The sequence below is a fragment of the Sphingomonas sp. NY01 genome, assembly GCF_038809135.1.
Lineage (GTDB): Bacteria > Pseudomonadota > Alphaproteobacteria > Sphingomonadales > Sphingomonadaceae > Sphingomonas > Sphingomonas carotinifaciens.
The window spans coordinates 2,595,163-2,818,290 of record NZ_CP101722.1 but is presented as its reverse complement, the minus strand read 5'-3'; the positions used below and the strand labels follow the sequence as shown (position 1 = coordinate 2,818,290).

226 protein-coding genes, 4 tRNA genes and 2 pseudogenes (2 of these 232 cut by a window edge) are annotated in these 223,128 nt (G+C 67.3%); 140 read left to right on the top strand and 92 right to left on the bottom strand.

Annotation, left to right across the window (positions count from 1 at the left end; genetic code table 11):
* The 3 genes from NPJ82_RS13700 to NPJ82_RS13690 all read left to right on the top strand — a co-directional run.
* Positions 1-546, top strand: partial view of a transglycosylase domain-containing protein gene (locus tag NPJ82_RS13700; protein ID WP_342657695.1) — the final stretch only. Its footprint begins 1,938 nt before the window's first position; the window shows 546 of its 2,484 coding nt (coding positions 1,939-2,484); its start codon lies off the left edge, out of view; it ends in the stop codon at positions 544-546.
* A 90-nt stretch (positions 547-636) separates the two neighbouring features.
* Positions 637-1,764: a peptide chain release factor 2 gene (gene prfB / locus NPJ82_RS13695; RefSeq protein WP_112381296.1), complete on the top strand. Its 1,128-nt coding sequence runs from the start codon at positions 637-639 to the stop codon at positions 1,762-1,764.
* A gap of 1 nt (position 1,765) precedes the next feature.
* Positions 1,766-2,494 carry a methyltransferase domain-containing protein gene (locus tag NPJ82_RS13690; RefSeq protein WP_342657694.1) on the top strand — a complete coding sequence of 243 codons (729 nt, stop codon included), beginning with the start codon at positions 1,766-1,768 and terminating at the stop codon, positions 2,492-2,494.
* Here the strand turns inward: NPJ82_RS13690 and NPJ82_RS13685 are convergent.
* Positions 2,486-2,956, bottom strand: a complete 471-nt coding sequence (locus tag NPJ82_RS13685) for a JAB domain-containing protein (RefSeq protein ID WP_342657693.1) — start codon at positions 2,954-2,956, stop codon at positions 2,486-2,488. The two genes, NPJ82_RS13690 and NPJ82_RS13685, sit on opposite strands and share 9 nt — an antisense overlap.
* On the opposite strand from NPJ82_RS13685, the gene NPJ82_RS13680 reads away from it, so the two are divergent.
* From NPJ82_RS13680 to NPJ82_RS13655, 6 genes are read left to right on the top strand one after another with little or no spacing between them, the layout of a single operon-like run.
* The gene (locus NPJ82_RS13680) at positions 2,955-3,749 is read left to right on the top strand and encodes a thymidylate synthase (RefSeq protein WP_112381293.1); all 795 of its coding nucleotides are present in this window, start codon (positions 2,955-2,957) and stop codon (positions 3,747-3,749) included. The genes NPJ82_RS13685 and NPJ82_RS13680 overlap by 2 nt on opposite strands.
* A complete protein-coding gene (locus NPJ82_RS13675) occupies positions 3,746-4,216 on the top strand; it encodes a dihydrofolate reductase (protein ID WP_342657692.1) in 471 nt (156 codons plus the stop codon). The genes NPJ82_RS13680 and NPJ82_RS13675 overlap by 4 nt, the downstream gene beginning before the upstream one ends.
* Before the next feature lie 22 nt (positions 4,217-4,238).
* Positions 4,239-5,165, top strand: a complete 927-nt coding sequence (locus NPJ82_RS13670) for a bifunctional riboflavin kinase/FAD synthetase (protein ID WP_342657691.1) — start codon at positions 4,239-4,241, stop codon at positions 5,163-5,165.
* 49 nt (positions 5,166-5,214) lie between these two features.
* On the top strand, positions 5,215-8,082 hold the full coding sequence (ileS, locus tag NPJ82_RS13665; RefSeq protein WP_342657690.1) for an isoleucine--tRNA ligase: 2,868 nt from the start codon (positions 5,215-5,217) through the stop codon (positions 8,080-8,082).
* Positions 8,075-8,581, top strand: a complete 507-nt coding sequence (lspA, locus tag NPJ82_RS13660; protein ID WP_342657689.1) for a signal peptidase II — start codon at positions 8,075-8,077, stop codon at positions 8,579-8,581. Before ileS ends, lspA begins: the two co-directional genes overlap by 8 nt.
* Positions 8,574-8,984 (top strand): DUF3035 domain-containing protein, encoded by a 411-nt coding sequence (locus tag NPJ82_RS13655; protein ID WP_112381288.1) that lies wholly within the window; start codon positions 8,574-8,576, stop codon positions 8,982-8,984. The genes lspA and NPJ82_RS13655 overlap by 8 nt, the downstream gene beginning before the upstream one ends.
* A gap of 76 nt (positions 8,985-9,060) precedes the next feature.
* Here NPJ82_RS13655 and NPJ82_RS13650 read toward each other — a convergent pair whose 3' ends face one another.
* From NPJ82_RS13650 to NPJ82_RS13635, 4 genes are all read right to left on the bottom strand, one after another.
* Positions 9,061-9,885, bottom strand: coding sequence for a TorF family putative porin (locus NPJ82_RS13650; RefSeq protein WP_149681010.1), 825 nt, complete (start codon positions 9,883-9,885; stop codon positions 9,061-9,063).
* 187 nt (positions 9,886-10,072) lie between these two features.
* The gene (locus NPJ82_RS13645; RefSeq protein WP_342657688.1) at positions 10,073-11,365 is read right to left on the bottom strand and encodes a mechanosensitive ion channel domain-containing protein; all 1,293 of its coding nucleotides are present in this window, start codon (positions 11,363-11,365) and stop codon (positions 10,073-10,075) included.
* On the bottom strand, positions 11,362-12,555 hold the full coding sequence (gene metC / locus NPJ82_RS13640; protein WP_342657687.1) for a cystathionine beta-lyase: 1,194 nt from the start codon (positions 12,553-12,555) through the stop codon (positions 11,362-11,364). Before metC ends, NPJ82_RS13645 begins: the two co-directional genes overlap by 4 nt.
* Before the next feature lies 1 nt (position 12,556).
* Entirely contained in the window at positions 12,557-13,396 is an 840-nt protein-coding gene (locus tag NPJ82_RS13635) for a sulfurtransferase (protein ID WP_342657686.1), read from the bottom strand.
* A gap of 97 nt (positions 13,397-13,493) precedes the next feature.
* Here NPJ82_RS13635 and queF point away from each other — a divergent pair, with 97 nt between their 5' ends.
* From queF to NPJ82_RS13620, 3 genes are all read left to right on the top strand, one after another.
* Positions 13,494-13,940 (top strand): preQ(1) synthase, encoded by a 447-nt coding sequence (queF, locus tag NPJ82_RS13630; protein WP_112381756.1) that lies wholly within the window; start codon positions 13,494-13,496, stop codon positions 13,938-13,940.
* Positions 13,941-14,063: 123 nt separating this feature from the next.
* On the top strand, positions 14,064-16,331 hold the full coding sequence (locus NPJ82_RS13625; protein WP_342657685.1) for a glycosyltransferase family 4 protein: 2,268 nt from the start codon (positions 14,064-14,066) through the stop codon (positions 16,329-16,331).
* A gap of 48 nt (positions 16,332-16,379) precedes the next feature.
* Positions 16,380-17,663 carry a glycoside hydrolase family 130 protein gene (locus NPJ82_RS13620; RefSeq protein ID WP_267350192.1) on the top strand — a complete coding sequence of 428 codons (1,284 nt, stop codon included), beginning with the start codon at positions 16,380-16,382 and terminating at the stop codon, positions 17,661-17,663.
* Here the strand turns inward: NPJ82_RS13620 and NPJ82_RS13615 are convergent.
* Positions 17,638-19,611, bottom strand: coding sequence for an oligopeptide transporter, OPT family (locus NPJ82_RS13615; RefSeq protein WP_342657684.1), 1,974 nt, complete (start codon positions 19,609-19,611; stop codon positions 17,638-17,640). The genes NPJ82_RS13620 and NPJ82_RS13615 overlap by 26 nt on opposite strands.
* A 224-nt stretch (positions 19,612-19,835) precedes the next feature.
* On the opposite strand from NPJ82_RS13615, the gene NPJ82_RS13610 reads away from it, so the two are divergent.
* Positions 19,836-20,216, top strand: coding sequence for a hypothetical protein (locus NPJ82_RS13610; RefSeq protein ID WP_342657683.1), 381 nt, complete (start codon positions 19,836-19,838; stop codon positions 20,214-20,216).
* A 195-nt stretch (positions 20,217-20,411) separates the two neighbouring features.
* Here NPJ82_RS13610 and NPJ82_RS13605 read toward each other — a convergent pair whose 3' ends face one another.
* The 8 genes from NPJ82_RS13605 to NPJ82_RS13570 all read right to left on the bottom strand — a co-directional run bounded on the left by NPJ82_RS13605 (position 20,412) and on the right by NPJ82_RS13570 (position 25,669).
* A complete protein-coding gene (locus NPJ82_RS13605) occupies positions 20,412-21,200 on the bottom strand; it encodes an SDR family oxidoreductase (RefSeq protein WP_149681002.1) in 789 nt (262 codons plus the stop codon).
* 19 nt (positions 21,201-21,219) lie between these two features.
* Positions 21,220-22,365 (bottom strand): acyl-CoA dehydrogenase family protein, encoded by a 1,146-nt coding sequence (locus NPJ82_RS13600; RefSeq protein ID WP_342657682.1) that lies wholly within the window; start codon positions 22,363-22,365, stop codon positions 21,220-21,222.
* A gap of 124 nt (positions 22,366-22,489) precedes the next feature.
* Positions 22,490-22,966 (bottom strand): hypothetical protein, encoded by a 477-nt coding sequence (locus NPJ82_RS13595; RefSeq protein WP_267350200.1) that lies wholly within the window; start codon positions 22,964-22,966, stop codon positions 22,490-22,492.
* Positions 22,967-22,976: 10 nt separating this feature from the next.
* On the bottom strand, positions 22,977-23,399 hold the full coding sequence (locus tag NPJ82_RS13590; protein ID WP_342657681.1) for a hypothetical protein: 423 nt from the start codon (positions 23,397-23,399) through the stop codon (positions 22,977-22,979).
* Positions 23,396-23,779 (bottom strand): hypothetical protein, encoded by a 384-nt coding sequence (locus NPJ82_RS13585; RefSeq protein WP_342657680.1) that lies wholly within the window; start codon positions 23,777-23,779, stop codon positions 23,396-23,398. Before NPJ82_RS13585 ends, NPJ82_RS13590 begins: the two co-directional genes overlap by 4 nt.
* Before the next feature lie 35 nt (positions 23,780-23,814).
* A complete protein-coding gene (locus NPJ82_RS13580) occupies positions 23,815-24,117 on the bottom strand; it encodes a hypothetical protein (RefSeq protein ID WP_160146723.1) in 303 nt (100 codons plus the stop codon).
* A 67-nt stretch (positions 24,118-24,184) separates the two neighbouring features.
* Complete coding sequence (locus NPJ82_RS13575; protein ID WP_112381274.1) at positions 24,185-24,628, bottom strand: CoA-binding protein; 444 nt, start codon at positions 24,626-24,628, stop codon at positions 24,185-24,187.
* 90 nt (positions 24,629-24,718) lie between these two features.
* Positions 24,719-25,669, bottom strand: a complete 951-nt coding sequence (locus tag NPJ82_RS13570) for an Mrp/NBP35 family ATP-binding protein (RefSeq protein ID WP_342657679.1) — start codon at positions 25,667-25,669, stop codon at positions 24,719-24,721.
* Positions 25,670-25,739: 70 nt separating this feature from the next.
* Here NPJ82_RS13570 and NPJ82_RS13565 point away from each other — a divergent pair, with 70 nt between their 5' ends.
* From NPJ82_RS13565 to NPJ82_RS13550, 4 genes are all read left to right on the top strand, one after another.
* Complete coding sequence (locus NPJ82_RS13565; protein WP_342657678.1) at positions 25,740-26,870, top strand: protease modulator HflK; 1,131 nt, start codon at positions 25,740-25,742, stop codon at positions 26,868-26,870.
* Complete coding sequence (locus tag NPJ82_RS13560; protein WP_174236578.1) at positions 26,867-27,733, top strand: protease modulator HflC; 867 nt, start codon at positions 26,867-26,869, stop codon at positions 27,731-27,733. Before NPJ82_RS13565 ends, NPJ82_RS13560 begins: the two co-directional genes overlap by 4 nt.
* Positions 27,734-27,873: 140 nt before the next feature.
* Complete coding sequence (locus NPJ82_RS13555) at positions 27,874-29,418, top strand: Do family serine endopeptidase (protein ID WP_342657677.1); 1,545 nt, start codon at positions 27,874-27,876, stop codon at positions 29,416-29,418.
* A 100-nt stretch (positions 29,419-29,518) separates the two neighbouring features.
* Positions 29,519-31,060: a helicase HerA-like domain-containing protein gene (locus NPJ82_RS13550; RefSeq protein WP_342657676.1), complete on the top strand. Its 1,542-nt coding sequence runs from the start codon at positions 29,519-29,521 to the stop codon at positions 31,058-31,060.
* A 117-nt stretch (positions 31,061-31,177) separates the two neighbouring features.
* On the opposite strand, the gene NPJ82_RS13545 is transcribed toward NPJ82_RS13550, so the two are convergent.
* Positions 31,178-32,134 (bottom strand): 2-oxoglutarate and iron-dependent oxygenase domain-containing protein, encoded by a 957-nt coding sequence (locus tag NPJ82_RS13545; RefSeq protein ID WP_342657675.1) that lies wholly within the window; start codon positions 32,132-32,134, stop codon positions 31,178-31,180.
* Between the two features lie 130 nt (positions 32,135-32,264).
* Here NPJ82_RS13545 and NPJ82_RS13540 point away from each other — a divergent pair, with 130 nt between their 5' ends.
* The 5 genes from NPJ82_RS13540 (at position 32,265) to NPJ82_RS13520 (ending at position 35,969) form a co-directional block, all read left to right on the top strand.
* Positions 32,265-33,500: a multidrug effflux MFS transporter gene (locus tag NPJ82_RS13540; protein WP_112381754.1), complete on the top strand. Its 1,236-nt coding sequence runs from the start codon at positions 32,265-32,267 to the stop codon at positions 33,498-33,500.
* 69 nt (positions 33,501-33,569) lie between these two features.
* Positions 33,570-33,911 (top strand): DNA primase, encoded by a 342-nt coding sequence (locus NPJ82_RS13535; RefSeq protein ID WP_112381753.1) that lies wholly within the window; start codon positions 33,570-33,572, stop codon positions 33,909-33,911.
* Between the two features lie 400 nt (positions 33,912-34,311).
* Positions 34,312-34,917 (top strand): opacity protein, encoded by a 606-nt coding sequence (locus tag NPJ82_RS13530; protein WP_112381268.1) that lies wholly within the window; start codon positions 34,312-34,314, stop codon positions 34,915-34,917.
* 207 nt (positions 34,918-35,124) lie between these two features.
* Positions 35,125-35,367: a hypothetical protein gene (locus NPJ82_RS13525; RefSeq protein ID WP_342659023.1), complete on the top strand. Its 243-nt coding sequence runs from the start codon at positions 35,125-35,127 to the stop codon at positions 35,365-35,367.
* Positions 35,368-35,408: 41 nt separating this feature from the next.
* On the top strand, positions 35,409-35,969 hold the full coding sequence (locus tag NPJ82_RS13520; RefSeq protein ID WP_342657674.1) for a thermonuclease family protein: 561 nt from the start codon (positions 35,409-35,411) through the stop codon (positions 35,967-35,969).
* A gap of 118 nt (positions 35,970-36,087) precedes the next feature.
* Here the strand turns inward: NPJ82_RS13520 and NPJ82_RS13515 are convergent, their stop codons facing one another.
* Together NPJ82_RS13515 and NPJ82_RS13510 are read right to left on the bottom strand one after the other, a co-directional pair.
* Positions 36,088-37,146, bottom strand: coding sequence for a ribonucleotide-diphosphate reductase subunit beta (locus NPJ82_RS13515; RefSeq protein WP_112381267.1), 1,059 nt, complete (start codon positions 37,144-37,146; stop codon positions 36,088-36,090).
* 72 nt (positions 37,147-37,218) lie between these two features.
* Complete coding sequence (locus tag NPJ82_RS13510; RefSeq protein WP_342657673.1) at positions 37,219-37,449, bottom strand: hypothetical protein; 231 nt, start codon at positions 37,447-37,449, stop codon at positions 37,219-37,221.
* Between the two features lie 26 nt (positions 37,450-37,475).
* Here NPJ82_RS13510 and NPJ82_RS13505 point away from each other — a divergent pair, with 26 nt between their 5' ends.
* Entirely contained in the window at positions 37,476-37,724 is a 249-nt protein-coding gene (locus NPJ82_RS13505) for a DUF2171 domain-containing protein (RefSeq protein ID WP_112381266.1), read from the top strand.
* Between the two features lie 211 nt (positions 37,725-37,935).
* On the opposite strand, the gene NPJ82_RS13500 is transcribed toward NPJ82_RS13505, so the two are convergent.
* Together NPJ82_RS13500 and NPJ82_RS13495 are read right to left on the bottom strand one after the other, a co-directional pair.
* Positions 37,936-39,771, bottom strand: coding sequence for a ribonucleoside-diphosphate reductase subunit alpha (locus NPJ82_RS13500; protein WP_342657672.1), 1,836 nt, complete (start codon positions 39,769-39,771; stop codon positions 37,936-37,938).
* 636 nt (positions 39,772-40,407) lie between these two features.
* Complete coding sequence (locus tag NPJ82_RS13495) at positions 40,408-41,064, bottom strand: 2OG-Fe(II) oxygenase (protein ID WP_342657671.1); 657 nt, start codon at positions 41,062-41,064, stop codon at positions 40,408-40,410.
* A 134-nt stretch (positions 41,065-41,198) separates the two neighbouring features.
* On the opposite strand from NPJ82_RS13495, the gene NPJ82_RS13490 reads away from it, so the two are divergent.
* Positions 41,199-41,639 carry a DMT family transporter gene (locus NPJ82_RS13490; RefSeq protein WP_267350234.1) on the top strand — a complete coding sequence of 147 codons (441 nt, stop codon included), beginning with the start codon at positions 41,199-41,201 and terminating at the stop codon, positions 41,637-41,639.
* A gap of 1 nt (position 41,640) precedes the next feature.
* Here the strand turns inward: NPJ82_RS13490 and NPJ82_RS13485 are convergent, their stop codons facing one another.
* A complete protein-coding gene (locus NPJ82_RS13485) occupies positions 41,641-44,286 on the bottom strand; it encodes an EAL domain-containing protein (RefSeq protein ID WP_342657670.1) in 2,646 nt (881 codons plus the stop codon).
* Between the two features lie 106 nt (positions 44,287-44,392).
* Between NPJ82_RS13485 and NPJ82_RS13480 the strand changes: the two genes are divergently transcribed.
* Positions 44,393-45,913, top strand: a complete 1,521-nt coding sequence (locus NPJ82_RS13480) for a fumarate hydratase (protein WP_342657669.1) — start codon at positions 44,393-44,395, stop codon at positions 45,911-45,913.
* 11 nt (positions 45,914-45,924) lie between these two features.
* On the top strand, positions 45,925-46,449 hold the full coding sequence (locus tag NPJ82_RS13475; RefSeq protein ID WP_342657668.1) for a GNAT family N-acetyltransferase: 525 nt from the start codon (positions 45,925-45,927) through the stop codon (positions 46,447-46,449).
* 374 nt (positions 46,450-46,823) lie between these two features.
* On the opposite strand, the gene NPJ82_RS13470 is transcribed toward NPJ82_RS13475, so the two are convergent.
* Positions 46,824-47,339, bottom strand: coding sequence for a hypothetical protein (locus tag NPJ82_RS13470; RefSeq protein ID WP_342657667.1), 516 nt, complete (start codon positions 47,337-47,339; stop codon positions 46,824-46,826).
* Between the two features lie 110 nt (positions 47,340-47,449).
* Here NPJ82_RS13470 and NPJ82_RS13465 point away from each other — a divergent pair, with 110 nt between their 5' ends.
* Positions 47,450-47,824, top strand: coding sequence for a PRC-barrel domain-containing protein (locus tag NPJ82_RS13465; protein WP_342657666.1), 375 nt, complete (start codon positions 47,450-47,452; stop codon positions 47,822-47,824).
* Positions 47,825-47,879: 55 nt separating this feature from the next.
* Here the strand turns inward: NPJ82_RS13465 and uvrB are convergent, their stop codons facing one another.
* Both uvrB and NPJ82_RS13455 read right to left on the bottom strand, forming a co-directional pair.
* The gene (gene uvrB / locus NPJ82_RS13460; protein ID WP_112381258.1) at positions 47,880-50,069 is read right to left on the bottom strand and encodes an excinuclease ABC subunit UvrB; all 2,190 of its coding nucleotides are present in this window, start codon (positions 50,067-50,069) and stop codon (positions 47,880-47,882) included.
* A gap of 70 nt (positions 50,070-50,139) precedes the next feature.
* Positions 50,140-50,766, bottom strand: a complete 627-nt coding sequence (locus NPJ82_RS13455) for a DUF1275 family protein (protein WP_342657665.1) — start codon at positions 50,764-50,766, stop codon at positions 50,140-50,142.
* An 87-nt stretch (positions 50,767-50,853) separates the two neighbouring features.
* Between NPJ82_RS13455 and NPJ82_RS13450 the strand changes: the two genes are divergently transcribed.
* The gene (locus NPJ82_RS13450) at positions 50,854-52,182 is read left to right on the top strand and encodes an amidohydrolase (RefSeq protein WP_342657664.1); all 1,329 of its coding nucleotides are present in this window, start codon (positions 50,854-50,856) and stop codon (positions 52,180-52,182) included.
* On the opposite strand, the gene NPJ82_RS13445 is transcribed toward NPJ82_RS13450, so the two are convergent.
* Positions 52,179-53,363, bottom strand: a complete 1,185-nt coding sequence (locus tag NPJ82_RS13445; protein ID WP_342657663.1) for an MBL fold metallo-hydrolase — start codon at positions 53,361-53,363, stop codon at positions 52,179-52,181. The two genes, NPJ82_RS13450 and NPJ82_RS13445, sit on opposite strands and share 4 nt — an antisense overlap.
* Positions 53,364-53,475: 112 nt before the next feature.
* Here NPJ82_RS13445 and NPJ82_RS13440 point away from each other — a divergent pair, with 112 nt between their 5' ends.
* Positions 53,476-55,041, top strand: coding sequence for an amidase (locus NPJ82_RS13440; RefSeq protein ID WP_342657662.1), 1,566 nt, complete (start codon positions 53,476-53,478; stop codon positions 55,039-55,041).
* On the opposite strand, the gene NPJ82_RS13435 is transcribed toward NPJ82_RS13440, so the two are convergent.
* Both NPJ82_RS13435 and NPJ82_RS13430 read right to left on the bottom strand, forming a co-directional pair.
* Positions 55,008-55,430, bottom strand: coding sequence for a DUF4345 domain-containing protein (locus NPJ82_RS13435; RefSeq protein ID WP_342657661.1), 423 nt, complete (start codon positions 55,428-55,430; stop codon positions 55,008-55,010). The genes NPJ82_RS13440 and NPJ82_RS13435 overlap by 34 nt on opposite strands.
* Complete coding sequence (locus NPJ82_RS13430; protein WP_112381252.1) at positions 55,427-55,879, bottom strand: DUF2721 domain-containing protein; 453 nt, start codon at positions 55,877-55,879, stop codon at positions 55,427-55,429. The genes NPJ82_RS13435 and NPJ82_RS13430 overlap by 4 nt, the downstream gene beginning before the upstream one ends.
* A gap of 138 nt (positions 55,880-56,017) precedes the next feature.
* Between NPJ82_RS13430 and NPJ82_RS13425 the strand changes: the two genes are divergently transcribed.
* A complete protein-coding gene (locus NPJ82_RS13425) occupies positions 56,018-57,097 on the top strand; it encodes a GNAT family N-acetyltransferase (protein WP_342659022.1) in 1,080 nt (359 codons plus the stop codon).
* A gap of 96 nt (positions 57,098-57,193) precedes the next feature.
* On the opposite strand, the gene NPJ82_RS13420 is transcribed toward NPJ82_RS13425, so the two are convergent.
* Both NPJ82_RS13420 and NPJ82_RS13415 read right to left on the bottom strand, forming a co-directional pair.
* Complete coding sequence (locus NPJ82_RS13420; protein ID WP_112381251.1) at positions 57,194-57,643, bottom strand: hypothetical protein; 450 nt, start codon at positions 57,641-57,643, stop codon at positions 57,194-57,196.
* A 72-nt stretch (positions 57,644-57,715) separates the two neighbouring features.
* Positions 57,716-58,840: a PHB depolymerase family esterase gene (locus tag NPJ82_RS13415; RefSeq protein ID WP_342657660.1), complete on the bottom strand. Its 1,125-nt coding sequence runs from the start codon at positions 58,838-58,840 to the stop codon at positions 57,716-57,718.
* 246 nt (positions 58,841-59,086) lie between these two features.
* On the opposite strand from NPJ82_RS13415, the gene NPJ82_RS13410 reads away from it, so the two are divergent.
* The gene (locus tag NPJ82_RS13410) at positions 59,087-59,311 is read left to right on the top strand and encodes a hypothetical protein (RefSeq protein WP_112381249.1); all 225 of its coding nucleotides are present in this window, start codon (positions 59,087-59,089) and stop codon (positions 59,309-59,311) included.
* A gap of 61 nt (positions 59,312-59,372) precedes the next feature.
* On the opposite strand, the gene trmB is transcribed toward NPJ82_RS13410, so the two are convergent.
* Complete coding sequence (trmB, locus tag NPJ82_RS13405) at positions 59,373-60,053, bottom strand: tRNA (guanosine(46)-N7)-methyltransferase TrmB (RefSeq protein WP_342657659.1); 681 nt, start codon at positions 60,051-60,053, stop codon at positions 59,373-59,375.
* A 107-nt stretch (positions 60,054-60,160) separates the two neighbouring features.
* Here trmB and NPJ82_RS13400 point away from each other — a divergent pair, with 107 nt between their 5' ends.
* Positions 60,161-60,766 carry a phosphatase PAP2 family protein gene (locus NPJ82_RS13400; RefSeq protein WP_342657658.1) on the top strand — a complete coding sequence of 202 codons (606 nt, stop codon included), beginning with the start codon at positions 60,161-60,163 and terminating at the stop codon, positions 60,764-60,766.
* Between the two features lie 69 nt (positions 60,767-60,835).
* On the opposite strand, the gene metK is transcribed toward NPJ82_RS13400, so the two are convergent.
* Complete coding sequence (gene metK, locus NPJ82_RS13395) at positions 60,836-62,038, bottom strand: methionine adenosyltransferase (protein ID WP_342657657.1); 1,203 nt, start codon at positions 62,036-62,038, stop codon at positions 60,836-60,838.
* Positions 62,039-62,080: 42 nt separating this feature from the next.
* Positions 62,081-63,613 (bottom strand): apolipoprotein N-acyltransferase, encoded by a 1,533-nt coding sequence (gene lnt / locus NPJ82_RS13390; protein ID WP_342657656.1) that lies wholly within the window; start codon positions 63,611-63,613, stop codon positions 62,081-62,083.
* A gap of 154 nt (positions 63,614-63,767) precedes the next feature.
* Here lnt and NPJ82_RS13385 point away from each other — a divergent pair, with 154 nt between their 5' ends.
* Complete coding sequence (locus NPJ82_RS13385) at positions 63,768-64,070, top strand: polyhydroxyalkanoic acid system family protein (protein ID WP_342657655.1); 303 nt, start codon at positions 63,768-63,770, stop codon at positions 64,068-64,070.
* A gap of 166 nt (positions 64,071-64,236) precedes the next feature.
* Here NPJ82_RS13385 and NPJ82_RS13380 read toward each other — a convergent pair whose 3' ends face one another.
* The 12 genes from NPJ82_RS13380 to NPJ82_RS13325 form a co-directional block, all read right to left on the bottom strand.
* Entirely contained in the window at positions 64,237-65,562 is a 1,326-nt protein-coding gene (locus NPJ82_RS13380) for a sorbosone dehydrogenase family protein (protein WP_342657654.1), read from the bottom strand.
* A gap of 117 nt (positions 65,563-65,679) precedes the next feature.
* On the bottom strand, positions 65,680-67,242 hold the full coding sequence (locus NPJ82_RS13375; RefSeq protein WP_149680971.1) for a catalase: 1,563 nt from the start codon (positions 67,240-67,242) through the stop codon (positions 65,680-65,682).
* A 138-nt stretch (positions 67,243-67,380) separates the two neighbouring features.
* Entirely contained in the window at positions 67,381-68,286 is a 906-nt protein-coding gene (locus NPJ82_RS13370) for a hemolysin family protein (RefSeq protein WP_112381218.1), read from the bottom strand.
* 11 nt (positions 68,287-68,297) lie between these two features.
* Entirely contained in the window at positions 68,298-68,807 is a 510-nt protein-coding gene (gene ybeY / locus NPJ82_RS13365; RefSeq protein WP_112381217.1) for an rRNA maturation RNase YbeY, read from the bottom strand.
* A complete protein-coding gene (locus NPJ82_RS13360; protein ID WP_112381216.1) occupies positions 68,804-69,802 on the bottom strand; it encodes a PhoH family protein in 999 nt (332 codons plus the stop codon). Before NPJ82_RS13360 ends, ybeY begins: the two co-directional genes overlap by 4 nt.
* Positions 69,803-69,888: 86 nt before the next feature.
* Positions 69,889-71,211 (bottom strand): tRNA (N6-isopentenyl adenosine(37)-C2)-methylthiotransferase MiaB, encoded by a 1,323-nt coding sequence (gene miaB / locus NPJ82_RS13355; RefSeq protein WP_342657653.1) that lies wholly within the window; start codon positions 71,209-71,211, stop codon positions 69,889-69,891.
* Positions 71,212-71,449: 238 nt separating this feature from the next.
* The gene (locus tag NPJ82_RS13350) at positions 71,450-72,166 is read right to left on the bottom strand and encodes a lysophospholipid acyltransferase family protein (RefSeq protein WP_342657652.1); all 717 of its coding nucleotides are present in this window, start codon (positions 72,164-72,166) and stop codon (positions 71,450-71,452) included.
* Positions 72,163-72,597: a Fur family transcriptional regulator gene (locus NPJ82_RS13345; protein ID WP_112381213.1), complete on the bottom strand. Its 435-nt coding sequence runs from the start codon at positions 72,595-72,597 to the stop codon at positions 72,163-72,165. The genes NPJ82_RS13350 and NPJ82_RS13345 overlap by 4 nt, the downstream gene beginning before the upstream one ends.
* A gap of 118 nt (positions 72,598-72,715) precedes the next feature.
* Positions 72,716-73,189, bottom strand: a complete 474-nt coding sequence (locus tag NPJ82_RS13340) for a GNAT family N-acetyltransferase (protein WP_342657651.1) — start codon at positions 73,187-73,189, stop codon at positions 72,716-72,718.
* Positions 73,186-73,824: a tRNA (adenosine(37)-N6)-threonylcarbamoyltransferase complex dimerization subunit type 1 TsaB gene (gene tsaB, locus NPJ82_RS13335; RefSeq protein ID WP_112381212.1), complete on the bottom strand. Its 639-nt coding sequence runs from the start codon at positions 73,822-73,824 to the stop codon at positions 73,186-73,188. Before tsaB ends, NPJ82_RS13340 begins: the two co-directional genes overlap by 4 nt.
* Before the next feature lie 4 nt (positions 73,825-73,828).
* Positions 73,829-74,419: a malonic semialdehyde reductase gene (locus NPJ82_RS13330; RefSeq protein WP_205411536.1), complete on the bottom strand. Its 591-nt coding sequence runs from the start codon at positions 74,417-74,419 to the stop codon at positions 73,829-73,831.
* On the bottom strand, positions 74,419-74,991 hold the full coding sequence (locus tag NPJ82_RS13325; RefSeq protein ID WP_112381210.1) for a NifU family protein: 573 nt from the start codon (positions 74,989-74,991) through the stop codon (positions 74,419-74,421). The genes NPJ82_RS13330 and NPJ82_RS13325 overlap by 1 nt, the downstream gene beginning before the upstream one ends.
* Positions 74,992-75,515: 524 nt before the next feature.
* Between NPJ82_RS13325 and NPJ82_RS13320 the strand changes: the two are divergent.
* Both NPJ82_RS13320 and NPJ82_RS13315 read left to right on the top strand, forming a co-directional pair.
* Positions 75,516-75,594, top strand: a pseudogene (locus NPJ82_RS13320).
* A gap of 22 nt (positions 75,595-75,616) precedes the next feature.
* A complete protein-coding gene (locus tag NPJ82_RS13315) occupies positions 75,617-75,868 on the top strand; it encodes a hypothetical protein (protein WP_342657650.1) in 252 nt (83 codons plus the stop codon).
* Between the two features lie 43 nt (positions 75,869-75,911).
* Here the strand turns inward: NPJ82_RS13315 and NPJ82_RS13310 are convergent, their stop codons facing one another.
* Positions 75,912-76,649, bottom strand: coding sequence for an aspartyl/asparaginyl beta-hydroxylase domain-containing protein (locus NPJ82_RS13310; protein WP_149681456.1), 738 nt, complete (start codon positions 76,647-76,649; stop codon positions 75,912-75,914).
* A 277-nt stretch (positions 76,650-76,926) separates the two neighbouring features.
* On the opposite strand from NPJ82_RS13310, the gene NPJ82_RS13305 reads away from it, so the two are divergent.
* Complete coding sequence (locus NPJ82_RS13305) at positions 76,927-79,842, top strand: insulinase family protein (RefSeq protein ID WP_342657649.1); 2,916 nt, start codon at positions 76,927-76,929, stop codon at positions 79,840-79,842.
* Positions 79,843-79,883: 41 nt separating this feature from the next.
* Here NPJ82_RS13305 and NPJ82_RS13300 read toward each other — a convergent pair whose 3' ends face one another.
* From NPJ82_RS13300 to NPJ82_RS13290, 3 genes are all read right to left on the bottom strand, one after another.
* Entirely contained in the window at positions 79,884-81,674 is a 1,791-nt protein-coding gene (locus tag NPJ82_RS13300) for a long-chain fatty acid--CoA ligase (RefSeq protein ID WP_342657648.1), read from the bottom strand.
* A gap of 61 nt (positions 81,675-81,735) precedes the next feature.
* Positions 81,736-83,391 carry a gamma-glutamyltransferase gene (gene ggt, locus NPJ82_RS13295; RefSeq protein ID WP_342659021.1) on the bottom strand — a complete coding sequence of 552 codons (1,656 nt, stop codon included), beginning with the start codon at positions 83,389-83,391 and terminating at the stop codon, positions 81,736-81,738.
* 148 nt (positions 83,392-83,539) lie between these two features.
* Positions 83,540-84,481, bottom strand: a complete 942-nt coding sequence (locus NPJ82_RS13290; RefSeq protein WP_342657647.1) for a quinone-dependent dihydroorotate dehydrogenase — start codon at positions 84,479-84,481, stop codon at positions 83,540-83,542.
* A gap of 235 nt (positions 84,482-84,716) precedes the next feature.
* On the opposite strand from NPJ82_RS13290, the gene NPJ82_RS13285 reads away from it, so the two are divergent.
* The 7 genes from NPJ82_RS13285 to NPJ82_RS13255 all read left to right on the top strand — a co-directional run bounded on the left by NPJ82_RS13285 (position 84,717) and on the right by NPJ82_RS13255 (position 90,633).
* Positions 84,717-85,181: an SUF system Fe-S cluster assembly regulator gene (locus tag NPJ82_RS13285; protein WP_112381205.1), complete on the top strand. Its 465-nt coding sequence runs from the start codon at positions 84,717-84,719 to the stop codon at positions 85,179-85,181.
* A complete protein-coding gene (gene sufB, locus NPJ82_RS13280; RefSeq protein ID WP_342657646.1) occupies positions 85,181-86,644 on the top strand; it encodes a Fe-S cluster assembly protein SufB in 1,464 nt (487 codons plus the stop codon). Before NPJ82_RS13285 ends, sufB begins: the two co-directional genes overlap by 1 nt.
* Before the next feature lie 80 nt (positions 86,645-86,724).
* On the top strand, positions 86,725-87,468 hold the full coding sequence (gene sufC, locus NPJ82_RS13275) for a Fe-S cluster assembly ATPase SufC (protein WP_267349310.1): 744 nt from the start codon (positions 86,725-86,727) through the stop codon (positions 87,466-87,468).
* Complete coding sequence (locus tag NPJ82_RS13270) at positions 87,465-88,544, top strand: SufD family Fe-S cluster assembly protein (protein WP_342657645.1); 1,080 nt, start codon at positions 87,465-87,467, stop codon at positions 88,542-88,544. The genes sufC and NPJ82_RS13270 overlap by 4 nt, the downstream gene beginning before the upstream one ends.
* A gap of 2 nt (positions 88,545-88,546) precedes the next feature.
* A complete protein-coding gene (locus tag NPJ82_RS13265) occupies positions 88,547-89,770 on the top strand; it encodes a cysteine desulfurase (RefSeq protein WP_342657644.1) in 1,224 nt (407 codons plus the stop codon).
* A complete protein-coding gene (locus NPJ82_RS13260; RefSeq protein ID WP_342657643.1) occupies positions 89,767-90,228 on the top strand; it encodes an SUF system Fe-S cluster assembly protein in 462 nt (153 codons plus the stop codon). The genes NPJ82_RS13265 and NPJ82_RS13260 overlap by 4 nt, the downstream gene beginning before the upstream one ends.
* Before the next feature lie 42 nt (positions 90,229-90,270).
* The gene (locus NPJ82_RS13255) at positions 90,271-90,633 is read left to right on the top strand and encodes an iron-sulfur cluster assembly accessory protein (protein WP_149681453.1); all 363 of its coding nucleotides are present in this window, start codon (positions 90,271-90,273) and stop codon (positions 90,631-90,633) included.
* Here NPJ82_RS13255 and NPJ82_RS13250 read toward each other — a convergent pair.
* Both NPJ82_RS13250 and acnA read right to left on the bottom strand, forming a co-directional pair.
* Positions 90,623-91,900: a hypothetical protein gene (locus NPJ82_RS13250; protein ID WP_342657642.1), complete on the bottom strand. Its 1,278-nt coding sequence runs from the start codon at positions 91,898-91,900 to the stop codon at positions 90,623-90,625. The genes NPJ82_RS13255 and NPJ82_RS13250 overlap by 11 nt on opposite strands.
* Before the next feature lie 147 nt (positions 91,901-92,047).
* A complete protein-coding gene (gene acnA / locus NPJ82_RS13245) occupies positions 92,048-94,735 on the bottom strand; it encodes an aconitate hydratase AcnA (RefSeq protein WP_112381196.1) in 2,688 nt (895 codons plus the stop codon).
* Positions 94,736-94,948: 213 nt separating this feature from the next.
* Here acnA and NPJ82_RS13240 point away from each other — a divergent pair, with 213 nt between their 5' ends.
* From NPJ82_RS13240 to NPJ82_RS13210, 7 genes are all read left to right on the top strand, one after another.
* Positions 94,949-95,164 (top strand): hypothetical protein, encoded by a 216-nt coding sequence (locus NPJ82_RS13240; RefSeq protein WP_112381195.1) that lies wholly within the window; start codon positions 94,949-94,951, stop codon positions 95,162-95,164.
* The gene (locus NPJ82_RS13235; protein WP_342657641.1) at positions 95,161-95,355 is read left to right on the top strand and encodes a hypothetical protein; all 195 of its coding nucleotides are present in this window, start codon (positions 95,161-95,163) and stop codon (positions 95,353-95,355) included. Before NPJ82_RS13240 ends, NPJ82_RS13235 begins: the two co-directional genes overlap by 4 nt.
* A gap of 132 nt (positions 95,356-95,487) precedes the next feature.
* Entirely contained in the window at positions 95,488-96,033 is a 546-nt protein-coding gene (locus NPJ82_RS13230) for a helix-turn-helix transcriptional regulator (protein ID WP_342657640.1), read from the top strand.
* Between the two features lie 44 nt (positions 96,034-96,077).
* On the top strand, positions 96,078-96,437 hold the full coding sequence (locus tag NPJ82_RS13225; RefSeq protein WP_342657639.1) for a hypothetical protein: 360 nt from the start codon (positions 96,078-96,080) through the stop codon (positions 96,435-96,437).
* Between the two features lie 47 nt (positions 96,438-96,484).
* Positions 96,485-96,940 carry a hypothetical protein gene (locus tag NPJ82_RS13220; protein WP_112381191.1) on the top strand — a complete coding sequence of 152 codons (456 nt, stop codon included), beginning with the start codon at positions 96,485-96,487 and terminating at the stop codon, positions 96,938-96,940.
* Positions 96,937-97,380: a hypothetical protein gene (locus NPJ82_RS13215; protein ID WP_342657638.1), complete on the top strand. Its 444-nt coding sequence runs from the start codon at positions 96,937-96,939 to the stop codon at positions 97,378-97,380. Before NPJ82_RS13220 ends, NPJ82_RS13215 begins: the two co-directional genes overlap by 4 nt.
* A 63-nt stretch (positions 97,381-97,443) precedes the next feature.
* Complete coding sequence (locus NPJ82_RS13210) at positions 97,444-97,818, top strand: phasin family protein (protein ID WP_149680951.1); 375 nt, start codon at positions 97,444-97,446, stop codon at positions 97,816-97,818.
* Between the two features lie 57 nt (positions 97,819-97,875).
* Here NPJ82_RS13210 and NPJ82_RS13205 read toward each other — a convergent pair whose 3' ends face one another.
* Genes NPJ82_RS13205 through NPJ82_RS13195 form a run of 3 tightly spaced genes read right to left on the bottom strand, consistent with a single transcriptional unit; the run spans position 97,876 to position 103,887 of the window.
* A complete protein-coding gene (locus tag NPJ82_RS13205; protein WP_342657637.1) occupies positions 97,876-99,453 on the bottom strand; it encodes an efflux transporter outer membrane subunit in 1,578 nt (525 codons plus the stop codon).
* Positions 99,453-102,656, bottom strand: coding sequence for an efflux RND transporter permease subunit (locus NPJ82_RS13200; protein WP_342657636.1), 3,204 nt, complete (start codon positions 102,654-102,656; stop codon positions 99,453-99,455). Before NPJ82_RS13200 ends, NPJ82_RS13205 begins: the two co-directional genes overlap by 1 nt.
* Before the next feature lie 7 nt (positions 102,657-102,663).
* The gene (locus NPJ82_RS13195; protein ID WP_211368629.1) at positions 102,664-103,887 is read right to left on the bottom strand and encodes an efflux RND transporter periplasmic adaptor subunit; all 1,224 of its coding nucleotides are present in this window, start codon (positions 103,885-103,887) and stop codon (positions 102,664-102,666) included.
* 189 nt (positions 103,888-104,076) lie between these two features.
* On the opposite strand from NPJ82_RS13195, the gene rpiA reads away from it, so the two are divergent.
* The 7 genes from rpiA to NPJ82_RS13160 all read left to right on the top strand — a co-directional run bounded on the left by rpiA (position 104,077) and on the right by NPJ82_RS13160 (position 111,210).
* Positions 104,077-104,745 (top strand): ribose-5-phosphate isomerase RpiA, encoded by a 669-nt coding sequence (rpiA, locus tag NPJ82_RS13190; RefSeq protein WP_342657635.1) that lies wholly within the window; start codon positions 104,077-104,079, stop codon positions 104,743-104,745.
* A 73-nt stretch (positions 104,746-104,818) separates the two neighbouring features.
* Positions 104,819-106,909: a transketolase gene (gene tkt / locus NPJ82_RS13185; RefSeq protein WP_342657634.1), complete on the top strand. Its 2,091-nt coding sequence runs from the start codon at positions 104,819-104,821 to the stop codon at positions 106,907-106,909.
* On the top strand, positions 106,909-108,033 hold the full coding sequence (tal, locus tag NPJ82_RS13180) for a transaldolase (RefSeq protein ID WP_342657633.1): 1,125 nt from the start codon (positions 106,909-106,911) through the stop codon (positions 108,031-108,033). The genes tkt and tal overlap by 1 nt, the downstream gene beginning before the upstream one ends.
* A gap of 129 nt (positions 108,034-108,162) precedes the next feature.
* Positions 108,163-109,146 (top strand): phosphogluconate dehydrogenase (NAD(+)-dependent, decarboxylating), encoded by a 984-nt coding sequence (gene gnd, locus NPJ82_RS13175; RefSeq protein WP_112381183.1) that lies wholly within the window; start codon positions 108,163-108,165, stop codon positions 109,144-109,146.
* Entirely contained in the window at positions 109,143-109,964 is an 822-nt protein-coding gene (locus NPJ82_RS13170; protein WP_342657632.1) for a Cof-type HAD-IIB family hydrolase, read from the top strand. The genes gnd and NPJ82_RS13170 overlap by 4 nt, the downstream gene beginning before the upstream one ends.
* Positions 109,961-110,707 (top strand): HAD-IIB family hydrolase, encoded by a 747-nt coding sequence (locus NPJ82_RS13165; RefSeq protein WP_267349297.1) that lies wholly within the window; start codon positions 109,961-109,963, stop codon positions 110,705-110,707. Before NPJ82_RS13170 ends, NPJ82_RS13165 begins: the two co-directional genes overlap by 4 nt.
* Complete coding sequence (locus NPJ82_RS13160) at positions 110,704-111,210, top strand: biliverdin-producing heme oxygenase (protein ID WP_342657631.1); 507 nt, start codon at positions 110,704-110,706, stop codon at positions 111,208-111,210. Before NPJ82_RS13165 ends, NPJ82_RS13160 begins: the two co-directional genes overlap by 4 nt.
* Positions 111,211-111,362: 152 nt before the next feature.
* Here NPJ82_RS13160 and NPJ82_RS13155 read toward each other — a convergent pair whose 3' ends face one another.
* A complete protein-coding gene (locus NPJ82_RS13155) occupies positions 111,363-113,513 on the bottom strand; it encodes a histidine kinase dimerization/phosphoacceptor domain -containing protein (protein WP_342657630.1) in 2,151 nt (716 codons plus the stop codon).
* 156 nt (positions 113,514-113,669) lie between these two features.
* Between NPJ82_RS13155 and NPJ82_RS13150 the strand changes: the two genes are divergently transcribed.
* The 5 genes from NPJ82_RS13150 to NPJ82_RS13130 are packed head-to-tail and all read left to right on the top strand — an operon-like array spanning position 113,670 to position 119,000.
* Entirely contained in the window at positions 113,670-114,836 is a 1,167-nt protein-coding gene (locus NPJ82_RS13150; protein WP_342657629.1) for an acyl-CoA dehydrogenase family protein, read from the top strand.
* Entirely contained in the window at positions 114,833-116,428 is a 1,596-nt protein-coding gene (locus tag NPJ82_RS13145; RefSeq protein WP_342657628.1) for a carboxyl transferase domain-containing protein, read from the top strand. Before NPJ82_RS13150 ends, NPJ82_RS13145 begins: the two co-directional genes overlap by 4 nt.
* 6 nt (positions 116,429-116,434) lie before the next feature.
* The gene (locus NPJ82_RS13140; protein ID WP_342657627.1) at positions 116,435-116,716 is read left to right on the top strand and encodes a barstar family protein; all 282 of its coding nucleotides are present in this window, start codon (positions 116,435-116,437) and stop codon (positions 116,714-116,716) included.
* A 2-nt stretch (positions 116,717-116,718) separates the two neighbouring features.
* On the top strand, positions 116,719-118,557 hold the full coding sequence (locus tag NPJ82_RS13135; protein ID WP_342659020.1) for an acetyl/propionyl/methylcrotonyl-CoA carboxylase subunit alpha: 1,839 nt from the start codon (positions 116,719-116,721) through the stop codon (positions 118,555-118,557).
* On the top strand, positions 118,554-119,000 hold the full coding sequence (locus tag NPJ82_RS13130; RefSeq protein ID WP_112381176.1) for a MaoC family dehydratase: 447 nt from the start codon (positions 118,554-118,556) through the stop codon (positions 118,998-119,000). The genes NPJ82_RS13135 and NPJ82_RS13130 overlap by 4 nt, the downstream gene beginning before the upstream one ends.
* Positions 119,001-119,036: 36 nt before the next feature.
* On the opposite strand, the gene NPJ82_RS13125 is transcribed toward NPJ82_RS13130, so the two are convergent.
* The gene (locus NPJ82_RS13125) at positions 119,037-121,130 is read right to left on the bottom strand and encodes a TonB-dependent receptor (protein ID WP_342657626.1); all 2,094 of its coding nucleotides are present in this window, start codon (positions 121,128-121,130) and stop codon (positions 119,037-119,039) included.
* 145 nt (positions 121,131-121,275) lie between these two features.
* Between NPJ82_RS13125 and NPJ82_RS13120 the strand changes: the two genes are divergently transcribed.
* Entirely contained in the window at positions 121,276-122,055 is a 780-nt protein-coding gene (locus tag NPJ82_RS13120; RefSeq protein ID WP_342657625.1) for a metallophosphoesterase, read from the top strand.
* A gap of 592 nt (positions 122,056-122,647) precedes the next feature.
* Here NPJ82_RS13120 and NPJ82_RS13115 read toward each other — a convergent pair.
* The 4 genes from NPJ82_RS13115 to rpoB form a co-directional block, all read right to left on the bottom strand.
* On the bottom strand, positions 122,648-122,821 hold the full coding sequence (locus NPJ82_RS13115) for a hypothetical protein (RefSeq protein ID WP_342657624.1): 174 nt from the start codon (positions 122,819-122,821) through the stop codon (positions 122,648-122,650).
* 181 nt (positions 122,822-123,002) lie between these two features.
* Entirely contained in the window at positions 123,003-123,431 is a 429-nt protein-coding gene (locus NPJ82_RS13110; RefSeq protein WP_342657623.1) for a hypothetical protein, read from the bottom strand.
* 185 nt (positions 123,432-123,616) lie between these two features.
* A complete protein-coding gene (rpoC, locus tag NPJ82_RS13105) occupies positions 123,617-127,894 on the bottom strand; it encodes a DNA-directed RNA polymerase subunit beta' (protein ID WP_149680934.1) in 4,278 nt (1,425 codons plus the stop codon).
* A 160-nt stretch (positions 127,895-128,054) separates the two neighbouring features.
* Entirely contained in the window at positions 128,055-132,212 is a 4,158-nt protein-coding gene (rpoB, locus tag NPJ82_RS13100) for a DNA-directed RNA polymerase subunit beta (protein WP_267351947.1), read from the bottom strand.
* A 283-nt stretch (positions 132,213-132,495) separates the two neighbouring features.
* Here rpoB and NPJ82_RS13095 point away from each other — a divergent pair, with 283 nt between their 5' ends.
* Complete coding sequence (locus tag NPJ82_RS13095; RefSeq protein WP_342657622.1) at positions 132,496-133,623, top strand: hypothetical protein; 1,128 nt, start codon at positions 132,496-132,498, stop codon at positions 133,621-133,623.
* Positions 133,624-133,749: 126 nt separating this feature from the next.
* A complete protein-coding gene (locus tag NPJ82_RS13090) occupies positions 133,750-134,601 on the top strand; it encodes a DUF4253 domain-containing protein (RefSeq protein WP_342657621.1) in 852 nt (283 codons plus the stop codon).
* A 156-nt stretch (positions 134,602-134,757) separates the two neighbouring features.
* Here NPJ82_RS13090 and rplL read toward each other — a convergent pair whose 3' ends face one another.
* The 3 genes from rplL to NPJ82_RS13075 form a co-directional block, all read right to left on the bottom strand.
* Positions 134,758-135,132, bottom strand: coding sequence for a 50S ribosomal protein L7/L12 (gene rplL, locus NPJ82_RS13085; protein WP_112381169.1), 375 nt, complete (start codon positions 135,130-135,132; stop codon positions 134,758-134,760).
* 72 nt (positions 135,133-135,204) lie between these two features.
* Positions 135,205-135,726, bottom strand: a complete 522-nt coding sequence (gene rplJ / locus NPJ82_RS13080; protein WP_112381736.1) for a 50S ribosomal protein L10 — start codon at positions 135,724-135,726, stop codon at positions 135,205-135,207.
* Between the two features lie 608 nt (positions 135,727-136,334).
* On the bottom strand, positions 136,335-137,684 hold the full coding sequence (locus NPJ82_RS13075) for a mannanase (RefSeq protein ID WP_342657620.1): 1,350 nt from the start codon (positions 137,682-137,684) through the stop codon (positions 136,335-136,337).
* A 223-nt stretch (positions 137,685-137,907) separates the two neighbouring features.
* On the opposite strand from NPJ82_RS13075, the gene NPJ82_RS13070 reads away from it, so the two are divergent.
* Positions 137,908-140,427 (top strand): alkaline phosphatase PhoX, encoded by a 2,520-nt coding sequence (locus NPJ82_RS13070; protein WP_342657619.1) that lies wholly within the window; start codon positions 137,908-137,910, stop codon positions 140,425-140,427.
* Positions 140,428-140,532: 105 nt separating this feature from the next.
* Here the strand turns inward: NPJ82_RS13070 and NPJ82_RS13065 are convergent, their stop codons facing one another.
* The 7 genes from NPJ82_RS13065 to NPJ82_RS13035 form a co-directional block, all read right to left on the bottom strand.
* Positions 140,533-142,887, bottom strand: a complete 2,355-nt coding sequence (locus NPJ82_RS13065) for a TonB-dependent receptor (protein WP_342657618.1) — start codon at positions 142,885-142,887, stop codon at positions 140,533-140,535.
* A 177-nt stretch (positions 142,888-143,064) separates the two neighbouring features.
* A complete protein-coding gene (locus NPJ82_RS13060; protein WP_342659019.1) occupies positions 143,065-143,604 on the bottom strand; it encodes a septal ring lytic transglycosylase RlpA family protein in 540 nt (179 codons plus the stop codon).
* A 113-nt stretch (positions 143,605-143,717) separates the two neighbouring features.
* Positions 143,718-143,951, bottom strand: a complete 234-nt coding sequence (locus NPJ82_RS13055; RefSeq protein WP_149680928.1) for a hypothetical protein — start codon at positions 143,949-143,951, stop codon at positions 143,718-143,720.
* Between the two features lie 109 nt (positions 143,952-144,060).
* Positions 144,061-144,753 carry a 50S ribosomal protein L1 gene (gene rplA / locus NPJ82_RS13050; protein ID WP_112381163.1) on the bottom strand — a complete coding sequence of 231 codons (693 nt, stop codon included), beginning with the start codon at positions 144,751-144,753 and terminating at the stop codon, positions 144,061-144,063.
* 4 nt (positions 144,754-144,757) lie between these two features.
* Positions 144,758-145,189: a 50S ribosomal protein L11 gene (rplK, locus tag NPJ82_RS13045; protein ID WP_112381162.1), complete on the bottom strand. Its 432-nt coding sequence runs from the start codon at positions 145,187-145,189 to the stop codon at positions 144,758-144,760.
* A 372-nt stretch (positions 145,190-145,561) separates the two neighbouring features.
* The gene (locus tag NPJ82_RS13040) at positions 145,562-146,293 is read right to left on the bottom strand and encodes an anti-sigma factor (protein WP_342657617.1); all 732 of its coding nucleotides are present in this window, start codon (positions 146,291-146,293) and stop codon (positions 145,562-145,564) included.
* Positions 146,280-146,861: a sigma-70 family RNA polymerase sigma factor gene (locus tag NPJ82_RS13035; protein ID WP_342657616.1), complete on the bottom strand. Its 582-nt coding sequence runs from the start codon at positions 146,859-146,861 to the stop codon at positions 146,280-146,282. The genes NPJ82_RS13040 and NPJ82_RS13035 overlap by 14 nt, the downstream gene beginning before the upstream one ends.
* Positions 146,862-147,165: 304 nt before the next feature.
* On the opposite strand from NPJ82_RS13035, the gene NPJ82_RS13030 reads away from it, so the two are divergent.
* Positions 147,166-147,300, top strand: coding sequence for a hypothetical protein (locus tag NPJ82_RS13030; RefSeq protein ID WP_342657615.1), 135 nt, complete (start codon positions 147,166-147,168; stop codon positions 147,298-147,300).
* A gap of 87 nt (positions 147,301-147,387) precedes the next feature.
* Here the strand turns inward: NPJ82_RS13030 and nusG are convergent, their stop codons facing one another.
* The 4 genes from nusG to NPJ82_RS13010 form a co-directional block, all read right to left on the bottom strand.
* Positions 147,388-147,924 (bottom strand): transcription termination/antitermination protein NusG, encoded by a 537-nt coding sequence (nusG, locus tag NPJ82_RS13025; RefSeq protein ID WP_112381160.1) that lies wholly within the window; start codon positions 147,922-147,924, stop codon positions 147,388-147,390.
* An 11-nt stretch (positions 147,925-147,935) separates the two neighbouring features.
* On the bottom strand, positions 147,936-148,133 hold the full coding sequence (secE, locus tag NPJ82_RS13020) for a preprotein translocase subunit SecE (RefSeq protein ID WP_112381159.1): 198 nt from the start codon (positions 148,131-148,133) through the stop codon (positions 147,936-147,938).
* 184 nt (positions 148,134-148,317) lie between these two features.
* Entirely contained in the window at positions 148,318-148,461 is a 144-nt protein-coding gene (locus NPJ82_RS13015; RefSeq protein WP_162843967.1) for a hypothetical protein, read from the bottom strand.
* A gap of 130 nt (positions 148,462-148,591) precedes the next feature.
* Positions 148,592-148,667 (bottom strand) — tRNA-Trp (locus NPJ82_RS13010).
* Between the two features lie 307 nt (positions 148,668-148,974).
* Here NPJ82_RS13010 and rpsL point away from each other — a divergent pair.
* From rpsL to guaA, 35 genes are all read left to right on the top strand, one after another.
* The gene (gene rpsL / locus NPJ82_RS13005; protein WP_112381158.1) at positions 148,975-149,346 is read left to right on the top strand and encodes a 30S ribosomal protein S12; all 372 of its coding nucleotides are present in this window, start codon (positions 148,975-148,977) and stop codon (positions 149,344-149,346) included.
* A 68-nt stretch (positions 149,347-149,414) separates the two neighbouring features.
* Positions 149,415-149,885, top strand: a complete 471-nt coding sequence (rpsG, locus tag NPJ82_RS13000) for a 30S ribosomal protein S7 (protein ID WP_112381157.1) — start codon at positions 149,415-149,417, stop codon at positions 149,883-149,885.
* A gap of 98 nt (positions 149,886-149,983) precedes the next feature.
* Entirely contained in the window at positions 149,984-152,080 is a 2,097-nt protein-coding gene (gene fusA / locus NPJ82_RS12995; RefSeq protein ID WP_112381156.1) for an elongation factor G, read from the top strand.
* 137 nt (positions 152,081-152,217) lie between these two features.
* Positions 152,218-153,414 (top strand): elongation factor Tu, encoded by a 1,197-nt coding sequence (tuf, locus tag NPJ82_RS12990; RefSeq protein ID WP_112381155.1) that lies wholly within the window; start codon positions 152,218-152,220, stop codon positions 153,412-153,414.
* 385 nt (positions 153,415-153,799) lie between these two features.
* Positions 153,800-154,108 (top strand): 30S ribosomal protein S10, encoded by a 309-nt coding sequence (gene rpsJ / locus NPJ82_RS12985; protein ID WP_066776796.1) that lies wholly within the window; start codon positions 153,800-153,802, stop codon positions 154,106-154,108.
* A 257-nt stretch (positions 154,109-154,365) separates the two neighbouring features.
* Positions 154,366-155,103 carry a 50S ribosomal protein L3 gene (gene rplC / locus NPJ82_RS12980; RefSeq protein WP_112381154.1) on the top strand — a complete coding sequence of 246 codons (738 nt, stop codon included), beginning with the start codon at positions 154,366-154,368 and terminating at the stop codon, positions 155,101-155,103.
* Between the two features lie 3 nt (positions 155,104-155,106).
* A complete protein-coding gene (rplD, locus tag NPJ82_RS12975; protein ID WP_112381153.1) occupies positions 155,107-155,733 on the top strand; it encodes a 50S ribosomal protein L4 in 627 nt (208 codons plus the stop codon).
* Positions 155,726-156,043, top strand: a complete 318-nt coding sequence (locus NPJ82_RS12970; protein WP_112381152.1) for a 50S ribosomal protein L23 — start codon at positions 155,726-155,728, stop codon at positions 156,041-156,043. The genes rplD and NPJ82_RS12970 overlap by 8 nt, the downstream gene beginning before the upstream one ends.
* Positions 156,043-156,894, top strand: coding sequence for a 50S ribosomal protein L2 (gene rplB, locus NPJ82_RS12965; protein WP_267349240.1), 852 nt, complete (start codon positions 156,043-156,045; stop codon positions 156,892-156,894). Before NPJ82_RS12970 ends, rplB begins: the two co-directional genes overlap by 1 nt.
* Positions 156,895-156,897: 3 nt before the next feature.
* Positions 156,898-157,176: a 30S ribosomal protein S19 gene (gene rpsS / locus NPJ82_RS12960; RefSeq protein ID WP_112381150.1), complete on the top strand. Its 279-nt coding sequence runs from the start codon at positions 156,898-156,900 to the stop codon at positions 157,174-157,176.
* The gene (gene rplV / locus NPJ82_RS12955; RefSeq protein ID WP_112381149.1) at positions 157,176-157,553 is read left to right on the top strand and encodes a 50S ribosomal protein L22; all 378 of its coding nucleotides are present in this window, start codon (positions 157,176-157,178) and stop codon (positions 157,551-157,553) included. Before rpsS ends, rplV begins: the two co-directional genes overlap by 1 nt.
* On the top strand, positions 157,553-158,260 hold the full coding sequence (gene rpsC / locus NPJ82_RS12950) for a 30S ribosomal protein S3 (RefSeq protein ID WP_112381148.1): 708 nt from the start codon (positions 157,553-157,555) through the stop codon (positions 158,258-158,260). Before rplV ends, rpsC begins: the two co-directional genes overlap by 1 nt.
* Positions 158,261-158,272: 12 nt before the next feature.
* Positions 158,273-158,707, top strand: coding sequence for a 50S ribosomal protein L16 (rplP, locus tag NPJ82_RS12945; RefSeq protein WP_055845527.1), 435 nt, complete (start codon positions 158,273-158,275; stop codon positions 158,705-158,707).
* Positions 158,707-158,907 (top strand): 50S ribosomal protein L29, encoded by a 201-nt coding sequence (rpmC, locus tag NPJ82_RS12940; RefSeq protein ID WP_112381147.1) that lies wholly within the window; start codon positions 158,707-158,709, stop codon positions 158,905-158,907. Before rplP ends, rpmC begins: the two co-directional genes overlap by 1 nt.
* Before the next feature lie 12 nt (positions 158,908-158,919).
* The gene (gene rpsQ, locus NPJ82_RS12935; RefSeq protein WP_112381146.1) at positions 158,920-159,192 is read left to right on the top strand and encodes a 30S ribosomal protein S17; all 273 of its coding nucleotides are present in this window, start codon (positions 158,920-158,922) and stop codon (positions 159,190-159,192) included.
* A gap of 187 nt (positions 159,193-159,379) precedes the next feature.
* Positions 159,380-159,748 (top strand): 50S ribosomal protein L14, encoded by a 369-nt coding sequence (rplN, locus tag NPJ82_RS12930; RefSeq protein ID WP_022687056.1) that lies wholly within the window; start codon positions 159,380-159,382, stop codon positions 159,746-159,748.
* Entirely contained in the window at positions 159,748-160,065 is a 318-nt protein-coding gene (rplX, locus tag NPJ82_RS12925; RefSeq protein WP_112381145.1) for a 50S ribosomal protein L24, read from the top strand. Before rplN ends, rplX begins: the two co-directional genes overlap by 1 nt.
* The gene (rplE, locus tag NPJ82_RS12920) at positions 160,058-160,639 is read left to right on the top strand and encodes a 50S ribosomal protein L5 (protein ID WP_149680924.1); all 582 of its coding nucleotides are present in this window, start codon (positions 160,058-160,060) and stop codon (positions 160,637-160,639) included. Before rplX ends, rplE begins: the two co-directional genes overlap by 8 nt.
* Positions 160,640-160,698: 59 nt before the next feature.
* Positions 160,699-161,004 (top strand): 30S ribosomal protein S14, encoded by a 306-nt coding sequence (gene rpsN, locus NPJ82_RS12915; protein WP_112381143.1) that lies wholly within the window; start codon positions 160,699-160,701, stop codon positions 161,002-161,004.
* 10 nt (positions 161,005-161,014) lie between these two features.
* Positions 161,015-161,410 carry a 30S ribosomal protein S8 gene (gene rpsH / locus NPJ82_RS12910; protein ID WP_112381142.1) on the top strand — a complete coding sequence of 132 codons (396 nt, stop codon included), beginning with the start codon at positions 161,015-161,017 and terminating at the stop codon, positions 161,408-161,410.
* A complete protein-coding gene (gene rplF, locus NPJ82_RS12905) occupies positions 161,410-161,943 on the top strand; it encodes a 50S ribosomal protein L6 (protein ID WP_112381141.1) in 534 nt (177 codons plus the stop codon). The genes rpsH and rplF overlap by 1 nt, the downstream gene beginning before the upstream one ends.
* Entirely contained in the window at positions 161,943-162,299 is a 357-nt protein-coding gene (gene rplR, locus NPJ82_RS12900; RefSeq protein ID WP_112381140.1) for a 50S ribosomal protein L18, read from the top strand. The genes rplF and rplR overlap by 1 nt, the downstream gene beginning before the upstream one ends.
* Positions 162,300-162,301: 2 nt before the next feature.
* The gene (gene rpsE / locus NPJ82_RS12895; RefSeq protein ID WP_112381139.1) at positions 162,302-163,090 is read left to right on the top strand and encodes a 30S ribosomal protein S5; all 789 of its coding nucleotides are present in this window, start codon (positions 162,302-162,304) and stop codon (positions 163,088-163,090) included.
* A gap of 6 nt (positions 163,091-163,096) precedes the next feature.
* Positions 163,097-163,273 carry a 50S ribosomal protein L30 gene (gene rpmD / locus NPJ82_RS12890; RefSeq protein ID WP_112381138.1) on the top strand — a complete coding sequence of 59 codons (177 nt, stop codon included), beginning with the start codon at positions 163,097-163,099 and terminating at the stop codon, positions 163,271-163,273.
* A gap of 112 nt (positions 163,274-163,385) precedes the next feature.
* Entirely contained in the window at positions 163,386-163,910 is a 525-nt protein-coding gene (gene rplO / locus NPJ82_RS12885) for a 50S ribosomal protein L15 (RefSeq protein WP_112381734.1), read from the top strand.
* Positions 163,911-164,080: 170 nt separating this feature from the next.
* Positions 164,081-165,445: a preprotein translocase subunit SecY gene (gene secY / locus NPJ82_RS12880; RefSeq protein ID WP_112381137.1), complete on the top strand. Its 1,365-nt coding sequence runs from the start codon at positions 164,081-164,083 to the stop codon at positions 165,443-165,445.
* A gap of 39 nt (positions 165,446-165,484) precedes the next feature.
* A complete protein-coding gene (locus tag NPJ82_RS12875) occupies positions 165,485-166,135 on the top strand; it encodes an adenylate kinase (RefSeq protein WP_149680921.1) in 651 nt (216 codons plus the stop codon).
* A 225-nt stretch (positions 166,136-166,360) separates the two neighbouring features.
* A complete protein-coding gene (locus NPJ82_RS12870) occupies positions 166,361-166,765 on the top strand; it encodes an STAS/SEC14 domain-containing protein (protein WP_342657614.1) in 405 nt (134 codons plus the stop codon).
* Between the two features lie 7 nt (positions 166,766-166,772).
* On the top strand, positions 166,773-167,006 hold the full coding sequence (locus NPJ82_RS12865) for a hypothetical protein (RefSeq protein WP_149680919.1): 234 nt from the start codon (positions 166,773-166,775) through the stop codon (positions 167,004-167,006).
* Between the two features lie 158 nt (positions 167,007-167,164).
* The gene (gene rpsM / locus NPJ82_RS12860) at positions 167,165-167,533 is read left to right on the top strand and encodes a 30S ribosomal protein S13 (protein ID WP_112381133.1); all 369 of its coding nucleotides are present in this window, start codon (positions 167,165-167,167) and stop codon (positions 167,531-167,533) included.
* Positions 167,534-167,635: 102 nt separating this feature from the next.
* Positions 167,636-168,025 (top strand): 30S ribosomal protein S11, encoded by a 390-nt coding sequence (gene rpsK, locus NPJ82_RS12855; RefSeq protein ID WP_112381132.1) that lies wholly within the window; start codon positions 167,636-167,638, stop codon positions 168,023-168,025.
* An 86-nt stretch (positions 168,026-168,111) separates the two neighbouring features.
* Complete coding sequence (locus NPJ82_RS12850; RefSeq protein ID WP_112381131.1) at positions 168,112-169,176, top strand: DNA-directed RNA polymerase subunit alpha; 1,065 nt, start codon at positions 168,112-168,114, stop codon at positions 169,174-169,176.
* A 242-nt stretch (positions 169,177-169,418) separates the two neighbouring features.
* The gene (gene rplQ / locus NPJ82_RS12845) at positions 169,419-169,841 is read left to right on the top strand and encodes a 50S ribosomal protein L17 (protein ID WP_112381733.1); all 423 of its coding nucleotides are present in this window, start codon (positions 169,419-169,421) and stop codon (positions 169,839-169,841) included.
* 173 nt (positions 169,842-170,014) lie between these two features.
* A complete protein-coding gene (locus NPJ82_RS12840) occupies positions 170,015-170,581 on the top strand; it encodes a hypothetical protein (protein WP_342657613.1) in 567 nt (188 codons plus the stop codon).
* Positions 170,582-170,613: 32 nt separating this feature from the next.
* Positions 170,614-172,167: a glutamine-hydrolyzing GMP synthase gene (gene guaA / locus NPJ82_RS12835; protein WP_342657612.1), complete on the top strand. Its 1,554-nt coding sequence runs from the start codon at positions 170,614-170,616 to the stop codon at positions 172,165-172,167.
* A gap of 50 nt (positions 172,168-172,217) precedes the next feature.
* Here guaA and NPJ82_RS12830 read toward each other — a convergent pair.
* Positions 172,218-172,294 (bottom strand) — tRNA-Arg (locus NPJ82_RS12830).
* A 68-nt stretch (positions 172,295-172,362) separates the two neighbouring features.
* Between NPJ82_RS12830 and NPJ82_RS12825 the strand changes: the two genes are divergently transcribed.
* On the top strand, positions 172,363-173,103 hold the full coding sequence (locus tag NPJ82_RS12825) for a queuosine precursor transporter (RefSeq protein WP_342657611.1): 741 nt from the start codon (positions 172,363-172,365) through the stop codon (positions 173,101-173,103).
* Positions 173,104-173,112: 9 nt separating this feature from the next.
* Here the strand turns inward: NPJ82_RS12825 and acs are convergent, their stop codons facing one another.
* Entirely contained in the window at positions 173,113-175,041 is a 1,929-nt protein-coding gene (gene acs, locus NPJ82_RS12820; protein ID WP_342657610.1) for an acetate--CoA ligase, read from the bottom strand.
* A 173-nt stretch (positions 175,042-175,214) separates the two neighbouring features.
* On the opposite strand from acs, the gene NPJ82_RS12815 reads away from it, so the two are divergent.
* Positions 175,215-176,870, top strand: coding sequence for an MFS transporter (locus NPJ82_RS12815; RefSeq protein ID WP_342657609.1), 1,656 nt, complete (start codon positions 175,215-175,217; stop codon positions 176,868-176,870).
* 95 nt (positions 176,871-176,965) lie between these two features.
* On the opposite strand, the gene purQ is transcribed toward NPJ82_RS12815, so the two are convergent.
* The 3 genes from purQ to purC are packed head-to-tail and all read right to left on the bottom strand — an operon-like array spanning position 176,966 to position 178,643.
* Positions 176,966-177,634, bottom strand: a complete 669-nt coding sequence (gene purQ / locus NPJ82_RS12810) for a phosphoribosylformylglycinamidine synthase subunit PurQ (protein ID WP_267349201.1) — start codon at positions 177,632-177,634, stop codon at positions 176,966-176,968.
* Positions 177,634-177,864, bottom strand: a complete 231-nt coding sequence (purS, locus tag NPJ82_RS12805; protein WP_112381125.1) for a phosphoribosylformylglycinamidine synthase subunit PurS — start codon at positions 177,862-177,864, stop codon at positions 177,634-177,636. The genes purQ and purS overlap by 1 nt, the downstream gene beginning before the upstream one ends.
* The gene (gene purC, locus NPJ82_RS12800) at positions 177,864-178,643 is read right to left on the bottom strand and encodes a phosphoribosylaminoimidazolesuccinocarboxamide synthase (RefSeq protein ID WP_112381124.1); all 780 of its coding nucleotides are present in this window, start codon (positions 178,641-178,643) and stop codon (positions 177,864-177,866) included. Before purC ends, purS begins: the two co-directional genes overlap by 1 nt.
* A 366-nt stretch (positions 178,644-179,009) precedes the next feature.
* Between purC and NPJ82_RS12795 the strand changes: the two genes are divergently transcribed.
* The 7 genes from NPJ82_RS12795 to NPJ82_RS12765 all read left to right on the top strand — a co-directional run bounded on the left by NPJ82_RS12795 (position 179,010) and on the right by NPJ82_RS12765 (position 186,684).
* Positions 179,010-179,858 (top strand): polysaccharide deacetylase family protein, encoded by an 849-nt coding sequence (locus NPJ82_RS12795; protein ID WP_342657608.1) that lies wholly within the window; start codon positions 179,010-179,012, stop codon positions 179,856-179,858.
* Complete coding sequence (locus NPJ82_RS12790; RefSeq protein ID WP_342657607.1) at positions 179,855-180,748, top strand: glycosyltransferase; 894 nt, start codon at positions 179,855-179,857, stop codon at positions 180,746-180,748. Before NPJ82_RS12795 ends, NPJ82_RS12790 begins: the two co-directional genes overlap by 4 nt.
* A 50-nt stretch (positions 180,749-180,798) precedes the next feature.
* Positions 180,799-181,554, top strand: a complete 756-nt coding sequence (locus NPJ82_RS12785; protein ID WP_342657606.1) for a TonB family protein — start codon at positions 180,799-180,801, stop codon at positions 181,552-181,554.
* An 83-nt stretch (positions 181,555-181,637) separates the two neighbouring features.
* Positions 181,638-181,781 (top strand): hypothetical protein, encoded by a 144-nt coding sequence (locus NPJ82_RS12780; RefSeq protein WP_160146721.1) that lies wholly within the window; start codon positions 181,638-181,640, stop codon positions 181,779-181,781.
* A gap of 42 nt (positions 181,782-181,823) precedes the next feature.
* Positions 181,824-182,696, top strand: a complete 873-nt coding sequence (locus NPJ82_RS12775) for a hypothetical protein (RefSeq protein WP_342657605.1) — start codon at positions 181,824-181,826, stop codon at positions 182,694-182,696.
* Positions 182,653-184,905, top strand: coding sequence for a DNA topoisomerase IV subunit A (parC, locus tag NPJ82_RS12770; protein ID WP_342657604.1), 2,253 nt, complete (start codon positions 182,653-182,655; stop codon positions 184,903-184,905). Before NPJ82_RS12775 ends, parC begins: the two co-directional genes overlap by 44 nt.
* A 105-nt stretch (positions 184,906-185,010) precedes the next feature.
* On the top strand, positions 185,011-186,684 hold the full coding sequence (locus NPJ82_RS12765) for a bifunctional diguanylate cyclase/phosphodiesterase (RefSeq protein WP_342657603.1): 1,674 nt from the start codon (positions 185,011-185,013) through the stop codon (positions 186,682-186,684).
* Here the strand turns inward: NPJ82_RS12765 and NPJ82_RS12760 are convergent.
* From NPJ82_RS12760 to NPJ82_RS12745, 4 genes and pseudogenes are all read right to left on the bottom strand, one after another.
* Positions 186,624-187,846, bottom strand: a pseudogene (locus NPJ82_RS12760) (CCA tRNA nucleotidyltransferase). The gene NPJ82_RS12765 and the pseudogene NPJ82_RS12760 sit on opposite strands and share 61 nt — an antisense overlap.
* Entirely contained in the window at positions 187,843-188,457 is a 615-nt protein-coding gene (locus NPJ82_RS12755) for a CoA pyrophosphatase (protein WP_267349190.1), read from the bottom strand. Before NPJ82_RS12755 ends, NPJ82_RS12760 begins: the two are co-directional and overlap by 4 nt.
* Complete coding sequence (locus NPJ82_RS12750) at positions 188,454-189,020, bottom strand: DUF1285 domain-containing protein (protein ID WP_112381116.1); 567 nt, start codon at positions 189,018-189,020, stop codon at positions 188,454-188,456. The genes NPJ82_RS12755 and NPJ82_RS12750 overlap by 4 nt, the downstream gene beginning before the upstream one ends.
* A gap of 40 nt (positions 189,021-189,060) precedes the next feature.
* Entirely contained in the window at positions 189,061-189,585 is a 525-nt protein-coding gene (locus NPJ82_RS12745) for an N-acetyltransferase (protein WP_342657602.1), read from the bottom strand.
* Positions 189,586-189,701: 116 nt separating this feature from the next.
* Here NPJ82_RS12745 and NPJ82_RS12740 point away from each other — a divergent pair, with 116 nt between their 5' ends.
* Positions 189,702-190,073 (top strand): dihydroneopterin aldolase, encoded by a 372-nt coding sequence (locus NPJ82_RS12740; RefSeq protein ID WP_112381115.1) that lies wholly within the window; start codon positions 189,702-189,704, stop codon positions 190,071-190,073.
* A gap of 5 nt (positions 190,074-190,078) precedes the next feature.
* On the top strand, positions 190,079-190,366 hold the full coding sequence (locus NPJ82_RS12735; protein WP_342657601.1) for a Rossmann fold domain-containing protein: 288 nt from the start codon (positions 190,079-190,081) through the stop codon (positions 190,364-190,366).
* Here the strand turns inward: NPJ82_RS12735 and NPJ82_RS12730 are convergent.
* Complete coding sequence (locus tag NPJ82_RS12730) at positions 190,342-191,229, bottom strand: hypothetical protein (protein ID WP_342657600.1); 888 nt, start codon at positions 191,227-191,229, stop codon at positions 190,342-190,344. The genes NPJ82_RS12735 and NPJ82_RS12730 overlap by 25 nt on opposite strands.
* A 214-nt stretch (positions 191,230-191,443) precedes the next feature.
* Here NPJ82_RS12730 and NPJ82_RS12725 point away from each other — a divergent pair, with 214 nt between their 5' ends.
* The 4 genes from NPJ82_RS12725 (at position 191,444) to NPJ82_RS12710 (ending at position 194,025) form a co-directional block, all read left to right on the top strand.
* Positions 191,444-192,124, top strand: a complete 681-nt coding sequence (locus tag NPJ82_RS12725; protein WP_112381113.1) for an energy transducer TonB — start codon at positions 191,444-191,446, stop codon at positions 192,122-192,124.
* A 50-nt stretch (positions 192,125-192,174) separates the two neighbouring features.
* Positions 192,175-192,978 carry a MotA/TolQ/ExbB proton channel family protein gene (locus tag NPJ82_RS12720; protein ID WP_112381112.1) on the top strand — a complete coding sequence of 268 codons (804 nt, stop codon included), beginning with the start codon at positions 192,175-192,177 and terminating at the stop codon, positions 192,976-192,978.
* Between the two features lie 118 nt (positions 192,979-193,096).
* Positions 193,097-193,570, top strand: a complete 474-nt coding sequence (locus tag NPJ82_RS12715) for a biopolymer transporter ExbD (RefSeq protein WP_112381111.1) — start codon at positions 193,097-193,099, stop codon at positions 193,568-193,570.
* 26 nt (positions 193,571-193,596) lie between these two features.
* Positions 193,597-194,025, top strand: a complete 429-nt coding sequence (locus tag NPJ82_RS12710; RefSeq protein ID WP_149680909.1) for a biopolymer transporter ExbD — start codon at positions 193,597-193,599, stop codon at positions 194,023-194,025.
* Between the two features lie 225 nt (positions 194,026-194,250).
* On the opposite strand, the gene NPJ82_RS12705 is transcribed toward NPJ82_RS12710, so the two are convergent.
* The 3 genes from NPJ82_RS12705 to NPJ82_RS12695 form a co-directional block, all read right to left on the bottom strand.
* On the bottom strand, positions 194,251-194,739 hold the full coding sequence (locus NPJ82_RS12705) for a hypothetical protein (protein ID WP_342657599.1): 489 nt from the start codon (positions 194,737-194,739) through the stop codon (positions 194,251-194,253).
* A complete protein-coding gene (locus NPJ82_RS12700) occupies positions 194,736-195,680 on the bottom strand; it encodes an NAD(P)/FAD-dependent oxidoreductase (RefSeq protein WP_342657598.1) in 945 nt (314 codons plus the stop codon). Before NPJ82_RS12700 ends, NPJ82_RS12705 begins: the two co-directional genes overlap by 4 nt.
* A gap of 74 nt (positions 195,681-195,754) precedes the next feature.
* Complete coding sequence (locus NPJ82_RS12695) at positions 195,755-196,507, bottom strand: FadR/GntR family transcriptional regulator (protein WP_342657597.1); 753 nt, start codon at positions 196,505-196,507, stop codon at positions 195,755-195,757.
* A gap of 128 nt (positions 196,508-196,635) precedes the next feature.
* On the opposite strand from NPJ82_RS12695, the gene NPJ82_RS12690 reads away from it, so the two are divergent.
* Positions 196,636-197,574, top strand: a complete 939-nt coding sequence (locus tag NPJ82_RS12690) for a glycoside hydrolase family 43 protein (protein ID WP_342657596.1) — start codon at positions 196,636-196,638, stop codon at positions 197,572-197,574.
* On the opposite strand, the gene uxuA is transcribed toward NPJ82_RS12690, so the two are convergent.
* Positions 197,571-198,740 (bottom strand): mannonate dehydratase, encoded by a 1,170-nt coding sequence (gene uxuA / locus NPJ82_RS12685; protein ID WP_342657595.1) that lies wholly within the window; start codon positions 198,738-198,740, stop codon positions 197,571-197,573. The genes NPJ82_RS12690 and uxuA overlap by 4 nt on opposite strands.
* A gap of 304 nt (positions 198,741-199,044) precedes the next feature.
* Between uxuA and NPJ82_RS12680 the strand changes: the two genes are divergently transcribed.
* The 4 genes from NPJ82_RS12680 to NPJ82_RS12665 all read left to right on the top strand — a co-directional run bounded on the left by NPJ82_RS12680 (position 199,045) and on the right by NPJ82_RS12665 (position 202,059).
* Positions 199,045-200,964, top strand: coding sequence for a potassium transporter Kup (locus NPJ82_RS12680; RefSeq protein WP_149680905.1), 1,920 nt, complete (start codon positions 199,045-199,047; stop codon positions 200,962-200,964).
* Positions 200,961-201,479, top strand: coding sequence for a 2'-5' RNA ligase family protein (locus NPJ82_RS12675; RefSeq protein WP_342657594.1), 519 nt, complete (start codon positions 200,961-200,963; stop codon positions 201,477-201,479). The genes NPJ82_RS12680 and NPJ82_RS12675 overlap by 4 nt, the downstream gene beginning before the upstream one ends.
* A 53-nt stretch (positions 201,480-201,532) precedes the next feature.
* Positions 201,533-201,609, top strand: a tRNA-Met gene (locus NPJ82_RS12670).
* A gap of 207 nt (positions 201,610-201,816) precedes the next feature.
* Positions 201,817-202,059 carry a hypothetical protein gene (locus tag NPJ82_RS12665; RefSeq protein WP_112381105.1) on the top strand — a complete coding sequence of 81 codons (243 nt, stop codon included), beginning with the start codon at positions 201,817-201,819 and terminating at the stop codon, positions 202,057-202,059.
* 46 nt (positions 202,060-202,105) lie between these two features.
* Here NPJ82_RS12665 and NPJ82_RS12660 read toward each other — a convergent pair whose 3' ends face one another.
* The 5 genes from NPJ82_RS12660 to NPJ82_RS12640 form a co-directional block, all read right to left on the bottom strand.
* Positions 202,106-202,249, bottom strand: a complete 144-nt coding sequence (locus NPJ82_RS12660; protein WP_342657593.1) for a hypothetical protein — start codon at positions 202,247-202,249, stop codon at positions 202,106-202,108.
* Positions 202,246-202,416, bottom strand: a complete 171-nt coding sequence (locus NPJ82_RS12655) for a hypothetical protein (protein ID WP_342657592.1) — start codon at positions 202,414-202,416, stop codon at positions 202,246-202,248. Before NPJ82_RS12655 ends, NPJ82_RS12660 begins: the two co-directional genes overlap by 4 nt.
* 73 nt (positions 202,417-202,489) lie before the next feature.
* A complete protein-coding gene (gene fdhD, locus NPJ82_RS12650) occupies positions 202,490-203,290 on the bottom strand; it encodes a formate dehydrogenase accessory sulfurtransferase FdhD (protein ID WP_342657591.1) in 801 nt (266 codons plus the stop codon).
* Complete coding sequence (locus NPJ82_RS12645; protein ID WP_112381103.1) at positions 203,287-203,793, bottom strand: molybdenum cofactor guanylyltransferase; 507 nt, start codon at positions 203,791-203,793, stop codon at positions 203,287-203,289. The genes fdhD and NPJ82_RS12645 overlap by 4 nt, the downstream gene beginning before the upstream one ends.
* Entirely contained in the window at positions 203,790-206,081 is a 2,292-nt protein-coding gene (locus tag NPJ82_RS12640) for an FdhF/YdeP family oxidoreductase (protein WP_342657590.1), read from the bottom strand. The genes NPJ82_RS12645 and NPJ82_RS12640 overlap by 4 nt, the downstream gene beginning before the upstream one ends.
* A 124-nt stretch (positions 206,082-206,205) precedes the next feature.
* Between NPJ82_RS12640 and trxB the strand changes: the two genes are divergently transcribed.
* Positions 206,206-207,174 carry a thioredoxin-disulfide reductase gene (trxB, locus tag NPJ82_RS12635; protein ID WP_342657589.1) on the top strand — a complete coding sequence of 323 codons (969 nt, stop codon included), beginning with the start codon at positions 206,206-206,208 and terminating at the stop codon, positions 207,172-207,174.
* A 200-nt stretch (positions 207,175-207,374) separates the two neighbouring features.
* On the opposite strand, the gene NPJ82_RS12630 is transcribed toward trxB, so the two are convergent.
* Entirely contained in the window at positions 207,375-208,046 is a 672-nt protein-coding gene (locus NPJ82_RS12630) for a 2OG-Fe(II) oxygenase (RefSeq protein ID WP_342657588.1), read from the bottom strand.
* A 120-nt stretch (positions 208,047-208,166) separates the two neighbouring features.
* Between NPJ82_RS12630 and NPJ82_RS12625 the strand changes: the two genes are divergently transcribed.
* The 17 genes from NPJ82_RS12625 to NPJ82_RS12545 form a co-directional block, all read left to right on the top strand.
* Positions 208,167-208,985: a type II secretion system protein N gene (locus NPJ82_RS12625; RefSeq protein ID WP_342657587.1), complete on the top strand. Its 819-nt coding sequence runs from the start codon at positions 208,167-208,169 to the stop codon at positions 208,983-208,985.
* Positions 208,982-211,246 (top strand): type II secretion system secretin GspD, encoded by a 2,265-nt coding sequence (gene gspD, locus NPJ82_RS12620; protein WP_342657586.1) that lies wholly within the window; start codon positions 208,982-208,984, stop codon positions 211,244-211,246. The genes NPJ82_RS12625 and gspD overlap by 4 nt, the downstream gene beginning before the upstream one ends.
* Positions 211,247-211,461: 215 nt before the next feature.
* Positions 211,462-212,940, top strand: a complete 1,479-nt coding sequence (locus NPJ82_RS12615) for an ATPase, T2SS/T4P/T4SS family (protein ID WP_112381097.1) — start codon at positions 211,462-211,464, stop codon at positions 212,938-212,940.
* Positions 212,933-214,156: a type II secretion system inner membrane protein GspF gene (gspF, locus tag NPJ82_RS12610; protein ID WP_149680896.1), complete on the top strand. Its 1,224-nt coding sequence runs from the start codon at positions 212,933-212,935 to the stop codon at positions 214,154-214,156. Before NPJ82_RS12615 ends, gspF begins: the two co-directional genes overlap by 8 nt.
* Before the next feature lie 7 nt (positions 214,157-214,163).
* Entirely contained in the window at positions 214,164-214,631 is a 468-nt protein-coding gene (gene gspG, locus NPJ82_RS12605) for a type II secretion system major pseudopilin GspG (protein WP_149680895.1), read from the top strand.
* Entirely contained in the window at positions 214,606-215,088 is a 483-nt protein-coding gene (locus NPJ82_RS12600) for a GspH/FimT family pseudopilin (protein ID WP_342657585.1), read from the top strand. Before gspG ends, NPJ82_RS12600 begins: the two co-directional genes overlap by 26 nt.
* Positions 215,081-215,527 (top strand): type II secretion system minor pseudopilin GspI, encoded by a 447-nt coding sequence (gspI, locus tag NPJ82_RS12595; protein ID WP_342657584.1) that lies wholly within the window; start codon positions 215,081-215,083, stop codon positions 215,525-215,527. The genes NPJ82_RS12600 and gspI overlap by 8 nt, the downstream gene beginning before the upstream one ends.
* Positions 215,524-216,144: a type II secretion system minor pseudopilin GspJ gene (gene gspJ / locus NPJ82_RS12590; protein ID WP_342657583.1), complete on the top strand. Its 621-nt coding sequence runs from the start codon at positions 215,524-215,526 to the stop codon at positions 216,142-216,144. Before gspI ends, gspJ begins: the two co-directional genes overlap by 4 nt.
* A complete protein-coding gene (gspK, locus tag NPJ82_RS12585) occupies positions 216,137-217,102 on the top strand; it encodes a type II secretion system minor pseudopilin GspK (RefSeq protein WP_342657582.1) in 966 nt (321 codons plus the stop codon). Before gspJ ends, gspK begins: the two co-directional genes overlap by 8 nt.
* Positions 217,099-218,184 (top strand): type II secretion system protein GspL, encoded by a 1,086-nt coding sequence (gene gspL / locus NPJ82_RS12580; protein WP_112381091.1) that lies wholly within the window; start codon positions 217,099-217,101, stop codon positions 218,182-218,184. The genes gspK and gspL overlap by 4 nt, the downstream gene beginning before the upstream one ends.
* Positions 218,181-218,651 (top strand): type II secretion system protein M, encoded by a 471-nt coding sequence (locus tag NPJ82_RS12575; RefSeq protein WP_112381090.1) that lies wholly within the window; start codon positions 218,181-218,183, stop codon positions 218,649-218,651. The genes gspL and NPJ82_RS12575 overlap by 4 nt, the downstream gene beginning before the upstream one ends.
* Complete coding sequence (locus NPJ82_RS12570; protein WP_149680888.1) at positions 218,648-219,370, top strand: type II secretion system protein N; 723 nt, start codon at positions 218,648-218,650, stop codon at positions 219,368-219,370. The genes NPJ82_RS12575 and NPJ82_RS12570 overlap by 4 nt, the downstream gene beginning before the upstream one ends.
* 49 nt (positions 219,371-219,419) lie before the next feature.
* Positions 219,420-219,496: transfer RNA gene (locus NPJ82_RS12565), tRNA-His, on the top strand.
* A gap of 25 nt (positions 219,497-219,521) precedes the next feature.
* Complete coding sequence (locus NPJ82_RS12560) at positions 219,522-220,568, top strand: Glu/Leu/Phe/Val dehydrogenase dimerization domain-containing protein (RefSeq protein WP_342657581.1); 1,047 nt, start codon at positions 219,522-219,524, stop codon at positions 220,566-220,568.
* A gap of 384 nt (positions 220,569-220,952) precedes the next feature.
* On the top strand, positions 220,953-221,678 hold the full coding sequence (gene ccmC, locus NPJ82_RS12555; RefSeq protein ID WP_342657580.1) for a heme ABC transporter permease CcmC: 726 nt from the start codon (positions 220,953-220,955) through the stop codon (positions 221,676-221,678).
* 97 nt (positions 221,679-221,775) lie between these two features.
* Positions 221,776-222,210: a cytochrome c maturation protein CcmE gene (gene ccmE, locus NPJ82_RS12550; protein WP_149680885.1), complete on the top strand. Its 435-nt coding sequence runs from the start codon at positions 221,776-221,778 to the stop codon at positions 222,208-222,210.
* Positions 222,207-223,128, top strand: the 5' end (the start) of a protein-coding gene (locus NPJ82_RS12545; RefSeq protein WP_342657579.1) for a heme lyase CcmF/NrfE family subunit. 995 nt of this gene lie beyond the right edge of the window; 922 of the gene's 1,917 nt are visible here — the first part of the coding sequence; the start codon lies at positions 222,207-222,209; its stop codon lies beyond the right edge, outside the window. The genes ccmE and NPJ82_RS12545 overlap by 4 nt, the downstream gene beginning before the upstream one ends.

Sequence of the window (223,128 nt, the reverse complement as noted above, 5' to 3'; positions counted from 1 at the left end):
CAGGTGCTGGATGCGATGACCGCGTTCCAGATGGTGCACATCACCGAGGGCGTGATCCAGCGCGGCACCGCCACCGTGCTGCGCGACCTGGACCGGCCGATGTTCGGCAAGACCGGCACCAACAACGGCCCCACCGACGTGTGGTTCATCGGCGGCACGCCGCAATTCGTCGGCGGCCTGTATATCGGGTACGACTCGCCGAGGAGCCTGGGCGGCGCGGCGCAGGGCGGCACGCTGGCGGCGCCGATCTTCAAGCAGTTCGCGGTGAAGGCGTATGAAGGGATGGACAAGCTGCCCTTCCGCGCGCCGGCCGGCATCCGCATGGTGCGGATCGACCGCGGCAGCGGGCGGCCGGTCTATGGCACCTTCCCGACCGGCAACGATCCCAAGCCCGCGGTGATCTGGGAAGCGTTCAAGCCGGCCAGCGAGCCGCGCCGCGCGCGCCGCCGTGCCGGCCCGGCCCCGACCGCGACGCCGACGACCACGCGCACCGACACACCACCGCGCGACAGCGACTTCTTGCAAAGAGAAGGCGGAATCTACTAGCGCGCTTACCTATATATTGCCGGCCGTGCGGCCGATCCCGTCCGCGACGTCTCGCGAACCGGGCCGCACGACCACATAGGAGAATAGTTCATGCGCGCCGAAGCGCAGGCTCATGTCGATTCGATCAACGAAGCGCTGGCGCTGCTGCGCCAATCCCTCGATTGGGACCGCGCGCTGCGTCGGCTCGACGAATTGAATGCGCGGGTCGAGGACCCGACGCTGTGGAACGACGCCAAGCAGGCGCAGGACGTGATGCGCGAGCGCCGCCGGCTGGACGAGGCGATCGGCGCGACGCGCGCGATCGAAAGCGAGATGGCGGGCACGGTCGAGCTGATCGAGCTGGCCGAGGCCGAGGGCGACCAGGAACTGGCCGACGAGGGTGCCAAGTCGCTGGCCGAACTGGCGCAGCGGGCCGAGGCGGACAAGGTGAAGGCGCTGCTGAACGGCGAGGCCGACGCCAACGACACCTATCTGGAGATCAACGCGGGCGCGGGCGGCACCGAGAGCCAGGACTGGGCCGAGATGTTGCAGCGCATGTACACGCGCTGGGCCGAGCGGCACGGGATGAAGGTGGAACTGGTCGACTATCACGCGGGCGAGCAGGCGGGGATCAAGTCCGCCACGCTGCTGGTGAAGGGCGAGAACGCGTATGGCTATGCCAAGACCGAATCGGGCGTGCACCGGCTGGTGCGGATCAGCCCGTACGACTCGTCGGCGCGGCGGCACACCAGCTTCTCGTCGGTGTGGGTCTATCCGGTGATCGACGACAATATCGAGGTCAACTACAACGAAAGCGACCTGCGCATCGACACCTACCGCGCATCGGGCGCGGGCGGGCAGCACATCAACACGACCGATTCGGCGGTGCGCATCACGCATATCCCCACCGGCATCGTCGTGCAGTGCCAGAACCAGCGTTCGCAGCACAAGAACAAGGCGGAGGCGTACAACCAGCTGCGCGCCCGCCTGTACGAGCGCGAACTGGCCGAGCGCGAGGCGGCGGCGAATGCGCAGAACGCCACCAAGACCGATATCGGCTGGGGGCACCAGATCCGCTCCTATGTGCTGCAGCCCTATCAGCTGGTGAAGGACCTGCGCACCGGCGTGACCTCCACCGCGCCCGGCGACGTGCTGGACGGCAAGCTGGACGATTTCATGGCCGCCGCCCTGTCGCAGCGCGTCACCGGTGAGACGGTGGCGGTGGACGACGTCGACTGAGATGCCGCGCGTGCGCGCCCTTGTGCTTCTGGCCCTCGCCCTTGCCGGGTGCGACGGGTCCAAGCCGCTGATCAAGAACGAGCCCGACAAGCCGGGCCCGTTTCCCGCGGCGGACCGGCCGGTGGCGCATATCGTGTCGTCGCGCTGGTCGAACGAGGATGCGCGCGACCGGCTGCGCGAGGCGGATACGGTGATGAACCGCGCCAATATCCGCCCCGGCATGACGGTGGCCGATATCGGCGCGGGCGAGGGCTATTACACGGTGCGGCTGGCCGCGCGGGTCGGCGCGGAGGGGCGCGTGCTGGCCGAGGACATCATGGCGGACACGCGCGACAGTCTGGCCGAGCGGGTGGCGCGCGAGCGGCTGGACAATGTGAGCGTGCGGCTGGGCGAACCGGCCGACCCCAAGCTGCCCGACAACAGTTTCGACCGGGTGCTGATGGTCCACATGTACCATGAGATCGCGCAGCCCTATGAATTTCTGTGGCGGCTGTTCCCGTCGCTCCGCAAGGACGGGCTGGTCGTGGTGGTCGATGCCAAGCGGGCGACGCGCGACCATGGTACGCCGCCCGCCCTGCTGGAATGTGAGTTCGAGGCGGTGGGTTTCCGGCAGGTGGCGATGATGGAGATGCCGTCGGCCGGCGGCTATCTGGCGACCTTCCGCGCGGTGGGGCCGCGGCCCGAACCGGAGGCGATCCGGCCGTGCAGGATGCAGCAGGGTTCAGAGTAGCCCTTCGTCGCGAAAGCTGGTGACGCAGGTGGGCGTGACGATCCGGTGTTCCGCCAGCCGGATGCCGAGCGTGTCGAGCCCCGTGGCCAGCCGGCGGGTGTAGCGCAGGTCGGCCATGCTGGGGCGGGGATCGCCGTCCGGGTGGTTGTGGGCCAGCATCACCGCGACGGCGCCGAACAGCAGCGCGTCGCGCGCGATGCGGCGGATCGGCAGGTGCACGCCGTCAGCATGGCCGGCGACGTGGCGCAGCGCCAACAAGCTCCATTGCGGATCGAAATAGCCGATCGCGGCCAGCTCGAACCGGGCATCCGCCAGCCCGCGGTGCAGCGTTGCGGCCGTGATGGGGGGTGTAAGGCGGGGTAGGGGCGGCACCCCCCGCCGTGCCGGGACGCGCAGCGCGGTGCACGTGCAAGCCCAACCATAATGGACGAGCGCGCCGCGTGCCGCTACGCGGAGAGCCATGCGCCAGTATCTTGATCTCATGGAGCGCGTGCTCAACTCCGGCAGCCGCCAGATGGACCGGACGGGCACGGGCACGCTGTCCGTCTTCGGGCACCAGATGCGCTTCGATCTGCGCGAAGGCTTTCCGGTGCTGACCACCAAGAAGCTGCATCTGCGATCGATCATCGTCGAGCTGCTGTGGTTCCTGCGCGGCGACACCAATGTGCGCTGGCTGCAGGAGCGCCGGGTGTCGATTTGGGACGAGTGGGCGGATGCCGAGGGCGATCTCGGGCCGGTCTACGGCAAGCAGTGGCGCGACTGGGTGGCGGCGGACGGGCGGCATATCGACCAGATCCGGGAGCTGGTGGAACAGATCCGCACCCAGCCTGCCTCGCGCCGGCAGATCGTGACCGCGTGGAACCCCGGCGACCTGCATGCGATGGCGCTGGCGCCGTGCCACTGCCTGTTCCAGACGCATGTCGCGGACGGGCGGCTGTCGCTGCAACTGTATCAGCGATCGGCGGACATCTTTCTGGGGGTGCCGTTCAACATCGCCTCCTATGCGCTGCTCACCCATATGCTGGCGCAGCAATGCGGGCTGGAGGTGGGCGAGTTCATCTGGACCGGCGGCGATTGCCACCTGTACCTGAACCATCTGGAGCAGGCGCGCACGCAACTGGCGCGCGAACCGGGCGCGCTGCCGCGGCTGGAGATCACCCGCCGGCCGGATGCGATCGACGGGTATGAGGCGGAGGATTTCGTGCTGCACGATTATGTGGCGCAGGCCCATATCAAGGCGCCGGTGGCGATATGATCGTGATGGTGCTGGCCCGCGCGGAAAACGGCGTGATCGGGCGCGACGGGGCGCTGCCCTGGCACATCCCGGCCGACCTGAAGCGTTTCAAGGCGCTGACCATGGGCAAGCCGATGGTGATGGGGCGCAAGACGTTCGAAAGCTTCCCCGCGCCGCTGCCCGGGCGGCGGCATATCGTGTTGACGCGCGATCCGGCGTGGCGGGCGACGGGCGCGGAGGTGGCGCATGATGTCGAGGGGGCACTCGCGCTGGCGGGCGGGGGCGAGGTCGCGGTGATCGGCGGGGCGGAGGTGTTCGCGCTGTTCGAGGCACGGGCCGACCGGATCGAGCTGACCGAGGTGCATGGCGCGCCCGAAGGGGATGCGGTGGTGCCGCCGTTCACCGGCTGGCGCGAGGTGGCGCGCGAGGATCACGGCGCGGAGGGCGACCGGCCGGCGTACAGCTACGTCACGCTGGTGCGCGGGTGACGGGCGTTCTATAGCGCGCGCCATGCAGCGTCTTGACGGTGACGCGCCCGTTCCGCCGATGCTGGCCGGCGGGATCGTCGCGCTCGGCAATTTCGATGGGTTTCACCTCGGTCATCAGGCGGTGGTCGGGGCGGCGGTGGCGCGCGCGCGGGGCGAGGGGCGGCCGGCGATCGTCGCGACCTTCGACCCGCATCCGGTGCGCCTGTTCCGGCCCGACACGCCGCCTTTTCGCCTGACCACGCTGGCGCAGCGCGCGCGGTTGTTCGCGGAGGCCGGTGCCGATGCGATGGTGGTGTTCCGCTTCGACGCGGCGCTGGCGGCGCTGTCGGCGGAAGCGTTCGTCACCGAGCGGCTGATGGAGCGCTTGCGCGTCGGCGGGGTGGTGACGGGGGAGGATTTCACCTTCGGCGCACGCAAGAGCGGGAATGTCGCGATCCTGCGCGCGCTGGGTGCCGTGCACGGCTTCTCGACGCAGGCGATCGGGCCGGTGACGCTGGACGGGGAGCCGGTATCCTCCAGCCGCATCCGCGCGCACCTGCGCCTGGGCGAGGCGCGCGCCGCGGCACGGCTGCTGACCCGGCCGTTCGCGATCCAGGGACTGGTGCAGCACGGCGACAAGGTGGGGCGCACGATCGGCTACCCCACCGCCAATGTCGATATGGGCAAATATCTGCGCCCGGCCTACGGCATCTATGCGGTGCGCGGGCGGCTGGCGGACGGACGCGTGCTGGACGGCGCGGCCAATCTGGGCATCCGGCCGAGTTTCGACCCGCCCAAGGAATTGCTGGAGCCGCATTTCTTCGACTTTGCCGGCGACCTGTACGGCGAGCGGATCGAGGTGGAGCTGGTCGACTATCTGCGGCCCGAGGCGAAGTTCGACAGCCTGGACGCGCTGGTGGCGCAGATGGATGCCGACTGTGCCCGTGCCAGAGCGATTTTGCAGGCCTGATTCTGGAGGGCTGACGGCGCCCGGCAAAGCCGCTAAGGGCGGCAGACTTATGACCGACACGCCCGAGGCCGCCAAGGATTGGCGCGACACCGTCTTCCTGCCGAAGACCGATTTCCCCATGAAGGCCGGGCTTGCCGCCAAGGAGCCGGCGATCCTGGAGCGCTGGGCGAAGATCGGGCTGTACCAGCGGCTGCGCGCCGAGCGGCAGGGACGCGAACGCTTCATCCTTCATGACGGCCCACCCTACGCCAATGGCGACATCCACATGGGTCACGCCATGAACAAGGTGTTGAAGGACATCATCGTCCGTTCGCAGACCCTGGCCGGCAAGGACGCGCCCTATGTGCCCGGCTGGGACTGTCATGGCCTGCCGATCGAGTGGAAGGTCGAGGAAGCTTACCGCGCCAAGAAGCAGAACAAGGACGAGGTGCCGGTCGCGCAGTTCCGTGCCGAATGCCGGGCCTATGCCGACAAATGGGTCGGCGTGCAGCGCGCGCAGTTCGAGCGGCTTGGGGTGATGGGCGACTGGGCCGACCCGTATCTGACGATGACCTATGCCGCGGAGGCGACGATCGTCGGCGAGCTGTTGAAGTTCGCCGAGTCGGGGCAGCTTTATCGCGGCGCCAAGCCGGTGATGTGGTCGCCGGTGGAAAAGACCGCGCTGGCCGAGGCCGAAGTCGAGTATGAGGATATCGTCTCGACCCAGATCGATGTCGGGTTCGAGATCGTGGAAGCGCCGAACGCGCCGGACCTGGTCGGCGCACATGCGGTGATCTGGACGACGACGCCGTGGACGATTCCGGTGAACCAGGCTTTGGCTTATGGCGAGGACGTTGAATACGTACTGCTGCCGCACGAGGGCAAAAGGTATTTAGTCGCGCAACGACTGGCGCAGCAATTTGCTGATCGGGCTGGCTTGGGTATCGTTGACGTTACCGAGTATTTTGATCGGTTTATCGCTGATCACGGCAGATTCGTGTCTGGCGCTGATCTTGCCGGCGCCGTCGTCCGCCACCCGATGCACGCGCTCGGCGGCTTCTTCGCCAAGCCTCGGCCGATGCTGTCGGGCGAATTCGTCACCACCGATGCGGGTACGGGTCTGGTCCACATGGCGCCCGATCACGGCGAGGACGACTTCCTGCTGTGCAAGGCGCATGGGATCGAGCCGGTGTTCGCAGTCGATGGCGCGGGGCTGTACCGCGCGGACTGGGCCTGGCTGGGTGGCCAGGGATCGGTGATCAACAAGAAGTTCGTCGCATCCGATGGGCCGATCTGTTCGGACCTGCGCGATGCCGGCGCGCTGCTGGCGGCGTCGGACGACTTCAAGCACAGCTATCCGCATTCGTGGCGGTCCAAGGCGAAGGTGATCTTTCGCGCGACGCCGCAGTGGTTCATTCCGATGGACCGCGCCGAGCAGGCTGAGCGCGCCGCTCCTGTCCTGACCACCGGTGACCCGGCCGACCTGCAACTTGGCCATGCCCAGGGCAACCGTGCCACGCTGCGCGAAACCGCGCTGGATGCGATTGGGCGGACGCGGTGGGTGCCGGCGCGCGCCGAGAACCGTATCCGGTCGATGGTCGAAGGGCGGCCCGACTGGGTGATCAGCCGCCAGCGCGCCTGGGGCGTGCCGATCGCGCTCTACGTGCACCGCGCGACGGGCGAGTATCTGAACGATCCGGCGGTCAATGCGCGGATCGTGGAGGCCTTCCGCGAAGGCGGGGCGGATGCATGGTTCACCGCTGATCATCAGGCGCTGCTGGGCAGCGGCCATAATCTGGCCAAATATGAGCCGGTCAACGACATTCTCGACGTGTGGTTCGACTCGGGTTCGACCCATGCCTTCGTCGTGGAGGCGCGGTTCGGCGAGGGGACGCGCGCGAACCTGTATGTCGAAGGGTCCGACCAGCATCGCGGCTGGTTCCAGTCGTCGCTGCTGGAGAGCTGCGGCACGCGGGGGCGGGCGCCTTATGACGCGGTACTGACCCACGGCTTCGCGCTCGACGGGCAGGGCCGCAAGATGTCCAAGTCGCTGGGCAACGTCGTCGATCCGTTGAAGGTGATCGGCGAGTCGGGTGCCGACATCCTGCGCATCTGGGTCGCCTCCGTCGATTATTTCGAGGATGTACGGATCGGCAAGGAAGTGCTGGCCACCGCATCGGACAGCTATCGCAAGCTCCGCAACACTTTCCGCTATCTGCTCGGTGCGCTGGACGGGTTCGCGGAGGAAGAGCGCGTCGCGGTGGAGGCGATGCCGGAGCTGGAGCGCTATGTGCTGGCGCTGCTCGGCCAACTGGACGCCGAATTGCGCTCGGCGGCGGATGCGTTCGAGTTCAACCGCTACTTACGCGCGCTGACCGATTTCGCGAACGAGGACCTGTCGGCCTTCTTCTTCGATATCCGCAAGGACGCGCTCTACTGCGATGCGGCCGACTCGCTGCGCCGTCGTGCCTATCGCACCGTGCTCGACACGCTGTTCCATGCGCTGGTCCGTTATGCCGCGCCGATCATCTGCTTCACCGCCGAAGAGGTGTGGCAGGCGCGCTATCCGTCCGAAGACGGGTCGGTACACCTGCTGGAATGGCCCGAGCTGCCGGCATTGCCGGGCGACGATGCGCTGTCGACGCGCTGGGCCGAGGTGCGGTTGCTGCGCACGCGGGTGACCGAGGCGATCGAGCCGCTGCGCCGTGAAAAGACCGTGCGGTCGTCGCTGGAGGCGGAGGTGTCCGTGCCGGCGCTGCCGCTGGCCGAGGATGCGCTGGCCGAGGCGTTCATCGTCGCGGCGGTCCGCCCCGGCGACGGTGTGAGCGTGTCACGCACCGATTACGCCAAGTGCGGGCGCTGCTGGCGGCACCTGCCCGAGGTGAGCGCCGATGGCGGCCTGTGCGACCGGTGCGACGCGGTGGTGTCGCATGGCTAAGCTTCCCCGTACCGGGCTTCTCGTCGCGCTGGCGCTGTTCATCGCCGACCAGGCGAGCAAGCTGTTCGTCACGCAGGGGCTGGGCATCCGCTATCTGGGTGACGTGCGCGACGTGCTGCCGATCTTTGCGCTGCGCTTCGTGCCCAATTACGGCATCTCGCTGGGGCTACTGACCGCGGACGGGACGTTGCAGCGCTGGGCGCTGGTGGCGTTGACCAGCGCGATCGCGGTGGGCGTGGCGGTGTGGATGACGCGCGAGCGCAACCGGGCGGACCAGATCGCGCTGGGATGCGTGCTGGGCGGGGCGCTCGGCAATATCCTGGACCGGGCGCGGCTTGGCTATGTGGTCGATTTTGCCGACCTGCACTTCGGTGAATGGCGTCCCTTTTTGGTCTTCAATGTCGCCGATGCGGCGATTACGATAGGCGTTCTGGTTCTGCTGGTCCGCGCCCTGTTGGTGCGCGACAAGGCTGCCCCTGTGGAGAATAGCAATGCGTAAGTTGGTGCCCGTGATCGCAGGTCTGTCCTGCGCCGCGCTGCTGGCGGGCTGTGGTGGCCGTGGGGGTCTGGACCGGGCGCGGCCGGACGAGTTCGCGGTGGCGCGCCAGGCGCCGCTGGTGATCCCGCCCGATTTCGCGCTGGTCCCGCCGCAGCCGGGTGCCGCGCCGCAGGCGACGGGCGGGCAGCAGCAGACGCTGGACGCGCTGTTCGGCGGCCGGGCGCAGCGCAGCGCCGGCGAGCAGGCGGTGGTTGGCGCCGCGGGCGACGATGCGGCGGATGCCGGCATCCGTTCGTCGGTGGGCGATCCCGAAACCAATGTGGTCGACAAGGGCACCACGACCCGCGACATCGTGGCGGCGCCCGAGGGTGACGGCCAGGACGCACGCGCCGGCGCCCAGTAAGCTTTCCAAGGCAAACGAAAAGGGGGCGGCTTCCGCTATGGGAAGCCGCCCCCTTTTTCGCGTCCTGCCGACAGGATCAGAACGCGGCGGTCAGCGAGAACAGCACGGTGCCGTTGGCAATCGACTTGCCGCCCGGTTCCTGGAACTTTGAGAAATTCGGCTGGAGATAGGCGGATTCGGCGCGGGTGATGTCGGTGTCGATATAGGAGACGTTGAAGGTCAGGTTCTTGTATGCGACCACGTCGGCGCCGACGCCCCAATCCCAATATTCGCCGGTGGGGGCCAGGCTGGTGCCGTTGGGGCCGAGGCCGGGATTGCCGTCCGAATAGCCGATATGCGCCTTCAGCGTGACGGGCGTGTTGGGGACGGCCACGACGCCGTCGCCGGTCAGATAGACATTGTGCTGGCGCTGGCCGCGGCTGAACGGGGTGTTGGAGAAATTGCCGAGCGAGGTCTGCTTGGGCGCGTAATAGACGCCGGCGGTCAGCGTGGCGGGCCCCGCGACGCCGGACAGGCGACTGAAGAATTCCACCACGTCCGACTCGGACGCGCCGCCCGGATAGGTGTACCAGGTCACGCCCGCATCGACGGTGGCGGAGCCGACCGTGGTCTTGTAGCCGCCGATCGCATCGAGTTCGAGGTTGGCGCCGCCGAACGTGCCCCATCCGGCGAGGTTCGAGGCGAAGGTGCCGATATAGAAGCCGCTTTCATGGGCGACGGTCAGTGCGCCCTGTACGGCGGCGTTCCTGTTGGTCTGGGATATGCCGCGCAGGCGATAGTCGGTCAGCACCGCGACGCTGCCGCTGACCGTGATCGGCTCCGGCGGGGCGGTGTCCTGGGCGAAGGCGGGGGTGGTGGCCGCCAGCATGAGGCCGCCCAGGAGTAGAGTGGAGAAGCGCATCGTTTCCCTTCCAAACGGAGAAGTCGATGTTCTCACCTGCATATCGCCGGATGCAGCGTCTGTTGGCGGCTGGAAGCCGCCTGCGCTGTCTATTCGGCGATGTCCGATTTGTGACAGCGGCTGTTGCGGTGCACAAGACGATTCTTGCGTCGGTACGCTTGGGACGTAACCGGATGTTGCGCCGGGGTCACAGCGGCGGCAGCGTGTCTTTCGGGGGGTGTGGCGCGGTGCGGATGTGCACGTCGCGCTGCGGATAGGGCAGGGTGATGTCGTGCTCCTTGAACAGCCACCAGAGCCGGTTCAGCACGTCGGAGCGGACATTGCCGACGCCGCTCTCGGGATCGCTGATCCAGGCGAGTATCTCATGCTCCAGCGCATAGTCGCCATAGGACATCAGCCAGATGGTGGGCTTGGGGCTTTTCAGGACGCGGGGCGATTCGGCCGCGGCGCGGAGCATGAGTTGCTGGGCCAGGCGCAGGTCGGCGTCATAGGATACGCGAACGGGGATGCGGACGCGCACGTTGCGGTCGGAATAGGACCAGTTCTCCACCTCCTGCGTCATCAGGTTCTCGTTGGGGATCAGGTGTTCCTTGCCGTCGCGGGTGACGATGGAGACGGCGCGCACGCCGATCTTGTTCACCCAGCCGATCTCCTGCCCCAAGGCGATGACGTCGCCGGGCTTGATCGAGCGGTCGAGCAGCAGGATGATGCCGGCGATGAGGTTGCCGATGGTCTTTTGCAGGCCGAAGCCGACGGCAAGGCCGAGGCCGCCGGAGAAGATGGCAAAGGTGGTCAGGTCGATTTCGAGGAGGTCGGTGCCGAAGAAGAAGGCGGCGACGACGATGGCGATGCTGGCGAGCTTCTGGCCGAGCAGGCGCTGCGTGGGGTCGAGTCCGCGGGCATGGGCGATCCAGTGTTCGACCACGCGGTTGGCGAGCCGGACGACCGCGTAGAGCGCAACGACCGTGACCAGCATAGTGACGAGCAGCATCAGCGAGAAGCGGCGGGTGCCGATGTTGAAGCCGATCGCCTCCAGCACGCGGATGATGGGGGCAAGGCCGCCGACCGCCTGGCTGAACAACCCCACGAACAGCATCGCCGCGGCCGTCCACGCCATCCACCGCGGCAGGCCGAGGCCGCGCAGCATCTGTACCGCGGCCAGCGCCGCCGTCACGCCCAGAGCCAGCCCGATCGGTGCCTGCGCCCAGGGCGACCAGCGCCACGCCGCCGACAGGATCGCCAGCAGCACGGCCGAGGTCAGATAGCGGGTGATGGTGCAGAGCCGGCCGGCGACAAGCTCGCCATGATTGGCCGCGTGGCGCGTCCAGAAACCGGCGAAGCGCGGGCCGGCGACGCGGCCCGCCACCGTGCCGGCGCCGAGCATCGCCAGCATCAGCCCGGTGGCGATCGCCGCCTCGATCCCCTCGGCCCGCGACGGGAGGTCGAGCCCGTTGGCCTGAAGCCATTCGGGAAGCGTCATCCCAGCGTCGCGCGGAACCGGGCCAGCCCGCGATCGAGATCGGCGATCAGGTCGGCCGTGTCCTCCAGCCCGATCTGGAGGCGGACGATGGGGCCGGCGAATGTGGTGCGCGCCACCGAGCGGATGCGACCGACATCGACGGGCGTGGCGAGGCTTTCGAAGCCGCCCCAGCTATAGCCGATGCCGAACAGTTCGAGCGTATCGATCAGCGCCGCCCGCGCCGCCTCGCCGCCGCCGTTCAGGACAAAGGAGAAGAGGCCGCTGGAGCCGGAAAAGTCGCGTGCCCAGATGTCGTGGCCGGGACAGGTGGGAAGGGCGGAGTGCAGCACCTCGGCCACCTCGGCGCGGTCCTGCAACCAGCGGGCGATGGTGAGCGCGCTTTCCTGATGCCGGTCGAGCCGCACGGCCATGGTGCGCAGGCCGCGGCTGCCCAGCCAGCTATCGTCCGGGCTGGTGACCTGGCCAAGCTGGAAGCTGGTATCGCGCAGCGCCGCGAAGCGGCCGGGTGCGGCGGTGACCGAGCCGAGCATCACGTCCGAATGGCCGACGATATATTTGGTCGCGGCCAGGATGCTGTAATCCACGCCCTTGTCGATCGCGGAAAAGAACAGCGGTGTCGCCCAGGTATTGTCGAGCAACGTGACGATGCCGCGCGCCTTCGCCACCGCGACGATGGCGGGCACGTCCTGTACCTCGAAGGTCAGGCTGCCGGGGCTTTCCATGAAGATGGCACGGGTGCGGTCGCCGATCAGGTCGGCGATGCCGGCGCCGATCAGCGGATCGTAGAAGCGGGTGGTGATGCCGAAGCGGTCGAGCAGCGACGCGGTCATCGCACGGGTCGGCTCATAGGCACTGTCGACCATCAGCAGTTCGTCGCCGGGCGACAGTACCGCGAGCAGCGCGGCAGCGATGGCGGCGACGCCGGAGGGGTAAAGGAAGGTCGCCTCCGCCCCCGGCTCCAGGCTGGTCAGCGCATCGGCGAGCGACCACTGGGTGGGCGTTCCGCGACGGCCGTAATAGAGACGGTGATGCGTGTCGCGGCCGGCACTGGCGCGCAGATCGGCGATCGAGTCGTAGAGGATGGTCGAGGCGCGCCAGACGGGCGGGCTGACGATGCCGGCGGTCCATTCCTTGCGCCGGCCGGCCTGTACCACGCGCGTGGCCGCACCCAGCGTATCGTCGTCCTTCATGTCAGTCCTTTGCCTTTGGCGTGTCGGGATGGCTGCCCCATTCGGCCCAGCTACCGTCATAGACGACCATGGCGTGCCCGAGCAGATGGGCGCCGAAGGCCAGCACGGTGGCGGTGATGCCCGAGCCGCAGGTGGCGACGATGGGGCGGTCGAAATCGACGCCGGCCTCTGCAAAGGCGGCCGCGAGGGCTTCGCCGCGCTTCCACCGGCCATCCGGTTCGAACAGCCGGGCATAATGGAGGTTCTGCGAACCGGGAACGTGGCCGGGGATGACGCCGGCGCGCGGTTCCGGCTCCGCACCGGCAAAGCGGGCGGGCGAGCGGGCGTCGATCACCTGTTCGGCATCGCTGGCGAGGTTCGCCTGCATCTGGGCAAGGGTTCGCAGGTGCGCGGCGGGCGGATGGGCGACGAAGCGGCCGGGGGCGGGGGCGGGTGCCGCGCCCTGTTTGATCGGCAGGCCGGCTGCTCGCCAGGCGGCGAGACCGCCGTCGAGGATGGCGACGTTTGCCGCACCGAAGCTGCGCAGCATCCACCAGCCGCGCGCGGCGCTGTGCAGGGGAGACTGGTCGTACACGACGATGCAGTCGTCGGTGCCGATGCCGAGGTCGGCCATTGCGGTGGCAAAGCGCTCCGGCGAGGGCATCATCATCGGCAGGCTGGTGTCGGGATCGACCAGATGGTCGAGGTCCATGAAGCGGGCACCGGGAATATGGCCGTCGTGAAACAGACGCCGGGACTGTTCGCCGCCGGGATCGCCGAGCAGGTGGGTCGCATCGAGCAGGCGGATGCCCGGATCGTCCAACAGCGCCGCCAGCGCCTGCGGTGTCAGCAATGCGTCCATCGTCACCTCCAGCGCGAAAGTCCCTATCGGGCCTGTCCGTCGCCGTCGATAGGAAGCGGGCGTTGGCGTCGGGCGCGACAGGCCCTACATGGCGGGCATGAATCCCATGCATCTTGGACAGACCAGCACGCTTCCCGCCAGCCCGGACGAGGCGGTGCTCGACTATGTACCCAATCCCCGGCCCGGCAGGACGTATCTGGTGCGTTTTGCGGCGCCGGAATTCACCTCGCTCTGCCCCGTCACGGGCCAGCCGGATTTCGCCCATCTGGTTATCGATTACGTTCCCGGCGAGACGATCGTCGAGTCCAAGTCGCTGAAGCTGTTCCTGGGCAGCTTTCGCAACCATGCCGGTTTCCATGAGGATTGCACGGTCGGCATCGGTGAGAGATTGTTCAACGAAATGAAGCCGGTATGGCTGCGGATCGGCGGGTATTGGTATCCACGCGGCGGCATTCCGATCGACGTGTTCTGGCAATCGGCGGCGCCGCCTGCCGCGCTTTGGCTGCCGGATCAAGGCGTTTCTGGGTATCGCGGCCGCGGCTGATCGCAGGGGCCGCGCGGCTCATCCTGCATTGCAACAGAAATGCAACCAACCCCGTCCTCGACTGTTCATCCCTCCGCAAGGTTTCGGGCAGGTTCATGTCCGGCGATGTCGAGGGTTGGCAGGATGGTGACGACGGATGGCGCGATGATCGAACGGCTGGCACTGATCGGCAATTTCCTGCCGCGGCAGTGTGGCCTCGCGACATTCACGACCGATGTGTACAAGGCGATGCGGGACCGTTTCCCGGACATCGCGGTCGATGTCTATGCGATGGACGATCATCCGGGTCGCTACGCCTATCCGCCCGAAGTGACGGGCACGATTCCGCAGAACGACCGTGTGGCCTATCTCGACACCGCCCGCCGGATCGAGGCCAGCGGCGCGCAGGCGATCTGGGTGCAGCATGAATATGGCATCTATGGCGGCGCGGCCGGCGAGCATATCCTGGCGCTGCTCGACCGCACCACGTTGCCGCTGATCGTCACGCTGCATACCGTGCTCGAAAAGCCGAGCGTCGATGAACGGCGCGTGCTCGAAGGGCTGCTGCAGCGTGCCGCGCGCGTGGTCGTGATGGCCGAGCGTGGTCGCGAAATCCTGCAGCGCGTCTACGGCGCCGATCCGCGACAGATCGTGATGATCCCGCACGGCGTGCCCGACCGGCCGCTGGTCGCAGCGGAGGCGATGAAGGATGCGTTCGGCTGGCAGGGCCGCAAGGTCGTGCTGACCTTCGGCCTGCTTGCGCCGAACAAGGGCATCGAGACGATGATCGAGGCGCTGCCCGCAGTGGCGCAGCGGCATCCCGAACTGCTCTACGTCGTGCTGGGCGCGACGCATCCCAACCTGATCGCGCATGAGGGCGAGGCATATCGCGACCGTCTGAAGGCGCTGGCCGAAAGCCGCGGCGTGGCGGACAATGTCGCCTTCATCGACGGGTTCGTCGAGCATGAGGAGCTGCTGGACTATCTCCAGGCGGCGGACATCTATGCGACGCCGTACAGCAATCCGGCCCAGATCACGAGCGGGACGCTGTCCTATGCGGTGGGCATGGGCAAGGCGGTGATCTCGACGCCTTATGTCCACGCCACCGAAATCCTGGCCGATGGCCACGGCGTGCTGGTCGATTTCAACGACCATGAAGCCTTTGCACGGGAAATCGATCACCTGTTCTCTATCGAGCGGGACCGTAATCGTCTGTCGCAGCGCGCCTATGAGCGCGGGCGGACGATGATCTGGCCACGTCTGGCCGAAGCGACGCTCACGGAGATCAAGGCAATGGTGGCGACGCGCCCTAGACGGATGGTGCAGCAGGCACCGGCGATGAAACCCCTGGCGCCGGATTTCGCCGCGGTGGAGCGGATGAGTGATGCGACGGGGATGTTGCAGCATTCGATCTATTCGATCCCCGACCGCCGGCACGGCTATTGCATCGACGACAATGCCCGTGCGCTGATCTTCATGAGCGCGATGAGCGATCTGGACCCGGTGGTGCGCGACAAGTGGACGACGATCTACGCATCGTTCCTGCAATATGCGTGGAACCCGGAGGCGCGGCGCTATCGCAACTTCATGCGGTTCGACCGGACGTGGTGCGAGGATGTCGGGTCAGAAGATTCGAACGGCCGGACGCTGTGGGCGCTGGGCATCACCGCCCGCGACGCGCAATTGCAGAAGCATCGCGACTGGGCCGGAGCGATGTTCGATTCGACCGCGTCGCTGGCCCTGGAACTGGGGTCGCTGCGGGCGCAGGCCTTTGCGCTGCTCGGAGCGGCGGCGATGGTGGAGGCGAAGCCCGGCCATCAACTGGCGCGGACGATCCTGCAAAGCCTGCCCGACATTCACCTGGAACTGCTCGCCGAGGCGCGCCGCCCGGAATGGCAGTGGTTCGAGATCGTGCTGGCCTATGACAATGCGCGCGTGCCGCAGGCCCTGATCCGTGCCGGCAAGGTGCTGGGGCGGCAGGACCTGATCGATTGCGGCATCCAGACGCTGGACTGGATCGTCGGCAAGCAGACCTCGCCGGAGGGGCGTTTCCGGGCGGTCGGCACGGAAAGCTTCGGGCGGCCCTATGCCGAGCCGTTGCAGTTCGACCAGCAGCCGCTGGAAGCGCAGGCGACGGTGGAGGCATGCGAGGCCGCCTATGAGGCGACCGGCGATGCGCGCTGGATCACCGAGGCGCAGCGTGCCTATGGCTGGTTCCTTGGGCATAACGACCTGGACCTGCCGCTTGCCACCTCGGCCGATGGCGGGTGCTTTGACGGGCTGATGCCGGGTGGCCTCAACCGCAACCAGGGGGCGGAGTCGATTTTGGCACTGCAACTGGCGAATTGTGCGATTGCGGGGCTTTCCCAAGCTACCTCGAACGTGGCAGGAGCGTCGCGCGTCGTCGCCTGAGGGCGGGGATGTGTTGAAGCTGCGGTTTACGGGCGAGACGAAAGCACGATGGATCTGTTCAACCACCGGCTGCGCCTGCACGCCGATCCTTCCCGCGTCGTGGTGCGGCCCTTTCACATCGCCTGGGCGGGCGGCATCGGTGCGCCGCCCAGCCGCACCGAGCGGCTGGTCGCCGAAGTGCTGGAAATGTCCGCCGAGGAGGCCCGCAACCAGCTCGAAATCGTGTTGAAGGATTTCGAGGCGCGGCACTGGCAGACGCGGCGCGTGTTCATGACGCGCTATGACCAGATCGAGGACCTGCTGGGGCTGGACGGCAGCACCATCGGCGACGAGAAGCGCCAGCTGATCGGGGCCTATTTCTGCCACGAATACAGCTATGCCGCCGCTGCGCTGATGAACCCCAGTGCGGTGCCGCATTTCGACCAGTCGGGCATGCCGCCGGGATCGCAGCGCATTTTGATGTCGATGCGCGCGGTGGGCGAAGGGCATATCTCGTCCGTCGCGTTTCGCGAGGGCATCATCACCGACCAGAACCAGTTGAAGCTGGCGCCCGAGCCGCCCTTCGCCACCGCGACCGACGTGGTGGGCGCGGGCGAGAACGAGGTGCCGACGGGGCAGGTGACGGTCTATCGCCACCGCGATTCGACGCTGTCCGGCACCGTCATCTTCCCGATCACCAAGGCCCAGTCCAAGGGGCTGGAAGACATGCGGATCGTGCGGTTCGAGCATGAGGACGGCACGTTCGAGTGGATCGGGACCTATACCGCCTATAATGGCTCCGAGATCCAGTCGGAGCTGATGCGGACGAAGGATTTCCGTGCCTTCGACCTGGTGCCGATGACCGGCTCGGCGTCGCGCAACAAGGGCATGGCGCTGTTCCCGCGCAAGATCGGCGGGCAATATATGATGATGGGCCGGCAGGACGGCGAAAACCTGTTCCTGCTGAAGTCCGACAGCCTGACGCACTGGGACGAGGGCGAGAAGATCCTGACCCCGGTATTCCCGTGGGAGCTGGTGCAGATCGGCAATTGCGGGCCGCCGATCGAGATCGACGAGGGCTGGCTGCTGCTGACCCACGGTGTCGGCGCGATGCGCAAATATTCGATCGGGGCGGCGCTGCTCGACAAGAACGATCCGTCCAAGGTGCTGGGCCGGACGCGCGAGCCGATCCTGGCCGCCAAGGACCAGGACCGGGAGGGCTATGTGCCCAACGTGGTCTATTCCTGCGGCGCGATCCGGCATGGCGATTCGCTGTTCCTGCCGTACGGCATCGCGGACAGCTCGATCGGCTTCGCCTTTGTGGCGATCAGCGAGTTGCTGGCAGCGATGTAAGGCGGACGCTCCGCCGCGTGAAGCGGTAGAGCGCCCCGACCAGCGCGAGGAAGACGAGCGTGCCGGCCGGCAGTGCCACGGCGGCGAAATCGTCGCCGACCAGCGCCAGTGGCGCGTCCGACCCGGTCGCATAGACGATGACCGCGAAGGCGACGCCCCACAGGCTTTCGCCGACAATCATACCGGTGGCGGTCAGCACGCCCATGCGGACCGCCGCCTCCGGATCGCGCTGGCGCAGCGCCCAGCGGTCGTAGGCCCAGCCGATCACCGCACCCAGCACGACCGGCAAGGTCACCGACATGGGCAGATAGATGCCGAGCCCGATGCCGAGCGGCGGCAGGCGGAGCAGGCGGGCGCGGCCCAGCCCCTCGTCGAGCGCGATCACCGCGACGCCGATCGCGGCACCGATGCCGATCATCGTCCAGTTGAGGTCGCCGCCCAGCACGCCCTTGGCAAGGGCGGAGATCAGCGCGGCCTGCGGGGCGGGGAGCGCGTTGGGGCCGGCGCCGGGTGCACCCGCGAAGCCGAGCGTGCCGTTCAACAGTTCCAGCACGGGCGGCACGACGATGCTGCCGAAGACGACGCCGATGACGAGTGCCACCTGTTGTTTCCAGGGGGTGGCGCCGACCAGTTGCCCGGTCTTCAGGTCCTGAAGATTGTCGTTGGAGATCGTCGCCACGCCGAAGACGATGCCGGTGACGATGAGCGCATAGGCGACGAGCGCCTGCGTCGTCTCCGGCGGGGTGCCGCGGCCGAACAGGCCGACCAGGAGCAAGGCGGCGGCAAGGACGGACAGGATGCCGATGCCCGATACCGGGCTGTTCGACGCACCGATCAGTCCGGCCATATAGCCGCAGACCGCCGCGATCACGAGGCCGATGACCAGCACGAACAGCAGCGCGCCCGCGATCAGCGGGATCGCGGCACCCGCCAAGGGGCCCGCCGCCACCACGCTCCACAAAAGCGCGGCGATCGGGACGAGCAGGCCGAGCGAGACGAGGGCGACGAGCCCGATCGGCAGGTCGCGTTCGGACATGTCGAGGATGGTGCCGCTGCGCCGGGCCTGCGAGGCGGCGACCGAGGCGCGGATGCCGCGCAGCACGGGGCCGATGATACGCAGCAGCGTCCAGATCGCGGCGACGCCGATGACGCCCGCGCCGAGGAAGCGCACGTCGCGGCTGAACACGCCGCCCGCCCATTCGGCGACGCTGCCGGTGGAGGGCGCCATGGCGGTGAGGATGGGCAACGCGATCCACCAGCCGATGACGACGCCGGCGAACATGGCGAGCCCGACCGACAGGCCGACAAGATGCCCGGCACCGATCAGCGCGAAGGACAGTCCGCCCGCAATGCCGGTGGCGCCGGGGCCCGCGCGGAACCACAAGGCGGCCTCCGCGACGGCGAGGCGCGTCTGGGTGAGGATGGCAAACCCGGCCGAGACGAGCGCGTTGACGAGGATGATGCGCAGGCCGCGTGCGCTTTCCGCCTCGCCCTCGCGGCTGCCGGCGCCGATCTTGAGCACCTCGGCGGCGGCGCGGCCCTCGGGGTAGGGAAGCGTGGTGTCCACCACCAGCGCGCGGCGCAAGGGTACCGAGAACATCACCCCCAATATGCCGCCGGTCATGGTGATGCCGGCGGTGAGCAGGAAGGGGAAGCCGTTCCACCAGCCGATCATGACGAGGCCGGGCAGCACGAAGATGATCGCCGCCAGCGTGCCGGCGGCGGAGGCGACGGTCTGGACGATGTTGTTCTCCAGGATCGTCGCGCCGGGCAGGTAGCGCAGGATCGCCATCGAGATGACCGCGGCCGGGATCGAGGTGGCAAAGGTCAGACCGACCTTCAGCCCGAGATAGACGTTCGCGGCGGTGAAGAGCAGCGTGATGAGCCCGCCGAGCGCGATGCCGCGCAGCGTGAGTTCGGCGGGGGAGCGCGAGTCGGGCGAGGTCATGGGCGGTCGGTCCGGGCAATCGGGCTGGAAGTGGACACTACATCCCCCATGCCGTGTCCACTTACCATTTTTGCAATCGTGATCTGTGGACAGTGTGCGGCGGGGGAGCAGGCTGGCATAACGCGAGGCTATGCCAGGCGGGGGCGTGTAGGACAGCGCTTTTTGCGCTTGGCCAAGGCTGCGCGCATCGGCGAGCGTGGGGCCGCCTGGAGAGGGGCGTGGGGATGGGGATGCTGAACACGGTGCTGATGCTGTTGGCGGTGCCGCAGGCGCACGCGGCGTCCCCGACCGCACCGGCCGCACCGGCCGCACCGGCCGCACCGGCTGGTGACGCACGGCGGCTGGATCAGGTCGCATGGCTGGGGCGGATGCTCTACACCTTCGACCGTGCGGCCTGGGTCAGCACCGATGCGCTGCTGGCGAAGCTGCCCAAGGGGGCCGCGCCGGTGGCGTTGACGGTGACTTACCGGTTGGAGCCGACACCGTCGGAACTTCATGTCTTTGCGTCGTACAATCTGGGATTGCCGCTGGTCGTCGCCACGTCCGACAATACGGTCTGGCAGGTGGCGGGTAGCCGGATCACCAAGGTGCCGCCCGCCAAGTGACGATGTGGGCCGGCGTCGGGTCGGTGCGTGCGTCTTGAGGCGGCGATCGGTCTCTCGATACGCCGTCTCGATACGCGGCTGCGCCGCTACTCGACGGCTACTCGAGACGAACGGGTGGTTGGGACGAACGGGTGGTTGGGGCGAACGGGTGGTCGGGGCGAACGAGTGCTTGGGACGGGCCGGCGGCGTTTTGCCTCAGGCGTCGATGCGGGTGCCGATCGCGGCGTTGACCAGGCCGCCGTCGACGGTCAGCGTCTCGCCCACCACATAGTCCCCGGCGCGCGACGCCAGATAGATGGCGGCGCCGGCCATGTCCTCGGGCTCGCCGATGCGGCCGGCGGGGATCGCCTGGGCGACCGCGTCGCCGTGGTCGCGGGCGGCCTTGTTCATGTCGCTGGGGAAGGCGCCGGGGGCTAGGGAGGAGACGACGATGCGGTCGCGGATCAGGCGGGCGGCCAGGCGGCGGGTGAGGTGGATCAACGCCGCCTTCGACGCCTGATAGCTGTAGGTTTCCCAGCCGTTCAGGCGCTGGCCGTCGATCGAGGTGATGTTGATGACCTTGGCGAGCGGACCCGCGGCACCCGCGGCCTTGAGCATCGGGTGCAGCGCCTGGGTGAGGAAGAAGGGGGATTTGACGTTGAGCGTCATCACCTTGTCCCACCCGGCCTCCGGAAACTCCTCGAACGCCATGCCCCAGGCGGCACCGGCATTGTTGACGAGAATGTCGAGCCGGCCTTCGCGCGCCGCGATCTCGGCGGCGAGCGCGCGGCAACCCTCGATCGTGGAAACGTCGGCGGGCAGGGGGTGGGTGTCGCCGCCGATCGCGGCGGCGGCTTCCTCGCACGCCTCGGCCTTGCGCGAGGCGATATAGACGCGCGCGCCCTGTGCGGCGAAGCCGGCGGCGATCATCCGGCCGATGCCGCGCGAGCCGCCGGTGACAAGAGCGACGCGACCGTCGAGGCGGAACAGGGTGGTGGTGTCCATGATGGGTGTCCTCCGGGGATCAGCCGCCACGCTTGAGCGTCTCGCGGGCGATGATGAGCTGCTGGATCTGGCTGGTGCCCTCGTAGATGCGGAACAGGCGAACATCGCGGTACAACCGCTCGATGCCGTAATCCGCGATATAGCCGGCGCCGCCGAAGATCTGCACCGCCCGGTCCGCGACGCGGCCGACCATTTCCGAGGCATAATATTTGGCGGCGGCGGATTCGAGCACGACATCCCCGCCCCGATCCTTGGCGGCGGCGGTATCGAGAACGAGGGCGCGGGCGGCGAGCGCCTCGGTCTTTGAATCCGCCAGCATCGCCTGTACGAGTTGATGCTGCGCGATCGGCTGGCCGAACTGGCGGCGGTCCGAGGCATAGGCGACGCAATCGGCGATCAGCCGCTCGGCAACGCCGACGCAGACCGCGGCGATGTGCAGGCGCCCGCGGTCGAGGACGCGCATGGCGATGCGAAATCCTTCGCCTTCCGCGCCGAGCCGGTTGGCGACGGGGACGGGGACGTCGTCAAAGGTGACGTCGGCGACCTTGGCGCCGCGCTGGCCCATCTTCTTCTCGGGTGTGCCGATGGTGATGCCGGGCAGGTCGCGGGGGACGAGAAAGGCGGACACGCCGCGCGCGCCCGGATCGTCGCCGGTGCGCGCCATGACGGTGAACAGGTCGGCGCGGTCGGCATTGGTGATGTAACGCTTGGTGCCCGACAGGCGGTACACGTCGCCGTCGCGCACCGCGCGCGCCTTTACCGCCCCGGAATCGGAGCCGATGTCCGGCTCGGTCAGCGCAAAGCTGGTGATGATCTCGCCACTGGCGATGCGGGGCAGCCATGTTTCCTGCTGCTCGGGCGAACCGGCGATGACGAGACCCTGGCTGCCGATGCCGACATTGGTGCCGAAGGCGGAGCGGAAGGCAGGCGTCGTGCGGCCCATCTCGATCGCGACACGCGCCTCCTCCGCCATGGTGAGGCCGAGACCGCCATGTTCCGGCGCGATCGACAGGCCGAACAGGCCCATCGCCTTCATCTCGGCGATGATATGCGCCGGCACGGCGTCGTCCGCCTCGACCTGTGCCTCCAGCGGGCGCAGGCGCTCGGCAACGAAGCGGCGTAGCTGCGCGATCAGCGCGTCGAAAATATCGGCATCCAGCGCCATGCCCTGGGCATCCTCATCCTTTGCGCGGAAGCGTAGCGGGGTGGATGCGAGGGTGCAAACCCGATGTTCGAAAAATGGCGATGCCGGCGGATTGCGGCTTGCCTCGACCGTTCCGGATTGTCGATCAGTCGAGCGGGATGGGAATGCGCCGGGCCTTCTCGGCCTTGGAGGCGCGGGGGCGCTTCACCTCGGCGACGATATCGCGGACGAGCGCGAGGGGATCGCCCTCTTCGCCGGGAGCGCAGCAATCGTCGGTCGGGTCGATCAGCTTGGCAACCAAGCGCGCGGCGGCGACGCCGGGGCCGAGGATGTTGAAGCCGACCTGGCATCCTTCCAGCCGTGCGACGCAGGGTGCGGCCGCGGCGCCCAGCGCGCCTTCGCCTGTGAGATAGGGATTGGAGGCGAGCGGGCCGACGGGCGCGCGCTCGTCGGGCAGCGGCAGGCGATCGTCGGCGGAACGGCGCGCACAGACAAGGATATCGGCGCCCTCGGTGCGGGGGCAGGGATCCGGATTGAGGATCGACCAGCTTTTCGGCGCATCGGCGGCGGGCAGCGGGGTGGCCGCCGTCTGGATCAGGAGCAGGGCGGCAAGGACGGGCATGGGCGGAGCCTCAGGGTTGCAGCGGGGGGAGGGGCGGATCTTCCAACGGGATGGCGACCCGTCCGCTCTTGTCCGGCTTGGGCGCGGCGGCGCTGCGGATCGCGGAGGCGAGCGCGCCGATCACCGGCGCGATCGGCAGCATGACGCCCGTCTGGCATCCCCATTGCGATGCGGCGCAGGGCGTTGCCGCAGCGGCGAGGGCCCCGGCCCCATCGACCTTGGGGTTGGAGGGGGCGGGGCGGTCGGACGGGCCGCGCTCATCGGGCAAGGGAAGGCGATCCGGCGTCCGGTCGCCGCAGACTATGATCTCCTGCCCCTGCGCCTGCGTACCGGGACAGCCGGCGAGGATCGACCAACTGCTCTTCTCGGGCGCGCTGCTGGCGCTGGTGGCGGGCTGCTGCTGGAGCAGGACAAGCGCGGCGAGCAGGATCATGGCGCGGGCTTGCGCAGCGTGGCGCCGTGCACGGAGCCGTCGCCGCCGACCGTGGCACTGACCCCGGCCATGCCGCCGCCGACGAGGAAGGGGCTTTTTTCCTGGATCGGATTGGTGCGCGCGAGCAGTGCCTCCCGCTCGACACGGACGGGTTGGCGGCGGGGGTCGCCGGGATCGTTGATGATGAAGGGCACGCGAAAGCGATCGGCGTTGCGCAGGCCGCAAACAGTGATGTCGGTGCTGTGCGGATCGTGGATGCAGCGGCGTTCCGGGGATAGCCTGGCGGCGGCCTGCGCCATCATCCCCTGTGCGTCCTGCAGCATCATCAGGACGAGACCCACTGCCAGCATCGCCGATCCTCCCAAACCGGCGTCGATCATGCCCGGTTCGGGATCATTGTGCCAGCGCGATCGGCTTAGTTGGTCAATTCCGCACGGAGCAGCGTGCGCGGCTTGCGGGTGCAGACGCGGGCGCCGACGACCGAGCAGCGGCTGCCGTCATCGCCGATCGCGCGGGCCTTGGCATCGGGATCGAGCGCATCGTCATCGTCGAGGCGGAAGGGGGAACGGGTGGGCTCGGTACCGCAATCCGGACCTTTGCAGGCGGCGCTGAGACGGGTGCCGGCATGCCGCATCAGGTCGCGGCGGGGGAGGTCGTGGGAGGGCAGGGCGGCGCCGATCGCGTCACCGGTTTGCACGCCCAGAAGCAGCAAAGCCATCACCGTCATCATCGGCGCCTATCCCCCTTATATTCAGCCCTCTACATCGACATCTGAACCCGGAGGATCAGTTGCCGGTTGCGTCGGTAATCGGAGCGACCCCCAGACGGGGTATGTCGATGGCCGGGCAGCGGTCCATGACGACCTTCAGCCCGGCGGCCTCGGCACGCGCGGCCGCCTCTTCGTTGATGACGCCCAGTTGCAGCCACACCGCCTTGGCGCCGATGGCGATCGCCTCGTCCACCGCCTCGCCCGCGGCCTGGGGGCGGCGGAAGATGTCGACGATATCGATCGGGTCGCCGAGCTGGGCAAGTTCGCGAAACACGAATTCGCCGTGGACATGCTCGCCGGTGATCTGCGGATTGACCGGGATCACGCGGTAGCCGTGATCCTGAAGCCGTTTCATCACCCCGTAGGAGGGGCGGTCGGGGCGGTCGGATGCACCCACCATCGCGATCGTGCGGGCGCCTTCGAGCAGCGCCTTGATCTCGGCATCGTCAGACAGCGGCATGGATGCATCCCGACCGGGGGAAACCTGGTCCGCTCGTGCCCAGCGGGGGCACGACCGGTGACATCATAACGTGTTACCCCCGGATTGGTTTCATGCGCGCGCAAGCCATACGTTCACCTGTGCGGCGATCGGCGCGAACACCGTATCGTCCGCCTCGGCGGCGGGCGGGCGGCCGGCATCCGATGCGGTGCGGATCGCGACGGTGAGCGGCACCCGACCGAGAAAGGGGATGCCGAGGTCGTTGGCGGCGGCTTCCGCGCCGCCGAGCCCGAACGGGTCGGAAAAGCCGCCGCAATGCGGGCAGCAATAGCCGGCCATGTTCTCGACCAGGCCGATGATCGGGATGCCGGCCTTGGCGAACAAATCGATCGCGCGGCGCGCGTCGATCAGCGCCAGATCCTGCGGGGTGGAGACGATGATCGCGCCGGCCGGGCGATGCTTCTGCACCATGGTGAGCTGCACGTCGCCGGTGCCGGGCGGCAGGTCGAGCACCAGCGTGTCGCTGGCCCCCCAGTCGCCGTCGACGAGCTGGCCGAGCGCGCCCGCCGCCATCGGCCCGCGCCACGCGATCGCGCGGTCGGCCTCCACCAGCTGGCCCATCGACAGGAGCGGCACGCCGTAAGGGGTGGGAACTGGTTGCAGCTTGCCGTCATGCGCCACGGGCTTCGTGCCCTCCGCCGCCATCAGGCGCGGCTGCGAAGGGCCGTATATGTCGGCATCGACCAGCCCGACCCGGCGCCCCGCACGCGCGAGCGCGATGGCGAGATTGGCGGACAGCGTCGACTTGCCGACGCCGCCCTTGCCGCTGGCGACCGCGATCAGCTTGCGGCCGATCCGCTCGGCGGTGACGACGACGCGCACCTCGCTGACACCCGGCCGCCCGGCGGCGGCGCGAACGTCCGCCTCCATCCGGTCGCGGGCGCCCGCATCGAGCCCGGTCGCGTCCAGCACGATGCCGGCTTTGGTGCCCTCCATGCGGATCGCGGCGCGCTTGCCCGCCACTGCGGCCACCGCCGCCTTTACTTCATCGATCAGTGCCATGGCGGCCAGATAGGATGCTTGTCCCCGCTTGGCACTGTTTTTGTCGCGCGACCCTTCCTATACAGTCCCCATGAGAACCTTGCCGGGCTGGTTGAAGCGCCCTCCGATCCTTGCCGCAGAGACACCGAAGGGCCCTTGGGGCGGATCGGGCGACGAGGGTGGCGGATCGGATGGAAACGGATCGGGCGGTGGCCCGCGTAATCCCTGGGCCGTGCCGCCGGGCGGCCGGCGGACCGGTGCCAAGCCGACCGCGCTGGACGAGTTCCTGCGCAAGGCCCGCTCCGGCGGGCCGGGCGGCGGCGGGGGCGGCTTTGGCGGCATGCCGGGATCGCCCAATGCCCGCGCGCTGTGGCTGATCGGCGTTGCGATCATCCTGGGCATCTGGGTGCTTTACACCTCGATCCACCCGATCGGGCCGCAGCAGCGCGGCGTGGTGACCTATTTCGGGCGCTATGCCGGCATCCTGTCGCCCGGTATCCAGATCACGCCGCCGGCTCCGATCGCCAGCGTGCGCGTGCTGGACGTACAAAAGATCCGCACCGAGAATTTTCCGGAAGGGTCGGGCGAGAACCTGACGCTGACCGGCGACCAGAACATCGTCGACCTGACCTATTCGGTGCGCTGGGACATCGCCAATCCGCGCGACTTCACCTTCCAATTGGCCGAGCCGCAGGCGACGGTGCGCGCCGCCGCGGAAAGCGCGATGCGCGCGGTGATCGCCACCACTACGCTGGAACAGGCGCTGGGCTCCGGCCGGACGACGATCGAGCAGCGGGTGCAGGACCTGACCCAGGACCTGCTCAACCAGTATAAGTCGGGCGTGCGGGTGCAGGGCGTGTCGATCAAGCAGGCGACGCCGCCGACGCAGATCGTCGACGACTTCAACAAGGTGACGGCGGCACAGCAGGAAGCGGCCGCCGCGCTGAACCAGGCGCGGTCGTACCGGCAACAGGTGATCGCCGCCGCGCAGGGCGAGGCCGCGTCGTTCGACAAGGTCTATGCCGAATACCGGCTGGCACCCGAAGTGACGCGCCGCCGCATGTATTACGATACGATGGAGGCCGTGCTGGCCAAGACGGACAAGACGATCGTGGAAACGCCCGGCGGGGTGGTGCCGTACCTGCCGCTGCCCCCGACGGCGCGGCGCGTGCCCGATGCCGCCACGACGACGCCGGTCCCGGCGCAGGAGAGCGGCCAGTGAACGGCCTGTCGCTCCGCAACCCCGTGGTGCTCGGCGTGATCGCGCTGCTGGCCGTCATCCTGGCGGCGGCGACCTTTGCGATCGTGCCGGAAACCAAGCAGGCGGTGGTGTACCGGCTGCAACAGCCGATCCGCGTCATCAACCGGTACCAGCCGGGCCAGGAACTGGGCCAGACCGGTGCCGGCCTGATCATGCGGCTGCCCTTTGTCGACCGGATCGTCTGGGTCGAGAAGCGGGTGCTGGACCTGGATCTGGAAAACACCCAGGTGCTGTCGACCGACCAGTTGCGCGTCAATGTCGATGCGTTTGCGCGTTTCCGAGTGGTCGATCCGCGGCTGATGCTGGCGACGGCGGGCAGCGAGGACGGCGTCGCCAACCAGCTTCGCCCGATCTTCGGCTCGGCGCTGCGCAACGAACTGGGCAAGCGGCGCTTCGTCGAACTGCTCAGCCCGGAGCGTGGGCGGGTGATGGACGCGATCCAGGACGGGTTGCAGCGCGTGGCGCAGCAATATGGCGTGCAGATCGTCGATGTGCGCATCAAGGAAGCCGACCTGCCGCAGGGCACGCCGTTGCAGAGCGCGCTGCGCCGGATGCAGTCCGCGCGTCAGCAGGAGGCGATCACCATTGCAGCCGAAGGGCAGAAGCAGGCGCAAATCGTGCGCGCCGAGGCCGACGCCGAAGCCGCGCGAATCTATGCCGGCGCGTTCGGCAAGGACGCCGACTTCTACGACTTCTACCGGGCGATGCAGTCCTATCGCCGGACGTTCGGGGCCGATGGCCGACCGGCGCCGGAGGGTTCGACCTCGATCATCATGTCGCCAAACAACAGTTATCTGAGGGAGTTCGAGGGACGTGGGCGATGACGGAACGATGCGGCCGTAATTCTTGGCCGCATCGGACCTGATCCGCTGTCCAATCGTTCATATTCAAGCAGGGTTCAGCCGAAGCGTGGCAAATAGGCCACGGTTTGCAGAATTCTTCATCTGAGAGGAACACCCTAGACGTGCGTTACGCCTACGCCATTACCAGTGCGCTCCTTCTCGGCGGTGCGACCGCGACCCTGGCGCTTCAGCCGGGCAACGCCCAGGTCGCGCAGAACGAGCCCGGTTCGATCCAGGCAGTCGCCCCGCGCCAGGGCGCGCCGATGAGCTTCGCCGACATGGTCGCCAAGTTGCAGCCGGCCGTGGTCAACATCTCCACCAAGCAGTCGATCACGGTGCGCCCGCAGGCCAATCCGTTCGCCGGCACGCCGTTCGAGGGCCTGTTCGGCCAGTTCGGCGGACCGGGCGGTCCCGGCGGTGGCGGCGGCGGTGCGCCGCAGAAGCGCGAGGGTGCCTCGCTCGGCTCGGGCTTCATCATCTCGCCCGACGGCTATGTGGTGACCAACAACCACGTCATTGCCCCGGCGCAGGGTGCGCAGGTCGATTCGATCACGGTGACGCTGCCCGATCGCAAGGAATATACCGCCAAGGTGATCGGGCGTGACGAAACGTCCGACCTCGCGCTGCTCAAGATCCAGGCGACCGACCTGCCGTTCGTGCGCTTCGGCGACTCGGCGCGGGCGCGGGTCGGCGACTGGGTGGTGGCGATCGGCAATCCGTTCGGGCTGAACTCGACGGTGACGGCGGGTATCGTCTCGGCGGTGCACCGCGTGACCGGGCAGGGCGGCGCGAACGATCGCTTCATCCAGACCGACGCGGCGATCAACCAGGGCAATTCCGGTGGCCCGATGTTCGACATGAACGGCAACGTCATCGGCATCAACAGCCAGATCTTCTCGCAGTCGGGTGGCAATATCGGCATCGGCTTTGCCATCCCGGCCGAGGACGCCAAGCCGATCATCGACACGATGCGGCGCGGCGAGAAGATCGAGCGCGGGTATCTAGGCGTGTCGATCGGCGGCCCCGTCACCGACGATGTTGCGGCCTCGCTGGGCATTCCGAAGAACCAGGGCGAGGTGATCGCCAGTGTCGAGCCGAATGGTCCGGCGGCCAAGGCGGGTCTGCGCGGGTTCGATGTCGTGACCAAGGTAAACGGTCAGGCGGTAAACCCGGACTCGACGCTCTCTTACCTCGTCGCAAACGTGAAGCCTGGCTCGCAGGTGCGCCTCGACGTGCTGCGTAACGGCAAGCCGGTGACGGTGACCGCGACCGCGGCGGTGCGTCCCTCCAATGAGGAACTGACCGCGCTGGCCGGTGGCGATGCCAATGCCTTCCCGGAATCGGATGACGATGCAGAGGTTCCGGCAGCAGCCGGCAACGGCATCGGCCTGACGGTCCAGCCGCTGACCCCGGCGATCGCGCGGGCGGTGGGCGTTGATTCGACGGTGCAGGGCGTGGTGATCGCCGCGGTCGATCCGTCGAGCGATGCGGCCGGCAAGCTGAAGCGCGGGGACGTGATCTCGGCGATCAACGGTACGCAGGTCCGCGCCGCCGCGGACGTGCAGCGGGTCGTGGCCGAGGCCAAGTCGGCGGGCCGTACGCAGGTGCTGATGCTGGTGCAGCGGGCGCGTGGTCAGCGCGGCCTGATCCCGGTGAAGATCAAGTAAGCCATCCGGCATCGAGACGCCTTCGGCATCGAGACAGGGGGCCGTCGCGGGAAACTGCGGCGGTCCTTTTCTTTTGGGGCGGGCGCGATAGGCTGGCGCGATGGACGGCATCTTCCTCGGCTCCGATGGGGCGACGCCCCAGATCCTCGATCTGCACCGCGCCAACCGGCATGGCCTGATCGCCGGTGCGACGGGCACGGGCAAGACGGTGACGCTGCAGCGCATGGTGGAGGGGTTCGCACGCGCCGGGGTGCCGAGCTTCGTCGCGGATGTGAAAGGCGACCTGTCCGGGCTGGGCATGGCGGGATCGCCGACCGCCAGGACGCACGGTGCTTTCACGACGCGCGCGGCGGAGGTGGGGCTGACCGACTGGGCCTATGCGGCGATGCCGGTGCAATATTGGGACCTGTTCGGGCGGCAGGGACATCCGGTGCGCGCCACCGCGAGCGAGATGGGGCCGGTGCTGCTCGCCCGCATGATGGGCCTGAACGCGGTGCAGGAGGGGGTGCTAACCATCGCCTTCCATCTGGCGGACCGGGAGGGGCTGTTGCTGCTCGACCTGGACGATCTTCAGGCGATGCTGGCCGCGTGTGCTGCCAGGGCGGACGAGCTGACCGCGACCTATGGCAATGTGTCCAAGCAATCGGTGGGGGCGATCCAGCGCGCGTTGCTGCAGTTGCGTGCGCAAGGAGCGGAGCATTTCTTTGGCGAGCCGGCGCTGGCGCTATCCGACCTGATCCGTACCGACGATGCCGGGCAGGGCGTGGTCAACATATTGGCGGCGGACCAGTTGATGGCGAGCCCGAAGCTGTATGCGACGTTCCTGCTATGGCTGTTGTCCGAACTGTTCGAGCAACTGCCGGAGGTGGGCGACCCCGACAAGCCGGTGTTCGTCTTCTTCTTTGACGAGGCGCATCTGCTGTTCGACGATGCGCCGCCGGCGCTCATCGAAAAGATCGAGCAGGTGGTGCGGCTGATCCGGTCAAAGGGTGTCGGCGTGTATTTCATCACCCAGAACCCCGTCGATGTGCCGGAGCGGATTGCAGGGCAGCTGGGCAACCGGGTGCAGCATGCGCTGCGCGCCTTTACCCCGCGCGATCAGGCGGCGGTGCGCTCGGCCGCCGAGACATTCCGCGCCAGTCCCGGCGTGGATGTCGCGACCGCGATCACCGAACTGAAGGTAGGCGAGGCGCTGGTTTCGCTGTTGCAGGCGGATGGCGCGCCGGCACCCGTCACGCGTACGTTGATCGCGCCGCCGGTCAGTCGGGTGGGGCCGGTGACGGCTGAGGAACGGCGCGTGCTGGTGGCGACCGATGCGGTGGGCGACCGGTACGACGTTGCGGTCGATCGGGAGTCGGCGGAGGAGGTGCTGGCGGCCAAGGCGGAAGCGGCGGCGGCTTCTGCGGCGGCGGACAAGGCGGAAGCAGCGGCGGCGAAGGAGGCGAAGCGGGGTGGGGCCAGGTCCAACTGGGACGTGATGGCGACCAGTGCGGCGCGGGCGGCGAGCTCTTCGCTGGGGCGGCAGGTGGCCAACGAGATCGGGCGGCAGGTGTTTGGCGGCAAGCGGCGACGCGCCTCCGGCGGGGGCGCTGTGATGGGCGCGGTGGTGCGCGGCGTGCTGGGGGGATTGTTTCGCGGCTGATATGCCGGGAAAGGGGCGGGCAAGCCGTGTTGCGCTGCGTGGCCGCCCCTCACCCTCCCACTGCCTGCCGGCAGTGGGCCCCTCCCTCTCCCCGGAGGGGAGAGGGGTAGGATGTGCTTACTTCTTGATCAGGCCGATTTCGACCAGGCGCTCGTAGAGATAGTCGTGCGCGGTGATCGGCGTTTCGTAGCGGTTGGGATTGTCCGCGGTGATCGTGCCGGGCAGCGTTTCGATCAGGAAATCGGGCGCGGGATGCAGGAAGAAGGGCATCGAATAGCGCGAATGGCCGCGCCGCTCGGGCGGCGGGTTGACGACGCGGTGGGTGGTCGAGGGCAGGACGTGGTTGGTCAGGCGCTGCAGCATGTCGCCGACATTGACCACCATCGCGCCCTCCGGCGGCTTGATCGACAGCCACTGGCCCGAATCGCGGTCGAGCAGTTCGAGGCCGGCCTCCTCCGCGCCGAGCAGCAGCGTGATGAGGTTGATGTCCTCATGCGCGCCGGCGCGCACCCCTTCGGCATCGGCGGGAATGGGGGGATAGTGGAGCAGGCGCAGGACCGAATTGCCGTCGCGGACCGCCGGGTCGAACCAGTCCGGCGCCAGCTTCAGGTGGCGGGCGATGGCGGAAAGCAGGCGGTCGCCGGCGCGGTCGAACGCGGCGAACAGCTCGACAAAGGTATCCTTGAACCCTTCCGGGCGGGTCGGCCAGATATTGGCAGGCATCCGGTCGGCGAAGCGGTGCCCGGCGGGCAGCTCGCGGCCGACATGCCAGAATTCCTTGAGGTCGACGACCTTGGCATCCTTGGCGATCTCGGTCTTGAACGGCGTATAGCCGCGCGCGCCGCCGCCGCCGGGAACGTGATATGCCCGCTTCTCGTCCTCGGGCAGGTCGAACAGCGCGCGGGTCTCACCCCAGGCGCGCTCGATCAGGTCCTGGGGGATGCCGTGATCGGCGACGATGGCGAAGCCGAAGCGTTCGAACGAGCCACCGAAATCGGCGGCGAAGCCATCGGGATCATGGGCCTGATCGTTGAGGCTGAGGATCGGCACCTGGGCCGTGGGCGTATCGAGCATGCAAGCCTGTCCAAACAAAAAGCGTCCTGAAGCCGTCATATAGGATGTGCGGGGCGCGGCGGATAGCGGCGGCGGCAGCCTGCGTACGATGGGTTCCGCGCATCGCACGGCGCCGCTATGGACAGCGATCATGACCGATTCCCCCTCGCATCCCGCGCCGGACAGTCCGGGCGCGCCGATCGGCTTTGTCGAATTCGTACTGCTGGTCGCCGCGCTGATGGCGCTGGCGGCGCTGGGGATCGATTCGATGCTGCCTGCGCTGCCCGCGATCGGCGACAGCCTGGATGTGCGCGATCCCAACGCCCGCCAGTTCGTCATTACCGCCTTCCTGATCGGGTTCGGCGTCGCGCAACTGGCGCATGGGCCCCTGGCGGATCGGTTCGGGCGGCGGCGCGTGCTGATCTGTGCGCTGGTCGGCTATGTGATCGCCAATGCGCTGGCCGCGGTGGCGGGCAGCTTCACGCTGCTGCTGGCGGCGCGGGTGTGCGGGGGCGCGGCGGTGGCGGCGACGCGGGTGGCGACGGTGGCGCTGGTGCGCGACTGTTACCAGGGGCGCGCCATGGCCAAGGTGATGTCGATCGCCTTCATGGTGTTCATGGTGGTGCCGGTGCTGGCGCCCGCCTTCGGCGAATTCATGCTGATCTTCGGCCGGTGGCGGGTGATCTTCTGGGCGATCGCCGGCTTGGCCGCGCTGGTGCTGGCGTGGTTCGCGATCCGCATGCCCGAGACGCTGGTCCCTGAGCGGCGGCTGGCGATCGCGCCGGGGCGGATCGCGCGCGGCTGGTTGCAGACGGTGAGCGACCGGCTGTCGCTAGGTTATACGCTGGCCTCCACCGCGCTGATGGGGGCGCTGTACGGCTATCTGAACTCGGTACAGCAGATCATGGCGGAGACGTTCGGGCGGCCCGCACTGCTGGCCGTGGTGTTCGCGACGACCGCGGCGACGATGGCGGTGGCGAACCTGCTCAATTCCCAGATCGTGATGCGGCTGGGTACGCGGTTGATCAGCCATGGTGCGGTGACCGCGCTGATCCTGCTGTCGGCGATCCATCTGGCGGTGGTTTGGACGGGGCACGAGACGCTGTGGGCGTTCGGCATCCTCCAGGGGCTGACCATGGCGTGCTTCGGCCTCGCGACGTCCAACTTCTCGGCGATGGCGATGGAGAATATGGGCGGGATCGCCGGCACCGCCTCCAGCGTGCAGGGCTTTACCAGCATCACCTTCGGATCGGTGATCGGTGCGCTGATCGGTCAGGCGTTCGACGGCACGCCCGTGCCGCTGGTCGCGGGCTTCCTGGTGGCAGGGCTGATCGCCTTCGGCCTGGTGTTCGTCACCGAGCGCGGCCACGTCTTCCGCCGCGGCTGACGGAACCCGGCCCGGCGCCCCGCCGTTCGACCTCCACGATTTGCATGGGTTGTGGAGAAGGAGTCGATCATGGGCGGACATCAGGTTCAGGGCCGGGGCACGGGCGACGACGGCTGGGACGAGGAAGGCTATGACGAAAGCCAGCGTGCCGAGATCCTGGAAGCGACGCGCAATGGCCCGACCGACGGCGTGCTGCTGACCGATGTCGATCCCGATCTGGGCGACGACGATGCCGAGGACGAGCCGATCGACGAACTGGACATGGATTCCGAAGAGGTGGGCGAAAGCGACGCCACGGTGACCATGGACGAGGACGATATCGACGAGGACGACGTCCAGGACGATTTCGACGCCGATACTGTCGAGGATGACGAACTCGACGACAAGGATGATGCCGCGCTGCGTCCCTGATCCGATACGAAATGCCGGGGCCGGCGTTCCAGCCGATGGAGCGCCGGCTTTTTCGTGTCTTCACAACAGTGTCACATCGCGGCGCAATAGCGGGCGTGGCTTCTCTGCATGCCCCGCGCCGATCCTGCGCCACCGTGAGGACGACAGCTCAGGCTTGATTTGCCTCAATATTGGCGCAAATCCGCCATTCTTGCGGCGTTTCCGGGGCGCGGCCACAGCAAGCCCGCAATTCGTTAATCCAGGTGACAGGAAGTGTTGCGTCGCAGCAACACCGGGGGAAAAGGCGCGCATCCGGGATCATCTTTGTGCAACTCCCGCCGGTTTGCGCGGTTAAGCGGGTCCTGGGCCACGCGGCACACTGGATCGCGGCCCCCCAAATAGAAGAAGAAGGGTATCTCTCATGCGTAAGCTTTCCCTCGCAGCCGCGATTGCGGCCGCGTTCGTCGCCGTTCCCGCAGCGGCCCAGGACACCTATTCCGACTCGTCGGCCCCCGCGACGGCGCCGGACGGCACCAAGGCGTTCGGGTTCGAGCCGTATGTGGCGGTGATGGGCGGCTGGGAAGGTTTCGACCGTCGCGTCGGCCACGGCATCCCCAACACGCCGATCGGCGGCCGCAAGCTGCAGGGCGCGATCGTCAACGGCATCGTCGGCGCGAACATTCCGCTGGGTCCGGTGTTCGTCGGCGCCGAGGGTGAAGTGATGAAGGGCGTCGACGGCGCGATCGACTGGGGCTACGGCGCCGCCGGCCGCTTCGGCTTCCGCTCGGGCGAGAGCGGCCTGTTCTACGGCAAGGTCGGCTATCGCTGGGTCAACTTCGACCGGTTCGGCAACAACAGCCCCGACTATCACGCGATGACCTACGGCGTCGGCGCCGAAGTCGGCCCCAAGGACATCGGCCTGGGCGGCCTGACCGGCAATTCGGGCCTGCGCTTCCGCGTAGAGGTCTCGACCTTCGGCAACGCGGACAGCTTCCGCCCGACGGCCGGCCTCGTCGCACACTTCTGATCGGTTACCGATCCAGTAAAAGCGTACCAGTACCGCGTACATCAGCGGGGTCCGGCCAGGTGCCGGGCCCCGTTTTCTTTTGCGTGTGTGCCACCCCATATCGGCGGCATGAGCGGACGGGTGAAGCGCAAGGCGGCGTTGGCGGCCGGGGAGGCGAGGGCGGCGGCGGTGGCATCCGATGCCGGGCTGTGCGCGCTGTGCGGCCGTATGCTGGGGCGCCGGGTGGAATGGCACCATGTCGTGCCCAAGAGCGAGGGCGGACGCGAGACGGTGCCGGTGCATCCGATCTGCCACCGCACCATCCATGCGCTCGTGTCCAATGCGGATCTGGCGCGGCATTTCGCCGACCTGAAAACCCTGCGCGCGCGAGAGGATATGGCGCGTTACCTGAGGTGGATTGCCAACAAGCCGCCCGATTTCCATGCGCCGACACGGAAAATGCAAGGCTGAGGCTGGTTGCCGTCACGCAGGCCGACTCCTAACGCGTTGTTATGGCACGAAGTGGTTTGCGGGTTTCGTCGGGTGGTTTCCTGCGTGACGGGCGCCTCGTCCTGATCGGACTGGCGCTGGGGCTGGCCCTGCCGCATGTCGCGGACTGGCGGCAGGTGGGCGATGCGGTCGCGGGGGAGATCGGCGTGACCGATCTGGAACGCGTGCTGCGCCGCCTGTGGCCGGGCCAGTGGGCGCCGATGGGCGAGGCGGCGAGCGGCCGGTTCGTCCGCTGCCGGCGGGGTGATCGGGCGGACTGCGTCGTCGATGGCGACACGTTCCGCATGGGCGGCGATACCATCCGCATCGCCGACATCGACACGCCCGAAACGCACCCGCCCCGCTGCGCCGCCGAGGCGCGCAAGGGCGAGGCGGCGACGGAGCGGATGCGCGAACTGTTGAGTGCAGGGCCGTTCGTGATGGAGCCGCAACCCCGCGCGCGCGACAAATATGGGCGCAAGCTGGCGGTGGTCAGCCGCGACGGCGTGTCGCTGGGCGCGCAACTCGTCGAGGAGGGGCTGGCGCGGCCCTATGCGGGGGGCAAGCGGCGGGGTTGGTGTTGAGGAACGGCTGGCGCGGGCAACGCCCGCGCTGACGTCGGCCGACGCTGCTGGCGTCGCCGGCCCGGCGCACCGCCGGGTGGCGCGGGTTAGCAGCCGCCAACCCGCGGCGCGGCGCGGCTTACTCCGCCGCCACCCCGGCTTGCGAGAACATGTCGCCCATGCCCGCGGGAGCTTCCTCGTTCGCCGGCTTGGCGCCCTTGGCCTTTTGACGCTTGTCGAACGAATCCCACACGTCGTTCCACTGGCCCTTGGTCGCGGCCTTGGAATATTCGGTGGCACGCTGCTCGAAGAAGTTGGCGTGCTCGACGCCGTTCAGCATCGGCGCGAGCCAGGGCAGGGGATGCTCGTCGATCATGTAGATCGGCTTCAGGCCGAGCTGGCCCATCCGCCAGTCGGCGATGTAGCGGATATACTTCTTGATCTCCTTGGGCTTCATCCCCTCGACCGGGCCCATTTCGAAGGCGAGATCGATGAAATTGTCCTCCAGGCGGATCGTCGTCTGGCAGACATCGGCGATGTCGTCCTTCACCGCCTTGGTCAGGCACTGGCGCTCGTGGCAGAAGGTGTGGAACATCTTGATGATGCCCTCGCAGTGCAGGCTTTCGTCGCGGATCGACCAGGTGACGATCTGGCCCATGCCCTTCATCTTGTTGAAGCGCGGGAAGTTCATCAGCATCGCGAAGCTGGCGAACAGCTGCACGCCCTCGGTGAAGCCGCCGAACATGGCCAGCGTGCGGGCGATGTCCTCGTCCGAATCGACGCCGAAATTCTGCATGTAATCATGCTTTTCCTTCATCTCGGCATATTCGAGGAAGGCGCCATACTCGCTTTCGGGCATGCCGATCGTGTCGAGCAGATGGCTGTAGGCGGCGATGTGCACCGTCTCCATGTTGCTGAACGCGGTCAGCATCATCTTGATCTCGGTCGGCTTGAACACGCGGCCATATTTCTCGTGGTAGCAGTCCTGCACCTCGACATCGGCCTGGGTGAAGAAGCGGAAGATCTGGGTGAGCAGGTTGCGCTCGTGATCCGACAGCTTCTGCGCCCAGTCGCGGCAATCCTCGCCCAGCGGCACCTCTTCGGGGAGCCAGTGGAGCTGCTGCTGACGCTTCCAGAACTCGAACGCCCAGGGGTATTCGAACGGCTTGTACTGCTTGGAGGCCTGAAGGAGGGACATGGGATTACTCCGGTACGAAGAAGGGGAAGGAATGCGCGGCGCCGGTGACGTCGCGGGAAACGGGGGTGGCGGTCATGGCGCGATGCTCCATGCCTTGAGTGCCGCGGCGGAGGCGGCGAGCGAGGCGGCGCTGGCCAGCGCCATGATGCCGATCATGCGATAGGCATAGACCTTGCCCGCGCTTTGCGGACGGGTGAGCGCCAGCAGCAGCGCGCCGCCGACCAGGGCGAGCACGCCGGCGACGATATACATGATCGCCCAGCCGGTCACGATGCCACCATTTCGGGTGCGGTGCGTTGGCACGTCGAACCCATCACAGGAGGAAAACGATGGTCGATATCAGCCAGATCCAGGAACACGCAGAAGTCATCGGCGCGGACGGCACGCATGTCGGCACCGTCGACCATGTCGAAGGTGACCGCATCAAGCTGACGAAGAACGATTCGCCGCAGACCGAGGACGGGCAGGGCGCCAAGCATCATTACATCTCGGTCGGCCTGGTCGCGGACATCGAGGACGGCAAGGTCCGCCTCTCCGCCAACGGCGCCGAAGCGGTGACGTTCGAAGAGACGGAGTGATCGATCCTGTCCCTCTCCCATCGGGAGAGGGAGGGAACGGCCGTCAGGCCGCGGAAGGGTGAAGGGGCTGTCCGTCAAGAGCGGCCCCTTTGCTTTAAAGCTGTCATCTCGCTTCCTTGCCGCCACGCCGTCAGACGGAGCCGCTGCGCGGCACCGCTGCCCGCCGTGGCGAGGCTTCGGATCGCTTACGCGATCCGAAGTCGCCCGCACCTCACTGACACGCCAGGCATTCGTCATAGTCGGTGGACTCGCCCAGATCGAACTTCGGCTTGTCGATCGTGTTGTCCGCCTCGACGCCGCCCGATCCTTCCGAACCTGCGAAGCCGGCGCGCTGGACGGACTTGGAACGCAGATAATAGAGCGACTTGATGCCCAGTTCCCAGGCGCGGAAGTGGAGCATCAGCAGGTCCCACTTCTCGACATCGGCCGGGATGAACAGGTTGAGCGACTGTGCCTGGTCGATGAACGGCGTGCGGTCACCGGCGAGTTCGAGCAGCCAGCGCTGGTCGATCTCGAAGCTGGTCTTGTACACATCCTTTTCTTCCTGGGTCAGGAAGTCGAGATGCTGGACCGAGCCGCCATGCTCCAGGATCGAACTCCACACCGCCTCGGAATTCTTGCTCTTCTGGTTGAGCAGCTTTTCCAGATACGGGTTCTTGACCGCGAAGCTGCCCGAAAGCGTCTTGTGTGTATAGATATTGGCCGGGATCGGCTCGATGCAGGCGCTGGTGCCGCCGCAGATGATCGAGATCGACGCAGTCGGCGCGATCGCCATCTTGCACGAGAAACGCTCCATCACGCCGACATCGGCGGCGTCGGGGCAGGGCCCGCGCTCGACCGCCAGCGTCATCGACGCCTGGTTCACCTGCGCGTTGACATGCTTGAACATGCGCAGGTTCCACGACTTGGCCATCGCACCCTCGAACGGGATGCCTCGCGCCTGGAGGAAGGAGTGGAAGCCCATGACCCCGAGGCCCACCGAACGCTCGCGCCCCGCGGAATAGGCGGCACGCTCCATGCCCGGCTCGTGCCGGTCGATATAGTCCTGCAACACATTGTCGAGGAAGCGCATCACGTCCTCGATGAACTGCTTGTCGTCCTTCCACTGGTCCCAGGTTTCCAGGTTGAGCGACGACAGGCAGCAGACCGCGGTACGGTCGTTGCCCAGATGATCGACGCCGGTCGGCAGCGTGATTTCCGAGCACAGGTTCGAGGTCGAGACCTTCAGGCCCAGATCGCGGTGATGCTTGGGCATGGTCGAGTTCACGTGATCGGCGAAGACGATGTACGGCTCGCCGGTCTGGAGACGGGTTTCGACCAGCTTCTGGAAGAGCGAGCGCGCGTCGAGCGTGGCGCGGACCTCGCCCGTCTTGGGGCTCTTGAGCTGCCATTCGGCGCCGTCGCGCACCGCTTCCATGAAGGCGTCGGGGATGAGGACGCCGTGATGGAGGTTGAGCGCCTTGCGGTTGAAGTCGCCGCTGGGCTTGCGGATTTCCAGGAACTCCTCGATCTCGGGATGCGAGATGTCGAGATAGCAGGCGGCCGAACCGCGGCGCAGCGATCCTTGGCTGATCGCCAGCGTCAGCGAATCCATGACCCGGACGAACGGGATGATGCCGCTGGTCTTGCCGTTCAGGCCGACCGGCTCGCCGATGCCGCGGACATTGCCCCAATAGGTGCCGATGCCGCCGCCGCGCGAGGCGAGCCACACATTCTCGTTCCAGGTATCGACGATGCCGTTCAGGCTGTCCGGCACCGAATTCAGATAGCAGGAGATGGGCAGGCCGCGCCCCGTGCCGCCGTTCGACAGAACGGGGGTGGCGGGCATGAACCACAGCTTCGAGATATAGTCGTACAGGCGCTGCGCATGGGCGGCGTCATCGGCATAGGCGGAGGCGACACGGACGAACAGGTCCTGGAAGCTCTCGCCCGGGAGCAGATAGCGGTCCTTCAGCGTCTCCTTGCCGAAATCGGTCAGGTTCGCGTCGCGCGCGTGATCGACCTCGACCGGATAGGGCTGGGGCCGAATCGCCTTGCTGTCCGCCACCGCTGCCGCGGGGCAGGGGTGGTGTCGAGCGCCATGCTGGTCTGGCCCTTGTCGATCGTGTCGGTGGTCATGTCGCTGTCCCGGCTGAAGTCCATCGCGAAGCCGCTCCTTGTTCTCAATTCGTTCGACTCGTGGCGTTTGCCCAGTCTAACCCCAAGCGGCTGGATTGTTAGAACAAAAAGAGATCATGCATCGCATTTCGCGCGCACGACACCCCCGCCGAGCCATCATGGATCGGCCGTGTTCATACCAGAGCTTGGGTGGGCCCCTCGCGTCTTATACCAGTGCTTGTGTATAATCCGCGTCAGGCTCGCAAGAGGATAAGCGGTGAGACGAGCATCGGTTCCGGGGGGCGATGCGGCCCCGTCCGGTGCGACGCATGGATGTCTGCGGGGTTCGCGAAGCGCAAGAGGCAAAATATTTTTTTGGGCGGTAAATTGCGCGTGCCGACACAAGGGATGGTGTCCGAAGACATGGCCCACCTACCAGTTCAGGCGGCCGGCCCCGGCGGCAGCGTGACGGGCGCCCGGTGGCCGGAAGGCAGATCGAGCGAGATGTGGACCGCTCACCGGCACCGGCGATCGATCCACATCAGGACGTTGCAGGGCGTAGGGAGGAGCGGCCGGAAGGGGCGGCTCAGCGAGCCCAGGGCTTCTCCCGGAACCACTTGGTCACGATATACTTCGTGCCTTCCAGAACGGGCTGGCCGGCGTGAAGCGTGTGTGGGTTGGACAGGCCCCCCGGCCCGATATTGTTCCAGCACAGCATCGTGCCGGTTTCCGGTTTGAACGCGTGATCGAGATAGTGGAAGAAGGTCTCGCCGCCCTGCTCGGGTTCGTTCAGATAGATCATCGCCGTCCAGGTACGCTGGCCGCAGCGCTGCGTATGGGTGCGTTCCTCGGGGTGATGCGGTTCGAAATAATCGTGGTGCAGCTTGAACTCCTGGCCGACGGCGTACCGCTGACCCTGGATCGGTTCGCCAAGTTCCGGTGCGACGCCCAGGAACAGGGACAGGCGCAGGTCGAGCAGCTGGATGATCGGGGTCGCTGCGTCGAATATGCAGGTTTCGCTGGTGCGCGATACGGTGACGCCATCGGCCACTTCGGAGCGGCGGCGGTTCGCATCGATCAGCCGGACCAGTATTTCGCACTCGTTCGAGTCGAGGAAATTGGGCGCCACCAGCATCTCGACATGAGAATTGAGAAAGCGATGGCCGCCGGCGAAGCGCATGGCGCGTACGGTGGCTTCGTCAACCACCACATCGGTGAAATCGATGGATTGCTGGACGGTCATGGACTTCCTCTCGGATCGGCCGAATGCTGTGGCGGTGCAGGACATGCATAGGGATAGATGGTGAAGATCGATTTAATGGTGGCGTGGCGGCTGGCGAGTTGAACCGCGCGACCGGCGTAGCTACGGGGCGGGCCATGTCCCTCGGCCTGCCCTTCATCCTGATCCTGCTCGCCGGAATCGGCATCGCCGTGCAGGCGCCGACCAATGCGGCTCTTGCCAGAACATCGGGGTCGGTGCTCCTGGCCGCCTTGGTGTCCTTCGTGGTCGGCACGGTGGTGCTGCTGGTCGCCTGGACGGCGCTCGACCGCACCGCGCCGGCGGCGCTGCGGGGGGCGCCGTCCTGGGCGTGGCTCGGTGGCTTCTATGGGGCGGGGTTCGTCGCGGCGATCGCCTTCGCCGCGCCGCGACTGGGGCTGGCGACCGCGCTGACCATCGCGATCGCCAGCCAATTGGCGACCGCTCTCGCGCTCGATCATTTCGGCCTGCTGGGGCTCCGGACCGACCCGGTGACGATGCCCAAGCTGCTGGGCGCCGCGCTGGTGATCGCCGGCGCGGTGCTGGTCCGGCGCGGATAGGTCAGCGCTCACCCGCCTGGCGCAGCGATCGTGCGGGCGGGTTGAGCCGCTCCAGATTGAAATGCTCGGCGAACTGGATGCCCGCGCGACCATCGCGGGCCCAGCGGACCTGGGCGGTGAACATCTGGTCTTCGAGCAGCTCGATCAACAGGTCGACGCCCACCGCCTCGCCGTCGATGGCAAGGCCGTCGATCATCGCCCCCGTCGCGGACATGTCGCGGATGCGGACATCGCCGTCGATCACCGCACCACCCGCATCCCGGACCGCGACGCGGGCGGAGCGAAGCATCTTCACGCGGGGCGCACGGCTGACCCGGAACCCGCTTGCGGTGGCATAGCCGCGCCTGGCGGATAGCTGCGCCAGCGCATCGTCGGCATTGGCCGGCTGGCCATAGACGAAGCCCTGAATATGGCTGCATCCCAGATCGGCAAGGAGCGCGATCTCGTCCTGATGCTCGACACCTTCGGCCGTGGTTTCCATGCCCAGCGTGTCGGCCAGCGTCACGATCGCGCGCACGATCGCGGCGTTGCGGTTGCCGGGCTGCGCGGTGCCGCGGACAAAGGACTGGTCGATCTTGATCTTGTCGATCGGCGCGGTGCGCAGATAGCCGAGGCTGGAATAGCCGGTGCCGAAATCGTCCAGTGCCAGACGGATGCCCAGGCCCTTCAGCGCCTTGAACATCTGGTCGGTATCGGTCGATCCGTCGAGGAACACGCCCTCGGTGATCTCCAGCTCCAGCCGGTCCGGGGCGAGGCCGGCATGGGCGAGCGCGCTGGCGACCAGATCGGGCAGGCGGCGATTGGCGAACTGGATCGGCGAGACGTTGACCGCGACGCGCACCCCGCCCGGCCAGCGTGCCGCCTCGCGACAGGCGGTACGCAATACCCATTCGCCCAGCGGTTCGATCAGGCCGCACTCCTCGGCGATGGGGACGAACTCGGCCGGCGAGACGGCGCCGCGTGTTGGGTGCGTCCAGCGGAGCAGCGCTTCGTAACCGACGATGCGGGCGTCGCCGGTCGCGACGATCGGCTGATAGGCCAGGTGGAAGCTGCCCTGCGCCAGCGCCTCGCGCAGATCGGATTCCAGCCGCTGGCGGGTGCGTGCACCTTCCAGCATCTCGTCGGCATAGAAGCGGTGGACGCCGCGCCCGTCGCCCTTGGCGGCATAAAGGGCAAGGTCGGCATTGCGGACCAGCGTTTCGCCATCCTCGCCGTGATGGGGGGCCATGGCGATGCCGATCGAGCAGCCGATCGTGACCGCGCCGTCATCGATCATATAGGGCTGGGAAAGAGCGGTGATGATCGTGCGCGCCAGCCGCCCCAGCCGTTCGCGGGCATCGATATCGGGGAGCAGCACCTGAAACTCGTCGCCCCCCAGGCGGCCGACCAGCCCGGCGTCACCGACGCATTCCTCCAGCCGCCGGGCCACCTGTTTCAACAGCGTATCGCCCGCCTGATGGCCCAGCGTGTCGTTGACCGCCTTGAACCGGTCGAGATCGAGCAAGAACAGGCTGGCGGGCCGGTATGGGCCGGAATCGCGCGCCAGCGTCTTGTCGAGGGCGGTGCGCATCCGCTGGCGATTGGCAAGGCCGGTCAGGCTGTCGGACAGGGCGAGACGGGTGATCTCCGCCTGCGAACGCCGCTTTTCGGTCAGGTCGGTGCCCGAGCCGATAAAGCCCTGGAACCGGCCGAGCGAGTCGATCATCGGCCGCCCCGAGATCGACCACCAGCGCGCACCCTCCGCATCGGCAGCGGCGCAGACCGAATAGTCCGAAAAGGCGGTGCGGGAGGCGAGATGAAAGGCCAGGGTGCGTTCGGCGCGGGGGGCCAGCGCATCGACCCGGAACAGATCGGCCAGCGCCGCGTCGGTGGTGCGCATGCCGCAGCGGGCCAGGTCGGCGGCAACCTTGTCGGTCAGATAGGTGACGCGGCCATGCCGGTCCGTTTCCCAGAACCAGCCGGTGCCCTGATTCTCGAACTCCGCCACCATCTTGGCGGCGGTGCGGCTCTCGGCCGATTCCTGCGCGTGCGTGTCGGCGGTCGCCCGGTCGACCAGCCCCAGCCGCCGGTTGACCAGGATCAGGGCGCCCAGGCACGACAGTGCGGTGACGAACGTCGCATCCACCCCCTTCAGCGCGCCGATGGTCAAGGCCAGCCCGGCGGCCAGCCCCAGCGTCATCGGCCGCACGTCATGCGCGGCCACGACGCTCAGCCCGATCGCACCGGCCAGCGCCACCATGCAGCCGAGCCGCACCGGATCGGGCAGATCGGTCGCGATCCACATCTGCATGGTCAGCGTCGCGGCGAGCAGTGCGGCGACGGTGGCAAGGACGCGGTGCCGCTGGAAAGGATGCCAGCGTTCGCGCACCATCCAGCGGAGCAGCGGCATGCTGCTCCCCGACAGGAGCAGCGCCAGCCCCGTGAACAGCGCAGCGGGCATCAGCGCGGCGGTCTGGCCACTGCGCGCCAGCATGACGATCAGAAAGGCGGAGGCCGCCGCCTGCGCCACCACCGCAAAGGGCCAGGTGGCGGCAAGCTGGTCCTGCCGGACATGCTGGAGGATCGCCACCTGATCGCGCTCATCCTCGACAAGTCCCAGCAGGCAGGCGATCGATACGGGTCCGTCAAGAAAAGCTGATCGCGGCATGGTGCCGATGCTAGGGGCCCCCAAGTTGCGAAACTGGACAGTGGATGTGGTTAATGCCGGCTGTCCGCCGATTGCATCGCGCGCGCGCATCGCGCAAAGGCCTGCCATGACCACGATCATCCGCGACACCGACCTGATCGAGAGCGTGGCCGACGCGCTCCAGTTCATCAGCTACTATCACCCGATGGATTATATCCGTGCGCTGGGCGAGGCCTATGAGGCCGAGCAGAGCCCCGCCGCCAAGGATGCCATCGCCCAGATCCTGACCAACAGCCGCATGTGCGCCGAGGGGCACCGGCCGATCTGCCAGGATACCGGCATCGTCACCGTGTTCGTCAAATGGGGGCAGGATTGCCGCCTGTCCGGCAACCGGTCCTTGCAGGAGGTGGTCGACGAGGGGGTGCGCCGCGCCTATCTGCATCCCGAAAACAAGCTGCGCGCCTCGATCCTGGCCGATCCGGCCTTCACCCGGCGCAACACGCGCGACAACACGCCCTCGGTGCTGCACGTCGAAATGGTGCCAGGCGCCAAGGTGAGCGTGGACGTCGCCGCCAAGGGTGGCGGCAGCGAGAACAAGTCGAAGTTCAAGATGATGAACCCCAGCGATTCGATCGTCGACTGGGTGCTGGAGATGATCCCGCAAATGGGTGCGGGCTGGTGCCCGCCCGGCATGCTGGGCATCGGCATCGGCGGCACCGCCGAGAAGGCGATGCTGCTCGCCAAGCGGTCGCTGATGGGCGCGATCGACATGGGGCAGCTGCGTGCGCGCGGGCCACGCAACGATATCGAGGCGCTTCGCATCGAACTGATGGACAAGGTCAATGCGCTGGGCATCGGCGCGCAGGGGCTGGGCGGGCTTTCCACCATCCTCGACGTGAAGATCCTCGACTGGCCGACGCATGCGGCGTCCAAGCCCGTCGCGATGATCCCCAATTGCGCCGCAACCCGCCACGCGCATTTCACGCTGGATGGCTCGGGCCCGGTCTATCTGGAAGCGCCCAAGCTGGACGAATGGCCCAAGGTCGACTGGAAGCCCGATGTCGCGGCCAAGCGTGTCGATCTCGACGCGTTGACGCCGGAGGTGGTGCAGAGCTGGAAGCATGGCGACCGGCTGCTGCTGAACGGCAAGATGCTGACCGGGCGCGACGCTGCGCACAAGCGGATCGCCGACATGCTGGCCCGGGGCGAGGCGCTGCCGGTCGAGTTCAAGGGCCGGGTGATCTATTATGTCGGGCCGGTCGATCCGGTGGGCGAGGAAGTGGTGGGCCCGGCCGGGCCGACCACTGCGACGCGCATGGACAAGTTCACGCGCATGATGCTGGAACAGGGCCTGCTGGCGATGGTCGGCAAGGCCGAGCGCGGACCGGCCGCCACCGAGGCGATCAAGGATCACCGCTCCGCCTATCTGATGGCGGTGGGTGGCGCGGCCTATCTGGTCGCACGGGCGATCAAGGGATCGAAGGTGGTCGGGTTCGAGGACCTGGGTATGGAGGCGATCTACGAGTTCGAGGTGCAGGATTTCCCCGTCACCGTCGCGGTGGATGCCGAGGGCCAGAACGTCCACCAGCTCGCCCCACTGGTGTGGCGCGAGAAGATCGCGAAGGAAGGGCTGCTGACGCCGGCCTGAGGCACGCTTGGATGAGCGTGGAGCGCAGGACCGGCTTGCCGGAAGAGACCATCGTCATCCGCGAGGCGTCCGGCGGCGACCACGCGGCGGTGGTGGCCATGCTGGCACCGGTCATTGCTGCGGGCGAAACCTACGCCCTGCCGCGCGACATGGATGCGCAGGCGCTGGCGGGATATTGGTTCGAGAGTGGCAAGCGCACCTTCGTTGCATGTGACGGCGAGGGTGCGCTGCTCGGCAGTTACTATTGCCGCGCGAACCAGATGGGTGGCGGCGCGCATGTAGCCAATTGCGGCTATGTCTCGGCGCCGGCCGCACAGGGACGCGGCGTGGCGCGCGCGATGGCGCTGCATTCCTTCGATATCGCCCGCATGGCGGGCTTCACCGCGATGCAGTTCAACTTCGTGGTGGCGAGCAACAGCCGGGCGGTCGCTTTGTGGCGATCATTGGGTTTCGAGGACGTCGGGCGCGTGCCGGAGGCGTTCGCACATCCGACGCTCGGACTGGTCGACGCGCTGATCCTGTTTCGACGGCTATAACCGAAAACCCTGCGCCGGATATGAGAAGAGGCTGCCGGGAGGCGTCTCTCGACGTCCCGACAGCCCCTAAACATGGTCAGCGGCCGGAGAGCTCCAGCCCGGGAGACCATGCAGGCCTCAAGACCTTGGGGACCATGCCGTTGCTTGGGGGAGGATACCCCCGGCCGGTCCGGCGGTCTTAGAAGCGCGTCCCCCGAACGAACTGAACCGACCCCATTGCTGAACCATGAGACATCGGATCACCTCCTTTCGCTTGTTGATAGCCAATGCGGCCATCACTGGCCGCAGCGCCAATGTGTGATGGCCGGTGCCGATAAACAAGTCTTGTAATGACCGGGCGTTTGGCCGACCCTCTTGCGCCGCCGATGAGTCGATCAGCCGCGGCAATCCTCGATCACCCGACCGATCTCGGCATAGGCCGGCACGACCAGCGGCGGCGTGCCCGGCTGCTCCAGCACGAAGCGGCCGCGGGTGAAGGCCATTGCATCCAGCAGCGAGTCGCCCGCCGCCAATACGGCCGCGCCGCCCGACTGCAGGGGCAATGGGCGCGTGGTACTGGAGGTGCGGATCGTCGCGGTGCCGGCCTGCGCGCCGGCGCGCACCAGCGTGATGCGCCGGGTCGCGGCATCACAGCGCAGCGTCAGCGCTGGCGTACCTGTGCCGAAATTCGCGATCGAGCCGCCCGCCTGACGCGTATAGCGCCACGTACCGGGGGCCAGCGGCCAGTCGCGCCAGTCGGGGCCGAGGGCGACGGTGGGTGCGGGCGGGGGCGGGGTAGGGGCAGCCGGGGCGGGCGGCGGGGGCGATGCCGGCTGGGTGGCGGGGATGCAGGCGGAGACCAGGATGGTGGCCGCGAGTGGTATCAGGCGGAGCAAAGAGGCGAAGCGCATGCCCGCTCTATGGGCGAGGCAGGAGGGCGGCTCAACCTTTCCGGGCGGGCCCGTTGCGACGGAACCGCGCTGCGGGGCGACGGGTTCAACCTGGATCAATGGAGACCCCTATGTCCGACACCGCTGATACCCCTACGCTGCTGCTCGTTCAGGCCAATGTGGCGCACACGATGAAAGTGGAAAGCCGGGACGGCGATACGGTGGGCACCGTATATTCGTTCATGGTCCACAAGCGCAGCGGCAAGGTGACGCATGCGGTCCTGTCGCTGGGCGGCTTCCTCGGCATGGGCAAGAGCTTCTACCCCGTCCCCTTCTCGCTCCTCCAGTTCGATTCGGTGCGCGACCAATACGTCATCACCATCGACCGCCGCCTGCTGGAAGGCGGACCGAGCTGGTCGAACAACGCGCCCGTATTCGACCAGGCCTATGCCGACCGCGTCGCAAGCTATTACAGTGTCGGCAGCGAGAATGTGTCGGTCGAATAGGTAAAGCGATGACGGGGGGCGGTACGATTTGGATCGTGCCGCCCCCCGTTAAGCATCACGCCCGCCGGCCGCTGGCGAATTTCTTGCTCTTGCCGAACCGCGTCTTGCGGGTACCCGGCTTGCCTTCGTTGGAGCGGCCCATGATCGGGGCCTTTTGTTCGTGGACGGGCAGGCCCAGCTCCTCGTTCTCCAACTGACGGATCTCGTCGCGCAGGCGACCGGCCTCCTCGAATTCGAGGTCGGCAGCGGCCTTGCGCATCTTCTTTTCGAGTTCCTCGATATAGGCCCGCAGATTGTGGCCGACCATGTGCGGACGCTCGTCGTCGATCGGCACGGTCACCTGATCGCCCGAGGCGACATGCGCGATGATGTCGCCGATATTCTTGCGTACGGTCGCGGGCGTGATGCCGTGTTCGGCGTTATAGGCCATCTGCTTTTCCCGGCGCCGCGCGGTTTCGCTCATCGCGCGTTCCATCGAGCCGGTGATGCGATCCGCATACAGGATCACGCGACCGTCGACGTTGCGGGCGGCGCGGCCGATCGTCTGGATCAGCGAGGTTTCCGACCGCAGGAATCCCTCCTTGTCGGCGTCCAGGATCGCGACCAGCCCGCATTCGGGAATATCCAGCCCCTCACGCAGCAGGTTGATGCCGATAAGCGCGTCATAGACGCCCAGACGCAGATCGCGGATCAGCTCGATACGCTCCAGCGTCTCGACGTCGGAGTGCATGTAGCGGACCTTGATCCCCGCCTCGTGCATATATTCGGTCAGGTCCTCCGCCATCCGCTTGGTCAGCGTGGTGACAAGCGTGCGGTATCCCCGCTCGGTCGTCTTGCGAACCTCGACGATCAGGTCCTGTACCTGTTCCTCGACCGGCTTGATCTCGATCGGCGGATCGATCAGCCCGGTGGGGCGGATCACCTGTTCGGCAAAGACGCCGCTCGTCTGCTCCATCTCCCAACTGCCCGGCGTCGCCGACACGCACACGGTTTGCGGGCGCATCGCATCCCACTCGTTGAAGCGCAGCGGCCGGTTGTCGATCGCCGAGGGCAGACGGAAGCCATATTCGGCCAGCGTGATCTTGCGACGATGGTCCCCGCGCGACATGCCGTTGATCTGGCCGATGGTGACATGGCTCTCGTCGACGAACAGCACGGCGTTTTCCGGCAGATATTCGAACAGGGTCGGCGGCGGCTCGCCGGGCAGGCGGCCGGTCAGGAAGCGACTGTAATTCTCGATGCCGTTGCAACTGCCGGTCGCCGCGATCATTTCGAGGTCGAAGTTGGTACGCTGTTCGAGCCGCTGGTGTTCGAGCAGCTTTCCCTCCGCTTCCAACTCCTTCAGCCGCTCGGACAATTCATGGCGGATCGCCTCGGCCGCCTGCTTCATCGTCGGGCCGGGGGTGACATAGTGCGAGTTCGCATAGACGCGCACGGAGTTGAGGTTCGCGACCTTCTTGCCGGTGAGCGGATCGAATTCGGTGATCTCCTCGATCTCGTCGCCGAAGAAGGAGATGCGCCACGCCGAATCTTCGTAATGCGACGGGAAGAGTTCCAGCGTGTCGCCCTTTACGCGGAAATTGCCGCGCTGAAAGGCCGCATCGTTGCGCTTGTATTGCAACGCGACGAGCTTGCGCACGATTTCACGCTGATCGACGCTTTGCCCCTTCTTCAGGTCGAAGATCATCGCCGAATAGGTCTCGACCGAACCGATGCCGTACAGGCACGACACCGAAGCGACGATGATGACGTCGTCCCGCTCCAGCAGTGCACGCGTGGCCGAGTGGCGCATGCGGTCGATCGACTCGTTGATCGAGGATTCCTTCTCGATATAGGTGTCGGACCGCGGCACATAGGCTTCGGGCTGGTAATAGTCGTAATAGCTGACGAAATATTCGACCGCGTTGTTCGGGAAGAAGTTCTTGAACTCTCCGTACAACTGCGCGGCCAGGATCTTGTTGGGGGCGAGGATCAGCGCGGGGCGCTGCAACGCCTCGATCGTCTTGGCCATGGTGAAGGTCTTGCCGGAGCCGGTGACGCCGAGCAGCACCTGATCCTTCTCGCCGGCCCGTGCCGCAGCGACCAGTTCGGCAATGGCGGTGGGCTGGTCGCCGCTGGGGGTGTAGTCGGTCACCAGCTCGAAGCGGCGGCCGCCCTCCGCCTTTTCCGGGCGGCTGGGGCGATGGGGGACGAAGGCGGGGCCGGTTTCCGGCTCGTCTAGGGTCGTGCGGATCTGGATGGCCATGGCGGGGATATGGGGCTTTGTTCTCGTTTCGTCACCTGTGCCCACGTAAACGGTTTCGTGCCCTGCAAGTTCAGGCGCGGCGATCGGTCAGAGCGGCGGCCACCGTGAGGATCAGCGCTGCGGCCGTGGCCAGCCACAAGGCATGGGGGCCGGCATGGAGATGCGCGATCGTGCCCAGTGCGGCCCCGGTGACAAGCGCGCTCCACAACAACAGATGCGGGATCCACGCCCAGCCTGCGCCGCCGGTGATCGCGGCGGCGAGCCGCTGGCCCAGCTTGACCAGCGTGCCGGTCATGTAGGTGACGCCGATGCTGACCTCGCCATCACGCTGGAACACGCCATTGGCGGCACCCATCGCCGCGGCCATGACGAAGACGGCGGACGGCCCGTTCAGCAGGGCAGCGACGGCAAGCAGGATGGTGACCAGCAGCAGGACCACTGGCTTTCGCGCCGGGCCCGCCACATGCGCGGCCAACGCGCCGGCGATCACGCCGCCGACAAACGCACCGACCAGTCCGGCTGCGACCGCCGCCATCGGGCCGCCAAGGACAAGATCGACCGCAAGCTGCGTCGAATTGCCGCTCATGAAGGAGACAAACAGGCCGTTCAGGGTGAGAAAGCCGACGGCATCGAGATAGCCAGCCAGCGCCGCGACGCCCGAGGCAAGGAGCCAGAAGCGTTTCCGATATCGGTTCACGAATCGACCCTTACCGGTTGTAGCGGAGGATTGCACGGCGGCTTGCGCGCGCTACGCTGACGATCGTCATCGATCACGGGGGACATCATGCGTCATCTTTGTGCCACCGCCACGCTGCTCGCCCTCGCGACGCCGGCCATGGCCGAGCCGGATTATGCCGCGGCCGTGAAGGCGGATTACGATCGCGACCTGAAGGGCTTGTGGGACTGGTTTCACCGAAATCCGGAACTGTCGTTCAAGGAGGAGAAGACGGCGGCGCGGATGGCGGCGGAGCTGCGCCGGGTGGCGGGGATGCAGGTGACGGAGAAGGTGGGCGGCACCGGGGTGGTCGGCGTGCTGCGAAACGGTGCGGGGCCGGTGGTGCTGGTGCGCGCCGACATGGACGGCCTGCCGGTAGAGGAGAAGTCGGGGCTGCCCAATGCCAGCACGGTGCGTCAGGTGGGTGTCGATGGCGTGGAGGCGCCGGTGATGCACGCGTGTGGGCATGATGTGCATGTCACGGCGATGGTGGGGACGGCGCGGCGACTGGCGGCGTTGAGGGACAGGTGGCGGGGGACGGTGGTGTTCGTCGTGCAGCCGGCGGAGGAGCGCGTGGGCGGGGCGAAGGCGATGCTGGGGGACGGGCTGTATACGCGGTTCCCCAAGCCGCAATATGCCGTGGCATTCCATGTGGATGCGGAGCGTGCGGCGGGCACCGTCTCCGCGGCCGAGGGCATCCAGTATTCGTCGTCGGACTCAGTCGACATCACCGTGCCGGGCATCGGTGCGCACGGCGCCAGCCCGCATATGGGCAAGGATCCGGTCTATATGGCGTCGCAACTGGTGATCGCGTTGCAGGGCCTGATCAGTCGCGAGCAGCAGCCGTTGCGGCCGGGGGTGATCACGGTCGGATCCTTTCATGCCGGCCTGAAGCACAACATCATCTCCGACCAGGCCCGGTTGCAGGTGACGGTGCGCGCCAATGACGAGGAGGAGCGCGCGCGACTGGTCGCCGGGATCGCCCGCGTGGCGCGCGGCGTGGGCGAGCTGAACGGCATGCCCGCCGACAAGATGCCGGTGGTGACGGTGATCGAGGGAACGCCGACGACGATCAACGACGCGGCGCTGGCCGGGCGGCTGAACGCCGTGCTGGCGACGACGCTGGGCGCGGATCATGTTGCGCCGTTCACGCAGAAAGGAATGGGGGCGGAGGACTTCGCCTATTACGTCCAGCCGGATACCGGCGTGCGCGGCTATTATTTCTCGGTCGGCGGTACGCCGGCGGATGTCGTCGCCGCCGCCAGGGCCGGTGGGTCCGCCATCCCCTCGCACCACAGCCCGCAGTTCAAGGTGTCGCCCGAGCCTGCGGTGGTGACCGGGGCGGTGGCGACGACGGCGGTGGTGCTGGACCTGCTGAAGCCGGCGGCGGCGTCCTAGCGGAAGCGGTCGGCACCGGCGGCGTCGAGGCAGCGGAGCAGCCGGTCGCGCGGTGTCTCCGCCACCGCGGTCGGGCGGTAGGGGCCGATCTCGACCGGGCGACCGAGCGCCACGGGGGTGAAGCCGCGCTGGCCGGTGCAGCGCATGGACGCGGCGAGCAGCGCGGGCGGCGTGTCATAGGCCTCGTAGGAGAGGCGGAACGTGCCCCAATGGATCGGTATCGCGTAGGCGGCGCCGAGCCGGCGATAGACCTCCACCGCATCGACCGGGCCGATATGGCTGCCCGATGCCATCTGGCCCGGCGCGAACCGGAACGCACCGATGGGGAGCAGCGCCAGCCGCACGGGACCGAGCCGTGCCGCCTCCGCCGGCCAGCGGCCGTCGCCCATGCCCGTATCGCCCGCAAAGAACAGGTTGCCGCCGGGCAGGGTGATGGTGAAGCTGGACCACAGCGCCCGGTTGCGGTCGGCGAACCAGCGGCTGCCCCAATGGTGGTTGCGGGTGACGACGACCGAGATGGCGGGGCGCAGGGCAAGGCGCTGCCCCCAGTCGAGCGCGGTGGCGGGCACGCCGGCCTGCGCGATGACGCTGTCGTTGCCGAGGCTGGTGACGATACGCGGCCGGTCCCGCAGCCAGAGACGGCGCAGCGTATCCAGGTCCATATGGTCGTAATGATTGTGGCTGACGACGATCAGGTCGATCCGGGGCAGGCGATCGAACGCGATGCCAGGCGGCGCGACGCGCGATGGGCCCATGCCGAAGGGCCCGGCGGTGTCCGCCCAGATCGGATCGGTCAGGATGTTGAGCCCCTGCGTCTGGACCAGCACCGTGGCATGGCCGACCCAGGTGGCGACCATGCGCTGGCCCTGCACCCGGTCGGGGGGTGCGACCGGGTCGATGCGCACCGATGCCGGCCATGGCGGCCGGTCGTCGCTGCCGGTCAGGTAGCGCCAGAAGAAACCGGCACGTCCGCCGCCGCCGGGCGCGCGCATCGTGTCCTCGTCGCCGTCCGGGTTGAAGAAGCGTTCGGTGTCGAAATGGCCGCTGGCGGGGCCGCGATAATAGATGCGGTCCAGGAAGCGCGGCACGATCGTGACCGCAAGGCCGAAGAGGATCAGGAGCAGCGCGACGAGCTTGGCAAGGACTTTCAGAACTGCGGCCACGCCCGCTCCTTCATGCATGATGATGGGACCAACGTATGTCAGGGCCCTCGGGGTCCGGCAAAGTCCGCCATCCGCATATTGCACCGGGCACCGTGCGCGGTAGCATGGCGCGAAAATCGGGGGCAATTTCATGCGGGTAGCGCAAAGATGGCTGGCGGCGACGCTGGCGGTGGCAGTGATGGCGTCGGGCGCGCCGGCGCGGCAGGTGGCGGTGGAGGAACAATCGATCGACGCGTTGCGCGCGATGCTGGCCACGGGGCGCATATCGAGCGTCGATCTGGTGCGCGCCTATCAGGCGCGGATCGCCCGGATGGATCGCAACGGGCCGCGGCTGCGCGCGGTGATCGCGCTGAACCCCGATGCGCTGGCGCAGGCCAAGGCGCTGGATGCCGAACGCAAGGCCGGGCGGGTGCGTGGTGACCTGCATGGCATCCCGGTCCTGATCAAGGACAATATCGAGACGCTGGACCCGGTGCCGACGACCGCGGGCAGCCTGGCGCTGGCGGACAATCTGACGCGACGGGATGCACCGGTCGTCGCCAGGCTGCGTGCGGCGGGGGCGGTGATCCTGGGCAAGACCAACCTGTCCGAATGGGCCAATATCCGCTCGACCCGGTCGATGAGCGGATGGAGCGCGGTGGGCGGTCTGGTGCGAAATCCCTATGCGCTGGACCGCACCGCGTGCGGTTCGTCCTCCGGGTCGGGTGCGGCGGTGGCGGCGAGCTTTGCCGCGGCGGCGGTGGGGACGGAGACGGACGGATCGATCGTCTGCCCGTCGGCGATGAACGGGCTGGTCGGCATGAAGCCGTCGATCGGGCTGGTCAGCCGCACGCATGTGGTGCCGATCAGCCACAGCCAGGACACGCCGGGGCCGATGGCGCGGAGCGTGCGCGACGTGGCGGTGATGCTGACCGCGATGGCGGGCGCCGACCCGGCCGACCCCGCGACGGCCGCTGCGGTGCCGCGCGACTTTGCCGCCGGGCTGTCCGCCCAGGCGCTGTCGGGCATGCGGATCGCCGTTCGCCGGCCGGACATGCCGCGCGCCGTGGCGGCGCGGTTCGATGCCGCGCTACAGGTGTTGCGGGATGCGGAGGCGATCCTGGTGCCGGTGACGGAGCCGAAGGTGGACGGGATCGGCGAGGCGGAGTTGGTGGTGCTGCTGACCGAGTTGAAGGCGGATCTGAACGCCTATCTGGCCAGCACGCCGCCCGCCGTGACCACGCGGACGCTGGATCAGGTGATCGCGTTCAATGCGGCACGGCCGGCAGCGGAAATGCCGTTTTTCGAGCAGGAACTGTTCGTGCAGGCGACGACGACGCACGGGCTGGACGATCCGGCGTACAAGGCGGCGCGGGCAAAGTCGCTGGCGGCGGCGCGGGGCGCGATCGACGGCATGCTGCGCGAGGCGCACGCGCATGTGCTGGTCGAGCCGAGCTATGGCCCGGCCTGGCCGAGCGATCCGGTCCACGGCGACCAATATAACGGCCCGAGCGCCAGCCAGTGGCCAGCCATCGCAGGCTATCCGCATCTGACGGTGCCGATGGGGTTGGTGCTGGGCCTGCCGGTGGGGTTGTCGTTCGTTGCGGCGAGGGACGGCGATGCGGTCGTGCTGAAGGCCGGATATGCGTATGAGCAGCGGGCGCAGGCGCGGGAGCGACCGGGTTATGCGTCCAGTGTCGAGGCGGGGGCGCGGTAGCGGCGGGCGACGCGGAATTGCCAGAGGACGAGGAGGGGGACGAGGACGAGTTCGAGCAGCAGGCCGAGGAGATGGCCGCGCGAGGGGGCGCCGACCGCCATCAGCGAGCCGAGCCGGGCAAAGCCGCCGGCGACGACGAGCGCGGCGAGCAGGCGGAAGCGGGGTCCCTGCCGCTCGACTGCGGGGATGCAGGTGGTGAAGGCCATGCCGACGCCCAGGAATATGCCCGACAGATACCGGACATGGCTGTCCAGATCGACGGGGACGAGCGGCGGACGGCCCATCCAGACGGGGCCGAGCAGCACGCCCGCCGCCCCCGCCGCGATCGGCACGCAGCAGGCGAGCGCCACCGCCACCTGCAGCAGGCGCCGCTCCACCGCCGGCGTCACGACAGGATTTCCTTGCGGACATGGATGGCGCGCAGCGAGATCCGCACCTCGATCATGAAGGCGGCCAGACACAGGATGAGCAGGGACACCGACAGGATGAAGGCGAGCGCGATCCAGGTGCCGATGTGGAATTTGCCCAGGTTCGCCACGAAAAGCAGCGCGATGACGAGGCAGGCCATGACCGCGCTGAGCACCGACATGAAGAGCGCCGCATTGATGATCGACATGCGCCGGTCGAGCAGCCGCAATTCCCATTTCAGGCGGCCGCGGTGCGCCTCGTCCCCGGCGCGTTCGAGCAGCAGTTCGAGCGCGCGGGCACGATCGATGACGCGGGCGAGCCGGCCGGCAAGCACGTTGAGCAACTGGCCGATCGCCGCCAGCATGAAGACGGGCGCGAGCGACAGCTGGATCGTCTGCGCGATGGTGGAGACGGCGGGAAGGGTCGGCATCGCGGGCAAAGGTGGCGCGGTCGCGCGTGCGAGACAAGGCCGAAGCGGCATCATGCGCCCACAAAGGCGTTGGTAACCTGCATCAATATAGACCCTCGCCATGCGGCGATCCGGACGGGATAAAGAACGATCGTGACCATGCCGATGCGCCTTGCCGGAGATGAGGGAACCACGTCGCGGGTGAGGGCGACGCTGGTCGAGGGGCTGTCCACCGCGATCGACGACGTTGCGGCGGCGGCGCCCGCCACGCATCGTTTTTTGCGGTATCAATGGTTTGCCTCGGCAGTCGCGGTATATGGCGGCCCCGCCACGACGCTTGTGGTGGAGGAGGACGGACGCCCCGTGCTGGCGATGCCGCTGGTGCCGGTGGGGCCACGCATGGCGCGCATCGCCGTCGTGCCCGGCTCCTACTGGCCGTTTCGGGCACCGGTGACGGCGGAGGGCGCGACCGGCGCGGTGGCGCGCGCGGCGCTGGCCCTGCTGGCGCGGCACCGGCGGGCGATCCGAATCGGCCCGGTGCCGGATAGCGATTCGGGCGTGACGATGCTGGTGGAGGCGGCGCGGGCATCAGGCTGGACGGCGATCGACCGGGTGATCGGCACGACCTGGATCTTCCGCATGGCCGATGCGGCGGCAGGAGGTGCGTGGCCGCGCAACTCGACGTTGCGCAAGAACCGGTTCTTTGAAAAGCATCTGGGCGAGCATGGTGCGCTGGACTGGTCGTTCCTGACCGGGGGCGACTGGCCGGCCGGGTTCGATGCGCTGGGGGCGATCGAGACGCGAAGCTGGGTCGGTCAGGAGGGGCTGGACGCCAAGTTCACAATGCAGGGGCGGCATGGTGCCTTTTGGCGCAGGGCGATGGCCGATCCGGTGCTGGCGGGCATGGCACGCGCGGCGTTGCTGCGCATCGACGGGGCGCCGGCCGCCTTCTCGTTCGACCTGGATGCCGGCCCGTGGCGCTACGCGATCGCCAACAGCTACGATCCGCAATTCGCGCGGCAGAGCCCGGGCCGGTTGCTGGTTTATCGCAATCTGGCCGACGCGCTGGCGCGGGGGGTGCGCGACGTGGACTGGGGCATCGGCGACTCAGGATACAAGGAAACGCTGGGCAGCGAGCCGGGGCCGGCGATGCGCGACTGGCTGTTGTGCGCGCCGTGCGTGTCCGCGCTGGCCGGGCGCCTGATGGCCGAAACCTGGCGGCGCAGCGCGAGGGTGTAGCCGGCGGCTCAGAGCCCGTTTGGAGATGTGCTGTGAGCGCATTTAGCGGGCTGGCACGGCCCGAAATTGCTCTTTCGCCAATTTCCAGACAGCCGCTCAGCCCGCGTCGGCGAGGATGCGTTCGACCTCTGCCGGAGTGATGCCCAGCACATCGGCGAGGCCGGATATGGTGGCGCCGCGCTTCACCATGTCGCGGACGCGATCGGGATCGGCGGTGACCGTATAGTTTCGCGTGTCGCGCTGTTCGCGCACGACATCCTTGCGGCCCGAGGAACGGCGACGGCTGGCCGCGGCGGCATGCGGATCGCGGGCGGCGAGCGCCTGTTCCTGTTCGCGGCGCGCCTCGCGGGCCTGTTCGCGCGCAGCGATATCGGCCTGGCGACTGGCGGCGCGCGCTTCCAGGCGCTGCGCCATCAGGTCGACGCGGTCCTGTGCGCGGGCTTCGCGGGCCCTGGCGCGCTCGGCGGCGCGGTCCTCCGGGCTGGCGTTCGTCCTGATGCGAAAGCCCGGCGAGGCGGCGGGCACGCCCCAGCTCTTGTCGACCAATTCTGCTGCTCCGGATCCGGTGGCCCGGCCGCCCCGTCGCCGCAGGGACGGGGGCCGGTATCCGGATCGCCGTTATCGCATCAGTCCGGCGGCGCGCAAGGCGTCCTCGATCACCTTGCCGACATTGGCGCCGACGCCGGCCGGTTCGGCGTGTTCGGCCGTGCGGGGGGCGGGGGCCGGCATCCGCTCCAGCACCGCCGTGCGGGCGGCGCCGCTTTCGCGAACGTCGTCGGCGGGGATCAGGCCCCAGAAGCGGCCGATATGGCGGGTGGAGGAAATGCTGGCATCGAGCATATAGGCGCCGGCCTGTCCGCAGCGATCGTCGCCCGCGACGGCGAGCGGGGTGCCGTGGCCCATGCCGGTGATGCTGTATTCCTCGATCACCGGCCGGCCCGATGCGTCATGCCAGACGCGGCGGGGATACCCGTCCACCGTCTCCTGCCGATCGGGTCGCGCATTGGTCCCGTGGAGCGAGCGCCATTGGCGGATGATCGCATCGGCGTTGGAGGGGGCGACGGTCGCATCCCCGCTGCCGTGCCAGATCGAGATGGTGGGCCAGGGACCGTCATGGTCGGAGGCGTCGCGCACCAGTGCGGCCAGCGCGTCCTCACCGGGGATGCCGTGGCCGCGCATGCGGTCGAACGCCTGCGGCATGGTGGTGGCGCTGCCATAGGGCAGGCCGGCGATGATCGCACCGCCGGCGAACACCTCCGGATAGGTCGCCAGCATGACCGAGGCCATCGCCCCGCCGGCGGACAGGCCGGTGACGAAGACGCGCGCCGGATCGATCGCATGCCGGGCGGTGACCGCGGCGATCATCTGGCGGATCGACAGCGCCTCGCCGGTGCCGTGGCGGCTGTCTTCGGGATTGAACCAGTTGAAGCAGAGATTGGGATTGTTCTGCCGCTGCTGCTCCGGAAACAGCACCGCGAAGCCGTAGCGGTCGGCCATGTCCGACCAGCCGGCACCCAGATCATAGCCCGCGGCGGTCTGGGTGCAGCCGTGCAGGACGACGACGAGCGGGGCATCGGGGGCGAGCGCGGCGGGAATGTGGACATAGCCGTGCAGCGCGCCGGGGTTGGAGCCGAACGCATCCAGCCTCGTCAGGCGGCTGCTGTCGGGCGCCAGCCCCGTGTTCATCGCACCGGCGCCGCGCAGTGCGGCGAGCCGGCCAACCGTATCGGAAATCTTTCGCATCGGCCGCGTCCTCATCAAGAGCCATGGCACAGGGATGGCCTATGCGACCTTGCTGCACTGCACAAGAGATGGGGCGCGGGTGGGCTTTTGCAACGGTGTGGGCAGCCAGTGGCGGTGGCTGCGCAGACAGCCGTGCAGTTTACCGGGCCGATCAGGGGATATTGATCGATGTTAGATGGTTAGGTGCACCAACGGGTTTTTTCGCGTGGTTACCATGCGGCCGGATCGGACAATGGGAGGCGACGCATGACGGATCGAGGCAAGAAGGGCCTGCGCGGCATCAACATCATTACCGGCATCTGTGGCCTGACCGCCTTGGGCGGCGCGATCTCGCTCGGGATGCTGGAGGAAAAGCAGGCCGAAAAACAGCAGTTGCGGCAGGCCGACACACGTTCGGACACGCGCCGCGATACGGAGCGTCGAGCCGCCAGAATGGCCGAGCCGGCCATCGCCGACTCGACGGTGCAGTAGGGGGATATTCGGGAGGGGCGATCACCGCGCGTGTCGCGGTGCCCCCTCCCGGACCGGTGGCTCAGCGGCGGATATACCGGAAGTACCAGACTTCGTGACCCTGGCGGCGGGCCTTGCGCTCGTAGCGGGTTTCGGGCCAGTCGGCGGGCCGCTCAAGAAAGTCGCGCGGGGTCTGCGCCTGCCAGACGAAGTCGGTGCGCGCGTTCATCACCATCATCGACCAGCGGCAATAGGTGGGATCGTCGGTGCCGAGGCGGAACTCGCCGCCGGGCTTCAGCTTGGCGGCGATCGCGTCGAGTGGACCGTGGTTCATCATCCGACGCTTGGCGTGGCGCGCCTTGCGCCAGGGATCGGGGTGGAGGAGGTAAACACGCTCCAGGCTGGCATCGGGCAGGCGCTCGACCACCTCCAGCGCATCGCCCATGTGCAGCCGGACATTGGTGAGATCGCGGTCGCGAATATGGCCGAGGGCGCCGACGACGCCGTTCAGAAAGGGTTCGCAGCCGATGAAGCCGGTGGCGGGCGCCGCCTCGGCCTGTCCGGCGAGATGCTCGCCTGCACCGAAACCGATCTCCAGTTGCAGCGGGCGATCGTCGCCGAACAGCGTTTGCGCGTCGATGGGGCCGGTTTCGGGCACGCTGAAGGTCGGCAGGGTTTCCTCGACCAGGGCGGCCTGGCCCTGGCGAAGCTTGTGGCCCTGGCGGCGGCCATACAGGCGGCGGATGGCGACGGGATCGTTCATGGCCGCCGCCCTTAATCCGATGATGCGCCGGAGCAAAGTGGCCGCACCGGCGGTTGCATCGCCGATCGGACAGTGACGGGCGGCGATCAGCACCGGGAAGGACGGCGATGGGCAAGAAGAAGGATGCCAAGAAGGCGGGCAAGGCGCTGCTGAAGGCGGATACCGAGGCGACGCACGATGTGGCGCAAAACCGCGATACCCTGTTGGTGCGGGTGGCGGGGGGCGCCAGCGAGATTGCGGATCAGCCGCCGTTGATCGCGATCTCCGCCGTGACCCTGGTGGCCGGCGTCGTGCTGCGCCGGCCGGTGCTGGCGCGAACGGGCGCGCGGATGCTGACCGCGCATCTGATCGCGACGGGCATCAAGAGCGCGGTGAAGCGCAGCGTGGTCCGGGCGCGGCCGAACCATGCGGAAAAGATCGGCAAGCCGGTATTCGAGCCGGGCAAGAAGGATACGCCGCCGCTCAATTCCTTCCCGTCGGGGCATACGGCGGGCGCCGTTGCCGTCGCCAACGCGGTTGCCCGCGACGCGCCGCTGGCGGGGCTGGCGACGCAGGGTGCCGCCGGGGTCGTCGCCGCCCTGCAACCACCGCGGGGTACGCATTATGTCAGCGATGTCGTGGTCGGCGGCGCGATCGGCTGGGTGTCGGAACGGGCAGCGCGGCTGATCGTCGACCGGTGGGTGCCGCGGATCTGGCGCCGCATCGCCAAATGACCGGATGGCAAAAGGGCCCCGACCGGCTGGCGGTCGGAGCCCTTGCGTTCATCGGTCGGGGACCGTGGATCAGTCGGCCAGTTCGGCCTTCAGCGCGTCGACCAGATCGGTCTTTTCCCAGGTGAACAGCGCACCCTCCGCATCGCGGCCGAAATGGCCATAGGCGGCGGTCTTCGAATAGATCGGCGCGTTCAGCTTCAGATGCTCGCGAATACCCTTGGGGGTCAGGCGAACGAGTTTGGGCAGCGCATGCTCCAGCTTCGATTCCTCGATATTGCCGGTGCCGTGCAGGTCGACATAGACCGACAGCGGCTCGGCGATGCCGATCGCATAGGAGAGCTGGATGGTGCAGCGCTTGGCGAGGCCGGCCGCGACGACGTTCTTGGCGAGATAGCGCGCGACATAGGCGGCCGAACGGTCGACCTTGGTCGGGTCCTTGCCCGAGAACGCGCCGCCGCCGTGCGGCGCGGCACCGCCATAGGTGTCGACGATGATCTTGCGCCCGGTCAGGCCGGCGTCGCCATCGGGGCCGCCGATTTCGAACAGGCCGGTCGGGTTGACGTAGATCGCCTTGTCGTCCGGCAGCCAGCCCTCGGGCAGAACCTCGGCAAAGACGCCCTTGACGTAGTCGCGCAGCTTGGCCTGGCCTTCGGGGTTCGACAGGTCGGCGGAATGCTGCGTCGAGACGACCAGGGCGGTGGCGCGGACGGGCACGCCCTGTTCATATTGCAGCGTCACCTGGCTCTTGGCGTCCGGCTCCAGGAAGGGGGCTGCGCCGGAGTGACGGTCGGCGGCCATCTTTTCCAGGATTTTGTGGCTGTAATACAGGGTGGCGGGCATCAGGCCGGGCGTCTCGTCGGTGGCGTAGCCGAACATGATGCCCTGGTCGCCGGCGCCCTCGTCCTTGTTGCCGCTCTCGTCCACGCCCATCGCGATATGCGCCGACTGGGCATGGAGGTTGTTCGAGAAGTCGAAGCTTTCCCAGTGGAAGCCGTCCTGCTCATAACCGATTCGCTTGACCGTCTCGCGCACGGTCTTCTCGATCTCGTCGAGCGCGCCATCGACCCAGGCGCCGTTCTCGAACACGCCCTTGCAGCGGATCTCGCCGGCCAGCACGACCTTGTTGGTGGTGGTCAGCGTCTCGCACGCGATGCGCGCTTCCGGGTCCTTGGAGAGGAACAGGTCGACGATCGCGTCGGAAATCTGGTCGGCGACCTTGTCGGGATGGCCTTCGGATACGGATTCGGAGGTGAAGATGTAGGAACTGCGCATACCCGTCCTCATAAGGATATAAAGATAGCTTTATATGTGCGTCTAACGACCACGGCGGCGGATGGCAACGGCGATGGCGAACAGGGCGATGGCGACCAGCGCGGCCAGGAGGTTGCCCAGCCGGGCAAAGAGTGTCGGCGGCAGGGCGGGGGGGATCGGCGCCTCTACCGCGCCCGCTTTCTCATGGGGAATGCGGGCGACGACGCGGCCGTCTGCGGCGATGATCGCCGAGATGCCGGTCGGGGTGGCGCGAACCACGGGCAATCCCTCCTCGATGGCGCGCAACTGCGCCTGCGCCAGGAACTGGGGCGGGCCCCAGCGGCCGTACCAGGCGTCGTTGGAGGGGTTGAAGATCAGGCGCGGGCGGTGGGCGCGGTCGACGACCTCGCCGGAGAAGATGATCTCGTAACAGACCTGGATGCCGATGGCGCCGTAAGCGGGCCAGTCGAGCGATGCCGGGCCGCGACCGGGTACGAAGTCGATATCGCCGGGGACGAGGCGCGCGAGGCCAAGCGGGGTCAGCAGCGAGGACCAGGGCAGATATTCGCCAAAGGGCACGAGATGCGCCTTGTCGTACCGGCCGGCAATCCGCGCCTCCGGCGTAATGGCGAGCACCGAGTTGCCGGCGCCGTCGATATCGCCGCGCGCATCGAAGGTCAGCGTGGTGGCATTGGTCATCACCATGTCGCGCGGACCCAGGATGCTGGCGATGCGGCGGCGGGTGTCGACCGGCCAGCGGCGATCATAGACATAGGCGGGATAGCCGTTTTCCAGCAACTGCTGGAGCAGCCCTTCCGGCCAGACGATCAGGCGGGGTGTCGCGCCGGGGCGGCCCGACCCGGCGATGAGCGCGTCGAGGGTGTAATCGCCGGCATCGGCGGTGCGCAGGTCGTTGCCGATATTGGGCTGGACGACGCGGATGCGGGGGGTGCCGGGGGCGGGGGGCGGCGCGTGGGTGAAGGGGGCGGAGGCGGCGGCGAGCGCGAAGGTGGCGGCGGCGATCGCGGGGAGCGTCCAGCGGCGCCGGACGGCGAGCAGCAGCGCGCCGGCGGCGACGATCGTCAGCCCGGACAAGGCATAGGTGCCGACCAGCGCGCTGATCCGGGCGACGCCGATCACGGGCAGCCAGAGGACCGCCAGCGGGTCCCAGGCATAGCCGGTGAGGAGGGTGGCGCGGAGATATTCGGTGGCGATCCAGGCGGCGGCGAAGACGAGGACGAAGGGGGCGTCCGGCCCGGTGTCCGTGCGGCGGGCGCGCCAGGCGATGCCGGCGGCGGCCATGGGGAAGATGCCGAGATAGAGGGCAAGGGCAACGGACGCGAAATACCCCAGCACGGGCGGCATCTTGTCCTGAAAATCGAAGGCGTGCTGAAACCAGTTGTTGTTGATGGTGAAATGGCCGAGCCCGAACAGCCAGCCCTGCCACAGCGCGGTGCGCAGCGTCGGCGCACGGTGGATGAGCAGCATCCAGCCCGCCAGCGCCACAAGGGTGAGCGGCCAGAGATGAAGGGGCGCGAAGCCACAGGCGGCAACGGCACCGAGGATGAGGGCGAGCAGGGCGGGAGAACGGGTCACGCGCTCTGCGATATGGCGCGGGCGGGGCAGGGGCAATCGGGTAGATGGGGGACTCGCCAAGCGGGTGGGCCGTACCTAGCTTGGCGGCGATGACGCCGTGCCCGTTCCGGCCCGCTTTTCACGTCCATCATCCCGCTACCAAGGAGACCAAGGCATGAGCGCACCGATCACGATGGATATCCCGCACCAGTTGGGCAAGGCGGGCGTGCGGGCGCGACTGGATGGCGGGGTCGGCAAGATCGGGCGGCTGATCCCCGGCGGGGCGCAGGTCGTGCATCGCTGGGAGGGGGACAGGATGCTGTTCACCGTGCAGGCGATGGGCCAGGCGATCGAGGCGGAAGCGACGGTGTTCGAGGACAATGTGCATGCGGTGGTGAACCTGCCTGGCTTCCTGGCGCTGTTCGCGGGGAAGATCCAGGAGGCGATCCAGCGGGAGGGGCCCAAGCTGTTGAAGTAGGGGGCGGGTGGGGCTCGCGCGGCGTTGCGCTGCTGGGCTGCCCCTCACCCTCCCGCTGCTTTGGCAGCGGGCCCCTCCAGCATCAGGTCGTCCATGCCCCCGGCATGTACTAAACGGCGCGGGGCGCTGTTTCCCTGATGCTCCCCGGAGGGGAGAGGGTTTGGATTTACCGGGCGGTGACGCGCCAGATCTTGTTGCCGACATCGTCGGCGACCAGCAGGGCGCCGGTCTTGTCGATGATGACGCCGACCGGGCGGCCCTGTGCATCGCCATCGGCGTTCAGGAAGCCGCCGACGACATCGAACGGCTTGGCGCCCGCGACCGGGAAGCCGTTGGCGCCGAAGGGAATATAGACCACCTTGTAGCCCGACACCGGCTTGCGGTTCCACGAGCCGTGTTCGCCGATGAACACGCCGTTGCCGAAGCGGCTGCCCAGTTTCGCTTCGTTCGCGAAGGTGAGGCCAAGGGCCGCGACATGGGGGCCGAGCGCGTAATCGGGCCGCTTCGAATATTGCTGAAGCTGCGGATAGGCGGGCTCGACGCGGGTGTCGGGATAGCCGCCCCAATAATACCAGGGCCAGCCGAAATGGTCGCCAAATTCCACCTGGGTCAGGTAATCGGGGGCGAGATCGGAGCCGAGCATGTCGCGCTCGTTGACCACGGTCCAGAGCCGGCCATTGGCGGGGTTGAGCGCCATGCCGTTCGGGTTGCGCAGGCCTGCGGCATAGATCCGCCAGTTCTTGTCGGCGGGCCAGACCTGGAGGATGTTGGCGCGGTACTTCTCCGCCTCCATGCCGCCTTCCGCGATATTGCTGGCCGAGCCGACGCTGACGAACAGGGTGCGGCCGTCACCCGAGGGGATGACGTTGCGCGCCCAGTGATTGCCGCCGGGGTTCAGCTTGATGACCAGTTCGGGCTTGGCGGTGATGCGGGTCGCGCCCTCGGTATAGGGTACGCGGACCAGGGCGTCGGTGTTGGCAACGTATAGCTGCCCCTCGAACAGCGTCATGCCGAAGGGCGAGTTGAGCCCGGTCATGAAGGCGGTGCGGGTATCGACGCGGCCGTCGCCATTCGCGTCGCGCAACAGGGTGATGCGGTTGGCGGAGGGAACGCCGGCACCGGCGCGGCCGAGCAGGACGTTCATCACCTTTTGCACGATGCCGCCGCCCTCGCGCGGCGGCGAGTTCGTCTCGGCCACCAGCACGTCGCCATTGGGCAGGCGGTAGAGCCAGCGGGGATGATCGAGCCCGCCGGCAAATTCCTCGATCCGCAGGCCGGGCGCGACGCTGGGTTTGGCACCCGCCTGCCAGCCGACCGCCTTGGCGACCTTGACCGTGGGAATGGTCTGCTGGCGCGGTGCGGTGATGGTCGGTTGACGGCCGACGACCTGATCGACCGGCAGTTGGGCGGTGTCCGGCCAGGCGAGCCAGGTGACGATGCCGGCCACGACAAGGAGCAACAGGCCGAGCACGATCAGGATGTGTTTGCGCATGGGCACCTTGCTAGACGTAGCCGCGGCCGAGGGAAAGAGCGGGCGCGTCAATGACAATGGCCGCCGGCGTGGGAGAAACGCCGGCGGCCGATCGGGCCCGTCAGGGAAGCAAGGGGGTTACTTCACGGGCTCGAACTTGGGTGCCTCCGCCTCGGTATTCTTGTGCGGTTCGTTTACTGCCATGCGGTCGACATCCTTGTGCGTCTCTCTGTCCTCCTCGGACTTGTCGAGATGGGCGAGCGCGTTGCGGACGCCCTCGGCATAGGAGGGGTCGACCTTGGCGAAGTGGCCAAGCTGGCGGTCGATGATGAACTGCGGGATGCCGTGCATCGCGGCGGCGATGTTCTTGAACAGGCGGCCCTTCTGCTCGTCGTCGAACATGGTGTAGAGCGCGCGCGGCTGGACGAAATCGTCATCGCCGACCGGTTGCTCCCACCGCTTGGCGACACCGTGCACCTCCAGCGGCGGCTCGTTGTAGCGCGGGTCCTGCACCGGGCCGTCGAAGCTGTTCGGCTCGTAATAGGCATCCGGATTGTTGTTGTCCGCGAAGAAGCGGAGCAGGCCGTCCTTATGGTAATGCGCGACGGGCGACTTGGGCTGGTTGACCGGCAGCGCCTCGTAATGTGCGCCGAGACGATGACGGTGCGCATCGGCATAGGAGAAGATGCGGCCCTGCAGCATCTTGTCCGGCGAGAAGCCGATGCCGCGCACGACGTTGGACGGGCTGAACGCGGCCTGCTCCACCTGGGCGAAGTAGTTTTCCGGGTTCTTGTTCAACTCGATCTCGCCGACCTCGATCAGCGGGAAATCGGCGTGCGGCCAGACCTTGGTCAGGTCGAAGGGGTTGTACGACGTCTCGTTCGCCTGCTCCTGCGTCATGACCTGGACGTACATCGTCCATTTCGGGAAGCGGCCCTCATGGATCGCGCCGTAGAGTTCCTCCTGATAGGATTCGCGGCTCTTGCCGATGATCTCGGCGGCTTCCTCGTTCGTGTAGAATTTGTGGCCCTGCTGGGTCTTGAAGTGGAACTTGCACCAGTAGCGCTCGCCCGCGTCGTTCCAGAACGAGAAGGTGTGGCTGCCATAGCCGTTCATATATTGCGGGCCGATCGGCAGGCCGCGGTCGGACATCAGGATCGTCACCTGATGAACGGACTCAGGGCAGAGCGACCAGAAATCCCACATCGCGGTCGGCGAGCGCAGGTTGGTGCGCGGATGGCGCTTCTGGGTGCGGATAAAGTCCGGGAACTTGTAGGGATCGCGCACGAAGAAGATCGGCGTGTTGTTGCCGACCAGATCCCAGTTGCCTTCCTCGGTATAGAATTTGAAGGAGAAGCCGCGCACGTCGCGCTCGGCGTCGGCCGCGCCCTGCTCGCCCGCGACGGTGGAGAAGCGCAGGAGCAGATCGGTCTTCTTGCCGACCTCGTTGAACAGCGCGGCGTTGGTGTATTTGGTAACCGCGTCTGAGGTGACGGTCAGCGTGCCGAACGCGCCCCAGCCCTTGGCATGGACGACGCGTTCCGGGATGCGCTCCCGATTTTGGTGCGCCAGCTTCTCGATGAGCTGATAGTCCTGGAGCAGCAGGGGGCCGCGCGGGCCGATGGTGATCGCGTTCTGATTGTCGCCCACCGGCGCGCCGGCGGAAGTGGTGAGCGTCGGGCGCTTCTTGTCGTCTGCCATGGAGTCTCTCCCGGGTTCCGTTCGAATTCTGGAACGGAGAGTGACAGCTTCGGTTCAAGCGGCAAAATGCATTGATTGCCCGTCTGTGATCGACTGCCTGAATTTCGCGACGGATGACATCGGCGGCCCGCCTGCGCGTCAGTCGTCCGTTTCCTCCGGGACCGGCGGGTGGAGGCGCAGGCGGTGGATGCGGCGTTCATCCGCTTCCAGCACCTCGATCGTCCAGCCGGTGGGGTGCGCGACCAAGGTACCGATATCGGGCACCTGCCCCGCGATCACCGCGGTGAGGCCGCCAAGCGTGTCGACATCCTCCTCCGCTTCCTCCAGCGCCGGGTCGACCGTGCGGGCGACCTCCGCCAGACCGACGCGGGCGTCGGCATCCCAGGCGCCGCCGTCGAGCGGCACGAGCAGCGCCTGGGGCGCATCGTCATGCTCGTCCTCGATCTCGCCGACGATCTCCTCGATCAGGTCCTCGATGGTGACGAGCCCTTCGGTGCCGGAATATTCGTCGAGCACGACCGCGAGATGAACGCGCTTCTGGCGCATGTCGGCGAGCAGATCGAGCGCGCCGCGGGACATGGGCACATAGAGCGGATCGCGGATCAGCCCGGCAATGGTCGCGGGATGCTCCGCCCCGGTCGCCAGGATGTTGAATACGTCCTTGATGTGGACCATGCCGATCACCTCATCCAGGCTTTCGCGGTAGACGGGCAGGCGGCTGTGCCCGGCCTCCGCAAAGATCTGCACGAGATGGTCGAAGGTGGTGCGTTCCTCCACCGCGATGATGTCGGCGCGCGGCACGCCGACGTCGCCGGCGTCGCGCTCGCCGAAATGCAGGAGGTTGCGGACCATCTGCCGCTCCAGCGGGGTCAGGTCGCCCTTGGCATCGGGGCCGGGATCGCCCTCGTGCCGGTCGATCGCCTCCTCAAGCTGCTCGCGCAGCGATTCCTCCTGCTGCTCGCCGAAGATCAGCGAGCGCAGGCCGCTCCATATCCCGTTTTCCTGGGAGTCACCGCCGACGGTGCTACTTTGGCCCTCTGACATGGGAAGGTCTTCTAGTCCTCGCGAACGCTGTAAGGGTCGTCGATGCCGAGCGAGGCCAGCGCGTCGCGCTCGATCGCCTCCATCGCCTCTGCCTCGTCGTCGTCCATATGGTCGTAGCCTAGCAGATGAAGCACGCCGTGCACCATCAAATGGGTGGCATGGGTTTCCACCGCGATGCCGCGCTCGGCCGCCTCCGCGACGCAGACGCCGTGCGCCAGGACGATATCGCCGAGCAGCAGCTCGCCATCGTCCGAATTCTGGCTGACGGTTTCGATCAGGTCGGGCTGCACCATCGGGAAGGACAGGACGTTGGTCGGCTTGTCCTTGCCCCGATACTGTTTGTTGAGGTGGTGAACCTCGTCGTCGGAGGTCAGGCGGACGCTGATCTCGACCAGCGCCGGCGTGGTGAGCAGGGGGCCGTGCGGCGTCCGCTCGATCGCGGCACGCGCGGCGCGGGTGGCGAGGCCGTCCCAGTCGGCATGCGCCCACGGCTCCTCACGGGAGAGTTCGATCTGGATCATGCGTCGGGGCCTTCATACGCCTCGACGATGCGACCGACGATCGGGTGGCGGACCACGTCGGCGGCGGTGAAGCGGCTCATCGCGATGCTCTCCAGCCCCTCCAGCCGGCGGACGGCATCGGCGAGACCCGAGGCGGCGACCCCGCCGGGCAGATCGACCTGGTTGGGATCGCCACAGATCACCATGCGGCTGTTCTGGCCGAAGCGGGTGAGGAACATCTTCATCTGCGCCGGCGTGGTGTTCTGCGCCTCGTCGAGAATGACGAAGGCGTCGCCGAGCGTGCGGCCGCGCATGAAGGCGATCGGGGCGATCTCGATCTCGCCACTGGCGATGCGGCGTTCCACCTGCTCGGCGGGCAGGCAGTCGTAGAGCGCATCGTAGAGGGGGCGGAGATAGGGATCGACCTTCTCCTTCATGTCGCCGGGCAGGAAGCCGAGCCGCTCGCCCGCCTCCACCGCCGGGCGCGACAGGATCAGGCGCTGGACCGAGCCGGTGATGAGCTGCGCCACCGCCTGCGCCACCGCCAGATAGGTCTTGCCCGTGCCCGCCGGCCCGAGCGCGAAGATCATGTCGTTGGACACGAGCTCCTTCATGTAATGCGCCTGGGCGGGGGTGCGGGGCACGATCGTCTTCTTGCGGGTCCGGATCATGATCGGCGGGGGCGAGGACCGCTCCGCCGAGACGATGCCGTCCAGCGTCGGTTCCGCCGCCATCGCGATCGAAGCGTCGACCAGACCGGTATCGACCTCCTCGCCGCGGCCGATGCGGGCGTAGAGATCGTTCAGCACATCGCGGGCCATCGCCACCTGCTCGGCGGTGCCCTCCAGCCCGACACGGTTGCCGCGCGCGGTGATGTAGACCCCCAGCCGGTTTTCCAGCGCGACCAGATTGCGATCATATTGGCCGAACAGATGGGCAAGCATCTGCGGCTTTTCGAACACCAGTTCCACCCGGCTGCGTTCACCGGCACGGGCGGGAAGGGGCTTACGGCTCATGCGATCCTTTCTTCGCGGATTGCCGTGAAGATGGTGCGCGAACGGGCGGAGCGCCAGTGGGAAAATCGGTTGCCCACGATGCGCAGTCAGGCCGCCGCGCGCAGCGTCTGCGTGCCGGTCAGCGAATTGGGGCCGGCGGCGCTCAACTGCACCGTCACCACGTCGCCGATGGCGTGGTCGCCGATCAGGTGAACCGACTGCAACCAGGGCGATTTGCCGAGCATCTGGCCGGGCAGCTTGCCACGACGTTCGATCAGCACGTCGCAAGTGCGCCCGACGCTGGCGAGGTTGAAGGCGTGCTGGTCCCGGTTGAGTGCGGCCTGAAGCCGCTGGAGACGGTCGTCCATCACCTCCGCCCCGACCTGATCGGCCATGTCGGCGGCCGGCGTGCCGGGGCGCGGCGAATATTTGAAGCTGAACGCCTGCGCATAGCCGAGCGCGTCGACGAGGCTGAGCGTGTCGGCGAACTCGGCCTCCGTTTCGCCGGGGAAGCCGACGATGAAGTCGCCGGACAGCGCGATGTCCGGCCGCACCGCGCGGATCCGGTCGATCAGGCGCAGATAGGAGTCGCGGCTGTGTGCGCGGTTCATCGCCTTCAGCACGCGGTCGTTGCCCGCCTGCACCGGCAGATGCAGGAAGGGCATCAGGCTTTCGACGTCGCCATGCGCATCGATCAGCCCTTGCGTCATGTCGTTGGGGTGGCTGGTGGTGTAGCGGATGCGGTGCAGCCCCTCGATCCGGTCGAGGGTGCGGATCAGGCCGTGCAGGCCGTGATCCTCGGCATCGTTCCACGCGTTGACGTTCTGGCCGAGCAGCGTGATCTCGCGCGCGCCGGCATCGACCAGCGCCTTTGCCTCGTCCACGATCGCGGCGAAGGGGCGGCTGATCTCCGCACCGCGGGTATAGGGCACGACGCAATAGGTGCAGAACTTGTCGCATCCCTCCTGCACGGTCAGGAAGGCCGACGGGCCGACCTTGCGGCGGCCGGGCAGCTTGCCGAACTTGCTGGCGAGCGGCATGTCGGTATCGAGCGCGGCCTCGCCCTTCGCGGCCTTTGCGACGAGTTCGGGGAGGTTGTGATAGGCCTGCGGGCCGACGACGACGTCCACATTCGCGCGGCGGACGATCTCGTCGCCTTCGGCCTGCGCGACGCAGCCGGCGACGGCGATCATCGGGTCGTGACCTTGCTGGCGCGCGTGTTTGCGCAGGCGGCCGATGTCCGAATAGACCTTTTCGGTCGCGCGTTCGCGGATGTGGCAGGTGTTGAGCACGACGAGGTCGGCCGCGGTCGCATCATCGGTCGCGGTCAGGCCCTGGGCGGCCATCAGTTCGGCCATGCGCTCGCCGTCATAGACGTTCATCTGGCAGCCGAACGACTTGACGTGGAAGGTCTTCGGATTGGACTTCATGGGCGGGGCCCATAGCAGAGTCGCGCGGCCGGCGGGAGGGGCGGCGCGCGGAAGTGGACACTACGTCCCCCCGTCCGTGTCCACTTACCTTTTTTGCAATCGTGCGGTTGGATGAAGGCGCAAACGGGGAGGGGCTGTCCCATGGCTGCAATGTAGCAGAATCGGGTATTGTAGGACAGCGATAGCTACCCTCACCGGGCGCTCGCGGCCCCAAGCCCTGCCCGAAGGGAGGGGCGTTTCAGGCCTGTTCCTCGATCCGGCGGCGGGCCTCGGCGGCGATGGCTTTGCGGCCGGGGTGGTCGGCGGGGTCGAAAGGGGGGCAGAAGGTCAGGGTTGCCGTGAAGCGGCCGGGGCGGCGAAGGACGCGGACGGCGTTCGTCTGGCCATGTTCGCCATCGGGCCAGGCGAGATCGGCCATGGCCGGGCCATAGTCGATGCGCACGGGCTGGACGCGGATGCCGGGCGGGGCGGGGTCGAGCGCGGCGAAGAGGGCGGGCTTGAAGGGGAGCAATGCCCGGCCGTCGCCGGTGGTGCCTTCGGGAAAGATGGCGAGCGGCTGGCCGCGGGCGAGGGCGTCGCGGATTGCCTGCACCTGGTCCGCAATGCCGAGACGGTCGGCGCGCTCGATGAACAGGGTTCGGTTGAGGCTGCACAGCCAGCCGACCAGCGGCGTGCGGGCGAGTTCGGCCTTGGCGACGAAGCTGGTGCCGGTGGCGCCGGCGAGCAGGGGAATGTCGAGCCAGCTCTGATGATTGGCGACGAACATCACGTCGCGGGTCAGCGGCTGGCCGACGATGCGGGCCCGCGCGCCGGCGATGCGCGCGACGCGGGCCAGAAACCGCCGCGGCCAGGGAGAGGCGCGCCGCCCGCTGCGCCAGGCGCCGTGAAGGGCCAGCGCGCCGGCGAGGCTGGCGGAAAGGCCGGCGACCCGGATCGCCAGCCAGCCCTGCTTCAACGATCCGGCTTCGGCTGGCGATCGAGGCTGACGCCGTAGAGTTCCATGCGGTGATCGACAAGGCGGAAACCGAGCTTCTCGGCGATCGCCTTTTGCAGCTGTTCGAGTTCGGGATCGACGAATTCGATGACGCGGCCGGTCTCGACATCGATCAGATGGTCGTGATGCGCCTCGGGCGAAGGCTCGTAGCGGGCGCGACCGTCGCCGAAATCGTGGCGGTCAAGGATGCCGGCCTCTTCGAACAGGCGCACGGTACGATAGACGGTGGCGATCGAGATGCCGGGGTCGATCGCGGCGGCGCGCTCATAGACCTTTTCGACATCGGGATGATCCTCGGCCTCGGACAGCACGCGCGCGATGACGCGCCGCTGCTCGGTGATGCGCAGCCCCTTTTGCGCGCAGAGCGCTTCCAGATCGATTTTGCGGGCCATGCTTCACTACTCCTTGGGACGCGCCATCATATAGGCCCAAAGCGTTTTTGCGAAAAGAGGATAGCGATTCGCAATAAGTGGGACTTTCTGCCCTCTACCCTCCGGGGGGCTTCCGAAGCTATCCCACCACCCGCGCGTAGGTATGCGCATCATAAGCCACGCCGTCATGGCCCCGGTAATAGCCGCGGCGAATGCCCTGACGCGTGAAGCCGTGACGCTGGTAGAAGGCGATGGCGGGATTGTTCTCGCGCACCTCGAGGTGGAGGTGGGTCACGCCGCGGGCGGCGCAGTCGGTCAGCACACCCTGCATCAGCGCGGTGCCAACGCCGGCGCGGCGATGCGCCGGCGTGACGGCCAGCAGCAGCAGCTCGGCCTCGTCCAGCACCGCGCGGGTGAGGGCGAAGCCGGCGGGGATGTCGTCAACCAGCGCGAAGACCAGGTGGATGCCGGGCATCGCCAGCACGCCCATCGCCTGCGAGCGGGTCCATGCCTCGCCCCAGCGGGCCTCGAAGGCGGCGGCCATCAGCGCATCCATCACGCCCACGTCGCGCGCATCGCCGGTGCGCAGCGTGAGGCTGCGCGTCGCCATCATGCAGCGACCCCGAGCGCGGGCCTGGGCGTGGGGGGCTTTGCATCGGGCGCCCGACCATAGATCGGCCGCGGCGGCAGATCGGCCTGGGCGGGGGGCAGGCGATGCGCCTCGGCAGCGTCGGGCAGCGCCTCGATCACGGGCAGGTCGGGGGCGAGCGCGGTCAGCCGGTGGACGCCGTTGCCGACCGCGGTGCGGCCGGCGAGGTCGGCGAGCGCGGCATCGGGCTTGCGCGATGCGGCGGGGGCAAGCGGGGTGAGATCGGCGGCGAAGGGTTGCACGAAGACCTCGCCATGCCCGCCCTCCAGCACGACGCACACCTCCGCCAGATCGTGCGCGGCGAGGGCAGCGGCGGCAACGAGCGCGAGCGACTGAAAGCCCGCGACCGGCACCTGCCAGCCAAAGGCGAGGCCGCGCGCGGCGGCGAGCCCGACGCGGATGCCGGTAAAGCTGCCCGGACCGCAATCCACCAGGATGCGGTCCGCCCGGCCGCCGCCATCCAGCGCGGCGATCATCGGCACCAGCTTTTCGGCATGACCGCGGCCGACCACGTCATGCGCATGGTCGATCACCCGCCCGTCCTCGATCAGCGCGACCGAGCAGGCGGCGGTGGCGGTCTCGATGACGAGCGTGCGCAAGGGATCAGGCGATGCGGTTGAAGCGGTCGAAGTCCGGCCGCGGGTTGCGCGGGTGGAGCGTCGAGCGATCGCCGTAACCGAGCGTCGAGATCAGGTTGGTACGCACGCCGGGCTGATCCGCGAAAAAGGCGAGATCGACCTGTCCGGCGTCGAAGCCCGACATCGGACCGGTATCCAGCCCCAGAGCGCGGGCGGCCAGGATGAAATAGCCGGCCTGGAGCGAGCTGTTGCGGAAGGCGGACGCCTCGCGCAGTTCCGTATTGCCGTCGAACCAGCTCTTTGCGTCCACATGCGGATAAAGATCGGGCAGGTGTTCGTGGAAGTTCACGTCCATGCCGATGACGACCGCGACGGGAGCCTTGCGGATCTTGGCCGCGTTCGAGTCGCTGGCGCAGGCGGCGAGCCGGTCCTTGGCCTCCTGGCTGGTGCACCAGACGAGGCGGGCGGGAAGCTGGTTGGCGGAGGTGGGGCCGAACTTCATCAGGTCCCAGATCGCGTGCAGCGCCGAGGTTTCGACGGGCGTATCGAGATAATGATTGAAGGTGCGAGCTTCGCGAAACAGCCGGTCGAGCGCGGCGTCGTCGAGCGGCTGCATCAGACGGCCCTCACTTCGGTGACTTCGGGAACATAGTGGCGCAGCAGCTGCTCGATGCCGTTCTTGAGCGTGGCGGACGAAGACGGGCAGCCGGCGCAGGCGCCCTGCATCCGCAGGTATACCTTGCCCTTGTCGAAGCCGCGATAGACGATGTCGCCACCGTCATTGGCCACCGCTGGGCGGACGCGGGTTTCGATCAACTCGCGGATCTGGGCGACGATGTCGGCATCGGCGGGATCGTCGGCAAAGCTTTCTTCCTCGACGGGCACGGCGAAGTCGGCGCTGCCCTGGCGGAAGAGCGGCATGTTGGCAGAGAAATGGTCGAGCAGGATGCCGAGCACGTCGGGCTTCACGTCCGCCCAGTTGATGCCGGGCGCGATGGTCACCGAGACGAAGTCACGGCCGAAAAAGACGCCGGTGACGTCGCCCAGGTCGAAGATCGCCTCGGCCAGCGGGCTGGCGGTGGCCTCTTCAGGAGTGGCGAAATCGCGGGTGCCGGCATCCATCACCGCCCGGCCGGGCAGGAACTTCAGCGTCGCGGGGTTCGGCGTGGCTTCGGTTTCGATCAGCATGGGGAGCATGTGGCGCGGCGCGGGGCGGGGATCAAGCGGGTTGGGGGAAAGGGATCGTTTCCGGGGGGATAGCGGGGTGCGTCAAATACCCTACTCCCCGCCGGGGAGGGGGTAGATGGGGGTGATCGCGGTTCACACTCTTCGACGCGCACCGCATCTGGGCCGACGGAACCGAGTTCCGGTGGACGCGCAAGGAAGCCACCGCATGATGGTCTGATCCCGCACGACCCGAATCAGCTCCGCCGCGAGGCGGGGGCAAGCCGAGAGAACGAGGCCGAGGCGACTGCGCTGTGATCGGAGTGCCACCAGAGCCCGTCAAGGTAGATAGCAGCCCTCGATCACTTATCGAACGACCCATGGTGAGGCGGCTTCGCGCCGACCTCGGACACAAGCTGGAACCGCGATAGCCCACCGATAATATCACCGACCAAGCGCCCCGCCTGGTCGCGATCCGCGCTGCCCACGCTTGCGGCAGCACCTAGACTTGCTGGTTAGCTGTTGTTCGACATGGTAACGCAAGTCGCGCCAGCGTGACGAAATTGGTAGACGTATCGCTACAGCGATCCCGGCGACGGGGTGCGGGTTCGATCCCTGCCGCTGGCATTAAGACTGAGCAGGACGGATCATGGATCTTGAAAACCGCGACTTCGCCCTCTTGGTCAAGAGAACGCGAGAGAAATTCGGCGTGAGCATTGATGCCGCTTACGATCTGATCTTTGCCGACCCGGACATGAAGCGTCTTGTAGCATGGCGGATCAACCACGATCCCGAATGCCGGAAGCAAGCACTTGGGGATATCCGGCGCAAAGGTGATAACTCACGTTTCATCTGTGACGGTGACCGTATCAGGTTTCGCGACCACATCTCCTTGCGTTGAAAGTCCGGTTCCCGCTTCCGGCGGGGACCGCAATCACACAAGGTTACACGTCCATCTGTTTTACGGCGGCGTTCCAGGTGTCGATGTTGGTGCGCGCTTCCTGGACGAAGGCGGAGCGGCGGACGAAGCCCATGAACAGGTCGGCGAACCATTTGCCCGGCTGGCGCAGGGGGCGTTCGAACTGGATGAGGAGGACGACGCGGGTGCCGTTCGTCTCGTTCCAGACCTCATGCTGGTAGGTATCGTCGAAGACCAGCGTCTCGCCCTCCGCCCAGCGGACGATGCGGTCGTGGACGCGCATCCGCACATCGCCGTCACGCGGCACGATCAGGCCGAGATGACAGGTGATCAGCCCCTTGGTGACGCCGCGGTGATCGGGGATGTGGGTGCCGGGCGCGAGGATCGAGAAGAAGGCGGAGTTGAGGCCGGGGATGGAGGCGACGACCTGGGCGGTGCGCGGGCAGCGCGCCAGATTGTCCGCGATCGGATAGCTGTAGCCCCACAGGAAGAAGGAGCGCCACTTGTTCACCTCCGCGATCGAGCGGTGGTCGGGCGAGATGGTGGCGAGGCTGGGGCTGGCCTGCCCCTGGAGCGCGACGGAGACCGCCTCGTCACGGATCGCCTGCCAGTTGTCGCGCAGGGCGGCGGTCCAGGCGAAGTCGCGGGTGTCGAGGACGGGGTCGTTCGAGACGAGCGAGGACGAGCCGATCAGCCGGTCGAACACGCCGCGGATCTGCTTGCCGAAGCGGATGATGAAGGGGCGGCCGCGTTCGGCCTGCATCGGGGCACCGGGTTGCGGTGCGCCCGAGATCGAGCCGAGATCGGGGGTGACGGCGCGGCCACGGGGTGCGTCGTCCGCGTTCCGCCATAAAAGACGGTCCTGTCCAACTTTTACCTCAACGCCCATCGGATCAACCACTTGTCTGTTGTTGCCGTGCCGTGGCCGGCCAGTATCGGCGCCCTAGTCGCGCTATGGGTCGAAATGATGGCGGGATCGGGCAAGGATGCGGCAGGCGTGGCTGGCGGAGGGGGCCGCGAGCGGGTACAGGGTGATGCCTATGGCGTTTCCTTCGCGCGCATATCGCGCTCCCGTCCTTCTCTTCCTCGGGCTGGGACTGGCCGGCCTGGCGCCGGTGTCCGGGCAGCAGGCACCGGCCCCGCAGGCCGCCCCCGTCGCGCCGGTGCAGCAACCGGCACCCGCCGCGGTGCCGCCGATCCCCGGCGTCGACCAGACCCCCTGGCTCTACAAGGGGTCGGACCTGCCGCAGGACAAGGCCTGGGCCTTTGGTACGCTGCCCAACGGCCTGCGCTATGCGGTGCGCAAGAACGGGGTGCCGCCGGGGCAGGTGGCGGTCCGGGTGCGGATCGATGCCGGGTCGTTGAACGAGCGGGATTCGGAACGCGGTTTCGCGCACTTCATCGAGCATCTGAGCTTCCGCGGATCGGAATATGTGCCTGACGGCGAGGCCAAGCGCATCTGGCAGCGGTTCGGCGCGACGTTCGGATCGGACTCGAATGCGTCGACCACGCCCACCCAGACCGTCTACAAGCTGGACCTGCCGGGCGCGACCGAGGCGGGGCTGGACGAAAGCCTGAAGATCCTGTCGGGCATGATGGAAAAGCCTGCGCTGACCGATGCGGCGCTGGCCGCGGAACGCCCGGTGGTGTTGGCCGAGCGGCGCGAACAGCCGGGGCCGCAGGTACGCTGGTCCGACAAGCTGCGCGAAACCTTCTTTGCCGGGCAACCGCTCAGCCAGCGCTCGCCGATTGGGCAGGTGGAGACGTTGCAGGCGGCGACCGCGGCCAGCGTGCGCGCGTTCCACAACCGCTGGTATCGGCCCGAGCGGGCGGTGGTCATCATCTCCGGCGACATGGACCCGGCGGTGTTCGCGCGGCTGATCGCCAAGAATTTCGCCGACTGGAAGGGGGTGGGCGAGAAGCCGGTCGATCCCGATTTCGGCACGCCACAGGCGGATCAGCCGCCATCGGCATCGATCGCGGAGCCCGGCCTGCCGCCGGTGGTGGTGATGGGCGTGATGCGGCCGTGGCGGTATCAGGACGACACGATCATCTTCAACCAGAAGCGGCTGGTCGACATGCTGGCGACGCGGCTGATCAGCCGGCGGCTGGAGACGCGCGCGCGGGCGGGGGGCAGCTTCCTGCAGGCGGGGGTCAGCCTGGACGACGTGTCGCGATCGGCGAACCTGACCGCGGTGAACATCGTGCCGGTCGGCGACGACTGGGAGGCGGCGCTGAAGGACGTGCGCGCGGTGATCGCCGATGCGATGGCGACCGCGCCGGGGCAGGCCGAGGTCGACCGCGAACTGGCCGATTTCGACACCATCATGCGCACCCAGGTGGAGACCACGCGGGTGGAGGCCGGCGCACGGCAGGCCGACGACATGGTCGAGGCGCTCGACATCCGCGAAACGGTGACGGGGCCGGAGACGTCCTACGCGATCCTGAAGGACGCGATCGCCAAGAAGATGTTCACGCCGGAAACGCTGCTCGCCTCCACCCGCAAGATCTTCCAGGGGGATGCGACACGGGCGCTGGTCAACACGCGCAGCCCCGACCCAGGTGTCGCGACGAAGCTGGCGGCGGCCTTGAAGGCGGATGTGTCCGCGCTGGCGGGCAAGCGGCGGCAACAGGCCAACGTCACCTTTGCGCAACTGCCCAGGCTGGGAACGCCCGGTAAGGTCGTCTCGCGCCAGGCGATCCCGGCGCTGGACATGGAACAGGTGGTATTCGCCAATGGCGTGCGCCTGCTGCTGTTCCCCAACGCGTCGGAAACGGGGCGCGTCTATCTGCGGGCCCGGTTCGGGCAGGGGTATAACGCGCTGCCCGCGAACCGCAAGAGCCCGATCTGGGCGGCGGACCTGGCGTTGATGGCGGGCGGCATCGGCAAGCTGGACCAGGGCGACCTGGACCAGTTGAGCGCCGGGCGCCGGCTGGGGCTGGACTTCGGCATCGAGAATGACGCGTTCGCGCTGGGGGCGATCACCTCGCCGAGCGATTATGCCGACAATCTGCAACTGATGGCGACCAAGCTGGCGGCACCCGCCTGGGACCCGGCACCCCTGACCCGCGCCAAGGCCGTGGTGCGCGCGGCCTATGCCGGGTTCAGCGCCTCGCCCGACGGGGTGATCAGCCGCGATCTGGAGCGGTTGCTGCACGACGGCGATCCGCGCTGGGGAACGCCCACGCCCGAGGTGGTGGCGGGGACGACGCCCGCCGCGTTCAAGGCGCTGTGGGCGCCGCTGCTCGCCTCCGGCCCGATCGAGGTGTCGGTGTTCGGCGATGTGAAGGCGGACGAGGCGATCGCGGCGGTGGGCCGGACGTTCGGCGCGCTGAAGCCGCGTCCGGCGGCGACCGGGGCGGCGCCGGCGATCCGGTTTCCGGCGCATGTCGCGGCGCCCGTTGTCAGGACGCATGACGGGGCGGCGGACCAGGCGGCGGCGGTGATCGCGTGGCCGACCGGCGGCGGGAGCGCGGACTGGCGCGACCGGACGCGGCTCGACGTGCTGGCGCAGGTGTTCTCCGACCGGCTGTTCGACCGGCTGCGCTCGGAGGCGGGGGCGAGCTATACGCCGCAGGTGGCGAGCCAGTGGCCGATCGGCCTGTCGGGCGGCGGGCGGATGATCGCGATCGGGCAGGTGGCGCCGGACAAGGTGGACTTCTTCTTCACCCTGGCGCGGGAGATCGCCGCCGACCTGGTGGCGAACCCGATCGGGGCGGACGAGTTGCAGCGCATCAAGCGGCCGATGGGGCAGTTCATCCTGCGCGCATCGTCGGGCAACCAGTTCTGGTTGCAGCAGCTGGGCGGCGCCTCGTTCGATCCCAAGCGGGTGGAGGCGACGCAGCAGCTGGCGCAGGATTTCGTATCGATCGATCCGGCGCAGTTGCAGGCGGTTGCGGTGAAATATCTGCGGCCGGAGCGGGACTGGACGTTGAAGGTGGTGCCGAAGAAGTGAGGCTTGGCGCCCTCTCCCCGGAGGGGAGAGGGGGTTAGTGGTCACCCCTTGTAGAGCGCGTCCAGTTTCTCGCCGTAGATCTGGCGGATGATGTGGCGGCGAATCTTGAGCGAGGGGGTCATCTGCTGGTTTTCGATTGCGAAGGGTTCGTCGGCCAGGATGAAGCGGCGGATGCGCTCGGTGACGGACAGGTCGCGGTTTACCCGGTCGACCGCGGCGGTGAGGGCGGCGCGGTAGTCGAGATCGTCCCATAACGCGTCCGCCCGGCAGGCGGTGCCGCGCTTCGCGCACCATTCCTGCGTCCATTCGGGATCGGGGACGATGAGCGCGACCATATAGGGGCGGCGGTCGCCCGCGATCATCGCCTGAAGGATCTCGGGCTGGAGGGTCAGCATCCCCTCCACCTTCTGGGGCGCGACATTCTCGCCCTTGTCGTTGATGATGATGTCCTTCTTGCGGTCGGTGATCTTGATGCGACCGGCCGCGTCGAACTCGCCGATATCGCCGGTGTGCAGCCAGCCATCCTGCAGCACGCGGTCGGTTTCCGTCTCGTTGTGCCAATAGCCGTGCATGACGAGTTCGCCGCGCACCAGTATCTCGCCATCCTCGGCGATCCGCACCTCGGTATCGGCGAGCGGCGGGCCGACCGTGTCCATGCGCAGGCCCGCGGACGGGCGGTTGCAGGCGATGACGGGCGCCGCTTCGGTCTGGCCATAGCCTTGCAGCACGGTGAGCCCGATCGAGTGGAAGAAGATGCCGATTTCCGGGTTGAGCGGCGCGCCGCCCGATACCATCGCCTTCAACCGGCCGCCGAAGCGTTTGGAGATCTTGGGTTTGAACAGCGTGCCCACCGCCAATTGGCGGGGGCGGTCGACGAGGCGCAGGCGGCCGTCATAGGATTTCGCACCGAGATCGAGCGCGTGGCCGAGCAGGCGCGCGGCAAGGCCGCCCTTTTTCTCGATACCCTTGGTGATGCGGGTGCGCAGCACCTCGAACAAGCGGGGCACGACGACCATGATCGTCGGGCGCACCTCCTCGATATTGGCGGCGAGCTTGTCGAGGCCTTCGGCATAATAGATGTGGCCGCCCAGGCCGATGGGCAGAAACTGGCCGCCGGTATGCTCATAGGCGTGGCTGGGGGGCAGGAAGGACAGGAACACCTCCTCGTCGTCCCAGGAGAAATCCTCGGCGATGATGCGCACGCAGCCGTTGACGTTGTGAAGGATCGCGCCGTGATGCTGCATCACCCCGCGCGGCGCGCCGCCGGTGCCCGAGGTGTAGATGATGCACGCCAGATCGCCGCGCACGAAATCGGCGCGCGCGGCCACCGTGGCGGGGTCCGCGGCATGCTTGTCGATCAGTGCGTCATATTGGAAGCATTCGATCTGGCTTTGCCCGAGGCGCAGCGACTCGATCCCGATCACCTTTTCGAGATGGGTGGAGCGCAGAACGGCGGGCATCAGCGTGTTGGCGAGCTTCTGCGTCGAGACGATGACCGCGCGGGCGCCCGAATTCTCGATGATGTGCGCATGGTCGCGCTCGGTATTGGTGGTGTAGGTCGGCACGGTCACGCAGCCGGCGGCCATGATCGCGAGGTCGGCGATGCACCATTCCGGCCGGTTCTCGCTGACCAGCATCACCCGGTCGCCACGTTGCAGCCCGATATCGGTCAGCGCGTTGGCGAGGCTGGCCACGGCGCGCGCAGCGTCCGCCCAGCTGATCGAGACCCAGGCGCCGTTCTGCTTGCGCGACAGAAAGGGCGCGTCGCCCTTCTCCGCGGCGCGGGTGAAGAACATGGTGACGAGGTTGGGGAAATGTTCCAGCGTTCGCATCGGCCTCTCCTGATCGCCCGCATCATCGTCGGTGCGACGCACGGGGTTCTGTTTTCGTTGCTTATTCCGCCGGGCGGTCGAAGATCGAGCCCTGACGGCGGATGCGGGTGACGTTGCCGGCGACATCGATCGCCACGCCCTCGCTGCGCGGATCGGCGGCGCCGACCCAGCGGCCGTCCACCCGCTCGATGGCGTTGGCCTTCAGGCCGAGCGGTGCGACGCGCACCTGTTCGCCCAAGGCCTGAAGCTGGGGGACGAGGGGTTCGAGGGTGGTGCCCTTCTCGACCGTCGCGACCTGACCGGGGGCGTAGACGAGGCCGAGGCCGATCGCATCCTGCGCGCTGAGTTTCCAGTCGATGACGCCGATGATCGCCTTGGCGACCTGCGCGATGATGGTCGATCCGCCGGCGGCCCCGACCGCGAGGCGGACCTTGCCCTGCGGGTCGTAGACGATGGTCGGCGACATCGAACTGCGCGGGCGCTTGCCGCCCTCCACCCGGTTGGCGACGAGGCGGCCGTCCCTGACGGGCACGATGTCGAAATCGGTCAGCTCGTTGTTGAGCGAGGTGCCGTCGACGGACAGGCCGGAGCCGAAATAGCCCTCGATCGTGGTGGTCACCTGTACCGCGTTGCCGGCGGCATCGACGGCGGCAAGGTCGGAGGTGCCGGGTACCTCGCTGACGGGCGCGCGGACGCGCGGCGGGGCGCCCGGCGGCGTGCCCGGCGAGACGCTCGCCATGGTGCGGTCCGGCGCGATGAGGGCGGAGCGGGTGGCCAGATAGGTCGGATCGGTCAGCCCCCTGACCGGCACCTGCACATAATCGGGATCGGCGAGGTACATGTCGCGATCGGCATAGGCGAGGCGCGAGGATTCGGCGAACAGGTGCCAGGCGGTGGCGGAGGCGGGGCCGAGCCTGCCCATGTCGAAGCGTTCGAGCTGCTTCAGGATCATCAGCACGGTGACGCCGCCGGCCGATGGCGGCCCCATGCCGCAGATACGGTAGGCGCGGTAGGTGCCGCAGACGGGCGGGCGCGACTTGGCGTCATAGGTGGCGAGGTCGCCGGTGGTCATCCTCGACGGATTGCGCGCGGCGGTGTTGACGGTGGTGACGATCTTTTGCGCCTGCGGGCCGACATAGAAGCTGTCGGGCCCTTGCGCGGCGATGCGTTCGAAGAGTGCGGCCTGATCGGGGACGCGGACGGTGGCGCCGACGGGAAGCGGCTTGCCGTCGGACCCCGAGAAGCGCGCGCGGGTGGCGGCATCGACATGGGCACCGAAGCGGATCAGGCCGCCGTACAGCCGCTCGCTGACCGTGAAGCCGTCGCGGGCGAGGCGGATGGCGGGGCCGAACAGCGTCTTCCAGGGCAGCCTGCCCGACTGGCGATGGGCGAGCGCCATGCCGCGCAGCGCGCCGGGCACGCCGACGCTGCGGCCGCCGGGCACGGCATCGCCATGCGACAGGGGCGTGCCGTCGGGTGCGAAGAACCAGCGCGGGTCGGCGGCGGCGGGCGCGGCCTCACGCGCGTCGATGGTGGAGAGCCGGGCCGTGCGGGCGGCGTGGGACACCCAGAAGCTGCCGCCGCCGATGCCGGAATTCTGCGGCTCCACCACGTTCAGCACCAGCATGGTGGCGATCGCGGCGTCGGTGGCGGTGCCGCCCATGCGCAGCATGTCGACCCCGGCCTGCGCGGCGCGGGGGTCGGCGGCGCTGACCATCCCTTGGGTAACGGGGCTCTTTGTAACGGGTCTGGTGGTGGTGCGGGCGGATGCGGTGGCGGGCAGGGCGAGCGCGGCGGCGGCGAGCAGCAGGGTCTTCATCGCGCGCGAACCTACCGGCGCGGGTTGCCTGCGCCAAGTCGTAACGTCAGGCGTTCACCGCCTCCGCCACGCTGGCGAAGCCGTCGCGCGCCAGCAGGGCATCGAGCCCTTCCAACATGCGGCCGGGCAGGCCGGGGCCTTCATAGACCAGCGCGGAGTAGAGCTGGACGAGGCTGGCCCCGGCGCGGATGCGGGCATAGGCCTCTTCGGCCGAGCCGATGCCGCCGGCCGCGATCAGCGCGATCTGCGCGCCCGTGGCGCTGCGGAAGGCGGCAAGCTTCTCGCGGGCAAGCGGAGCCAGCGGCGCGCCGGACAGGCCGCCGGTCTCGGCGGCATTGGAGGAGGCAAGGCCGGGGCGGGTGATCGTGGTGTTGCCGATGATGATCGCATCCAGCCGGTGGTCGATCGCGGCGCGGGCGATGTCGTCGATCTGTGCCGTATCGAGGTCGGGGGCGGCCTTCAGGAACAGGGGCGTGCTGCCCGCCGCGGCGCGGGAGGCGGCGAGCAGTTCGGCAAGGGCGGCGCCGTGCTGCAGATCGCGCAGGCCGGGCGTGTTGGGACTGGAGATGTTGATGGTGACGTAATCGGCGACGGGGGCGGCGGCGCGCACGCCGTGCGTATAGTCGGCGATGCGGTCGGCGGCGTCCTTGTTGGCGCCGACATTGATGCCGAGCGTGGCGGTACGCTTCGCGGTGCGCGCGCGGGCAAGGCCGGCGTCGAGGCCGCCATTGTTGAAGCCGTAGCGGTTCACCACGCCCTTGTCCTCGACCAGCCGGAACAGGCGGGGTCTGGGGTTGCCGGGCTGTGGCTTGGGCGTGAGGGTGCCGATCTCGACGCTGCCGAAGCCGAGGCCGGAAAAGCCGGTGATCGCCTGTCCGTCCTTGTCGACGCCGGCGGCGAGACCGACCGGATTGGGAAAGTCGAGGCCGGCGACGCGGGTGGCGAGCCGGGGGAAGCGGCGCGGATCGACCGCCAGCGGGGCGCCCACCGCCCCCAGCGCGACAGCATCGCGATCGTCAGGCCGTGCGCGCGCTCGGCATCCATGGCGAACAGGAGGGGGTGGTAGAAGGCCATGGCGGCGGCGTTAGCGCGTCGGGGGCACATGCGCAAAGCCGCTTACTCTGATCGCAACGCTTGGTGCCGCAGCGGCCCGATTTGCGGTTGACGAATCCCGTCCCCATAGCCATCTGCCCAATCGGAACGAAACGGTCCGATTGGAATAGATGCGCCTCTCCAGCCTTGCCGACTATGCGGTCGTGATGATGTCGAGTGCCGCGCGCCTGGATGGCGGCGCGGTGCGGCTGACCGCGACCGTATTGGCAGGCGAAACGGGGGTGCCGCTGCCCACCGCGCAGAAGCTGGTCAGCCGGCTGTCGGCGGCGGGCCTGATCGAGAGCGCGCGTGGCACCGGCGGCGGCTTTCGGCTGGCGCGCGAGGCGGAGGCGATCAGTCTTGCCGATATCGTCGAGGCGGTCGAAGGGCCGATCGCGATGACGGCGTGCGTCGAGGCGGGCGCGCATGACTGCGCGATCGAGAAGGATTGCCGCATGAAGCCGCACTGGAACGCGGTGAACCATGCGGTCAGGGGCGCGCTGGCGGGTATCACGCTGGCGACGCTGGCAAGCGGGCCGGAGGCGGTTCGGCAGGATTCAGCAAGCGCGCATGATGGCGCGGGGGTGATGGCATAATGGCGACGAAGAATGCCGAGGCCCATGCGGCCGTATCGAAGAAGTATGAGTGGGGCTTTGCCACCGATATCGAGCAGGACTTCGCGCCCAAGGGGCTGAGCGAGGACACGGTTCGCTATATCTCCGCCAAGAAGGGCGAGCCCGAATGGATGCTCGACTGGCGGTTGAAGGCGTTCCGCCTGTGGCAGACGATGGAGGCGCCCGACTGGGCCAAGCTGAACGTGCCGCCGATCGATTATCAGGACGCGTATTACTACGCCGAGCCCAAGGCGAAGGCGACGATCGCCTCGCTTGACGAGCTTGATCCCGAGATCCGGCGGACCTATGAAAAGCTGGGCATTCCGATCGAGGAGCAGAAGGTGCTCGCCGGCGTCGAGGGGGCGCGCAAGGTGGCGGTGGACGCGGTGTTCGATTCGGTGTCGGTGGCGACGACGTTCCGGGCCGAGCTGGAAGCGGCAGGCGTCATCTTCCGTTCGATCTCCGAGGCGGTGCGCGAATATCCCGACCTGGTTCGCAAGTGGCTGGGCAAGGTGGTGCCGCAGCGCGACAACTATTTCGCGACGCTCAACTCGGCGGTCTTCTCCGACGGGACGTTCGTGTACGTGCCCGAGGGGGTGCGCTGTCCGATGGAATTGTCGACCTATTTCCGCATCAATGCGGAGAATACCGGGCAGTTCGAGCGCACGCTGATCGTGGCCGACAAGGGCGCCTATGTGTCCTACCTCGAGGGTTGCACCGCGCCGATGCGCGACGAGAACCAGCTGCACGCAGCCGTGGTCGAACTGGTCGCGCTGGACGATGCCGAGATCAAATATTCGACCGTCCAGAACTGGTATCCGGGCGACGAGAACGGCGTCGGCGGCATCTACAACTTCGTCACCAAGCGCGCGCTGTGCCAGGGGCGGAACAGCAAGGTAAGCTGGACGCAGGTCGAGACGGGATCGGCGATCACGTGGAAATACCCGTCCTGCGTGCTGGCGGGCGACGGATCGGTGGGCGAGTTCTACTCGGTCGCGGTCACCAATAATCGCCAGCAGGCCGATACCGGCACCAAGATGATCCATCTGGGCAAGAATACCCGCTCGACCATCGTGTCCAAGGGCATCTCGGCCGGGCGTTCGGACAATACCTATCGCGGGCTGGTGCGCGTGACGCCGACTGCGGAGAATGTCCGCAACTTCACCCAGTGCGACAGCCTGTTGCTGGGCGATCAGTGCGGGGCGCACACCGTGCCCTATATCGAGGTGAAGAACCCCAGCGCGCAGATCGAGCATGAGGCGACGACGTCGAAGATCAGCGAGGACCAGCTGTTCTACGCCATGTCGCGCGGGCTGGACCAGGAGGCCGCGGTCGCGCTGATCGTCAACGGCTTTGCGCGCGAGGTGTTGCAGCAACTACCGATGGAATTCGCGGTCGAGGCGCAGAAGCTGCTGGGGATTTCGCTGGAAGGCTCGGTCGGCTGATCCGCTGACGCGTATTCGCTCCCCGTGCTGTCGGGGAGGTTCAGAGATGAAGATGCCCCGCGGGGCCGTTGAGGAACACGATGCTCAAGATTGAAAACCTCCATGCCGAGATCGACGGCAAGCCGATCCTCAAGGGCCTGTCGCTGGAAGTGGGGGCGGGTGAGATCCATGCGATCATGGGGCCGAACGGGGCGGGCAAGTCGACGCTTGGCTATGTGCTGGGCGGGCGCCCGGGCTATGAGGTGACGGCGGGATCGGTGACGTTCGACGGGCAGGACCTGTTGGCGCTGGAGCCGCATGAGCGTGCCGCCGCGGGGATGTTCCTGGGTTTCCAGTATCCGGTCGAGATTCCGGGCGTGTCGAACGTGCAGTTCCTGCGCGAAAGCCTGAACGCGCAGCGCGGCAGCCGGGGCGAAAAGCCGCTGTCGGGTGCCGAGTTCTTGAAGCTGGCCCGCACGCAGGCCGACGGGCTGGGGCTGGACCAGGAGATGCTGAAGCGGCCGGTCAATGTCGGCTTTTCCGGCGGTGAGAAGAAGCGCAACGAGATGGTGCAGATGGGCATCATCGACCCCAAGTTCGCGATCCTGGACGAAACCGACAGCGGGCTGGACATCGATGCGCTGCGCATCGTGGGCGACGGCATCAACCGCATCATGCGCAAGGCCGACAAGGCGGTGCTGCTGATCACGCATTATCAGCGGCTGCTGGATTATGTGAACCCGGACAAGGTGCATGTGCTGGCCGATGGCCGCATCGTCCGGTCGGGCGGCGCGGAACTGGCGCTGGAACTGGAGCGCGAGGGTTACGCCGGGGTCGCCGCATGAGCGAAACGCTGGAACTTCCCTCGACGCGTGACGAAGCGTGGCGCTGGGCCGATCTCGCCGCGTTGAAGGCGGCGGCGGAGAGCGCGCGCGGACCTGCCGAGGACGGTGCGCGACACTTCCTGGACCTGCCCGGCGCACGGCTGCTGTTCGTGGACGGCGTGCTGGACGAGGGCGCGAGCGACCTGCACCGGGTGACGCTGGGCACCGTCGAGGCGGGGGATCATCCGCTCGGGCGCCATGCGCTGGGGCAGGGCTGGTCGCTGAGGCTGGACGAGGATGCGGTCGCCTGGCCGGTGCAGATCGTCCATGTCGCGACGGGTGCCGCCAATCACCTGCCCGCCGAAATCGTGCTGGGCCCGGATGCGGCGGCGCAGGTGGTGGAAACCTATGTCGGGCGGGGCTGGACCAACCGGCTGACGCGGGTGCGGCTGGGCGCTGCGGCGCGGCTGATGCATGCGGTGCGGCTGGTGCAGGACGCCGGGTTCGTATCGATGCGCACCGAGGCGGAATTGGGCGAGGGTGCGAGCATCGTTGCGACGCATTTGGGCGCGGGCGATGCCGGGTCGCGGATCGATGCCGGCATCGTGCTGGCGGGCGATGGCGGCTTTGCCGAGTTCGGCGGCGCGCTGCTGACCCGTGGCAGCCAGCGGCAGGAATGCGCCGTGCGGGTGCGCCATGCCGCCCCCAACGGCCAGTCGCACCAATTGTGGCGTGCGGTGGCGGCCGATACCAGCGCGGCCAGCCTGGCGGCGGCGGTCGAGGTGGCGCGGCATGCCCAGAAGACGGATGGCGAGCAATCGCTGCGCGGGCTGCTGCTCCAGCGAACGGCGACGGTGAACCTGAAGCCCGAACTGGAGATCTTTGCCGACGACGTGAAGTGCGCGCACGGCGCAACCGTGGGCGAGCTGGATGCGCGGGCGCTGTTCTACATGCAGAGCCGTGGCATTCCCAAGGCCCGCGCGCAGGCGCTGCTGACGCGCGCCTTCGTGGCGGATGCGCTGGAGCGGATCGGCAACGAGGCGGTGCGCGCGGCGTTCGAGGCGGATGCCGACGCCTGGCTGGAAGGGGCCCTGTGAGCATGGTGGACGCCGCCACCATCGCCCGCGAGCAGCCGCTCGATACGCTGGCCGATTTCCCGGCCATTCCATCCGGCTGGGCGTATCTGGATACCGCGGCGACCTCGCAAAAGCCGCAGGTCGTGGTGGATGCGATCACCCGCGCCTATGACACCACCTATGCGACCGTGCACCGGGGCGTGTACCAGCGTTCGGCGGACATGACGGTGGCGTATGAGGCGGCGCGGCGGCGGGTGGCGGCGTTCATCAACGCCGGTTCGGATGCCGAGATCGTCTTTACCCGCGGCGCGACCGAGGGGATCAACCTGGTCGCGCAGTGCTGGGCGGGCGTGCAGTTGAAGGCGGGCGACCGCATCATGCTGTCGATGCTGGAGCATCATTCCAACATCGTGCCATGGCAGATGGTCGCCGAGCGCGTCGGTGCGGCGATCGACGTGGTGCCGCTGACCGAGGATCACCGCATCGACCTGGACGCGATGGCGGCGATGCTGACCCCCCGGCACAAGCTGGTGGCGCTGGCGCATGTCTCCAACGTGCTGGGATCGGTGCTGGACGCGCGGCGTGCCACCGAACTGGCGCACGGCGTGGGCGCGAAGATCCTGATCGACGGGTGTCAGGCGGTGCCGCGGATCGCGGTCGACGTGAGCGAGATCGGGTGCGACTTCTACGTCTTTTCCGCGCACAAGCTGTACGGCCCGACCGGGATCGGCGTGTTGTGGGGCAAGCCCGAGCTGCTGGACGCGATGCCGCCCTATCAGGGTGGCGGGTCGATGATCGACCGGGTAAGCTTTGCGCAGACCACCTATGCGCCCGCGCCCGGCCGGTTCGAGGCGGGGACGCCGCACATCGTCGGTGCGCTGGGGCTGCATGCCGCGATCGACTATGTCGAGGGGCTGGGGCTTGAGCGTATCCATGCGCACGAGACCGCACTGGTGCGCGCGACGCGCGAAGCGCTTTCGGGCATCAACAGCGTGCGCGTGCTGGGGCCGGCGGATTCGGCGGGCATCGTCAGCTTCACCATCGAGGGGGTTCATCCCCACGATATCGGCACCATATTGGACGAGGGCCGGGTGGCGATCCGCGCGGGGCATCACTGCGCGCAGCCACTGATGGAGGCGATGGGCGTGCCCGCCACCGCGCGGGCGAGTTTCGGCGTGTATAACGGGCCGCAGGATGTCGACGCGCTGGTCGCCGGCATCGCGCGCGTCACGAGGATATTCGGATGAGCTACGAAGTCGAACAGGTGGACAGCGTGCCGCAGCCGGCCAAGGCGCGGGTGGGCGACGCACAGGAAGCGGATGCAGGCGGCGAGCGCCGGCGGGATTATCTCGACGGGTTCCTGACGCAGAAGCCGGTGGGCGATGCGCCGCACGAACCGGGCGGCGCGCTGTATGAAGCGGTGATCGACGCGCTGAAGGATATTTTCGACCCCGAGATTCCGGTCAACATCTATGACCTGGGTCTGATCTACGGCGTCGAGATCAGCGCGGACGGCCATGCCGTGGTGATGATGACGCTGACCACGCCGCATTGCCCGGTGGCCGAATCGATGCCGGGCGAGGTGGAATTGCGCGTGTCAGCCGTGCCGGGGATCGCGACCGCGGACGTGAACCTGATCTGGGATCCGCCATGGGACCCGCAGAAGATGTCCGACGATGCCAAGCTGGAACTCGGCATGCTGTGATGGGCGCTCCTCCCGCGCGGCGGGAGGAGAGGAGATGATATGATGACGGCCACTACCACCACCTTGCGTCCGCGGCCCGCGGCGTTGAACCTGACCCCGTCCGCGCTGGCGCGGATCGCGGACCTGATGGGGCGGGCGCCCGAGGGATCGGTCGGCGTGAAGCTGTCGACACCACGGCGCGGCTGCTCGGGTCTTGCCTATTCGGTGGATTATGTGAGCGAAGCCAAGCCGTTCGACGAGCGCATCGATACGCCCGGCGGCACGCTGTTCGTGGATGGCGGATCGATCCTGTACCTGATCGGATCGACGATGGATTGGGTGGAGGACGATTTTACCGCCGGCTTCGTCTTCCAGAACCCCAACGCCAAGGGCGCGTGCGGGTGCGGGGAGAGCTTCACGGTCTGATCGTGGTGCGCGGCAGTCGCGGGTGTCTGATGGTCCCCGCCCGCCACTGCGCGACTAGCCATGCCGCGGGCCAAGCCAGCACGGGATAGATCAGGAAGCTGTAGCGCGGCATCGGCTGGAACATGGCGAATTGCAGCGCCAGGGCGGCCACATAGAGGGCAACCGGCGCGAATGCACGCTGCCCGCGCCAAAGTCCGACGATCAATCCCGCCAGCCCCAACATCGACACGGTACAGGCGATCAGCGAACGCGCGGCGCGCATGCCCTGCCATCCCGTGAAGTAGAACTGCCACGGCTGCGGGGCGAGAAACTCGACGAGATGGCGGACATAGAGACGCGTCATCGCCCACGGGTGCCGCACCATCCACGTCAGCGTCACGCGTTGCAGAGCGAGCGCATAGGCCCGTTCGCCATAGGAGCGTACCGCCGCCTGTGCCCGGCGGCTGGCGGCGGGATGGACCGCAAACAAGCGCGCGTTGAAGCGGTCTTCCGGCGCCGTGGCGTCCAGCGCCTGGGGGTAGTTCGCCATGGCAAGTTCGACACCCAGATTGCTGCGCGACGGCAGCGCGACGCCGATGGCCGCTTCGTTGCGCACCGCCCAGGCCAGCGACATCGCCGAAAATGCCGCGAGGCCGATGGCGAGGACGATCATCGTCGAGCGGATCGCCAGATGCCGCCACGCGGTCCACCCCCAGGCGACCGCTACGGCAATCCCGACGGGTGGCGCGACAAAGGTCAGCAGCGCGCCGGTGAACGCGACCGCCAGCAGACCGACCATGGCGGGCGGGGCGCCCCGCTGCGCGATCATCATCCACCGGAGATGGCATGCGGCCAGCAACAGCGCCGTGCCGCCCTCCCAGTAGCGGAAATCGATCACCTCCTGCGGCACGAAGACAGGTAGCAGCAACAGGATCGCCGCACCGCCACGAAGCGCGATCCGCTCCAGGCCGGCATGAGCAAAGGCGGACAACAGCACGAGATAGGCGAGGAATACCTGCCCCACCGACCAGAGCGTGAGCACGGTGGCGGAGGCGAGGGTGGCGGTGCCCAGCCACCCCATCATCCATCCCGCGATGGCCGGATTCAGGGGCATCAGATGCGCGGTCGGGCCTTGGCCCGGAAAATAGGCATCGGCAAGCGTGCCGGTCTGCGCGAACGCGATCGCCACATCGCATGCCTCCGCCGCCGACAGCGCGACGAACGGCGCGCCGTGAACGATGGTCAGCCACAACAGGCGGAGCAACAGGCCAAAGGCGATCAGCGCCAATATCGCTCGGTCAAAATGTGGGTGTGCGGCCCTCATGCGGCGCCTTCTGCCACCGGGCCGCTAAGATCGGGTAAGCACCCACGAAAAAGGCCCGCCCTCCGTGTGTCGGAGGACGGGCCTTTTGCGGTTCGGCTGACGCCGCCGGGATTATGCGGCGAGCTTGCGCAGCACGTATTGGAGGATGCCGCCGTTCAGGAAATATTCCAGCTCGTTGACGGTATCGATCCGGCAGCGGGTCTGGAACGTCTCGGAGGTGCCGTCCGCACGGACCAGCATCACCTCGACCTCCTGGCGGGGACGCAGGCCGGCGACGTTCTGGATGGTGAACGTCTCGGTGCCGTCCAGCTTCAGCGTCTGGCGGGTCACGCCCTCGGCGAACTGGAGCGGCAGCACGCCCATGCCGACGAGGTTCGAGCGGTGGATGCGCTCGAAGCTCTCGGCGATGACCGCGCGCACGCCCAGCAGGTTGGTGCCCTTGGCCGCCCAGTCGCGCGACGAGCCGGTGCCATATTCCTTGCCCGCGACGACGACGAGCGGCGTGCCGTCCGCCTTGTGACGCATCGCCGCGTCGTAGATCGGCATGACCTCGCCGTCATACTGGGTCATGCCGCCCTCGACGCCCGGTACCATCTCGTTCTTGATACGGATGTTGGCGAAGGTGCCGCGGACCATGACATGGTCGTTGCCGCGGCGCGCGCCGTAGCTGTTGAAGTCCTTCTTCGAAACCTGGCGCTCCATCAGCCACTTGCCCGCCGGGCTGTCCGCCTTGATCGAGCCGGCCGGGCTGATGTGGTCGGTGGTGATCGAATCGCCCAGGATGGCCAGCGGCTTGGCCTCGATGATGTCGGTGGTCGGCTTCGGCGTCATCTCCATGCCCTCGAAATAGGGCGGGTTGGCGACATAGGTCGACGCGGCGGGCCAGCTATAGGTGTCCGAGCCGGTGACGTCGATCGCCGACCACCGGGCATCGCCGGCATAGACGTTGCCGTAGCGCGAACGGAACATCTCGTCGTCGATGTTCGCATCCATCAGGGTGCGGACTTCCTCGTTCGAGGGCCAGATGTCCTTGAGATAGACGTCCTGGCCGTCCTTGCCCTGGCCGATGGGCGTGTCGCGCATGTCCTGCGTGACGGTACCCTTCAGCGCATAGGCCACGACGAGCGGCGGCGAGGCGAGGAAGTTGGCGCGCACGTCGGGAGATACGCGGCCCTCGAAATTGCGGTTGCCCGACAGGACCGAGGCGGCGACCAGATCATGGTCGTTGATCGCGGTCGAGATCGGACCCGGCAGCGGCCCGGAATTGCCGATGCAGGTGGTGCAGCCATAGCCGACGAGATTGAAGCCGATCGCATCGAGGTCGGCGGTCAGGCCGGCCTTGTTAAGATAGTCGGTGACGACCTGCGAACCGGGGGCCAGCGAGGTCTTCACCCAAGGCTTCGGCTTCAGGCCGAGCGCGTTCGCCTTGCGCGCGACGAGGCCGGCGGCGACCAGCACCGACGGGTTCGAGGTGTTGGTGCAGCTGGTGATCGCGGCGATCACCACGTCGCCGTCGCCGATGTCATGGCCGCGCTCGGCCACGTCGACGCGCTCGGGGCGCTCCTTGTGATAGATCTTGAACAGGTCGCCGTTGAAGACCTCGTCCACCTTGGTCAGCGCGACCTTGTCCTGCGGGCGCTTCGGACCGGCGAGCGACGGCACGACCGTCGACATGTCCAGTTCCAGCGTGTCGGTGAACACGGGGTCCGCCGCATCGTCATGGCGCCAGAAGCCGTTGGCCTTCGCATAGGCCTCGACCAGCGCGATGTTCTCGTCCGAACGCGCGGTGAGGCGCATATAGTCGAGCGTCTTGTCGTCGACGGGGAAGAAGCCGCAGGTCGCGCCATATTCGGGCGCCATGTTGGCGATCGTCGCGCGGTCGGCGAGCGTCATCGACGACAGGCCCGGACCGTAGAACTCGACGAAGCGGCCGACCACGCCCTTGGCGCGCAGCATCTGGGTGATGGTCAGCACCAGGTCGGTGGCGGTAATGCCTTCCTGCAGCGCGCCGGTCAGCTTGAAGCCGACGACCTCGGGGATCAGCATCGACACCGGCTGGCCGAGCATCGCGGCCTCCGCCTCGATACCGCCGACGCCCCAGCCGAGCACGCCCAGGCCGTTGATCATCGTGGTGTGGCTGTCGGTGCCGACCAGCGTGTCCGGATAGGCGATCGCGGCGGTGCCGGTCGCGTTCTCGCCGGACTCGGTCGAGGACCAGATCGCCTGACCGATATATTCCAGGTTCACCTGGTGGCAGATGCCCGTGCCCGGCGGCACCACCGAGAAATTGTCGAGCGCCTTGGAGCCCCACTTCAGGAACTCGTAACGCTCCATGTTGCGCTGATATTCCAGGTCGACATTCTCTTCGAACGCCTGCGGCGTGCCGAACTCGTCCACCATCACCGAGTGGTCGATGACGAGGTGGACGGGGACCTGCGGATTGATCTTGGCCGGGTCGCCGCCCAGCTTGGTGATCGCATCGCGCATCGCGGCGAGGTCGACCACGCAGGGAACCCCGGTGAAGTCCTGCATCAGCACGCGGGCCGGGCGATACTGGATCTCGCGGTCCGACCGCTGCGTCTTCTGCCAGTCGACGATCGCCTGGATATCCTCGCGCGTGACAGTCTTGCCATCCTCGAAGCGCAGGAGGTTTTCCAGCAGCACCTTCATCGAGAAGGGCAGGCGGCTGATGTCGCCGAGCTGTTCGGCAGCCTTGGCAAGGCTGTAATAGTCATAGGTCTTGCCCGCGACGTCGAGCGTCGTGCGGGTCTTCAGGCTGTCCTGGCCGATGGCAGTCATGCGCGTCCCTTCAAGGTAAGCCGGCGGCTCGGGGGACGCGGCGGGAGAAGGCCGCGCAAGCGCGCCGGGCTATGAAACCGGTTGCCAGAGGCCCTTAGCAAGGGGTGGGGCCGGGGGGAAGGGCCGCGGGCGGGTAAGTGGAAGGAACCCGAAAAGGTGGGGAACAGGCCGCCCCCATCGGTGGTTGGACCGCGCACTACGGGAGCATCGACGATGAGCAAGCCTTCGGCCATGCCCATGCTGATTCTCTCCGGTCTGGCCGGTGCGCTGGCAAGCGTCACCGCAGGGGTGCTGATCGGCGAGTATACGGTATCGGGCACCAATCCTCTCAGCGTGTCGGCATGGCACGCGCCGGCACCACCGGGCGCGGGGCGCGTGTCGGGCGGCGATGCCGATCCGTTCGGTTCGGCAAGCCAGGTCGCATCGTGACGGCCTCCCGCAACCCGCAAACAGGGCCGGACCGGATCGTCGCCATCGGGCTGTTGACGCAGCGTGACCTCGACGTGCTGGGCTCGGGCTTTCGCCGGTCTTTCTCGGTCGAGGACGATCACGCCTTTGCCGATCTGCTGGAGGCGCTGGACGAGATCGAGGAGGTCTCCGTCACCCTGCCCCCCGGTTGAGCTCCGGCATCCGCCAATTCGCTCCGTTTCGGTGCAACCATGTTCGGCGGCGGGTGTGCGGGTTGGAAAAGACCCGTCCTTGCGGCTAGGGCGGGGCGAAGGCGGCCGGGACGGTGCGCCGGGATGGGGACCATGACACCCGAACGTTTCAACCTTCTGACCCGCCGGCATCGCGAATGCCTGCGCGGCGTCCGTGAACTGAAGGGCTCCAAGGAGATCGCGGCCGAGCTCGGCCTCGGCAAGTCTACCGTGGACGGATATCTGACGGAGGCGGTGCGCCTGCTCGGCGCGCGCAATCGCCGCGACGCTGCGCTGATGCTCGCCGAGCATGAAGCATCCGTCGACCAAGACATTGAAAATGAACAGAATGCATACCCCGATAAAGTCATGCCTGATTCTGCGCGGCTGGTCGCGCCGCCGGAAGTCATGCCAATCCCATCGGCACCGGATGGGAGTACGGTCGGCGGGGTGGTGTCGGCAGGCCATGCTTCGGCACTGCCCCGTTTGAATCTCCCGATCCGGCGGCGTGGACAGCATCGCAACGATATGGGGCTGGTCGAACGACTGCTCTGGATACCCACCATCGCGGTCGGGCTGGCCATCGGCTTCGGCATGCTGGCGACGGGCCTCGACGTGATGACGCGGGTGATCGACGCGGTGGCGAGCCATGCCCGGTAGCAACGGGTGGCGTACGGCGAGGCCGACGCAGGGGAGATGGCGCGATGAATAACGAGCATGCGGCGGCGGTCGACGTCACGCACCTTTTGTGGAAGCTGGAAGAGCAGCTGGACGCGGCCTTCGCGACCAGCGGCGAACTGGCGGCGGCCCTGCCACGCGCCCGGACGGCGGCGCGACTGCCCGCGATCGCCGGTCAGCAGGCGTTCGAACTGGTCAGTCAGGCGATGATGGCGATCGGTGCCGCACGCGGCCACACCGTGCAGGGCCACCGCGTCCTGGAAAAGGTCGGCCGGACGATCGGGTACGATGCCGATTACGGCGACACCCGCCCCAAGCCCGATTTCATGCCCGGCGCATCGGCGAAGATGGGGGCCGATACCGGCCACCTTCGCGTCGCGGCCTGACGCATGCGCGGCATGCCCCGATCGACCCATGGCCGGCGGGGCATGCCGTGATCCATATCTATGTCTTTCATGCCTTTCAGGCGCTGGTCTGCATCTATGCGCTGGTCGCTGGTGGCAAACCGGAACGCGCGGTGGCGGTGATGTTGCTGGTCGCATCCTTCGCCACGCTGGCGCTGCCGTTCGACGCGCGCAGCTTTCATGCGCTGGAGGTGGTTGGCCTGATCATCGATCTCGGCCTGATGGGGGGGCTGGTGGCGGTGGCGCTTGTCGCCAATCGCTTCTGGCCGCTTTGGCTGTCCGCCATTCACCTGCTCGCCATCGGTATCCACGGGGTGAAGGCGCTGGATGCCGACCTGATGCCGTGGATGTATGCCGGGGCGGGGGGCAAGCTGGCCTATCCGATGCTCATCATCCTGGCGGCCGGCGTCATGCGCCACCGCAACCGCATCGTTCAACAAGGCAGCGATCCCGACTGGTCCTGGCCCGTGGAGGCGCGACGATGACCCTGTGCCTGTACCGCTGGTCCGCCAAGGACCGCGACGAATTCGAACGGTTTACGGCGACCCTGACTGATCTCCAGACCCGGGTGCGGGCGGTATCCGGGCATGATACCGGGGTGCCGGTCCCGCGTGGACCCCGACGCCCGAGCCTGATGGAGCGTGCGCAGACGCTGCTCGACCACCGGCGGCACCGGGCCGCGATCGCCGGGGAACTGGCCGAGCTGTTCGCCGACCCGGCATGGGACCTGTTGCTCGCGCTCTACGTCGCGGGCGGGCGGGAAAAGGCTACGGCTCTGGCAGAGACGGCCGGGATCAGCGGATCGCTGGCGGGGCGCTGGATGACCGTGCTGGAAACGCGCGGCCTGACGCAGCCGGTCGGGGACGAACTGGCCCTGACCGATCGTGGCAAAAGCTTCCTCACGCGCTACCTCGATTCCCTTTAAACACCGCGCAACCCGTAGCGTCGCTGCGGGTTGATGCAGGATAATACGGGAGAGGAGCAGATTATGGCCGACACGAACGAAGCGGGAAACACCGGCGGCGCCGGCGCGATTGGTGGCGACATGGCATCGGGCATGCGCAACTTTTCGGACCAGATGAAAGGCGCGGGCGATGCGATGAAGGCATCGGGTCAGAAGATGGCCGAGGGCGGCTCCACCATCGGTCTGAAGATGCTCGACCAGGCCGAGTCGAATACGCGCGAAGCATTCGCCGCCATGCGCGCCGCCGCTGGTGCCAAGGACATCAGCGACGTGATGCGCATCCAGAGCGAATTCATGCGCGACCAGGGCAATCGCTCGATGGCGCAGGCGCGCGAGATTGGTGAACTGATCATGCAGTTCGGCCGCGATGCGGTAGGCTCGGCCCGCGGTCAGGGCTAAGCTTAGACGGCCTGCCGACGGGAATGTCGCCGGACCGGGATAAGCTTTCCGGTCCGGCTATCGACGTGTTCCGTCGGGGGCCACCTCCACCGGGCCGTTGCGGGTCGCCTCCAGCAGCGAGTCCCCGCCCAGCACCCGGTACAGCGTAACCCGGTTCGACGCCGCGACCAGCTGTGTCGTGATGACCGTCTGTTGCGCGGCATAGAAGGAGCGCTGTGCATCCAGCGTATTGAGGAACGGCGTGATGCCGCCGCGATAGCTGGCATCCGCCAGCCGCAGCGTGTCGGCCGCGGCCGCCAGGAAGCGCTGGTTTGCGGATAGCTGCTCGGCGATCGTCCCTTGCCGTGCGAGCGCGTCGCTGGTTTCACGGAATGCGATCTGGATGGCGCGCTCGTAATTGGCGAGCGCCGCGTCCCGCTGCGCCTCCGAATAGCGGACGCCGGCCACGCCCGCGCCGGCGCGGAAGATCGGATAGCTGACCGAGGGGGCGACCGAATAGTTGAAGCTGCCGCCCGAGAAGAGGGAGCCGAGCGCGGTGCTGGCAAAGCCGACGAGACCGGTGAGCGAGATACGGGGGAACAGGGCGGCGCGGGCGGCACCGACCTCGCCGTTCACTGCACGCAGCTCATATTCGGCCTGCACCACATCGGGGCGGCGCAGGAGGATGCCCGAATCCAGTCCGGCCGGCAGCGCGACGATCGCCGGTGCCGCCTCTTCGATCGAGGCCGGCAGCAAGGTCGGGTCGACGGGGGCGCCGACCAGCAGTTGCAGCGCGTTGATGTCCTGCGCAACCAGCGTGCGTTGCTGCGCCAGATCGGCGCGCGCGGTTTCCAGTATCTGTTCGGCCTGACGCAGATCGGTGCGCGGTGCGATCCCGCCGGACAGCCGTGCCTGGGTCAGGCGCACGCTCTGTTCGGCGACGCGGGCGGTGTCCTCGGCGATCTTGAGCAGGCTGCGATCCGCCCCGTAGGTCAGCCACGCGTAGCCGATCTCCCCGACCAGCGACAACCGTGTCGCGCGCGCCGCCGCTTCCGTCGCGAAATAACGGTCCAGCGCCGCACCGGTCAGCGCCCGGATCCGGCCGAACAGGTCCAGCTCGAACGCGGTCGCGCCCAGATCGACCGAGAAGGCGCTGCCACCCGATGAACTGGTGACGACGGTGCCGCCCGTCCCCGTACCGCCGCCGGTGCCCGGGGTGGCTCCCGTACCGGTGCCGGTTCCCGTGCCCGTACCCGTTCCCGCGCCTGTGCCCGCGCCTGTGCCGCCGCCGCTCGTGGCGGTGCTGCGGGCACCGCGCCCCCCGCCGGAGTAGGTGTAGCGGCCGCTGGCGTCGAGCTGGGGGAGGAGGTCGGCGCGCTGGATGCGGTATTGGGCGCGGGCGGCGGTGATGTTGGCGGCGGCGACACGCAGGTCGCGGTTGGTGGCGAGCGCCTGGGCGATGAGCTGTTGCAGACGAGTGTCGCGGAAGATGTCGCGGTAGGTGACGGCAGGCAGCGTCGCCTCCGACTGGCGCAGATAGGCATCGCCCACCGGCCACGACATCGGGACGGGCAGTTCCGGGCGCACATAGTTCGGCGTCATCGAACAGCCCGCCAGCGCGCCGGCCGCGAGGAGAAGGGAGAGCGTTTTCGTCATCAGGCCTGCTCCGCCTCCTTGCCGCGGTGGCCGGTCGGGCGGCCGCGAACCTTGGCCAGACCATCGCGCACCCCGCGCCGGACCAGCACGAAGAACAGCGGAATGTAGAAGATCGCCAGCACGGTGGCGGTCAGCATGCCGCCGATCACCGCGGTGCCGATCGCGATGCGGCTGTTCGCGCCCGCACCCGTCGAGATCGCCAGCGGCAGCACGCCGAAGATGAAGGCGAAGCTGGTCATCAGGATCGGCCGCAGACGGATGCGTGCCGCCTCCAGCGCCGCATCGATCACGCGCTTGCCCTGTTTTTCCGCCTGTTCGGCAAATTCGATCATCAGGATCGCGTTCTTGGCCGCCAGACCCATCGTGGTGAGCAGGCCGATCTGGAGATACACGTCGTTGGTCAGACCGCGCAGCGTGACGAAGGCGATGGCGCCGATCAGGCCTAGGGGGATGATGAGGAGGACGGCGATGGGGATCGACCAGCTTTCATAAAGCGCGGCAAGGCACAGGAAAACCACGAGAATCGACAGGCCGTACAGGATCGGCGCCTGACCCGCCGACAGGCGTTCCTGGTACGAAAGGCCCGCCCAGGCGACCGACGTGCCCGGAATCTGCGCGGCAAGCTCCGCGATCCGCTCCATCGCGTCGCCCGAGCTTTTGCCCGGGGCCGCCGAACCCTGAAATTCGAAGGACGGGATGCCATTGAAGCGCGACAGCGTGGTCGGCGCCTGGCCCCAGGCGATCGTCGAGAAGGACGAGAAGGGGGCCATCTGCCCTGCCGAGCCGCGGACGAACCACTGCTTCAGATCGTCGGGCTGCGACCGGAACGGCGCATCGCCCTGCACGAACACGCGCTTGACGCGGCCGCGGTCGATGAAGTCGTTGACATATTGGCCGCCCCAGGCGGTCGACAGGGTGGAATTGACGCTGGCCTGGGTCAGCCCCAGCGCCGCCAGCTTCTGCTGGTCAATATCGACGCGCAGCGTGGCGATGTCGGGCAGTTCGGTCAGACGCACCGAGGCAAGATCGGGATCGGCATTGGCGGCGGCGAGCAGCTTGTCGCGCGCCTCGGCGAACTTCTCCTGGCTCATGCCCGAGCTGTTCTGCAACTGCATGGTGAAGCCGTCCGACTGACCGAGGCCGCGGACCGCGGGCGGCACCAGTGCGAAGACCTGCGCATCGCGAAGCCCGCTAAAGGCCGCGGAGGCGCGGCCGACGACCGCATCCGCGCTGTTCTCCTTGCCCTTGCGTTCGCTCCAGTCGACGAAGTTGATGAAGCCCTGGCCGGTATTCTGGCCGCTGGTGCCGCCACCGCCGCCGCCGGCGACGGTGAAGAGCACGCGGACGTTCTTGCCCTCATGCTGGGCGAAATACTGCTCCACCTGACGCTGGATCTGGAGCGTGCGCCCCTGCGTCGCGCCGGCAGGCAGGCGGAACTGGACGATCGCGGAGCCCTGATCCTCGGTCGGCAGGAAGCCGGTGGGCAGGCGCAGGAACAGCACCGCGAGCAACGCCAGCGTGCCGGCATAGATCAGCAGGAACAGCCATTTGCGGTCGACCACATAGCGAACGGCGCCGGTATATTTGTCGACGCCCTTGTCGAAATTGGTGTTGAACCAGGTCTTGGCCCGCTCGAACCCATGCGCGACGCGGGGGAACTTGCGCTCCAGCCATTCGGCTTCCTCGCCCTCCTGCTTCTTGCGCTTGAGCAGGGTGGCGGTGAGCGCGGGCGAGAGGATGAGCGCGACCAGCACCGACAGGATCATCGCGGCGACGACGGTGACGGAGAATTGCCGGTAGATGACGCCGGTCGAGCCGCCGAAGAACGCCATTGGCAGGAACACCGCCGACAGGACAAGGGCGATGGCGATCAGGGCGACGGTGATCTCGTCCATCGACTTGATCGTCGCGTCGCGCGGGGACAGTTCGGGGTCCTCCTCCATCAAACGCTCGACATTCTCGACCACGACGATCGCGTCGTCGACGAGCAGGCCGATGGCGAGAACGAGGCCGAACAGGGTCAGCGTGTTGATCGAGAAGCCGGCGAGATAGAAGACGCCAAAGGTGCCGAGCAGCACGACGGGCACCGCGATCGTCGGGATGAGCGTCGCGCGCCAGCTTTGCAGAAAGACGAACATGACGATGACGACGAGGATGATCGCCTCGAACAAGGTCTTCACCACCTCGTCGATCGACAGCTTGATGAAGTCGGTGGTGTCGTTGGCGTAGGCGATCTTCAGGCCGGGCGGGAATCCCTTGGCGACGCGCGCGATCTCCGCCTTCACGGCTTCCGCGGTCTTCAGCGCGTCGGCGCCCGGCGCCATCAGCACCGCGATGCCGGCGCCCGGATGGCGGTTGATCCGGCTGACCGCGGCATAGCTTTCCGCGCCCAATTCGATCCGGGCGACGTCCGACAGGCGCACGGTGGCGCCGCTGACCAGCGTCTTCACGATGATGTTGCGGAACTGTTCGGGGGTCTGAAGGCGCGACTGGGCGGTGACGGTCGCGTTCAGCATCTGGGTGGTGGGCGAGGGCAGGCCGCCGACCTCGCCGGCCGCGACCTCGGCATTCTGGTTCTGGATGGCGGTGGTGATGTCGGACGGGATCAACTGGTAGCTGTTGAGCCGTTCGGGATTCAGCCAGATGCGCATCGCATATTGCGAGCCGAACACGTTGGTGTCGCCGACCCCCTGGACGCGCCCGAGCGGGTCCTGAAGATTGGACACCAGATAGTCTGACACGTCCTGGTTCGTCATCTTGTCGGTTTCGTCATAGACGCCGGCGATGAGCAGGAAGTCCGGGTTGGACTTGCGGACGGTCAGGCCCTGTTGCTGCACCTGTTGCGGCAGACGGGCGACCGCCTGCTGCACCTGGTTCTGCACCTGGACCTGCGCGATATCGGGGTCGGTGCCCTTTTCGAAGGTGGCGGTGATCGTCACCTGGCCGCGGCTGGACGAGGAGGACGAGAAGTAGAGCAGCCCGTCGATGCCGGTAAGCTGCTGTTCCAGCACCTGGGTGACCGAGTTCTGCAACGTCTGCGCCGAGGCGCCGGGGAAATTGGCGCGGATCGACACCTGTGGCGGGGCGACGTCGGGATATTGCGCAATCGGCAGGCCCATGATGCCGCCGATGCCACCCAGCATGACGAGGATGGCAAGAACCCAGGCGAAGATCGGGCGATCGATAAAGATACGGCTGATCATGGCCGGGTCAGCCCGCCTTCTGCTTGGACTGCATCTGCTTCATCTGTTCGGGCGATGGCGGGGCGACGCGCTGCGGCGACGCGGCGGCGACGGGCTTCACCGTCTGGCCGGCGCGCAGGTTGTTCAGCCCTTGCGTGATGATCCGCTCGTTGCCGTCGAGGCCGCCGGTGACGACCCAGGCGTCGCCCTGGGTACGGTCGGCACGAATGGTCTTTTGCGCGGCCTTGTTGTCCGGGCCGACGACGAACACGGTCGCATTCCCCTTGGGATCACGCGACACCGCCTGTTGCGGGACGAGATAGGCCCGGCGGTTGATCGCCTGCGCAAAGCGGGCGCGGACGAACATGCCGGGAAGCAGCAACCCTTGCGGATTGGGGAAGCGGGCGCGCAGCGTGACGGTGCCGGTCTGCTGATCCACCACATATTCGGCGAACTGCACGGTGCCGGCGGGGCCGTATTCGCTGCCGTCCTCCAGCTTCAGGTGAACCTGTGCGGAGGCGGGAACGATGCCGTCGCGCGTCAGGCTGCGGCGCAAGCCGAGCAGGTCGGCGGCGGATTGCTGGATGTCGACGAACATCGGATCGAGCCGCTGGATCTGCGCCAGCGGATCGGCCTGGTTGGCGGTGACGAGCGCGCCGACGGTGAACAGCGAACGGCCGATGCGGCCGGTGATCGGCGCGGGCACGGTGGTGAATTGCAGGTTGACGCGCGCGGTCTGCAGCGCGGCCTGGGTCTGGGCGACGCTGGCCTGCGCCTGGCGGCTGGCGGCGAGTGCGTTGGTGTAATCCTGCTTCGACACCGCCTCGATCTCGGCGAGCGGGCGGAAGCGTTCGGCCTGGATGCGCGTCGCCTCCGCATTCGCGCGGGCGCTCTGGAGGTTGGCGGCGGCCTCGTTGACGGCGGCGCTGTAGACGCGCGGGTCGATCTCGTAGAGCGGCTGGCCGCGCTGGACAAGTGCACCCTCGGTGAAGAAGCGGCGGCGGATCACGCCGGAGACCTGCGGGCGCACGTCCGAGCTTTCGAACGCAAAGGTCCGTGCGGCGAGTTCGACCACCATCGGGGCATCGGTGGGCTGGAGCGTGACAAAGCCGACCGTGGGCGTGCGCTGACCCGGACCCTTGCCCGCCGCCTTTTGCTCACCGCCGCCGCCACACGCGGCAAGCAGCAGGGCGAGGGTGAGGAGGGCGACACCGGCCGGCAGCCGGCGCCCGCGAATCGATGCTGTGTTCAAGTCGTTCTACCTGTGTCTCGTATCGCGCAGCCGTTTCTGCACGGCCGACGGCGCGGCGCGGGAAATGGGTTGTGCGATCTGACCTAATGGCGGCGAGCGGGACGGAAATGCAAGCCGGTGGACGCGTTATATGTGTCGCAATTTGTCGCAACGCCCGCTTTCCCGAAATACCCAAGGATCAACAGGATCATGACGATCGATACCGACAAGCGGGCCGCCGCCGCCGCCGCCGTGGAGATGGTGCGCGACGGGATGCTGGTGGGGCTGGGCACCGGCAGCACGGCGGCGCACCTGATCGCCCTTCTGGTCGATCGCCGGCCGGCGATCGAGGTGGTCGCCACGTCCGAGGCGAGCGCGCGCGCGGCGCGGGAGGGCGGGCTGGTGGTGCGCGATTTTGCGGGGATCAGCCGGGTCGACCTGACCATCGACGGAGCGGACGAGATCGATTCGATGCTGGTCGCGGTCAAGGGCGCGGGCGGGGCGATGCTGCGCGAGAAGGTGGTGGCCGCCGCGTCCGACCGGATGGTGGTGATCGCCGATGGCAGCAAGCGCGTGGACCGGGTGGGCGCGGCGAAACTGCCGGTGGAGGTTCTGCCCTTTGCCGAGCGCTTCGTGGCGCGCGCGCTCGCCGGGTTGTTCGAGCGGGTGGAAAAAAGGGAGGGGGTGGAGACGGATAACGGCAACGTCATCCTGGACGGCCATGGCTGGCGCGATGCCGATCCGCAGCGGATGGCGGCCGCGGTGGCGTCGATCCCCGGCGTGGTGGGGCACGGCCTGTTCCTGTCCGAGGTGGATGCGGCGATCATTGCCGAGGATGGTGTTGTTACGAGACTGGAACGGAGGGCACTTGGCCGTTAAGGCCGAAAACGTCTTGGCAACCAGATCGGATGCGCGGGCGTTCGGTCGCTGACGAGAATGAGGCCCCACTTTCATGACTGACGCAGCCACCACCGCTTCGAGCGCGGACTCGCACCTTCACGAGGACGGTTCGATCGAGCGCCTGACGATCGATACGATCCGCACCCTGTCGATGGATGCGGTGCAAAAGGCCAATTCGGGCCACCCCGGCACGCCGATGGCGCTGGCGCCGGTCGGGCACACGCTCTGGTCGCGCTATCTTCGCTTCGACCCGGCCCATGCCGACTGGCCGAACCGCGACCGCTTCGTGCTGTCGGTGGGGCATGCGTCGATGCTGCTCTACGCCCTGCTGCATCTCGCGGGGATCGAGGAGATCGACGCGGACGGCAACAAGACCGGCAACCCGGCGATCAGCCTGGATGACATCAAGCAGTTCCGGCAGCTCTCGTCGCGCACGCCGGGCCATCCCGAATATCGCCACACCACCGGGGTCGAGACGACCACGGGGCCGCTGGGCGCCGGTTGCGGCAATTCGGTGGGCATGGCGATCGCCGAGCGCTGGCTGGCCGCGCATTTCAACCGCGAGGGTTTCCCCGTCTTCGACCATGACGTGTACGTGGTGTGCGGCGACGGCGACATGATGGAGGGCGTCGCGTCCGAGGCGGCATCGACCGCCGGGCACCTGAAGCTGTCCAACCTGTGCTGGATCTACGACAGCAACCATATCTCGATCGAGGGCGGCACCGACCTCGCTTTTGACGAGGATGTGGGCAAGCGGTTCGAGGCCTATGGCTGGAACGTGCTGCACGTGGACGACGCCAACGACGTGGCCGCGCTGTGCAAGGCGCTGGATACGTTCAAGGCCACGCGGGACAAGCCGACCTTTATCGTGGTGCACTCGGTGATCGGCTATGGCAGCCCCAAGGCGGGCAGCGAGAAGGCGCATGGCGAGCCGCTGGGCGACGAGGCGATCCGCGCGACCAAAAAGGCCTATGGCTGGCCCGAGGATGCGCAGTTCCTGGTGCCGGACGGGGTGCGCGAGGCGTTCCAGGGCGCGATCGAGGCGCGCAGTAAGCCGCTGCGCGACGAATGGGTGGCGATGGTCGATCGCTATCGGCAAGCGCATCCGAAACTGGCGGCCGAGCTCGATGCGATGCTCAAGGACGAACTGCCCGAGGGCTGGGACGCCGACCTGCCGGTCTATGAGGCGGATGCCAAGGGCGTGGCGAGCCGCGAGTCCGGTGGCAAGGCGCTGAACGCGATCGCGGCCAAGGTGCCGTGGCTGGTCGGGGGATCGGCGGATCTGGCGCCGTCGACCAAGACGCTGATCAAGGATGGCGGATCGTTCCAGGCGGGCTCCTATGGCGACCGCAACATGCATTTCGGCGTGCGCGAGCATGGCATGGGCGCGATCGTGGATGGCATGGCGCTGTCGCACCTGCGCTCCTACGGCGCGACCTTCCTGGTGTTCGCCGACTATATGCGCGCACCGATCCGACTGGCGGCGATCATGGAGATCGGCGCGATCTTCGTCTTCACGCACGATTCGATCGGCGTGGGCGAGGACGGGCCGACGCACCAGCCGATCGAGCATCTCGCCACGCTGCGTGCCATTCCGGGGCTGGACACGATCCGGCCGGGCGACGCCAACGAGGTGTCGGAGGCGTGGCGCTGCGCGATGACCAACAGCAGCCGGCCGACGGTGCTGGTGCTGTCGCGCCAGCCGCTGCCGACGCTGGACCGGGGCAAATATGCGCCCGCGTCGGGCGTGGAGAAGGGTGCTTACGTGCTCGCCGATTGCGACGGCACGCCCGACGTGATCCTGATCGCGACCGGATCGGAACTGGCGCTGGTCACCGAGGCGTATGAAAAGCTGTGCGCCGACGGGGTGAAGGCGCGGGTCGTGTCGATGCCGAGCTGGTATCGCTACGAGATGCAGGACGCCGCCTACAAGGAGTCGGTGCTGCCGGGCCATGTCACGGCGCGTCTGGCGGTGGAGCAGGCCGGGTCGATCGGGTGGGACCGTTATGTCGGCCTGGCGGGCCGCACGATCACCATGTCGACGTTCGGGGCCTCCGCCCCCATATCCAAGCTGCAGGACAAATACGGCTTCACCGTGGACAATGTCGTCAAGGTGGCGCGCGAACTGCTGGAGACCAAGTGATGAGCACGCTCAAGGACATGAGCGCCGCGGGCTGCGCAGTGTGGCTCGATTTCGTGGATCGCAAGTTCCTGGAGGCGGGCGGGCTGGACGCGCTCGTCGCCGAGGACGGGCTGACCGGCGTGACGTCGAACCCGTCGATCTTCGAAAAGGCGATGGGCCACGGCGACGCCTATGACGGAACGCTGGCCGCGTTCGACAAGGAGAACCCCGGCGCGGCGACGATCGACCGTTACGAGCATCTGGCGATCCAGGACATCAAGGCGGCAGCCGAGACGCTGCGCCCCGTCTACGACCGGCTGGACGCCAGGGACGGCTATGTCAGCCTGGAGGTGTCGCCCTACATCGCCGACGATACCGACGCGACGATCGCCGAGGCCGAGAAGCTGTGGCATGCGGTCGACCGGCCGAACCTGATGATCAAGATCCCCGGCACGCCGGCGGGCGCGCCCGCGATCGCGGCAACGATCGCCAAGGGGATCAACGTCAACGTCACGCTGCTGTTCTCGCAAGGTTCCTATGCGCGGGTGGCGGAAGCCTATGCGATGGGACTGGAAGAGCGGGTGAAGAAGGGCGAGCCGATCGACCGGATCGCCAGCGTCGCCAGCTTCTTCGTCAGCCGCATCGATTCCTCGATCGACAAGGCGATCGACCAGCGCGTGAAGGACGGCGATCCGGAGGCCGAGGCGCTGAAGGCGATCCGCGGCAAGGTGGCGATCGCCAACGCAAAGCTCGCCTATCAATGGTATCTGGACTTCATCAAGTCCGACCGCTGGCAGGCGCTGGCCGCAAAGGGCGCGCAGCCGCAGCGGTTGCTCTGGGCATCGACGGGTACCAAGGACCCGGCCTATCCGGACACGCTGTATGTCGACACGCTGATCGGGCCGGACACGGTGAACACCATGCCGCCCAAGACGATGGACGCGTTCCGCGAGCGTGGCACGGTGGCGAACACGCTGACCGCCGATGTGGACGAGGCGCGCCACGTGCTGGCCGAAGCCGAGCGGCTGGGGCTGGACCTGAACGGCGTGACGGGTCGGCTGGTCGAGGAGGGCGTGGCGTCCTTCACCACCGCGTTCGACGATCTGCTGGGTGCAATCGCCAAGAAGCAGCCGGCCGAGGCGTAAAGCCGATCAGGGGGAGGGACCTTAAACCGGGTTGCGTTGTTCGCAGCCCCTCACCCTCCCCACGGCAGGGCCGTGGGGTCCTTCCCTTTCCGCCGGGTGGCGAGGGCAATATTGAGTAGGAGCGTTTGCATGAAAATCGGTCTGATCGGTCTTGGCCGGATGGGCGGCAACATCGCGCGGCGGTTGATGAAGGCCGGCCATGAGGTCGTCGCCTGGGATCGCGATGCGGCGGCGGTGGAGAAGCTGACCGCGGACGGCGCGCAGGGCGCCAGCGGTATCGCGGACATGGCGACCAAGCTGGACAGTCCCGCCATCTGGTGGGTGATGCTGCCCGCAGGCGGCCCGACCGAGGACACGATCCAGCAGATCTGCGCCGACGCGAAGGCGGGCGACATCGTGATCGATGGCGGCAACAGCTTCTACAAGGACGATATCCGCCGCGCCAAGGAGCTGCGGGAAAAGGGCATCGAATATGTCGATGTCGGCACGTCCGGCGGCGTATGGGGCCTGGATCGCGGCTATTGCATGATGATCGGCGGCAGCGAAGAGACGGTGCGCTATCTCGACCCGATCTTCGACACGCTGGCGCCGGGCACGGGCGACATCGTCCGCACGCCGGGCCGCGTCGCCGAAAAGGCCGACCCGCGTGCCGAAAAGGGCTATATCCACGCCGGACCCGCGGGTGCCGGGCATTTCGTGAAGATGATCCACAACGGCATCGAATACGGCCTGATGCAGGCCTATGCCGAGGGCTTCGACATTCTGAAGTCGAAGAATTCCGATAAGCTGCCGGAAGATGAACGCTTCGACCTGAACCTGACCGACATTGCCGAGGTGTGGCGGCGCGGCAGCGTGATCTCGTCCTGGCTGCTCGACCTGACCGCAAGTGCGCTGGCCAAGGACGAGATGCTGGAACAATTCTCCGGCCATGTCGCGGATTCGGGTGAGGGCCAGTGGACGATCGATGCGGCGATGGAGGAAAAGGTGCCGGCCAATGTGCTGACCGCCTCGCTGTTCGCGCGCTATCGTAGCCGCGTGGAGCATACGTTCGGCGACCAGGTGCTGTCGGCCATGCGCTTCGGCTTTGGCGGCCATACCGAAATCCCGCAATGACGACGCCGATCCGGCTCGTCGTCTCCGATGTCGACGGCACGCTGGTCGATCCCAACAAGACGCTGCGCCCCGCCACAATCGCGGCGGTGCGGCGGCTGGAGGCGGCGGGCGTCGGCTTCACGATCATCAGTGCGCGACCCCGGTCGGGGTTGATGGCGCTGGTCGAGACGCTGGGGGTCGATGCCCCGGTTGGCGCGTTCAATGGCGGGACGGTGTTTCGCCGGGACGGGACGATCGAGGCGCGCTTTCGCGTGCCCGAACCTGTGGTGCGCGGTGCCCTGGAAGCAGCCCGCGACGTGGCCGTCGATATCTGGGTGTTCGCCGCCGATCGCTGGTATGCCAGCAATCCGGAGGGCGAACATGTCGATCATGAGCGCATCGCCTCCGCCCAGGAGCCGGTGATCACGCGGGATTTCGATGCGCTGGCAGGCGAGGTCGACAAGATCACCTTTGTCAGCGACGACCCGCCCGTGCTGCGTGCGCTGCATGAGCGGATCGCGGGCATGCACGGCGACGATGCCACCATCGCGCAGTCGCAGACCTATTATCTCGACATCACCGCACTGGAAGCAAATAAGGGCGAGGGTGTCGCGTCGCTCGCCAAGGCCTTCGACGTGGGCCTGGCGGAGGTCGCCGCGATCGGGGACCAGGCGAACGACCTGCCGATGCTGCTGCGCGCCGGCCTGCCCATCGTGATGGGAAATGCGCCCAGTGCCGTAAAGGCACAGGTGGCGACACATACCCGTTCCAACGCCGAAGACGGCGTGGCACACGCCATTGATACCATTATCTTTCCCCGTACCGGAGTTCGTACATGAAGCAGCTCGTCGCCTTCGACCTCGATGGCACCCTGGCCGAAAGCAAGCAGCCGCTGGGCGATCCGATGGGCGAGGCACTGGCCGATCTGCTGGACGTTGCGCATGTCGCGGTAATCTCCGGCGGGGACTGGCCGCAGTTCGACAAGCAGGTGGCGAGCCGCCTGCCCGAGCGCGCCGACCGGTCGAAGCTGTGGCTGATGCCGACGACGGGCACCAAGCTGTTCACCTGGCAGGACGGGCAGTGGACCACGGTCTATGCCGAGCTGTTCGACGATGCGACCAAGGCCAAGATCCTGGAGGCGTTCGATGCCTCGCTGGAGGCGACCGGCTTCGTGCCCGAGCAGACCTGGGGCGAGCGGATCGAGGATCGCGGCAGCCAGATCACCTTTTCCGCGCTGGGCCAGCAGGCGCCGGTCAAGGAAAAGGAGCATTGGGACCCCAAGTTCGAGAAGCGCAAGGTGATCCAGGCCGACCTGAAGAAGCGCCTGCCGGGCCTGTCGATCAACATGGGCGGCGCGACCTCGATCGACATCACGCAGGAAGGTGTCGACAAGGCGTACGGCCTGAAGCGCCTGCGTGACGAGAGCGGCATCGCGCTGGATGCGATGATGTTCATCGGCGATGCGATCTTCCCCGGCGGCAACGATTATCCTGCCAAGGAGCTGGGTCTGGACACGGTGCGGGTGCGCGATCCGGAGGAAACGCTGGCGGTGATCGCCGGGATCGTCGCCTGCCTGAAGTGAGCGCGGCGCTGGCATTGCGCGAACGGACCGCCGCCGCGCATGCGGCGGTGGACGCGGCCTTTGCAGGCTATGACCTGGCGGATGCCGGGGGCTATCGGGCCTTCCTGATCGCGCATGCGCGGGCTTTGCCGGCGGTGGAGGCGTGGCTTTCGGGCCGCGCGGGGATGCCCGACTGGCGGCCGCGTGCGGGGGCGCTGGCGGAGGATCTGGCGGCGCTTGGCGTCGAAATGCCCGCACCCTTGCCGTTCGCGTTGCCCGATGACGATGCGGCGGCCTGGGGCGCGCTGTACGTGGTCGAGGGATCCCGGCTGGGCGGGGCCATGCTGGCGCGCGACGTCGGGGCGGGATTGCCGCGGGCGTATCTCTCCGCGGTGTTCGCGCCGGGCGAGTGGCGTTCCTTACGCGCGGCGCTGGATGCGGCGCTGGTGGACGAGGGCGCGCTGGACCGGGCCGTTGGTGCGGCGGAGGCGACGTTCGGGTTGTACCAACAGGCTTTGTTGTAGCTCTCTCCCCGTCGGGGAGAGGAAAGGGGCCCGCGGCGTGAGCCGTGGGGAGGATGAGGGGTAGACCAGCAGTGCTGCGCGTGGGGTAGCCCCTCACCCCAGCCCTCTCCCCGAAGGGGAGAGGGAGCAGGATTGTCACTGCTTAACGGGTGTCAGCTTGGCCGATCCTCGATCGGGGCGGTGACGATCACGCGCAGGCCGGGCTGGTTGTCGACATGGTCGATGGTGCCGGACAGGCGGGACATCATGGCGGTCATCATGCGGCTGCCGAAGCCGGCCCCGTCACCCGTCTTGCCGCGGCCATCGTCGGCCACGATCAGGCGCAGGCGGTTGCGATGCTGTTCCAGCGAAATGGCGATCGGGCCGGCCGCGCCGCCATAGGCATATTTGGTCGCGTTGATGAGCAGTTCGGTGGTCACCAGCCCAAGATTGATCGCCCGGTCGGTGGGCATCAGGACGGGGGCGAGGTCGAGGCGGATCGACTGCGCCCAGTCGGCGCCCAGCGATGCCTTCATGTCGCCGACCAGTTCCTCCAGATAGCGGGCGAGGTCGACCGTCTGGATCTGGTCGTCGCGGTAGAGGCGGCGATGGACCAGCGCGACCGCGGACAGGCGCGCCTGCGCCTCCGACAGATGCGCGCGCACGGTGGGGTCGTTGGCCGCCTTGCTTTGCAGCGACAGAAAGGCCGAGACGAGTTGGAGGCTGTTCTGGACGCGGTGGTCCACCTCCTTCATCAGCACGTCCTTCTGCTGGAGCAAGGCGTCCTTGTCGGCGAGCGTCCGCTGCAACTCGGTGTTCAGCGTGCGCAGGCGCTGCGTCTGGTGGATGTCGTGCAACGCGCGGCGCAGGCGATGCGCAGCCTCGATCTCCTCCAGCGTCCAGTGACGGGCGCGACCGCGCACCGTTTCCACCCAGCTTTCGAACGAGGCGCGCGGCGACAGGATCTCGCCGGGCTTCAGGTCGACCGCCTTGTGGGGGTTGCCGGCCCATTCGACCTCCTCGACCTGTTCGGCGCGGAACCAGAGCAGGACGGCGCCGTCATCGACCAGCGGCAGTGCGAGCAGCCCGCTGGCACGGTCCGAATAATCCGCAGCTTCCGGTACATGCTGCGCCAACTCGTGCGTCGCGAACAGGTCGCTGGTGCCGCGTGCACGCACCCAGCGCGCCAGTTCCTGAATGTCGAACGATCCCGGATGGATGCCGTGACAGGCGACCGCCGGACCCTGGACCAGGGCGAAGCCGTCGCTGCGGAACATCTGGCACAGTTCGTTCGACAGCGCGTCCACCGCCTTGCGCAGCGATCCGCTGGTCGCGATGCGGGGCAGCAGGCTGTCTTCCGCGGCACGCAGGCGCAGGCGCTCGCGATAGGTGTCCGCTTCCTCCTTGGCGCGGATCTGGCGGGCAAGGCCGCTGGCGAGCATCGCGGCGGCGGAGCGGGTGGCGGGCGACAGGCGGCGCGGCGCGGCATTGTGGCACGCGATCAGGCCCCAGAGCAGCCCGTCCTTGACGATCGAGATCGACGCCGACGCGCCCACACCCATATTGTTCAGGTAGCGCAGGTGGATAGGCGATACGCTGCGTAGTGCCACGTCGGACAGGTCGGTTGCCTCGAAGCCGATCGGGCGGAGCGGGGCCGGAGTATAGTCGATCGCCGGGATCACCCGAGTCCGATTGCGGACATAGAGCGCGCGCGCCTGTTTGGGGATGTCGGACGCGGGAAAATGGTGGTGGAGAAAGGTGCCGAGATCGGGCGCGGCATCCTCGGCGACGACGCGACCGGCATCGTCGTCGAGAAAGCGGTACACCATGACCCGGTCGAAGCCGGTCAGCGCACGAAAGGCGACCGCGGCACGCTCGCACAGCGATTGCAGGTCGCTGGCACGCTCGAAGGTGGTGGCGGCCGCATCCAGCCAGGGCAGCACGCTGCCGCGCCCCCAGGGGGCGTCCTGCTCGGCGGGTTCCAGCTCGACCAGCAGCCGGTCGCCGCCGCGGTGAAGCGCGACCTCGAACTGCTCGGTGGCGGTGGTCAGCGGCTGGGCAGTCAGGGTGGAGCCCAGGCCGACCATGGTGTTAGCAAGAAGCGCGGAGATATCCTGCGCGAGCAGATCGGACAGCGTGCGGCCCAACCAGTCGGGCGCGAGCCGTTCCTCCAGCGCGCCGGCGCCCGCAATCACGGTCAGCGTGGCGGGATCGGCGACCAGCAGCAGGCCGTGGGGCTGGATGGCACCCGGGATATGGATCGGCTCGCGATCGCAGACCGTTAGATCGGCGCCGATCGGCGGCGTTACGGGCAGCGTTGCCATGGGTACACATCTCTCACTGGATGGCAGCCGCATGCCGGTTTTCGAGCGACGTTGCAAATTTGGAAGAGAAATGCCGAATACCGTACAAAGAGCGCTCTTCCCCTCAAGACCGAATTGAAGCTAGAAGCGAAAGAAAATTACAGACCCGGAGAGGCCATGATCGACGATTTCGACTTCGCGCTCGGCGAGAGCGCGGACATGATCCGCGATGCCACGCGACGCTTCGCCACCGACCGTATCGCCCCGCTGGCTGCGCGGATGGATGCGGAGGACTGGTTTCCCCGCGACATCTGGCCGGAAATGGGCGCACTGGGCCTGCACGGCATCACCGTCGGCGAGGCGGATGGCGGGCTGGGACTGGGCTATCTGGATCATGTCGTCGCGATCGAGGAAGTCAGCCGCGCCTCGGCCTCGCTCGGCCTTTCCTACGGCGCGCATTCCAACCTGTGCATCAATCAGATCAGCCGCTGGGGAAGCCCCGAGCAGAAGGCGAAGTATCTGCCCAAGCTGATCTCCGGCGAACATGTCGGCAGCCTGGCGATGTCGGAGGTGACGGCCGGGTCGGACGTGGTGTCGATGAAGCTGAAGGCCGAGGCGGTCGAGGGCGGGTTCCGGCTGAACGGCACGAAGTTCTGGATCACCAACGCCGCCTATGCCGACACGCTGGTCGTCTATGCCAAGACGGGGGAGGGGAGCCGCGGGATCACCGCCTTCCTGATCGAGCGCGACATGCCGGGCTTCGCGATCGGGCAGAAGATCGACAAGATGGGCATGCGCGGATCGCCGACCGCCGAGCTGGTCTTTACCGACTGTTTCGTGCCGGCGGAGAATGTGATGGGGCCGCTGAACGGCGGCGTCGGCGTGCTGATGAGCGGGCTGGATTACGAGCGCGCGGTGCTGGCGGGCATCCAGCTTGGCATCATGCAGGCCTGCCTCGACGTGGTGGTGCCCTATGTCCGCGAGCGCGAGCAGTTCGGGCAGGCGATCGGGACGTTTCAGCTTATCCAGGCCAAGGTGGCCGACATGTATGTCGCGCTCAATTCCTCGCGCGCCTATGTCTATGCGGTCGCGCGGAGCTGCGACGCGGGGCGGACGACGCGGTTCGATGCGGCGGGCGCGATCCTGCTGGCGAGCGAGAATGCGGTCAAGGTTTCGCTGGAGGCGATCCAGGCGCTGGGCGGGGCGGGCTATACAAAGGACTGGCCGGTGGAGCGCTTCGCGCGCGATGCCAAGCTGCTCGACATCGGCGCAGGGACGAACGAGATCCGCCGCATGCTGATCGGCCGCGAACTGATCGGCGCCAAGCCGAAGGTCGCGCAATGAGGGTGCTGCCGAGCGCGGTGCAGACGGAGGCCGAAGCATTCCGCGCCAATGCCGCGCATAATCGCGCGCTGGCCGAGCGGCTGCGCGCCGATGTCGCGGTCGCCGGGCTGGGCGGCAGCGAGGCATCGCGCGAGCGCCATGTCGGCCGGGGCAAGCTGTTGCCGCGCGAACGGGTGGAGCGGCTGCTCGACCCCGCCTCGCCGTTTCTGGAAATCGGGCAGCTGGCGGCGAACGGCCTTTATGGCGGGGAGGTGCCCGGCGCGGGCGTGATCGCCGGGATCGGCCGGGTATCGGGGCGGCAGGTGATGATCGTCGCCAACGACGCGACGGTGAAGGGCGGCACCTATTACCCGCTGACCGTGAAGAAGCATCTGCGCGCGCAGGAGATCGCGGCGGAAAACCGGCTGCCCTGCCTGTATCTGGTCGACTCGGGCGGCGCGAACCTGCCGCATCAGGCGGAGGTGTTTCCCGACCGCGACCATTTCGGGCGCATCTTCTTCAACCAGGCGCAGATGTCGGCGGCGGGCATCCCGCAGATCGCGTGCGTGATGGGCAGCTGCACCGCGGGCGGGGCCTATGTGCCGGCCATGTCGGACGAGACGGTGATCGTGCGCGAGCAGGGCACGATCTTTCTGGCCGGGCCGCCACTGGTCAAGGCGGCGACGGGCGAGGTGATCTCTGCCGAGGAACTCGGCGGGGCGGAAACGCATGGCCGGCGATCGGGCGTGGTCGATCATGTCGCGGAGAATGACGAGCACGCGCTGACCCTGTTGCGCGATATCGTCTCCACGCTGCCGCCGCAGATGGCGGCGCCGGTCAACATGGCGCCCCCGCGCGCGCCGCTCTATCCGGCCGAGGAACTGTACGGACTGATCCCGTCGGACGTGCGGGCGCCCTATGACGTGCACGAGGTGATCGCCCGGATCGTCGACGGTTCGGAATTCCATGCGTTCAAGCCGCTCTACGGCACCAGCCTGGTCTGTGGCTTTGCACATATCCATGGCCAGCCGGTCGCGATCCTGGCGAATAACGGCGTGCTGTTCTCCGAGAGCGCACAAAAGGGGGCGCATTTCATCGAGCTGGCATGCCAGCGGCGTATCCCGCTGCTGTTCCTGCAGAATATTGCGGGTTTCATGGTGGGCGGCCGGTACGAGGCGGAAGGGATCGCCAAGCACGGGGCCAAGCTGGTGACCGCGGTCGCCACGGCGCAGGTGCCCAAGATCACGGTGGTGATCGGCGGCAGCTTCGGCGCGGGCAATTACGGCATGTGCGGGCGGGCCTATTCCCCGCGTTTCCTGTTCACCTGGCCCAATGCGCGGATCAGCGTGATGGGCGGCGAACAGGCGGCGAGCGTCCTGGCCACCGTCCACCGCGATGCCGCGCGCTGGAGCGAGGAGGAGGCGGATGCCTTCAAGGCGCCGATCCGCGCCAAATATGAGGAAGAGGGCAATCCCTGGTACGCGACGGCGCGGTTGTGGGACGATGGCATCATCGATCCCGCGCAGACGCGCGACGTGCTGGGCCTGGCGCTGGCCGCGACGCTGAACGCGCCGATCCCGGAACGCGCGGCGTTCGGCGTGTTCCGGATGTAGTGCGCGATGGCGATGGATCTTCGCATCGACGGCGAGAGCATCGTGGACGAGGCGGACTTCCATGCCCGCATCCGTGATGCGTCCGGCGTCGAATGGTATGGCGGCAGCCTGGATGCGCTGTTCGACCTGCTGGTTGCCGTTGTCGATCCGCCGATCGCCATTCGCCTGCGCCATGCCGCGGCTGCTCGCCTGAAGGTCGGTGCGCGGTTCGATCGTATCCTGACCGTGATCCTGGACGCCATCGCCCTGCGGGGCGGCACCGCGATCACGCTTGTGCTGGAATCCTGATGATGATCTCTACCCTGTTGATCGCCAATCGCGGCGAGATTGCCTGTCGGGTCATTCGCACGGCGCGGGCGATGGGTATGCGTACCGTGGCCGTCTATTCCGAGGCGGACGCGAGCGCGCTGCATGTCGCCTTGGCCGATACCGCAGTGCTGATCGGACCGGCGGCGGCGCGGGACAGCTATCTGCGCGGCGACCGCATCCTGGAGGCGGTACGGGCGAGCGGGGCGGATGCGATCCACCCCGGCTACGGCTTCCTCAGCGAGAATGCCGACTTCGCGCAAGCCGTGATCGATGCCGGGCTGACCTGGGTCGGCCCGAACCCCGACAGCATCCGCGCGATGGGGCTGAAGGATGCGGCGAAGGCGCGGATGATCGCGGCAGGGGTGCCGGTGACGCCGGGTTATCTGGGCGAGGATCAGGGCGAGGCACGGTTGGCGGCGGAGGCCGATGCGATCGGCTATCCCGTGCTGATCAAGGCGGTTGCGGGCGGCGGCGGCAAGGGGATGCGGCGGGTGGATGCGCCCGGCGACTTCGCCGCGGCGCTCGCCTCGTGCCGGCGCGAGGCGGCGGCGTCGTTTGGCGACGATCGCGTCCTGATCGAGAAATATATCCTGTCGCCGCGCCATATCGAGGTGCAGGTGTTCGGGGACCGCCACGGCAATGTCGTGCATCTGTTCGAGCGCGATTGTTCGTTGCAGCGGCGGCATCAGAAGGTGATCGAGGAAGCGCCGGCGCCGGGGATGGACGAGGCGACGCGCGAGGCGGTGTGCGACGCGGCGGTCAGGGCCGCGAAGGCGGTCGATTATGTCGGCGCGGGCACGATCGAATTCATCGCCGATGCGGGCGAGGGCCTGCGCGCCGACCGCATCTGGTTCATGGAGATGAACACCCGGTTGCAGGTCGAGCATCCGGTGACCGAGGCGATCACCGGCGTCGATCTGGTGGAGTGGCAGTTGCGTGTCGCGGCGGGCAAGCGCCTGCCGGCCGCGCAGGCGGACCTGTCGATCCGGGGGCACGCGATCGAAGCGCGGCTCTATGCCGAAGACCCGGCGCGCGGCTTCCTGCCGTCGATCGGACGGCTGGAGGCGTTCGACCTGGGCGACGGGGCCGGCATCCGCATCGATACCGGCGTGCGGCAGGGCGACGCGGTGACGCCCTATTACGATCCGATGATCGCCAAGGTGATCGCGTGGGGACACACGCGTGAGGACGCACGCGTGGCCCTGCGCGACAGGCTGGCCGGCGCGACGGTGTGGCCGGTGCGCAGCAATGCGGGCTTTCTGGTGCGGGCGCTGGAGCATCCGGCGTTCGTGTCGGGGACGGTGGATACCGGGCTGATCGCGCGGGAGGGCGACGCGCTGTTGCCGCCCGCTGAGCCCGATGCGGCGGTGCTGGCGGCGGCGGCGACAGCGATGGTGCAGCCGGGGCCGTTGGCGGGCTTCCGGCTGAATGCCGCGGCGCGGTGCGAGGCGCGGGTGCTGCTGGACGGGCAGGCGGTGACGGTGACGCTGGGGGCGGCGGCGGAGCGGCCGGCCGCACCCTATGTGATGCAGGGCGGGCAGAGCTGGACGCTGGCGCCGTGGCGGGTGGATGGTGCCGCGGCCGGGGGCGCGTCCGATGGGGCGATCCTGTCGCCGATGCCGGGACGGATCATCGCGGTCGCCGTGGAGCAGGGGGCGCAGGTGGTGCGCGGCCAGCCGCTGGTGACGATGGAGGCGATGAAGATGGAACATGCGTTGGTCGCGCCGTTCGACGGGGTGGTCGCCATGCTGGACGCGGTGACGGGCGGGCAGGTGGCCGAGGGGCGGTTGCTGGTGCGGATCGAGAAGGACGCGGCATGAGCGGGCGCACATTCGAGGGGTGGACGATCGGCGACCGGATCGAGCATCCGATCCGCCGGACGGTGACCGAGACGGACAACCTGCTGTTTTCCACCATGACACACAATCCGCAGCCGCTGCACCTGGATGTCGAGGCGGCGCGGGCAAGCGAGTTCGGGCAGATCCTGGTCAACGGCACCTTCACCTTTGCCCTGATGGTCGGGCTGTCTGTGGGGGAGACGACGCTGGGGACGCTGGTCGCCAATCTGGGCTATGACGAGCTGGTGATGCCCCACCCGGTGTTCCTGGGCGACACGCTGCGCGCGACGACCGAGGTGGTGGCGCTGCGCGACAGCCGTTCGCGGCCCGAGGCGGGGCTGGTGACGTTCCGGCACGAGGCGCTGAACCAGCGTGACCAGATCGTCTGCCGATGCCTGCGGACCGCGCTGGTACGGCGGGGCTGAGCGGGCCGGCACCGCAAAACAAGCAGGCGTCCCCCGCTACAGGCGGTAGCGCAGGCCGATCCACAGCGTGCGGGGGACGGCGCGCTCGACGATGCCGGCGCCGGAAAAGCCGGTTTCCACCGTCTCGTCGCCGATATTCTCGGCCCGGGCCTCGACCGCGAGGGTGGGGGTCAGGGGAAGCGAGGCAAAGGCATCGACCGTGGTCGCCGCGGCCAGCGCGCGGCTGTTCTGGTCGTCATCGAACTGGCGGGCGACGTGGCGGACGGTGGCGGTCAGCGCGGCGCGCCCCTGCGTATAGCCGAGCGTGCCCGAGACCTGATCGCGCGGCGTTTGCGCCGGGCGCAGATCGTCGAGCGCGGCGGCGGGGCCGGATCCCTCGACACGGGCATTGGTGTGGGACCAGCTTGCGCGGGCGAGCAGGGGGCCGCGCGTCCAGCGGCCGTCCAGCTCGAAGCCGTGGGCGCGGACCGCATCGAGGTTGCGGCGGACGCGGTAGGTGCCGCCGGCGGCGACGAAGCCGACGCCGGGGAAGGTGTCGGGGCCGGCGCCGGCGGTGACATTGGCGATGGCGTCGCTCAGCCGGTTGTAGAAATAGGTGGCCGAGACGCGGACGCCGGGCAGCGGGGTCAGGTCGATCCCGCCCTCCACCCCGGTCAGATGTTCGGGGTTCAGGTCGGGGTTCGCCGCGGTGGCGTCGGCACCGACGCGAAAAGGACGATAGAGTTCGTTTAGCGTCGGCAGGCGCCAGCCGCGATAGCCGGCAACCCGCACGGTGACGGGGTCGGCGGGGCGGAAGGCGAGGCCGGCGCGGCCGGTCCATTCGGTGCCGGAGCGATCGGCAAAGCGCGCATCGGTCAGCACCGCGGAGGTGGCCAGCGTACGCTCGGCCAGCATGCCGCCCCTGATCTGCCACCCATCGACCCGGCCGCCGGCGGTGAGGGTCAGCGCGCCGGCCTCCACGCTGCCATCGGCGAACAGGCCGGCGGTGCGCGAGGCACCCCCCGCCTCGCGCCGGCGGGTCGGAAGGCCGGCGACGAAGGTGTAGAGTTCCTGCGTCTTGCCCGACACGTCGCGGATATCGGCGCCGAGGCGCAGGGCGACCTGCTCGCCGATCGGGGGCGCGACCTCCAGCCGGGCGCCGAGGCCGGTGGCGGGGGTGTTATACTGGTCCAGCGTCTGCGTGGCGGTGGTGCGGGCGGCGTTGATGGCGGCGAAGCTGGAGGCGAAGGCGCGCGTCTGAAGATAGGCGAGCGCCGACCAGCCCCAACGTCCGCGCCCGACGAGGCGGATGCTGGCGTCGGCGCCCTCCGACTGGTTGGCGGTAAAGGCGGTGCCGCGCTCGCGCCGGTCGGTAAAGGCGGAGACGTTCATCTGCACCTCGGTATCGGCTGTGATGCTGGCAACGCCGCGGATCGCGCCCGAGGCCTGTTCGAAGGGGGCGGGGCGATCGACCGGGCCACGCTGCGCGGCGATCGTCGGGATGAAGCCGTCGCCGCGCGTATAGGCGCCGGCGATCGTCGCGAAGCCGCCAGGGCGGACGAGCGAGGCGGCCCCTTGCGCATCGACCGAGTCGCGGCTGCCATAGGCGGCGTAGAGGTCGACCGGGCTGAGCTGGTCGGGGGTGGCGCTGTCCAGTTCGATTGTGCCGGCGAGCGCGCCGGGGCCCTGATAGCCCGAGCCGCCGCCGCGGGTGACGCGCACGCGGCCGAGTCGACCGGTGGCATAAGCCGGGAAGGCGACCCAGCCGCCGAACGGATCGGTCTGCGGCACGCCATCGAGCAGGAGGAGCGTGCGGCTGGCGGCGTTGCCACCCAGTCCGCGCAGGGTGATGCCCTGGCTGGTCGGATTGGCGGAACGGCTGTCGGAGCGGCGGAACTGTTGCAGGCCGGTGACGTCGGCCAGCACGCTTTCCAGACGGTTGCTGCCGCTTTGCAGGATGCGGTCGCGGTTGATCGTCACCACGTCGAAGGCGCGGTCGCCGGGGGCGTCGTCCAGCCCGCGCCCGGTGACGATGATCGGCGCTTCGCTGGCGGCAGGGGCAGGGGCGGGGGCCGTCTGGGCGATGACGGGGGTGGCGCCGAGCAACAGGGGGGTGAGGATCGACAGCGGCTTGGCGGGGTAGGAATGCATCGCGCGTCCATGCAGGGAAGCGTGCCGAGCCGCAACGACCGGGAACGTGCACGCGGACCGGTCGTTGCGGAAATAACAGGAGAATGCCCGCCCTTATGGCCTATGTTATCGATCGACGCGCCGCCCCGACCGCTGGATGCCGGGCATGAAGCGGCTGTTCCACGTCAGCGACGTCCATTTCGGCGCGGAAGACCCGGAGGCGATCGCCTGGTTTTCCGACCTGGTCGCGACGGAAAAGCCCGATGCGGTCATCATGACCGGCGACCTGACGATGCGGGCGACCAAGAGCGAGTTCGCGGCGGGTGGCGCCTGGTTGCGGTCGCTGGGCGTGCCGGTGACGCTGGAGGTCGGCAATCACGACATCCCCTATTACTGGGACCCGTTCCGGCGGCTGTTTTCGCCCTATCAGCGCTATGCCACGGTGGAAAAGATGATCGAGCAGCCGCTGGATCTGGCCGGCATCACCGTGGTGCCGCTGAAGACGACGGCGCGGGCGCAGTGGCGGTGGAACTGGTCCAAGGGGCGGGTGAGCCCCGGATCGCTGTCCCGCGCGCTGTCGCTGATCGAGCAGGCGCCCCGGGGCAACCTGATCTTCGTGGCGGCGCATCACCCCCTGATCGAAGGGGGAACCAAGGGCACGGCAAAGACACGCCACGGCGACGCCGCGCTGACCGCGCTGGCGGCGGCGGGGGCCCATGCCGTCCTGACCGGCCATGTCCATGATCCCTTCGACGTGCCGATCGACCGCAACGGGTGGACGATCCGGATGATCGGCGCGGGCACGCTGTCGAAGCGGGTGCGACACTCGCCACCGGCGTTCAACGAGATCCGGGTGGATGGCAGCCGGTTCGAGACGCTGTCGCGGACGCTGGATACCCAACCGAAGCAGCCGATCAGCGAGGATAGCCGCCCGGCCGCCGTGTAGAGCAGCGTGCATCAGCGCAGGATGACATCCCCGTGGTCCGTTCGTGTCGAGAGCTCGTATCGAGACAGTGCCACATGCGGCGACGTGTCTCTCGATACGCCGTCTCGATACGCGGCTGCGCCGCTGCTCGACGGCTACTCGAGATGAACGGGGCCGGGGGGATCAATCCGATGTCGTCCAATGCTGGAGCAGGATGACGTTCCCTCGATCCGTTCGTGTCGAGTGGAGATCGAGTAGCTCCGCAGGAGCGTAGCGAGAGCGCGTATCGAGACCGGGCGACACGCGGCGACGTGTCTCTCGATACGCCGTCTCGATACGCGGCTGCGCCGCTACTCGACGGCTACTCGAGATGAACGGGGAGGGGGATCAACCCGATGTCATCCAACGCCGGAGCAGGATGACACCCCCTTGATCCGTTCTTGTCAGGTAGAGATCGAGTAGCTCCGCAGGAGCGTAGCGAGAACGCGTATCGAGACATTGCCGCATGCCGCGACGTGTCTCTTGATACGCGGCCTCGCCGCTACTCGACATAAACGGGGAAAGGGGTGGAGCAACCCGGTGTCATTCGACTCCCGGTCGGGCGCGTATGGGCTCAGGCCGATCGGGGCAGCATCGGGCTGCTCATCACAGAATGGCTATACACGCGGTCCAGATAATGATTGGCGATGATGTAATGGGCGCGCACCGCGGCGGGGTGCGTCGCACGCTGCGCCAGTTGCAGTTCGGCCTCGGCGCGTTGGTAGAAATAGTCCTTGTCTGTCGTCATTGCCTCAACTCCCGCGCCGGCTGTGTCGCATGGGCGCGCGTTTGGCCATCATGCATATTAGGTACGGTCGGGAATTGGCGACGAACGGCATCAGTTTTGTGTCATTCCGAGGCGATAACATACCAGGTTTCAAAGAAACTCTCCGCCGACGCAAGGGCGCCGGCGGGGACATCGGATCGGATCAGCGGCAAACCCGCCGGCCGTTTCGAATCTCGTAGGTGCAGGGACGATAGCCGCGACCATAATAGTTCGTATTGTCGCCCTGCGAACGGGGATCGACATAGCCGGGCTGGCGCTCGGCACGGCGGATCGCCTGGGCGGTGGTGTCGCGGCGCGGGCCGTCGCGGCGATCCCAGCGGTTGTCGCGGCCACGCCGGTCCCAACGATCGTCACGGCCGCGCCAGTCATCCTGGCCGCGCCAGTCACGACGGTCGTACCGTGCACGCCGATCATCACGCCGGTAATCGCGGCGGTCGCGATCACCCTGCCAGCGGCCCTCGTTGCGGTCACCGCGCCAGCTCTGCGCCTGCGCCTCGGACGGCTGGAGGGATAGGGCGGTTCCGCTGACCACGAGGCCGAAGGCGGCGACCATCTGCAACAGCTTGTGCATCGTGTTACTCCCTGGACCCAACAGGGATCCGTTGATGGAGCAACCCGCCAAAACGGCCGGCTGTTCCATCTGCCGCTCTAGGCGGGGGCGGGTGAATGGTGGCTGTCGGGCATGTTCATCCCAACAAAAAGGCCGCCGCCCGGTTGCCCGGACGGCGGCCCCTTTTCAGGTCATGAAGCGACCGGTCAGTCGTTCAGATACTCGCCCGCATCGGCGTCGGTGCCGGTGCCCGACGGCACCACCTCGGCCAGCGGATCGCTGCCCGTGCCAGTGTCGTCACGCGTGGAGCGTGCATCCTCGGCCGCCTTCTGCTCGGCGGCGTTGATCGGTGCGACGATCGCATCGGCCAGACGACGCTGCTGGACGCGGAGCGCCGCATCGCGGCTGGAGGCCGCCACGCGCAGGCGGTTCATGCCGGCGCCGGTACCCGCCGGGATCAGGCGGCCGACGATGACATTCTCCTTCAGGCCCATCAGCGTGTCCTGCTTGCCCTGGACCGCCGCCTCGGTGAGGACGCGGGTGGTCTCCTGGAACGACGCCGCCGAGATGAAGCTGCGGGTCTGCAGCGACGCCTTGGTGATGCCGAGCAGGACGGGCTTGCCCTGCGCACGCGCCTCGTTCGGCCCGAGCTTGGCGTTGGTCGCGTCCATTTCCTCGCGATCGACCTGCTCGCCCTTGAGCAGCGTGGTGTCGCCGCCCTCGGTGATCTCGACCTTTTGCAGCATCTGACGGACGATCGTCTCGATGTGCTTGTCGTTGATCTTCACGCCCTGCAGTCGGTACACTTCCTGGATTTCCGACACGAGATATTCGGCCAGCGGCTCGATCCCCATCGTCTCCAGAATGTCGTGCGGGTTGGGCGAGCCGCCGATCAAGTTGTCGCCACGCTTGACGTAGTCGCCTTCCTGAACGTCGATCACCTTGGACTTCGGCACCAGATACTCGACGACGTCGCCGCCATCCTCGGGTTGGATGCCGATCTTGCGCTTGGCCTTGTAGTCCTTGCCGAACACGACCCGGCCGGAGACCTTGGCGATGATCGCCGCCTCCTTGGGGATGCGCGCCTCGAACAGCTCGGCGACGCGCGGCAGACCGCCGGTGATGTCGCGGGTCTTGGCGCTTTCACGCGCAACACGCGCGATCACGTCGCCGCCCTGCACCTGCTGCCCGTCCTCGACCGACAGCGTGGCGCCTGGCGCCAGCATGTACCGGCCTGCCTCGCCGCTGGCATCGTCGTGCAGTGTCAGGCGGGGACGCAGGTCCTCCTTCGACTTGGACGCGGCGCGATACTCGATCACGACGCGCTGGGCGATGCCCGTCGCCTCGTCGACCTGCTCGGTCAGCGTCTTGCCCTCGATCAGGTCCTGGAAGCGGATCGTGCCCGGGTTTTCCGTGATTACCGGCATGGTGAACGGATCCCACTCGGCCATGCGGTCGCCCTTCGACACGATATGTCCGTCGTCGAACAGGACATAGGCGCCGTAGGGGATGCGATCGACCGACAGCTCGCGGCCGTCCATGTCGACGATCGCGATCTCGCCCGAGCGGCTGAGCACCACGCGACGACCGCGCTGGTCCTCGATGATGCGCAGGTCGCGGAACTCGACCGTGCCGTCGACCGCCGCTTCGAGGTTCGACTGCTCGTTGAGCTGTGCCGCGCCGCCGATGTGGAAGGTACGCATGGTAAGCTGCGTACCCGGCTCGCCGATCGACTGCGCCGCGATGACGCCGACCGCTTCGCCGATGTTGACCGGCGTACCGCGGGCGAGGTCACGGCCGTAGCACTTGCCGCACACGCCGATCTTCGACTCGCAGACCAGTGGGCTGCGGATCTTGACCGACTGGATGCCGATCTTCTCGATGCCGGCGACCATCGGCTCGTCGAGCAGCGTGCCCGTCGGGATGCTGATCTCGTTCGTCTTGGGGTCGACGATATCCTCGGCCGTGGTGCGGCCCAGGATACGCTCGGCAAGCGACGCGATCGTGCTGCCGCCCTGGACGATCGCCTTCATCTCGAGGGCGCGGGACGTGCCGCAATCCTCTTCGATGACGACGCAGTCCTGGCTGACGTCGACCAGACGGCGGGTCAGGTAGCCCGAGTTCGCCGTCTTGAGCGCGGTATCGGCCAGGCCCTTGCGGGCGCCGTGGGTCGAGTTGAAGTATTCAAGGACGGTCAGGCCTTCCTTGAAGTTCGAGATGATCGGCGTCTCGATGATCTCGCCCGACGGCTTGGCCATCAGGCCGCGCATTCCGGCGAGCTGCTTGATCTGGGCCTGCGAACCGCGGGCACCGGAGTGGGCCATCATGTAGATCGCGTTGATCGGCTTTTCGCGACCCGTTTCCTCGTCGCGCTTCACCGCCTTGATCTCGTCCATCATGGCGCCCGCCACCTGGTCGCCGCAACGGCTCCAGGCGTCGATCACCTTGTTGTACTTCTCCTGCTGCGTGATCAGGCCGTCCTGATACTGCTGCTCGTAATCCTTCACGAGCGCACGCGTCTCCTCGACGAGGGCGTCCTTCTCGTTCGGGATGATCATGTCGTCCTTGCCGAACGAGATGCCCGCCTTGAACGCGTGCCGGAAGCCGAGCGCCATGATCGCGTCGGCGAACAGCACGGTCTCCTTCTGGCCGGTGTGACGATACACCTCATCGATCACGTCGCCCACGTCCTTCTTGGTGAGGAGGCGGTTGACGATCTCGAACGGGACCTTGTGGCTCTTGGGCAGCGTCTCGCCGAGCAGCATGCGGCCCGGCGTCGTCTCGAAGCGCTTGAGATACTGCTGACCGCTCTCGTCGGTCTGCGGCACGCGGCTGATGACCTTGGTGTGCAGCGTCACCGCGCCGGCGTCGAGTGCCTGATGCACCTCGGCCATGTCGGCGAGCAGCATGCCTTCGCCCGGCTCGCCGGTCTTCTCCATCGACAGATAATAGAGACCCAGCACCATGTCCTGCGACGGCACGATGATCGGCTTGCCGTTGGCGGGCGACAGGATGTTGTTGGTCGACATCATCAAGACGCGCGCTTCCAACTGAGCCTCAAGGCTCAGGGGAACGTGCACGGCCATCTGGTCGCCGTCGAAGTCGGCGTTGAACGCCGAGCAGACCAGCGGGTGAAGCTGGATCGCCTTGCCCTCGATCAGCACCGGCTCGAACGCCTGGATGCCGAGACGGTGGAGCGTCGGTGCGCGGTTGAGCATCACGGGATGCTCGCGGATCACCTCGTCCAGGATATCCCAGACTTCCTTGCGCTCCTTCTCGACCCACTTCTTGGCCTGCTTCAGCGTCATGCTGAGGCCCTTGGCGTCGAGGCGGGCGTAGATGAACGGCTTGAACAGCTCGAGCGCCATCTTCTTGGGCAGGCCGCACTGGTGCAGCTTCAGCTCCGGACCGGTCACGATGACCGAACGGCCCGAATAGTCGACGCGCTTGCCGAGCAGGTTCTGGCGGAAGCGGCCCTGCTTGCCCTTCAGCATGTCGCTGAGCGACTTCAGCGGACGCTTGTTGGCACCGGTGATCGTGCGGCCGCGACGGCCGTTGTCGAACAGGGCGTCGACCGCTTCCTGCAACATGCGCTTCTCGTTGCGGACGATGATGTCCGGCGCGCGCAGCTCCATGAGGCGCTTCAGGCGGTTGTTGCGGTTGATGACGCGGCGGTACAGGTCGTTCAGATCCGACGTCGCGAAACGACCGCCGTCCAGCGGCACCAGCGGACGCAGCTCGGGCGGGATGACCGGCACGACTTCGAGGATCATCCATTCCGGACGGTTGCCCGACTCCAGGAAGGACTCGACGACCTTCAGGCGCTTGATGATCTTCTTGGGCTTCAGCTCGGACTTGGTGGTCGCCAGCTCTTCGAGCAGCGCGACCTTCTCGCCCTCGAGATCGAGGCTTTCGAGCATGATGCGCACGGCTTCGGCGCCGATGCCGGCGGAGAAGGCGTCCTCGCCATATTCATCCTGCGCGTCGAGCAGCTCGTCCTCGGTGAGAAGCTGATACTTCTCCAAGGGCGTCAGGCCCGGCTCGATGACGATATAGGCTTCGAAGTAGAGCACGCGCTCCAGCTGCTTCAACTGCATGTCGAGCAACAGGCCGATGCGGCTCGGCAGCGACTTCAGGAACCAGATGTGCGCGACGGGCGCGGCCAGTTCGATATGGCCCATCCGCTCGCGGCGGACCTTCGACACGGTAACCTCGACACCGCACTTTTCGCAGACGATGCCCTTGTACTTCATGCGCTTGTACTTGCCGCACAGGCACTCGTAATCCTTGATCGGACCGAAGATGCGCGCGCAGAACAGGCCGTCACGCTCGGGCTTGAACGTGCGATAGTTGATCGTCTCGGGCTTCTTGATCTCGCCGAACGACCACGAACGGATCTTGTCGGGCGAGGCGATGCCGATCTGGATCTGGTCGAAGGTCTCGGGCTTCGCGACCGGATTGGCGAAATTGGTCAGTTCGTTCATCTTGATGAACCTCTTTTGAAACTCAACTCCTCTCCCGCCGGGAGAGGAAGGGGCCCGCCAGCACCGCTGGTGGGAAGGTGAGGGCAGGGCAGTTACCTGTCCTCACCCTTCCGGCGCTTCGCGCCTCCCTCCCTCTCCCGCCGGGAGAGGGAGACGAAGGTCACTCCGCCGCGATGGCAACATCGTCCTCGTCGACCTCGGCGGTCCGCAGATCGACGTTCAGGCCCAGCGAGCGCATTTCCTTGACGAGCACGTTGAAGCTCTCGGGAATGCCGGCCTCGAAGGTGTCGTCGCCCTTGACGATCGCCTCGTAGACCTTGGTGCGGCCGACCACGTCGTCGGACTTCACCGTCAGCATTTCCTGCAAGGTATACGCCGCGCCGTAAGCCTGGAGCGCCCAGACCTCCATCTCGCCGAAGCGCTGGCCACCGAACTGCGCCTTGCCGCCCAGCGGCTGCTGGGTAACGAGGCTGTACGGCCCGATCGAACGCGCGTGGATCTTGTCGTCGACCAGGTGGTGCAGCTTCAGCATGTAGATGATGCCCACCGTGACCTTGCGGTCGAACTTGTCGCCGGTACGTCCGTCGAACAGGTCCGACTGGCCCGACGTGTCGAGACCCGCCAGCTCCAGCATCGCCGACACGTCACCTTCGCGGGCGCCGTCGAACACCGGGGTGCCCATCGGAATGCCGGTCTTGAGGTTGCCGACCAGCTCCATGACTTCCTCACCCGTGCGGGCGTTGATGTCATCGGCATAATGGTCGCCATAGATCTCGACCAGGCGCTCCTTGACCGGCTCGGGCATCGCCCCCGCCTTGGCGTCCGGATTGGCCTCGCGCCACTCCTCCAGCGCGGTCGCCACCTGCATGCCCAGGTTGCGCGCCGCCCAGCCGAGATGCGTCTCGAAGATCTGTCCGACGTTCATGCGGCTCGGCACGCCCAGCGGGTTCAGCACGAGATCGACCGGCGTACCGTCCGCGAGGAAGGGCATATCCTCCTGCGGCAGGATGCGGCTGATCACGCCCTTGTTGCCGTGACGGCCGGCCATCTTGTCGCCTGGCTGCAGCTTGCGCTTCACCGCGACGAACACCTTGACCATCTTCAGCACGCCCGGCGGCAGCTCGTCGCCACGCTCCAGCTTGTCGCGGCGGTCGTGGAACTTGTCCGTGATCCGCTTGGCGGCCTCGTCATACTGGGCCTTGACCGCTTCCAGATCGCTCTGGCGCGCATCGTCGGCGACCGCGAACTTCCACCATTCGTGGCGGTCGACGCTTTCCAGCACCTCGGCGTCGATCACCGAACCCTTCTTGACGCCCTTGGGGGCGGCCGTCGCGGTCTGGTCGAGCAGCATCTCGCGCAGGCGGCTCCAGGTCGCCCGGTTGAGGATGGTGCGCTCGTCATCGGCGTCCTTCTTCAGGCGCTCGATCTCCTCGCGCTCGATCGCCATCGCACGCTCGTCCTTGTCGATGCCGTGACGATTGAAGACGCGCACGTCGACGATCGTGCCGGCAACACCCGGCGGCAGGCGCAGCGAGGTGTCGCGCACGTCCGATGCCTTTTCACCGAAGATGGCGCGGAGCAGCTTCTCTTCCGGCGTCATCGGGCTTTCGCCCTTCGGCGTGATCTTGCCGACCAGGATGTCGCCCGGCTCCACCTCGGCACCGACATAGACGATGCCCGCCTCGTCGAGGTTGCGCAGCGCCTCCTCGCCGACGTTCGGGATGTCGCGGGTGATGTCCTCCGGCCCCAGCTTCGTGTCGCGGGCCATCACCTCGAACTCATCGATGTGGATCGACGTGAACACGTCGTCCTTTACGATCCGCTCGGAGATGAGGATCGAGTCCTCGTAGTTGTAGCCGTTCCAGGGCATGAACGCGACCAGCGCGTTGCGGCCCAGCGCCAGCTCGCCGAACTCGGTCGACGGACCGTCGGCCAGCACGTCGCCGACGTTCACCACGTCGCCCACCTTCACCAGCGGACGCTGGTTGATGCAGGTCGACTGGTTCGAACGCTGGAACTTCATCAGCGTGTAGATGTCGACGCCCGACTTGCCCGCATCGACCTCACCGGTCGCGCGGATCACGATGCGTGCGGCATCGACCTGATCGACGATGCCGGCGCGCTTGGCCGAGATCGCGGCGCCGGAATCGCGCGCCACCGTCTCTTCCATGCCGGTGCCGACGAACGGCGCCTCGGCCTTGACCAGCGGCACCGCCTGGCGCTGCATGTTCGAGCCCATCAGCGCGCGGTTGGCGTCGTCGTTTTCCAGGAAGGGAATGAGCGACGCGGCGACCGAGACGAGCTGCTTGGGGCTGACGTCCATCAGCGTCACCGTGTCCGGCAGCGCCATCAGGAATTCGCCGGCCTGACGCGCGGACACCAGTTCCTCGGCGAAGGAGCCATCCTCGTTCAGCTCGGCCGACGCCTGGGCGACGGTGTGCTTCTGCTCCTCCATCGCCGACAGATAGACGACCTCGTTGGTCACCTTGCCATCGACGATCTTGCGGTACGGCGTTTCGATGAAGCCGTACTTGTTGACGCGCGCAAAGGTCGACAGCGAGTTGATCAGACCGATGTTCGGGCCTTCCGGCGTTTCGATCGGGCAGATACGGCCATAGTGCGTCGGGTGAACGTCGCGAACTTCGAAGCCGGCGCGCTCACGCGTCAGACCGCCCGGCCCGAGGGCCGAGACGCGGCGCTTGTGCGTCACTTCGGACAGCGGGTTGGTCTGGTCCATGAACTGCGACAGCTGCGACGAACCAAAGAACTCGCGCACCGCGGCGACCGCGGGCTTGGCGTTGATCAGGTCGTTCGGCATCACGGTGGACACGTCGACCGACGACATGCGCTCCTTGACCGCACGCTCCATGCGCAACAGGCCGACGCGGTACTGGTTCTCCAGCAGCTCGCCGACCGAGCGCACGCGGCGGTTGCCGAGATTGTCGATGTCGTCGATCTCGCCCTTGCCGTCCTTCAGGTCGACCAGCGTCTTGACCACCGCCAGGATGTCCTCGGTACGCAGCGTCGTCACCGTGTCCGGCGCGTCGAGGTCGAGGCGCATGTTCAGCTTGACGCGGCCCACCGCCGACAGGTCGTAGCGGTCCGGATCGAAGAACAGGCCGGCGAACAGCGACTCCGCGGTTTCCAGCGTCGGCGGCTCGCCGGGGCGCATCACGCGGTAGATGTCGGACAGCGCCTGCTCGCGCTCCTCGGCCTTGTCGGCCTTCAGCGTGTTGCGGATCCACGGGCCGGTGGCGACATGGTCGATGTCGAGCAGTTCGATCGTGTCGACGCCCGCCTTGTCCAGGCTTTCCAGATTCTCGGCGGTGATCTCGTCACCCGCCTCGACATAGATCTCGCCCGTCGCCTCGTTGATGAGGTCATAGGCCGAGTAGCGGCCGAAGATTTCCTCGGTCGGGATCAGCAGCTCGGTCAGGCCGTCCTTGCCGGCCTTGTTGGCGGCGCGGGGGCTGATCTTCTGGCCGGCGGCGAATACCACCTCGCCCGAATTCGCGTCGACGATGTCGAACAGCGGCTTCACGCCGCGCCAGTTCTCCGCCTGGAACGGGATGCGCCAGCCGCCGTCGCCGCGCACAAAGGTGAGGCGGTTGTAGAAGTGGTTGAGGATCTCTTCCGAGTTCATCCCCAGCGCATAGAGCAGCGCGGTAACCGGCAGCTTGCGCTTGCGGTCGATACGGACGTTGACGATGTCCTTGGCATCGAACTCGAAATCGAGCCACGAGCCGCGATAGGGAATGACGCGCGCGGCGAAGAGATACTTGCCGGACGCGTGCGTCTTGCCACGGTCATGGTCGAACAGCACGCCCGGCGAACGGTGCATCTGGCTGACGATAACGCGCTCGGTGCCGTTGATGAAGAAGGTGCCGTTCTCCGTCATGAGCGGCATGTCGCCCATGTAGACGTCCTGCTCCTTGATATCGATCAGCGACTTGGCTTCGGTCTCCGGATCGACCTCGAACGTCGCGAGCGTCAGCGTGACGCGCATCGGCGCGGCATAGGTGATGCCACGCTGGCGGCATTCCTCGACGTCGAATTTCGGGTCCTCGAGGACGTAGCCGCCCTCCTTCTTGATATCAAGCTGGGCGGTGCCCGCGAAATCGGTGATCGGGAAGACCGAGCGCAGCGTCTTTTCGAGGCCGGACACATAGCCGGTCGCGGGATCGGAGCGCAGGAACTGCTCGTAGCTTTCGCGCTGCACCTCGATGAGGTTGGGCATCTGCACGACTTCGTGGATGTCGCCGAACACCTTGCGGATGCGCCGCTTGGCGGTGCCGCTCTCGATCGCCTTGGTTGCCATGGTCTGGTTTTGCCTCGTCAGCCGTATTTTCGCTGCCCGGATACCTCCGGGCGGGACGCACGACGGGACGCCGAAAGGCCGCGCGCAACACTTGTGCGGCGGCATCCGGCGTCCGATGAACCATCAGCTTCCCATTCGACCGACCCGGTGCGCGACGCCGTGCCATTTCCCGAAAGCTGTGGTGGATGAGATGCCATATAGGTTCCGTGTTGGAAACTGTCAAAGGGAATGGCATGGGGCTCGCTCGCCGATCGACCCGTTCAGTCACGAGGATAGCGTTTCCATGACCTCGCCCGGCCCGCGCGCCGCCGCCGGCTTCTTTGCCCTGTTGATGGCCGGCACTGCGGCTGCCCAGACCACTACCACGCCCGCCGGCCCGCCGGCCGGACTGGAAAGCTTCAGCCTGCCGCCGCAAGCCGCGCCGACCCCTGCGCCGGTGCCCGTGCCCGATACGCCGCGGCTGAACCTGCCCGTCGCGCAACCGACCCCGCGCGCCGCACCCACGCCCCGCGCCGCGCCCACCCCGACCCCGGCTGCGTCGCCCACGCCGCGACCGACGCCGACCCCGCGTGCGACACCCGCGCCGTTGCCGTCCGCCACGCCCGCGCCCATCGCCACGCCGGTGCCCAGCGCGCCGCCCTTCGGCCCGGTCGCCGCCCCGACGCCGGCTGCCGCCGCGCCCGGCACGGTGGCACCCGAGGCGAATGCGATGCGCGAGGAGCGGGCGCCGATGTGGCCGTGGTTGCTCGGCACGGCGGTGATCGCGCTGGGTACCGGGATATGGCTGGGTCGTCGCGGTGCGCGGCCCCGTGCGCTGCCGGCGCCCGTCGCCGAACCGGTGCGGCCTGCGCCGGTACCGCCAAAGCCGGCGTCGCCTCCCTCGGCTCCCCCTGCGCCGGTTCTGCCGGTCGCGCCCGTGCCGCCGCCGATCCCGCCGGCGCCGATCGCGATCGCCGTTCGACCGCAGCGCGTCGGGCTCAACATGCTCAGCGCGACCGCGGAGGCGGAGGTGACGTTGACCAATAACGGCGCGGTGACGATCGAGCGCGTGATACTCGATGCGCGGTTGATGAGCGCGCATCAGGGTCTGGATGCCGAGCTTGCGGCACTGTCGCCGCTGCCGCGTCCCAGCGTGCCGCCCTTCGCGCTGGCACCGGGCGAGAGCCGCACCGTCCGTACGGTGACCGCGCTCGCCCGTGATGCGATCCACGTCATCACCGCCGCCGACCGGCCGATGTTCGTTCCCGTGCTGGCGATCGTGGCGCGGGCAGGGGGCGGCGTCGCCCGGCAAAGCTTCGCACTGGGTATCGAACGCGCGGACTCGGCCAAGCTGTCGCCGATCTGGCTGGATGGGCAGAACCGGATGTACGATCAGGTCGGCGTACGGCCGCATCGCGGGGCGATGGGGTGATTCGGTCAGCCCCCCGGCCTCCAGCGCGGGGGAAGTTCCGCGCAGGCAATGGCTTGGCGACCGCGCTTGCAAACAGCCTGCTGCACTGCCCAGACTGGCGCCATGAACGGACCGATCCTTCGCCGCATGGTGCTGTTCGGCATGGCCGGCAGCGTGGCAATTTTCGCTATCCGCCGGCTCGGAGCTTCGGCGCCGCCGCAAGCACCTCCGCGGCAGGACGGTGCTTCGCCTGACAGCCGGGCGATCCGTGCTCGTTTGTTGGGGGCGTTGCCTTATGAGCGGGTGGAGGTGCCGGGCGGGGAGGCGTTCGCCAGATGGGCGCAGTTGAAGGGCGAGGGGCGGGGCTGGCCCGTGATCGTGGGAAGCGATGAGGACCTTCGCGCCATCGCCGACCAGTTCAGCATCGACGATCCGACCCTCCCGGGCGGGCCGCCCCCTGGCACGCGGCCGCCGCCGTCGCCAGCCGAGATCCTGAAGACGGCGGAGGGACTGCATATGCCGCAGGACCTGTCCAAAGGGTCCGGTGCGGTGGCGGAAGAGGATTTGCGCGCACCCGAGGGCGTGTGGCCCGCGACCGTTTCAGGCGGCGATGAAGGCACCGGGCTGACGGTCGCGACGGACGTGCTGACCAATAAGCCTTATGAACGCGTGCATATCCTGCTGATCCCGGCGCGCCATGGCTGGGAGGTGCCGGCCTATCTACGGTACGGCAACTGGAATGCCTGTCCGCCCGCGGAATATCACGTCGCGATGCTGCGTGACTGGCACGCGCGATATGGCGCGGAGCTTGTCGGGCTGAACGGCGATACGATGAATGTGCGGGTCGCGCGCCAGCCGCGTGATCGCGCCGCAGCCCTGGCGTTGGCGCGCGAGCAGTATCGATACTGCCCGGACGTGATCGAACAGGGCGTGGAGAGTGTTGCCGCGCTCGCCGCCGGGTTGATGCACGAAAAATGGTGGTTCTTCTGGTGGGATTGATCGCGGCTTTCGGACAAGAAAAAGGGCGGCATCCCCGTGGGGAGCCGCCCTTTTTCCTGGATCAAGCCGTCATGGACATGTCCATGACGCCCGACGGGCCTTTGCCCGCCGGCCGGCCTCGGGATCGGGGCAGCGTGCTGCCTCGATCCCTGCGGCTTACTTGAGCTCGACGGTCGCGCCGGCTTCCTCGAGCTGCTTCTTGATCTTCTCGGCTTCGTCCTTGGCGATGCCTTCCTTGACCGGCTTCGGAGCACCCTCGACGAGCGCCTTGGCTTCGGTCAGGCCGAGACCGGTGATCGCGCGGACCTCCTTGATGACGTTGATCTTCTTGCCACCGTCGCCGGTGAGGATCACGTCGAACTCGGTCTTCTCTTCAGCGGCCGGAGCCGCTGCGCCGCCACCGGCGGCCGGCGCTGCAACCGCTGCTGCGGCCGAGACGCCCCACTTCTCTTCGAGCAGCTTCGAGAGCTCGGCGGCCTCGAGAACGGTCAGCTCGCTCAGCTGGTCAACCAGCGCGTTCAGGTCTGCCATGTGTATTCTCCGATATGGGCCGACATGAAGGTTCGGCCCGATAGTGTCAGTTCAGTCGGTTTCGCCCGAAGATCAGGCGGCTTCCTTGTCCTTGTCGGCATAGGCCGCGAGGACGCGGGCGATCTGCGCCGCGGGAGCCTGGGTGATCGTCGCCAGCTTCGTGGCGGGTGCCACGATGAGGCCGACAATCTTCGCCCGAAGCTCGTCCAGCGAGGGCAGCGTCGCCAGCGCCTGCACGCCTGCAACGTCGAGGACGTTCGCGCCCATCGATCCGCCGACGATCTCGAACTTGTCGGTCGTCTTGGCGAACTCCACGGCCACCTTTGCGGCAGCCACGGGGTCGATCGAGGAGGCAATGCCGACGGGGCCCGTCAGCATGTCCGAGACACCGGCATAGTCGGTGTCCTGGAGCGCGATCTTGGCAAGCCGGTTCTTCGAGACCTTGTAGACGGCGCCGGCTTCACGCATCTTCGTACGCAGGGTCGTCGACTGGGCGACGGTCATGCCGAGGTTGCGGGTGATGACCACCACGCCGACCTCGTTGAAGGTACGGTTCAGTTCGGCGACGGCCTGGGTCTTTTGATCACGATCCATGCCATTCTCCACATTCTGGAAGCGCCGCAAGCGGCCCTTCCGGTTACAAACCGGACGGTGAAACACCCTCCGGGGTGTCCAGCGATGGGGGCATGGGAACCGACGCGGACGAAACCGCGGCAGACCGGCGGGCACAAGTGGCCGAGCCGGTGAAATCCTAGTCCCCGTCTCGGCAGGAGATTAAGCCGGGCATATTCCCGACACCTGCTGTCTTGGACGGAACCCGACGCGAACGCCGGGTGCGTGGGGGCGCTTATACGAATCGGTGGATAAGTCAATCGCCGGGGGGCGGGTTGAGGGAGTTGGAAGAACGTTTGTTCGCGCGGAGGCGCGGAGGCGCGGAGGAGTCGCGCTTCGGGGAGCTCGCCTGCGTCCCATTGACCTGGGAGTGGTTCACGCGAAGACGCGAAGACGCGAAGACGCGAAGAGGGCGTGCGAGCCGAAGGCTCATTCACAATCATCGGGCTACGGCTTGTCTCCCGATCGATCGGTCACGCTCGGGGCGCGGCAGGCGAACCTCTCCGCGCCTCCGCGTCTCCGCGCGAACAAACCTTCTTCTTAACTCACCTTCTTCTTAACTCTTCGCGTCTTCGCGCCTTCGCGTGAACTCAGATCTTCGCCATCGCCGCCGCGTGCGCGCGGATGATTGCGAGCGTGGAGGCATCGGTGTCGAACACGCCGTACCAGCCCTGCGGCTCGTGCGGGGGGTCGCCCATATAGGCGAGGTCGCCGCGCTGGAACCGGTAGTCGGGATGGGCCGCGCGCGCCTCGCCGTTCCAGGCCCAGAAGTTGGAGCCGGCCAGCGGGCCGCTGGCCTTCGCATCCGCCTCGACCGCAGCGAAGATCTGGCGGTAGAAGCGATCCTTGTAGCTGGTCGGCACGCGGGGATCATAGGCGTCGGCGCCGTCGCGGGGGTAGCCGAACTCCTCGATCACCAGCGGCTTGCCAAGGGCACGCGCGATGCGGATGTGCGCCGCGATATAGTCCGCCACCTTGGCCGCACCGGCGTCATAGGTGCCGGCCAGATTGCCTGCGTCCATCCAGCTCCAGTTGTTGGGCCAGATATGCGTGGTGAGATAGTCGATCGCGGGCGAGCGATGCGCCTCCAGCACGATGTTCTCGCGCTCCATCGAGCCCTTCAGCCCTTCGGAGCCGGTGCACACCAGTTGTCGCGGCGCCAGTCCCTTGATGTAGCGCGCGGTGCCGTCGATCCAGCGATAGAAATTGGGCAGGTTGGGGATCGCCACGGCGTCCGACCCGCCGGGTCGCGGCTCGTTGGCGAGTTGCCATGCCATGATCGTCGGGTCGGCCGCATAGGCGGTGCCCGTCACGCTGTTCGTCCGGCCGACGACCGCGCGGATATAGTCGCGGTACAGGCTTTGCGCCTGTTCGTTGGCGTAGAAGGCGGCGTTGCGGTTCGGGAATTCCGGCCACGGATGGGCCGGATCGTTCATGTCGATATAGTTGCCGCCATTGACCCAGTAGAGATAGGTCATCATGCCGCCCGACCATTCCCAGAAGTTCGTCAGATAGACGACCGCGGTCATGTCGCGCTTGGCCATTTCGGCCAGCGTCCAATCCAGGCCTTTGAGCAGATCCTCGTTGTAATTGGCGCTGCGATCGCGAAATCCGGGCGTTACCGAGTTCTTCAACGGGGACAGTTCACCCGAGCCGGCGATGCGCAGGTTGCGGATGCCGAGCGCCTGCAGCCGATCCAGTTCGCGGGTCAGCCGTGCACGATCGCCATAGGATGTCGCCGCGCCCAGCCATGGGGCATACCAGAGATTGGCGCCGGCATAGTGATAGGGTCGGCCATCGCGCATGAAATGCAGCCCCTCGACCGTGACGAAGCGGTCGTCGGCGCCGCTGCGGCCCGGCCCGACACCGCCCGCGCACCCCGCGACCAACACGGCGCCGCCGGCCACCAGCGCACGCCGGCTGATCATCTGCCTCTGCATCCTCAATCCCCTTGTTCGCTCAATCCTGGCGTCGCGCCTTCGCTAAGGGCAACCGGCTGATGCGTAAAGAGAGCGCTCTCATCGCCAAGACCGCGGCTGTCATCATGCCGTCACAGCGATGTCATCGCGGCGACGCCGAAGTGCAGCCGTGCTGCCTTTTTGGCAGGCCAAAGGGGCGCGGCACGTCGCGGGCATGAGCGCGGCGATTTCCGGGGGATTTTCAATGACCGATCCGATGCAGCCCGTCGCCTATGACGACGGGGATATCGATACCAATCCGACGGCCAATCCGCATCTGAACGACATCATCGCCACGCGCCTGTCGCGTCGCGCGACGCTGCGTCACGGCGTGTCCGCGATGACGGCGGCGTTCTTCGGGGGCGCGCTGCTCGCGGGTTGCGACGAGGAAGACAACGAGGCCGTCACCGCGACCGCGTCGGGCCCGAACGCCGTGACCGGCGGCCGGATGGTGATGTTGACCGGTGCGGTGACCAGCGGGACGCTGTCCAACGCCGCATGGATCCAGACCAGTGGTCCGGCGGTCGCGCTGACCAACGCCAACTCGCTCAACGCCAGCTTCCGCGCACCCGCGGTCGCGGCCGCGACGCAGCTCGGCTTCCGCCTTGAGACGACCAGTGGCGACGGGGTCACCACCAACACGGCCGTCACGGTGACGGTCAACCCGATCGCGCTCGACTTCACCGCGGTGCCCAAGAGCCTGGCGGACGTCGTGGCGGTGCCGGCGGGCTATAACGTCACCGTGCTGTACCGGCTGGGCGATCCGCTGGCCGCCGGCGTGTCGGCCTATGCCAACAACGGTACCGACTCCAATTTCGCGCAGCGCGCGGGCGACCATCATGACGGCATGAGCTATTTCGGCCTGGCCGCCACCGGCACCGCGCCGAGCGCCAGCAACAGCACGCGCGGCCTGCTGGTGATGAACCACGAGAACATCACCGAAAGCTATCTCCACCCCAACGGCCCCACCGGCCTGAGCGCGGGCAGCGTGCGTCCGACCGCCGAGGTGCTGAAGGAGATGGAATGCCACGGCGTCAGCGTGGTCGAGGTCACGCGTGGCAGCGCGGGCTGGTCCTATGTGCAGGGGAGCAGCCTCAATCGCCGCATCACCCCGTTCACGCCGACCAGCTTCTCCGGCCCGGTGGCGGGCAACGCGCTGCTGTTCACCGCCTTCTCGCCGAACGGCACGGCCGGTCGCGGCACGATCAACAACTGCGCCAACGGCATGATGCCGTGGATGACCTATTGCACCGCCGAGGAGAATTGGGCGGGCTATTTCCGCCGCGATGCAGGCGATAATGCGCGGCGCACTGCTGCGGTTGACGCCAAGTCGATTACGGCATTCAAACGCTATGGCCTCGACACGGTGAACAACCGCGACGTCACTGACGGTGCTCGCATCGGCAACTACAACTGGACCAGCGCCGCGGCGCCGGCGGCGGGCGATACGCGGATCGCCAAGTTCAACGCCACGGTCGACGCCAGCAAGGCCGCGAACGGCACCGGCGATTATCGCAACGAGCCCAATCAATATGGCTGGATCGTCGAGATCGATCCGTTCGATCCGAACTCCACACCCCGCAAGCGCACGGCGCTGGGCCGGATGAACCATGAAGGCGTCTGCCCCGGCCGGATGATCGCCGGGGTGAAGCCCGCCTTCTACATGGGCGACGACGCACAGGGCGAATATATCTACAAGTTCGTGTCGAACACCGCCTGGGCCGCGGCGGATGCGACGGCGGCGAACCGCCTGGCCGTCGGCGACAAGTATCTGGACGCCGGCACGCTGTATGTCGCGCGCTTCAATGCGGATGGTTCGGGCCAGTGGCTGCCCCTGGTGTTCGGGCAGGGGGTGCTGACCCCGACCGGCTATCCCACCTATGCCTTTGGCGATCAGGCCGATGTGCTGACGCACTGCCGCCTTGCCGCCGATGCGGTGGGCGCGACGCGGATGGATCGTCCGGAATGGACCGCGGTGAACCCGGCCACCGGCGAAATGTACTGCACGCTGACCAACAATTCGTCGCGTCGCCCGACTGGTGCCAACGCGGTCGATGCGGCGAACCCGCGCGCCTATGTCGATACCAAGGTGACCGGCGGCAGCAGCACCGGCAACGTCAACGGCCATGTCATCCGCCTGCGCGAGACGAACGACTCGACCGAGGCGACCGGCTTCACCTGGGATGTCTATGCCTTCGGTGCCGAGGCCGGTGCGGATGCGGCGAACATCAACCTGTCGGGCTTGGATGCGACGAACGACTTCTCGTCGCCGGACGGCCTGTGGTTCAGCGAACCGACCAACACCGCCGGTCAGGCGACACCGGTGATGTGGATCCAGACCGACGACGGCGCCTACACGGACGTCACCAACTGCATGATGCTGGCGGCGATCCCGGGCCGGGTGGGTGACGGTTCGACCAAGTCGGTGACCAGCACCGTACAGGGTGCCAGCGCCACGGTGCAGGCCCGCGTCGGCAAGGCGCCGGGTGCGTCGCTCAAGCGCTTCCTGGTGGGGCCGAAGGGCTGCGAGATCACCGGCATCACCTCCTCGCCGGACGGCACCTCGCTGTTCGTGAACATCCAGCATCCCGGTGAGGGCGGCGATCCGCAGAACATCACCAGCAACTGGCCGGCAAACCAGACGGGCACCGCCGCGGCCGGTGTTCGCCCACGCTCGGCGACGATCGTCATCACCAAGGCCGATGGCGGGATCGTGGGGATCTGATAACCCGACGGGCCCTCTCTCCGAACAGCAGGGGAGAGGGCCTAAAGGAAAGGCCCGCTTCCTTTGCAGGGAGCGGGCCTTTTTCGTGTTCGGCGGGTCAGGCGCTCAGCGGAACTTGCCGCTGAGCGTGACGCCGATGATCCGCGGTTCGTTGAACACGGCGGCCATGTAGTTCTCGATCACGCCCTTCAAGTTCTTCTCGTTGGTGATGTTGCGTGCGAACACCGCGATCTGCCAGTCGTCGTTCGGTGCGGCATAGCCGACCTGCAGGCCACCTTCGAAGTTGCCGTTCGCATTGAACTCCTTCGTCTTGTACAAGACGAAGTTGGTAAAGCCCTGGATATTCCAGTCGGTCGAGATGAAGATCTTGCTGTCGTCGGCCAGCGGCACGTCGTAGCGCGCGGCAAGATTGACGTTGTATTCCGGCGCGTTGGGCAGCGGGTTGCCGTCGATCTGCGCCAGCACGGCGGGGGCGCCGAAGATGGTGCGGGTGATCGTCGGGTCCTGCACGGTGCACACGACCTGTCCGTTCAGCGCGCACACCTGGGCATAGACGCGGCTGTCGCGGATTTCCGAATGCAGCAGGCTGACGCCCGCCGACAGCGCCAGGTTGCGCACCGGCAGCCACTGCGCATCGGCCTCCAGCCCGTAGGCCACCGCCTTGTCCGCGTTGAACAACACGCCGTTGCCGTCGGCATCGTTGCCGTTCAACTGGATGTCGCTGACCCGGTAGGCAAAGGCCGACGCGTTCAGGCGCAGGGTGTTGCCGAACAGGTTGCTCTTGAAGCCCGTCTCGAACGACAGGTTCTTTTCCGAGTCCGCCGTGGTGAAGTCGGAGTTGAACACGGCAGAGCGGCCTTGGATCGTCGGGCCGCGGAAGCCGCGTGCGGCGCGGACATAGACCGACAGGTCCGGGTTCACCTGATAAAGGGCGGACAGGTCCCAACTTGGCTGCGTGTCCGACAGGCTGACATCGGTACGGCCGCGATAGACGACGCCGCCATCCGGGCGGCCCGGCGCCTTGACCAGGCGGGTCCGCTTGCTGTCCTCGCTGATCCGGCCACCGGCGGTGATCGTCAGGTCGGGCACCACTTCGTAGCTGACCTGGCCGAACACGCCCCACGACGTGTTGGTGTTGCGCAGGCGCACCCAGTTGTCGGGATTGTTGGTGTTGGGATTGCCGGGCTGGAGCGGGTTATAGGCCGGCAGCAGCAGGAAGCGACGCTGGTAGAAGTCCGTCGTGTCGCGGCTGTCGAAATAGATGCCGCCGACCTGCCAGCGGAACGGGCCGGTGCCGTTGGAGGCGAGGCGCACCTCCTGCGTCCACTGGTCGAGATCACGGACCCGGCCGAGGCTCAGGCCATAGCCGTTGGCAACGCCGTTGACCGGGAAATTCGCCGCCGCACCGCCGTCCGTGTCGCCGGCGCTGAAACCGCTGGTCCGCTCATAGGCGGTGATCGAGGTCAGCGACGCCGCGCCCATATCCCAGTTCGCACGCAGCGAGGCGCCTTGCGTCTCATAGGACTGCGGATTGTCGCGCCCTTCGTCCAGCGCGATGCGGTCGCGCGGTTCCCCCGACACGTCGTTCGACCCACGCTTCAACGCTGCCCGATGAAACACCGTCGACGTGCCGTCATACCAGCGTGCATGGCCGGACAGGTCGAAGGAGAGCCGGTCGGTCGGCGTGAAGGCGAGTTGCAGGCGCACGTCGCGTTCGGTGAAGCCGCCCATGGCGTTTTTGCGCGGGGTGAGGGTGCCGTCGAGGCTGGGGCCGGCGTAGGTGTTGTCGATCCAGTCGTCGCGGTGCTGTATCAGCGCGGAGGCGCGGAAGGCGAGCACGTCCCTGATGATCGGGCCGCCGACGCCCGCGTCGAGGTGCATGGTGTTGTACGAGCCGATCGAGGCGGTGGCGCGGCTCTGAAAGGTCTGGGTCGGCTTGATCGTGTCGATCTTGATGATGCCGGCGGTCGTGTTGCGACCGAACAGCGACCCTTGCGGACCGCGCAGCACCTCGACTTGCGCCACGTCGAACGCCGGGTTCGACTTCAGCACGACATGTTCCAGCACGACGTCGTCCTGGATCACCGACACGGGCTGCGACGCGCCCAGGTAGAAATCGATATTGCCGAGGCCGCGAATGTAGAAACGCGGGAAGATGCGACCCGTCGTCGTCTCGGCATACAGGCCGGGTACGCGACCAGACAGCGCCAGGATGTCCTCGCCGCCGGTCTGGAAGCTGCGCAGATCGGCGCCGCCGACGACCGCGACCGACACCGGCACGCGGTTCAGGCTTTCGGAGCGCCGCTCGGCGGTGACGGTGATGTCCTCAAGGCCCTCGGCGGCAGGCTGGGTGTCAGCTGCGCTGGTGGCGGTATCTGCGGTCTGGGCCGCGGCCGGCACGATCGCCAGCACGCCCAGCGCCGAACCCAGCAGGGCGGCGCGCTTGATCCACGATGTCATGATGGTCTGCAATTCCCACGCTCGGGCCCGCCTCCCCGGCGGAGCCCCTTTGATATGTCCCGGTATTTCGGGCCGCTAGAACTGCTTTATGGCGTTTGCGTGACAGAGGTGATGCGAGCGTGCAACAGTCGGCGCAAATGGCGCCCCCACCGCAGGCATCGGGCGGGATCGGCGCGGCTATGGCGCGCCGGTGGCCGACGGCGCACCGGCCAGTTGGGCGCGCCACGCTGCGAGCGAGGCGGCAGGCGCATCGGGACGCAGCGGCGCTGCGCGACCCTTGCGGAGTCTGGCGCGGTCGCGTTCGGGTGGATCGACGCGGCGGACGCGGACGGAGGCGATGCCGCGTCCCTCTATGCCCAATTGGCGTGCCGCCCCGCGGCTAAGATCGATGATGCGCCCGCGCACGAAGGGGCCGCGATCGTTGATGCGGACGAGGATCGTGCGCCCGGTATCCAGCGCGGTCACCTCGACATAGCTGGGCAGCGGCAGGGTGGTGTGCGCGCCGGCGATCGCCTTTACCCGGAAGCGTTCGCCATTGGCGGTCTGATGACCGGATTCGCTGCCGTACCAGCCGGCCAGGCCCAGCATGTCGTAATCCGGTTCGGCGGCGGGCGTGTAGGTGACGCCGCGAACCGTGTAGGGGCGGCCGATCTTGACCGGAGTGTCGACGGCGGGGCGATAGTGGGTGGTGCTGCACGCGGCCGCGGCCGTGAGCAGGGGGAGGGCAAAGAGCGTTCTGGGGAAGGGCAAGCGGTCGGCTCCTGAGGGGGCGGGCCGGGTTTAGCGTTGATGGACGAGCGTGCCAGCTTTTTGGGGTGGACGTTTTCGTATCAGCGTTGCGCTGCCTGGATGCCCTTCACCTTTCCATCGCGGGTGCGTCGGGCTTCTTCTTCCCGGCGGGGGGAGGGGGTATTCGGCCGGCAGACGCGCCTCAGGGGCTGGCAGGCGATACCGGGGGTGGAGCAGGCCTGTTTGCCGTTCACCGTCCAGCAGGCGCGGCAGATCTGGCGGGTGTCGGTGCAGATGGGCGTGGTGCCGAGCAGCGCGAGGGTCAGCAGGATCATGGGTGCCAGCGTCCGCCTTTCGACAGGAGCGGTCAACAACGAAAAACGCCTGTGCGGAGGGGTCCCCGCACAGGCGTTTTCATGTCGGATCGGTGAACCGAACGAGGGCTCAGGCGCCCGCGATCTCGGCCACGTCCACCTTGATGCCGGCGCCCATCGTGGACGACACGGCGACCTTGCGGACATACTTGCCCTTGGCGCCCGACGGCTTGGCCTTGATGACCGCATCGACCAGCGCGTCGAAGTTCGCGCGCAGGTCCTCGGCCGGGAAGCTCGCCTTGCCGATGCCTGAGTGGATGATGCCGGCCTTCTCGACGCGGTACTCGACCTGACCGCTCTTGGCGGCCTTCACGGCGTCCGCGACGTTCATCGTGACCGTGCCCAGCTTCGGGTTCGGCATCAGGCCCTTGGGACCCAGCACCTTACCCAGGCGACCGACGATGCCCATCATGTCCGGGGTGGCGATGCAGCGATCGAAATCGATGGTGCCGCCCTGGATGGTTTCCATCAGGTCCTCGGCGCCGACGACGTCCGCACCGGCCGCCTTGGCTTCCTCGGCCTTGGCACCGCGGGCGAACACGCCGACGCGCACCGTCTTGCCGGTGCCCTTGGGCAGGTTCACCACGCCGCGGACCATCTGGTCGGCGTGACGCGGATCGACACCCAGGTTCAGCGCGATCTCGATGGTTTCGTCGAACTTCGAGGTCGCACCCGACTTGGCGAGGTTGATCGCCTCGTCGATGGCATGCAGCTTCTCGCGGTCGACCGTGATCGCCTTCTGCTTCTTGGTCAGCTTGGCCATGTTATCAGCCCTCCACCACTTCGAGGCCCATCGCGCGGGCGGAGCCTTCGATGATCTTGGTCGCAGCCTCGATGTCGTTGGCGTTCAGATCCTTCATCTTGGTCTGGGCGATCTCGGCGAGCTTGGAGCGCGCGATCTTGCCCGCCGACACCTTGCCCGGCTCCTTCGAGCCCGACTTCAGGTTGGCGGCCTTCTTGATGAGGTAGGTGGCCGGCGCCGTCTTCGTCTCGAACGAGAACGAACGGTCCGCATAGACGGTGATGACGGTGGGCAGCGGAGTGCCCTTCTCGACGTCGCCGGTCTGCGCGTTGAACGCCTTGCAGAATTCCATGATGTTCACGCCGCGCTGACCCAGCGCCGGGCCGATCGGCGGCGAGGGGTTTGCGGAGCCCGCAGGCACCTGCAGCTTGATATAGCCGGTAATCTTTTTTGCCATGTCACTCTCGTTTCGAGTCTAGCGGTACTGGCGGGCGAGGGGCTTCGCCCCGCACCCTCCCGCGGATTTCCGTCGCTGTCGCTTGGGAAGGCGCGCGCATAGCCGAACGGGGGGCGGAACGCAATGCCGGTGGCTGCTTGCCTGGGCTTGGGCAGTAGAGGCGTATTTCACGCGAAGACGCGAAGATCAAAAGTGAGGTTCTCGCGCGGGGATGGTATGCGAGCCGAAGGCTTCTTCGATATCGGGCGAGGCTTGTCTCCCGAATGGTCGGGAAAGGGTCAGCCGACCGACCCATCTTTGCGCCTTCGCGTCTTCGCGTGAACAACCCTGCCTGGGGATGTAATCGGGAGGCGCGTCAGAGGCTCCTGTATTTCAAAGGCGGGTCAGCGGGCCTGTTGCGACAACCGGGCCGGTGGGGACGGGCCCCGGCGCACCGCCCGGCGGTTCGAGCGAGATGGCCAGAACGGCGCCGGGCACCAGCCGGGCGCGGTCGGCGCTGGCGATCGTGATCCTGGCTTCGGGGGTGCGGGCCAGAACGGCGAGAGCGTGAGGGATGCCGTCCGCTCCGATCGCCCATAGCTGCGCACTCCGGTTCGCCGGCGCTATGTCGGCGCCGGACAGGCGGAGCATGCCGGTATCGGGCTCGTAAAGCGCCGGCAGGGGGGCGGCGGGAGCCGCGGGGTCGGTGGCCGGCACGATGGCGGCGATCAGCGGCGCCGTGGCCGTGCGCGCCGGAGGTGGGGGAGGCGCATGTCGGGGCAGCACGAGCATCAGGGCGAGAACCGCTGCGACACCGGCAAGGGCGACCGTCGCGACGCGCCACCAGGGGGCGACGCCGCGTATCGAATCGGGGGCGCGGCTGGCCGATGGCCCATGGGGTGTGGTCGATGCAATCACCCGCGCTTCCAGCCCCGGTGGTGGCTCGACAGCGGGCCACCAGGCGACGAGGCCTGCCAGCGTCTGGCGCCACCATGCCACTTGCGCCGCGAAATCGCGATCAGTGAGCGCGCGGCGCGTGGCCGCCGCGCGTTCGTCGCCATCCAGCAGATCCAGTGCCAGATCGGCGGCGGTCATGTCGGGATCGACGGGGTCAGTGGTCGCCATCGAGACAGGTCCTCAAGCGCGCGAGCCCGCGATGTACCCAGCTTTTCACCGTGCCCAGCGGCAGCGTCAGCCGGCGAGCGATTTCCGGATAGCGGACACCATCGAAAAAGGCGATACGGATCGCCTCGCGCTGGCGCGTCTCCAGCGTGCCCAGACATGCCTGGAGGCGGGCGACCGTTTCCTCGTCCACAAGCCGGTCGACAGGCGCCTGCGCGGGATCGGGCAGGGCCAGCGCCGCATTGTCGATCGGGTCGGCGGGATGGCGGGTGCGGCCGCGCTGCCAGTCGATGGCGCGGTTGCGGGCGATCGTTGCAAGCCAGGTGATCGGGCTGGCCCGGCCGGGCTCGAATGCGCCGGCCCGTCTCCAGACGATGACATAGACATCGTGCAACACATCCTCCGCATCCTGACGATCACCACAGATACGAAGGCAAATGCCGAACAGCTTCGCGGAAGTAAGACGATAGACGGTGCGAAAGGCTTCGCGATCCTCGTGACCGGTTGCGACCAGTGCCTCCACCAGACGCGCGCGTGCCGACGCCGCGTGATCCTGCCGATCTGCTGCCACGCAGGGCAGGCTAGGCGCGATACACTTCACCGGCAAGATACGTCAGCGTACTCAAAAGGCATTTTCGTTCAGACCGATGGGGGAGGTCGATGCCGATCGATGCAGGATCACCCCGTGGACAGATGATCGACCGCTGTTCGGGAAATGGGGATTGTGACGTCGTCTGTGCCGACCGTTTGCCGCGGAACAGCCCGGCAGGCTCTTCTCCCCGATATTGCCCGCGCATCCGCTTTATGGCATGATGGCAGCGGCCGGGAGACCCCGGATACAGGTGGCCCCCGGCTCCTTTTGGAGAGGATAGGCCATGACCACGATCAAATCCGTCGGACATCATACCGCCGTCGCCGCGGCAGGCGCAGCCGTGCTGGTGAGTGTGATGTTCTTTGCGCGCTTTGCGGCAGATGCGGTGATCTACGCATCCGAGATGCTGATACGATAAGGCCGCATCGCCGCAGATACGAAAAGGCCGAGGTGCGGTCGCCCGCGCCCCGGCCCGTCATGCCAGCCCGAATGAGCGGCCGTTTGCTTATTTGGAGCGTTCGACCTGTTCGAAATCGAGTTCGACCGGCGTCGCGCGGCCGAAGATCGACACGGACACCTTGACCTTCGACTTGTCGAAATCCAGTTCCTCGACCACGCCGTTGAAGCTGGCGAAGGGACCCTCCAGCACCTTGACCGCGTCGCCGATCTCGTAATCGACCTTGATCTTGTGCTTCGGCGCGGCCGCTGCCTCCTCCTTGGAGTTCAGCATGCGCGTGGCTTCGCTCTCGCTGATCGCCTGCGGCTTGCCGCTGGAGCCGAGAAAACCGGTGACCTTGGGCGTGTTCTTGACGAGGTGATAGACCTGATCGGTCATGTCGAGCTTGGCAAGGACGTAGCCGGGCATGAACTTGCGCTCGACCGCGATCTTCTTGCCGCGACGCGCCTCGGTCACTGTTTCGGTCGGGACCTCGATCTGCTCGACCAGTTGCTCCAGCCCCATGCGGGCCGCTTCGGCCATGATCGAGTCGCGGACCTTGCCCTCGAACCCGGAATAGGCGTGAATGATGTACCAGCGCGCCATCGGCGTGACCTTTACTGAGCGAGGCTGAGCAGGGCGCGGACGAGCGCTTCGAAGAACGAATCGACGCCCAGGAAGAAGATCGCGAGGATCGTCGTCATGATGACGACCATGACGCCGGTCATCACGGTCTCGCGCCGGGACGGCCAGACGACCTTCTTGGTCTCGGCCTTGACCTGGTTGATGAACTCGATCGGAGTCGTCTTTGCCACGGTTGCTCGCACCCTTGGATGGAGATGACGACGGAGGCGTGAAGCCCCGACCGCCGCCCCGTCGGAGCAAGCGGGCGGATACCACCACCGCTGTCGGATGAAGCACGGATGTAGCCGCGCCTTGGATCAGGCGCAAGGGGGCTGGCAGGGCGCGCGTGCCGGACCCGCCCTCAGGCGCTTGCGGTCAGTGCCCGTAGCGCTTGATGCCGCGGCGGCGCAGCTTGTCCCGATGCCGCTTGCGAAGGGTGGCGACGACAAAGGGCGCGCCCAGCACGACGATGCCACCGATGATGCCGTAGGCGACGATTTCGCGCGTAATCTCGAACATGGTTAGCGTCTTTTGCAGGCGACAATCATCTTGTCATCTCAAAAAGGCATGCGAAGCTGTTGTAATTCGCTCAACGACATCGTGCTGCGCGATGCGCTTGCGGCGGATTACCCGTCGATGTCGGAGAAAATGGCAGGAGTGGAGGGACTCGAACCCACGGCCCTCGGTTTTGGAGACCGATGCTCTACCAACTGAGCTACACTCCTAGCCTGCGGCGGCCCTTAGCCGGCGTTTGGGGGCAGGGCAAGCGGTGCTTTTCGCTGGAGGATCAAATATTCGATGCCCGGCCGTGGGTGCGGTCCTGGTCCCTGGTGGTGGTGCCGTTGACGCTATACGCGCAACTGCGTATACGCGCCGCTGCTCGAAGGAGGATTCTCCGGAGGGCAAGCTTGAACATTGCTGGATGCATTTATGGGCCTGGACGGTGGTGAAAAGCCGGCCATCGCCCCTTTTTGTATTCCTATGTGCTGTGAAGGCTCCAGCAAAGTAACCCTAGATGAGGTGAAGGCTTCAATGCCCACGATCAACCAGCTGGTCCGCAAGGGCCGCGAACCGCAGAAGGCCAAGTCCAAGGTCCCTGCGATGGAGCAGAACCCGCAGAAGCGCGGCGTCTGCACCCGCGTGTACACGACGACCCCGAAGAAGCCGAACTCGGCTTTGCGCAAGGTGGCCAAGGTCCGCCTGACCAACAGCCGCGAAGTCATCAGCTACATTCCGGGCGAAGGCCACAACCTGCAGGAGCACTCGGTGGTGCTCATCCGCGGCGGCCGTGTGCGCGATCTTCCCGGCGTTCGCTACCACGTCCTGCGCGGCGTGCTCGATACGCAGGGCGTCAAGGATCGTCGTCAGTCCCGCTCCAAGTACGGCGCGAAGCGTCCGAAGTAAGCCGGTCGGGCCCGTGCAAACGGGCATCTGGACCATCCAAGGCTGAAGATTTGTAAGGAAATACGAGAATGGCTCGTCGTCGTCGTCCCGAAAAGCGGGAAATCCTGCCCGATCCCGTATACGGGGATCAGGTCCTGTCGAAGTTCATGAATTCGGTCATGCTGGACGGCAAGAAGTCCGTCGCGGAGCTGATCGTCTACAGCGCACTGGAAACCGTCGAGACCCGCGCCAAGCGCGAGCCGCTGGGCGTGTTCCACGATGCGCTGAACAACATCAAGCCGGGCATCGAGGTCCGTTCGCGCCGCGTCGGCGGTGCGACCTACCAGGTGCCGGTCGAGGTGCGCCCCGAGCGCGCCCAGGCGCTGGCGATCCGCTGGCTGATCTCGGCCGCGCGTGCGCGTTCGGAGAACACCATGTCGGCGCGCTTGTCGGGCGAGCTGATGGACGCCGCGAACAATCGCGGCAATGCGGTCAAGAAGCGCGAGGACACGCACCGCATGGCGGAAGCGAACCGCGCATTCAGCCACTACCGCTGGTAAAACGGTCGGTGCCGGCGGTCTTCCGCTGGTAACGCATGCTACCTATATGAGGGGAGCCGGGCCGACCGGCTCCCCCGCACGCTTGAGGAAGATCGATCATGGCCCGCAGCCATCCGCTCGACAGATATCGCAACATCGGCATCATGGCCCACATCGATGCCGGCAAGACGACCACGACCGAGCGCATTCTTTATTACACCGGCAAGTCCTACAAGATCGGCGAAGTGCATGAAGGCACGGCGACGATGGACTGGATGGAGCAGGAGCAGGAGCGCGGCATCACCATCACGTCGGCCGCGACGACCTGTTTCTGGAGCGCTGACGAGGGCAAGGGCCTCGAGCACCGCATCAACATCATCGACACGCCCGGCCACGTCGACTTCACGATCGAAGTCGAGCGTTCGCTGCGCGTCCTCGACGGTGCGGTCGCGTGCTTCGACGGCGTTGCCGGCGTGGAGCCGCAGTCCGAAACCGTGTGGCGTCAGGCCGACAAGTACGGCGTGCCGCGCATGTGCTTCGTCAACAAGCTCGACCGCACCGGCGCCGACTTCTATTTCTGCGTCAACTCGATCATCGAGCGCCTCGGCGCGCGTCCGGCGGTGCTGTATCTGCCGATCGGCATCGAGGGCGGCTTCAAGGGTCTGGTCGACCTGGTCGAGAACCGCGCGATCATCTGGCTCGAAGAGAGCCTGGGCGCGAAGTTCGTCTATCAGGACATCCCCGAGGACATGGCGGAAAAGGCCGCCAAGTACCGCAGCGACCTGATCGAGATGGCCGTTGAGCAGGATGACGCCCTCATGGAGGCGTATCTGGAAGGCAACGAGCCGTCGGTCGCCGATCTCAAGAAGCTGATCCGCAAGGGTACGCTGGAGATGGCGTTCGTGCCGGTCGTTTGCGGTTCGGCGTTCAAGAACAAGGGCGTCCAGCCGCTGCTCGACGCGGTCGTCGACTATCTGCCGTCGCCGCTCGACGTGCCGGCGATCAAGGGCGTGAAGCTCGACGGCGAAACGCCGGACGAGCGTCCTTCGTCGGACAGCGAGCCGTTCTCGGCGCTGGCGTTCAAGATCATGAACGACCCGTTCGTCGGTACGCTGACCTTCGCGCGCATCTATTCGGGCAAGCTCGAATCCGCCTCGACCGTCCAGAACTCGGTCAAGGACAAGAAGGAAAAGGTCGGCCGCATGCTGCTGATGCACGCGAACAGCCGTGAGGACATCCAGGAAGCGTTCGCCGGCGACATCGTCGCGCTGGCGGGCCTGAAGGACACCACGACGGGTGACACGCTGTGTGCCCAGTCGGCGCCGATCATTCTGGAGCGGATGGAGTTCCCCGAGCCCGTGATCGAGCTGTCGGTGGAGCCGAAGACCAAGGCCGACCAGGAGAAGATGGGCGTCGCGCTCAATCGTCTCGCACGCGAGGACCCGTCGTTCCGCGTGTCGTCGGACGCCGAGTCCGGCCAGACCATCATCAAGGGGATGGGCGAGCTCCACCTCGAGATCCTGGTCGACCGCATGAAGCGCGAGTTTAAGGTCGAGGCCAATGTCGGCGCGCCGCAGGTGGCGTACCGCGAGTACCTCAAGAAGCCGGTCGACATCGACTACACGCACAAGAAGCAGTCGGGTGGTACCGGCCAATTCGGTCGCGTGAAGGTGAAGCTGTCGCCGGGCGAGCGCGGCAGCGGCTTCGTCTTCAAGGACGAGATCAAGGGCGGCAATATTCCCAAGGAATATATCCCCGCGATCGAGAAGGGCTTCCGTGAGACGGCGGAAACCGGATCGCTGGTCGGCTTCCCGATCATCGACTTCGAGGTGCTGCTGTATGACGGCGCCTATCACGACGTCGACTCCTCGGCGCTGGCGTTCGAAATCTGTGCCCGCGGCGCCATGCGCGAAGCGGCTCAGAAGTCGGGCATCACGCTGCTAGAGCCGGTCATGAAGGTCGAGGTCGTCACCCCGGAGGACTATCTGGGCGACGTCATCGGCGACATGAACAGCCGTCGTGGCCAGATCCAGGGCACCGACACGCGCGGCAACGCGCAGACGGTCGAGGCTATGGTCCCGCTGGCGAACATGTTCGGCTATGTGAACGCGCTCCGCTCGTTCACCCAGGGCCGCGCACAGTACAGCATGCAGTTCTCGCACTATGACGAAGTTCCGCAGAACGTTGCGGACGAGGTCAAGGCGAAGCTGGCGTAACGGCTCCTGGTGCCGGGGGCGGACGGGCAACCGGAGCGTCCCCCGCGCAGGGCTGGCATTCGTTGCAAACACCCGCTATGTGGCCGCGTTCGCGTGGCCCCGTCGGCGGCACCGAATTCGAATCAGAAGGTAGGAAAATGGCAAAGGCAAAATTCGAGCGGACCAAGCCGCACCTCAACATCGGCACCATCGGCCACGTCGACCACGGCAAGACCTCGCTGACGGCTGCGATCACCAAGGTGCTGGCCGACAACGTCGCGGGCAACGCGGCGGTTGATTTCGCCAACATCGACAAGGCTCCGGAAGAGCGCGAGCGCGGCATCACCATCTCGACCGCGCACGTCGAGTATGAGACGAACTCGCGCCACTATGCGCACGTCGACTGCCCGGGCCACGCCGACTATGTGAAGAACATGATCACCGGCGCGGCGCAGATGGACGGCGCGATCCTGGTCGTGTCGGCTACCGACGGCCCGATGCCGCAGACCCGCGAGCACATCCTGCTCGCCCGTCAGGTCGGCGTGCCGGCGATGGTCGTGTTCATGAACAAGGTTGACCTGGTCGACGACGAGGAAATCCTGGAGCTGGTCGAACTGGAAGTTCGCGAGCTGCTGTCCTCGTACGAGTTCCCTGGCGACGACATCCCCGTCATCAAGGGTTCGGCGACCTGCGCGCTTTCGGGTTCGAACGACAAGTTCGGCAAGGAAGCCGTGCTGGAGCTGATGCAGGCGGTTGACGACTACATCCCGCAGCCGGAGCGTCCGCTGGACAAGCCGTTCATGATGCCGATCGAGGACGTGTTCTCGATCTCGGGTCGTGGTACGGTGGTGACCGGCCGCGTCGAGACCGGTGTGGTCAAGGTCGGTGAGGAAGTCGAGATCGTCGGCATCCACCCGAACGTCCGCAAGACCACCGTCACGGGCGTGGAAATGTTCCGCAAGCTGCTCGACCAGGGCCAGGCTGGCGACAATGTCGGCGCGCTGATCCGCGGCGTGGCTCGCGACGAAGTCGAGCGTGGCCAGGTGCTCTGCAAGCCGGGCTCGATCAAGCCGCACACCGACTTCCAGTCGGAAGTGTACGTGCTGTCGAAGGACGAAGGTGGCCGTCACACGCCGTTCTTCGGCAACTATCGTCCGCAGTTCTACTTCCGTACCACGGACGTGACCGGCACCGTCGAGCTGCCCGAGGGCACCGAGATGGTGATGCCGGGCGACAACGTCGCGCTGGGCATCAAGCTCATCGCGCCGATTGCCATGGACGTTGGCCAGCGCTTCACCATCCGCGAGGGTGGCCGGACCGTCGGCGCCGGTGTCGTCAGCGGCATCAGCAAGTAATCTCCTGACCGAAAGGTCGTGAGAAGGATCGGCCGGCTCCGGAAACGGAGCCGGCTTTTTCCTTTTGCAAGGGGCGCAGGACCGGGAACCTTTTCCATGCGGATGCGATGCGAAGAGGGTTGCCACCTTCGGGTGGTCGGGATATAGGCGCCTTTCTTGAGTGAATCGGCCGCTCTGGGAAACCGGAGTGGCCGTTCGCTTTTAGTGAGAGCATCGTCGGTATCGCCGGCGATGCCGCAACAACCAGAGTTCGTTTCGGAGCGTTTCGTCGGCTTCGTCGCTTGTCCCGGTCGCCGATCGGGGTCCGCTTGTCGGGTGGTCGGATAAACCGACGCAAGGGATAGGGTCGAAGCTGCGTTCCCGCTCTTTCGCATCGGTAGGGATCATGGACAGCAATATCCGCATTCGTCTGAAGGCGTTCGACCATCGCGTGCTCGATCAGGCGACCGGCGACATCGCCGACACCGCACGCCGTACCGGCGCGCTCATCCGCGGTCCGATCCCGCTTCCCACGCGCATCGAAAAGTTCACGGTCAACCGTGGCCCGCACGTCGACAAGAAGTCGCGCGAGCAGTTCGAGGTGCGTACCTACAAGCGGATGCTCGATATCGTGCAGCCGACCCCGCAGACCGTCGACGCGCTGATGAAGCTCGATCTCGCTGCGGGTGTTGATGTTGAGATCAAGCTGGCGTAAAGCGCCCGCTTCCCGCGGTTGACGTTCTCGTCCCGCGGGCCTTTCGCGTATTTCGGGGTTCGCCCTGATCTGCGCGGTCCAAGGGATACCGCCCGGCGGTTCGGCTTCGGCCGGAAGGGTGCCGGGGACAGCGTCCCCCGTCTGATCGGCCATGCGCTGATCGCCAGCCCGGGACGGGGGCTCGTTTCGATTTATCCGGGCTGGATATGCCCCCTTGAATGGTTCTTGGGGGCCTCTGTCGAGGAAGGAACAGGATCATGCGTACCGGCGTGATCGCGAAGAAGATGGGGATGACCCGCCTGTTCCAGGACGATGGTCGGCACGTGCCGGTTACCGTTCTGGCGCTTGAAGGCGTACAGGTCGTCGCCCGCCGCGAGATGGATCGTGACGGCTACACTGCCGTCCAGCTTGGTGCAGGTGTCGCCAAGGCTAAGAATGTCGCCAAGCCGCAGCGCGGCCATTTCGGCAAGGCCGAAGTGGAGCCCAAGGCTATCGTTGCCGAGTTCCGCGTGAACGAGGACGGCCTCCTCGACGTAGGTGCCGAGATCGGTGCCGACCACTTCGTTGCCGGCCAGATGGTCGACATCCAGGGTCGTACGCAGGGCAAGGGCTTTGCCGGTGCGATGAAGCGCTGGAACTTCGGCGGTCTGCGCGCCACGCACGGCGTGTCCGTCTCGCACCGTTCGCATGGTTCGACCGGTAATCGCCAGGATCCGGGTCGCGTCTTCAAGAACAAGAAGATGGCCGGCCACATGGGCGACAAGAACCGCACGCAGCAGAACCTGGAAATCGTGTCGACCGACGTCGAGCGCGGCCTGATCTTCGTCAAGGGCTCGGTGCCCGGATCGAAGGGTGGCTGGCTGATCGTCAAGGACGCGGTGAAGGTCGCGCGCCATGCGGACGCCCCGTTCCCGGCCGCGCTGAAGAGCGTTGCCGCCAACAATACCGCTTCTGCCGAGCCCGCTCCGGAAGCCACCGATGGCCAGGAGGGCTAAGTCGTGAAGGTCAAGGTTTCATCCTTTGCCGGCACCGACGCCGCGGACATCGAGCTCAACGACGAGGTCTTCGGCCTCGATCCGCGTGCCGACATCCTGCACCGCGTCGTGACCTGGCAGCTTGAGAAGCGTCGCGCCACCGCGCGCGGCACCCGCGAGCGTGCGGACGTCGCCCGTTCGGGCAAGAAGCTCGGTCGCCAGAAGGGCGGCGGTGTGGCACGTCACGGCGATCGCCGCGCTCCCGTCTTCATCGGCGGTGGTAAGGCTCACGGTGCCCGTGTTCGCGACTTCGATCCGTCGCTGAACAAGAAGATCCGCGCGCTGGGCCTGAAGATGGCGCTGTCGAGCCATGCAAAGGCCGGTTCGCTGGTCGTGATGGACTCGCTGTCGGTCGAGGGCAACAAGACGAAGACGCTGATCGGCGACATCGCCAAGCTCGGCTTCGGCAAGTCCGCGCTGGTCATTGATGGCGATGCCGTCGAGACGTCGTTCGCTCTGGCCGCAGGCAACCTGAAGGACATCAACGTCCTCCCGGCCGCCGGCGCCAATGTCTACGACATCCTGAAGCATGACACGCTGGTGCTGACGCGCGCTGCTGTCGAGAAGCTGGAGGCCCGTTTCCATGGCTAAGCAGCAGAAGGCGATCGACAACCGTCATTATGACGTGATCGTCGCGCCGCACATCACCGAGAAGGCGACGCTGCTCTCCGAGCACAACGCCGTCGTGTTCAAGGTCGCCGGTGACGCGACCAAGCCGCAGATCAAGGCTGCCGTCGAGGCTCTCTTCGACGTCACCGTGACGGGCGTGAACACGATCGTCCAGAAGGGCAAGACCAAGAAGTGGAAGGGCGCTCCGTACCAGCGCTCCGACATGAAGAAGGCGATCGTGACGCTGAAGGACGGCCAGTCCATCGACGTGACGACGGGGGTCCAGGGCTAATGGCACTCAAGCAATATAATCCGACGAGCCCGGCCCGCCGCGGCCTGATCCTCGTCGACCGTTCGGCGCTCTGGAAGGGCGCCCCGGTCAAGTCGCTGACCGAAGGCAAGCGCAAGACCGGTGGCCGCAACAACAAGGGCCATGTGACGTCGCGCGGTATCGCGGGCGGCCATAAGCAGCGCTACCGCTATGTCGACTTCAAGCGTCGCCGCTGGGACGTCGAGGGCACCGTGGAGCGGATCGAATATGATCCCAACCGCACCGCCTTCATCGCGCTGGTCAATTATGGCACCGACGAGGCTGGCAAGGCTGATGTCGCGTACATCATCGCGCCGCAGCGCCTGGGCGTGGGCGACAAGGTGATCGCCGGCAAGAAGACCGACGTGAAGCCGGGCAACGCGATGGAGCTGGGCCAGATGCCCGTCGGCACCATCGTCCACAACGTGGAGATGAAGCCGGGCAAGGGTGGCCAGATCGCCCGTTCGGCCGGCACCTATGTGCAGGTCGTCGGCCGTGACCGCGGCATGGTGATCGTCCGCCTGAACTCGGGCGAGCAGCGCTACATCCGTGGCGAGTGCATGGCGACGGTGGGCGCGGTGTCGAACCCCGACAACGCCAACCAGAACCTGGCGAAGGCGGGTCGCAACCGCTGGCTCGGCCGCCGCCCGCTGACGCGCGGTGTTGCGAAGAACCCGGTCGACCACCCGCACGGCGGTGGTGAAGGCCGGACCTCGGGCGGCCGTCACCCGGTCACCCCGTGGGGCAAGCCGACCAAGGGTGCGCGCACCCGGCACAACAAGGCGACGGACAAGATGATCATCCGTAGCCGTCACGCGAAGAAGAAGGGCTAAGCGATGGCTCGTTCCGTATGGAAGGGTCCTTTCGTGGACCTCCACCTCCTGAAGAAGGCCGAGACCGCGCAGGACGCGTCCGGCCGCTCGGGTCCGATCAAGACCTGGTCGCGCCGCTCGACGATCCTCCCGTCGTTCGTCGGCCTGACCTTCAATGTCTATAACGGCCGCAAGTTCGTTCCCGTCTCGGTGAACGAGGACATGGTCGGCATGAAGCTCGGCGAGTTCGCGCCCACGCGCTACTTCCCCGGTCACGCTGCCGACAAGAAGGGTAAGCGCTGATGTCGAAGCCCGCATCCCCCCGCAAGGTCGGCGAGAAGGAAGCTCTGTCGGTCGGCACGCAGATCCGTGGTTCGGCCCAGAAGCTGAACCTGGTCGCGGGCCTGATCCGTGGCCGCAAGGCCGGTGACGCGCTGAACATCCTGACCTTCTCGAAGAAGGCCATGGCGGTCGACGCGCGCAAGGTGCTGGCGTCTGCCATCGCCAATGCCGAGAACAACCACAACCTCGACGTCGACGCGCTTGTCGTCGCCGAGGCGTCGGTCGGCAAGTCGATCACCATGAAGCGCTTCGCGACCCGCGGCCGTGGCAAGTCCACCCGCATCCTGAAGCCGTTCAGCCGTCTGCGCATCGTCGTGCGCGAGCAGGAAGAAGCCTAATGGGTCATAAGAGCAACCCGATCGGTCTGCGCCTGCAGATCAACCGTACCTGGGACAGCCGCTGGTTCGCGGAAGGCCAGGACTATGGTCGCCTGCTGCTGGAGGATCTGAAGATCCGCCAGTACATCATGAAGACGCTGCCCCAGGCCGCGATCTCCAAGGTGGTGATCGAGCGTCCGGCCAAGCTGTGCCGCATCTCGATCTTCGCGGCACGCCCCGGCGTGATCATCGGCAAGAAGGGCTCGGACATCGAGAAGCTGCGCAAGCAGATCGGCTCGATGACCTCGTCCGACGTGTCGCTGAACATCGTCGAGATCCGCAAGCCCGAGATCGACGCCAAGCTCGTCGCGCAGGGCATCGCCGATCAGCTGGAGCGCCGTATCGCGTTCCGCCGTGCGATGAAGCGCGCCGTGCAGTCGGCGATGCGCCTGGGTGCCGACGGCATCCGCGTCGCCTGCGGCGGTCGTCTTGGCGGTGCGGAAATCGCCCGCTCCGAGAGCTACCGCGAGGGTCGCGTACCGCTCCACACGCTGCGCGCGAACATGGACTATGCCGAGGCGCAGGCCCACACGGCTTACGGTGTGTGCGGCGTCAAGGTCTGGGTGTTCAAGGGCGAGATCCTGGGTCACGACCCGATGGCGCAGGACCGGCTGATGATGGAGGCTCAGACCTCCGGCGTCCGTCCGGCCCGCGACGATCGTCGCTAAGGAATAGATGAGATGCTGCAACCGAAGCGCACCAAATTCCGCAAGGCCTTCAAGGGCCGCATTCACGGCGACGCCAAGGGTGGCACGAGCCTGAACTTCGGCGCCTATGGTCTGAAGGCCATGGAGCCGGAGCGGATCACCGCCCGTCAGATCGAGGCGGCTCGCCGCGCGATCACCCGTCACATCAAGCGCCAGGGGCGTTTGTGGATCCGTATCTTCCCGGACGTGCCGGTTTCGTCGAAGCCTGCCGAAGTCCGCATGGGATCGGGCAAGGGTTCGCCCGAGTTCTGGGCGGCCCGCGTCAAGCCCGGCCGGATCCTGTTCGAGCTGGACGGCGTCGAAGGCAAGATCGCAGCGGAGGCTTTCGAGCGCGCCGCGATGAAGCTGCCGATCAAGACCAAGGTCGTTGCCCGTCTGGGCGACACCTCGCACCTCGGAGGCGAGTAATGGCCAAGACCGACTATAACGCGCAGAGCGACGACCAGCTCGTCGAGGCGCTGGGCAACCTGAAGCGCGAGCAGTTCAACCTGCGCTTCCAGGCGGCGACCAGCCAGCTGGAGAAGTCCAGCCGCGTGAAGGAAGTCCGTCGCGACATCGCGCGGATCAAGACCCTGCAGGCGCAGCGCACCGCTGCGGCTGCCAAGTAAGGACCGAGACACATGCCGAAGCGCGTGCTGACCGGGGTGATCGTCTCGGACAAGACCGACAAGACGGTTGTTGTCAACGTGGAGCGGAAGGTTCGCCATCCGCTGTACGGCAAGATCATCCGTCGGTCGAAGAAGTATCATGCCCATGACGAGGGCAACGAGTTCAAGGCCGGTGAGACGGTGCGCATCGAAGAGACCGCGCCGATCTCGAAGCTGAAGACCTGGAAGGTGATCGAGCGGGTGAACACCCACGCGACGCCGGAGCGGGCCTCGGCAGAGGGCTGATACGGAACGCCGCCGCCCTGGTTTCGACCGGGCGGCGTTTTCCGTGAAATGGGCAAGGGGCCTTGCGTTCCTTGCCAGGGGCGGCTAGGTGGCCGCTCCCCCTGGTGCGGCTTCGCTGCGCCGGGGGTCGTTTTTTAAAGGCGGGGTAGGGTCGGAATCCACCCCAAGAGAGAAGGAAGCAGGATCCATGATCCAGATGCAATCCAATCTCGACGTCGCTGACAACAGCGGCGCGAAGCGGGTACAGTGCATCAAGGTGCTTGGCGGTTCCAAGCGCCGTACTGCGGGCGTGGGCGACATCATCGTCGTCAGCGTCAAGGAAGCGCAGCCGCGTGGCCGCGTGAAGAAGGGCGACGTGCATCGCGCCGTCATCGTGCGCACCGCCAAGGACATCCGCCGTGCAGACGGTTCGGTGATCCGTTTCGACGGCAACGCCGCCGTTCTGGTCAACAAGAACGAGGAGCCGATCGGCACCCGTATCTTCGGCCCGGTCGTGCGTGAACTTCGTGGCAAGAAGCACATGAAGATCATCTCGCTGGCGCCGGAGGTTCTGTAATGGCCGCCGCGAAGATCAAGAAGGGCGACCGCGTGATCGTCCTGTCCGGCAAGGACAAGGGCAAGACCGGCACCGTGACCGTCTCGATGCCCAAGGACGCCAAGGTCGTGGTCGAGGGCGTCAACGTCGCGACCCGCCACCGCAAGCCCAGTCAGGCGAACCCGCAGGGTGGCCTGGAGCGCATCGAAGCCCCGCTTCACATCTCGAAGGTCGCGCATGTGACCGCCGACGGCAAGCCGACCCGCGTTCGCTTCGAAACGCAGGATGGCAAGAAGGTCCGCGTGGCCGTCAAGACCGGAGACAAGATCGATGGCTGATTACAAGCCCCGGATGAAGGCGATCTACGAGGATCGCATCGTCGCCGCCATGGTCGAGAAGTTCGGCTACAAGAACGTCAACGAAATCCCGCGGCTCGACAAGATCGTGCTGAACATGGGCGTTGGCGAGGCGACGCAGGACAAGAAGCGCGTCGATCAGGCCGCGTCCGAGATGGAGCTGATCGCCGGTCAGAAGCCGGTCATCACGAAGGCGAAGAAGTCGATCGCGCAGTTCAAGCTGCGCGAGGGCATGCCGATCGGCGTCAAGGTGACGCTGCGTCGCGAGCGCATGTACGAGTTCCTCGATCGCTTCATCACGATCGCGCTGCCCCGCGTCCGCGACTTCCGCGGCCTGAACCCGAAGAGCTTCGATGGCCGCGGCAACTATGCCTGCGGCATCAAGGAGCAGATCGTGTTCCCGGAAATCAACTATGACCGCATCGACAAGGTGCGCGGCATGGATGTGATCGTAACGACGACCGCGAAGACCGACGACGAGGCGCGCGAGCTGCTCCGTCTGTTCGGCTTCCCGTTCCCGCAGGAAGAGGCCGCCGAGGAAAAGCAGGCGGCATAATCCCAAACCCCTCCTGCCTTCGGGTGGGAGGGGATCAGTAGAGAGAAGAGCTTAAGTCCATGGCGAAACTGAGTTCAGTCAACAAGAACGAGCGGCGCCGCGCCCTCGTCAAGAAGTATGCGGGCAAGTACGCGAAGCTGAAGGCCGTCGCGAACGACACCAGCCTCGACGAAACCGAGCGCCTGATCGCGCGCCTGAAGATGGCCGAGATCCCCCGCAACGGCAACCCGACCCGCATCCGCAACCGTTGCGAGATCACCGGTCGCCCGCGTGCATATTACCGCAAGTTCCGTCTCGCTCGCGTCATGCTGCGTGATCTCGCCAACAAGGGCATGATCCCCGGCGTCACCAAGTCGAGCTGGTAAGGACCTAGAGATGGCAGTGACCGATCCCCTGGGTGACCTGCTCACCCGCATCCGCAACGGCCAGCGTGCGAAGAAGGACTCCGTCCTCTCGCCGGCGTCGAAGCTGCGCGTCCGCGTGCTCGACGTTCTGCAGCGCGAAGGCTATATCCGTGGCTACAGCGAAGAGCAGATGGGCCCCGCGGCCGGCATCCGCATCGAGCTGAAGTATTTCGAGGGCCAGCCCGCGATCAAGCATATCGCGCGTGTCTCGAAGCCCGGGCGCCGTATCTATTCGGGCGCGCAGGAGCTTCCGCGCGTTCGCAACGGCCTTGGCATCACCATCGTGTCGACGCCGCGTGGCGTTCTGTCCGACGCCGAGGCGCGCGAGCAGAATGCCGGTGGCGAAGTGCTGGCGGAGGTGTTCTGATGAGCCGCATCGGTAAGAAGTCCGTCCCGGTTCCGGCCGGCGTGACGGCGAACATCGAGGGCCGCACCCTCAGCGTGAAGGGGCCCAAGGGCACCCTGACGCTGCCGCTCGCCGACGAGATCACCTATGACGTCCAGCAGGACGGCATCTCGGTGCAGCCGGCGAACGACACCAAGCGCGCTCGCGCCTTCTGGGGCATGCAGCGTACGCTGGTGCAGAACCTGGTGACCGGCGTGACCACCGGCTTCTCGAAGAAGCTGCTGATCACGGGCGTCGGCTACCGTGCCGCGGCACAGGGCAAGACCCTGAAGCTGCAGCTCGGCTACAGCCACGACGTCAACATCGACGTGCCGGAAGGCCTGGAGGTGAAGACGCCCGACAACACCACCGTCGAAATCAGCGGTGCGGACAAGCAGAAGGTCGGCCAGCTGGCCGCCGAGATCCGCCGCTGGCGCAAGCCGGAGCCGTACAAGGGCAAGGGCATCAAGTACGACGGCGAGTTCATCTTCCGCAAGGAAGGGAAGAAGAAGTAATGACCAAGGGTCTCTCTCTTTTCGAGAAGCGCCGTCGGCGCAACCGTACCGCGCTCAAGGCGCGCTCGGGCGGTCGTCCGCGTTTGTCGGTGCACCGTTCGGGCAAGCACATCTATGCGCAGGTGATCGACGACGAGGCGGGTCGTACCGTCGCATCGGCCTCCACGCTGGAGAAGGGCGCGCGCGATACGTCGGGCGCCAACGTTGCAGCGGCAACCGAGGTCGGCAAGCGCGTCGCGGAAGCAGCCAAGGCTGCCGGCGTGACGCAGGTCGTCTTCGATCGTGGCGGCTTCCTCTTCCATGGCCGCGTCAAGGCACTGGCCGAGGCCGCGCGTGAAGCCGGATTGGAGTTCTAAGAATGGCTGACGAGAACAACCAGCCGCAGGTTGCGGCGGGCGCCGAGGGCGGTTCGCAGGACGCACCGCAGAATGGCGGCCAGAACGCCGGCGGCTATAACGCCGGTGGCCAGGGCGGCTTCGGCGGCCAGGGCGGTCGTGGCCCGCGCGGTGGCGGCGGTGGCCGTGGCCGTGGTGGTCCGGGCGGTGGCGATCGTGGTCGTGGCGGCCGTGACGGCAACCGCGGCCGTCGTGACGATCGTCGCGGCGCCGAGGACCAGGGCGAGGAGCTGATCGAGAAGCTCGTCCACATCAACCGCGTCTCGAAGACCGTGAAGGGCGGCAAGCGCTTCGGCTTTGCGGCGCTGGTCGTCGTGGGCGACGGCAAGGGTCGCACGGGCTTCGGTCACGGCAAGGCGCGCGAAGTGCCGGAAGCCATCTCCAAGGCGACCGCGGCGGCCAAGAAGGCCATGATCCGCGTTCCGCTGAAGGATGGCCGTACGCTGCACCATGATGGCAACGGCCATTTCGGTGCGGGTCGCGTGACCGTGCGGTCCGCGCCGCAGGGCACGGGCATTATCGCAGGTGGCCCGATGCGCGCCATCTTCGAGAGCCTGGGCGTCGCCGATGTGGTGACCAAGTCGGTCGGCACGTCCAACCCGTACAACATGATCCGTGCTACCTTCGAGGCGCTTGGCGAACAGACCAGCCCGAAGTCGGTGGCGCAGCGTCGTGGCAAGAAGATCGCCGACCTGCTCGGCCGCGGTGGGTCGCAGACCGCCGAGGCCGATGCCGCGGCCGTCACGGAGTAATCCGACATGGCTACCATCAAGATCAAGCAGACCGGTTCGCCGATCCGCCGGACCAAGGATCAGCGCGCGACGCTGATCGGTCTGGGCCTCAACAAGATGCACCGGGTATCGGAGCTGGAAGACAGCCCCGAAGTCCGTGGAATGATCCGCAAGGTGCAGCACATGGTGGAAGTGCAGGGCTGAGCCCTTTCACTTCACCGGTGACAAACACGGGGAAGGGGGCTAAGCGGCCCCCTTCCTTTTATCCGTTCCCGACGTGGGAACAGCGCGCAAAAAGCGAAAGCGAGTGCATATCATGAAGCTGAACCAACTTTCCGACAACGCAGGTGCCCGCAAGTCCAAGATCCGCGTCGGTCGCGGCATCGGGTCGGGCAAGGGCAAGACCGCAGGTCGCGGCCAGAAGGGCCAGAAGAGCCGTGAGGGCGTGTCCATCGCGGGCTTCGAGGGCGGTCAGATGCCGCTCCACATGCGTCTGCCGAAGCGTGGCTTCAACAACATCTTCGCCAAGGATTACGCCGAGGTGAACCTGGGCGCGATCCAGAAGGCGGTAGATGCCGGCAAGCTGGATGCCAACGGCACGATCGACCATGCTGCGCTCAAGGCGGCAAACCTGGCCCGCGGTGGCAAGGACGGCGTCCGTCTGCTCGCCAAGGGTGAGTTGACCACGAAGCTGTCCTTCCTGGTTGCCGGCGTGTCGGGCAGCGCCCGCGAAGCGGTCGAAAAGGCCGGCGGCGCGGTGGAAGTCATCAAGGTGGTGCCTGCCGCCGAGAAGGCTGCCGCCAAGAAGGGCACCGTCAAGGCTGCCCGCAAGGCCAAGTAAGGCGCTGTTGCCCCGGTGCCACGCTGGGGCATTCAGTATCGGGCCGTCGCATCCGGGTTGTCGCGCTTTGGCCGGCAACCATTAGACAAGGCGGCTCGGCTGCCTATATGAGCGGCGGGGCGGGTCAAAACGCATCCCGCCGCTTTTCGTTTCCAGGATAAACGCAGCTTATGGCATCCGCAGCCGACCAGATGGCGCAAAGCATCAGCCTGGCGAAATTCGCCAAGGCCACCGACCTCAAGAAGCGGCTGTGGTTCACGATCGGCGTGCTGATCGTCTTCCGCCTGCTCAGCTATGTTCCGCTCCCGGGCGTCGACCCGACCGCGCTGGGCATTCTCAGCCAGCGCACCAGCGGTGGCGTGCTCGACTTCTTCAACACCTTCTCCGGCGGTTCGCTGAGCCGCATGTCGCTGATCGCGCTGGGCGTGATGCCGTACATCACGGCCTCGATCGTGGTGCAGCTCGCGACCTCGCTCAGCCCGCAGCTTGCCGCGATCAAGAAGGAAGGTGAGAGCGGTCGCAAGAAGCTGAACCAGTATACGCGCTACGGCACCGTGTTGCTGACGGCGATCCAGGGCTATTTCATCGCTGTCGGTCTGGAGGCGCTGGGCGCCAATTCCGGTGTGCAGGCGGTGATCGAGCCGGGCTTCACCTTCCGCATCGCTGCGGTCGTGTCGCTGATCGGCGGCACGATGTTCCTGATGTGGCTGGGTGAGCAGATCACCAGCCGCGGCATCGGCAACGGCGTGTCGCTGATCATCATGGCCGGCATCGTCGCCCATCTTCCGACCACGCTGATCAATCTGCTGGAGGGTGGCCGCTCGGGCAGCATCGATCCGCTGCGCCTGATCGGTATCATCGTGGCGGTGATCGTGCTGATCCTGTTTATCTGCTTCATGGAACGGGCACAGCGTCGCATCCTGATCCAATATCCGAAGCGCGCGACGCAGCGCGGCATGCAGGCCGACCGCAGCCACCTGCCGCTGAAGCTGAATACCGCGGGCGTGATCCCTCCGATCTTCGCGTCGTCGCTGTTGCTGATGCCGCTGACCATCTCGCAATTCGCGGGGCAGCGCGTGGCTGGTGAGAGTGCCTGGGGCGATTTCATCATCAGCCTGAACCAGTATCTGCAGCACGGCTCGCCGGTTTACATGCTGCTATACGGCGCCGGTATCATCTTCTTCTCGTTCTTCTACACCGCGGTCGTGTTCAACCCGGAAGAAACCGCGGACAACCTGAAGCGCTATGGTGGGTTCATTCCCGGCATCCGCCCGGGCAAGAACACCGAGACCTATCTGGATTACGTGCTGACCCGGATCACGGTGATCGGCGCGGCCTATCTGACGATCATCTGCCTGTTGCCGGAATATCTCGTCTCCGCGTTGCAGATCCCGTTCTATCTGGGCGGCACCAGCCTGCTGATCGTGGTCAACGTGACGATGGATACCGTGACGCAGATTCAGAGCCACTTGCTGGCGCATCAATATGGCGATCTGATCAAGAAGGCGAAGCTGAAGGGCGGGCGTCTCCGCTGAGGCGGTGCCGGCCAGCATAATCGGAAGGGGAAGACGCGCGTGAACATCATCCTGTTGGGGCCGCCGGGGGCGGGCAAGGGGACGCAGGCGCAGCGGTTGGTTGCGGAGCGGGGCATGGTGCAGTTGTCGACGGGGGACATGCTGCGGGCCGCGGTAAAGGCCGGTACGCCGGTCGGTCTGCAGGCCAAGGCGGTCATGGATGCGGGCGAGCTGGTGTCCGATGCGATCGTCTCCGCGCTGATCGGCGAGCGGCTGGACGAGGCGGACGCCAAGGGCGGGGCGATCTTCGACGGCTATCCGCGGACCGCGGCGCAGGCAGAGGCGCTGGACCTGCTGCTCGACGAGCGCGGGCGTGCGCTCGACTATGTGATCGAGCTTGAGGTGGACGAGGATGCGCTGGTCGAGCGGATCACCGGCCGCTTCACCTGCGCCAATTGCGGCACCGGTTATCACGACAGCTTCAAGCCGACCGCGGTCGCGGGCGTGTGCGATGTCTGCGGCGCAACCGAGTTCAAGCGCCGTCCCGACGACAATGCCGAAACGGTGCGCACGCGAATGGCCGAATATCGCGCCAAGACCGCGCCGATCCTGCCGATCTACGAAGCACGCGGGCTGGTGCGGCGTGTCGACGGCATGGCGGACATGGCAGAGGTCGGTCGGGCGGTGAGCGCGATCCTCGACGGCAACTGACCGACGTCGCAACATGACGTAAAGTTCATGTGCCTGTCAGGATCAAATGGTTCGCGGCAGCGTATAGGGGATGCATCGGCGCCCGAACTCCCGGGGGCGCCGCCGGGGCCGGCGGAAGGGGTCTTCCGTCGGCCTTTAGCTTGCCGATGAGGTGCGGGCGCACGCGATCCTGTCTCCATGCCCCGCATTAGCGGTTTGGCAACCGGCGTTGACCAGAAGGGAGGGATGCATACCATCACCTTCCGCCACGATATCAATTTGTTGGATATCGCCTGGATGGGACAGTTCACGCGCGACAGCGCTGCCGATTATGCCCGCGAGGTGCTTCATCGCTTCGCCGCGGAACGCTTCAAGCCGGGCTATCTTCTGCGGATGGACATGAGTGCCAGCCCGGTGCAGTCGCAAGTCGGCGCGTCGGTGATCCATGAGCAGCTTCGCGGCTTTCCCCGTGCCAGCGCCATCGCGATCGTGACGCCGAGCGCCATCACCCGCATGCAGGTTCGCCGGCTGATGACCCAGCCCTATTTGCAGGTGTTCGATACAGCGGAGCCTGCGCTCCAGTGGCTTTTGGCAGGCGACAGCGCCCGGACGTCGCCAGGCATATCGTCAGGCGTGGCAGGCACTCTATAGGCGAGCGATGGATACCCTGTCCCTGTTCGGCCTGGTCGCCGTTTCGTTCACGCTGATCTGCTATGCGATGGAGAGCGGGGCGCACTGGTGGACCCTCGGCTTCGTTCTGGGATGCCTCGCCGGGTCGGCCTATGGTTTTCTGCAAGGGGCATGGCCATTCGGCGTCGTCGAGCTGTTCTGGGCGGCGGTTTCGTTCCAGCGATGGCTGCGGTTGCGACGAATGCGGGAACCTCTCGCTTGACAGAGTGTTGCGAGGCGCCTAACTGACCGTCCTTCCACTATACCATGGTTTCGGCGCCGCTCTGCGCGTGCGTCGCGATCGTGCGTGGTGGAGCCAACGCGTCGAGATGGGGTGTGCGCTGCCATGCCATGCCCCGTGGAGCTAGGAGAATATATTCCATGGCACGTATCGCGGGTGTTAATATCCCGACCAACAAGCGCGTGGTGATCGCGCTGACCTACATCCACGGCATCGGTCCGGCCAAGGCCAAGGAAATCACGGCCAAGCTGAACATCGCGGCCGACCGCCGCGTCCAGGACCTGTCGGACCAGGAAGTCCTGCAGATCCGTGAGACGATCGACGCCGACCACACTGTCGAGGGTGATCTTCGTCGCGAAACCGCGATGAACATCAAGCGCCTGATGGACCTGGCTTGCTATCGCGGCCTGCGCCACCGCAAGGGCCTGCCGGTCCGCGGCCAGCGCACGCACACCAACGCGCGCACCCGCAAGGGCAAGGCTAAGCCGATTGCGGGCAAGAAGAAGTAAGAACAGTCCCGGGGACTGTTTTCATTCTTCTCCGCCGGAGGCCGGTACGAGGCGCACTGCCTCCCGGCCGCCGTACCACGAGACAAGGTCAGGATTTCATCAATGGCACAAGCACCGCAGCGTCTTCGCCGTCGCGAGCGCAAGAACATCACCGCCGGCGTCGCGCACGTGAACGCCAGCTTCAACAACACCATGATCACGATCACCGACGCGCAGGGCAATGCCATCGCATGGTCGTCGGCCGGCATGATGGGCTTCAAGGGTTCGCGCAAGTCGACCCCGTATGCCGCCCAGGTCGCCGCCGAGGATGCCGGCAAGAAGGCTGCCGAGCACGGTGTCCGCACCCTCGAAGTCGAGGTCAAGGGTCCCGGTTCGGGCCGCGAGTCGGCGCTGCGCGCGTTGCAGGCGGTCGGTTTCCAGATCACCTCGATCCGCGACGTGACCTCGATCCCGCACAACGGCGTCCGTCCGTCCAAGCGCCGTCGCGTCTGATGGCCTACATGGCCGGCTGACGAGCCGGCCGTGCTTTTTCTTGGCTGGAACCGTCCCCGTTCCGGCCCCCAACGCAGGGGAACCCCGTGTCTGTCAATGCAAAGAACTGGCAGGAACTGAAGAAGCCCAACGCGCTCGAAAAGAAGGGCGGCGATGGCAAGCGCAAGGCGACGTTCGTCGCCGAACCGCTGGAGCGTGGCTTCGGCCTGACGCTCGGCAATGCGCTGCGTCGCGTGCTCCTGTCGTCGCTCCAGGGCGCGGCGGTCACCTCCATCAAGATCGAGAACGTGCTGCACGAGTTCTCGAGCCTCGCGGGTGTCCGTGAGGACGTGACCGACATCGTGCTGAACGTGAAGCAGATCGCGATCCGCATGCAGGGCGAAGGTCCGAAGCGGCTCCAGCTTTCCGCCACCGGTCCGGCCGAGGTGAAGGCAGGCGACATCGCGGTGTCGGGCGACATCGAGGTCATGAACAAGGACCTGGTGATCTGCCATCTCGACGAAGGCGCCACGCTCAACATGGAGCTGACCGCCGACATCGGGAAGGGCTATGTTCCGGCAAACGCCAATCGCCCTGCGGATGCGCCGATCGGCCTGATCCCGGTCGATGCGCTCTACTCGCCGGTGCGCCAGGTGTCGTACAAGGTCGATCCGACCCGCGTCGGGCAGGACCTGGACTATGACAAGCTGACGCTGACGATCGAGACCGATGGCACGGTGACCCCGGAAGACGCGGTGGCTTATGCCGGCCGCATCCTTCAGGACCAGCTTGCGCTGTTCGTCCACTTCGACGACTCCTCGGTCACGCGTGCTGCGCCCGTCGGCCAGGCCGCCGTGCCGGTCGCAGGGGCCGAGCCGCAGAGCGACACGCAGCAGATCAACCGCTACCTCCTCAAGAAGGTGGACGAGTTGGAGCTGTCGGTCCGTTCGGCGAACTGCCTGAAGAACGACAACATCATCTATATCGGCGATCTGGTCGGCAAGACCGAAGCCGAGATGCTGCGCACCCCGAACTTCGGCCGCAAGTCCCTGAACGAGATCAAGGAAGTGCTGTCGTCCATGGGCCTGCGCCTTGGCATGGAAATCCCGGGCTGGCCGCCCGAGAACATCGAGGAAATGGCCAAGAAGCTGGAACAGGAGATCATGGGCTGACGCGCACCGGTGCAGCGCTGCTGCACCGGAGACGCGGCAGGCCCGGCCGGCGGGTCGGCGACAAACCGACCCGTTCGACGTCACGACGCGGGCTCGCCGCGGCGCGACTCAGCCGGTCAAGCCGGTTTCTTCCGTCCATCGCGGACGGGGAGGATCAAGACAGGCAAAGGGTGGCCGCCTCAAGTGCCACCGGGTCTGGGGTTTTCCGTAAGACGGCCCCTTAACGAACAAAGGAATTGAACATGCGTCATCGCGTAGGCGGCCGTAAGCTGCAGCGTACCTCGGCCCATCGTACGGCCCTGTTCCGCAACATGTCGGCCGCGCTGATCAAGCACGAGCAGATCACCACCACGCTCGCCAAGGCGAAGGAGCTTCGCCCCTATGTCGAGAAGCTGGTGACGCTGGGCAAGAAGGGTGGCCTGTCCAACCGCCGTCTGGCGCATGCCCGTCTGCTGGACGACGCGCAGCTGGTTAAGCTGTTCGACGTGCTGGCGACCCGCTACGCCGATCGCGCCGGCGGTTATACCCGCATCATCAAGGCCGGTATCCGGGCGTCGGACGCGGCACCGATGGCGATCATCGAGTTCGTCGACCGTGACGTGTCCGCCAAGGGCCAGGATTCGGGCCCGGTGCAGACCGAAGAGGATTTCGACGAGGCCGCCTGAGCCCGTCGGGACATCGTCCAAACCGATCGAACGGCCGCCCCCTCACCGGGGCGGCCGTTTTCGTTTCGGGGGCGGTTCATCGTGTCGAAAGCGAGGCCGGACCAACATGGCGCGATAAAACCTGACGGGAAACGGGTGATGCGCAAGGTCGTGCTGGGGGTAGCTTTGGCGGCATGGAGCGTGACGGGCGCGACCGCCATGCAGGAGGCCGTTCCTCCCCCGGCAAGGCCGCTACTGATACCGGGCATGTCCGCGCCGGGCCGCGCCTGCCACCTGCCGACCGGCACATCCTGCGAGAGCGTCGCCGCCAGGCAAGGCGCGAGGCGCGCACCGGCGGCATCGTGATCGGCACGCTGCTGGCGGCGGGCAACCTCGCGTTACGCGGCAGGACGCGCGGGAGCGATGTTACCGAAGAGCTGGTCGCGCAGAACGGGGACGGCGCGGCAATGATCCCCGTGGCCGCCACGCCGCCGATGCGCGTGGACACGGATGCCGACGCCGCGGTGCAGGCCTGCGCCGGTGCGGTGGAGGGCGAAGCGCGGCGGGTTTCGCGCTTGGCGCGGGTGGGGCAGATCGAGACGGTCGAGCCGCATGGCGACGGCTATGCGATCCGTGGCGACGTGCTGGTGCGTGCCAGCTACCGCGATGCCGGGGATCTGCGCGGCTTTCGCTGTACGGTCGATTCGCAGGCGGTACGCAGTGTCGTGATCGATGATCCGCAACGGCCACCGGCACGGTAGCATTTCGCGTCCGACGTCGCTATCGGACCGCCATGGAGCACCCCGACAGCATCCTCATCGTCGATTTCGGCAGCCAGGTCACCCAGCTCATCGCGCGCCGCGTGCGCGAGGCGGGGGTCTATTCCGAGATCGTTCCCTTTCAATCCGCCGCCGAAGGCTTTGCGCGCATCCGGCCCGCCGGCATCATCCTGTCCGGCGGCCCTGCCTCGGTGCCCGACGAGAACAGCCCGCGCATCCCGCAGCAGATTCTCGACAGCGGCCTGCCGATGCTGGGCATCTGCTACGGCCAGCAGGCGCTGACGGAGCAATTGGGCGGCAAGGTCGAGAAGGGCGACAGTGGCGAGTTCGGCGAAGCCTATGTGACGATCGACGAGCCTTGTGCGCTGTTCGATGGCCTGTGGGACTTGGGCGATCGTCATCAGGTATGGATGAGCCATGGCGACAAGGTGACGGCGCTGGCGCCCGGCTTCCGTGTCGTCGCCACCAGCCCGGGCGCGCCGTTTGCGATCATCGCCGACGATGCACGGCGCATCTATGCGATGCAGTTCCATCCGGAAGTCGTGCATACCCCCGATGGCGGCAAGCTGATCGCCAATTTCGCGCGGCATGTGGTCGGCCTGTCGGGCGACTGGACGATGGCCGAATTTCGCGAGGCCAAGATCGCGGACATCCGCAAGCAGGTCGGCACGGGGCGGGTGATCTGCGGCCTGTCCGGTGGTGTCGACTCGGCGGTGGCGGCGGTGCTGATCCACGAGGCGATCGGCGACCAGCTGACCTGTGTGTTCGTCGACCATGGGTTGATGCGCTCGGGCGAGGCGGAAGAGGTCGTCGGCCTGTTCCGCGGTCATTACAACATCCCGCTCGTCCATGTGGATGCCGAGGAATTGTTCATGACCGGCCTGGCCGGGGTGACCGATCCGGAAGCCAAGCGGAAGTTCATCGGCAAGACCTTCATCGACGTGTTCGAGGCCGAGGCCAAGAAGATCGGTGGCGCCGAATTCCTGGCGCAGGGTACGCTGTATCCGGACGTGATCGAGAGCGTCAGTTTCACCGGCGGCCCGTCGGTGACGATCAAGAGCCACCACAATGTCGGCGGTCTGCCGGATCGCATGAACATGAAGCTGGTCGAGCCGCTGCGCGAGTTGTTCAAGGACGAGGTGCGCGTGCTGGGCCGTGAACTCGGCCTGCCCGAGGCATTTGTCGGGCGGCATCCGTTCCCCGGCCCCGGACTGGCGATCCGCATCCCCGGCGAGGTCAGCAAGGAACGCTGCGACATCCTGCGCAAGGCGGATGCGATCTATCTGGAGGAGATCCGCCGCGCCGGCCTGTACGATGCGATCTGGCAGGCGTTCGCGGTGCTGCTGCCGGTACGAACAGTGGGGGTGATGGGCGACAGCCGGACCTATGACCATGTGCTGGCGCTGCGCGCGGTGACGTCGGTCGACGGCATGACTGCGCAGGCGTTCGACTTTCCCGGCGACTTCCTGCCGCGGATCGCGACGCGCATCATCAACGAGGTGCGCGGCATCAACCGGGTGACCTACGACTATACGTCCAAGCCCCCGGGGACGATCGAGTGGGAATGATCCTCTGACATGCGGCGGCCCTGGTGCCGCCGTTTTTCATTTGGGGAGGGTGGCGCGCCCGGAGGGATTCGAACCCCCGACCGAGGAGGTAGAAGCTCCTTGCTCTATCCAACTGAGCTACGGACGCGCGGACGTGGCAGCGTTTAGCGCGGTTTGATGCCGGATGGAATGGCGATAAAGTCCTTGTCCATGGACATGAACGTTTCACCGGCCGTGAGGGTCACGGCGCGCGACCTGCGGGGGCGCGACTTCCGCTGGTTCGACTATGTGATGGCGGCGTTCGTCACCATCCTGTTGCTCTCAAACGTGATCGGGGCGGGCAAGGTCGCGACCATCACCCTGCCGCTGTTGGGGCCGTGGCCGTTCGGTGCGGGTATCCTGTTCTTTCCGCTCAGTTACATCATCGGCGACGTGCTGACCGAGGTGTACGGCTATGCGCGGACGCGCCGGGTGATCTGGGCAGGGACGGGGGCGGTGCTGTTCATGGCGCTGATGAGCTGGATCGTCGTGGCGCTGCCGCCGGCGCCGAGCTGGACCAACCAGGCCGCGTACGAGACGGTGTTCGGGCAGGTGCCGCGGATCGTGCTGGCCAGCGTCTGTGCGTTCTGGGCGGGCGAGTTCGTCAACGCCTATGTGATGGCGCGCATGAAGCTGTGGTCGGGCGGGCGGCATCTGTGGATGCGGACGATCGGGTCGACCGTGGTCGGACAGGGCGTCGACAGCCTGATCTTCTATCCGCTCGCCTTCTGGGGGGCGCAAGGGTGGACAACCGGACTGGTGGTGACGGTGCTGTATACGCAATGGGCGCTGAAGGTCGGGTGGGAGGTGCTGCTGACCCCGCTCACCTATCTGGTGGTTGGCGGGCTGAAGCGCGCCGAGGGCGTCGACGTGTTCGACGCGGGCACCGACTTCACGCCGTTTCGTGCCCGCGTCTGAGCGGTCCGCTTACCGCACCCGCTCGGCAACCAGCGTGTCGACCACCGCCGGATCGGCGAGGGTCGAGGTGTCGCCAAGATTGCCGACGTCGTTCTCCGCGATCTTGCGCAGGATGCGGCGCATGATCTTGCCGGAGCGCGTCTTGGGCAGGCCGGGCGCGAATTGCAGCGCATCCGGGCTGGCGATGGGGCCGATTTCCTGCCGGACCCACTGCCGCAATTCGGTGCGCAGCTCTTCCGAAGGCTCCTCGCCGGCGTTGAGCGTCACATACGCGTAGATGCCCTGGCCCTTCACCTCGTGCGGCATGCCGACGACCGCGGCTTCCGCGACCTTGGCATGGGCGACGAGCGCCGATTCCACCTCGGCGGTGCCCATGCGGTGGCCGGAGACGTTGATGACATCGTCCACCCGGCCGGTGATCCAGTAATAACCGTCCGCGTCGCGGCGGCAGCCATCGCCAGTGAAATATTTGCCCGGATAGGTGGAGAAATAGGTCTGGAAGAAGCGATCATGATCGTTCCAGACGGTGCGCATCTGACCGGGCCAGCTGTCGGCGATCACCAGATTGCCCTCGGTGGCGCCCTCCAGCACCTTGCCCTCGGTATCGACGATCTGCGGCTGGACACCGGGTAGCGGCTTGGTGGCGGAACCGGGCTTGAGATCGGTGGCATAGGGCAGGGGGGCGATGAGCATGCCGCCCGTCTCCGTCTGCCACCAGGTATCGACGACCGGGCAGCGGCTATCGCCGACGACGCGGTAATACCAGTCCCACGCCTCTGGATTGATCGGCTCGCCCACCGTGCCGAGCAGGCGCAGTGACCGGCGGCTGTATTTCGTCACCCAGTCCTGGCCCTCGCGCATCAGCGCGCGGATCGCGGTGGGGGCGGTGTAGAGAATGTTGACGCCGAGACGATCGATCGTCTCCCACAACCGGCCATGATCGGGATAGTTCGGCACGCCGTCGAACATCACCGTGGTCGCGCCGTTGGCGAGCGGGCCGTAGACGACATAGCTGTGCCCGGTGACCCAGCCGATATCGGCGGTGCACCAATAGACTTCGCCATCGCGGTAGTCGAACACGTCGCGGAACGTCTTGGTCACCCAGACCAGATAGCCGCCGGTGGTGTGCAGCACGCCCTTGGGCTTGCCGGTGGAGCCGGAGGTGTAGAGGATGAACAGCGGGTCCTCGGCATTCATCGGTTCGGGCGCGCAATCGTCCGACACCCCCTGAAGCGCGTCGTGCAGCCAGACATCGCGGCCCTCGGTGAAGGCCACGTCGCCACCGGTGCGGCGGATGACGAGGACGTGTTCGACAGACGGGCACTGCGCCAACGCCTTGTCGACATTGGCCTTGAGCGGGATACGCTTGCCGCCGCGACAGCCTTCGTCGGCGGTGATGACGATGCGCGAATCGCAATCCTGGATGCGGTTCGCCAAGCTGTCGGGCGAGAAGCCGCCGAAGACGATGGAGTGGATCGCGCCGATCCGCGTGCAGGCGAGCATCGCCGCGGCGGCCTCCGCGATCATCGGCAGGTAGAGGGTGATGCGATCGCCCTTCTTCGCGCCGAGGTCCTTCAAGACATTGGCAAAGCGGCAAACGTCGCGGTGCAGTTCGCGATAGGTGATCGAGCGGGTTTCGCCGGGCTCGTCGCCCTCCCAGACGATTGCGACCTGATCGCCGCGGGTGGCAAGATGGCGGTCGACGCAGTTGACCGAGACGTTCAATTCACCATCGGCGAACCAGCGGATGCGGAAATCCGCCTCGTCGAACGAGGTGTCCTGCACCTGCCGGAACGGGGTGATCCAATCGATCGCCTGCGCCTGATCGCGCCAATAGGCGTCGCTGCCCTCGACCGAGGCGCGGTATTGCCGTTCATAGTCTGCCCGGTCGATGCTGCCCTCGACGCCGGTGGGTGCGGCATGGATGGTTTCGGTCATGGCCTCTCCTTGTTGAACTATCCCTCGGGCGAGGTGGCTCTCTGGTCAAGCGCGTCGCGGTGGGACCATCGCAGCACTTCCTCTATCGACCGTGCCGGCCGACGCTGTCATCCTTACGCACCGAGGATCGCCCCGTTCCAACAGGGCCGCCCGGAGACAGGAAGAGGATGCACATGGCGACCATCTATGGCGCGGAACGAAGGGGCACGACGCAGAACGAGAAGCTGGTGATCGGCGCATCGTCGCTGGGCACGGTATTCGAATGGTATGATTTCTACCTGTACGGTTTGCTGGCGACGCACATTTCGAAGCAGTTCTTTTCGGGCGTGAACGAGACGACCGGGTTCATCCTGGCACTGGGGGCGTTCGCCGCGGGCTTTGCGGTGCGGCCGTTCGGGGCGCTGGTGTTCGGGCGAATCGGCGACCTGGTGGGGCGCAAGAACACGTTCCTGGTGACGATGGGGATCATGGGGCTGTCCACCTTCGCGGTGGGGCTGCTGCCGTCCTATGCGACGATCGGAATCGCGGCACCGATCATCCTGGTCGGATTGCGGCTGTTGCAGGGGCTGGCGCTGGGCGGCGAATATGGCGGGGCGGCGACCTATGTCGCCGAGCATGCGCCGGACGGCAAGCGGGGGCTGTATACCAGCTTCATCCAGACCACGGCCACGCTGGGGCTGTTCGCGGCGCTGCTGGTGGTGATCGGGTTCCGCAACATGCTGGGCGAGGAGACGTTCGGCAGCTTCGGCTGGCGGTTGCCGTTCCTGGTTTCGATCATCCTGCTCGGCGTATCCATGTGGATCCGACTGCAACTGTCGGAAAGCCCAGTGTTCCTGAAGATGAAGGAAGAGGGCACGACATCGAAGGCGCCGCTGACCGAGGCATTCGGGCGGTGGGGCAATCTGAAGGTCGTGCTGATCGCGCTGTTCGGGGCGGCGATGGGACAGGCGGTGGTGTGGTACACCGGGCAGTTCTATGCGCTGTTCTTCCTGGAAAAGATGCTGAAGGTGGATGGCGCCACGGCGAACGTGCTGATGGCGGTGGCGCTTGCCCTGGGCACGCCTTTCTTCGTGATCTTCGGCTGGTTGTCGGATCGGATCGGGCGAAAGCCGATCATCATGGCCGGCTGCGCGCTCGCGGCGGTGACCTATTTCCCGCTGTTCGGCGCATTGACCGGGGCCGCCAACCCGGCGCTGGCGCGGGCACAGGCGGCGGCGCCGGTCAGCGTGGTGGCGCATGGCGGCGACTGTTCGTTCCAGTTCGATCCCGTCGGGCGCAACACCTTCGATGCGCGCAGTTGCGACATCGCCAAGTCATATCTGGCCAAGAACGGCATCAGCTATGACAATGTCGAGGCGGCCGAAGGGGCGGTGGCGGAGGTGCGGATCGGCGTGCGGCGGCTGGTGACGCCCGATCCCTCCATCGTGACCGGCGAGGCACGCAAAGCGGCGGTGGCCGCGTATCAGGCCGCGTTGAAGGGAGCGCTGGCCGAGGCGGGGTATCCGGCCAAGGCGGAGGGCATGAACACGGTCGCGGTGGTGGCGATCCTGTGGTTCATGGTGCTGCTGGTGACGATGGTCTATGGGCCGATCGCGGCGTTGCTGGTCGAGCTGTTCCCGACGCGCATCCGGTACACCTCGATGTCGTTGCCCTATCATATCGGCAACGGGTGGTTCGGCGGGTTCCTGCCGACGACGGCGTTCGCGATGGTCGCGGCGACCGGGGATATCTATTACGGGCTCTGGTATCCGGTGGTGCTGGCGAGCGTGACGCTGGTGCTGGGGGTGCTGTTCCTGCCGGAGACGTTTCGGCGGGATATTGGGCAGTGACAGTCGCTTAGGGGGCGTTTGGGGCTGCCCCTCACCCTCCCATCGCTGTGCGATGGGCCCCTCCCTCTCCCCGGAGGGGAGAGGGGTTTCAGGGATTATGCGCTTACCGTTTCCAGGACGGCTTCGAACAGGCGGCGGCCGTCGGTGCCGCCATGGGCGGCCTCGATGCGGCGTTCGGGGTGGGGCATCATGCCGAGCACGTTGCCCTTCGCGTTCAGCAGGCCGGCGATGTTGCGGGCGGAGCCGTTGACGGGCTCGGCGTAGCGGAACGCGACCTGGCCTTCGCCCTCCAGCCGGTCGAGCGTGTCGGCGTCAGCGAAATAGTTGCCGTCATGATGCGCGACCGGGACGGTGAGCGTCTCGCCCGCAGCGTAGAGGCGGGTAAAGGCGCTGTCGGCGTTCGCCACCTCCAGCTTCACGTCGCGGCAGACGAAGTTGAGCGCGCCGTTGCGCATCAGCGCGCCGGGCAGCAGCCCCGCCTCGGTCAGCACCTGAAAGCCGTTGCAGACGCCAAAGACCTTTAGGCCCTTGTCCGCCTGTTCGACCACCGAGCGCATGATCGGCGAGCGGGCGGCGATCGCGCCGGAGCGCAGATAGTCGCCGTAGGAGAAGCCGCCGGGCACCGCGACGAAGTCCAGCCCGTCCGGCAGGTCGCTGTCGCCGTGCCACACCATGGCGGGCTTCACGCCGGTCACCTGTTCCAGCGCCACCGCCACGTCGCGGTCGCAGTTCGAGCCGGGGAAGACGATGACCGCGGTCTTCATCAGGCGCGCTCCACCCGGTAATTCTCGATCACCGTGTTGGCGAGCAGCTTGCGGCACATCTCGTCCACCTGCGCATCGCTGGTGTCGTCGGCGACCTGCATCTCGATCAGCTTGCCGGCGCGCACATCCTCGACCCCGCCGAAGCCGAGGCCTTCGAGCGCGTGGTGGATCGCCTTGCCCTGCGGGTCGAGCACGCCAGGCTTCAGGGTCACGAAAATACGCAGCTTCATCACTTACCCCGGCTCTTGCGGTGTTCTTCCAGGTCGAGGACCGAATTGTCGCCGCCATCGGGCAGCAGGCCAAGACGGCGCGCAACCTCCTGATAAGCCTCGACTTCGCCACCAAGGTCGCGGCGGAACCGGTCCTTGTCGAGCTTTTCGCCCGAGGTCATGTCCCACAGGCGGCAGCCATCGGGGCTGATCTCGTCGGCCAGGATGATGCGACCGAAGTCATTGTCCCAGATGCGGCCGAATTCCAGCTTGAAGTCGACCAGGCGGATGCCGACGCCGGCAAACAGGCCGCACAGGAAATCGTTCACCCGGATCGCCAGATCGGCGATGTCGTGCATCTCTTCCTGGCTGGCCCAGCCGAAGGCGGCGATATGCTCGTCCGAGATCATCGGATCGCCGAGCGCATCGTCCTTGTAGTAATATTCGATGATCGTGCGGGGCAGCTTCGTGCCCTCCTCGATCCCCAGCCGCTTGGACAGCGAGCCGGCGGCGACGTTGCGCACCACGACCTCGATCGGCACGATCTCCACCTGGCGGATCAACTGCTCGCGCATGTTGAGGCGGCGGATGAAGTGGGTGGGCACGCCGATATGATCGAGCAGCGTGAAGACATGCTCGGAAATACGGTTGTTGAGCACGCCCTTGCCGTTGATCGTCCCCTTCTTCTGCGCGTTGAAGGCGGTGGCGTCGTCCTTGAAATACTGGATCAGCGTGCCGGGCTCGGGGCCCTCGTACAGGATCTTGGCCTTGCCCTCGTAGATCTGGCGGCGGCGAGCCATGTGGCGGTCCCCTGAAAATGAGCGACCCCGGCGCGCGTGGGTGCGAGGCCGGGGCGGAATGCGCGCGCCTATAAAGGAAGGGTGGCGAGCGCGCAATCGGGTGAGGGCGGATGGATCGCGCACACCGATTCGCAGACGCCCCGTGTGGGTCTGCGGGGCCGGGGCGCCGGAAGTGGACACTACACCCCCCGCCCGTGTCCACTTACCATTTTTGCAATCGTCGTTCGTGCCGGTGCGGACAGGCAGGATCGAGGACAAGGCATGCGTCGGGGATAGCAGCGCGGCGCCCTGTAGGACAGCGATCGATGCAGCGGCGGCATACATCCATATCGATGCTAATCCAGTTTGTTTAGCCCTGAAAACCATATGGTGGCCGCTGCGACCCGCCGGGTATCGATGATCGGCCGGGCAAGGGGGCCGGGCGGGCGTCGGTGGCGCCATCTGGGGGGCGCGATGGCCGCGATGCTGAAGATCATGCGCCGGGTTTCGGCGGCGGGTGCCTGGGTGCCGATCCTGTCGCGGGCGCCAAGCGCGCACGAGGTGGTGCTGAGTTTCGACGACGGACCTTCCCCCGCGACGACGCCGGCGATCCTGGACCTGCTGGCCGCGCATGGGGCGACGGCGGCCTTCTTCCTGGCGGGACAGCGGGTGAAGGCGCATCCCGCCCTGGCCGCGGCGATCGCGGATGCGGGACACGAAATCTACGCGCATGGGTACAGCCATATGCGGATGGACCGGTTGAGCGATGCCGAGATCGTCGCCGAGATGGAGCGGACCGAGGCGCTGCTCGCCCCGATCCGGCCGACGCCGCACCCGTATCTGCTGCGCCTGCCCTATGGATCGGGGCATGGCGATGCGCGGGTGCACCGCGTGTTGCGCGGGTGGCGCCCGGACGTGCAGATCGTCCATTGGCGCTATTCCTTTCTGGACTGGACGCTGGCCGATGGATGCGAGGGGGAGGCGAACGTGGCGGCGCGATGCGGCGTGGCGGTGGCACGGGCGCGGCGATCGAAGCACTTCCCCGGTTCGATCGCGCTGTTGCACGAGGACCCGTTCGACGCCGCTTCGCCGCTGGCCGCGCGGATCGCGCCGCTGCTGCTGGCGCGCACACTGGCGATGATGGCGGAGCAGGGGCTGCGTACCGGGCGATTGGCGGCGCGGGAGCGGGTAGGGCGGATGGGACGCCACCTGCGGCTGGCGAGATTGCGGGCATGAGCGGATCGCCGGTCACGGTGGCGATCTGCACCCATGATCGCCCCGACATGCTGGAACGGCTGGTCGCGGGGTTATTGCCGGCGCTGCGCGACCGAGGGGTGGCGTTGCTGGTGATCGACAGCGCGAGCGTCGAGCCGGTGGCGCCGCGGATCGCCGCACTGGATGCGGATGTGTGCGTGGTGCGGCTGGAGGTGCCGGGGATCGCCCTGGCGCGCAATGCCGCGCTGCTGGCGTGCGATACGCCGTGGATCGCGTTTCTGGACGATGACGAGGTGCCGGTCGCCGGTTGGCTGGATGCGGTGCTGGCGCTGATCGCCCGGCTGCCCGCGGATTGTGCGGGGTGCGGCGGCGATGTGGTGCCGGACTGGGAAAGGCGCGACGCCCCGCGCATCGGGCGACGCTGGCTGACCTATCTGAGCATGATCGAGCAGGCCGGCGAGTTCGACCAGAGCGAGCGGCCATGGTTCGGGATCGGGCATGCGGTGATGCGCATGGCGGCGATGCGCAGCGTCGGGGGCTTCGATCCCCGACTGGGCCGGGACGGCGCGACGCTGCTCAGCGGCGAGGAGTCGCATCTGATCGCGCTGCTGATCGCGCGGGGGTGGCGCATCTGGCATTCGGACAGCCTGCGCGTGCTGCACCATGTGCCGCCCGAACGGCTGGAACGGGCCTGGGTCCGTGACCGTGCCTATTGGGAGGGCGTGTCGACGCTGCGGCGGTTTCGGCTGGAAGGGCGGAACGGCCTGCGGCGCTATGTCGCCAAGGCGTGGGTGAAGGCGGTGATGCTGCGCGGCGCGGCGCCGCTGGGCAGACGCTTCGACTGCGACCTGCGTCGCGGTTTCGTGGAGGGCGTGCTGGCCGAGCATGGCGGGGGTGCGATCGCCGCCTGACGGTGCGGGGGGCTCTGGCGAACGGGTGCGGGGCGCACCAGATCGGGGGCGTGAGGACGTGGCAGGAGCGATGGGCGGCGCGGGCGCGCGCGGGGGTGCCGACCCTGGTGGTGGTCGGGCTGCTGGGCGCGGCGCTGGTGTACGGGCTGGGCGTGGAAATCGGGGCACCGGTTCGGGAGGACGGGTTGTCGGTGTTCACGGTCGTGCCGCCGGTGCCGCCGCGACCCAGAGCGGTGCCCGATCGGATACCCTCGCAACGGGCGGCGGGTCGGGCCTCGCCGCGCAACCTGCGCTCCGAGGCGACCGAGCTGGTGGCGCCGGTGCCGATCGTGCCGCTGCCGGTGGTGGTGCCGGTCGTGACCGCGCCGGTGGCGCGCACCGGCAACGATCCGACCGCAGGGGCGTCCGACCGGCCGGGTCCGGGAACCGGGGCGGGCGGCCAGGGCGATGGCAGCGGCGCGGGCGGCGACGGCGACGGCGATGGCGACGGGTTCGAGACGCCGCCGCGGCGGATCGCGGGACGCATCCGCGACTCGGATTATCCGGAAGCGGCGGCGGATGCCGGCGCCGGGGGTACCGTGTCGGTGCGCTATTATGTGGAAACCAATGGCCGCGCGACGCACTGCGCGGTCACCCGGTCGAGCGGCAATGCGGCATTGGACGCGGTGACCTGCCGCCTGATCGAGAAGCGCTTCCGCTACGATCCGTCACGCGATGTCGATGGACGGCCGGTACGCTCGATCATCGTGGTCGATCATGACTGGCAATTCGAGCGGGAGCCGGCTCAGCCGCCCGACGGGCGGTGAAGGGCAGACTTGGTGGTCCGGTCGGTATTGACTATATCCATGCCATGAGCAGTGGACGCATCAATTCGCCTGGGTCCCTCCGCATGGCCGCCAAGGTGGTGGCTGCTTTTGGCGGAAGTTGGCAAGCGGTGGAAAATGCATCCGAATTGCGCGAAGACGGCGTGCGGGTGATCCGCCGTAGCGCGATCGAGAAGGCGCAACGCGAGTCGGCCAAGCGTGCATGCTGATGCCCGGCCGCTGATCGGAGATCGGCGGCAATGGGACTGACCTTGGTCGCCATCCTGACGGCGGTAATGTTGTTGCCGGGCATTTTGGCGGTCAGGATCTTCTATCGTGCGGGGCAGACCAACGAGGTCGAGCCTACGGTGCCTAGCCTGGGCAGCACACAAGGCATTGCACTGGTCGGCATGTTCAGCGTGATCGTGCACTTTCTATATGCATTTCTGCTGCGCGAAGGGCCAGGCTGGTTGCGGGCGACGGGGGTACAGCTGATCGACCTGCCGGCGCCCAATCCGTATGACATTCTGCGGATGCGGGAAGCCGGGCAGGCGACACCCGATCATGTGTTTGCACTGTTCTTCGGGCTTGCGTGTCTGTGCCTGTTGGCGATGGCCGTGGGGTGGGTGAGCGGCCTGCTGGTCGTGCGTGGCGGTGACCCTGCGATCTTCCATGGGCCGTTGGGCGGATTGTTGACCACCAGGCGGGACGATGACGGGTTCGTCACCGCTTATGTCTTGAGCAAGCTGGAGAAGGACGGACGCGCCGTGGGATACCAGGGAACCGTGGCCAGCCTGTTGCGCGATGACGATCGCTTTCCCGCCAAGGTGTTGTTGCGACAAGTGTCGGTCTTCTATCTGGAATTTGCAGACGACCGACCCGTCCGACGCGAAATGGCGGAGACGATCGACTGGATCGCCCTTTCTGCGGCGGATTGGCACAACATAGCCTTCCGGGTCTTCAAGGTGGTGGACGACATGCAGGAACAGCCCGCATCCACCGGTGGGCCGACCGCACCCTTGCCACGATGGCTTCGTGTACCTGTTATGTTCCTGGCGATTGCGTCCGGCGCGCGTTTGCTGCTAGGCTCGCGGCCGAACCATGGCGACCAACCTTTCCGACAATCCCCCGATCGGCATCCTTGATGCCCCCTTCGACAGTGCGCTGTCCGAGCGTTACCTTGTCTATGCGCTGTCCACGATCACCGCGCGCTCCCTGCCGGACGTGCGCGATGGGCTGAAGCCGGTGCATCGGCGGCTGCTCTGGGCGATGCGGCTGCTGAAGCTGGACCCGGCATCGGGGTACAAGAAGTGCGCGCGCGTCGTGGGCGACGTGATCGGCAAATATCACCCGCATGGCGACCAGTCGGTCTATGATGCGATGGTGCGCCTGGCGCAGGATTTCGCGCTGCGCTACCCGCTGGTCGACGGGCAGGGCAATTTCGGCAATATCGACGGCGATAACGCCGCGGCGTACCGCTATACCGAGGCGCGGCTGACCAGTGTCGCCACCGACCTGATGGACGGGCTGGACGAGGACGCGGTCGCCTATCGCCCGACCTATAATGGCGAGGAGCAGGAGCCCGAGCTGTTTCCCGGGCTGTTCCCCAACCTTCTGGCCAACGGGGCGAGCGGGATCGCGGTGGGGATGGCGACGAGCATCCCGCCGCACAATGCCGCCGAACTGCTTGATGCCGCGATCCTGCTGATCGACGATCCCGCCGCCGACGACGACGCGGTGCTGGCGCTGGTGAAAGGCCCGGATTTTCCGACCGGCGGGCTGGTGGTCGATCCGCCGGCGGTGCTGCGCGAAAGCTATACCACGGGGCGCGGCGGCTTTCGGGTGCGGGCGCGCTGGGAGATCGAGCGCGAGAAGGGCGGCGGCTGGCAGATCGCGGTCAGCGAGATCCCGTACGGCGTGGCCAAGGGCAAGCTGATCGAACAGATCGCCGGGCTGATCAACGACAAGAAGCTGCCGATCCTGGCCGACATTCGCGACGAATCGGACGAAGCGGTGCGCATCGTGCTGGAGCCGCGGGCGCGTACCGTCGATCCGCAGGTGCTGATGGACGGGCTGTTCCGTTTTTCCGATCTGGAAACGCGCATCAGCCTGAACCTGAACGTGCTGGACAAGGATCGTACCCCGCGCGTCATGTCGCTGCGCGAGGCGCTGGCGGCGTGGGTGGAGCATCAGTTCGTGGTGCTGCGGCGGCGGTCCGAGCATCGCCTGGGCAAGATCGCCGACCGGATCGAGCTGCTCGACGGTTATCTGATCGCCTATCTGAACCTGGACCGGGTGATCGAGATCATCCGCACCGAGGACGAGCCCAAGGCGGTGATGATCGCCGAGTTCAGCCTGACCGACCGGCAGGCGGAGGCGATCCTCAACATGCGGCTGCGCTCCCTGCGCCGGCTGGAGGAGTTCGAGATCCGCGGCGAGCGCGATGCGCTGGACAAGGAGCGCGACTCGCTGACCACGCTGCTGGGCTCGGAAGCGCGGCAGCGGACGCGGATGAAGCGCGACCTGGGCAAGGTGCGCGACCGCTATGGCCCGGAGACCGTGCTGGGCAGGCGGCGGACCGGCATCGAGGAAGCGGCACCGACGCGCGACATCCCGCTGGAGGCGATGATCGAGCGCGAGCCGATCACCGTGATCCTGTCGCAGCGCGGATGGGTGCGGGCGATGAAGGGGCATGTCGATCTCGCCTCGGCCGACACCGCCAAGTTCAAGGAAGGTGACGGCCCCGCCTTCGCCTTTCACGCGCAGACGACCGACAAGCTGTTGCTGGCAGCGGAGAACGGGCGTTTCTTCACGCTGCCCGCCGACAAGCTGCCGGGTGGGCGCGGTTTCGGTGAGCCGGTGCGGGCGATGATCGATCTGGACGGATCGGTCGGGATCGTCGGCTTCCTGCCCGCCGCACGCGCGGCCAGGCTGCTGGTGGCGGCGTCGGACGGGCGCGGCTTCGTGGTGCAGACCGGCGACGTGATCGCGGAAACGCGCAAGGGCAAGACGGTGGTGACGACGCGCGCCGGCGCCGTGCTGAAGGTGGTGCGGCCGGTAAAGCCCGAGGACGATTATGTCGCGGCGATCGGCGACAACCGCAAGATGCTGGTGTTTCCGTTGACGGAATTTGCCGAGCTGTCGCGGGGTACCGGGGTGCAGTTGCAGCGGTATCGCGACGGTGGCCTGTCTGATGCGACGACCTTCGTGTTCAAGGACGGGCTGAGCTGGCCGATGGGCGGCGATACCGGGCGCGTGCGGGTGGAGCATGACCTGTCGGCGTGGCGCACCGCGCGCGGGGCGGCGGGGCGGATGCCGCCGACCGGCTTCCCCAGGGATAATCGCTTCACCTGACTATCCCGTGCTGGCCGTTCGTGCCTGTGAAACGGATGGTTCCGGTGAAAACGGGCTGATGCTTTTAGGTCGCCTTAACGAACCGAGTCGTAGACCGGTCTGGCAATGGCTACCGCTGCACTCGATCCGACCGACTATCCGCTGGGGCTGGACGCCTCCGTCGCGGCGCGGATGATCGACATGATGTCGATCCCGGCGGCGATCGTCGGGCTGGGCAATGGGGCGGTCATCGCCTCTGCGACCAACATCGCGTTCCGGCGCGCCGGGTTGGGCGTGGTGAACGGGCGCGCACGACTGCTGACCGCGCTGGGTGAGCGGATCGAGGCGTTTCTGGCGTCTGGCGAGCGGCAAAGCGCCTTTGCCCATGCGCATGGCGAGGCGATCGATTGCCGCTTCTTCCAGGTGACACTGTCGCGATCGAGCCCGATGGTGCGCGACGAATGCATCGTGATGCTGGTCGACCAGACCGCACAGCATCTGAGCGAGCGCTCTCTGCGCCGCGAGATGAAGACCGATGCGCTGACCGGATTGCCCAATCGCGAAGGATTCGGCGACCTGATCGAACAGGCGATGGTGGGCGGGCGGCATCACGCGGTGCTGGTGGTCGATCTGCACCGATTCGGGCAGTTGAATGCCTGCATGGGATCGCTGGTCGGCGACGAGCTGCTGATCACGGTGGCGCGCCGCATCAAGGGGGCGCTGCGCGGGCGCGACACGCTGGGGCGGATCGGCGGCGACGAGTTCGGCATCCTGATGGCGATCGACGACCAAGCCGAGGAAGCGCAGATTCTGGCCGAGCGCATCCAGCGTGCGTTCGCCGCGCCGTTTCGCCTGACCGATTACGAGATCAGCGTCGAGGGGGCGGTGGGCATCGCCTATGGCTTCGAAGGGGATGACGACGCCGAGGAGATGATCCGCCACGCGCAGTTCGCGGTGAAGCGGGCCAAGGAGAGCGGCCGGTCCGAAGTCTATCAGCCGGCGGCGTTCACCATCGCGCGCGCGCAATTCGCGATGGAAACCGAGTTGCGCCATGCGGTGGAGGAAAAGCGCCTGCGGCTGCATTATCAGCCGATCTGCGACCTGGCATCGGGGCGGATCACCAAGTTCGAGGCGCTGGCGCGGTGGCGGACGCAGGACGGGCGCGAGATTTCACCGACCGAGTTCATCCCCGTGGCAGAGGAATCCGGCCTGATCGTGCCGCTCGGCCGCTGGGCGATCGAGGAAGCGGCGTCGACGCTGGCGGGGTGGGACCAGGCCGCGGGCGGCAATTGCGGCGTGCGCATGGCGGTGAACCTGTCCGCGATCCAGTTGCAGCGCGATACCGTGGTGGACGTGATCGAGCGGACGCTGACCGCCGCCGGGCTGACCGGCGACCGCTTCACGCTGGAATTGACCGAAAGCGTGATGGTGAGCGACCCGGACCGGATCGCGGACACCATGCTGGCGCTGAAGGGACTGGGGGCGACGCTGGCGCTCGACGATTTCGGCACCGGCTATTCGAACCTGGCCTATCTGCAGAAGCTGCCTATCGACATTCTGAAGATCGACCGCAGCTTCGTGACCGGCATGCTCGCCGATCGCGACAAGCTCGCGATCGTACGCGCGATCCTGGGCCTGGCCCAGGCGCTGGGGATGCGGACCACCGCCGAAGGGGTCGAGACGATCGAGCTGGGCCAGACGCTGGGGGCGCTCGGCTGCAACTACGGGCAGGGTTATGTCTATGCCCGGCCGCTGGATGCGGCGGCCGCCTGGTCGATGCTGGCCGAGCGCAACGCCTGAGCCACCGCATCGTCGGCGAGTTCGAGCACGCGGGGGCAGGGGGAAAGCCCTCCGCGATCCACTGCGTCTCGATCGCGCGCAACACGGCGGCGACCTGCGGCCCTTTGCGCAAACCCCGTTCGACCAGTGCACCGCCGCCGATCGGCAGCGTCGGCGGGGTCCAGCCGGCCAGCGCCGCCGGGTCGGCCCCGGACAGCAACAGGCGATCGATGGCGAGCGTGGGGCCGTGGCGATAGGCGAGCGCGCGGGCGCCTTCCTCGCCGGGACCCTGGGTGGCGCCGACCAGCCGCTTGCGATCGGTGTTGGAAAGCTTCAGCCGCGCGCCCACGCTTTCGGCGGATGCGGCCGGCACCAGCGCGGCCAGCCGGCGAACGGCATCGGCCGCCATGCCCGCCTCCGCCTCCCGCCCGGCGAGCAGCGCCAGACGGGCGACGCCGTCGCTGTCGATTTCCGGCAGCACCGCCCGTAGGATGCCGCGATCGACCATCAGGCCGAGGACCGGGACCGCACCGGCGGTGACCAGCAGCTTCAGCAGTTCGCTCGCGATCCGTTCGCGGGACAGCGCCATCAGGTCGTTGGCGCGCTGCGTGCACGCCTCCAGGCCGGCATCGTCGATCGCATCCCCGAAACGCGCGTGGAAGCGGAAGAAGCGCAGGATGCGCAGGTGATCCTCGGCGATGCGTTGCCGCGGATCACCGATGAAGCGGACGCGGCCGGCGTGGAGATCGGTCAGCCCGTCGAAATAGTCGTACAATTCCCCAGTGACCGGATCAGCATACAGCGCGTTCATCGTGAAGTCGCGGCGACCGGCATCCTCGCGCCAATCGTCGGTAAAGGCGACAACGGCATGCCGGCCGTCGGTGGTGACGTCGCGCCGCAGCGTCGTCACCTCGACCGGGCCACCGGGCAGGACCGCGGTGATCGTGCCGTGCGCGATGCCGGTCGGCACCGCCTTGAACCCGGCCGCCGCGACGCGCTCCATCACCGCATCCGGCGGCAGGGGGGTGGCGAGATCGATATCGGCGACCGCGATGCCCAGCAGCGTGTCGCGCACTGCCCCGCCGACGATGCGGGGGTTGCCTGGTACGGCGGCAAGCGCGGCGGCGAGCGCCGGCAGTCCGTCATGCGTCTGCCACGACGCGGTGGAGAGAAGGGTCGTCATGCCGCCGGGCGCACCCAGGCCGGCGTGGCGGCGAGGCGCCGCGACAGGTTGACGATCATCGCCGCGGTGGCGCCCCAGATGCGACGGTCGTTCCACATGATCTCGAAGAAATGGCGATCCTGCCCGCGCCAATGGGCGCTGGCACGCACATGGTTGGCGGGGTCGAGCAGAAAGGCGAGGGGGACCTCGAACACGCTGGCCACCTCGGCCTCGGCCGGCACGAGGGGCAGGTCCGGGGGGACGATGCCAATGACGGGGGTGACCGCATAGCCGGTGACGGTGCGATAGCGATCAGCGATGCCGACCACGGTCACCGCAGCGGGGGGCAGGGCAATCTCCTCCTCCGCCTCGCGCAGCGCGGTGGCGACGATGTCGGCATCCTCCGCATCGGCGCGGCCACCGGGAAAGGCGATCTGGCCGGCATGACGGCGCAGCGTTTCGGTCCGCTGGGTCAGGATCACGCCGGGGGCGGCGCGGTCGGTGATCGCGACGAGGACGCCGGCATCGGTCAGCGACGACGGATCGGCGATGTCGTCCGCCATGTCGCCGGCGAGCAGGTCGACCACCGGCGTCTCGGCCATCGCGGCGGCAAGCCGCCGGGCCAGCGTCATGCCGCAGGCTCCAGCGGAAAGAAGGCGCCGTTGCTCCACAGACCCGGCACCGCATCGTCGCCAGCAAGCGCGCGCTCGACCAGTTCGTAATAGACCGGCCGCGCCACCAGCGCCTCCAGCCCGCGGCGGACGTGGAGATAGGGGCGGGGGCCATCCTCGCCCGGCACGAAGCGCAGCGCATGGTCGGGGCCGGCGGTGACGAGGTCGCCGGTGTTGAGCTGGAAGGCCAGGCGCGCGGTGCGGCCTTGCCCTTCCGCCTGCATCGCCACCGCGACGAAGGGCGCATCCTCCACCGCGATGTCGAGCTTTTCGACCGGCGTGACGAGAACATGGGACCCATCCGCCTCACGGCGCAGGATGGTGGAGAACAGGCGGACCATGGCCGGGCGACCGATCGGGCTGTTCTGGTGATACCAGGTGCCATCGCGCGCGATCCGCATCTCGCTGTCGCCGCAATGCGCGGGCGTCCAGCTGTCGACCGGCGGCAGGCGCGCCTCGTCGACGGCGCGGGCGATCTCGGCCAGGCTCATCGTGGCGATATCGGGGGGAAGATCCATGGGCATCGCCGTGCGAGGTAGGCGCGCGGGCGAGCGGCGTAAAGGTTCAGGCGGGTGCGCGGTGGCGGGGCCCGAGCAGGCCGGGGGCATCCGGCACGTCGCCACCGCGGGCGAGCAGGCGGTGCCGCTCGACCGGGCCGGGCAGGCGCCAGCCGGTGGTATGCTCGGCGGAAAAGCCGAAGAAGCGGCCATAATATTCCGGGTCGCCGATCAGCATCAGGGCGCCGTCGAGGCCGTGTTCGGCGGCGGCCGCCAGCGCACGGGCGACGAGGCGGCGACCGATGCCGTCGCGCTGACGATCGGGCGAAACCGCGACCGGGCCGACCATGACGAGCGGATGCGCGGTGCCGTCGTCGCGGGCGAGCGCGATCGGCCAGCACTGGATCGAGCCGATCAGCGTGCGATCTTCCCGCGCCGCGAAGCCGAGCTCGGGGATCGCCTGCGCGTCGCCGCGGACCTTGTAGGCGGTACGGGTGTGGCGGCCGGTTCCGAACGCACGGTCGAGCAACGCCTCCACGTCGGCATCGTCGGCGGGATCGAGCGGGGCGATCGCTATCGGGGAGGTCGTCACGGGCGCAAAATTCCTGGCCGGGCCGGAAGGCCACGAAACGCGCGCGCCTTACCGCGGCGGGCGGCGAACGCAAGCGGCATTGCCTTTGGGGGCCAAGCGAGTAGAGGCCGCTGCCCATGGAAGACAGCCTTCAGCTCGAAGTTCACGATCTCGAAGTCCAGGTGCTGACCGGCATCTATTCGGAAGAGACGCATCTGCCGCAACCGCTGCGCATCTCGTTGACGGTGGACCTGGAATGCCCCGCCCGGTTCGCGCCCGACACGCCGCTGGGCGCGTCTAAAAACTATCTCGACCTGAAACACGCCGCGACCACGGCGCTGCCGGCGGGCGTGCATTTCACCCTGATCGAGGGGGTGGCCGACCATATCTGCGAAACGCTGTTCCTGCAGGATGCGCGGGTGCGGCGGGTGCAGGTGAAGATCGTGAAGCTGGCGATCGCCGAGGATGGCGAGGCGATCGGCATCACGCTGGTCCGCCATCGGCGCTGAACCCGGTGCGGGTCGATGCCCATCCCGGTGACGATGTCGCCGGCCTGGTCCGCGGCACGCGCGGCGAATCGGTGGTGCTGGTGATCCATCCCGGTCGCGACGATCTGGCGCAGGCGCTTGCGCTGGCGGCGATCGGGCCGCTGGCGGTCGAACGCGCGCCGGACCGGATCAACGCGGTTGTGGTGGGGGAGGGGGCGGGGGCCGCCGCGGTGGAGGCCGCGGTGGAGGCCGCGGTGGCGTTTCTGGACGCCGCCCCGTCCACCACGGGTCAGGTGTTGGCGGTCGGCACCTGACGCGCGCGCCCGCAAGGGCCCAGCGCCGCCACGACGAAGCGATAATCCTCGCGCGCGATCTCGGCATCGCTGCCCTGCAGCTGATCCGTGCTGGCATCGGGCAGCGTGTCGGGCAGCGCGCAGGCAAGGCGGTACCAGAGCAGCGTGTCGCGCTGCGGCGGGCCGGCGGCCTCGTCCACGATCTCGCTGAGCGCGACCGCCCAACGCGGCTGTTCGCCCGGCCGGCGCAGCACCGACAGCGACACCGGCCGATTGTCCGAGGTCGTGAGGAAGATCTGCGTCTCGCCCTCACCCGGCAGCGACCCGGGGACATGGAAGGCGTTGCCGACGCCGGTGATGACCGGGGGCGCCGCCTGCGCCAGGGCATCGCGGGTGATGGCGCGGGTGCGCGCATCGAGATCCGCGGACCAGGGCAGTTGCGCGTCCGGTGCGACCAGCTGCAACTGATCGGGCGCGGAGGGCACGCGCCGCGCGAACAGCAGTACGCGCATCTTCTTCAGCTTGGGCGCGCGACCGCGTGCGTCCAGCCCGACATCTAGCAGGTAACCAACCCGCGGCGGCACTCCACCGGCACCGCGTACCAGCGCGGTCACGTCCGCCTCGATATAGAAGCGTTGCTGTCCTGGTGGGACCGAGGCGGCTTCCGCACCCTTGATCCTGGTCGCCGAACGGATGGTTGCGTCGACGATCACCGGTGCCGACAGGACCAGATCGGCCAGATCGGCATAGCCGGGGCCGGCCGGTGCAATGGCGGCTGCCTGATTCGCGGCAACGGCCGGCTGCGGGCCGATCGCGGCGAATGCGAGCGCCAGGGCGGGCATCGCGGTGGCGGCGGCGAAAAAAGAAGAGCTACAGCGCATCATGCGCTTGCACATAGGCGGTTGCGGATTAACGATACAGAAATAATTCCGTCACGGCTGGATTGTAGGATTATTACGTCTGACAAAGCGTTTGCACCACGGCATGGGTCGCGATAGGGTTGAGGCTCTGCCGTGCATGCTATGCGCCTTGGCAGGAGTTTCCGCATTCCCGACCACGGCGAAGCGAAACTGGCAGATTGAGGAGTGTCGTTGCTGAATGGCCTATACTGACCAGAAGATGTCTGGGGGCAAAATCGGCGCCATCGTAATCGTGGTGCTGATCCACGCCGTCCTGGGCTATGCCCTCGTCACTGGTCTTGCGACCAATTTCGTGAAGAAGGCTGCCGAAAAGCTGAATACGTTCGACGTCGAGGAGCCACCGCCCCCGCCGCCGCCGGACGAGCCGCCGCCCCCGCCGCCGGATCAGCCGAACCTGCCGCCGCCGCCGACCACGGTGGTGACGCCGCCGCCGATCGTCAACGTGCCGGTTCCGGCACCGTCGATTTCGACGACGAGCATCATCCCGCTGAGCCAGCCGACGGCGCCGCCCGCTCCGCCTGCTCCGCCCGCCCCGCCTGCGCCGCCTGCGGCTCCGGTGGTCAGCAAGGCTGCGGGTGCAAAGGGTGATCCCGCGCAGTGGATCTCGACGGACGACTATCCGCCGAGCTCGATCCGCGCACAGGAAGAGGGCACGACCGCCATCAAGTGGGACATCAACACGCAAGGCCGTGTGGAGAACTGCGTGGTGACCCAGTCGAGCGGATCCAGAGCGCTGGACGACGCGGCATGCCGCGCGATCACGCGCCGCGGTCGCTACAGCCCCGCCATGGATCAGTCGGGCAATCCGATCCGGTCGAGCTCGTCGCGACGCGTGACGTGGCGCCTGCCGCAAGAGTGACGTTCAGCACCATCCCGTTTTTACGATTTAGTCAGAGGACCTAACCAATCATGCTCACCACCATCCTCGCCGCGGGCGGCGCTGCGGCCGGAGCCGAGGCAAACCCTTACGGCCTCGGCGCTGCGCTTCGCGAAGGCGGCCTGATCTCGCAGTCGGTGTTCACGATCCTCGTGCTCATGTCGGTCGTGTCCTTCTACATCCTGTTCTCGAAGCTGTTCGAGCAGCAGAAGATCATCAACCAGGCGAAGCGCGTCCGTCAGGGCTTCTGGAGCTCGAACTCGCTGCGCGAGGGTTCGGCCAAGCTCGAGAAGAACTCCGCCTACAAGCAGATCGTCGACGACGGTCTGGCGGCTCAGGACCAGCACTCGAAGCTGACCGATCCGGTCGAGGCGCATGACTGGCTGCACGGCTCGCTGGCGCGTTCGGAAGCGGCGATCAACTCGAAGCTGGGTGGCGGTCTCGCCTTCCTCGCGACCGTGGGCGCCACCGCACCGTTCATCGGTCTGTTCGGCACCGTGATCGGCATCTACCGCGCACTGATCAAGATCGGTTCGTCGGGCCAGGCATCGATCGACGCGGTCGCCGGTCCGGTCGGCGAGGCGCTCATCATGACCGCACTCGGCCTGGTCGTCGCGGTTCCGGCCGTGCTCGCCTACAACTGGCTGCAGCGCCGCAACAAGGGCATCGCGGAAGACCTGTCGGCCTTCTCGAACGACGTGCTCGGCTTCCTGGCGTCGAACGGCGCGGTTCGCCCGACGACCGGTTCGGCTGCCGCCGGCAAGCCCGCAACCGTGAAGGCGACCCCCGCCACGACAACCGCCGGCCAGGCCGGTGGTGTTCAGACGCGCGCCTGAACCAAGCAGGGGCAGGGTCGCCGTGGTGGCGGCCCTGCAACCCGGCCGCGGGTATGAACCCTCGGTCGGGCCGGTGTAATCACACCGGCGACAGAATGATGGATAGGATAGCTCGCACATGGCGATGAGCGTTGGAGGGGACTCCTCCGAGAAACCGATGTCGGAGATCAACACGACGCCCCTCGTGGACGTCATGCTGGTGCTTCTCATCATCTTCCTGATCGCGGTTCCCGTTGTGATCCAGTCGGTGCCGCTCAAGCTGCCCGATGTGCGGTTCGACCCGACCACGACCAAGCCGGAAAACGTGTCGCTTTCCGTCACGTCCGAGAACGGCCAATGCGCGGTCTATTGGAACCTGACCCGGGTCAATTCCAACGAACTGCGTGAACGTGCCGTCACCAAGCTCCAGGCCGAGGTGGATCGGCTTGGCCCGAACATCACGCCGGATCAGCTGCCCGAAGCACATATCCGCGGGGACGTGAATACGCCCTACCGGTGCATCGGCGGCACCATCTACACGATGCAGCAGGCCGGTTTCGCCCGCGTCGGCTTCATTTCCGAGCCGGCCCCCGGCCAAAACCCGCGCGCCTGACACGCGGCCTGAAGGAGTAGCTTGCCATGGCAATGAGTGCCGGATCTGACGACGGCGAGCCGATGATGGAAATGAACACGACGCCGTTGATCGACGTCATGCTCGTTCTCCTCATCATGTTCATCATCACCATCCCGATCCAGACGCACGCGGTGAAGGTCGACCTTCCGGTCAACTCGAAGAACGCGCCGCAGAACCCCGTCGACCCGCAGAAGAACAAGGTGGGTATCGATGAGGCGGGTGTCGTCACCTGGAACGGGTCGCAGGTTGATGAAGTGACGTTGCGCCAGTATCTCGACCAGTCGGCTGCGATCAATCCCGAGCCGGAACTCCACTTCCAGCCCGCGCCCAACGCGAAGTATGAAGCGGTGGACCGCACGCTCGCGGTGATCAAGCGGTCGGCGGTGACGAAGCTCGGCTTCATCGGCAACGAGCAGTATCGCAACGATTTCTGATCGCTGACGATCAGGTGAAAGAAGACAGGGCGGTCCCTAGGGGCCGCCCTTTTTCGTTTCTGGATGCGGAGATGGTGAAGCAGGGCAAGGCGCGTCCGGAGCATATGCCAGCGCAGTGATCAGGCCTCACACCCCTCCGGCATGAGGAGCGATCGGGCGGACATCGGGGCGACCCTCCGCCTGTTGGAGGTCATCGTTCATGATGCCGAGCGACCGAGGGCCGAGTTAGCGGGCTTCCTGTGGACCCGGCAGGAAGTGCAGAGCGGAGTGGGTTATGGGATCGCGGGTGAGGTGGCGGGTGTCGCGGGAATAGTCGACGGTCATTTGCCAGGGGGCGGCGTCGCCCTGTCTGGGGAGGGTGTCGAGGGAGCGGGTGACGTAGCCGGCGGCGAAGTCGAGCAGGGGGCGGGTTTCGATCGGACCCTTCGGCCGTTCGGCGACGACGATCCGCGCGTCGCGTGCATCCATCATTTCCAGCAAGCGACAGAAATGGCGGCAGATCAGGCCGACCTTCAGCGTCCAGGAGGCGTTGGTATAGCCGACGGTGAAGCTGAAGTTCGGAACGCCGTCCAGCATCATGCCCTTGTAGACCAGGTGCTCCGCCGGATCGATCGTCCTGCCATCGATCGCGAGGGTCGCGCCGCCGAACAGTTGCAGCTTCAGGCCGGTCGCGGTCACCACGATATCGGCCGCGATCCGCTCGCCCGAGGTCATGACGAGGCCCGTTTCGTCGAAGCGGGCGACGGCACCGGTGACGATCGATGCCCGCCCGCCCCGCAGCGCGGCGAAATAGTCGCCATCCGGCACCGCGCACAGCCGCTGATCCCATGGCGCATAGGGGGGGTGAAATGGGGATCGAGGGGGAAGCCGGCGGGGAGCGACCGGCGGTTAGCCCAGCGGATGAAGCGGCGGGCGGCGCGGGGGTAGCGCTGGAACAGCGTATAGACCCAGCGTTGGCGGGCGATGTTGAGGCGGCGAGTGGCCGCATAGGCGGTGGCGGCGGGCAGGAGGCGGCGGAGCGCGGCGTGGATGCGGTCGCGGCTGGGGACGGGGAGGATGTAGGTGGGGGTGCGCTGTACCTGCACGACATGGGCAGCAGTGCGGGCAAGCGCGGGGACGAGCGTGACGGCGGTGGCGCCGCTGCCGATCACCGCGACACGCTTGCCGGTGACGTCGAGGTCCGCGGGCCAATGCTGGGGATGGACGATCGGGCCGGTGAAATCCCGCTGCCCGCCAAAGTCCGGCGCATAGCCCTGCGCATAGTCGTAATAGCCGGTGGCGCCGAACAGCCAGCGACATAGCAGGGTGATCGTCTCGTCCCGGTCGGTACGGCGCACCGCAACCCGCCAGAGCGCCGCGCCGCTGTCCCAATCCGCCCGCAGCAGGCGATGATGATAGCGGATGGCGCGATCGACGCCATATTCGGCCGCGGTGTCGCGCAGATAGGACTGGATCGCGGGGCCGTCGGCGATAGCCTGATCGGAGGTCCATGGCCGGAATTCATAGCCAAAGGTGAAGAGATCGGAATCGGAGCGGATGCCGGGATAGCGGAACAGATCCCAGGTGCCGCCGAGATCGCCCCGCGCCTCCAATATGGCGAAGCGCTTGTGCGGCATCAGGCGGCGCAGATAGCAGGCGCAGCCGATGCCCGACACGCCCGCGCCGATGATGAGGACGTCAAGGATGTCAGGCGGCGCGGCCGCCGATTGCGCGTCGTAGGACGGTCCGGTCAGGCGTGCAGCCTTTTGGCAAGCGCGCCGCGCTGCTCGGCGATTTCGGATTGGGCGCGGCGCAGCGCCTCCACCTCGGTTGCGGCGAGGACGTCGTCGATCACCCGGCGCAGATGGTCGCGCATCGCCTTGCGGGCGGCAGCGGAATCGCGGGCACGCAGCGCATCGACGATCAGGCGATGCTCCTCGACGCGGGGGTGAACGCCTTCCCGCCGGGCCTCGGCAAACATATGCGCGCTGAGCGGGGCCCGGTCGCGCAACGTCCACAGCATGTCGACCACCGTGGTGATGACGGTATTCCCCGTCGCCTCGGCGATGCGCAGGTGGAACAGGCGATCGGCCTCTACCGCCTCGGGACTGGAGGAGGCGACCGCGGCCATGTCGCCAAGGATGCGATCGAGTTCGGCCACCGCCTCGTCATCGATCACCGTCGCGGCGACGGCGGCAGCCTCGCCCTCGAACAAGATCCGCGCCTCGATGAGTTCGAACGCGCCGATGTCGAGTTCGGGCTGGTCGGTGGTCTGCGGCGTGATCGCCGTGACGTACAAGCCGGAGCCGTGCCGCGCCTCGACCAGCCCGCGTATCTCCAGCGCGATCATCGCCTCGCGGATGGTGGGGCGGCTGACGGAATATTCCTCCGCCAGTTCGCGTTCGCCGGGCAGGCGCGTGCCGGTGGTATAGCGCCCCTGGTCGATGGCCTCGACGATCGCATGGACGATGCGCTGGTACAGCTTTTCGCCGCGCTGCTTCATGGGGTTCTCATGTCACGCCGCGGGCGGGGGTACAATAGCCCGCACGCGGCGGGCGTGGATGGATATGGGCCGGTTGATCTTGTCCGGCAAATCGGCACAGTGTCGCAAAAGACCAAGGGGGAGAAGGCATGCTGGATCGACGCACATTTTGCGGCCGCGTGGCGCTGGCCGCGACGTTGCCGGCCTTTGCGCAGCGTGCCGCGGCGGCACCTGCGGGCGGCGGATACGCCTTCAGCTATTTCCGCAATGCCGACAATGGCGGGGCGGGCATGCGGCTGGCGATCAGCGAGGACGGCTACCGGTACCGCGCGGTGCGTGACGGCGCGCCGATCCTGGTGCCGATGGTGGGCGAGAACAAGCTGATGCGCGATCCGTGCATCGCGCGCGACCCGCAGACCGGGCTTTATCACATGGTGTGGACGACGAGCTGGACGGGCGTGACGATCGGCCATGCCTCGTCCCGCGACCTGATCCACTGGTCCGAGCAGCAGGCGGTGCCGGTGATGGCGGCGTTCCCGGACACGCGCAACAGCTGGGCGCCGGAACTGGTGTGGGACGCGCGGGCCCGGCATTTCGTGATCGTGTGGGCAAGCACGGTCGGCAAGGCCGGAGACGAGGGCGATCACCGGCTGTACGCCACCACGACGCGCGACTTCCGCCGGTTCACCCCGACGCAGCTATTCTACGATCCGGGCTTCAGCGTGATCGACGCGACCTTTCTGGAGCGGGATGGCCGGATGCTGATGTTCGTGAAGGACGAACGCAGGGACCCGCTGCGCAAGGTGATCCAGTGGTGCGAGGTGTCGCTGTCCCCGCCGCGTTTCGGGCCATTGTCGGCGCCAATCACGCCGGCATGGAGCGAGGGGCCGACCGCGGTGATGGTCGATGGCGAGATCGTGCTGTTCTTCGACCGCTATACCGAGAAGCATTATGATGCGGTCGCCTCGCGCGACGGGCGCACGTGGCGGGACGTGTCCGACCGGATCGCGATGCCGGCCGGGGCCAATCATGGCACGATCATTCCGATCGGCGCGGAGCGGTTGAAGGCGCTGGCGGCGCTGGGCTAGGCGCAAGCCCCCTGGACGTGGGCGATGCCCGCTTCCAGCCCGCGCAGTTCGGCGAGGCCGCGCAGGCGGCCGATCAGCGAATAGCCGGGATTGCAGCGGCGGGTGAGGTCGTCGGCCATCTGGTGGCCGTGATCCGGCCGCATCGGAATGCTGCGTCCCTGCGCCCGCGACAGGCGGTGGATCGCGGCGACCACGGCGGGCATGTTCGCGTCGCCGCCCAGATGCGCCGCCTCGTGAAAGGCGTGATCCCCTTCGCGCTGCACCGAGCGGAGGTGAAGAAAGCCGATCCGGTCGCCCAGCCGTTCGATCATGCCGGGCAGGTCGTTGTCGGGGTGGGCGCCGAGCGAGCCGGTGCAGAAGCACAGGCCGTTGGAGGGGGCGGGAACCCGGTCGAACAGCGCGGCGAAGTCGGCCTCCGTGCTGGCGATGCGGGGGAGGCCGAACAGCGGAAAGGGCGGATCGTCGGGATGGAGCACGAGGCGGATGCCGAGCGCATCGGCGTGCGGGCACACCGCGCGCAGAAAGGCGACGTGATTCTCGCGCAGGCGTTCGGCATCGATGCCGGCATAATCCTGCATCGCGGCCAGAAAGCCGGCGGAGGTGAAGCTTTCCTCGCTGCCCGGCAAGCCGGCGAGGATCGTCGCCTCCAGCGCATCGCGGTCCGCCGGCGACAGCCGCGCGAACAGCGCGGCGGCGGCGGCGACGCGGGCCGGCGGGTAATCGGCCTCGGCACCCGGACGACGGAGGATGTGGATGTCGTAGGCGGCGACGGCATCCCATTCGAAGCGCAGCGCGAGCGCGCCATCGGGCATGGGGTAAGCGAGGTCCGTCCGCGTCCAGTCGAGCAGGGGCATGAAATTATAGGTGACGACGGTGATGCCACAGGCGGCAAGATTGGTCAGGCTGTCGCGATAGGCGGCGATGCGGTCTTCCCACAGGGGCCCCCGCGTTTTGATGACATCATCCACCGGCAGGCTTTCGACCACGGTCCAGCCAAGGCCCGCCGCCTCGATCATCGCGCGGCGCGCGGCGATGGCGTCGCGCGGCCAGACCGCGCCGTTGGGAACCTCATGCAGCGCGGTCACCACCTCGCTGGCGCCGGCCTGCCGGATCGCGGCGAGCGAGACCGGGTCGGCCGGGCCGAACCAGCGCATCGCCTGCGTCATCCACGGTCCCGTGGTCCGATCATGCGACGCCGACATCCGCCATACTCCCGACAAACTCATCTCCGGGCAGGGCTGTAGCGCGATCCTGACAGGCCAGTCTACGGAAAATGGACAGGCCAATATTGATGTTCGATCACAAGCGATTCCGGGGGGTCGATGCATGTCCGGACCCGATACTGTCCCGCGGCGGATCGCAGGTCGCGTTGCTGCGTTTCCAGCCCCATGCTAGAGGCCGCGCCATGCCAGGGGGTATCCGGAACTTCGCCGCGGCGCGCGCCGCCTCGTTCATGAGCCTGCGGGCGATATGAGCGTCTCGCCAACGGGGGTGGCGACCACCGGGCCGGCCGGCCATGACGAACAGCATCACGGCGGCATGATCAAGCTGGCGCTGGGTGCGATCGGCGTGGTGTTCGGCGATATCGGGACCAGCCCGCTTTATGCGTTCCGCGAAACCTTCGCGAGCCCGCACCATCCGCTGCCCGTCGATACCGCGCACATCATGGGCGTCATCAGCCTGATCTTCTGGTCGATGATGATCGTGGTATCGGTGAAATATGTCGCGATCATCATGCGCGCCGACAATAATGGCGAGGGCGGCAGCCTGGCGCTGCTGGCGCTGGTGTCCGGACAGACCAAGACGAAACGCTGGACGCGGGGGATCATCCTGCTGGGCGTGTTCGCCACCGCGCTGTTTTACGGCGACAGCATGATCACGCCGGCGGTCACCGTCTTGTCGGCGGTGGAGGGGCTGGCCGTGGCGGCGCCTGCCTTTGGCGGGTTCGTGATCCCGATCGCGGTGGCCATCCTGATCGCGCTGTTCTCGATCCAGCGATCGGGGACCGAAAAGGTGGGGTTGTTCTTCGGACCCGTCATGCTGCTCTATTTCGGGGTGATCGCGGTGCTGGGCGTGATCAGCTTCGTGCAGACGCCCGCAATCCTGTGGTCGCTGTCGCCGCATTATGCGGTGCAGTTCTTCCTGATCGATCCGCTGCGCGGCTTTCTTGCGCTGGGTTCGGTGGTGCTGGCGGTGACCGGCGCCGAGGCGCTGTACGCCGATATGGGGCATTTCGGGCGGCGGCCGATCGGACTGTCCTGGCTGTTCTTCGTGCTGCCCGCGCTGATGCTGAACTATATGGGGCAGGGGGCGCTGCTTTTCCGCGAAGGCGAGGCGGCGCTGGAAAGCCCCTTCTACATGCTGGCGCCCGACAGCCTGCAATTGCCGCTGGTGATGCTGGCGACGGCGGCCGCGGTGATCGCCAGCCAGGCGGTGATCACCGGCGCCTTCTCGGTCACGCAACAGGCGATCCAGCTCGGCTTCATGCCGCGGCTGCGCATCGAGCATACCTCGGCGACGACGGCGGGGCAGATCTACATTCCGCTCATCAACTGGATGTTGATGGTGATGGTGATCCTGCTGGTGCTGTTCTTCCGCACCTCCTCCAATCTCACATCGGCGTACGGAATCGCGGTGACGGGGGCGATGTTCATCGACACCTGCCTGCTCGGCGTCGCGCTGACCCGGTTGTGGAAGTGGCCGCTTTACGCCGCGATGCCGCTGCTCGCGCTGTTCTTCCTGGTGGACGGGGCGTATTTCTTCGCGAACCTGACCAAGGTGCCGGCGGGCGGGTGGTTCCCGCTGCTGGTCGGCTTCATCATCTTCACCTTCCTGACCACCTGGTCGACGGGGCGCAAGCTGATGATCGAGCGGCTGCGCGAAGGCACGATGCCGGTGAAGGTCTTTATCGAATCGGCGGCCAATGCGGCGTCGCGGGTGTCGGGCACCGCGGTGTTCATGACCAGCACGTCGGAGGGCGTGCCCCATGCGCTGCTCCACAATCTGAAGCACAACAAGGTGCTGCACGAGCGGGTGATCCTGTTGACCGTCAAGATTGCCGGCCGGCCCTATTGGCCGGACCATGACCGGGCGGCGCTGGAGGAACTGGGGCACGGCTTCTACCGGCTGGTGCTGCGCTTCGGCTTCATGGAGGAGGCGAACGTGCCGGCCGGGCTGAAGCGGGTGGAGATCGAGGGAGGCGCGTTCAAGATGATGGACACCAGCTTCTTCCTGTCGCGCCAGACGCTGCTGCCCTCGTCGCGGCCGGGCATGATGCTGTGGCGCGAGAAGCTGTTCTCGTGGATGCTGCGCAATGCGGAAAGCGCGATGGAATTCTTTCGCCTGCCGACGAACCGGGTGGTCGAACTGGGCAGTCAGGTGGAGATTTGACCGACGCGCCCGCACCTGCGCCGATCATCGTCACCGCGCTATTCGGCCGGCACGACCAGGGCTGGCTGGACGGATTGCGGCGCGAGCATTTTCCGCCCGAGCGCAACCAGCTGGATGCGCATTGCACGCTGTTCCACCATCTGCCCCCGTCGGCGGCGTACGAGTTGAAGCACCGGCTGAACGGCATGACGCGCGGCGTGCGGGCGCCGCAGGGGAAGGCGGCCGGGCTGATGTCGCTGGGCCGCGGTGTGGCGATCCGCATCGAATCGCCCGAGCTGGTGGCGATCCGGCACGAGCTGGCGGATGCGTTCAGCGGCCTGCTGACCCCACAGGATGCCGGCGGATGGCGGCCGCATGTGACGATCCAGAACAAGGTCACGCCGGCGACCGCCCGGCTGTTGCTGGCCAATCTGTCGCGCGGGTTCGAGCCGCGGATGGTCGAGGTGATCGGCCTGGGGGCGTGGTGGTATCGCGGCGGACCCTGGGAGTTGCTGTCGCGGCATTTGTTCGCTTGACCGGCCCGAACAGCCTGCTTATAGGCGCCGCTCCAACGATGGTTTGCCTTCAAGGCGGAGTAGCTCAGCTGGTTAGAGCACGGGAATCATAATCCTGGGGTCGGGGGTTCAAGTCCCTCCTCCGCTACCATCGTTCCCGACATTTGTCCCAATTCGGTACTTGCTTTGGCCCTCGGCCGGAGCGATGATCTGGTGTGACGCGGCGGTCCGGATTCTCCCATCCCTGCTCCCGCCGCGTCACGCCTCCTGCCTGGAATCGGGAACAACGGGCGTGCCCGGGCGTCGGTAGCGCTGCACCGTGTGGTGCGTGCCCTACCACAGCCGGGAGTATTCAATTATGATCGCAAAGTTTCTGACGGCGGCGGCCGCGTCCGCCCTGGTTGCCGCGCCCGTTGCGGCAGCGCCCGCCAATCCGGCGGCCAGCCTGTCGGTCGCCAAGTCGGCGCGTGCGTCGGCACCGAGCGCCAAGAAAAACGAACTGGCCGGCGGCGGCGTGATCGTGGCAGTGCTCGCCGCAGCCGCGGTCGTTGGTGGCATCATCCTGATCGCCGATGACGACGACGATTCGGACAGCAACTGACGCCTGACCGATGATGTGACGGGAGCCCCTGACCGGGCTCCCGTTTTTATAACAGCAGCGCGAACAACAGGCCGACCGATCCCCAGCCGACAGGCCCGAGCGCGACGAGTATCGCGATCCGCCACCGCGCATGCCGCCGCGGTGCAGGCCGCAGGGCCGGACCAGCCACGATCCGTCCGAAATGCATCATGCCTGTTCACGCTCCCAGGCGGCGACCGCTGTTGCCAGCGCGCGGACAAAGGCGAACGGGCCGCCGCGTGGAGTGGGCTGATCTTTGGCCATCACCTGCGCGAGGTGGCGTAGGTCGGCGGGCGGCGGCACTTCCTCTGCCGCGATCCATTCGGCGTCCTGTCGCATCGTTGCTGTTCCCGTCACCAATGATGCCGCTTCCTGGCGGAGAGACGGTTAAGCGCGGGTAAGACCTGCGCCGCTATTCCGGATCAGTCGTGAACCATCCAAAAGGATCATGTGCGACGAGCATGGCGTCGGGGCGGGCCAGGGCGACCAGGGTGAGGTCGTGGGTGCGCGCGTGGGAGAGCGCGAGCGTGGTGGGGGCGGAGATGCCGACCAAGATCGGCGCGCCGATGACCAAGGCTTTGTCGACCATTTCGTAGCTGATGCGGGAGGTGACGAGGAGAAAGGCGGGGACGGTGGCGCCGGCGAGATGGCCGATCAGCTTGTCGAGGGCGTTGTGGCGGCCGACGTCTTCGCGGACGGCGAGGATGGTGCCGGCGGCGTCGCAGGCGGCGGCGGCGTGGACGGCGCCGGTCTGGACGTTGAGTGGTTGGTGGGTGCGGAGGGCGGAGAGGGCGGCGAAGAGGGCGGGGGCCGGTGCGGCGGGGCGGGTGGCGCGATAGGTGACGGGGCGGGCGACCTGCTCCAGCCCGGAAATGCCGCACAGGCCGCAACTGGTGTCGCTGGTGCGGTGGCGGACACGGTCGTGGATGCGGGCGCGGCAGCGCTCGACGAGCGCGACGCGGACGATCCAGCCCCGTTCGGTCTCGAACGGGTCGATGTCGAGAATGTCGGCAGGCGCATCGATCAGGCGTTCGGTGAGCAGGAAGCCGGTGGCGAAGTCGCCGAAGTCCTGCGGCGTCATCATCATCACCGCATAGCCGAAACCGTCAATCTCGATCGCGACCGGCACCTCGCAGGCGATGGCGCGGTCGATGGCGGCAAGGCTGCCATCGACGCGCAGGATCGTCAGTGCCGCGTCTTCCGCAGCGTTCACAGCGTCTCCAGATCGGCGGGGGTGTTGATGTTGGCGAGCGGGACGGGCGAGGGGACGGGGATGGCGCCGACCGAGCGTGCCCAGCCGCGCACCGATCGGTCGCCGTTCAGCCCGAGATGCGCCAGCAGATGCGCGCCGAGCGCCGCCGGCCACAGCCCCAGCACGGGTGCATCGGCGCAGTAGGACGGTTCGCGGTGCAGCAGCGCCTCGATCAGACCATCGGGAAGGCGGGGCATGTCGCAGCCGATCGTCAGCACGCAGCGAAACCCATGTTCCGCGGCGTAATCGAGCGCGCCGGCGATGCCGCCCAGCGGCCCGAGCCCCGGTTCGGGCAGGTCCGGCACCCCGCCCTCTCCACCAATCATGACGACGTCGGCGCAGTGCGGCGCGATCAGTGCGCGGGCGTGGGCGGCAAGCGAACGCTCGCCGAGCAGCGCCTGCGCCTTGTTCGAGCCGAAGCGGGACGAGCGCCCGCCGGTCAACACCGCACCCAGGATCGTCATGAGGGCACGCGCACGCGCACGGGCACCGACTTGCCGGCCGGCACATGGCTTTCAAGGGCATGGTGTTCGAGGGCGATCAGATAGTTCAGCTCGGGATAATAGCCGCCGATGCACCCCGCCGGAATGTCATAGGCGGTGACGCGCAGATCGCCGACGACCCGCTCCACCCCGTCCTCCGCATCGCTTTCCAGCGCGATCCGGTCGCCGTCCTTCAGGCCCAGCCGGGCGATATCCGCCTCGTTCATCATCGCGACCTGGCGCGTGCCCTTGATGCCGCGGAACCGGTCGTCATAGCCATAGACGGTGGTGTTGAACTGGTCGTTGGACCGCAGCGTGATGAGGCGGAAGCGGCCATCGGCATCGTCGAAGCCGGCGGCGTTGAGCGCGCGGGGCGTATTGAATTCCGCCTTGCCGCTTTCGGTTTCCCACTGGCGATGCGCGGCGGGATTGCCCTTCCAAAAGCCGCCGGGTTCGAACAGGCGTTCGTTGAAGTTGGCGAACTTGTCGGGATAGACATCCTCGATCGCCTTGCGGACGAGGCTGTAGTCGCCGACCCATGCGTCCCAGGGGACGTTGGGGTTGGGCGGCAATACCGCCTTGGCGAGACCGGCGACGATCGCTGGTTCGGACAGGAGGGTGTCGGACGCCGGGCTGGCCTTGCCGACCGAGCCGTAGATGTGGCTGAACGAATCCTCCATCGACACCGCCTGGCGGCCGCTTTCCTGCATGTCGCGTTCCATGCGGCCGAGGCAGGGGAGGATGTAGCTTTCCACGCCGGGATAGAGGTGGCTCTTGTTCAGCTTGGTGGCGATGCTGACGGTGATCGGCAGCTTTGCCCAGCCTTCCTTCATCTTGGCATGTTCGGGCGTCGCGCGCAGGAAGTTGCCGCCCAGTTGCACAAAGCCCTCGCACGTGCCGTCGATGATCTGTCGGCAGCTTTCCACCGTGTCCCACCCCTTTTCGGTGGGCGGTTCGAACTCGAACAGTTCCTTTAAACGGTCGACGGGGGCCAGCTCGGTCTTCTCGGTGATGCCGACGGTGCGCTGGCCCTGTACGTTGCTGTGGCCGCGGACCGGGCCGGGGCCGGCACCCTCGCGACCGATATTGCCGCGCAACAGCAGGAAATTGACCAGCATATACAGGCTGTCCATGCCGTAGCGGTGCTGGGTGATGCCCATGCCATAGACGACGATGACGCGCTTGGCCTTCATATAGACCTGCGCGGCCGCCTCGATCGCGTCGCGGGTCAGGCCGCTTTCGCGGGTGATGTCGTCCCATTTCGCGGCGCGGGCGAAGGCGGCGAATTCCTCGAACCGGGTGGTGTGCTGTTCGAGGAAATGATGGTCGAGGACGCGTTCGTTGCCGAGCGCGCGGGCGCGATCATCCGCCTCGATCACCAGCTTGCAGATGCCGAGCAGCGCGGAAATGTCGCCGCCGGCGCGGACCTGATGATATTGGGTGGCGATGGTGGTCGAGCCGCCCGTCGTCATCTGCACCGGGTTCTGCGGATCGGTGAAGCGTTCCCAGCCGCGTTCGCGCAGCGGATTGAACACGACGATCTCGACACCGCGGTCGCGGCAGGATTTCAGCGTGTGAAGCATGCGCGGCGCATTGGTGCCGACATTCTGGCCAAAGGCGAAAATGGCGTCGCACTTCTCGTAATCTTCCATCTGGATCGTCGCGACCGGCGAGCCGATCGCGTTCTTCAGACCGACGCTGGTCGTCTCGTGGCACATGTTGGACGAATCGGGCAGGTTCTGCTGCCCCCACATGCGGGCGAACAGGCCGTACATGAACGAGGTTTCGAGGCTGGCGCGGCCCGACGCGTAGAGCACGACCTTTTTCGGGTCGCAGCGTTTCAGCCTGGCGCCGATCGCGGCGAATGCCTCGTCCCACGGCACCGCGACATAACGGTCGGTGGCGCGGTCATATTTCATCGGGTGGGTCAGGCGGCCGGCCTGTTCCAGATCATGGTCGGGCCACTCGGCCAGTTCGGAAACGCTGTGCTTTGCAAAGAAGTCCGGCGTGACGCGCAGGTTGGACAATTCCCAGGCGGTGGCCTTTGCGCCGTTCTCGCAGAACTCGGCGATATGCGGCTTGGCGGGTTTGCCCCATGCGCAACTGACGCACATCACGCCTTCGGGTTTGTTCTGGCGGCGCAGAGCGTCCAGCACATCGGGGCCGGGGCGCTCCTTGGGCACCACCTGCGCCATGCCGCGCATGGAGCCCCATCCGCCGGCCGCGCCGGCATATTCCGTGATCTTCACGTCCTTGTCTTCGTCGCGCATGCATACCTCTCCGCTTAACAAAGGTAACGAAGCGGAGCGGCGATCGGTGCCAGCGGAGCGGTTCATTTTTTGTATGGTTGCGCCTATCTAGGCGCCAAGGACGCAACAGGACGCAAACGCTCTCATGACGACGCACACCACCCGCATGCTTATCCTGGGGTCTGGCCCCGCCGGCCTGTCGGCCGCGATCTACGGCGCACGCGCCGGCATGGCGCCGATCGTGGTGCAGGGCATCCAGCCCGGCGGGCAACTAACCACGACCACCGATGTGGAAAATTATCCCGGTTTCGCCGACGTCATCCAGGGCCCCTGGCTGATGGAGCAGATGCAGAAGCAGGCCGAGCATGTCGGCACGCGCCTGATGTGGGACACGATCACCGAGGTCGACCTGTCCCGGCGCCCGTTCCGCCTGATCGGCGACGGCGGCGACGTGTATGAGGGGGACGTGCTGGTGATCGCGACGGGCGCGCAGGCCAAGTGGCTGGGCCTGGACAGCGAGGACGCGATGAAGGGCAAGGGCGTATCCGCCTGCGCGACCTGCGACGGCTTCTTCTATCGCGGCAAGAAGGTGGCGGTGATCGGCGGCGGCAACACCGCGGTCGAGGAAGCGCTGTACCTGACCAACCATTCCGACGACGTGACGCTGATCCATCGCCGCGACAGCTTGCGCGCCGAGCGCATCCTGCAGGAGCGGTTGCATGCGCATCCGAACGTCAAGGTCCTGTGGAACAAGGAAGTTCGCGAGTTCGTGGACGGCGGCGGCAATGCCGGGCTGGTCGCGCTGGACCTGGTCGACACGGTGACGGGCGAGCATAGCCGGATCGATGTCGAGGGCGGCTTCGTCGCGATCGGGCATCACCCGGCGACCGAGCTGTTCCGCGGGCATCTGGAGCTGGATGCGGACGGCTATATCGCGGTGGAGGCGGGATCGACCCGCACCAGCGTGGAGGGCGTGTTCGCGTGCGGCGACGTGGCCGACAAGGTGTACCGGCAGGCGGTGACCGCGGCGGGCACCGGGTGCATGGCGGCGCTGGATGCCGAGCGGTTCCTGGCGGCGGCGGAGTTCGCCGAGATGGCCGAGGCGGCGGAATAGGGTTCCTGCTCCCTCTCCCCTCCGGGGAGAGGGTTGGGGTGAGGGGGTGCCAAGCCGTGCTGCGCTGCTGGGCGGCCCCTCACCCTCCCACCGCTTTGCGGCGGGCCCCTCCAGCATCAGGTCGTCCATGCCCCCGGCATGGACTCAACAGCGCGGGGCGCTGTTTACCTGATGCTCCCCGAAGGAGAGAGGGGTAGTGGTCAGCCAATCCAGGGCTTCTCTCTGAACCATTTGGTGATGACGTATTTCACCCCGGCGCGAACCTTCATCCCCTGATGCAGCGTCGCGGCGTTCAGCGACCCATCCGGCCGGCGGTTGTTCCAGGCGAGGAGCTTGCCGGTTTCGGGCTGGATCGTCTTGTCGACCGACTTGAAGCGGGTCGCGCCGCCCGCCTCGGGCGTGTTGAGGTAGATCATCACCGTCCAGGTGCGATTGCCCGAGCGGCCGCAATAGCGATCATAATCGATGCCGAGTGGCTCGAAATAATCGGTATGGCCCTTGAACTCCTGACCAACCGCGTAGCGCTGGCCCTGGATCGGCTCGCCATGGTCCGGCGACAGGCCGGTCAGCGCGGCGATGATCCCCTCGGTGGCGATCACCGCAGGATCGGCGGGGTCGAGATCGCCGGTTTCGCTGGTGCGGTAACTGGCGTCGCCGTTCGAATCGGAGACGGTGGAGGGGCGACGCACCGCGTCGATGCGCGCGATCAGGGTGGCGCATAGCTCGGCGGGAAGCGCCGCGCGCTTGACGAACAAGGTGAGCTTGGGACTGGGCAGACGCTGGACACCCGGTTGACCGAGCAGGCGCTGCACGATCGGTTCGGCGTCGAGGCCACTGCCAAGGGTGGGAATATCGAGGTTCGGCATCGTCATGACAGGCATCATATCAGCGGCGCGGTGCCGTACCAATGTGACGCCCGTGTTTCGGGGCTTTGACGCAAAGCTGTAACATGGCATGCCTAGGGCGCGTGCGGCGGTTGGGGTGTTTGGTTCATGCGTTTGAAGCTCGACGCGCGGGGTCGCCGGCTGTTGCGGCGCCTGCCCGTCGTCAATGTCTATTCGGTGGCCGAACTGCTGCTGATGGCCGGGCTGGCCATTCAGGCGGCACGGCTGGTGTGGGCGGTGGTGACGCCGGTCGCGCCGCTGGGCGACTGGCGCCCGGCGCAGCCGGTGGTGCCGGGATCGCCCTCCACCATCCTGTCGGGCTTCGATCCCTTTTTCCGCCTGCAAGGGGCGACCCAGGCGCCGGCCACCGTTACCGCGCTGCAACTGACGCTGTTCGGCACGCGGATCGACGAGGCGATGGGGCGCGGCTCCGCGATCCTGGCTGGGCCCGACGGGGTGCAGCAATCGGTGGCGATCGGCGACGAGATCCAGCCGGGCGTGCGGCTGAAGGCGGTGGCGTTCGATCATGTGGTGATCGATCGCGGGGGGGCGGAGGAGACACTGTATCTCGACCAGTCCGATGCACCGGGCGCGTCGGGGGGTGAGGCGGGGGCGCCGCCGCCGTCCGCCGGCGGGGCCGGGGTGCGGATCGGACAGCTGCGCAGCGATATCGGGTTCATCCCCCGGCTGGACGGCGGGCGCGTGTCCGGGCTGGTGGTGCGCCCGCAAGGCTCGGGCGCGGCGTTCCGCGCGGCGGGCTTGCAGGAGGGCGATGTGGTGACCGCGATCGGCGGGCGCCCGGTGACCGGGCCGGGCGATATCGACCGCGTCGCCGCCGATTTCGGGCAGGGCGGCAATATTCCTATCACGGTCGAGCGCGGCAATCAGACGCTGCCGCTCGCCATCACGATTGTGGCGGGGCAATGAAGAGACTGGTTCTGGGTTCGGTTCTGGCGATCGCGCTGTCGGGCGCGCTGGCAGCGGGCGCGCATGCGCAAACCACGCTGAACGTGCGCGATGCCGATATCCGCGCGTTCATCGCGGATGCCGCCAAGGTGACGGGGCGGACCTTCATCATCGACAGCCGGGTGCAGGGCAAGGTGACGGTGGTGACCGACCGGCCGCTGTCCCGGTCGGAATATTTCGAGATCTTCCTGTCGACGCTGCGCTCCAACGGACTGGTCGCGGTGCCGACCTCGGGCGGGGCGTTCCGGGTGCAGCCGCTGGACAATGCCGCCTCGCAGCCGAGCCGGATCGGGGCGGGGGGTGCCAATCGCAACGCCTTCGTCACCGAGATCATCCGGCTGCGATCGGGCGATGCGGCGGCGGCGGTGGAGACGGTGCGGCCGCTGGTCAGCGCGCAAGGGTCGGTCACCGCGAACCGCGGCGGCAACAGCCTGGTCGTGGTGGATTTTGCCGACAATGTGCGGCGCATCCGCGAAGTGGTGCGCCGGATCGACACGGACAATGCCTCGACGCGGGTGATCGCGCTGCAAAATGCCGGCGCGCGCGAGATCGCCAGCGCGTTGCAGGCACTGGCCGGTGGCGGCAGCGGCGGCGCCGCGGTGCAAAGCGGCGGCGGCAACCAGGGTGCGGTGGCGAGCGGCACGGCGGGGGGCGTGTCGGTGGTGGCGATCGACAGCTCCAACTCGGTGGCGCTGCGCGGTGACGCGAGCAGCGTCGCGCGGCTGGCGCAGGTGGCGCGCGAACTGGACGAAAAGGCGCGCAACGGCACCGAGATCCGCGTCGTGTTCCTGAACAATGCGGATGCCGAGCAGCTGCTGCCGGTGTTGCAGCAGCTGGTCGGGCAGACGCCCGATGCGGTGCAGGAGACGACGCTGTCGCGGGGCAGCTTCTCGCAGACCAACGGGACGACGGGGGCGGCGGGGATCAATTCGACCGCGGCGCGCCAGTCGCAGCCGGTGCAGCAGACGCAGAGTGCGAGCACGCCGGGGAGCGGGGGGCAGACGGGGCAGCAGGCGGCGATCAGTACGCAGGGCGGGCGCACCGCCGCGGTGGTGACGCGCTTCGTGGGTGCAAACGCGATCGTGATCGCGGGACCGGCGGACGTGCAGCGGCAGTTAGGCGAGGTGATCCGGCAACTGGACGTGCGGCGCGAGCAGGTGCTGATCGAGGCGATCGTCGCGGAGGTGTCCGACCAGACGGTCAAGCGGCTGGGGGCGCAGTTCCTGCTCGGCAGCCTGTCGGGCGGGGCGTTCGGCGCGTCGACCTATTCGAACACCGCGCCCAACATCCTGCAGATCGCCGGCGCGATCGGCGGGCAGCGGCTCGGCGGCACCAGCACGACGGTGATCGCCCCCGACGGAACGCGGACCGAGACGCGCACCCCCAACCCGGCGTTCGACCAGTTGACGCAGTCGGCGGTGCAGTCGATCCTGGGGACGACGGGCGGCGCGCTGGGCTGGGGCGGGCAGATTGGCGACACCGTGTTCGGCGCGATCATCAATGCGGTGAAGAGCGACACGACATCGAACCTGTTGCAGGTCCCGCACCTGATCACGCTGGACAATCAGCAGGCGCACAGCCTGGTCGGGCAGGAGATCCCGGTGACGACGGGGCAGGCGCTGTCGAACAATTTCGACAATGCCTTCCGCACCGTGCAGCGCCAGAATGTCGGCATCCAGCTGGACGTGAAGCCGCAGGTGAATGCGGGCGGGTCGCTGAAGCTGTATGTCCGCCTGGAGGTGAGTTCGATCGCCGGGCCGGTATCGAGCGACAATTCGGAGCTGATCCTGAACAAGCGCGCGTTCGAGAATGTGTTCACCCCCGATGACGGGCAGATCACGGTGATCGGCGGCCTGCTGGACGATAACGAGCGGCGCACGATCGAGAAGATCCCGTTGCTCGGCGACATTCCGGGGCTGGGCGCATTGTTCCGGTCCAAGGCGCGCAGCCGGGCCAAGACGAACCTGATGGTGTTCATCCGCCCGACGATCCTGCGCACGCCCGAGGATTCGCGCCGGGTGACCGAGCAGCGCTATGGCTATCTGCGCCAGTTGCAGGGCTATGCGCAGCCGGGCGTGGAGCCGTCGATCGACGAACTGGTGCGCGATTACATGAATGCCGCGCCGCCGATCCCGCGCGCGCCGATGCCCGGCAATATCGAGGACCCCAATATCGCGGTGCCGGTACAGCGGTTGCCCGAAACCCCGCGGCGGCGCCGGTGATCATCCGCAAGGGGCATGAGGGGACCGGCGATACGGTGCCCCTACCTTCTTCCCTTCCGCTCGGGGGAGGGCAGGTGCCTTTGGCCGATGCGCCTGCTGCACTTCCCTCCCCCGACCCCTCCCGCGAGCGGGAGGGGAGTGACGGGGCGTCCGCCCGCGAGCGGGAGGGGCGTGACGGGGCGGCGTTTCACGAGGGGGACGGGCGTGATGGCGGGATGCTGGAGCTGGTTGCGCCGCTGTCCATCCCTTATGCCTTTGCACGCAAGTTCGGGACGTGCCTGGCGGCGCAGGAGCCGCTGGCGGTAGCGCTGCGCGAGGGGAGCGATCCCAAGGCGTTGATCGAGTTGCGGCGGCATCTGGGGCGGCCGTTCGCGGTGTCGGTGGTCGAGCCGGCGGCGTTCGACCGGCTGTTGTCCGATGCCTATGCGATGGACGGGCAGGCGACCGCGATGGCGGCGGCGGGGATGGGCGACGAGCTGGACCTGCTGGCCGAAGGATTGCCGACCGCCGAGGACCTGCTCGACACCGCGGACGATGCGCCCGCGATCCGGCTGATCAACGGCATATTGGCCGATGCGGCGCGCAATGGCGTGTCGGACATCCATATCGAGCCGTACGAGACGGGTCTGGTCGTGCGGATGCGGATCGATGGCGTGCTGCGCGAGACGCTGCGCATGCCGCCGCATGTCGCGCCGGTGGTGGTCAGCCGCATCAAGGTGATGGCGCGGCTGGACATTGCCGAGCGGCGCGTGCCGCAGGACGGACGCATGGGCCTGACGCTGGGCGGCAAGCTGCTCGACGTGCGTGTCTCGACGCTGCCGAGCCGGGCGGGCGAGCGGGTGGTGCTGCGTATCCTGGACAAGGAGAATGCGGGCATCGACCTGGATGCGCTGGGGATGAGCCCGGCGATGTACGCGCTGCTGCGCGAGGCGCTGGCCGAGCCGAACGGCATCCTGCTGGTCACCGGGCCGACGGGTTCTGGCAAGACGACCTCGCTTTACGCGTCCCTGCGCCTGTTGAACGATGGCAGCCGCAACATCCTGACGGTCGAGGACCCGGTCGAATATGCGGTGGACGGCGTCGGCCAGACGCAGGTCAATGCCAAGGTCGGGCTGACCTTCGCGGCGGGCCTGCGCGCCATCCTGCGTCAGGACCCCGACGTGGTGATGGTCGGCGAAATCCGCGACCGCGAGACTGCCGAGATCGCGGTGCAGGCATCGCTGACCGGGCATCTGGTGCTGTCCACCGTCCACACCAACGATGCGGTGGGCGCGATCACCCGGATGCGCGACATGAAGGTGGAGCCGTTCCTGCTCGCCTCCACGCTGCGCGCCGTGATCGCGCAGCGGCTGGTGCGGCGGCTGTGCCCCGTCTGCCGCCACGGCGTGCCGGCCAGCGAGACGGTGGCGCCGATGCTGGGCATTGCCGGCGACACGATCGTCCATGTCGCGCGCGGGTGCGAGCAGTGCAACGGCACCGGCTACAAGGGCCGGATCGGCGTGTACGAGGCGGTCAGGGTGGACGAAACCGTCCGCCGCCTGATCAACGAGGGTGGCGACGAGCAGGCGATCGCCGCGCACGCCTTTCAGAAGGCGCCGACGCTGGCCTCCTCCGCGCGCGACCTGGTGCTGGCCGGGCAGACCACGGCGGAAGAGGCGATCCGCGTGACGCGACGCGATGCGACCGATGGCTGATTTCGACTATGTCGCGATCGACACCAAGGGCGCGGAGCGGCGGGGGCATGTCGCCGCCGCCGATGCCGATGCGGCGCGCGCGGCGCTGGACCGGCAGCGCCTGTATGTCGTGTCGCTCAAGCCGGGCAGCGCGCCGGTGGCGGGCGCCCGGCCGCTGTTCGGGCTGCAACTGGGCCGCCCGCGCATGTCGGGCAAGCAACTGACGCTGTTCACCCGGCAGCTGGCGACGCTGAACCGCGTGTCGCCGCTGGAGGAAAGCCTGCGCACGATCACGCGCCAGACCGAGACCGACAAGGTGCGCGGCGTGGTATCGGCGGTGCATGCCGGCGTGGTCGAGGGGCGGCGGCTGGCCGATGCGATGGCGCGCGAGCCCAAGAGCTTTCCGCCCTTGTACCGCGCGATGGTGGCGGCGGGCGAAAGCTCGGGCACGCTGCCGACGATTTTGGAGCGGCTGGCGGCACTGCTGGAGCGGCAGGCGGAGATTCGCGGCAAGCTGATCACCGCGCTCGCCTATCCCACCATCCTCGCGCTGGTGGCGCTGGGCGTAGTCACCGCGCTGATGATGTTCGTCGTGCCGCAGGTCGTGGAACAGTTCGATACGGTGGGGCAGGAACTGCCCTTCCTGACGCGGATGGTGATCGGCGTATCGGACCTGCTGGTCGGGTGGTGGTGGCTGATGCTGCTGTTCGTCGTGCTGGCGGGACTTGGTGGGTGGCAGGCGTTGAAGGTGCCCTCCATCCGGCTGTCCTTCGATAGCTGGCTGCTGCGCGTGCCGCTGCTCGGGCGGTTGCTGCGCGACCTGCATGCGGCGCGGATGGCGCGGACGCTGGGGACGATGGTGGCGAGCCGGTTGCCGCTGCTCGAAGGGCTGACGCTGACCGCAGGCACGATCCACAACCGGCGGTTGCGCGTCGCCTCCGACGATATCGTCGAGGCGATCCGCGGCGGCGGCAGCCTGTCCGCCGCGATGCGACGCGCCAGCGTGTTTCCGCCGCTGCTGACCTATCTGGCGGCGTCGGGCGAGGCGGCGGGGCGGCTGGACGAGATGCTGGAGCGTGCCGCCGACTATCTGGAACGCGAGTTCGACCGCTTCACTGCGACCGCGCTGTCGCTGCTGGAGCCGGCGATCATCGTCGTGATGGGCGGCATCGTCGCCACCATCGTGCTATCCATCCTGCTGCCGATCCTGCAACTGAACACGCTGGCAGGACAATGAGGTGACCATGCGTATCGAGATGAACAAGGCGCTTCGCCTAGCTAAAGCGCGCCGCCGTCGTAATGAGGATGGCTTCACGCTGGTGGAGCTGATGGTGGTGATCGTCATCATCGGCCTGCTGGCGACGATCGTCGCGCTGAACGTGCTGCCCTCCGGCGACACGGCGCGGATCGAAAAGGCCAAGGCTGATATCGCGCAGATCGAGGGCGGGTTGGAACTCTACAAGTTGCAGAACCTGACCTATCCGACGACGAGCCAGGGCTTGCAGGCGCTGGTGACGATGCCCGCCGGGCTTTCCGATCCTTCGCGTTATCAGCGGGGCGGCTATCTGAAGAAGCTCCCCGACGATCCGTGGGGGCGGCCGTATCTCTACGCCTCGCCCGGCCAGCATGGCGAGGCGGATATCTGGACCTACGGCGCCGACGGTAAGGAAGGCGGCGAGGGGATCAATGCCGATATCGGCAACTGGCAGTAAGACGGCCAGGCGCCGCCGCGAGGCGGGGTTCACGCTGGTCGAACTGATGGTCGTGGTGACGATCATCGGGCTGGCGTCGGCCGCCGTGGTGTGGGCGATGCCCGACCGGCGCGGACGGCTGGTGGACGAGGCGACGCGCTTTGCGGTGCGGGTGCGTGCGGCGCAGGACAGTGCGGTGGTGAACGCCGCGCCGGTCAGCCTGTGGGTGACGCGCGGCGGCTACGGCTTCGACCGGCGGGTGTCGGGCGGCTGGGTGCCGGTGGCGGACAAGCCGCTGCGGGTCGAGCGTTGGGCGGAGGGCACGCGGCCCGAGATCGCGAACACCAGTGGGCGGCTGCGCGTGACGTTCGACGTGACCGGGCTGGCGGATCGCCCCGCCGACCTGAAGCTGGCGCGCGATCGGGTGGAGACGGTGGTGCGGATCGGCGCGGACGGCAGCGTGCGCGTCGATGGATAATAGTCGCGGCTTTACCCTGATCGAGATCATGGTCGCGCTGGCGGTGTTCAGCCTGGCGGCGATGGCGCTGGTGCGGCTGGAGGGCGCGACGATCCGCGGCGCGGGCACGCTGAGCAAGACGATGGTCGCGCAGATGGTGGCGCGCAACGTCGCGATCGAGGCGGTGACCGAGCCGGAGGCGCCGACGCTGGGGCGCAGCGACGGGGCCGAGCCCAATGGCGGGCAGGCGTGGCGCTGGACACGGGTGGTGAGCCCGACCGGCGACCAGCGCGTGGTGCGCATCGACGTGTCGGTGTTCGGCCGCGGCGGCAACACGCTGGGGCGGGTGACGATGATCCGGCCGGCGACGCTGCCGCCGCCGGTGCTGGTCGCGCCGAACCCCGATCCGGGTGGCGGCGGCGACCGGAACCGGCCGAACCGGTCACCGGGCCTGCGATGACGGTCGCACCCCTCCCGCGGCGCGAGGCCGGCTTTACGCTGGTCGAGGTGATGGTCGCGCTGCTGATCTTTGCGATGCTGGCGTCGGCGGCGGTGGCGATCCTGGCGCTGAGCGTGCGGACGCAGGCCAGCGTCGGCGGACGGCTGGACGATGTGTCCGCGCTTAACCGGACCTTGTCGATCCTGTCGGCCGATCTGGGGCAGGCGGTGGCGCGGCCGGCGCGGGACGAGGGCGGCGTGCTGCGCCCGGCGCTGGTCGGCGAGGCGGCGGGGATGACGGTGGTGCGCGGGGGGTGGACCAATCTGGATGCCGCGCCGCGGGCGTCACTCCAGAAGGTGACGTACCGGGTGGCGGGCGATGCGCTGGAGCGGGTGGCGTATCCGATGCTGGACGGGGCGCAGCCGCTGCCGCCGACCGTGCTGTTGCCGCGGGTGCGCGCGCTGCATCTGCGCTACCGGTTCCAGGGGGCGTGGCTGGACCAGTGGCAGGGGGTGCAGGGGGCGGCGCTGCCGCAGGCGGCCGAGGTGACGATCGAGCGGACGGACGGCACCCTGTATCGCCAGATGTTCCTGGTGGGGACGGGCTATGCGCCCGCAAGGCAGGTGGCCGGTGCGTGAGGGCGAGCGCGGGGCGGCGCTGCTGACCGTGCTGATCCTGGTGGCGGTGATCGCGGTGCTGGCCGCGACGGCGCTGGAGAAGCTGCGCCTGTCGACGCGGCTGGGCGGCAATGCGCTGGCGGTGGAGCAGGCGCGCGCGTTCGCGCAAGCGGGCGAGGCGCTGGCACTGGTGCGGATCGGCGGGCTGTTGCAGCGCAGCCCGGACCGGGTGTCGCTGCTGGGCGACTGGAGCGACCGGCCGTTCGGCCTGCCGCTGCCCGGCGGTGGCAGCGCGGTGGCGCGGGTGACGGACGGGGGCAACTGCTTCAACCTGAACAGCCTGGTGCGCAGCCTGCCCGATGCGCCGGGCGTCTATGCCAGCGATCCGCAGCGACAGGCCGAGTTCATGCGGCTGATGGGCTATGTCGGGGTGCCGGCACAGGTGGCCGCACAGGTGGCGGCGGGGGCATCGGATTGGATCGATACCGACCAGGACCAGCAATCCGGCGGCGGCGAGGACCCGCTCTATCTGGCGCGCGAAACGCCGTACCGGACGCCCGGCACGCTGATGGCGGACGTGAGCGAGCTGCGCGCGGTGAACGGGGTGACGGCGGAGGTGTACGAGACGCTGCGCCCCTGGCTGTGCACGCTGCCGACGAACGAGCCGAGCGCGATCAACGTCAACACGCTGTTGCCCGAACAGGCGCCGCTCGTCGCGATGCTGTTCCAGACGGGGGTGAACCCGGAGACGATCCGGCAGCAATTGCTGCGCCGGCCACCGCAAGGCTTTGCCGAGGCGAGTGCGGCGTGGCAGGGCGTGGGTGGTGAGCCGACGAGCCAACCGGGGGTGAAGACGCAGTGGTTCGCCCTGCGCATCGACGTGACGCTGGGGACGACGCAGATCGAGGAACGCGGGCTGGTCGATGCCCGCACGCTTCCCGTCCGCCTGACCCATCGGCAATGGGGGGAAGATCTATGAGCGCGACCAATCTTGTGTTTCTGCCGCCGCCGGGGGGCGCGCTGCGCTGGATGCGGCTGGAGGATGGCCGCGTCGCGGGCGAGGGCGACGGGCCGCCGCCGGGGGATGCGCCGGCGATCGCGGTGGCGCCGGCGGAGGCGGTGACGCTGCACTGGGCGGAGCTGCCCGCCCGGTCGAGCGCGCAGGCGGCGGCGGCGGCGCGGATCATGGCGGCGGAGGCGAGCGCCGCGCCGATGAGCGAGCTGCACGTCGCGGTGGGCGGGGAAGAGGCCGAGGACGGTGGTCGCGCGATCGGCGTGGTCAATGCCGGCGCGATGGCCGGATGGCTGTCGATGCTGGCGGAGGCCGGGATCGATCCGGTCGCGCTGGTGCCGGCGCCGCTGCTGCTGCCGCGCCCCGACAGCGGCTATGCGCTCGGGTCCGTGGGCGGGCAGGCGGTGGTGCGCGGGCGGCATGCGGGCTTTGCCGACGATGCGGCGCTGACCCCGCTGGTGACGGGCGGCGCGCTGCCCGAGCCGGTGCCCGAGCCCGAGCTGGTTGCGGCGATGGCGGCAGCAGTCGCGGCGGTGCCGCTGGACCTGCGGCAAGGGGTGTTCGCACGGCGGCGGCGGCGCGCGATCGACTGGCGGTTGATCCGGCGGCTGGCGCTGATGGGGCTGGCGATACTGGCGCTGACGCTGGCGATCGATCTGGTGCGGATCGCGCGCTACAGCTTTGCCGCCGATGCCGCCGAGGCGCGCGCGGACGCGCTAGCCCGCACTGTGCTGCCGCGGGGCGAGACGGTGACCGATGCCGACCGGCAACTGGCGGAGCGGCTGGCAGGCGTGCGCGGCCCTGGCCTTGGCTTCAGCCGCAGCGCGGCGGCGGTGTTCGCGGTGGTGCGCGCGGTGCCGGGTACCGAGATCACCGCGCTGGACTTCCAGCCATCGGGTGACATGCGGCTGGGCATCGCGGTCGAGCGCGAGGCGCTGGCCACCGACCTGAAGCGGGCGATCGAGGCGGCGGGCTTTGACGTGCAGGCCGGCACCTTCACCGCGGCAGGCGGGCGGATCACGGGGGAATTCACGGTGAGGGTGCGATGAGCGCGTTGAAGACGTGGTTCGACGGGCGGTCGCTGCGCGAGAAGCGGCTGCTGCTGGTGATGGCCGCGCTGATGGTGGTGACGATCCTGTGGGCCGGGATCGTGCGGCCGGTGGACGACGGGCTGGCGAGTGCGCGCGAGCGGCACAGCGCCGCGGTGGTGCGGCTGGGCGAGACGCAGGCCCAGGTCGAGGCGCTGACCGGCATCCGCCGGCCGCCGCCGCTGACCGGGTCGCTGGCCGACACGGTGCGCGCCGCCGCCGACGAGGCGGGCTTCGCGCTGCAATCGCTGAACGAGGACGGACCCGGCCGGGTGCGCGCCCAGATCCAGTCGGCGCGGGCGGCGGCGCTGATCCCCTGGCTGAACCGGCTGGAGCGCGGCGGCATATTGGTGGAGCAGGCGACGTTGACCGACAATGGCGACCGCACGGTGGGCGTGACGCTGGTCCTGCGGAGCCGCGCGGCATGAGGCGCATCCGGTTGACGACGCGGCCGTCGGTCCTGTTCGGCGCGATGCTGTTCCTGGCGCTGATCGTGCTGTTACCGATGCGCATCGTGCTGGGTGCGGCGGCGGCGGGCGAGGAAGGGCTGTCGGCGCGGCGTGTGTCAGGCAGCATCTGGGACGCACGGCTGCGCGAGGCGCGGTTCGGCGACGTGGTGCTGGGCGATGTGAAGGCGCGGCTGTCGCCCTTTGCGCTGCTGATCGGGCGGGCGCGGCTGGTCTTTTCCGGGCCGGGGGGGCTTGCGCCACCACTGGAGGGCGCCGCCGAGATCGGCCGGCATCTGGTGGCGCTGGACGATGTGACCGCGCGACTGCCGGTGGCGGGGGTGTTCAATCCGCTGCCGGTGGCGAGCCTGGACCTGGAGGGCGTGAGCGTGCGCTTTCGCGACGAGACCTGCGAATCGGCGGACGGGCGCGTGCGGGCGGTGATGGCGACGGAGGACGGCGTGTTGCCGCTGCCGCCGACGCTGTCCGGCATGGCGCGGTGCGACGCAGGCGCGCTGCTCTTGCCGCTGACGGGCACGTCGGGGACCGAAGGGGTGACACTGCGCATCCGGCCGGACGGGCGCTATACCGCGGACCTGACGCTGGCGGCGGGGGATGCGGCGACGATCGAGCGATTGGGGCGGCTGGGTTTCGCGCCCGGGCCGGGCGGCTATCGACTTTCGGTGCAGGGAAGATTCTGATAGCCTTGACGCGAGGAGAGGCCCCGGCTAGGGGCGCAATCCTTCAGTGGCGATCGTAGCTCAGTTGGTTAGAGCATCGGTTTGTGGTACCGAGGGTCGCGGGTTCAAGTCCCGTCGGTCGCCCCATTTTTCCCACAGCATCGGAAACGACATGGCGGACTGGGGCTTCCCTGATTTCGACGGGCATGAGGGCGTTCATCTGTTCAGCGATCCCGCATCGGGGTTGCAGGCGGTGATCGCGGTCCATTCGACGCATCTGGGCCCCGCCGCCGGCGGCGCACGCTTCTGGCACTATGCCACGCCCGATCGCGCGATCACCGATGCGCTGCGCCTGTCGCGCGGCATGAGCTACAAGAACGCGATGGCCGGGCTGACGCTGGGCGGCGGCAAGGGCGTGGTGCTGGCGGCGAACCCCGGCGACACGATCACCACCGCGCAGCTGGAAGCCTTTGGCCGCGCGGTCGAATCGCTCGGCGGCCGCTATGTCACCGCCGAGGATGTCGGCATGTCCGAGGAGCGGATGAAGGTGATCGCCGGCCAGACCCGCTATGTCTCGGGCCTGCCGGTCGCATCGGGCGCCGCGGGCGGCGATCCGGGACCCTATACCGCGCACGGCGTGTATCTGGGCGTGAAGGCCGCCGCCAAGCGCGGCCTGGGCACCGACGACATGAAGGGCGTGCGCGTCGCGATCCAAGGCGTCGGCTCGGTCGGGGGCGGGCTGGCCCGGCTGCTGGCTAGGGACGGCGCGATCCTGACGCTGGCCGATGTCAACGAAGGCCGGGCGCAGGCGCTGGCGGGTGAGCTGGGCGCGGGCGTGGTGGCGGCCGAGCAGATCCTGTTCGAGGACGCCGACATCGTCAGCCCCAATGCGTTGGGTGCCGTGCTGCACGAGGGATCGATCCCGCAGTTGAAGGCGAAGATCGTCGCGGGCGGCGCGAACAACCAGTTGGCGACGCGCGCCGACGGGCGCCGCGTGCACGAGGCGGGCATCCTGTACGCGCCCGATTACGTCATCAATGCCGGCGGCATCATCAATGTCGGGCTGGAATATCTGGGCCAGGGCGACGAGGCCGAGGTGATGGCGCGTATCGCGAAGATCCCGGAGCGGCTGGAGCAGGTGTGGAGCGAGAGCGCTGCCAACGGCCATCCGGCGTCGGATGTGGCGGACGAGATCGCGCAGCGGTTGATCGGGCGGTAATTTCTTGATCCCTCTCCTCGCCGGGGAGAAGGGTTTTGTGCGTGGCTCCCTCTCCCCTGCGGGGAGAGGGAAGGGGCCCGCTGCCTTCAGGCAGTGGGAAGGGTGAGGGGCTGCCAAGCGGCGCCGCACTGCTGGTCTGCCCCTCACCCTCCCACCGCTGTCGCGGCGGGTCCCGCCAGCATCAGGTCGGTCATGCCCCCGGCAATGACCTGAAGAGCGCGGGGCGCTGTTCACCTGATGCTCCCCGGAGGGGCGAGGGGTCTTATGCGCGGTTCCCTCTCCCCGGGGAGGGGGGAGGGCTCGATACACGCTGCGCCGCATACCCGCCCGGCATATCCAAACCCCCGTGACGGCGCGGTCAAAGGGCCCTAAGACGGGCGGATCGTGCCGAGCCTTCATGCCCTTGCCAATCCTGCCCGGTTTCTGAAGATCGCCCGTCCGCTGACGGGGGTGTTCTTCTGGCTGGGCGCGCTGCTGATCGCGGTGGGGGTATGGGCCGGGTTGACGCAGACGCCGCCCGATTACCTGCAGGGCGAGACGGTGCGGATCATGTATATTCATGTGCCCGCCGCCTGGCTGGGCATGGGCGGGTGGAGCAGCCTGGCGATCGCCAGCATCGCCTATCTGGTGTGGCGCCATCCGCTGGCGCAGGTAGCGGCCCGCGCGATCGCGGTGCCGGGCGCCGCCTTTGCCGCGATCTGCCTTGTCACCGGCGCGATCTGGGGGCGGCCGACCTGGGGGACGTGGTGGCAATGGGATGGGCGGCTGACCTCGATGCTGCTGCTGTTCTTCGTTTATCTCGGCTATATCGCGTTGGCGCGGGCCGATGCGGAACAGGGCGGCGACGGCCGCATCCCGGCGCTGTACGGCGTGGCGGGCAGCGTGCTGCTGCCGATCATCCGCTATTCGGTGGTGTGGTGGAACACGTTGCACCAGGGCCCCTCGATCGGGCTGACCAAGTCGACGATCGACGGCACGATCCTGTGGCCGCTGCCGATCACCATGGCCGGTTTCACCTTTCTGTTCGGCGGCATCGTGCTCATGCGGATGCGGATGATGCTGGCGCGCACCAAGGCCGAGGCGCGGGCGCGGCGGATGGCGGCGGCATGAACCATTGGAGCTTCGTGTCGGCGGCCTATGCGGTGGCGCTGGGCGGCAGCGGCGTGCTGGCGCTGGTCAGCTGGCTGGCGATGAAGCGCGCCGAGAAATGACCGCAAAGCATCAACGTCTCGGGCTGGCGCTGCTGGCGGTGGCGGCGATCGTCGCGGCCGCGTTGCTGGCGCTGTCCGCGCTGAAGGATCAGGCGGCGTTCTTCTATGCCCCGTCCGATGTCGCCAAACAGGGCCTGCCGCTGGGGCGTGCGGTGCGGCTGGGGGGCATGGTGGCGGCGGGATCGGTGCAGCGCGCCGCCGACGGGGTGACGGTGCATTTCGCCGTGACCGACGGCGTCGCCACCACGCCCGTCGTCTATGCGGGCATCGTACCCGACCTGTTTCGCGAGCGATCGGGGGTGGTGGCGGAAGGCCAGTTCCGGCCCGATGGCGGCTTTGTCGCGACCAACCTCCTGGCCAAGCATGATGAAAAATACATGCCGCCGGAAATGGCGGGCAAGATGCACGAAACGAAGACCCTGAAGCCGTGATCGCAGAGGCCGGGCTTGCCGCCTTGTGGTTCGCCGCGGCGCTGGCGGGATTGCAGATCCTGCTGGCGGTGCTGGGCGTGCGGCGCGGTGACGCCATTGGCGATCAGGCGCGCGACGGCATCCGCGCGGTCGCGATCGTGCAGGGTGCGCTGGCGTTGCTGGCGATGGCGCTGCTGATCGCGCTGTTCCTGCGATCGGACATGTCGGTGCGGCTGGTGGCGGAGAACAGCCATTCGGCCAAGCCGTGGCTGTACAAATTCGCCGGTGCCTGGGGCAATCACGAAGGATCGATGCTGCTCTGGGTGACGATCCTGGGGGTGGCGGGGGCCGCCGTCGCCCGGTTCGAGCGCGCGCTGGACGGGCGGACGCTGGTCGCGACGCTGGGCGCGCAGGCGGGGATCGCGCTCGGCTTCTATGCCTTTTTGCTGTTCTCCTCCAACCCGTTCGACCGGATACCCGCGGCGATCGACGGCATGGGGCTGAACCCGCTGTTGCAGGACCCCGGCCTCGCCTTCCACCCGCCGACGCTGTACGCGGGCTATGTCGGGTTGTCGGTGGCGTTTTCCTTTGCGGTGGGGGCGCTGGTTACGCGCGACGTGGGGCCGGCGTTCGCGCGGGCGATGCGCCCCTGGGTGCTGGGCGCCTGGGTGTTCCTGACGCTGGGGATCACCGCCGGATCCTACTGGGCCTATTACGAACTGGGCTGGGGCGGCTGGTGGTTCTGGGACCCGGTGGAGAATGCCTCGCTGATGCCGTGGCTGGCGGCGACCGCGCTGCTCCATTCGGTTAACGTGCTGGCGGCGCGCGACGGCCTCAGGGCGTGGACGGTGATGCTGGCGGTGGTCGCCTTTTCGATGTCGATGCTCGGCACGTTCCTGGTGCGCTCGGGCATCCTGACCAGCGTCCATGCCTTTGCCG

Excerpts from the sequence above, each read along its gene's own strand:
- NPJ82_RS13240 (WP_112381195.1), top strand. The coding sequence starts at position 94,949 with ATGAGCAAGCCTTCGGCCATGCCCATGCTGATTCTCTCCGGTCTGGCC.
- NPJ82_RS13480 (WP_342657669.1), top strand. The coding sequence starts at position 44,393 with ATGACCACGATCATCCGCGACACCGACCTGATCGAGAGCGTGGCCGAC.
- NPJ82_RS13330 (WP_205411536.1), bottom strand. The coding sequence starts at position 74,419 with ATGCAGCCGCTCGACGACGCCGCGCTCGACCGGCTGTTTCGCGAAGCT.
- NPJ82_RS13615 (WP_342657684.1), bottom strand. The coding sequence starts at position 19,611 with ATGACCTCGCCCGACTCGCGCTCCCCCGCCGAACTCACGCTGCGCGGC.
- NPJ82_RS13370 (WP_112381218.1), bottom strand. The coding sequence starts at position 68,286 with ATGTCAGAGGGCCAAAGTAGCACCGTCGGCGGTGACTCCCAGGAAAAC.
- NPJ82_RS13095 (WP_342657622.1), top strand. The coding sequence starts at position 132,496 with ATGACCTCGCCCGGCCCGCGCGCCGCCGCCGGCTTCTTTGCCCTGTTG.
- NPJ82_RS13495 (WP_342657671.1), bottom strand. The coding sequence starts at position 41,064 with ATGACCGTCCAGCAATCCATCGATTTCACCGATGTGGTGGTTGACGAA.
- NPJ82_RS13110 (WP_342657623.1), bottom strand. The coding sequence starts at position 123,431 with ATGCACAAGCTGTTGCAGATGGTCGCCGCCTTCGGCCTCGTGGTCAGC.
- NPJ82_RS12710 (WP_149680909.1), top strand. The coding sequence starts at position 193,597 with ATGGCAATGAGTGCCGGATCTGACGACGGCGAGCCGATGATGGAAATG.
- rpiA (WP_342657635.1), top strand. The coding sequence starts at position 104,077 with ATGACGATCGATACCGACAAGCGGGCCGCCGCCGCCGCCGCCGTGGAG.
- NPJ82_RS13230 (WP_342657640.1), top strand. The coding sequence starts at position 95,488 with ATGACACCCGAACGTTTCAACCTTCTGACCCGCCGGCATCGCGAATGC.
- acs (WP_342657610.1), bottom strand. The coding sequence starts at position 175,041 with ATGACCGAAACCATCCATGCCGCACCCACCGGCGTCGAGGGCAGCATC.
- NPJ82_RS12765 (WP_342657603.1), top strand. The coding sequence starts at position 185,011 with ATGGCTACCGCTGCACTCGATCCGACCGACTATCCGCTGGGGCTGGAC.
- NPJ82_RS13225 (WP_342657639.1), top strand. The coding sequence starts at position 96,078 with ATGAATAACGAGCATGCGGCGGCGGTCGACGTCACGCACCTTTTGTGG.
- NPJ82_RS12840 (WP_342657613.1), top strand. The coding sequence starts at position 170,015 with ATGGAGCGTGACGGGCGCGACCGCCATGCAGGAGGCCGTTCCTCCCCC.
- NPJ82_RS12780 (WP_160146721.1), top strand. The coding sequence starts at position 181,638 with ATGGCCGCCAAGGTGGTGGCTGCTTTTGGCGGAAGTTGGCAAGCGGTG.
- NPJ82_RS12615 (WP_112381097.1), top strand. The coding sequence starts at position 211,462 with ATGCTGGAGCTGGTTGCGCCGCTGTCCATCCCTTATGCCTTTGCACGC.
- gnd (WP_112381183.1), top strand. The coding sequence starts at position 108,163 with ATGAAAATCGGTCTGATCGGTCTTGGCCGGATGGGCGGCAACATCGCG.
- NPJ82_RS12575 (WP_112381090.1), top strand. The coding sequence starts at position 218,181 with ATGAGCGCGTTGAAGACGTGGTTCGACGGGCGGTCGCTGCGCGAGAAG.
- NPJ82_RS13430 (WP_112381252.1), bottom strand. The coding sequence starts at position 55,879 with ATGCCGACCCTTCCCGCCGTCTCCACCATCGCGCAGACGATCCAGCTG.
- NPJ82_RS13670 (WP_342657691.1), top strand. The coding sequence starts at position 4,239 with ATGCAGCGTCTTGACGGTGACGCGCCCGTTCCGCCGATGCTGGCCGGC.
- metC (WP_342657687.1), bottom strand. The coding sequence starts at position 12,555 with ATGAAGGACGACGATACGCTGGGTGCGGCCACGCGCGTGGTACAGGCC.
- NPJ82_RS12695 (WP_342657597.1), bottom strand. The coding sequence starts at position 196,507 with ATGAAGCAGCGCGGCGAAAAGCTGTACCAGCGCATCGTCCATGCGATC.
- NPJ82_RS13470 (WP_342657667.1), bottom strand. The coding sequence starts at position 47,339 with ATGCGCTTCGCCTCTTTGCTCCGCCTGATACCACTCGCGGCCACCATC.
- NPJ82_RS13360 (WP_112381216.1), bottom strand. The coding sequence starts at position 69,802 with ATGAGCCGTAAGCCCCTTCCCGCCCGTGCCGGTGAACGCAGCCGGGTG.
- NPJ82_RS12790 (WP_342657607.1), top strand. The coding sequence starts at position 179,855 with ATGAGCGGATCGCCGGTCACGGTGGCGATCTGCACCCATGATCGCCCC.
- purQ (WP_267349201.1), bottom strand. The coding sequence starts at position 177,634 with ATGAAGACCGCGGTCATCGTCTTCCCCGGCTCGAACTGCGACCGCGAC.
- lspA (WP_342657689.1), top strand. The coding sequence starts at position 8,075 with ATGGCTAAGCTTCCCCGTACCGGGCTTCTCGTCGCGCTGGCGCTGTTC.
- trxB (WP_342657589.1), top strand. The coding sequence starts at position 206,206 with ATGACGACGCACACCACCCGCATGCTTATCCTGGGGTCTGGCCCCGCC.
- rpsS (WP_112381150.1), top strand. The coding sequence starts at position 156,898 with ATGGCTCGTTCCGTATGGAAGGGTCCTTTCGTGGACCTCCACCTCCTG.
- uxuA (WP_342657595.1), bottom strand. The coding sequence starts at position 198,740 with ATGACGCAGGCGATGCGCTGGTTCGGCCCGGCCGACCCGGTCTCGCTC.
- NPJ82_RS13075 (WP_342657620.1), bottom strand. The coding sequence starts at position 137,684 with ATGCAGAGGCAGATGATCAGCCGGCGTGCGCTGGTGGCCGGCGGCGCC.
- rplP (WP_055845527.1), top strand. The coding sequence starts at position 158,273 with ATGCTGCAACCGAAGCGCACCAAATTCCGCAAGGCCTTCAAGGGCCGC.
- rpmD (WP_112381138.1), top strand. The coding sequence starts at position 163,097 with ATGGCTACCATCAAGATCAAGCAGACCGGTTCGCCGATCCGCCGGACC.
- NPJ82_RS13315 (WP_342657650.1), top strand. The coding sequence starts at position 75,617 with ATGGATCTTGAAAACCGCGACTTCGCCCTCTTGGTCAAGAGAACGCGA.
- NPJ82_RS13415 (WP_342657660.1), bottom strand. The coding sequence starts at position 58,840 with ATGCGAAAGATTTCCGATACGGTTGGCCGGCTCGCCGCACTGCGCGGC.
- rpsK (WP_112381132.1), top strand. The coding sequence starts at position 167,636 with ATGGCACAAGCACCGCAGCGTCTTCGCCGTCGCGAGCGCAAGAACATC.
- rplA (WP_112381163.1), bottom strand. The coding sequence starts at position 144,753 with ATGGCCAAGCTGACCAAGAAGCAGAAGGCGATCACGGTCGACCGCGAG.
- NPJ82_RS13535 (WP_112381753.1), top strand. The coding sequence starts at position 33,570 with ATGGGCGGACATCAGGTTCAGGGCCGGGGCACGGGCGACGACGGCTGG.
- rplO (WP_112381734.1), top strand. The coding sequence starts at position 163,386 with ATGAAGCTGAACCAACTTTCCGACAACGCAGGTGCCCGCAAGTCCAAG.
- NPJ82_RS12665 (WP_112381105.1), top strand. The coding sequence starts at position 201,817 with ATGATCGCAAAGTTTCTGACGGCGGCGGCCGCGTCCGCCCTGGTTGCC.
- nusG (WP_112381160.1), bottom strand. The coding sequence starts at position 147,924 with ATGGCGCGCTGGTACATCATTCACGCCTATTCCGGGTTCGAGGGCAAG.
- NPJ82_RS12815 (WP_342657609.1), top strand. The coding sequence starts at position 175,215 with ATGGCGACCATCTATGGCGCGGAACGAAGGGGCACGACGCAGAACGAG.
- rplX (WP_112381145.1), top strand. The coding sequence starts at position 159,748 with ATGGCCGCCGCGAAGATCAAGAAGGGCGACCGCGTGATCGTCCTGTCC.
- NPJ82_RS13380 (WP_342657654.1), bottom strand. The coding sequence starts at position 65,562 with ATGCGCAAACACATCCTGATCGTGCTCGGCCTGTTGCTCCTTGTCGTG.
- rplL (WP_112381169.1), bottom strand. The coding sequence starts at position 135,132 with ATGGCAGACCTGAACGCGCTGGTTGACCAGCTGAGCGAGCTGACCGTT.
- NPJ82_RS13485 (WP_342657670.1), bottom strand. The coding sequence starts at position 44,286 with ATGCCGCGATCAGCTTTTCTTGACGGACCCGTATCGATCGCCTGCCTG.
- rpsH (WP_112381142.1), top strand. The coding sequence starts at position 161,015 with ATGGCAGTGACCGATCCCCTGGGTGACCTGCTCACCCGCATCCGCAAC.
- NPJ82_RS12730 (WP_342657600.1), bottom strand. The coding sequence starts at position 191,229 with ATGATGCGCTGTAGCTCTTCTTTTTTCGCCGCCGCCACCGCGATGCCC.
- NPJ82_RS13645 (WP_342657688.1), bottom strand. The coding sequence starts at position 11,365 with ATGACGCTTCCCGAATGGCTTCAGGCCAACGGGCTCGACCTCCCGTCG.
- NPJ82_RS12630 (WP_342657588.1), bottom strand. The coding sequence starts at position 208,046 with ATGACGATGCCGAACCTCGATATTCCCACCCTTGGCAGTGGCCTCGAC.
- NPJ82_RS12865 (WP_149680919.1), top strand. The coding sequence starts at position 166,773 with ATGGATACCCTGTCCCTGTTCGGCCTGGTCGCCGTTTCGTTCACGCTG.
- NPJ82_RS13120 (WP_342657625.1), top strand. The coding sequence starts at position 121,276 with ATGAAGCGGCTGTTCCACGTCAGCGACGTCCATTTCGGCGCGGAAGAC.
- NPJ82_RS13525 (WP_342659023.1), top strand. The coding sequence starts at position 35,125 with ATGCTGGGGCGCCGGGTGGAATGGCACCATGTCGTGCCCAAGAGCGAG.
- gspD (WP_342657586.1), top strand. The coding sequence starts at position 208,982 with ATGAAGAGACTGGTTCTGGGTTCGGTTCTGGCGATCGCGCTGTCGGGC.
- NPJ82_RS12795 (WP_342657608.1), top strand. The coding sequence starts at position 179,010 with ATGGTGGCCGCTGCGACCCGCCGGGTATCGATGATCGGCCGGGCAAGG.
- NPJ82_RS13385 (WP_342657655.1), top strand. The coding sequence starts at position 63,768 with ATGAGCGCACCGATCACGATGGATATCCCGCACCAGTTGGGCAAGGCG.
- NPJ82_RS12660 (WP_342657593.1), bottom strand. The coding sequence starts at position 202,249 with ATGATGCATTTCGGACGGATCGTGGCTGGTCCGGCCCTGCGGCCTGCA.
- NPJ82_RS12570 (WP_149680888.1), top strand. The coding sequence starts at position 218,648 with ATGAGGCGCATCCGGTTGACGACGCGGCCGTCGGTCCTGTTCGGCGCG.
- gspI (WP_342657584.1), top strand. The coding sequence starts at position 215,081 with ATGGATAATAGTCGCGGCTTTACCCTGATCGAGATCATGGTCGCGCTG.
- NPJ82_RS12750 (WP_112381116.1), bottom strand. The coding sequence starts at position 189,020 with ATGCCCATGGATCTTCCCCCCGATATCGCCACGATGAGCCTGGCCGAG.
- NPJ82_RS12755 (WP_267349190.1), bottom strand. The coding sequence starts at position 188,457 with ATGACGCTGGCCCGGCGGCTTGCCGCCGCGATGGCCGAGACGCCGGTG.
- rpsG (WP_112381157.1), top strand. The coding sequence starts at position 149,415 with ATGGCTCGTCGTCGTCGTCCCGAAAAGCGGGAAATCCTGCCCGATCCC.
- NPJ82_RS13325 (WP_112381210.1), bottom strand. The coding sequence starts at position 74,991 with ATGCTGATCGAAACCGAAGCCACGCCGAACCCCGCGACGCTGAAGTTC.
- NPJ82_RS13145 (WP_342657628.1), top strand. The coding sequence starts at position 114,833 with ATGAGGGTGCTGCCGAGCGCGGTGCAGACGGAGGCCGAAGCATTCCGC.
- NPJ82_RS13375 (WP_149680971.1), bottom strand. The coding sequence starts at position 67,242 with ATGGCAGACGACAAGAAGCGCCCGACGCTCACCACTTCCGCCGGCGCG.
- NPJ82_RS13585 (WP_342657680.1), bottom strand. The coding sequence starts at position 23,779 with ATGATCGACGCCGGTTTGGGAGGATCGGCGATGCTGGCAGTGGGTCTC.
- NPJ82_RS12720 (WP_112381112.1), top strand. The coding sequence starts at position 192,175 with ATGCTCACCACCATCCTCGCCGCGGGCGGCGCTGCGGCCGGAGCCGAG.
- gspF (WP_149680896.1), top strand. The coding sequence starts at position 212,933 with ATGGCTGATTTCGACTATGTCGCGATCGACACCAAGGGCGCGGAGCGG.
- ggt (WP_342659021.1), bottom strand. The coding sequence starts at position 83,391 with ATGGTCAGCGCCGCCGACCCCCGCGCCGCGCAGGCCGGGGTCGACATG.
- sufC (WP_267349310.1), top strand. The coding sequence starts at position 86,725 with ATGCTCAAGATTGAAAACCTCCATGCCGAGATCGACGGCAAGCCGATC.
- NPJ82_RS13655 (WP_112381288.1), top strand. The coding sequence starts at position 8,574 with ATGCGTAAGTTGGTGCCCGTGATCGCAGGTCTGTCCTGCGCCGCGCTG.
- NPJ82_RS12625 (WP_342657587.1), top strand. The coding sequence starts at position 208,167 with ATGCGTTTGAAGCTCGACGCGCGGGGTCGCCGGCTGTTGCGGCGCCTG.
- NPJ82_RS13205 (WP_342657637.1), bottom strand. The coding sequence starts at position 99,453 with ATGACGAAAACGCTCTCCCTTCTCCTCGCGGCCGGCGCGCTGGCGGGC.
- NPJ82_RS13605 (WP_149681002.1), bottom strand. The coding sequence starts at position 21,200 with ATGGACACCACCACCCTGTTCCGCCTCGACGGTCGCGTCGCTCTTGTC.
- NPJ82_RS13305 (WP_342657649.1), top strand. The coding sequence starts at position 76,927 with ATGGCGTTTCCTTCGCGCGCATATCGCGCTCCCGTCCTTCTCTTCCTC.
- NPJ82_RS13090 (WP_342657621.1), top strand. The coding sequence starts at position 133,750 with ATGGTGCTGTTCGGCATGGCCGGCAGCGTGGCAATTTTCGCTATCCGC.
- queF (WP_112381756.1), top strand. The coding sequence starts at position 13,494 with ATGAATCCCATGCATCTTGGACAGACCAGCACGCTTCCCGCCAGCCCG.
- NPJ82_RS13490 (WP_267350234.1), top strand. The coding sequence starts at position 41,199 with ATGTCCCTCGGCCTGCCCTTCATCCTGATCCTGCTCGCCGGAATCGGC.
- NPJ82_RS13635 (WP_342657686.1), bottom strand. The coding sequence starts at position 13,396 with ATGGACGCATTGCTGACACCGCAGGCGCTGGCGGCGCTGTTGGACGAT.
- secY (WP_112381137.1), top strand. The coding sequence starts at position 164,081 with ATGGCATCCGCAGCCGACCAGATGGCGCAAAGCATCAGCCTGGCGAAA.
- NPJ82_RS13070 (WP_342657619.1), top strand. The coding sequence starts at position 137,908 with ATGACCGATCCGATGCAGCCCGTCGCCTATGACGACGGGGATATCGAT.
- NPJ82_RS13680 (WP_112381293.1), top strand. The coding sequence starts at position 2,955 with ATGCGCCAGTATCTTGATCTCATGGAGCGCGTGCTCAACTCCGGCAGC.
- parC (WP_342657604.1), top strand. The coding sequence starts at position 182,653 with ATGGCGACCAACCTTTCCGACAATCCCCCGATCGGCATCCTTGATGCC.
- rplN (WP_022687056.1), top strand. The coding sequence starts at position 159,380 with ATGATCCAGATGCAATCCAATCTCGACGTCGCTGACAACAGCGGCGCG.
- NPJ82_RS13040 (WP_342657617.1), bottom strand. The coding sequence starts at position 146,293 with ATGGCGACCACTGACCCCGTCGATCCCGACATGACCGCCGCCGATCTG.
- rpoB (WP_267351947.1), bottom strand. The coding sequence starts at position 132,212 with ATGGCAACCAAGGCGATCGAGAGCGGCACCGCCAAGCGGCGCATCCGC.
- NPJ82_RS13620 (WP_267350192.1), top strand. The coding sequence starts at position 16,380 with ATGGATCTGTTCAACCACCGGCTGCGCCTGCACGCCGATCCTTCCCGC.
- NPJ82_RS13570 (WP_342657679.1), bottom strand. The coding sequence starts at position 25,669 with ATGGCACTGATCGATGAAGTAAAGGCGGCGGTGGCCGCAGTGGCGGGC.
- NPJ82_RS13285 (WP_112381205.1), top strand. The coding sequence starts at position 84,717 with ATGCGCCTCTCCAGCCTTGCCGACTATGCGGTCGTGATGATGTCGAGT.
- NPJ82_RS13015 (WP_162843967.1), bottom strand. The coding sequence starts at position 148,461 with ATGTTCGAGATTACGCGCGAAATCGTCGCCTACGGCATCATCGGTGGC.
- acnA (WP_112381196.1), bottom strand. The coding sequence starts at position 94,735 with ATGACTGCCATCGGCCAGGACAGCCTGAAGACCCGCACGACGCTCGAC.
- NPJ82_RS13155 (WP_342657630.1), bottom strand. The coding sequence starts at position 113,513 with ATGGCAACGCTGCCCGTAACGCCGCCGATCGGCGCCGATCTAACGGTC.
- NPJ82_RS13550 (WP_342657676.1), top strand. The coding sequence starts at position 29,519 with ATGGACGGCATCTTCCTCGGCTCCGATGGGGCGACGCCCCAGATCCTC.
- purC (WP_112381124.1), bottom strand. The coding sequence starts at position 178,643 with ATGGCTCGCCGCCGCCAGATCTACGAGGGCAAGGCCAAGATCCTGTAC.
- prfB (WP_112381296.1), top strand. The coding sequence starts at position 637 with ATGCGCGCCGAAGCGCAGGCTCATGTCGATTCGATCAACGAAGCGCTG.
- tuf (WP_112381155.1), top strand. The coding sequence starts at position 152,218 with ATGGCAAAGGCAAAATTCGAGCGGACCAAGCCGCACCTCAACATCGGC.
- NPJ82_RS12870 (WP_342657614.1), top strand. The coding sequence starts at position 166,361 with ATGCATACCATCACCTTCCGCCACGATATCAATTTGTTGGATATCGCC.
- rpsM (WP_112381133.1), top strand. The coding sequence starts at position 167,165 with ATGGCACGTATCGCGGGTGTTAATATCCCGACCAACAAGCGCGTGGTG.
- NPJ82_RS13450 (WP_342657664.1), top strand. The coding sequence starts at position 50,854 with ATGCGTCATCTTTGTGCCACCGCCACGCTGCTCGCCCTCGCGACGCCG.
- NPJ82_RS12970 (WP_112381152.1), top strand. The coding sequence starts at position 155,726 with ATGGCTAAGCAGCAGAAGGCGATCGACAACCGTCATTATGACGTGATC.
- NPJ82_RS13690 (WP_342657694.1), top strand. The coding sequence starts at position 1,766 with ATGCCGCGCGTGCGCGCCCTTGTGCTTCTGGCCCTCGCCCTTGCCGGG.
- rpmC (WP_112381147.1), top strand. The coding sequence starts at position 158,707 with ATGGCCAAGACCGACTATAACGCGCAGAGCGACGACCAGCTCGTCGAG.
- NPJ82_RS13505 (WP_112381266.1), top strand. The coding sequence starts at position 37,476 with ATGGTCGATATCAGCCAGATCCAGGAACACGCAGAAGTCATCGGCGCG.
- NPJ82_RS13610 (WP_342657683.1), top strand. The coding sequence starts at position 19,836 with ATGGGGATGCTGAACACGGTGCTGATGCTGTTGGCGGTGCCGCAGGCG.
- rpsJ (WP_066776796.1), top strand. The coding sequence starts at position 153,800 with ATGGACAGCAATATCCGCATTCGTCTGAAGGCGTTCGACCATCGCGTG.
- uvrB (WP_112381258.1), bottom strand. The coding sequence starts at position 50,069 with ATGGCCATCCAGATCCGCACGACCCTAGACGAGCCGGAAACCGGCCCC.
- ccmE (WP_149680885.1), top strand. The coding sequence starts at position 221,776 with ATGACCGCAAAGCATCAACGTCTCGGGCTGGCGCTGCTGGCGGTGGCG.
- rplB (WP_267349240.1), top strand. The coding sequence starts at position 156,043 with ATGGCACTCAAGCAATATAATCCGACGAGCCCGGCCCGCCGCGGCCTG.
- rpoC (WP_149680934.1), bottom strand. The coding sequence starts at position 127,894 with ATGAACGAACTGACCAATTTCGCCAATCCGGTCGCGAAGCCCGAGACC.
- NPJ82_RS13675 (WP_342657692.1), top strand. The coding sequence starts at position 3,746 with ATGATCGTGATGGTGCTGGCCCGCGCGGAAAACGGCGTGATCGGGCGC.
- gspJ (WP_342657583.1), top strand. The coding sequence starts at position 215,524 with ATGACGGTCGCACCCCTCCCGCGGCGCGAGGCCGGCTTTACGCTGGTC.
- NPJ82_RS13580 (WP_160146723.1), bottom strand. The coding sequence starts at position 24,117 with ATGGCTTTGCTGCTTCTGGGCGTGCAAACCGGTGACGCGATCGGCGCC.
- NPJ82_RS13425 (WP_342659022.1), top strand. The coding sequence starts at position 56,018 with ATGCCGATGCGCCTTGCCGGAGATGAGGGAACCACGTCGCGGGTGAGG.
- NPJ82_RS13135 (WP_342659020.1), top strand. The coding sequence starts at position 116,719 with ATGATCTCTACCCTGTTGATCGCCAATCGCGGCGAGATTGCCTGTCGG.
- NPJ82_RS12725 (WP_112381113.1), top strand. The coding sequence starts at position 191,444 with ATGGCCTATACTGACCAGAAGATGTCTGGGGGCAAAATCGGCGCCATC.
- NPJ82_RS13300 (WP_342657648.1), bottom strand. The coding sequence starts at position 81,674 with ATGCGAACGCTGGAACATTTCCCCAACCTCGTCACCATGTTCTTCACC.
- tkt (WP_342657634.1), top strand. The coding sequence starts at position 104,819 with ATGACTGACGCAGCCACCACCGCTTCGAGCGCGGACTCGCACCTTCAC.
- rplE (WP_149680924.1), top strand. The coding sequence starts at position 160,058 with ATGGCTGATTACAAGCCCCGGATGAAGGCGATCTACGAGGATCGCATC.
- NPJ82_RS13400 (WP_342657658.1), top strand. The coding sequence starts at position 60,161 with ATGGGCAAGAAGAAGGATGCCAAGAAGGCGGGCAAGGCGCTGCTGAAG.
- NPJ82_RS13465 (WP_342657666.1), top strand. The coding sequence starts at position 47,450 with ATGTCCGACACCGCTGATACCCCTACGCTGCTGCTCGTTCAGGCCAAT.
- NPJ82_RS12825 (WP_342657611.1), top strand. The coding sequence starts at position 172,363 with ATGAACGTTTCACCGGCCGTGAGGGTCACGGCGCGCGACCTGCGGGGG.
- NPJ82_RS13520 (WP_342657674.1), top strand. The coding sequence starts at position 35,409 with ATGGCACGAAGTGGTTTGCGGGTTTCGTCGGGTGGTTTCCTGCGTGAC.
- NPJ82_RS13410 (WP_112381249.1), top strand. The coding sequence starts at position 59,087 with ATGACGGATCGAGGCAAGAAGGGCCTGCGCGGCATCAACATCATTACC.
- NPJ82_RS13265 (WP_342657644.1), top strand. The coding sequence starts at position 88,547 with ATGGTGGACGCCGCCACCATCGCCCGCGAGCAGCCGCTCGATACGCTG.
- NPJ82_RS13595 (WP_267350200.1), bottom strand. The coding sequence starts at position 22,966 with ATGCCCGTCCTTGCCGCCCTGCTCCTGATCCAGACGGCGGCCACCCCG.
- metK (WP_342657657.1), bottom strand. The coding sequence starts at position 62,038 with ATGCGCAGTTCCTACATCTTCACCTCCGAATCCGTATCCGAAGGCCAT.
- NPJ82_RS12560 (WP_342657581.1), top strand. The coding sequence starts at position 219,522 with ATGGCGGACTGGGGCTTCCCTGATTTCGACGGGCATGAGGGCGTTCAT.
- NPJ82_RS12640 (WP_342657590.1), bottom strand. The coding sequence starts at position 206,081 with ATGCGCGACGAAGACAAGGACGTGAAGATCACGGAATATGCCGGCGCG.
- rplK (WP_112381162.1), bottom strand. The coding sequence starts at position 145,189 with ATGGCAAAAAAGATTACCGGCTATATCAAGCTGCAGGTGCCTGCGGGC.
- NPJ82_RS13565 (WP_342657678.1), top strand. The coding sequence starts at position 25,740 with ATGAGAACCTTGCCGGGCTGGTTGAAGCGCCCTCCGATCCTTGCCGCA.
- rpsL (WP_112381158.1), top strand. The coding sequence starts at position 148,975 with ATGCCCACGATCAACCAGCTGGTCCGCAAGGGCCGCGAACCGCAGAAG.
- NPJ82_RS13515 (WP_112381267.1), bottom strand. The coding sequence starts at position 37,146 with ATGTCCCTCCTTCAGGCCTCCAAGCAGTACAAGCCGTTCGAATACCCC.
- NPJ82_RS13200 (WP_342657636.1), bottom strand. The coding sequence starts at position 102,656 with ATGATCAGCCGTATCTTTATCGATCGCCCGATCTTCGCCTGGGTTCTT.
- purS (WP_112381125.1), bottom strand. The coding sequence starts at position 177,864 with ATGAAGCTGCGTATTTTCGTGACCCTGAAGCCTGGCGTGCTCGACCCG.
- NPJ82_RS13685 (WP_342657693.1), bottom strand. The coding sequence starts at position 2,956 with ATGGCTCTCCGCGTAGCGGCACGCGGCGCGCTCGTCCATTATGGTTGG.
- NPJ82_RS13210 (WP_149680951.1), top strand. The coding sequence starts at position 97,444 with ATGGCCGACACGAACGAAGCGGGAAACACCGGCGGCGCCGGCGCGATT.
- sufB (WP_342657646.1), top strand. The coding sequence starts at position 85,181 with ATGGCGACGAAGAATGCCGAGGCCCATGCGGCCGTATCGAAGAAGTAT.
- NPJ82_RS13140 (WP_342657627.1), top strand. The coding sequence starts at position 116,435 with ATGGCGATGGATCTTCGCATCGACGGCGAGAGCATCGTGGACGAGGCG.
- NPJ82_RS12645 (WP_112381103.1), bottom strand. The coding sequence starts at position 203,793 with ATGACGATCCTGGGTGCGGTGTTGACCGGCGGGCGCTCGTCCCGCTTC.
- NPJ82_RS12705 (WP_342657599.1), bottom strand. The coding sequence starts at position 194,739 with ATGACCTCGGGCGAGCGGATCGCGGCCGATATCGTGGTGACCGCGACC.
- fusA (WP_112381156.1), top strand. The coding sequence starts at position 149,984 with ATGGCCCGCAGCCATCCGCTCGACAGATATCGCAACATCGGCATCATG.
- NPJ82_RS13575 (WP_112381274.1), bottom strand. The coding sequence starts at position 24,628 with ATGCCGCTGTCTGACGATGCCGAGATCAAGGCGCTGCTCGAAGGCGCC.
- NPJ82_RS13065 (WP_342657618.1), bottom strand. The coding sequence starts at position 142,887 with ATGACATCGTGGATCAAGCGCGCCGCCCTGCTGGGTTCGGCGCTGGGC.
- rplR (WP_112381140.1), top strand. The coding sequence starts at position 161,943 with ATGACCAAGGGTCTCTCTCTTTTCGAGAAGCGCCGTCGGCGCAACCGT.
- NPJ82_RS13530 (WP_112381268.1), top strand. The coding sequence starts at position 34,312 with ATGCGTAAGCTTTCCCTCGCAGCCGCGATTGCGGCCGCGTTCGTCGCC.
- gspL (WP_112381091.1), top strand. The coding sequence starts at position 217,099 with ATGAGCGCGACCAATCTTGTGTTTCTGCCGCCGCCGGGGGGCGCGCTG.
- NPJ82_RS13600 (WP_342657682.1), bottom strand. The coding sequence starts at position 22,365 with ATGGCGCTGGATGCCGATATTTTCGACGCGCTGATCGCGCAGCTACGC.
- NPJ82_RS13170 (WP_342657632.1), top strand. The coding sequence starts at position 109,143 with ATGACGACGCCGATCCGGCTCGTCGTCTCCGATGTCGACGGCACGCTG.
- rplQ (WP_112381733.1), top strand. The coding sequence starts at position 169,419 with ATGCGTCATCGCGTAGGCGGCCGTAAGCTGCAGCGTACCTCGGCCCAT.
- NPJ82_RS13130 (WP_112381176.1), top strand. The coding sequence starts at position 118,554 with ATGAGCGGGCGCACATTCGAGGGGTGGACGATCGGCGACCGGATCGAG.
- NPJ82_RS13540 (WP_112381754.1), top strand. The coding sequence starts at position 32,265 with ATGACCGATTCCCCCTCGCATCCCGCGCCGGACAGTCCGGGCGCGCCG.
- NPJ82_RS13270 (WP_342657645.1), top strand. The coding sequence starts at position 87,465 with ATGAGCGAAACGCTGGAACTTCCCTCGACGCGTGACGAAGCGTGGCGC.
- miaB (WP_342657653.1), bottom strand. The coding sequence starts at position 71,211 with ATGAAGTCCAATCCGAAGACCTTCCACGTCAAGTCGTTCGGCTGCCAG.
- NPJ82_RS13125 (WP_342657626.1), bottom strand. The coding sequence starts at position 121,130 with ATGCATTCCTACCCCGCCAAGCCGCTGTCGATCCTCACCCCCCTGTTG.
- rpsN (WP_112381143.1), top strand. The coding sequence starts at position 160,699 with ATGGCGAAACTGAGTTCAGTCAACAAGAACGAGCGGCGCCGCGCCCTC.
- rpsQ (WP_112381146.1), top strand. The coding sequence starts at position 158,920 with ATGCCGAAGCGCGTGCTGACCGGGGTGATCGTCTCGGACAAGACCGAC.
- NPJ82_RS12600 (WP_342657585.1), top strand. The coding sequence starts at position 214,606 with ATGCCGATATCGGCAACTGGCAGTAAGACGGCCAGGCGCCGCCGCGAG.
- NPJ82_RS13150 (WP_342657629.1), top strand. The coding sequence starts at position 113,670 with ATGATCGACGATTTCGACTTCGCGCTCGGCGAGAGCGCGGACATGATC.
- NPJ82_RS13055 (WP_149680928.1), bottom strand. The coding sequence starts at position 143,951 with ATGATCCTGCTGACCCTCGCGCTGCTCGGCACCACGCCCATCTGCACC.
- NPJ82_RS13475 (WP_342657668.1), top strand. The coding sequence starts at position 45,925 with ATGAGCGTGGAGCGCAGGACCGGCTTGCCGGAAGAGACCATCGTCATC.
- NPJ82_RS13590 (WP_342657681.1), bottom strand. The coding sequence starts at position 23,399 with ATGATCCTGCTCGCCGCGCTTGTCCTGCTCCAGCAGCAGCCCGCCACC.
- NPJ82_RS13260 (WP_342657643.1), top strand. The coding sequence starts at position 89,767 with ATGAGCTACGAAGTCGAACAGGTGGACAGCGTGCCGCAGCCGGCCAAG.
- NPJ82_RS12715 (WP_112381111.1), top strand. The coding sequence starts at position 193,097 with ATGGCGATGAGCGTTGGAGGGGACTCCTCCGAGAAACCGATGTCGGAG.
- NPJ82_RS13650 (WP_149681010.1), bottom strand. The coding sequence starts at position 9,885 with ATGCGCTTCTCCACTCTACTCCTGGGCGGCCTCATGCTGGCGGCCACC.
- NPJ82_RS13345 (WP_112381213.1), bottom strand. The coding sequence starts at position 72,597 with ATGGCCCGCAAAATCGATCTGGAAGCGCTCTGCGCGCAAAAGGGGCTG.
- NPJ82_RS12680 (WP_149680905.1), top strand. The coding sequence starts at position 199,045 with ATGAGCGTCTCGCCAACGGGGGTGGCGACCACCGGGCCGGCCGGCCAT.
- ybeY (WP_112381217.1), bottom strand. The coding sequence starts at position 68,807 with ATGATCCAGATCGAACTCTCCCGTGAGGAGCCGTGGGCGCATGCCGAC.
- NPJ82_RS13165 (WP_267349297.1), top strand. The coding sequence starts at position 109,961 with ATGAAGCAGCTCGTCGCCTTCGACCTCGATGGCACCCTGGCCGAAAGC.
- NPJ82_RS13115 (WP_342657624.1), bottom strand. The coding sequence starts at position 122,821 with ATGACGACAGACAAGGACTATTTCTACCAACGCGCCGAGGCCGAACTG.
- rplC (WP_112381154.1), top strand. The coding sequence starts at position 154,366 with ATGCGTACCGGCGTGATCGCGAAGAAGATGGGGATGACCCGCCTGTTC.
- rplV (WP_112381149.1), top strand. The coding sequence starts at position 157,176 with ATGTCGAAGCCCGCATCCCCCCGCAAGGTCGGCGAGAAGGAAGCTCTG.
- NPJ82_RS13445 (WP_342657663.1), bottom strand. The coding sequence starts at position 53,363 with ATGCATGAAGGAGCGGGCGTGGCCGCAGTTCTGAAAGTCCTTGCCAAG.
- ileS (WP_342657690.1), top strand. The coding sequence starts at position 5,215 with ATGACCGACACGCCCGAGGCCGCCAAGGATTGGCGCGACACCGTCTTC.
- NPJ82_RS13340 (WP_342657651.1), bottom strand. The coding sequence starts at position 73,189 with ATGATGGCGACGCGCAGCCTCACGCTGCGCACCGGCGATGCGCGCGAC.
- NPJ82_RS13215 (WP_342657638.1), top strand. The coding sequence starts at position 96,937 with ATGACCCTGTGCCTGTACCGCTGGTCCGCCAAGGACCGCGACGAATTC.
- NPJ82_RS13030 (WP_342657615.1), top strand. The coding sequence starts at position 147,166 with ATGACCACGATCAAATCCGTCGGACATCATACCGCCGTCGCCGCGGCA.
- gspG (WP_149680895.1), top strand. The coding sequence starts at position 214,164 with ATGCGTATCGAGATGAACAAGGCGCTTCGCCTAGCTAAAGCGCGCCGC.
- rpsE (WP_112381139.1), top strand. The coding sequence starts at position 162,302 with ATGGCTGACGAGAACAACCAGCCGCAGGTTGCGGCGGGCGCCGAGGGC.
- NPJ82_RS12740 (WP_112381115.1), top strand. The coding sequence starts at position 189,702 with ATGGAAGACAGCCTTCAGCTCGAAGTTCACGATCTCGAAGTCCAGGTG.
- NPJ82_RS13545 (WP_342657675.1), bottom strand. The coding sequence starts at position 32,134 with ATGCTCGATACGCCCACGGCCCAGGTGCCGATCCTCAGCCTCAACGAT.
- rplJ (WP_112381736.1), bottom strand. The coding sequence starts at position 135,726 with ATGGATCGTGATCAAAAGACCCAGGCCGTCGCCGAACTGAACCGTACC.
- rplF (WP_112381141.1), top strand. The coding sequence starts at position 161,410 with ATGAGCCGCATCGGTAAGAAGTCCGTCCCGGTTCCGGCCGGCGTGACG.
- guaA (WP_342657612.1), top strand. The coding sequence starts at position 170,614 with ATGGAGCACCCCGACAGCATCCTCATCGTCGATTTCGGCAGCCAGGTC.
- NPJ82_RS13625 (WP_342657685.1), top strand. The coding sequence starts at position 14,064 with ATGGTGACGACGGATGGCGCGATGATCGAACGGCTGGCACTGATCGGC.
- tal (WP_342657633.1), top strand. The coding sequence starts at position 106,909 with ATGAGCACGCTCAAGGACATGAGCGCCGCGGGCTGCGCAGTGTGGCTC.
- NPJ82_RS13255 (WP_149681453.1), top strand. The coding sequence starts at position 90,271 with ATGACGGCCACTACCACCACCTTGCGTCCGCGGCCCGCGGCGTTGAAC.
- NPJ82_RS12690 (WP_342657596.1), top strand. The coding sequence starts at position 196,636 with ATGCTGGATCGACGCACATTTTGCGGCCGCGTGGCGCTGGCCGCGACG.
- NPJ82_RS12655 (WP_342657592.1), bottom strand. The coding sequence starts at position 202,416 with ATGCGACAGGACGCCGAATGGATCGCGGCAGAGGAAGTGCCGCCGCCC.
- NPJ82_RS13440 (WP_342657662.1), top strand. The coding sequence starts at position 53,476 with ATGCGGGTAGCGCAAAGATGGCTGGCGGCGACGCTGGCGGTGGCAGTG.
- rpsC (WP_112381148.1), top strand. The coding sequence starts at position 157,553 with ATGGGTCATAAGAGCAACCCGATCGGTCTGCGCCTGCAGATCAACCGT.
- trmB (WP_342657659.1), bottom strand. The coding sequence starts at position 60,053 with ATGAACGATCCCGTCGCCATCCGCCGCCTGTATGGCCGCCGCCAGGGC.
- NPJ82_RS13310 (WP_149681456.1), bottom strand. The coding sequence starts at position 76,649 with ATGCAGGCCGAACGCGGCCGCCCCTTCATCATCCGCTTCGGCAAGCAG.